Here is a 230,686-nt window from a genome sequence, read left to right as displayed (position 1 = left end):
GGCAGGCTCCTCTTTCACCGGCAGGAATACCTCCTCAATGCTGTCGTCCTTTGTCTTGTCTCCGGGAGCTGCTTCTTTCTCTTCTACGCGCGGCTGAGCACCTGTCTTTCTATTGATCTCGGCGCCCTTGGGTGGCACGCCAGGTTTCAGCTCCGGGGTTGGCGTTGCTTGCTCGCCGGGGACAGCTGGTTTCGGGACCGGCACCGGACCCTTCGTGGGAAGGCTTGCGCCCGAAAGAATCGAAACGGACAACAGGATCATTCCGGCGGAGTGGCGCATGCAGGTCCTTCCCATCCGTTGCGGCCAAAGCCAAAACGCATGAGAGCAGATCCTGTTTCAAAATGTGCTGAAACTGAGGACGAGGTCGGTTTGGAGCGTGAATCCGGGGGGGCGCCCGCACCCCTGGATTTATATTGACAATTTCACTCATGTTTTTTATGTGGCGTAAATGAGGCGACGCGGCTCACACGTCGCTCGCAATTAAACCTCGCCCAGCCAGCCCCTTGAGTTTGCCGCTCAACAGCAAGCCCGGCCAACATCTCAAAGGACTGGTCCATGCTCAACCGGCATCATCGCCTGGGTCTTTTTGCATGCACGGCATTCGTCACCCTGGCCGGAACAACGTTTTCGCACGCGCAACCCGCTGACAAGGCGGCGACTGCCGCTGAAAAGCAGGGGCGCGTAACGGCACTGAAGAAATTGGTCGTCACGAACGGCGAGAAGGAAGGTGTGGCGGATACGCCGCTTGCCGAGCGGGTCACCGAAGAACAACTCGACAACAACCAGATATCGAGTTTCGAAGATCTGGGCAGAAGTCTTGAGCCCGGCGTGAACTTCAACCGCACAAACGGCAGCGTCAATATCCGCGGTCTGGAAGGGCCACGGGTGCTGACGACGATTGATGGCATCCCGATCCCCTTCATTGATGACGGTGCGCGCGAAGCAGATGGCGGTATCGACAGCTTCGATTTTGCCACGCTCTCGACGATCGATATCGTACGTGGCGCCGATTCGAGCCGCGCCGGCGGTGGTGCGCTCGGCGGCGCCGTCGTCCTGCGCACGCTGGAGCCGGAAGACCTGATCGGCGAGGGAAGGACCTGGGGCGGAATCTTCAAGTTCGCCTATGACGGTGACGATGAGAGCCTCGGCGGATCGGCCGCCGTTGCCGCGCGCTACGACAATACGGCCGTTCTGTTCCAGGGTGGCTACAAGAGGGGGCACGAACGGCAAAGCAACGGTGATGTCGGTGGCTATTCGACGACGCGCACCGAGGCGGATCCGGCCGACTACGACCAGAACAACCTCCTGTTCAAGGTGCGGCAATATACCGACAGCGGCCACACGTTCGGGCTGACGGCGGAACGCTTCGATCGCGACAAGGACATCGATTTCATGTCCGGGCAGAGTCTCCTCGGCAACTATCGGCCGGGCAACTACGACAAGCTCGACAATACCCGGCGTGAGCGCCTGTCGCTCGACTATGAATTCGAGGCCACCGACGATAACGGCTGGTTCGACAGCGCCTCGGCCACCATTTACTGGCAACGCCTGCTCCGCGAAAATGGTGTTGATGCTTTTCGCAGCACCTCGGTGATCGGCGAGTATTCGCGGCTCAACGAGGCGGAGGACGAGAGCTTCGGCGCCACCGGTTACGTCGACAGGTTCTTCGACACCGGTCTCCTGCTGCATCAGGTCACGCTCGGCGGCGATTTTGCCATCGGCAAGCTACACCAGTACTCTTCAGGTGAGGATAGCTGCGACACGGCGCCCAGCCCTTCCTGCAACTTCCTGCATACCAATCAGTCCGACAGCCCGGACGTCGACAGCAAGAAAGTAGGTATTTACCTGCAGGATCGCATCTCGATCGGTGATGGTCCCTTCGCGCTGACGCCGGGGCTCCGCTTCGACTGGTACGATTATTCGCCCCAGAATACCGCTGCCTATATGCGCAATCCCAACTATGACGGGGTGCCGCCCGGTCAGAGCGACCAGGCGCTGTCGCCGAAGCTGCTTGCGACCTATCAGGCGGCGGAACAGGTCGAGCTTTTCGCGCAGTGGGCGATGGCTTTCCGGCCGCCGACAGCCGAGGAACTCTATCTCAACTACGGTGCACCGGGCAGCTACCTGCAGATCGGCAATCCCGACCTGAAGCCGGAAACGAGCCACGGTTTTGAGGTCGGAGCCAATTTCGGTGACGAGGAATTCGGTGGGCGCGTAAGTGCCTTCTACAACAGGTACCGGAACTTCATCGACGAGCGCTGGAGCTTCGATCCGACCGGAACCTATCCGCTCGGCATTACCGAGGCTATAAACCGCGCGAACGTCTCCATCCACGGGATCGAGGTGTCCGGCCACAAGGTCTTCGCCAATGGCTTCCACGTGCGCACTGCACTTGCCTATGCCTATGGCCGGGATCTCGATACGGACGAAGTGCTGGGCTCTGTGGCCCCGTTGAAGGGAGTCCTCGGTGTAGGCTATGCCACCGAAACCTGGGGAACCGACGTGATCCTTACGGCTGCGATGGCCGTTTCGGACAAGTCGACCAACAGCTTCAAGGCGCCGGGTTATGGCATCGTCGATCTCACCGGCTGGTGGGAGCCGGCTGAGTTGCCGGGCCTGCGGGTGAATGCCGGCGTCTACAACGTCTTCGACAAGACCTATTGGGATGCGATCAACACCCAAAATACGTTCACGCAGCCGGCGGATTTCTATTCGGAGCCGGGCCGCACCTTCAAGATCTCGCTGACGCAACGCTTCTAGCGGCCCGACGCATCCGATCGATCGAATGGGCGGCTCTCGGTAGCCGCCCATTTCAACTCCGTCGATCCCGTTTTTCCCGCTTGCACGCATCCGCAAGCCGCGCTAACACTTTCGCCCATGATGAACGCACGCAACATTTCGATCTGGTGGTGGGCTCGCTGAGGCGGCCTTGACCAGTCATGCGTGATTGAGACATGAAGCCGCCCGGAGATTTCGAGGCGGCTTTTTCGTATTCAAAGCCGTGTGGAAAGACCGGGCTTTTACGGAGCGAGGCGAATGGCAACGGTAATTCTGGAAGACGGCGCGGAGAGCTACACAACCGAAGGCGGCATCGTCGTCACGCGCAGGCGGCGCGATGCATCCTACACGGACGCGATCTCGTCCTGTGTCGACAAGCTCGACGAGCGGCGCGGCGCGGTCTTCTCCTCGAACTACGAATATCCCGGCCGCTACACCCGCTGGGACACCGCCGTCGTCGACCCGCCGCTCGCCATCTCTTCCTTCGGTCGCTCGCTCTGGATCGAAGCCTATAACGAGCGCGGCGAGGTGTTGCTGGCGCTGATCGGCGAGTACCTGAAATCCGTTGCTGACATCACGCTCGGCAAATCGGAGGCCCGTCGTCTCGATCTCACCATCAACCAGCCGGATCGCGTGTTTACCGAGGAAGAGCGCTCGAAGATGCCGACGGTCTTCACCGTGCTTCGCGCCGTGACGAACCTCTTCCATTCGCCCGAAGATTCCAATCTCGGTTTCTATGGCGCGTTCGGCTACGACCTTGCCTTCCAGTTCGACGCAATCGACCTCAAATTGCAGCGGCCCGACGACCAGCGCGACATGGTCCTCTTCCTGCCGGATGAGATCCTCGTCGTCGACCACTATGCGGCGAAGGCCTGGGTCGACCGCTATGATTTTGCCAAGGGCGGTCTTTCGACCGAGGGCAAGGCGGCGGACATCGCACCGGAGCCGTTCCGCTCTGTCGACGGCATTCCGCCGCATGGCGATCATCGCCCGGGCGAATATGCCGAACTCGTGGTCAAGGCAAAGGAAAGCTTCCGTCGCGGCGACCTCTTCGAGGTCGTGCCAGGGCAGAAATTCTACGAACGCTGCGAGAGCCGCCCTTCGGAGATTTCCAACCGGCTGAAGGCGATCAACCCGTCGCCCTATTCCTTCTTCATCAATCTCGGAAACCAGGAATATCTCGTTGGCGCATCGCCGGAGATGTTCGTCCGGGTCTCAGGCCGCCGCATCGAGACCTGCCCGATTTCCGGCACGATCAAGCGGGGCGACGACCCGATCGCCGATAGCGAGCAGATCCTGAAGCTCCTGAATTCGAAGAAGGACGAATCCGAGCTCACCATGTGCTCGGACGTCGACCGCAACGATAAAAGCCGCGTCTGCGTTCCTGGTTCGGTGAAGGTCATCGGCCGTCGCCAGATCGAGATGTATTCGCGGCTGATCCATACAGTCGACCACATCGAGGGGCGGCTTCGCGATGACATGGATGCCTTCGACGGCTTCCTGAGCCACGCCTGGGCGGTGACCGTCACCGGCGCGCCGAAGCTTTGGGCCATGCGCTTCATCGAGAACCATGAGAAGAGCCCGCGTGCATGGTATGGTGGCGCGATCGGCATGGTCGGCTTCAATGGCGACATGAACACCGGCCTGACCTTGCGCACCATCCGCATCAAGGACGGGATCGCCGAGGTTAGAGCGGGCGCGACGCTCCTCTATGATTCCAATCCGGAAGAAGAAGAAGCCGAAACCGAACTGAAGGCATCCGCCATGATTGCAGCCATCCGCGACGCCAAATCCGCCAACAGCGCCAAGGCCGGGCGCGACGTTGCGCCGGTCGGCGCGGGCGTCAATATCCTGCTCGTCGACCACGAGGACAGCTTCGTCCACACGTTGGCTAACTACTTCCGGCAAACGGGCGCGAACGTTACCACCGTCCGCACGCCGGTTGCCGAGAAGATTTTCGACCGCGTCAAACCGGACCTTGTCGTGCTTTCGCCCGGACCCGGCACTCCAAAGGATTTCGACTGCAAGGCGACGATCAAGAAGGCGAGGGCGCGCGAACTGCCGATCTTCGGGGTCTGCCTCGGCCTTCAGGCGCTCGCCGAGGCCTATGGCGGCGACTTGCGACAATTGGCAATTCCGATGCATGGCAAGCCGTCGCGCATCCGCGTGCTGGAACCCGGCCTCGTTTTCTCCGGTCTAGGCAAAGAGGTGACGGTCGGGCGCTACCATTCGATCTTTGCCGATCCCTCCAGTCTACCGCGCGAGTTCATGATCACGGCAGAGAGCGAAGACGGCACGATCATGGGCATCGAGCACATGAAAGAGCCGGTGGCGGCGGTGCAGTTCCATCCGGAATCGATCATGACGCTCGGCGGCGACGCCGGCATGCGGATGATCGAGAACGTGGTCGCGCATCTCGCCAAACGGGCGAAAACCAAGGCCGCCTGACGGCACACGAATTGCGGCGGGCAAGGCTGCGCCACACGGCCCTTTGACAAGCCGTGCGTAATCACCCATATGGTGTTTCGAACCCGCCTGCGCGAAAATTCGCGCGGGCGGTTTTGCGTTTGAATAGGCTTGCATTTGCAACTCGTTTGCATCTGCACGAGGAATGAAGATGACCGCTTCCGATAGCAGAACGATCCTGAGGCTGGCCTTTTGGGGCATGCCGCTTTCTGTCGGTGTCATGGGGCTGAAGATGCTCGCCTGGTGGGTGACCGGTTCGGTTGCGCTGCTTTCCGACGGGCTGGAATCCATCGTGAATGTGATTGCCGCAGTAATGGCCTATGTGATGATTGGCTATGCCGCGAAACCGGCGGATGCGACCCACCCGTTCGGACATCACAAGGCGGAGTATTTTTCCGCCGTCATCGAAGGCGTGCTGATTGTCGTGGCAGCGCTTCTGATCTTATGGGAAGCGGTGCCGGAGATGATGGCGCCGGAACTCTTGAGCGCACCGGCGCTCGGTCTAGCGATCAACTTCGCCGCCGGCGTCATTAATGCGATCTGGGCTTATGTGCTGATCCGCGCCGGTACCCGTCATCGGTCGCCAGCGTTGAGCGCCGACGGGCACCATATTCTTTCCGACGTCGTAACATCGGCAGGCGTGCTCGTCGGCCTTCTTCTTGCCATTGCCACCGGTTACGCCATCCTCGATCCGCTGCTGGCAGTGATCGTCGCCGGCAACATCCTCTTCCAGGGGTGGAAGGTCATCTCGCGTTCGGTTGACGGGCTGATGGACCGGGCCGTGCCGGCGGAGGAGGAAGAGGCGATCAAGCAGGCAATCGCGGCAAATGCCGGCGGCTCTCTCGGCGTACACGATTTGAAGACACGGCAGGCCGGTCCGGCGATCTTCGTGGACTTCCACATGGTCGTGCCCGAAGCGATGCCCGTCGGCGACGCCCATGACATTTGCGACCGGGTCGAGGACGCGATTCGCGTCGTTCATCCGGGCGCGAGAATAGCCATTCACGTCGAGCCGGAAGGCGAGAAGGCACACGGTGTGCGTGTGAAGACCAGAGCGGGATGAGGAAAAGCGTTTGCGGTTTTCCGCCCGCATCCCGCTCTTACTATTTAGAATCGATCACGGCCAGGATTTGGTGGAGCAGTAAGGAAATGACGAAAACGGACGTATCAGGACTTTCACAACTAGGCGCAAAGGTCGACCTGCCGCAAAGCCCGGACGAGGCGGTGCTCGAAAGGGTACCGAGCAATCATACGGGGACGGACTTCGTCGTCCGTTTCACGGCGCCGGAGTTCACCTCGCTTTGCCCGATGACTGGGCAGCCGGATTTCGCGCATATCGTCATCGATTATGTGCCGGATGGCTGGCTTGTCGAGTCGAAGTCGCTCAAGCTCTTCCTGCACTCCTTCCGCAACCATGGCGCTTTCCACGAGGATTGCACCATCGACATCGCCAAGAGGCTGGTGTCGCTCCTGTCGCCGAAGTGGCTGAGGATCGGCGCCTATTGGTATCCGCGCGGCGGCATTCCGATCGACGTCTTCTGGCAGACGGGCGCGCCGCCGGAGGGTGTCTGGCTGCCGGATCAGGGTGTGCCGACCTATCGCGGTCGTGGGTGATTCCTAAAGCGCGTCGCATTCAATTGGAGCTACGCGACGCGCTTTAAGTTCTTTGGTTGCATGCATGTCGTTGTCCCGATACCGCTGCACACTTTCGGGCGACAAGCATTAGTCTAGAGGGACTTCGACAGGCCGATCTTCTCCAGATCGGTCTCCAGGATTGGATCGAAATCGAGCTTCCGCCAAAGCTGTCGATATCCAAGGTTCTGATAGAGCCGAAGGGCTCGTTCGTTTGCTGCAGCGACGTGGATCCGCGCCTCGGTGTGTCCCCGCTCAGCGATTTGCGCTTCAAGCGCAGCTATGAGAGCCGATCCGGCACCCCGCCCTTCAAAGGCGGGGGATACCCAAATATCGCTGATCGTGTCGTCTTCGTGCTCGCAAGCGCCGAGGCCGGCGAGTTCGCCATCGATTTCGGCGATCAACACACGCGAGCCAAGTTCCCTGAGGAAAGAAAGGAACGGGTTGCTTCGTTCGATCTTCACCGCAACTGGCGCCGGCACAAGCGGCTTTATTCCCTTGCACCAGGCGGATAGACCAATCTGAGCAAGAGCTTCCATCTCGTGTGGCATGGCGGAGCGGATTACCGGCATTTCGGATTTTCCTTGTGAAACGATTAGGGCTTGGCTCGCCTAGAAGGCGAGCCGCAGGTCCCTGCGCCCTTCCATGACGTACTGATCTTATTGGCCTTTCGCCCGCTGTCCAAACGGCATTTGCGGCTCCGGCATTTACCATGGCGGCAGCGCCGACTACTCGAACCCGGTCTTCGAGCGCCTGTTTGCATTGTCTTCGCCGTCGAGTCGCATTATCTGACTTTGAAGACATTTCATGAGGAGTCCGAAGAATGCGGAACGACGACGAACAGGAAGAAAAGAAGACCGAATTGCCGCTCGGCAAGGAAACGGAGGCGAACCTTTTCAAGTCGCGTTCGATTTTCATCTACGGGACGATCACGCAGGAACTGGCGCAGAAGGTTTGCTCGCAGCTCGTGGCGCTCGCTTCCGCCAGCGATGACGATATCCGCATCTTCGTCAATTCTCCCGGCGGCCACGTCGAGTCCGGCGACAGCATTCACGACATGATCAAGTTCGTGAAACCAAAGGTCTGGACGATCGGCACCGGCTGGGTAGCCTCCGCCGGTGCTCTGATCTATGTCGGTCCGCCGAAGGAGCGGCGCCTTTGCCTGCCGAACACGCGCTTCCTGCTGCACCAACCGTCCGGCGGCACACGCGGCATGGCCTCCGATATCGAGATCCAGGCACGCGAAATCCTCAAGATGAACGAGCGCCTGAACAAGATCTTCTCCGCAGCAACCGGCCAGCCGGTCGAAAAGATCGCCAAGGATACCGACCGTGACTATTGGCTCGGAGCGGAAGAAGCGAAGGAATACGGGCTCGTTTCGCGGATCATCACGTCGATCGCCGACGTCTGAGCGCGATAGGGCACAATCACACGAAAGGCATCGGCCGCGCGCCGGTGCCTTTTTCTTTTCTTTGCTCTCGCATTCGCGGGTGAAGCGGCTCCGGCTATATCGGCGCCGTCTCCCTTGCCCCGCCGCGCCAAGCCGTGTATAGGCTTTCCCCATGAAACAGGCCAAGGCACACAAGATCGCAGCGATCTTCCCCGGACACGATGACAATCGTGCGCCGTCTCGCGCCTTCGCCTCGCTTCTTCTTCTCGGCCTTATTCGCGGTTGCCGGGTTCGCTGAGGAGCGCCCGGCGGCCGAAAAGCCTAGCCGGCAGATGCTCCTCGAATCCCAAGAGTGCTGAAACAAAAGGCACGGCCCCGCGGCGTTAGCGATCGCAATGTCTCCGATGATCGGCTATTGCATCTGGCAAGCCACGCTCCAGTGACGAAGAGAAGCTGCACATGATTCTGAAATCGCATTCCATCAAAACCGGCATGCCCGAGGCGGCGGTGAAATATCAGCCTTACCCGCAGATCGCGCTGACGGACCGGACCTGGCCGTCCAAGACCATCACGCAAGCGCCGATCTGGTGCTCGGTGGATCTGCGCGATGGCAATCAGGCGTTGGTCGATCCGATGGGGCACGACCGCAAGTCGCGTATGTTCCATCTGCTGGTCGACATGGGCTTCAAGGAAATCGAGATAGGTTTCCCGTCCGCCTCGCAGACCGACTTCGACTTCGCACGCTGGTGTGTGGAGGAGGGCAATGTCCCCGACGATGTATCCCTGCAGGTGCTGGTGCAATGCCGGCCGGAACTGATCACCCGCACGTTCGAGGCGCTGCGCGGTGCCCATAGGCCGATCGTTCATTTCTACAATTCGACCAGCGAGTTGCAGCGCCGCGTGGTGTTCGGCAAGGACGTCGCCGGCATCAAGCAGATCGCGACCGATGCCGCCAAGATGATCACCGACATGGCGGCGAAGGCCGGCGGCGGCTATCGCTTCGAATATTCGCCGGAAAGTTTTACGGGCACCGAGCTCGAAGTGGCGCTGGAGATCTGCAACGCGGTCACCGAAATCGTAAGGCCGTCGCCGGACAACAAGCTGATCATCAATCTGCCCTCGACTGTCGAAATGGCGACACCGAACATCTACGCCGACCAGATCGAGTGGATGTGCCGCAATCTCGACAATCGCGAAAACCTGATCATCTCGCTGCATCCGCACAATGACCGCGGTACCGGCGTCGCCGCAACGGAGTTGGCCCTGATGGCAGGCGCCGACCGCGTCGAGGGAACGCTCTTCGGCAATGGCGAGCGCACCGGCAACGTCGATGTGGTGACGCTGGCCCTGAATATGTTCACGCAGGGCGTCGACCCAATGCTCGACTGCTCGGACATCGTGCGGATCAAAGAAGTCTACGAATATTCGAACCAGATGGTCATTCCCGAGCGCCACCCCTACGTCGGCGAACTCGTCTACACGGCTTTCTCCGGATCGCACCAGGACGCGATCAACAAGGGTATGAAGGCGATCAAGCAGGCCAACAAGCCGCTCTGGGAAGTGCCTTATCTGCCGATCGACCCGCGTGATGTCGGCCGCAGCTACGAGGCGATCATCCGCATCAACTCCCAGTCCGGCAAGGGCGGGATCGCCTATATTCTGCAGGAAGACTACGGCATCAACCTGCCGCGTAACCTGCAGGTCGAGTTCCGCGAGGACATCCAGCGCATCACCGACGAAGAGGGCAAGGAGCTGCCGTCGAAGCGCATCCATGCCCGCTTCCTCGAGCGTTACGTGGAGCAGCCACACGCCCGGCTGAAATTCGTTGACCACCACACTTATCCGGTCGGTGAACACAAGGGCCTGCGCGTCGTTGCCGCGGAGATCACAGACAAGGGCGAGACCAAGCGGATCGAGGGCAAGGGCACCGGCCCGATCGACGGCTTCATCAATGCGCTGTCGATCTATCTCGGCATCGAGCTTTCGGTGGCCGACTACTCGGAGCACTCGCTGCAGCATGGTTCGAATGCCGCGGCCATTGCCTATGTCGAGGTCGAGTATCCCGGCGGCACGCTGTTCGGCGTGGGCATCAATACCAATATCGTCGCTGCCTCGCTGGAAGCGATCGTTTCGGCGGCCAACCGGGTGCTGGAGATGAAGGCGGTATAGGACCGCCAACATCAGCCTATGCAGAAAAGCCGCGCCGGTTCTCTTGGACCGCGCGGCTTTTTCGTTTTTAGAACCTGTATAGTCAGATGCTCGCCGCCACAGCCTCTGCGAGCTCGCGGAGCCCGGCATCCGCGGATGGGCCGACGACCACCAGCGACGCATCGCCTTTCTGCCAGGAGACCAGTCCGAGGTTATCGCGGATATCCTCGCGGAACTGATCCGTTTGCGGCGTGTCGCCACGCTTGAGGAAGCAGATCGCGTAGATATCGCCCTCGCGATCGCGGTAGACGAGTTGGCCGACGGGCTTGCCGTCAACCACCAACAGCCTTGCACCCTCGAAGGTCAGGCCCTTGCTTGCGAGATCCGGGGTCTTGAAGCCAACGCCGACGCTGGAGGCGAGCCAGGTCTCGATCGTCGGTCCGTCCGACGCAGGCGCCTCGACGAGGTGTTCCTTCTGCCGAGAATAGATGCGATGGTAATCGGCGATCTCATCTATCCACGGGCGTACGGAGGCGGTGCTCTCGGGCTCGGCGGCGTAGTGCGCGCTGCCGGCGAGGTAACCCGCGGCACCGCCGAGAAGCAACAACGCCATGGCAGCGGCCAAGGCCCGCGGCCAGATGCGAACCGTCCGCGCCGGCAGGTTCGCAGTCGCGACGCGCTCGGATCTCGGATTAATGCCGGATCCCTGCTTGATCTGGCGCACCAGCGCCAGCGGCACCGGGTCATGGAGGAAGTCCTCGAAGGCCTTGTTGCCAAACGCGCTGCCTGCCTTCAGCTTCTCGAGGACAATCTTGGCGTCCTCGTCACGGGCCAGCAAAGCATCGAGTTCGGCTCTCTCGGCGTCGCCGAGTTCGCCGTCTATATAGGCGGACAACCGAACTTCAAGCGCTTGACCTGTCGTCTGCTGCAATGGTCAGGCCCTCCTTTCGGTATTCTCGGACAGCATGGCGGCGAGCCGCAGGCGGGCGGTGGACAGCCTGCTCATCACGGTGCCAATCGGAATGGCGAGGATATCTGCGGTCTCACGGTAGCTGTGCCCTTCGACATTGATGAGCAGGAATACGCTGGCAAGCCCTTCCGGCATGGACAGGATCATCTTCTGCAACTGGTTGGCATAGACCGCCTTTTCGGCAACAGCTTCCACACGCAACTCGCTCTGGTCGAAAATGTCGACGGCTCCGCCGCCGGCACGGACCTTGCGCTTGCGGACTTCATCGACCCAGAGATTGCGTGTCATGGCATAGACCCAGCTCTCCAGCCGGCCTTCCCCGTTCCACAGGTGGCTGCGTGCGATGGCCCGCTCGCAGGCCTCCTGGACCAGGTCATCGGCATCATTGGCATTGCGCGTCAGCGTCAGCGCAAAGCGGCGCAACTTGGGCAGCAGGCTGACCAAATCCTGTCTGAAGTCTTTCGTCTCTGCCGCTGGGCGCATTGCTCTTCCAATGAGACGTACCGGATCGGGCATCTATTCGCGGTGCGAAATGCACTACCCAATGATATGAAACATTTGATCCGAAGTCTGCAAGGGAAGAGCCGGAACGGAAACAGGTTTTTGCGTTCCGGCGTCAGTTTCCCTCGACGAGCAGGGGCGGCCGTTTCCCGCCCGGCTTGTCAGTAGTGATGACGGAGGCCGCCGAGGGATTGAAGCAGAGCCCTGTAGGCCCAGGTGTTTTCTCCGCCGCGATCACGAATCTCGACGAGCTGCACCTTGGCCTCCTCGATCCGGCCTTGCTCGACCAAGGCCTGGCCGAGATAGGACCGGGCGAGAATATAGTTCTCGTCGGCCTGAAGCGCGCGTTTGTAGTATTGCATGCCGAGTTCCATGCGACCGGCCTTGCGATTGGCGTAGCCGAGATAGTTCAGCACGCGGGCACTGCGTTGATCGCTTACGGCTTCGAGCACCTTGATCGCATTGTCGTACTGGCCGGCATAGGCAAGCTCGCGCGCGGCTTCGAACAGGACGTCGTCGCTGAGGCCGCTTTTCTTCGCGTTGACGCACTGGCCCTTGCGCGTATCCCAGATCTTGCCGTTTTTGCATTGGGTGCTTGTCTTGGTCTTGCGCGGCGGTTCGCTGGTGTCGCCGACGGCCATGGCCGACTGGCCGGCGATCGAAGCCATGAATGCAGCAAGGACAAAGAAAGTCGTCTTCCGGAACATCGTGCCTGTCTCCCTGGAATGTCGCGCAGCGACGGCAACCCGACTGACGCACGCGCGTCGCGCCGGTGCCGAACCCGAACCGCATTATGACGCATGGGCGTGGCAAATTATTCGGCGCGAGCGGAATATTCCCGGAAGGTTTTCGACGTTGCGGGCAGACCGCACCTAGAGAAGGGTGGTTTCGGCGAGTTCGACGCCGGTCCCGTCGGCATTGAGCATGTAGCGCTCGCGGCTGAGATGCCAGTGGCCGGGCTCGCCTGCGATCGAGAAGAGATTGTAGGCGGCCGCCGGCTTGCTGCCGCCCGGCCCCTGTGACGCAGAGGCGATGCCGACGACGGGCACCGGCGCGGTCTGTCCCTTCAGGTAGTAAACCGTGTTGAGATGGGTATGGCCATGCAGCACGAGTTCGGCGCCGCCGGACGAGATGGCCGCTGCAAAACGACGAATGCCGATCATGCGCTTGTGCATCGAGGTCGCGCCGCGGATCGGCGGATGATGGATCAGCACGACTCGGAAGAGGCCGGCCTCGCCTGCTGCCTGCAGCAGGTTGACGGTTGCACGCGCCTGTCGCTGACCGAAGTAGCCGCTCGCGGCGAAGGGTGGTGTGGCGACGGCGGTCGAGCAGCCGATGAGTGCCACGGGGCCGCGCACGCGCACATAAGGAAAGCAATGATGGTCTCGGATCCAGCCGAGCGGCCCCTCGTCGCTGCGCATGTAGGGATACCAGGCGCGTGTCGTCTTCTCGTAGGCACCCGGCACATAGGCGTCGTGGTTGCCCGGTACAACGGAGATGTCCCCGGGGTCGCCCGCCGCCGCAAGCCACGCGGTCACGGCCGCGATCTCCAGGGAAGAGGCGAGGTTCACGAGGTCGCCGGTGATCGCCAGATGGTCCGGATTACGCTTCTCGATGTCATCCATCAGGCAGGCGAGCGTACCGGGAAAGAGATGGCGCGCTCGGTTTCTGTGCCAGTTGACGAAACCGGTGATCCGCTTGGAAGCAAGTTCCCTCAGGGACAGATCTGGGAGCGGTCCGAGATGAACGTCCGAAATATGCGCAAGTTTGAACATCGCCCCCGTCTAGCGCATATTCCATCCGAGTGGAATCACGATTTCGGGTGAATGCCGCTCGCCCAAGGAGACACGCGTTTGAAGCAGCAGCGACCGGCGGAACTGCGCAACTGGCGAATTCGCCTGCTGACGCGGTTCGCACATGCCTATTTTGCGATCTCGCGCGGCATGACGCTTGGCGTGCGCGCCGCCTGCTTCGACCGCGAAGGGCGCATCTTCCTCGTCAGGCATTCCTATCTTCCCGGCTGGCACATGCCGGGTGGCGGCCTCGATCGCCATGAGACTGCGGTGGAGGGGCTCGCCCGCGAACTCCGGGAAGAAGGCAATCTGGAACTGACCTCACCGCCGCTGCTGGTGCAGGTCTACTACAACCGGGGCACCAGCAAGCGCGATCACGTCATCTTCTTTCGTTGCGACAACGTCCGTCAGCAACGGCCAAAGGTTCCCGACCTGGAGATAGCTGCCTCCGGCTTCTTCGCGCTTGACGAACTGCCGAAGGACACGACCGCCGCGACGCGCCGGCGGATTGCAGAACTTGCCGGAACGGAGGCGCCGGACACGTTCTGGTAAGGGTCAGCGGGTGCCGACGGCGAGGCGCCGTGCAGTCTCATTTGAACCTGCAGCGCGATCGAGCCGATCGCGACCGTGCGGCGTCGTAAGGTCCACCACCGGGCCCGCCGGCACGACGCCTGTCGGGTTGATCATCGTGTGGCTGCGGTAATAGTGCTGCTTGATGTGGTGCAAGTTCACAGTGTCGGACACGCCCGGCACCTGGTAGAGGTCGCGCAGGTACCCGTAAAGGTTCGGGTAGTCAGCAATGCGCCGAATGTTGCACTTGAAGTGGCCGACATAGACCGGATCGAACCGCACCAGCGTTGTGAAAAGGCGCCAGTCGGCCTCGGTGATCCGATCTCCCATAAGATAACGCTGCGAGGAGAGACGGCCTTCCAGCTCGTCCAACATGGCGAACAGGGCCTTGACGCTCTCGTCATAGGCCTGCTGACTGGTGGCGAACCCCGCCTTGTAGACGCCGTTGTTTACCGCGTCATAGACCCGCGCGTTGAGCTCGTCGATTTCGCCGCGCAGTTCCGCGGGGCAGAAATCCTCGCTCGAGCCGGTAAGACGATCGAAGGCCGAATTGAACATGCGGATGATTTCGGCCGATTCATTCGAGACGATGGTGTTCTTCTTCTTGTCCCAAAGCACGGGCACCGTCACGCGTCCGGAATAGTTGGGATCGGCGCGCACATAAATCTGCCAAAGCGCGTCGGAACCGAAGAGATGGTCCACGGTGCCGCCGTTCTCGCCCTTGAACTCCCAGCCGTTGGAGAGCATCAGCGGATCGACGACGGAGACCGAAATGATCTCCTCAAGCTTCTTGAGCTTGCGGAAAATCAGCGTGCGATGCGCCCAGGGACATGCAAGCGAGACATAGAGATGGTAGCGGTCCGGCTCGGCAGCAAAGCCGCCTTCGCCGGACGGGCCCGGCGATCCGTCGGCAGTGATCCAATTGCGAAACTGCGACTCGCTGCGCTTGAAATGGCCCTTCGTCGTCTTGGTGTCGTACCAGACGTCCTGCCAGGCTCCGTTGACCAACCTGCCCATGCATGAGCTCCTTCATGTTTTCTCTTACCATTGATAGATAACGCAGCAGCGGGGCGGTGATAGGTGTCAAATTCTGAACACTGCGTTTTGGGCTTTGACAGGCGGCAATTTTCTGCTATCGCGATCAGGCAATTTTTCGTGTTCGGAACGATCGTAACCATGATCCTGTCGGGAAGCCTGCGACGACGCTGATGCTGCCAACGCCCCTTTCGGGGGCGCGCCATCCCTATTGTCCGTCCGCATGCTTGGTTCTCGATATCCATGAAAAAGCACGACATCGTCTATCTGACTGAAGACGCGTCACACGACGCAGCCATCGAAATCATCAACGAAGAAGCCTTCGGACCCGGGCGGTTCGTGCGCGCCGCCGCCCGGATTCGCGAGCAGGGTCCCCATGACCGTTCGCTGTCCTTCATCTGCGCCGACAATGGCGAGACGATCGCCTCCGTGCGGATGACGCCGGTCATGGCCGGGTCGGTGAGGGGGCACCTGCTTGGCCCGCTCGCCGTGCGGCCCTCGCACAAGAACCGGGGCATTGGCCGCGAGCTCGTGCGCATTGCCGTCGAAGCTGCGCGGCGGAAGGGTTCGGAAGCGGTGATCCTCGTCGGTGACCCGCCCTATTACCAGCCGCTCGGCTTCGAGAAGGTACACTACGGTGCGCTCGAATTTCCAGGGCCTGTCGACCCGGCAAGGGTTCTGGTGGTGCCGATGGCGGCTGATGTCCACGCGCGGCTAAGCGGCATGATCTGCTGGCGGGACGACAGCGTTGCACCGGTGACCGAACTCGCCGCAGAGACGCAGGCCGAGGGCGCTGCCGCCTGATTCGACGCGCATCTATGATGGTGTGCACTCAGATCGACTTGCGCGTGAAAACGTCGAGCCCGTGGCCTCCGACATCCCGTTCATGGAGCGACCAGCCAAGCCTCTGGTAGAAAGGCCTTTTTGCCGGGACGGCACAAAGGTAGACGGTATCGGCGCCGGCTGCGAATGCGGCGCGTGCGGCATGGCTGACGATGGTACCGCCGATGCCCTGCCGCCGGAACATTTCGTCCACCCAGACGGCGGCGACCCAGGGCGTGAAGTGCGGCCGCTCCTCCATGTCGGAAGCGATGACCGAGGCCGTGCCCATGAAGGTCGGACCGCGGTGAGCGACCAAGGCAACGGGTACCGGTCCGCTTCCGAGATTCTCTCGGGCCAGATCGGTAACATGCTCCAACGGCACGCCCTTCGGCTTCCACCAGGCCCGCCAGACCCGATCAGCGACATCCGCTGCAAAGTGCGGCACGGCACGCAGGTCCGCGATCGTTATCTCGCTGCTGGTCACCGACCCTCGCGATACCAGGTGGATGAGATCAGGAAGAGCAGGGCGGCGAGGCCAAAGAGACCGCCGAACAGGGACAGGGAGTTGATGCCCTTCAGCACCGTCTCGTCCGTCATGCGCAGCGAGAGGCGTTCGTCGTCGGCCACCCGGACTGCGCCACGCACCGGCAAGATCGAGGGAAGATCGACCGGGCCATCGGCATCCGCCAGCCGCCGCACGAGGCCCTTGGTTTTATCCGCCCAGGGACGGAGCTTTTCCTCGGTGGAGATCGCTGCTTTGAATTCCGGTGCATCGACATTGCCGACATGGACGAGCGTCGTGAGCTCGTCATTGGCCACTTCGAAGAGGCCGGTTTCCGTCGTTTTGACTTCGGCCTTGTAGAGGCCCGGTTCACGCTCCGTCAGCGTGACCTCTTCGGTCTTGCCCGATGGATAGGTGAGCGTCGCCTGGCCGGGATCGCCTTCGATCGTCTGCCGGGTAATTTCCAGCGTGCGGCCGGAGGCGCGCGCCGTCAGCGCCTCTTCTTCGAGCGCCGGTTCCTGCATCAGCCAGTGGGCCGTGCGCCGATAAAGCGAAACATGCGGTCCGCCGCCTTCAAATCCGCGCGCCCACAGCCAACCCTGGTCGGACAAAAGCATCGCCACACGCCCCTTGCCGACGCGGTTGAGAACGAGCAGCGGCTTTCCGTCGGCCGCTTCCATAACCGTCTGCCCGAGCGGACGGTCCACGTCGACGGTACGGAACCACCGACCCCAGCGCGGCGGCTCGCTCGCCGCGCCTTCGAGACCGCGCGTGACCGGATGCTTCTTTCCCTCCTCCGATAGGCGGGGGAAAAACGCCTTGTCATTCATGGCGCCGGTGGGGGTCGCGGGCAGGACTGCCGAGAGCGGCGTGGCAGCAATCGAGTCGTCGCCGGCATGTTCCGGGCCGGCGGCGATCAACAGGGCGCCACCGTTCTGCACATATTGCGCGATGTTGTCGTAGTAGAGAATCGGCAGCACGCCGCGATGCTGGTAGCGGTCGAAGATGATCAGGTCGAACTCGCTGATCTTGTCGACGAAGAGCTCGCGTGTCGGAAAGGCGATCAGCGAGAGTTCGTTGATCGGGGTGCCATCCTGCTTTTCCGGTGGACGCAGAATGGTGAAATGGACGAGATCGACCGCCGCGTCGGACTTCAGCAGGTTGCGCCAGGCGCGCTCGCCCGCATGCGGCTCACCCGAAACGAGGAGCACGCGCAGGTTCTCGCGAATGCCGTCGAGCACGTGGACGGCGCGGTTGTTGACCTCGGTCACTTCGCCGGCGAGGGGGTTCACCGCGAATTCGAGGATGTTGTTGCCGCCGCGCGGTACGGTGAAGCTGAAGGGCACGTCGGTGCCCGGCTCCGCATGCTCGGTCGCGATCTCGTTGCCGTTGAGGCGGATCGTCACTTCGGCGCCACCGCCAGGAGCGGCGCCGTCGTCGACGACACGGAAGGTCATCTTCTGCTGTTCGCCGACGATGCCGAAGCGCGGCGCGCTGACGATTTCGATACGGCGATCGAATTCATCCGGCTTGCCGGTGATCAGGCCATGGATCGGCGCATCGAAGCCGAGCTTCTGATTGACGTCGGGAACGTCGTGGATCTGTCCGTCGGTGATGAAGACGGCGCCGCCGACCCGCGCCGGCGGCACGTCGGCAAGCGCGGTCGCCAATGCGCCGAAGAGCTTCGTCGAAGGCGCCTCGGTTTCGGCACTATCCGCGGCCTCGACGATGCGGGTCTCGATCTGTGGAAAACGTGAGAGGCGATCCTTGAGATCGGCAAGCGCCTTGTCGGTCTGTTCGCGGCGACCGTCATTGTTCTGACTTTGGCTGCGGTCGACGACGACGGCAACGATGGTCGAAAGCGGCTCGCGCTCCTCCTGGAAAACCGATGGGTTGGCAATCGCCAGGCAGAACGCCGCCAGCGCCGCCGTTCTCAACCAGGCACCGCGAACGCGACGCCACAGGCCGAGTGCCGCGAGCGCGACCGCCGCAAGGATCAGCGCCGCGAGATAGGGCCAGGGGAGAAATGGTGCAAAGTCGACGGTCATCGAACGGTCCTCACTGACCGAGCCGCTCGAGCAGGGCGGGCACGTGCACCTGGTCGGCTTTGTAGTTGCCGGTCAGCATATACATCATGATGTTGACGCCGGAGCGGAACGCGTATTCGCGCTGCATCTCGTCCGGCGGAACGGTTGGCAGGAGCGCGACGCCGTTCGTGTCCACGGCCCAGGCGCCGGCAAAGTCGTTGCCGGTGATCATGATCGGCGTGACGCCGTCTCCTGACCGGGCCGGGCGGTCGCTTGGCCCTTCGCGATTGTCGAATTGCGCCTCGATCCAGAGAGGGCTGCCGGTGTAGCGGCCCGGAAAATTCGTGAGCAGATAGAAGGCCTTGGTCAGCACATGGTCGCTCGGAACGGGCTCCAGCGGTGGAATGTCGAGATTGGCTAGGATCGCCTGTAGCCGTTCGCTGTTCGGGCTCGTCCCGTTCGACGAGGCGCCGAGCGAGGAGAACTGGTCGCGGGTGTCGAAGAGCACTGTGCCGCCTGCGCGCATATAGGCGTCGATGCGGCTGACGGCCTGCGGGCTCGGCATCGGCGCATTGGCGGAGATCGGCCAATAGATGATTGGATAGAAGTTGAGTTCGTCCTTGGAAATGTCGAGCCCGACGGGCGCGCCCGGCTCGAGCGTCGTGCGATAGGTCAGGAAATCGGTAAGGCCCGTGAGACCGCGTTCGGAGAGACGATCGACCTCGTCTTCCCCGGTGACGACATAGGCGAGATGGGTCGTATCGAGGTGTTCGAGGATCTGTTGGTCGTCCGGACGGGTGTCATCCGCCAACGCTTGCGGCGGCAGGAGGACAAGGGTGCCACACAGCACGAAGAGGGCTGCGGTGGCGCTCCTTGCCATCCGTATGCGCGAAAAGGCTCCGCCCATGAAGAGAACGACGATGGCGTCGGTAAGGAGCAGAAGCAGTGCCAGCGTCAAGAGAGCAGGCTTCAGCGACCAGCTTTCCTCGCCGGTCAGCCGTTCTGAGCTGTGCGGGCCCGCCGCCGCCATGTCGATCGGCTTGAGTTGCGCGTCGCGCGGAAGCAGGTTCAACGCCGTGAAACCGTCTTCGGAACCGTAGAGCCCCGGCGGGTTTTCCGGAGTTGCAAGCGGCGCCTTGCCGGGAGCGACGTTAAGCGGCCGCGCATTGCCGGTTTCGGCAACAAGGACGCCGTCGGCGTTCAGCAGCCGGTAGGGTGACAGCGTCTGCGCCTGCACCTTGCCTTCGCTTGCGACGCCGCCGCTGCGCGAAAGCTGCACACTGCGGCGGAGCATTTCAACGAAATGCCCGGAAATCGGCAGGTTCGACCAGGTTGCCTCGGCGCTGACATGGAAGAGGATGATGCGTCCAGATCCCTGGACCGCCGTCGTCACCAAGGGCGTTCCATCCGCGAGATTTGCCCAGGTCCGCTCGGCGAGGTCAGCCGTAGGTTCGGCCAGGACCTGCCGCTTGACGAGAATATCGGTCGGACGTGGCATGCCGGCAAAGGGGCCGTTGCCAGGATAGTCGGCGAGCGGCTGCGGCTCGGACCAGGAAAGCGCTCCGCCAAGCGCCCGCTCACCTTGCCTCAGCGTCACGGGGACGAGCGGATCGTCGGCCGGTGCCGCCGCAAGCCGCGGCCCGGCAAAGCGGATCAACGTGCCGCCATTATCGATCCACTTCTTCATGAGCGGATACATCTCTTCCGGCAAGCGGCCGATGTCGGCCATGATCAGGACCGAGGGCCGTTGTTCCAGAAGTTCCGGAATGGCAACGGCAAGGTCGGTCTCGCGCGGTTCGATGAGATCGGCATAGGGAGCCAACGCCCGGTTGATGTAGTAGAGCGGCGACAGCAGGGGCTGGGAAAGATCGCGAGCCTCGCCGCTCAGGAGAGCGACGCGACGGCGGCGGAAGCCATCGTCGAGCAAGTGGACGCTGCCTGCGGTCGCGGCGCCTTCGATGCCGATGCGGGCGAAATCGTTGCGCAGCTCGAAGGGCGCGGCGATCGTTCCCTTCGCAACCGCTTCACCGGGCGCGAAATCGATCGCGCCATCGGCGATGGCGCGGCCACGCGTATCGTAAGCGACGATCGACACGGAACGGCGATCATCGGTTTTCAACCGGCTCGCGGTCACCGACATGCCGGCGTTTTCGTTGCTGCTGTCGGTCAGCGCTATCGCTTGACTGCCGTCGGCCTCGATCACCCGGAGGTTGGCCGCGCCAAGTCCGGCAAGTGCCTCCATCGTCTTGCCGTCAACAGCTTCGATGCCGTCTGTAACGAAGGCGAGCGTGCCGGGTGCTGAGCCCTTGAAGGTCGTCCGCATGGCCGCGATCGCGGAGCGGCGATCGGCCGGAAGCGGTTCGGGCGACGCGGCAGCCAGGCGGTTGCGCGCGGCTCCGGCCGATCCCGGCGTCGCATTATGCTGTCGCTCGCCGGTGAAAACGATCGAGACGGCAAGGTCTCTCGACTCCGCGTCGTCGATGAGCGCCGAGGCAGCCTCGACCCGCCGCTCCCAATCGGGCGCCGTCGCCCAGCTGTTGTCGATCAAAAGCGCGAGCGGGCCGGAGGACGCGAGCGTGTTGGTGCGCGGATTGAAGACCGGATCGGCGATCGCGAAAATGACGGCGGTCGCCATCATCATCCTGAGAAGCGTCAGCCACCAGGGGCTCTTCGACGGGGTCTCCTCGCGCTTCAGAACCGAGGCGAGGATGCGCAGCGGTGGAAAGACCTCGGCCGCTGGTCGAGGCGGCGTCATCCGCAAAAGCCACCAGATCACCGGCAGCGCGACAAGCGCGGCCAGCATGGCAGGATTGGCGAAGACGAAGGAAAGGCCGCCGATCATAGCAGACCTCCATGCGTTGCGCGTCCAGGCATTCCGGAAAGATACATGTGCACGGCAACCAGCGCCTCGGAGGCGGGGCGGTCGGTCCTATGCGGGATGAAGGTCCAGCCGAGATGCCTGAGGCTCGAGCCCAGGCTGTCGCGGCGGGCGAGATAGGCGCGCTGATAATCCTCCTGCAGGATCTCTGCGCGTCCGGCGGTCAGCTTTTCGCCGGTCTCCGGGTCGGTGAATTCGGTTCGCCCGGCATAGGGGAAGACTTCCTCGGCCGGGTCGGCGATCTCGACCATATGGCCGCGGAAACCGCGGCGGGCGAGCGGAGCAAGACGCTCCATCACCTTGTCGGCCGGGTCGAGAAAATCGCCTATCAGCACCAGATCGCTGGCATTGCGGATCATGCTGGTCTCGGGCAGGCCCTCGGAAAGCTGGCTCAGCATGATCGCCGTTGCCAATCGTTCGGCTGCATTGCGCGCGGAGACCGGCTCCATGACGCCGGGGCAGCCGATCCGCTCGCCGGAGCGGGCGAGAATTTCCGCAAGCGCCAGCATCAGCACCAGTGCACGGCTTTCCTTCGAAACCGCGCCGAGCGTCGACTTGTACATCATCGAGGGGGATAGGTCCGCCCAAAGCCAGATGGTATGGGCCGCCTCCCATTCGCGGTCGCGGACATAGGTATGGTCGTCGCGGGCGGAGCGGCGCCAGTCGATGCGAGACAGGCTTTCGCCCTCGCTATAGGGGCGGAACTGCCAGAAATTTTCGCCGATACCCCGCTTGCGCCGGCCATGCCACCCGGAGATCACCGTGTTGGCAATCCTGCGAGCTTCGACAAGGCAGTCCGGAACGAGCATTGCGCGCTGTTGAGCGCGCGACAGGACTTCGCCGGAGGGGGTACGCGCGACTATGTGCCCGATCGAGGCCATGCATTAACCCTTGGCTCTTTTCACCAGGCCGTCGATGACGTCGCGCACAGTCATGCCTTCCGCACGGGCGGCGAAGGTGAGCGCCATGCGGTGCTGCAGCACGGGTTCGGCAAGAGCCAGGATATCGTCGGCGGAAGGCGCCAGGCGGCCGTCATAGAGGGCGCGCGCACGGGCGCACAGCATCAGGGCCTGGCCTGCACGCGGACCTGGGCCCCAGGCGACATTCTTGTCGGTGGTCGAGTTGCCGTTGCCCGGGCGGGCAGAGCGCACGAGCGACAGGATGGCATCGACCACCTTCTCGCCGACCGGCATCTGGCGGATCAGACTCTGGATCTGCAGGAGGCGCTGGGCGTCGATCACCGGTCGCGCTTCGGCTTCAGCGACGCCGGTCGTTTCCAGGAGGATTTGCCGTTCGGCGGCAAGCTCGGGGTAGCCGACATCGACCTGCATCAGGAAACGGTCGAGCTGCGCTTCCGGCAGGGGGTAGGTTCCCTCCTGCTCGAGCGGGTTCTGGGTCGCGAGCACGTGGAACGGCTGGGGCAGGTCCTTGCGGACGCCGGCAACAGTGATGTGGTACTCCTGCATGGCCTGCAACAGCGCCGACTGCGTGCGCGGCGAGGCGCGGTTGATCTCGTCCGCCATCAGCAGCTGGGTGAATATCGGGCCGGGGACGAAACGAAACGACCGATAGCCCGCGGCGTCCTGGTCCATCACTTCCGAGCCCAGAATGTCGGAAGGCATCAGGTCGGGCGTGAACTGGATACGGCTGTTGTCGAGCCCGAGCACGGTACCGAGCGTGGCAACGAGTTTGGTCTTGGCAAGGCCCGGCACGCCAACGAGCAGCGCATGGCCGCCGGACAGCACGGCGAGCAGCGTCTGCTCGATCACGCTTTCCTGGCCGAAGATCACCTTGCCGACTTCGGCGCGTATGAGCGCGATCTCACCCAGTGCGGCTTCCGCGGCCGCGACGATTGCCTTCTCGTCGGCCGCATCTGTCGCGCTTTTCATAACACTCATCGCAATTCTCCCAGATCGTCGCTGCTGAACCGAATCGCCATTGCCTGATATTCAGTCCGTATTTTTCAATTTAGACCCTGGCAGGCGGCTGACAAGCCGCCGCCAACGCACTATGTCGTGAGCTTGCAGGACGCTCGCCGTGCATCCCGCATGCTCGTCGATGCGGACGGAATGCCCCAAAACCGGAGGCCGGAGCATCCCTCGCACGTTCGTCTGAACGCGTTATGCTTCAAAAGCAAGATCAGGACCAAACGGGACGGAACGATGGCAGAGGCCAAGATTCAGCAAACGGGCGACGCGGCCGGCCTTGCCGCGCTGATTGCCCGCGCCGCCGGCGAGAGGGGCGGTGAAGCGCGGGGATTGCCGCCGGTCGACCGTTGGAATCCGCCGTTTTGCGGCGACATCGACATGGAAATCCGTGGCGACGGAACGTGGTTCTACATGGGAACACCGATCGGTCGCCAGCCGCTCGTCCGGCTGTTTTCCACCGTGCTCCGCAAGGACGAGGACGGCAGGACCTACCTCGTCACGCCAGTGGAAAAGGTCGGCATCCGCATTGCGGACGCTCCGTTCATCGCCGTGGAGATGAGCGTTACTGACAAGGATGGCGAAAATGTCCTGACATTTCGCACCAATGTTGGCGATGTGGTGGAAGCCGGGCCGGAGCATCCCCTCCGCTTCGTCGTCCACGGCGAAAATCGCGAACTGAAGCCCTACCTTCATGTGCGTGGGCGGCTTGAGGCGCTCGTATCGAGGCCGGTCATGTATGACATTGTCGAACTGGGCGAAACGGTCGAGATCGATGGCGTCGACATGTTCTGCGTCAAATCGTCCGGCGCCACCTTTCCGATCATGCCGGCGGCGGAGCTGGAAGCCCTATCGCAATGACAAATCATCCCTTTTCCGCCGACGAGTTTCGCCGCAGGGCGCTCGCCCAGGCCGGTGGGCCGGTCGAGACGGCCTGGCGCGATCACGGCGATTTCCTGCTCAATCCGGGCATCGTGCCCTACCTCGAAACTCTCCATTTGAAGGACGCGGCCGTGCTTGTGCCGGTCGTCGACGATGGCGAAGACGCGAGCGTGATCTTTACCCAGCGGACGTCGACGTTGCGCAAGCACTCGGGTCAGGTGGCCTTTCCGGGCGGGGCCGTCGATCCCGAGGATCAGTCCATCGAAGTTGCGGCGCTCCGCGAGGCGCAGGAGGAGATCGGCCTCGACCCCCGCTTCGTCGAGACGATCGGCCGTCTGCCGCACTATATGGCCATGTCGGGCTTCCGCATCACGCCGGTGCTCGCGGTCGTGCAGCCGGGGTTCGAACTCGCGCCCAATCCGGAAGAGGTGGAAAGCGTGTTCGAAGTGCCGCTTTCTTTCTTGATGAACCCTGTCAATCACGGGCGCGGACGCAGCCATTGGCAGGGTGCGGAGCGGCAGTTCTACCGCATGCCTTATGGCGAACGGAATATTTGGGGGATTACCGCGGGGATCGTCCGCATGCTCTACGAAAGGCTTTATGCATGACTTCCGTTGCCGCTGAGGCGTGGTTTCAGGCTCCCTCGCTCCGGCGTGTTTTCGACGTCCTGGACGTCGACGGCGGCGAGGTGCGTGTGGTCGGCGGCGCGATCCGCAACAGCCTCATGGGACTGCCGGCCGGCGATGTCGACATGGCGACCACCTGGCGGCCCGAGGATGTTGCTGAACGGGCGAAGGCAGCGGGCATCAAGGTCGTGCCGACCGGTGTCGAGCATGGCACGGTCACCCTCGTCATCGACGGGACGCCCTATGAAGTGACGACGCTGCGGCGCGACGTTGCAACCGACGGGCGCCGCGCCGAAGTGGCTTTCGGGACCGACTGGCGGGCGGATGCGGAGCGCCGTGACTTTACGATCAATGCGCTTTATGCGGACAGCAATGGTCAAGTAATCGACCATGTCGGCGGCCTTGCCGATCTCGAGAGCCGGACGCTGCGTTTCATCGGCAATGCCGCCGAGCGCGTCCGGGAGGATTACCTGCGCATCCTGCGCTTCTTCCGGTTCTTTGCCTATTACGGCGCCGGCCGACCCGACGCAGATGGGCTGCGGGCCTGCGCACAGGCGCGTGCGAAGCTCTCGACGCTTTCGGCGGAACGGGTCTGGTCCGAAACGAAGAAACTGCTCGCCGCCGATGACCCAGGTCGCGCACTGCTGTGGATGCGCCAAGCGGGCGTGCTCTCCGAAATCCTGCCGGAGACCGAGAAGTGGGGCATTGACGCCATTCCCGGCCTGATTGCCGCCGAGAAGGCCTTCTCCTGGAAGCCGGATCCGCTGCTCAGGCTGGCGGCGATCGTTCCGCCGGATGCGGAACGGCTCGATGCCATGGCGGCGCGATTGCGTCTATCGAAGGCGGAGGCCGCCTATTTCGCGCGGTTTGCCACTGCACCGGCGGTTCCCGCAACGCTCGCGGATGCGGCTCTCGATCGCCAGCTTTATCGCTCCGGCGCTGACGGGATCACTACGCGTCTGCGGCTTGCTCTCGCATCGTCGCGCCGCCTGTCCGAAAACGATCCGTCGCTCCTTCCCGAAACGGCCGCGTTTCAGCGGCTTCTTTCGCGTGCGATGAAGTGGCAGCGCCCGGTCTTTCCTTTGACCGGAGCCGATGTCCTGAAGGCCGGCATTCCGGCCGGTCCCAAGGTCGGCGAGGTGCTGTCCGAGCTCGAAAATTTCTGGATCGAGCGCAATTTCGCTCCCGGCCGGGCAGCGCTCGCAGCCCGGCTCGAATCGATGGTGCGCGATTCGACGTGACAACCCAAGTAACGTCGGCGGAGCGATACCGCTCCGCGGTCCATCCGATCCGAAGGCAGCAAAGGGCGCTTGCCCCGCTCCGGTCAGGCGGCCTTGCTTTCGTCCACGATACGAACCTTGATGTTGTCGATCATGTTCTCGCGGATGACCGTTTCGCCATGGGTCACGCGCATGTGCTCCACAACGCGACGGACGATTTCCGCATCATTGTCGGCGCGGGTGTGCCATTCACAACCCGGGACGAGCGAACCGCATTCAAACAAGCGCATGGTGGCCCTCCTTCCTCTGCTGCTGGCTCTCCTGCATGTTTCCTTAGCCGATTTTGGGGTAAAAACATGCAGCAATTCAAGGCGCTACAGCGTCCTTTCCGCGTCTCGAAAGGCGCACGACGCCGCACGCGCAGCTACGCCCCATTGCGTGCCTTGCAAATTCAAGCGCAACATTAACACCGACGCCGCCAAATTGTTCCGCATGCCCTGCGGAGATTTTGCAAGGCCTTGCGGTTTGCGGCGGGGAGGGTGAGCTTTCTGACGGCAACGCGAAGAAACCTCTATAGAATTGCACATTGTTGATGGTATGGCTTTGCCTCCCATGAGACTCGCAGAGGCTATTTTTTCGTCATGACCGCGACCGTTCAATCGGAACTGATTTCCTCCATCCGGAGCATTCCGGATTACCCGAAGCCAGGCGTCATGTTTCGCGATATCACGACATTGCTCGGCAATCCGAGGGCTTTCCGCCGCGCGATCGACGAACTCGTTCACCCCTATGCTGGAACCAAAATCGAGAAGATCGCCGGCATCGAGGCGCGTGGGTTCATCTTGGGCGGTGCGATCGCCCACCAGCTTTCGGCCGGCTTCGTGCCGATCCGAAAGAAGGGCAAGCTGCCGCACGATACGGTTCGCATCGCCTACAGCCTCGAATACGGCGTGGACGAGATGGAAATGCACAGGGATGCGATCCAACCGGGCGAGAAGGTGATCCTGGTCGATGACCTGATCGCCACCGGCGGGACCGCCGAAGGCGCCGTCAAGCTTCTGCAGCAGATGGGAGCGGATATCGTGGCTGCTTGCTTCATCATCGATCTGCCAGAGCTTGGCGGGCGCAGGAAGCTCGAAGCCCTCGGCGTCAATGTCCGCACACTGATCGAATTCGCGGGACATTGAAGCACTGGCGTATGGGCGGCGCGCAACGCGCCAACCTCAGGTGAATTCGATCACCTTGCTTTCGAACTGGATGACGGTTTCGCCGTGCTGGTTCTCGCCTTCGCAAAGAATGGTGTTGATGCGCCATCCGGGTCTCGACGCGACGCTCCGCGCTTCGAGAAAGGTGACGGCGTAGGTTATCGTGTCGCCGGCATAGACCGGCTTCAGCCACTTGAGTTCGCGAAAGCCGGGTGAGGGGCCGAGGTTCGGCGCGTGCAGCCCCTCGGCCGCCAGGCGTCGGATCTCATCCCTCCAGAACCGCACGAAACATTGCATCCAGCCGGCGCTCGTGTGCCAACCGGACGCGCAAAGCCCGCCGAAAAGCGAGTGCTTGGCCTCTTCCGCGTCGAGGTGGAATGACTGCGGGTCGAAGTTGCGCGCGAAGCGGACGATGTCTTCTGCCGTAAATGTCAGACTGCCGATCACGGTTTTTCGGCCGGCTGCGTAGAGTTCCGCCAATGTCATCACAACCGCTGCCCCCGGTCGCGGCGGCGGAAAAGGACGGAGCATTCCGAAACCGCGATCGCTTCCCCCGTCTGGTTATTGATCTCATTGCGGAACTTGACGATGCCGACGTCAGGTTTCGACTTCGACTGCCGGGCGCCGAGCACCAGGCTGAAGCCTGTCAGCACGTCGCCTGCGATCACCGGTTTCTTCCAATCCATGAAGTCGATGCCCGGCGAGCCTTGAGAGGAGGAATTGCCGAGAAAGGCGTCGATCATCATACGCATGCCGATCGCGCTCGTGTGCCAGCCCGAGGCGGAGAGCCCGCCGAGAATGCTACGCTTGCCGGCCTCTTCATCCAAGTGCATCGGCTGCGGATCGAATTCGCTGGCGAAGGCGATGATGTCGGGCGCCTGCACGGCGACCGGATGATAGTCGAAGCGCCGCCCTGGCGTGAAGTCTTCGAAATAGAGCATGCCGGCCTCCCTCGTTGCCGGAGATGTGCTGCTATGCGGCTCTACCGTATGTTTCCTCAAATCGAAGACAATTTAAGGACGGCGCTGTGCCGCATAGCCACCGCGTCAGGTGTTGAAGCGGAAATGGATGACGTCGCCGTCCTGGACGACGTACTCCTTGCCTTCGTCGCGCGCCTTGCCGGCTTCTTTCGCGCCGGTTTCGCCGCCGAGCGAAATATAGTCATCATAAGCGATGGTGTTCGCACGAATAAAGCCGCGCTCGAAATCCGTGTGGATAACGCCGGCGGCCTGCGGCGCCTTGGTGCCGCGCGGTATGGTCCAGGCGCGTGTCTCTTTCGGGCCGACCGTGAAATAGGTAATGAGGTCGAGCAGCTTGTAGCCGGCGCGGATCAATCGGTCGAGACCGGCCTCCTCGAGGCCGAGCGCAGCAAGGAATTCCTTGGCCTCTTCCTCCGGCAGCTGTGCGACCTCCGATTCGATCGCGGCCGAGATAACAACGGTTTCCGCACCTTGAGCCTTTGCCATTTCGGCGACCGCGCGCGTGTGCTCGTTGCCGGTGGCGGCATCGCTTTCGGCGACGTTGCAGACGTAAAGCACCGGATGGGCGGTGAGGAGATTGAGGCCCTGGAGAATGCGCAATTCGTCGGCGTCGAGCTTCGACAGGAGGGTGCGCACCGGCTTGCCTTCCTGCAGGAGCTTCAGCGAGGCTTCCATCACCGGAAGCTGTGCCATCGAGTCCTTGTCCTTGCCGGCGGCACGCTTGCGCGTCTGGTCCGTGCGCCGCTCCAGGCTTTCCAGATCCGCGAGCATCAGTTCGGTTTCGATCGTCTCGGCATCGGCAACCGGGTGGATGCGACCTTCCACGTGGGTGATGTCGTCGTCTTCGAAGCAACGCAGCACATGGACCACGGCGTCGACCTCGCGAATATTGGCGAGGAACTGGTTGCCGAGGCCTTCGCCCTTGGACGCGCCCCGCACGAGGCCGGCGATATCGACGAAGGAGATGCGCGTCGGGATGATTTCCTTTGACTTCGCGACGTCGGCGAGCTTGCGCATGCGCGGATCCGGAACCGCGACTTCCCCGGTGTTCGGCTCGATCGTGCAGAAGGGATAGTTTGCCGCTTGCGCCGCTGCCGTCTTGGTGAGCGCATTGAAGAGTGTGGACTTGCCGACATTCGGCAGCCCGACGATACCGCATTTGAAGCCCATGGCTAAAACCTGTCTTTCTCGGATTGCTTGGCGGTGGCTATGGGGTAAAGGAGAGGAGCGGTCAAGCTCTTCTGAACCGCCGCGCGCCTTGTCAGACGCGCAAAGGACGCTGTAGCATTCCGGCCTTCCCTTGAATGCGCATGTCCGACGCGCGATATTGTCCGCGCGATGGTGATCGCCTCCTCATGTCATCAACGGGTGGATTTCCGATGAGTGACAGCGATGTTGCCCCAAGACTCAAGACCAGATCGAAGCCTAAGCTGCAGCGGCCGAAGCTCTATAAGGTCATTCTGGTCAACGACGACTACACCCCACGTGAATTTGTGGTCATGGTGCTCAAGGCCGTGTTCCGGATGAGCGAGGAAACCGGCTACCGGGTGATGATGACGGCACACAAGCTCGGCACCTCGGTCGTCGTCGTCTGCGCCAGGGACATCGCCGAGACCAAGGCCAAGGAGGCGACGGATGTCGGCAAGGAAGCGGGCTATCCGCTGATGTTCACGACAGAGCCGGAGGAGTAGGCTCGGCCCTTCTTCCTCAATCCCCCTTCCTCAATCCCCCTTCCTCAATCCCCTTTCGAGCCGAACATCTTCTTCAGCATCTCGGCCATTGGGCCGGTGGTGGGAAGTTTTTTTGGCTGCGCTGCGTTGCGGGCCTGGTGGATATGGGATTGCGCGGGCTGCTTCTTCGGTGCCTGCGGCTTTTCGTCAGTCGGGTTGCTGCCGGTCGCAAGCGCGATCTTGTTCATCAGTTGCGAATCCTCGCCCCGGACCAGCATGTCCGCGTTGTCGGCGATGGCGTCCAGGAGTGGCGAAAGCCAGGCCTGATCCGCCTTGGCGAAGTCGCCGAGCACATGGGCGTGCACGAGGTCCTTAACACCCGGGTGGCCGATGCCCAGGCGCAGGCGGCGGTAGTCCTTGCCGCAGTGGGCGTCGATCGATTTGATGCCGTTGTGGCCGCCGTGGCCGCCGCCAGTCTTGATCCGTGCCTTGCCGGCAGGAAGATCGAGTTCGTCGTAGATCACGACAATATCCTTCGGCGCGAGCTTGTAGAAGCGCATGGCTTCGCCGACCGCCTCTCCTGACAGATTCATGTAGGTCTGCGGTTTCATCAGGAGCACGCGTTCACCGGCGATTTCGCCTTCGGAGACTTCCGACTTGAACTTCTTCGACCACGAGGAAAAGCTCGTGCGACGCTGAATCGCCTCGACCGCCATGAAGCCGATATTGTGGCGGTTCCCGGCATACTTCGCACCCGGATTGCCAAGTCCCGCGATAATCAGCATGTCGCCGTACTCCTGATGCTTCCTGCTTGGCGCGGAGGGTGGCTCGCCCCTCATCCGGCCTGCCGGCCACCTTCTCCCCGCAAGCGGGGCGAAGGGGACTCGCTGTGCCGTTCTTGTCCCCCTCTCCGCTTGCGGGGAGAGGGCTAGTCCTCGGGTTGAACCCGAGGAGAGGGGCAGTTCCGCCACGTCCCGCTGTTTCAACCCAAAATCATCGCGGCCCGGCCAAAGTCAACGCCTATTTCGCCGCCTGTTCGATACGGTTCGGGCGCAGGCCGTAGCGTTCGAAGATCCGGTCCTGCGTACCGCTGGCGATCAGGCGGTTGAGTTCGGCCTGCATGCGGGCAATGGTCTCATCGGGCATGTCCCGGTGGCAAGCGATGCCATATTGCTTGCCTTCCAGCACCAATACCGCTTCGACCGGTATGCCATCGGCCCGCATGGTCTCGAAGGTTTTTTCCGACGTCATGAGCAGATCGATGCGACCGGCGGCGAGCTTCTTCATCGTGGAGTCGAGGTTGGCGGCATAGTCGATCTTGTCGAAACCATGCGCCTTCAAATAGGCTGCGGAGAAGTCTCCGCGCTGTGTTCCGACGACGAACTCTTTGGCTTCATCGATCGTCTGCGGCGCGATCGCCGCACCCTTGCGCCGCACCATGATCATGTGATCGACGAGCAGCGGTTCAACCCATTTGAAATTCCTGTCCCGCTCGGCGTCGTGGCCCGTGGTGAAAACACAGTGGAAAGGCTGGTTTTCGGCAAGCGCGAAGGCGCGCGCCCAAGGCAGGACCTCGGTCTCGTAAGGGAGATTGATGGCCCTCATGATCAATGCAACCTGTTCGACCGACGAGCCGTTCACGCCGTTCGCGGTCGAGAAGTTATAGGGCGGATACTCCTCGGTGACGAAATGGATCGTCTCGGCGTGAGCGGTGGCGGAAAGACCGAGCAGGAACGCCAGGATCAGATGCTTCACGCCCATTTCTCCTTTTCGATGTGCGCTATGCCGGATTGGCCGCCTTGGCTTCGGATTCGTTCTCCAGGAGGGCCAGCATACCGTCGATCGGCATGGGCCGGCTGAAGAGATAACCCTGGCCATTATCCACGCCGAGCTTGCGCAGAAGCTGCCACTGCTCCTTCGTTTCGATGCCTTCGGCGACGACCGTGCATCCCATCTGATGCGAAATGGTGCGAATACCCTTGATGAGCATGCGACTCTTGCGCCTGACGTCGGCTGTACCGGAGCTCAGCGACCGGGTGAAGGACTGGTCGACCTTGACGATGTCGACAGGGAACCGATTGAGATAGCTGAGCGACGAGTAGCCGGTGCCGAAATCGTCGAGCGCGATGCGGCAGCCGAACTCGTTGAGTTGTTTGAGGACGGCGTGAACTTCGGGATTGTCCAGCATCAGCACCGCCTCGGTGATCTCGATGACGATCCTCTGCGGCGAAATGTGGTGCTTGAGGAGCAGCGCAGCCAGCTTGTGGGGCAGTGTCAACTCGAACTGCAGCGGCGAGAAGTTGACTGCCAGATAGGTATTCTGCGTTCCATCGAGCGCGGAGATCGCGGCGAGGTGGCGGATCGCCTTCTCGAGCACGCGGTCGCCGATACGGCCGATCGTGCCTGTCTCCTCGGCAATGCCGATGATCTTGCCGGGCGGCATCAGTCCCTTTTCCGGATGATCGAGGCGCATCAGCGCTTCGAAACCGACGATCTGGCCGTCGCCGAGTCCGACGATAGGCTGCAGCCAGGCTTCAAACCAATCCTCCTTCAGGCCGGTTTCGATGCATTGCTCGATCTCGTGGCGCTCGCGCGCGGTGTCGAGCATGCTCGCGTCGAAAATCCGCAGGCCGTTCTTGCCGTCGCGCTTGCGCGCATACATCGCCATGTCCGCCTTCAGCAGAAGGTCTGAAGCGCTTGTCGCATGCGTCGGGTAGACGGAAACGCCGACGCTGGCGCTGACCGACAGTTCGTTGCCGGCAATCGGCATCGGCTCGCGCAGTGCGGCGCAGATGCACTCGCCAATCTCGGCGGCGAGTGCGGCGACATCCGTTGCCGCAACGAGAATGGCGAACTCGTCGCCGCCGAGCCTCGACATTACGTCATCCGCGGCAAGCGTTGCGCGGACCAGTTCGACGGTACGGCGCAGGACGGCGTCGCCGGCGGCGTGGCCGAAGCTGTCGTTGATCCACTTGAACCGGTCGAGGTCGATGAACAGGCAGGCAAGCTGCATGCCGCACGCGTCGGCGTTGCGGATTGCGTCGTCGAGGGCGCTTTCGAAGCCCTGGCGATTGAGCAGTCCGGTCAGGTGATCGGTGATCGCCTGGGCATGGTTGCGACTCTCTGCCTGCTTGAGCGCGGTGACATCGGTCATGACGGATAGCGAGAGATCGCCGCCATGAGCCATTTCCGATTCCAGGATCAGGACGGTCATGAATTCGCCGTCGGCCTTGCGGAAGGGCAGTGTCACTTCGCTGATGTTGTCGTTGTCGACCGCGGTCGTCTTTGCGCGAAGGCGATAGGCTTCGTGCCACACGGGATCAATGAAATCGGTGAAGTTGCGGCCGATGACGTCTTCGCGGGCATAGCCGGTTGCAAGCAGCCAGTAATCACTGACGGCGCTCAGCCTGTTTGCCGCGTCGAGCGAGAAGAGCATGGCCGGAGTCAGGTTATAGGTCTCGGTTGCGCGCTCGTGCGCGATCTTGAGTTCGGTTTCCTCGCGTTCCAGGCGATCCTGCATCTCGTTGAAGTTTGCGGCGAGCGTGCCCATCTCGTCGTCCGAAATCCAGTCGACCCGGTGGCGGGATCCCAGCCGGCGTGTCGCCTCGATCGCGGCGGTCAGCCGCATCAGCGGGCGGATCACCGTGAAGCGATTGCCGACGAGGGCGGCCGCGAAGACGATCGCGACCGCAAAAAGCAGAATGGCGAGGACGGTCCATTCGTCCTTGCTGAAGCGTGAAAGGATGCCGGGCGTCGGGACGACGACTTCGAGCGTCCCGACCTGTTTGATGCCCTCGACGCTATCAAAGGCGATCGCGGTCTTCAGCGAGCGGCTGGCGGCCGTGCCGCCAATACCCTTCGGCAATTGTGCAAGGATATTTCCACCCGCATCGTGAATGGCGACGGCCCGAATATCGGTGGCGTTCATCAGGGAGCGGGCGATCCGTTCGATGCCTTGCTGGTCGAAATCCCAGATCGGCTTGCCGAGCGCTTCGCCGCTAGCTTCCATCAGAAGCTCGATATTCTGCAGGCGCTCGCGTGCGACACGTTCGCTCGATATGGTGAGGAAGAGTGCGAGCAATGGGGCGACGAATACAAACATCGCGCCGCAGATGATCGCAACAAACCGGTTTTCCACCGAGTGCATCATCGCGCGCTCCCCTCGGCAGTTGCTGCCACTTTAATCATTGCTGGTTCTCTTGGATTGCCACCGACGTCTCCCGCCGGCAGAACATCATCCAAACCTTAAATGTTGCTGAAGTTGCACGCCGAGATTTCATGGGGGCGAAGCCGAGACGCTGTGCTTGCATTAGCGGATGATGATGCTTGGCAAAAGCCAAGCCCGGGCGGCCTCACGCCCGTCCGGAAACGAAAAACCCGCCCCATGCGACATGGAGCGGGTTTGTCTTGTCAGCCTTGAGCGGGCTGGCGAGATGCGAAATGCAGATTATTCTTCTGCTTCGCCCTCAGCCTCTTCTGCTGCTTCTTCTTCGGCTTCCATCACGCGGCCGGCGATCGTGGCGACCGTGAAGTCGCGATCAGCGATAACCGGGGTCGCGCCTGCCGGAAGCTTGATGTCCGAGATGTGGACGGTGTCGCCGATGTTCAGGCCGGTGAGGTCAACGGTCAGGAACTCCGGAATGTTGTCGGCCGAAACGTTCAGCTCGACTTCATGGCGAACGATGTTCAGGGCGCCGCCGCGCTTGAGACCCGGAGACTTCTCTTCGTTCTCGAAGTGAACCGGGACCTGGACGGAAACCTGGCTGTCCTTCGAGACGCGCAGGAAGTCGACATGCATCGTGAAATCGCGGACCGGGTCGAGCTGATAGTCCTTCGGCAGGACACGAATCTTCTCGCCGTTGACGTTGATGATCGCGACGGTGGTCATGAAACCGCCGGCGTGGATCTTCATCGTCACTTCCTTGGTGGAGAGCGCGATGGAAAGGGGGGCCTGCTTGTCACCATAGATGACAGCCGGGATAAGACCGTTGCGGCGAAGTTCACGGGAGGACCCCTTACCAACCCGTTCGCGCGTCTCGGCCTTGAGCTCGTAAGTCTGGCTCATGGGTAGACCTTTCTGGTTATTTGGAGAGTTCGTCCGTCAAAGAAGCGGAAAAACCTGAAGCTGACGGGCAGCTTCATCCGCGTTGCCTCCAAGGGTGTCTGCGCGGACGCGCGGTCCATAGCGGAGATCGGGCGGAAATGCAAGGCGCGGCGCTATGGTTCACGCCCTCCGCTTGGTCAAGCGGGCGAGTGCGAGCATGAGGCCGCCGGCGATCAGACCCCAGAAGGCGCCGGAAACGCCGCCGAAGCTGACGCCTGATGCGGTTACCAAAAAGGTGATGGCGGCGGCTTCCCGCGTCTGACTTTCGCTGAAGGCGGCCAAGGCCGAGCTTGCAAAGGCGCCAACAAGCGCAAGCCCGGCGACGGCCTCGATCAGCACCGGAGGTGCGAGACTGACGAAGGTGGTAACGGCGCCGGCGAGCAGACCAAAGAGGATGTAGGCAATGCCGGCGTTAATTGCCGACCAGTAGCGGCGGGCGCGGTCGGGATGGGAATCGACGCCGGCGCACATGGCCGCGGTGATTGCTGCCAGATTGACCGCATGGCCGCCGAACGGCGCGCTCAGCATCGAGAAGAGACCCGTGGTTGCAAAGAGTGGGCCCGGATTCGGGTGGTAGTCGTTGACCTTCAGAACGGCGATGCCGGGAATGTTCTGCGACGCCATCGTCACGATGAAGAGCGGCAGGGCGATGCTAACCAAGGCCGCAGTGTTGAATACGGGGAAGACGAATTCGGCTTGGGGTATCAGCGCCGAGCTGAGCCTTGCCAAGATGCCGTCAGGCATTTCGATGCCGAAGGCGATGACGAGGACGAAGGCGAGGAGGGCGGCCGGGACGGCATAGAGCTTGTTGATGCTGCCGACCAGCGCCCAGGCGAGAACGATAGGCAGGCCGAAGAGGGGGTTGAAGGCGATTGCCTTGACCGGCGCGAAGCACAGGCCGATGAGCACGCCGGCGAGCATTGCGTTCGCCAAGGCCGAGGGGATCGAGGAAACCATCTTGCCGAGCGGTTTCCAAAGCCCGGCGATGACGATCAGCAGGCCGCAAACGAGAAAGGCGCCGACCGCGGCATTGAAGCCGCCTGCGACGGCGGTCGAGCTTGCGAGCAATGCGGCGCCAGGGGTCGACCACGCGATGCTGATTGGCAGCCGCGTGACTGTGCTGATGACGATTGCGCATACCCCCATCGAAATCGACAGCGCCATCAGGCCGGAGGCGGCCTGGGCGTCCGTTGCGCCCACGCCGGCAAGGCCGTTCAGGATGACGGCGAATGAGCTTGCAAAGCCGACAAAGGCGATCAGCAGGCCCATGAACAGGCTTTGAAGGGAAAAGTCGCGAAGCATGGCGAACAACCGGATGTTGCGGGAGCGGGGCGTGAAATGACGGCATCGAGTAGCATATCCCAATGCCCAATTTAAGGATAAAAACATCCGGCAATTCAAAGCGCTACACTGTCCGTTGCGCGTCTGAAAACACGCGGCTCGGTGCACTGTGTCACTTGATATATCCACGAAGGCGATTGATTGCGCGACCTTCGTCTGGCTGGACCGGCCGCGCAATCGATGCCTATAGTGCTGCGGCGTGGGTATGCCGAGCGGGAGATCGGCGGACCTGTTCGCGCCGAAGGACGCTTTCAGGGAGGGAGCGGATGCCTGCCGTCAGGGATCATTCCGAACACGTCTACAGGATCGCGCATCAATCGTCGGCTGCGGCGAGTTCGCCGGTTGCGGCATCGTGGCGCCGCTGCATGACCTTGCATGGATTGACACCGGAGGAGGCCCGTTCGCCCTTACGGCTCACGGACAACGAATTCAGGCAGGCGCACGAGCGTTCCGGCGTATTGGTTGCCGAGGCGGCCGGAGAACTCGATCGGCTGTTCGCAGTCATCGGCAAGGCCGGCTGCTGCCTTCTGTTGACCGACGACAAGGGCGTCGCGCTCGAACGCCGCGGCGCGGTCGGAGATGATGCCGAATTTCGCGATGTCGGCCTGTGGTCGGGAACCGTGTGGAGCGAGGCAAGCGTCGGCACAAATGGCATTGGCACTGCCATCGCCGACGAGCGCGCTGTCGTCATCCAGCGTGACCAGCATTTCCTGAGCCGCAATATCGGACTGAGTTGCGCGACGGCGCCGATCCGGGACGAGGCGGGACACCTTGCGGGGGCGATTGACATTTCCACCTGCCGCGACGACGCGTCCGAGGCAACGGTGTCGATCCTCTCCCAGGCCGTGCGCGACGCCGCCTACCGCATCGAGGCCAATCTTTTCCGGCGGGCCTGCGCTGGGGCGCGCATCGTGCTCGTACAGGTAGACAGGGCAGGGCCGGCCTTACTTGCGGTCGACCGCGACGACCTCGTCCTTGGTGCAACCCGCGCCGCGCGCCAGCGGCTCGGCCTCGACGACAGGCGGATTGCAGCGGGCGTTCCCGCTTCCGACCTGCTCCAGGAAGAGCCGCCCGGCGACGGAGGGGAACTGCCGGATGCTGAGCGAGCTGCACTTCGCCGCGTTCTGTCGCGTGCGAACGGCAACGTCTCGATGGCCGCCGACCTTCTCGGAATCAGCCGCGCCACGCTTTACCGCAAGATGAAGCGGCTTTCGCTGAACTGAGCGATTGCTGCGCTGCAGCACGCCGAGCCGGTCCTGCCTGTCTCAATTCTGAAACAGATGGCACTGTCGAGTGCTGTGCCTCTCTATCGCAGTTCGATATTCGGCCTCACCCTTCTTCGCACAGCAAAGGACTGCTGTTCGAAGGGAGGAAGCCATGCTGCACCAGAAGATTGTCGAGACCCCGTACAAGCAGAAATATGGAAACTTCATTGGCGGCGAATGGCGGGAGCCGGTTGCGGGCCGCTATTTCGACAATACGACGCCGGTCACCGGTGGCACGCTTTGCCAGGTCGCCCGTTCCGATGCGGCCGATATCGAGGCCGCGCTCGATGCTGCGCATGCGGCGCGAGAAAAATGGGGGCGGACGTCGACGACGGAGCGCTCCAACATTCTGATGAAGATCGCTGACCGCATGGAAGCCAATCTGGAGCTTCTGGCGCGGGCGGAAACCTTCGACAACGGCAAGCCGATCCGCGAGACCATGGCTGCCGACATTCCGCTGGCGATCGATCATTTCCGTTATTTCGCCGCTTGCATCCGCGCTCAGGAGGGCTCGATCGGCGAGATCGACCACGACACGGTGGCCTATCACTTCCATGAGCCTCTCGGGGTCGTCGGCCAGATCATCCCCTGGAACTTCCCGATCCTGATGGCCGCGTGGAAGTTGGCGCCGGCGCTCGCCGCCGGAAACTGCGTCGTGCTGAAGCCGGCCGAGCAGACGCCGGCCTCCATTCTCGTCTGGGCAGAACTCGTAGGCGACCTCCTGCCGCCGGGCGTCTTGAACATCGTCAACGGCTTCGGCCTTGAAGCGGGCAAGCCGCTCGCCACCAGCCCCCGCATCGCCAAGATCGCATTCACCGGCGAGACGACGACCGGGCGGCTGATCATGCAATATGCCAGCCAGAACCTTATACCGGTTACGCTCGAACTCGGCGGCAAATCGCCGAATATTTTCTTCGCCGATGTGGTGAGCGAGGACGACGACTATTTCGACAAGGCACTTGAGGGCTTTGCGATGTTCGCGCTCAACCAAGGCGAGGTCTGCACTTGCCCAAGCCGCGCGCTGGTCCAGGAGAGCATCTATGACCGTTTTATGGAGCGGGCGCTGAAGCGAGTCGAAGCGATCCGTCAGGGCAACCCGCTCGACCAGGCGACGATGATCGGCGCACAGGCGTCGAGCGAGCAGCTCGAAAAGATCCTCGCCTATATCGAGATCGGCAAGGAGGAAGGGGCCGAGGTGCTGACCGGCGGCGGGCGCAACGTGCTCGAAGGCGAGCTCTCCGGCGGCTACTACGTCAAGCCGACGGTCTTCCGCGGCCACAACAGGATGCGCATCTTCCAGGAGGAGATTTTTGGGCCCGTCGTTTCGGTGACGACCTTCAAGACCGAGGCCGAGGCGCTGGAGATTGCCAACGACACGCTCTATGGCCTCGGTGCCGGTGTGTGGAGCCGGGATGCCAACCGGTGCTACCACTTCGGCCGTGCCATCCAGGCCGGCCGCGTCTGGACCAATTGCTACCACGCCTATCCGGCGCATGCCGCTTTCGGTGGCTACAAGCAGTCCGGCATCGGCCGCGAGACGCACAAGATGATGCTCGACCATTACCAGCAGACCAAGAACATGCTGGTGAGCTACAGCCCGAAGGCGCTCGGCTTCTTCTGATCCTCACAGTTCGATCCCGGCGGCGATCCGCCAGTGATCCTCCCGGCGGGCTTCCGGTATTTCATCGGGGGCCTGTCGGTCGTGCGGGAAGGGAGAAAATCATGACGGAAACAAATAGCGAGCCGCGGGTGCTTGCGACCGATGCGGCAATCGAACTCATCCGCGAGATCCGGCGCGATCATCCGGACATTCTCTTTCATCAGTCGGGCGGCTGCTGCGACGGCTCGTCGCCGATGTGCTATCCGGCGGATGACTACATCGTCGGCGACAATGACGTGAGGCTCGGCGAGATCGACGGCGTGCCGGTCTATATCAGCGCCAGCCAGTTTGAAGTCTGGAAGCACACGCAACTGATCATCGATGTCGTTCCGGGAAGGGGCGGGATGTTCTCGCTCGATAATGGTCGGGAGAAGCGTTTTTTGACGCGGTCGCGTCTGTTCGGTGGAGGCGAGGTTTGCACGGTACAACCCCTGGCTTGTGGCGGCAGTTAGTGCCGGCTGCGCCGGTCGCGTTAGGCCTTCTTAAACGTTTGCAATTTATAGTAGTTGCTGCAGTTTTTCCACTCTTTTGTTGCCAGGCATGAAGCCGCAGATGCTGATTGATTTCGATGCCGATGCGGGCGTTGAAATTTGCGAGGGAGCAGTTTCATGACAACGATTTCGTCCGTGGGCAATTCTGCTGCTCTGGCCATCCTGCGATCCGGTTCGCGGGCCGGCGTGTCGGCTGTCGATTTCCTCCTCTCATCAGTGTTCAAGGCCAGCTCGGATGCGGTTGCAGCAGCTATTTTCAATGCCATTGCGGGAAATAGCGACTTTCAGAAAGAGTTTTTGGATTCTTATGATGCCGCGATGAAACGCGGCGCGACGCTGGGCGGAATCCACCCAGACAACGCCAAGCACATTGCGCTCGCCGATTTGATCATTAAGCATCGCCAGAGCTTTCCGCCAGAAGAGTTCACGATACACACCGATCTGCCGGATGGAGCATCGATCACGACGACCATTCCGTCTGTGGCTGCGATGAAGGGCGAAATCTTCAAAGAGCAGATTGCGGAAAAGCAGGCTGCGTTTGACGCGGAAATCGCTGCCGCAAAAGTGTCCCCAGATCCCGCAGCCGTCAAGCTGAATGCGTTGTCGCAAGTCGTGAAAGTTCTGGTACTCGATGGTGCGGAACCCGTGTCGGCCCTTCTCGAAAACAGTCAGCCAAAGCCGGACGAACTGGCAAAGCCATTCGCCGCGTAGGCGCACGCTTTGCCGCAGTCAGTGTCCCGTTGCCGATGTTTTCTCGCGTCCGATCCTCGTTGTCAGATCGAGAAACGCCCGCAGTTTGGGCTGCGTCTGGGCCTTGGCAGGAAAATAGATGAAGAGGCCCGGCGATGTCGGCAGATAGGCGTGGAGCACGCGTTCGAGACGCCCGGCTGCGACAGCCTCGCGCACCGACGGCTCCGGCAGATAGGCGAGTCCCATCCCCGCTTGCGCCAGTTCGATGAGCAGCAGGAAGTCGTTGACGGTCAACCCGCCCGGAGCGTCGACGGAGAAATCGCGCCCCTCCCGCTCGAACTCCCAGCGATAGATCGTGCCGGAAGTGGGATAGCGATAGCGGATCGATTCGTGCCGGGTCAGTTCCTCTGGCGTCGCCGGTCGGCCGCGTCGGGCGAAATAGGCGGGTGCGCCGACGACTGCCCAGCCAATGTCGGGCGTCAGCCTGACAGCGACCATATCCTTTTCGACGGCCTCGCCGATGCGGATGCCGGCGTCGAAGCCGCGTTCGGTGATATCGATGGCCGCGTCATCGATCGAGACTTCCACGGACACGTCCGAATAGGCCTGCCGAAAGCGCGGCAGCAGCGGGGTCAGAACGAGCGGGATCGCCATGCGCGGGACGGTTAGCCGGAGGTTGCCGATCGGACGGTCGCGAAAGCCGCCAAGCAGATCATAGGCCTCAGCGATCTCGGATGCCGCCGGGCGCGCGCGCAGCAGCAATGCGCTACCAGCTTCCGTCAAGGCCACGCGGCGCGTGGTGCGGACGAAGAGCTGAACGCCAAGCCGAGTCTCGAGCGCCTTGATCGTCTGGCTGACGGCATTCGGCGTAACGCCGAGCGTGGCTGCGGCGGCGGTGAAGCTGCGATGCTCCGCCACCGCCAGGAATTCCATCAATCCGCTGAAGGGGTCGGTTGCCACTGTCGCGCCATTATGAAGTTATTCTTCATAACCTTTACAGAGACATCCTATTTTTCACAATAATCCGTTTTGGCATGATCGCCGCCAACCGCTAATGTGGCCCATCGGGCAGAACGGAGGAAAACATGCAGTACACAACACTCGGCAATACCGGTCTCGTGGTTTCGCGTCTTGCTTTCGGCGCCATGACCTTCACGGCCGGCGACCGCAGCATCGGTGCAGTCTACAAGACGGATGCCGAGGCGGCGGCCGCCCTCGTCGGGAAAGCGCTGGATGCCGGCATCAATTTTTTCGATACGGCCGACGCATACGCATCCGGTCAGTCGGAGCGCATTCTCGGCGAGGCGCTGAGGACGCGTCGCGACGAGGTGGTGATCGCCACGAAGGTCGGTTTTCGCACCGGGACGCCGCTGACGCAGGCCGGTCTCTCCCGCCGCCACATTCTCTGGTCCGTGGACCAGAGCCTGAAACGGCTCGGCACCGACTGGATCGACGTCTACATCGTCCACAAGGAGGATCCCTACACGCCGCTGGAAGAGACGCTGTCGGCGCTCGACGAGGTCATCCGCTCCGGCAAGGCGCGCTATATCGGCTTCTCGAACTGGTCGGCGTGGAAGGTCGCGGCGGCGCTCGAAATACAGAAGGCCAATGGCCTTGCGCCCTTCACCCATGGCCAGATGCATTATTCGTTGCTTGGCCGCGACGTGGAGCGAGATGTCATCCCGATGATACAGCGTTATGGGCTAGGGCTCACCGTCTGGAGCCCGCTCGCCTCGGGCTTCCTTTCCGGCAAATACACTCGCGAGAATCTCGGCGATCCGGACAACCGCTATTCGGGCTTCGACATCCTGCCGTTCGACAAGGAACAGGGGTTCCGGCTCGTGGAACGCATGCGCACCATCGCCGACGCGCATGGGGCGAGCGTGGCACAAGTAGCGATCGCCTGGTTGCTCGCCAAGAAGGCAGTAACAAGCGTGTTGCTCGGGGCCTCCAAGCCGCACCAGTTGGCAGACAACCTCGGAGCTGCGGAGCTCACCCTGACGGAAGGTGAAATTTCGGCGCTCGATGCAGAGACCGTGCCGGCGCCGGTCTATCCGAACTGGTTCATCGACAATCTAGCCGACCAGCCGGTGGCGCAGGTCCTGGGTAAAGGTCGATAAGCTCTAAGAAGAACGCCGGCGCTAGGGCGCCGGCGTTAACACATTCCTGCTGCAGTGACCTTCGTCGAACCGAACGACTTCAGTCGAAGAGGCTCGAAACCGACTCTTCCTGGCTGGTGCGGCTGATCGCTTCACCGATCAGGGCGGCGGTCGAGATGACGCGGATATTGTGCGCCGACTGGACGGCTGTCGTCGGCTGGATGGAATCGGTGATAACCAGTTCCTTCAGCATGGAGGAGGCGACGCGGGTCACCGCGCCGCCGGAAAGGACGCCGTGGGTGATGTAGGCGGTGACGCTGGTGGCGCCATTCTTCAAAAGTGCCTCGGCGGCGTTGCAAAGCGTGCCACCGGAATCGACGATGTCGTCGATCAGGATGCAATCCTTGCCGCTCACATCGCCGATGACGTTCATAACTTCCGATTCGCCCGGGCGATCGCGGCGCTTGTCGACGATCGCCAGCAGACAGTCGAGGCGTTTTGCAAGGGCACGGGCGCGCACGACGCCGCCGACGTCCGGCGAGACGACCATGACGTTCTTCAGGTCATAGTGCTCCTTGACGTCGCGCGCCAGGATCGGAACCGCATAGAGGTTGTCGGTCGGAATGTCGAAGAAGCCCTGGATCTGGCCGGCGTGAAGATCGAGGGTGAGAACGCGGTCGGCGCCAGCTTCGGTGATGAGGTTGGCGACCAGCTTGGCGGAGATCGGCGTGCGCGGACCGGGCTTTCGGTCCTGTCGGGCATAGCCGAAATAAGGAAGGACGGCGGTGATGCGGCGGGCGGAAGATCGACGCACCGCATCGATCATGATGAGCAGTTCCATCAGATGATCGTTGGTCGGAAACGAGGTGGACTGGACGATGAAAACGTCCTCGCCGCGCACGTTTTCGCCGATTTCAACGAAGATTTCCTGGTCGGCGAACCGCCTTACTGTAGCTTTGCCGAGGGGCAGGTTGAGATAGTTGCAGATCGCTTCGGCAAGCAGCCGGTTCGAATTGCCTGCGAAAACCTTCATTGACGGTCCGCCTTGAGCTGGCGCGGCCTCCGTCCGGGTGCAGTCCGGGGCGGTTTTCTCCGCGCAAAATCCGTGAGCCATTCCGATCGCGGGCAATCTTTACGGATGGCCGCTGTTCAGAGCTGATCGGCCGCTTTTTAGCGTCCCTGAACCTGAATGCAAGGGGGAATGCTGCGGCGCAAAGGCCATTACCCTAAAAACTTTGCGTCAGCTGGCCAAGTTCACGACGATTTGGGTCGCGAGCATACGGGCGGAAAACCGCACGCTTTTTCTCATCCTGCTCTCGACTGACGCCAATCGAGGTAGGCTTTGATCGTCTTGGTGGCGATCGCCTGCATTGTTTCCGGCGGGACCGCGCTCCAGGGCTCGGCGGCCGTGCTGCCCACGGTGTCCTGGCCCTGGATGCGGTGCAGGCGGTTGCCGCTGCCGTCGAGAATGTCCCAGACATAGACGACCGTCGTCTTGCCGCCGTCGTTGAGCGCCGAAAAATAGCCCTTGAGGATATGCTCGCTCGTCTTGTCCGCAGAGCCCTTGATCGCCAGCCCCTGCGCGCGGGCGTCGGCGCCGAGTTGTTTCGAAAGCGGGGTCACCGCCTCGACCGGTGCACCGATGATCGGCAGGAAGCGAATGCCGCCCGAGCCGCTTGCCGCTGGCAGGGCGGCGGTCTGGTCTACTTCTTGTTGGGGCGCGCTGGCTGCTGGTTCCGTCGCGGATTGCTGCGGGGCCGGCTCCTGCTGAGGGGCGGGGCTTTGTATGCGCGTGGTCTGGACCTTCCTTACCTCAACTTGCCCGACCTCGTCTTGTCCAGTCTCGTCTGGGCCCGTCTCGCCTTGTTCGGCCTCGTCTTGTACGGTCTGGGCCTGCCTTGACTGGATCGGCACCGTGCCTTCGGCAAGGCGGTTTGCCTGGGCGTCGAGCGTGCCGGCAGGATCCGTATAGGTGGCATCGCCCGTGGCATATTGCGTCGGCGGGCTGGAGATGTTCGGCTGCGCCGAGAAGGCGGCCGTGCTGCTTGGTGGCACGGTTTGCACCGGAACGATGGCCGTTTGCGTCGACATGGTGTCGAGATCGGACTGCGTCACGGGCGGGGAACGGAAGTTCCCGGCGCCCACATCCACCTGCGGTATCAGCACATCCGTGCTGTTGCAGCCTGTAAGTGCAGTTGCAAGACCAAGGCTTGCGATAGGCATGATCAGCTTGCGCATCGTTCCCACCGTCCGTCCGTCTCGACTCTAACAGTCGGAGCGGGAGGGGAGCTTCGCACGCCCTGATCCCGTTCCGCTTCCCGACAGCTTCTAGAGCGCCGTGCGTTGAAATGAACGCACAAGGGATGCTCCAGGAAGCTGCCTTCCGTCTCGGTCGGAAATCATAGGCGGATTTCCTTACGCAGAAATGAAGTCCAGCCCGTAACGTGAGAGCGCGCGTGGCTTCTCGGGTGTCGTGAGGTAGGTCTGGCCGAGGGTCATGGCTGTTCCGCTGTCGGAATCCATGATGATCATGTGCACGAAGAGCGACATGTCCGGCTCGATCTCCTCAGGGTTGCCGACATGGAACATCTGGTGCTCCATCCAGGATGGGGAGAAGCGCGCACCAAGAGAATAGCCGCAGGCGTTCAGCCGGTGGCGGGCGAGGCCGCGTTCGTCCATGATCTTGGCATGGACGTCGAAGACGGTGCCGAAGGTGTTGCCGGGGCGGAGCACCATTTCGATCGCCTGGATCGTCTCGCGGCAGGCGCTGTAGAGCTCGCGGTGGCGGGCGGTCGGCTCTCCGATCACGACGGTGCGCATCATTGCCGCATGGTAATGGGCGCTGACGCCTGCCCATTCGAGGGTCAGCTGGTCGTTGGCGTCGAGCGTGCGCCGGCCGGACTTGTAGCGGCAGAGCAGGGCGTCGGCGCCGGAGCCGATGATGAATTCGTTGGCCGGATAGTCGCCACCGCCGGCAAAGACCGCGCCCTGCATGGCCGCGAGAATGGCGGCCTCGCTGCCACCCGGGCGGATCAGTGGCAGGGCCGCTTCGAGCGCGTCGTCGGCGAGGCTGGCTGCCTTTTCGACATGGGCGATTTCGGCGGGGCTCTTGATCAGGCGAAGGCGGCTCACAAGGAGCGAGGCGTCGATCATTTCGCCGAAGTTGGCGAGTTGGTGGTCGACCAGTCGTGCCGTTCTGCCGGTCATGCCGTGCGTGTCGTATTCGACGCCGATCCGGCAGCCGAGCAGGTCGAGTTCGTTGAGCAGGTTCTTGAGGTCCACCGCCGGATCGGCATTGACCCGATCCACCCAGATTTCAATGCGCTCGATATTGGACGTGTGACGCGCCTGGCGCAGGTCGGCCGAGCGCGTCAGGAGCACCATCGATCCGTCTTTCGTGACGACCAGCGTCTGAAAGAAGCAGTAGCCGAACGTATCGTAACCGGTCAGCCAGTACATGCTCTCCTGCGCAAAGAGCAGCAGGGCGTCGAGCTTCTCTTCCTGCATTTTGGCCGTCAGCCGCGCAAGGCGGGCTGCGTATTCCTCTGCGGCAAACTGAAGCGCCATTTCAAATCTCCCGTATGCAGATCGCCGACATCTGCCGGCCGTAGTCTGGCTCCTGTCTGTGCGTCGTGCGGCGGTAGGAAAAGAAACGGTCCTCGTCCGCGTAGGTGCAGATGTCGAGATTTTCCGCCGTCACGCCGGCTTCCGTCAGTCGCCGGATTGTCAGCCCCGGCAGGTCGAACATGGCATGGCCGTTCTGTCCGGACGGGCTGAAGAAAGATGCATAGTCCTCGTCGGTGGCAATGAACCGTTCGACGAATTCGGCCCCGACCTCGTAGTGCGTGCGGCTGATCGAAGGGCCAAGGCAGGCGATGATCCGCTCGCGGCGCGCGCCGAGCGAGATCATCGCCTCGATGGTGCTTTCCAGAATCCCGCCGAGCGCGCCTTTCCAACCGGCATGGGCCGCGCCGATCACGCCGGCTTGCGGATCGGTAAAGAGCACCGGCCCGCAATCGGCTGAAAGAACGCCGAGCACGATACCCGGGGTCGCAGTCACGAGCGCATCGGCATCGGGGCGCGCGCCGTCATAGCTGCCGTCGACGACGACGGCGTCCGGCGAGTGGATCTGGTGGACGGTTGCAAGGCGCCGCGGCTCGGCATCGAACCAGCGCGCGACGCGCGCCCGGTTTTCGCCGACGCGTTCGCGGTCGTCCTTCGAACCGAGGCCGACATTCAGGCCGCGATAGATGCCTTCGGAAACGCCGCCCTTGCGGGTGAAATAGCCGTGTGCGATCGCCGGTCCCGCCTTTGTACTGAAGAGCGGACTCTGAACCGGGGAAAGCGAGGCGTCGTCCTGCATCGGTAGCCCTTGCTATCTTGAGGTTTCATAGGAATTGGGGGCGCGTCGCGGCCCGGTGACTTGCGGCTGATTTGCGGCGCGATGTTGACGCGGCATGCTGGCACTGTCAATCGCCCAACCGCCGCCAGCCCGCTGCAGGGTTTGCTGAACCGCAATCGATTTGAGGGTAAAACATGCAACAATTCAATGGGGTACGGCGGCGGCCGTGTCTGTGAGAAGACGCTCAACGGTGTAGACAGTTGATCGTTACTGTGCCTTTTTCTGGAACGGCGCCAGCGTGACTTCGGGACTGCTGACCGCCAGCACCTTGAACAGTTCGCCCATCTTTCCTGCTCCCGAGCCGGCGAGCCGTTCGACGGCGGCGCGAATGCCTTCCTGTGTCGGCGTGTCCTTGCCGCGGCCGAGTGCGGCTGCCCTCTCGAGCAGGCCGAGGCCGACGAGGAAGTCACCCTGATGGGCAAGTCCGTTGACCTGCAGCCCTTCCGCCTTCGCGCGGCGGGCAAGCTGCTCGAAATCGACATGGCTCGTGAGATCCGCCCGCCCGGGGCTGGCGAGCGGAGGATCGTAGCGATGCTCGCGCACCGCTTGCAGTGTGTCTCCGTAGCCGGTCGCCAGATGTCCGTAGTCGATGATGATTGCCGTACCGCCGCCGGCGCGAAGACGCTCGCAAAACGCGGCCATTACTGCGTCGCGTGCAGGGGCGATCTCGAAGATCGTGCCTTCTGCGACCGATTGCGCCGGCGAGGGCAGAAGCGACGGGTCGATGCCCGCAACGCCGGCCGCGAAGATCAATTCGCCATCGGCGTCGAGACCGACCATCCGCTCGCGGAACCCCTGCGCGGTGCGAACGAATTGCCGGATGGGAATTGCGTCGAAAAGCTCGTTTGCCGCGAGCAGGAGAAAGCCTGCGGGCAAGGTTTCGAAGCTCGCGTGCCAATGGACCTTGCCCTCGTGTCCCGCAAGCGTTTCGGCCTGCACCTTCTGCAACCGCTCGCTCGTCTCTACGAGGTGGACGCTCGCCGACCGATAGAGATCGGGCGCCAGCCGAGCGATGACGCGCAGCGTATCGGACATCATCGTGCCTCGGCCCGGGCCGATCTCGGCGATGATCGCAGGCTCAGGGCGGCCGTGCTCCTGCCACGCATGCACCAGGAATATGCCGATCATTTCGCCGAAAAGCTGACTGATCTCCGGCGCGGTGGTGAAATCGCCGGCGCGGCCGAAGGGCTCGCGGACCCGGTAGTAGCCGTGCTGCGGATCGGCGAGGCAGAGCGAAAAGTAGTCGGTGACGCTGATCGGCCCGTTGGTCTTGATCAGCGCCTTGATCTTGTCGGCAAGAGGATTCGTCATGCACCCGTCCAGTTATGCGGTCGCTGCTGCCCGGCGTGCGCGCGCGATCGCCCATATGCCTGCGAGCGCCATCGGCAGCGACAGCACCATGCCCATGGTCAGCCAGCCGCCGGCCAGATAGCCGATCTGAGCGTCCGGTTCGCGGAAGAATTCGACAAAAATGCGGCTCGCGGCATAGCCGCAGACGAATATGCCGCAGACCAGGCCGGGGACCTTCAATGCTTTGCGACGGTAGACGAAATAGGCAAGCACCAGGAGGAGCAGAATGCCTTCGAGCGCCGCCTCATAGAGCTGGCTCGGGTGGCGGGGAAAGGGACCGCCCGTCGGAAAGACGATCGCCCAGGGCATGGACGACAAACGTCCCCAAAGTTCGCCGTTGATGAAGTTGGCGATGCGGCCGAAAAAGAGGCCGATCGGCACCACGGCGGCGACGACGTCGAACAGGCTCCAGACGGCAATAGCGTTGCGCCGCGCGAAAATGATCATCGCGAGCGTCGTGCCGAGCAAGCCGCCATGGAACGACATGCCGCCGTTCCAGATCTCGATCGCGCGGATCGGATTTTGCAGGACGGAGCTCAGATCGTAGAAAAGGATGTATCCGATGCGTCCGCCAAGGACGATGCCGGCGGCAACCCAGAGCAGGAAATCGTCGAGTTGCGTCAGGTTGAATGCGGGGGTCCCGTTGCGCCAGAGCGCGGTGTTCTGGACGATGCGGCGCGCATAGAACCAGCCGATGAGGATGCCTGCGACATAGGCGAGGCCGTACCAGTGAATGGCAAGCGGCCCGATCGTGAAGATGACGGGGTCGATTTCCGGGAAGGGGAGGATGGCGAGGCGGGTGGCGATTGTTTCCAAGGTCTTGTCTCGTGCCGGCCGGTTGTTTTGGCGGAACATGGCGATCGAATCCGGGCGGGTCAAGCCGCCGGAGGCGGCCGTCACCCCAGCGCCATCTTATTTTCCTTGCATCCTTTCGCCGGTGACCCTACCTCAATTTCAAGACCGCGCTGTTGCGCGACGCTGAAATGGAGATCTGGACAATGAGCACTGGAGCCAACCGCATTCTGGACGATTTTGCCAAGCTGATGACCGATGCGGCGGGCGCTGCCCAGGGCGTGCGACGCGAGGTCGAGACGGCTTTCCGCGCGCAGGCCGAAAGCTGGCTGAATTCGCTCGATGTGGTCAAGCGCGAGGAATTCGAGGCGATCAAGGAAATGGCCGTCAAGGCGCGCGACGAAAACGACGCGCTGCTTGCCCGCATCGAAGCGCTCGAAGCACGCCTCGCAGAGACCGGAAAGAAGAAGTAACGACCTATTGGCCTTGCCGCTCCGTCTCTGTTCTCGGAGCGAGCGAGGTTCATCGCGTTTCCTGCGGGCCTGCGGGTAGAAGACTGCTGCGTGTCTATACGATCGCGCGTGCCGCATGATTCCTCAAATCGGACTCCGAATTGAGGAATCATGCGGCAATTCAAAGTGCTAGGCGATCTTGTTTGTCGGAAGAGACGTGCGGCGCCTTAGAGTTAATAAAATCTGAAAAGTTTTCCACCTGTGGACACTGCCAAAAAGTCCTTATGGCAGAGTCGCTTAAGCATCGGTGCTGAATCAAAACTGCAACGCGGGCGTCATTCTTCGCCGCAATTTTTCGCCCGAGGGGCTGGCAGGCTGACTCTGCCGTTATACACTGATTTTAAATGATGATTCGAAACGGATCACGTAAGCTCCGGGCAGGGTAAGTAAGCCAGGATGGCCGTGCGTCCAGCAATCATAGTGTGTCCGTATCTGGTATTGGGTTTGCAGCGTTGCGTCTTGTGAACGCGATCTTGCGCGCCTGTGCCGCGCCGTAAGGGTGATGCATGAGCCTTTTGGAAATGGAAGTCGAACGCCAGTCCAACCCGGTCGATATGATCGAGTTCGTGGCCGCCAACAATGACTGGTCTTTCGAGCGCTCCGGTGAAGACGAGATCGCCATGACGGTCGAAGGCAAATGGGCGGACTATCACGTTTCCTTCTCCTGGATGGAGGAGTTCGAGGCGCTGCATCTGGCTTGCGCCTTCGATATCAAGGTGCCGGAAAGCCGCGTCAACGAGGTGATCCGCCTGCTTTCCCATATCAACGGCCAGGTGCTGATGGGGCATTTCGACCTCTGGCGCCAAGAAGAAGTCATCATCTTCCGCCAATCTCTCTTGCTCGCGGGCGGCGCGGAACCGACGAATCAGCAGGTCGAGGTGCTGTTGTCGAGTGCGCTCGATGCTTGCGAGTCCTATTTCCAGGCGTTCCAGTTTGTCGTTTGGTCCGGAATGGACGCGCAACGTGCAGTCGATGCGGTGCTGTTCGAAACCGTCGGGGAGGCGTGAGATGGCTGTAGCCGTGTCTGGTCCAATCGTCCTCATCGGTGCCGGCAATATGGGCGGTGCGATGCTTGGCGGCTGGTTGAAGAGCGGCGTCAAGGGTGGCGACGTCCTCGTCATCGATCCGGGTCCGCCGCCGGCGATGGCGAAGCTGATTGCCGACAATGGCGTCAGCCATGCCACATCCGCACCGGACGGCGTCAAGGCGGGCGTGCTCTTCCTGGCGGTCAAGCCCCAGATCATGGACGCCGTATTGCCGCCGCTCAAAGGGCTCGTCGGTCCGCAGACGGTCATTGTTTCCGTCGCCGCAGGCAAGACGCTCCGGTCCATTGAAAGCCATCTTGGCGAAGCTGCAACCGTGCGTGCCATGCCGAATACTCCGGCGATGATCGGCCGCGGCGTTACCGGCGCCTATGCGAATGCGCGCGTAACAGAGGCGCAGCGCGCTCTGGTTCATAACCTTCTGAAGGTCAGCGGTCCGGTCGAATGGGTCGAGACCGAAGCCGATATCGATGCCGTGACGGCCGTTTCCGGCAGTGGACCGGCCTATGTCTTCTATCTCGTCGAGTGCATGGCGGAGGCCGGGCGCAGGGCCGGCCTCAAGGCGGACCTCGCCATGCGTCTCGCTCGGGAAACCGTCGCGGGGGCTGGTGAACTCCTGCATCAGTCCCCCGACGATGCCGCGCAGTTGCGCCAGAATGTAACTTCTCCCGGCGGCACGACGGCCGCGGCACTTGCCATTCTAATGGCCGACGACGGAATGCAGCCGCTCTTCAACAAGGCCATCGCAGCCGCGCGCAAGCGCGCCGAGGAACTGGCCGGATAAATCACCGCAATTTCAAGAGCACGATCATGGCCGAGACCATTTCCTTCGCCGATTTCGAGCGCGTCGACATTCGCGTCGGAACGATCATCGAAGCCGAGCCCTTCCCGGAGGCACGCAAGCCCGCACTCAAGCTGAAAATCGATTTCGGTTCCGAAATCGGCATAAAGCGGTCATCGGCGCAAATTACTGTGCACTATAAGCCGGAGGATCTCGTCGGACGACAGGTGCTGGGCGTGGTTAACTTTCCGCCACGCCAGATCGGCCCAGTGCGTTCCGAGGTGCTGACCCTCGGTTTCGAGGATGAGGCCGGTGCAATCGTGCTGGCGGCGACCGACAAGCCGGTGCCGAACGGCAAGAAGTTGATGTGAGCGTTATGACGATTAGCCGCGACGTTGTCTGCGAACGCGTCAAGGTTTCCTGCCTCTGGCGCGCGGCGGAAGTTGCGCGGGAATGGCGGGCGAGCCATGTGCTCTCCCTTCTCGATCCGGAATTGCCGGAAACGGACGTGCCCTCCATCGCCGATGTCGCGCACCGCGTGGTGCGCATGCGCGATCAGGAAAATGCCGGCGCGACGCAGCATTTCCCTGATCTCGTCCTGGATGTTTTCGAGGCCATGAGGCCGGTCGCCGACGATCAATCGAGCCGTATCCTGGTCCATTGCCATGCCGGCGTCAGCCGTTCGACGGCTTTCGCCTACGGGCTGATCGCCCATCAATTTGGAAAGGGCAGAGAGGACGAGGCCTTCGCGGCGCTGCTGACGATCACCCGCAAGCCCTGGCCAAACCGCCGGATCGTCGAAATCCTCGATGCCTCCCTCGGCCGCGAGGGCAGGCTGCTTGCCCCGCTCGACGCAATGCGCGCTCGCTATCCGCGCCGGATCGACGCGTGGCACCGCTTCAATCTCCGGCGCGGCCTTACCGCTGCCTATTCGCGATAACGAAGAGCTCCGCGATCACGTCGGCACGCGCACTGTTGCGCGCAAACCGCCGAGTGGGCTGTCGCCGAGGGTGACGTTCCCTCCGTGGCTTCGCGCGATATCGCGGGCGATCGCGAGCCCGAGCCCCGTGCCAGAACTGTCGAGGTTGCGGGCCTCGTCGAGGCGGAAGAACGGCTTGAACACGTCCTCTCTCGATCTCTCCGGAATGCCGGGCCCGTCGTCGTCGACCGTAATCGTCAGCCACTTCGCACTGTGGCGCGCCTCGATCCGCACCGAATTGGCGTAGCGATAAGCATTCGATGCAAGATTGGCGACGAGGCGGGTGAAGGCGGCGGGCCTTACCCGGATATCGTCTTCTCCTTCGATCGAGGTCGTCAGCGTCTTGCCGTATAGCTCCGCCTCGGCCGCAAGGCGGGTCATGAGGTCGCTGAGTTTCAACTCACCGACATCCTCTTCCGCCTCGCCCCGCGCGAAGGCTAGATAGCCTTCCAGCATGTTCTGCATGTCCTCGACATCGTTGTTGAGGCTTTCGAGGTCCGGGTTGTTGCCGGCGAGTGCGAGTTGCAGCTTGAAGCGTGTGAGGATCGTGCGCAGATCGTGGCTGACGCCGGTCAGCATTGCGGTGCGCTGCTCGATCTGGCGCTCGATGCGTTCGCGCATGAGGATGAAGGCAAGACCGGCGCGGCGGATTTCCTCGGCGCCGCGCGGCGCGAAGTCGTCGATCTTCTGGCCCTTGCCGAAGCTTTCCGCAGCGCTTGCCAGCGCCAGGATCGGCTTGATCTGCCCGCGCAGGAAGAGGATCGCAATCGTCAGCAGCACGAGCGAGGCGCCGACCATCCAGACCAGGAAGATATGGGTGTTGGAAGCATAGGCCTGGTTGCGCCGCGCATAGACCCTGAGGATGCGGCCATCATCGAGCTTGATGCGGATCTCGACGATCTTCGAATTGCCGACGGTGTCGATCCAGAAGGGGCGGCGGATCTGGTTCGAAATCTCCTCGCTGAGGATCTGGTCGAGGATTTCGAAGAAGGGCTTGGGGCGTGGCGGTGGCAAATCACCGCCAGGCTCGACGGCGATGTTCAGATTGAGTTGTTCACGGGCAATGCGCACGATCTGGTCGATATCGCCATCGCGCGGAAAGGTCGTGATCAGATCGACGATCGAGGCTATGTCGCTGGTCACAGCGGCCGAGAGGCGTTGCGTCACGAGCTGCCAGTGGCGCTCCATGAAGACGAAGGCGACGACCGACTGCAGCAGCACCATTGGAATGATGACGATCAGCAGCGAGCGCGCGTAAAGGCCGATCGGCAGGCGGCGGCGCAACCACCGCGTCAGGCGTTTCCAGGCCCCGTCGGCGGGGCCCGTTCCTTCGCGCCTGATGCTGTCAAAGCTTGCCATGACTCTCCCGCATTTAGTCCACACTCAGCCGGTAACCGATGCCGCGCACCGTTTGAAGCCAGATGGGGTTGGACGGGTCGTCCTCGATCTTGCGCCTTAGCCGGTTGATTTGCACGTCGATCGTCCGTTCGCCGACCTCGGCATCGTCTCCGATCAGTTCATGCCGGGGAATGGTCTCCCCAGCGCGTTGGGAAAACAGGGTCATGATCTCCTGTTCGCGGTCGGTGAGACGGATATGATCGGCACCGCGACGGAGCTCCTTGCGCACCACGGAGAAGGTGTAGGGGCCGAAAATGACCTGATCGACCTTGGGCGCCTGTGTCGGCTGGTTGCGGCGCAGGATGTTGTTGATGCGGAGCACGAGTTCGCGCGGCTCGAAAGGCTTCGGCAGATAGTCGTCCGCACCTGCCTCAAGGCCTTCGATGCGCGAATTCGATTCCGCCAGCGCCGTCAGCATGATAATCGGCACCGTTTTGATATGCCTCAGGCTCTGCGTCAGTTGAATGCCGCTCTCACCGGGCATCATTACATCGACGATCAGGAGATCGAAATCAATGCCGATCAGCTTGCGCCGCGCCTCGTCGGCATCGCCAGCCGTCGTCACCCGGAAACCCTGCTCGACCAGGTAGCGGTTGAGCAGGTCTCGAATCCGTCGGTCGTCATCGACGATCAGAAGATGCGCCGCATCGTCGGAGACTTTCGCTTTTACTGTCATTGCTCGACACCCTCATCTTCCGCAAGCCGGCCGGCCGGATCACGCATTCAAGCAGATGCGCGGCGGCCGCCCAATTCCCCGATTCCACGGATCTGTCCGCCTCACTCGAATGAAGCTCAAGACAGAGGTCCCATGAACATCAGTCCGCGGCGGCATTCTTCATGTTGGCGAGAAAACGCTTCACGGTTTCACGCGCGCCGGGACCCGTTTTTGCCAATGCCTTTGCTATGCGGCGGGACTGTGGCTCAGCAAGCGCCCGGGCCAGCGCCTTGCCTTCCTCTGTGGTGTAAAGCATTCGCTGCCGTCTGTCCTCAGGGCCGGTCACCTGCCGAATATAGCCGGAATCGATAAGCTGCTTCAAAACGCGAGCAAGGCTCTGCTTGGTGATCTTCAACGTCTCGAGAAGGTCGGCGACTGTCATCCCGGGCTCGCGATTGACGAAATGCACGACGCGGTGATGTGCTCGGCCGAAGCCGCTCTTTTCGAGTATGGCGTCCGGATCACCGGTGAAGTCGCGATAGGCAAAGAAGAGCAGCTCGATGATCTCGAAATCTATCGTGTCCTCCTCCTGACCGGCAACTTCGGTCAGGTACTCGGTGTTGTCCTTAGGTCGGCCGGGCACGCAGTCATTTCCTTTCAACCAAATTGCAGTTCACGAAATATATCGCAAAATATGTCAGTTTTGTTGACATATTTTTACGCCATTGATAGCGATCGGCTCGTCGGGCGAAACATCGGGCCCGATGTCGCCGTTGGAGGATGGGCCGCGCGTTTCCGTTCGCAAATCCAAAATCATGAAATTGAATTCTCCCCCAGTCTGTTTGCCGATAAACTGGAAACAGCAAGATAATCAACAGTAGATATGGTGCTTACGCGCCGGAGGATAATACCATGGCAGCTATTCCCTTTGATCAGTTGGACGGTGAAATCTGGTTCAACGGCGAGTTCGTGCCCTGGAAGGATGCAAAGATACATGTGCTGACGCATGGGCTGCACTACGCGAGCGCGGTTTTCGAAGGCGAACGCGCCTATGGCGGGCGCATCTTCAAGCTTACGGAACACAATCAGCGGCTCCACCAATCTGCGGCCATTCTGGGCTTCAAGATTCCCTATTCGGTGGAGGAACTCGACAGTGCCAGCAACGAGTTGCTGAAGCGCCAGGGTTTTTCCGAGGCCTATGTCCGACCGATCGCCTGGCGCGGCAGCGAGCAGATGGGCGTCTCCGCCCAGAACAGCCGCATCAACGTCTCCATCGCCATCTGGCAATGGGGCAGCTATTTCAATCCGGCAGAGAAGTTGAAGGGCATTCGCCTTGATATCGCGGAGTATCGTCGTCCCGATCCGCGGACAGCTCCGTCGAAGTCCAAGGCCGCGGGCCTCTACATGATCTGCACGATCTCGAAGCACGCGGCCGAAGCCAAGGGCTATGCGGACGCTCTGATGCTCGATTGGCGTGGCCAGGTGGCCGAGGCGACCGGCGCCAACGTCTTCTTCGTAAAGGACGGCGTTCTGCATACGCCTGTTCCGGACTGTTTCCTGGACGGAATCACACGTCGGACGGTCATCGAACTTGCCAAGCGCCGGGGCTACGAGGTGGTCGAACGAGCAATCATGCCGGAAGAGCTTTCCGGCTTTTCGGAATGCTTCCTGACCGGCTCGGCTGCCGAGGTCACTCCGGTATCGGAGATCGGCCCCTATCGCTTCGCGCCCGCCGCGATCAGCGAAACGCTGATGAATGACTATACGAAGGAAGTTAATCCAGTCGCAGCGGCAGCAGAATAATCACAACAGCTCCTCCGCCTCCGCAGAATCGGAGGCGTTCGACACAGGATTCAGTAAAAGGCGACCTGCGGCCGCCTTTTGTGTTCGTGTGGATATCGCTACAACGCCGCGCGTCTTACGAGACGCGCGGCGTTGTAGCACGTTGAATTGCTGCATGACCTTATCCTCAAACGATTCCGATTTGAGGAATCATGCAGGAGGGAGACGTCATGCCGTCTTGCCGAGGAACTGTCCGACGATGCCGCTCAGCACGCCGCCGCCGACAACGCCGCCAATTGCCTGCATGCCAAGACCGGTAGCTGCTGCTTCCCCGCCAAACATCTGGATCAGGAACCCGCCGCCGAGACCGCCGATGGCGCCTACGATCGTTCGCGCCACAACCCCGAATGCCTGCTGCTTCAGCATTGCGCTGGCTGCGTTGCCACCCGCTGCCCCCGCGGTCAATTGGGTAATGATAGGCATTAATGCTTCCATTGAACCCTCCGTCTGCGGCCCCCGTCCAAGAGCCCGCGATGCGCCGATGATCCGGCACGGAGAGGTTGAGACCGAAAGCGGAAACTGTCAATTTCGACGTTGAGGTTGTGCGGAAGCTGCGGCGATGACTGGTGCTTCGGAAGAGGCGCTGGAATTACTATAATGCCTTGATCCATATTGTTATTTTCCTTGGCGCTCGGTGCTCAGGGAAGGATCTGGCGAATAGTAGAAGGTGCTTTTGGCAGAAGAAAGCCGAGTAATTCCGTGCGGGCGGCAAGCGTTTTCTTTAGCAGGACGCGCATATGTGCGCGTGATTCGGCGAATCATCCTCTCTGCAGCGCGCTGACCCAAGCGCGCTGCTTCATGTTGGGAGAGAAGAGCAGGCCGTATCCACGATTATGTCAGCGATAGACGTAAACAATGCGCCGTGTCGCCGGTTCTACCAGCACGGGCTGTCCGTTGATGGTGACATAATCATAGCCGTAGTCCGGAATCTCGCGGACGGCGACTGTACTCGGCAATGCCGCGCCGATAACGGGCTCGCCTTCGAGATAAACCGTATCGGCGGGATTTTCGGTGATATAGGTGCTTACTGCCGGAGGTGGCGTGATGGCGTCAACCTCTTCGACCGGGCCGATCAGTTCCAGCGGTTCCGCGGTGGTCGCGATCGTCGGATCGCCCGGCTGTACCTGATAGGTCACGGAAGGAATTGCGAGGTCAGTGCGACGCTGCTCGATCACAACGGAGGACCCGCCGAGATCGGTTGCGAGATATCGGGCATAGGCCCAGCCGCGAATTCCGTTGACGCTGATGCGGCACCAGTTGCTGCCCTGAATGCATCCATCGAGGACCGCGGGGCTGCCGCGCGTTGCAAGGCCCACTGTCGGATATTGCGGGCCAGGGCCCGCGCGGACGTTGAGATCCGTCACCGCGGTTGCGCTCATCGCGGCATAACCCGTCGACGCGCCAGCGGCGAGCATCAAACCCGCTGCCGCAACCGCTCGAAACAGATGGGTGGAGGGGGTCTTCATCGTCTTGCTCCTATTGCGTGATGGATGCGAAACGCCTCGCGGAACCGGGATGTTCCCCCCGTGACATCACGAAATGTGAGGATGAGAGACATTGTCCCGGCGCCGGCGATCGAAGCGATGTGGCCGGCCGTCCCGAGTGTCGAAAGGCCGCGTGAAACTTCGATATTTTCCCGTCCCCGGAAGGGGCGGTCTGCTGCAATCCGAGGGTAATGAAATGGAGCACGAACTCATCTATGAAGGCAGGACGACGGCCCAGAGGCTTCGCCCGCTGGTGATTGTCGTCGTGGTGTCGAAGCTGGCGGTATCGGCCTTACTGCTGACGACAGTGCAGTTGCCTTCGCCAGCTCCGGCACCGGAAATCGCCTCGTTGCGGTGAACGGGGCTGTCATCCCGCCCTTCTGTCGCTATAGGTGGCCGCGGAACGGAACGAGTTCGGGTTGGTATGCGCGGGGTCACCCCCCACATTTCAACCGAGGACCCATAAGCAAAGCGAGGTCGCATGTTACAGGCGGGCATTATCCCGGTTACGCATTTCGAACAGAACTGCACGATCCTGTTCGATAGTGAAACCAAGGAGGGCGTGGTCGTCGATCCGGGCGGTGACGTCGACATCATCCTGCAGACGATTCGGGAGAACGGCATCGCGCTGAAAGCGATTTGGCTCACGCACGGCCATATCGATCATGCCGGCGGCGCCAAGGAATTGAAGGAGGCGCTAGGGCTCGAGATCATCGGTCCGCACAAGGACGACCAGCCCCTGCTTGAGCGATTGGAAAGCCAGGCGGAGCGCTTCGGCTTGACGATGAAGGTGCAGAACGTCTTGCCCGACCGGTGGCTCGAAGACGGTGATACCGTCTCCTTCGGCGATCATGTCTTCGAGGTGCTGCATTGTCCGGGCCATGCGCCGGGCCACGTGGTCTATTTCAACAGGGCGCAGAACTTCGCCCATGTGGGTGACGTGCTCTTTCACGGTTCGATCGGGCGCACCGACTTGCCCGGCGGCAATCATCAGCAGTTGCTTGCCTCGATTCGCGACAAGATCCTGCCGCTTGGCGATCACGTCGGTTTCATCTGCGGCCACGGGCCCGGCGGGCAGATCGGCGAGGAACGCCGCAGCAATCCCTATCTCAGGGGGCTCTGACATTGCGGCATTACAGCGCCGTGCGTCCTTTAGGACGAACGACGCTGTAACTCTTTGATTCCACGCATCGTGCTTTCCGAAAATCGGGTCCGATTTTCGGGCCGATGCACTAATCCTTCGGCCAGCCGAAGGATTAAGCTCGTCCTGCAGCGCCGCGCGTCTTTGGAGACGCGCAAAGGGCGCTACAGCACCTTGAAACGCTGCATGAATCAAAATGGCACACGCCTCGTACAAAGGCGTGTGCCATCGTTCAGACTGCCGCGCTTCTATCAGCCGGCGGTGCAGAAATGGCTGCGGCCGTCATAACCGACGAAGGTGCCGCTGTCCGGATCGAACGAGCGGTAGCGCTGCGAGCAATAGCGATACCAGGCCGGTGTCCACGGTTCGAGGCCGTAGCTCTCCACAGCGACGCGGCGATAGACCGGGCGAGCCTGGTAAACCGGACGCGGCTGGTAGACCGGGCGGGGCTCGTAATATTCGGGTTCCGGATCGACATAGACGCGCTGGCTATAGACCGGCTCGCTGTAGTAGCGCGGCTGCGAGGCGATCGCGCCTCCGATGAGCGTGCCTGTGACTAGGCCCACGGCGCCCGCGGCCCATGCATCATCGTGATCTCCTGCTTGGGCGGTACCGAAGGTCGGGAGGACCACCGCAGCTGCGGCAACGGAGAGAACAGCGGCTTTGATGAATTTGTTCATGGGCTTCAATCCTATGCATGGGGCCGGAATCAGTTCCGGTTTTCATCATGAACGGACTCTATGGCGTCCAAACTGAACGCAGCCTGAATGAAAAAACCCGGCAAGTTTGCCGGGCTGCAACTTAAACTTAAATGTCAGCAGAGGCCGTATCAGCCGGCGATCTGCAGGTTGACCGCCTTCGGGCCTTTGCCGCGGCGATCCGGTTCGGTGTCGAAGCTTACCTTCTGATTTTCCGTAAGGCCGCTCAGGCCCGAAGCCTGCACGGCTGAAATATGTACGAAGATGTCTGCACCACCATTGTCAGGCTTGATGAAACCAAAGCCCTTGTCGGTGTTGAAGAATTTTACAGTGCCAGTTTCGGCCATGCGTCAGGTCCTTTTCTCTCCACCCGCTTGACGGCGCGGGCAGCATTGCAGTTTTGCCCAAAATGGGCGTGGGGGCAGGCAGTTCTCGAAATTTGAGGAAAGGGTCCTGTTATCGCGACCAGCCATAAGAAGGGAAAACAAGCCTCCCCCCCAATCTGGCCGCCCGGAGTGGCTTGCGTCTCCGGCCCGCTTATAATTCAAGATCTTCCCGTGTTCGCAGATTGCCCGAACACAGTAAGAGTGATGGGTTTATTTTGAATTGGCAAGCAAAACTTTTCTGACGAGGTATTGCAGCTTGCCATTGCTCAAAAATCGATCAGTTGCCGTCGCGGCGCGGGATATTATGAACGCATCGCAAGCTGTTGAAATCACAGCTTTTTGAACACGCGTGCGGCTGGACTGGACGATTTGCGTCATATTTTGTCGCTCTCGATCATGCCGCGGCTTCGCGCGGTTTCGTTCGAAAATCGCAAGCGCCTGATATGTCTCATGTTCCGGAAGCGGCAAAGCTCTGTCGCAAATCTTTGCAGAAAATCTGCAAGGAATACAGCAAACTTCGCCCGCGGTGGTGCTTGGCTTGTCTCATTCCGAAGCAAAATTGGCGCTACTGGACAGTAATAAGTAATACCGTAAGTTCAGCTTGCCCGCTGTACAGAGAATTCTTGCCTAAGGCATGATTCCTAAAATCGGAATCGGTTTAAGGACAAAATCATGCAGGATTTCAAAGTCTACAGCGAGCCGTCTGATCGGACGCCGGGCGCTGTAGGTTGAGTCGCATCAAGCGGCTGCTTCTGCCTCCTGGCGCCGTTTCGCCAGTTCAGGAATGAGTTCCACCGCCAGCATCGCCACGAAAATGACGGCGCAGCCAAGGTAACCGATTGGCGTGATGACTTCGCCAAGCAGCAGCCCCCCGAAAAGAGCGGCGAAAAGAGCCTCGCTTGACAGGAAGATCGCCGCCTGCGGTGCCGTCGTGTAGCGCTGGCCGACAACCTGGCAGATGAAGGCGACGCCGCTTGAAAACACGCCGGCGTAAAGGATCTGGGGCAGGGCGTTCTCGATCACCTCGAGGCTTAGCGGTTCGGTGAAGGCTGCGAGTACGCAACCAAGCACGGCGCAGACGGCGAATTGCACCATCGATAGCAGCATCGGGCGACCGGTATCGGAGGCGAAGATGCCGACGAGCAGCATCTGGATTGCCCAGAAGAGCGCACAGACGATCGTCAGGAGATCTCCGCCGGTCAGGCTCGAAAGTGCCCCACCGCTCAGAAGGAAGATGCCGAAGGTCGCAAGCAGGGCGCCCGGCCAGATGACCCAATGCGGCCTGCGGCGCAGGAACACGACGGTCAATATCGGTACGAAGACGACGTAGAGCCCCGTCAGAAAGCCGGAATTGGTCACGCTCGTCGTCAGAAGCCCGAACTGCTGCGTCACCGCGCCGCCGAAGAGCGCCAGGCCGATGACAATGAAGTTGCGGATCGATTTTTGCGGAAGCGGCTTCTTGGCAATTTTTCCTTCGACAACCGCCAGCGGCAGCGCGACGATCGTCGCGATCGCGAAACGCAGGCCGATGAACCAGAGCGGACCGATTGCCTCCATCGCAGTCGATTGAGCGACAAAACCGGCCCCCCAGATCGCACCGGAAAACAGCAGGAATAGATTGGCCTGGAGGCGAGTCACGGCTGTGCTCCCGGATCGTGACGGTTCTGGATCGAGGCAATCCAAAGCCATGCCGCTCCGGTGATTGCAAAGCCGCTCTATCAGTTGCGTTTTTGCGGGGCAAGCCTCATCCTTCGCCTCCTCGATGGGGAAAAACCGGTGATGTGACGATGGCGACTCCCGCCGTAGGGACCTGACGTGATCCGATGAGCGACGCAGGCTATTCCGGAACACCACTGATAAAAAAGCTCGGCCTGCGCGACGGGCAGACCGCGCTCATTCTTGCCGTTCCGTCCACCCTTCCTGAAATTGCTGCCTTTCCCGGTTTCGCACTTGCCGACACTTCGATCGGCCGGACCGTCTCACGCCGCTATGACTACATCCATGTCTTCGAAACCGACCGGACCGCGCTCGAAAGTCGGGCCGATGCGCTCGCGGCGTGGCTTAGGGCGGACGGAATGTTCTGGGTCTCGTGGCCGAACCGGTCCTCGGGCGTTGCGACGGACCTGACCGAGAATGATTTGCGCGAGATATTTCTGCCGCTCGATCTCGTGGATGTGAAGGTCTGCGCCATCGACCCGGTCTGGTCGGGGCTAAAATTCATGTTTCGCAAGGAGGTGCGGGCATCGCTTCGAACGGGCTGAAACCCAATTCCGGATGGAAAGCCGTCACTTTTTCTGGATGTGCACTGAACGCCGTTACTGGGTCGGAGCCTTGGAGACTCGGAGAACGGCGCCATTGTCTTCGTCGGTCACCATCAGCAGCGCGCCGTCCGGCGCCACGATCACATCCCGGATGCGGCCGAATTCGCCGTCGAACAGTCGTTCCTCGGAGGTGATCGCGCCGTTTTCGTCTCTCTCCAGGCGGACGAGCAATTGGTATTTCAGCGCCGCGACCAAGAGGTCGCCGTCCCATTCCGGGAACATGCTGCCGCGGTAAACAGCGAGCGCCCCCGGGGCGATCGACGGATCCCAATAGTAGAGAGGCTGTTCAAGGCCCTCCTTGGCCGTGCCTTCGCCGATTTCTGCGCCGGAGTAGTCTTTGCCGTAGGTGATCACCGGCCAGCCGTAGTTCTTGCCCGGCTGCGGGTTGTTCACTTCATCACCGCCGCGCGCACCATGCTCGACGGTCAAGAGCTTGCCGTCACCCCGGTCGAAGGTGATGCCTTGCGGATTGCGGTGTCCTTTCGACCAGATCTCGGCGAGACCTTCGGTGCCGCCGCGATAGGGGTTGGAAGCCGGAATGCTGCCGTCGGGGTTGATGTGCAGAATGGCGCCGGCGTGGTCGCGCGGGTCCTGCGCCCGGTCACCTTGACCGCGATCACCAATGCCGAAGAACAGGCTGCCGTCCTTGTCGATGGCGATGCGCGAGCCGAAATGCTGGCCCCCGCCGGTGAACTTGCTCATCCGGAACAGTTCCTTGATGTCACTCAAGCGCCGTTGGTCGTCGGAGAGAGCCGCTCGCACAAGCACCGTGCCATAGCCGTCGCCGTCACTGGCGGAGTAGGTCAGGTAAAGCACGCGGTTGGTGGCGAATTGCGGATCGAGGGCCACATCGAGCAATCCGCCCTGGCCGCGAGCGGCCACATCGGGCACGCCATCGATCGGGGCGGATAGCTCGCCGTCGCGCAGGATGCGCAGCCGTCCCGGGCGCTCGGTGACGACGAGGCCGCCGTCCGGCATCACCTCGATAGCCCAGGGGTGGCGGAGCCCGGTTGCGAGCGTTTCGACGAGAACTGTGCCGGTCTGGGTGGAAAATTCCTGCGCCCCTTGTGCGGTCGCGACCGGCGGGGCAAGGAGGCAGAGAAAGCCGGAAAGACAAAGGGCCGCAGGCCGCGTCAACAGGGCCGGGAGGTTCGTCAAACCTGCCCTCAAGAGCGAGCGCCGCATGCCATTCTCCGGATTGTGCCTTCGGTTGAGGTAAGCTGGGGCGCAGGCGCCTGTCTTTCAAGTCAAATCGGATCAAAACGGCTTTATCGGGAGATCGAGCCCGTGGTGAGCGGAACGGCGCGCTGCTCGCCGACGAGTTCAGCATTGACGATATAGCGCATCGGCCCCTGTTCGACGGCATCGAAGGGCCAGCACGTGGCGAGCGCAAGGTGGTGTCCGCTGGCAGACGCGTTGATGCCGCTTTCGTCCCAGCGGGCGACACGGCCTTCGCCGGCGCGGAAAATGAAGCGGCGGCCATCCTTGCGCGTCAGCACCAGGAGGTCACCGGGGCTCACGTCCTTCAGCCAGCGGAAATGCGTGTCGCGATGGGCGGCGATCACGGATGTTCCTTCATCGCCTGGTAGTGGCGTGTTGGCGAGCCAGGCGGGGCCAAAGGCAAGAGCCTCGCCGCTTGCTCCGGCAAGGACGATTGCCGAGCGATTGATGCGGGGTGCGGAGATTTCCGCCTCGGTCTCGAAATCCGCCCAAGGCCAGGGCCTGCCGTCGGCGTTGCCGCGAAGCTGTTCTTCGAAACTCTTTCGCAACAGGACCTGCGAAACCTCGGCCTTGGCCTTCATGTAGAAGCCCTTGCCGATCAGCAGCAGGCCGGCAAGCGCAACGAGGGCGATGATCGCCACGACGATCGTTTCGATCGCCGACAGTCTGGCAAGAAAGCCGGCACGCTGCCCGGAGAAATCATCGTCGTCAGCCATGGCGGTGAACCCTTTCGACAATGAACGCGGCGATCTGCTCCCGCCAGAAAGCGAAGGTGGTGCCGGCCAGGAGCGCGATCGCAAGCAGCATCAGACCGATCAGTATCTGCCTGTCGGCCTCGGTTGCCGTCTGCGGCAGGTTCACCTGGTTGTTCGCCTCGGCGATCAGGGTTGCGGCGCGCGCCGTCGGTGCTGCGGCCATGCGGTCGGCAACCAGCATGGCGCGTTCGCTCCGGTCGCCCGCTGCCTCACGCTCATCGATCTTGCCCGGGTCGGCCGGGTTCTCGCCAAAGACCTTGCCGAAATCCCATCCTTCCGGAAGGTTCAACGGAACCTTGGCGCCGGCGAGCGGCTCTCCGGCCGGGCGGGAAGGGGTGACGTCGACCGCGACAAGGCTGGTGACGCGTGACACGAGATGATGAGCCAGCGCGACGGTCTCGATCTGCCGATCGAGTTCAGCCGGATCCGCGATTGCCGCGGCGCTCGCCTCGAGATCATCGATCTTGCGGCGCGCCCAGAGCTTGGCGATGCCCTCGCCAGGTGCCGCCTTGGCGATGTCCATCTCGACCCGCCAGGGTTGGTCTCCCGCCTTGCCGACGATCCTGAGCTTGCCTTCCGGCGCTGCGCCGGCAAGCTCCGCCGTCAGCACCACCGGTTCGCCGCGGTAGAGGTCGGGCATAGGGTCGGGGGTGATGTCCGCTGCGGCAATACCGTCAAACGCAGCTGAAATTTCGGTCATGACCGGGTTTTCGAGTTTCTCGAAAAGCTCAACCATGCGGGAGGCGACCTCGCTCTCCGAGCCGATCAGGGTGAAGGTGCCACGGCCATACTCGGCGGCCTTGGTCATGAAATGGCTGTTGGGAGCGGAACCGATACCGACGGTAAAGACACGGGCATCGCCGCGACTGTTGCGGATCTCGTCGAAAAGCTGGCTCTCGTTGCCGATAGCGCCGTCGGTAAGGAAAATCACCTGGCGCAAGGCGCCGGGTTGCACCGGTCCCTGGGTGCGAAGGGCCGCCTCCAGCGCCGGCAACATTTCCGTGCCACCCTCAGCGGTGAGCGCGCGCACGAACGCGATGGCATCCTCGCGCTTGTCGGGCGTGGCGGCAACGAGTTCGGGAAAGTGCACGGTCATCGTGTCGTCGAAGCGGATGACGTTGAAGCGGTCATCGTTGTTCAGTCGTGAAATCGCCAGCGCAAGGCTCTCCTTGGCCTGTTCCATCGATGGGCCGGCCATCGAGCCGGAATTGTCGATGACGAAAACGACCTCGCGCTTGACTGCCTTGCCGGCCTCGACGGCAGATGGCGGCGTCACGAAGGCAAGCAGATAGGTCTTGCCGCCCACCGTCTCGCGGAAGAGACCGGCATAGGGGCTCTTGCCTTCGATCGCCTTCCAGCTCAGTTCGAAATCCTTGTCGGCCGGAACGCTGCCGTTTTTGAGCGTGATCCGGCGGCTGAGTTCGTCGAGTGATGCGATTTCGACCTCGTGATAGGGCGAGCTAACGCTTGCGATCGGGAAACCGGCCTTGAGGTTGACCGTGAGCGTTACCGGGTTGACCTTGGCGTTTTCTTTCGGATCGAGCACCGGCGCCTCGATCTTCTCCCGATCCGGAACCGGCTCGCTCACGGCATAGCCGCTGCGGCCGTCGATATCGACCGTGTTGACGATCGGCTGCGGATTGTAACGGGGCGCGACGACCATCGGGAAGCGGAAGGAAAAGACCCCGTTCGACTGGCGAACGCCGCTCTGATACTCGATCTGCACGACGATGGTTTCGCCTGGACCGATATTGGCGACCTGGTTGGTGAAGATGTTTGGTCGCTGCTGCTCGAGAAGCGCGGCCTTTTTGCCCTCGGCCTTGGCCTGTTCGTAGATTTCCTTGGCCTCGGCCCGCCGCTTGATCTTTCCCTCGATGAAGCGATCGCCGATCTGCATCTTCAGCGTATCGACGGCGGAGTCCTCGGGGAGCGGAAAGACGTAGGTGCCCTCGACCCAGCCCTTGCTCGGGTTTTCGAAGCGCTGGGTGACACGGGTCCGCATGATGGGACCGTTGACGTTTATCTCGACGTCGGTTGCCAGCCGTGGCGCCTCGACGAAATAGCCAGGTTCCCTGGAAGGAAAGAGCAGTGTGCCGGTCCCCATGTCATTGGGGCGGACATAGCCGGCCAGCCGCTGCGGCCTGGGTTCGGCCGCTTGAGCTGAAGCCTGCGCCAACAGGCCGAGGATCATCACGATGCAGGCCGCAAGTGCCGCGAGCGCCAGATAAAAGCCCCAGCGCGCCTCGTTGTGCCGGGTGCGCGCAGTGGCGATTTCGTCGTCGAAAAACATTGCATACCCCCACGATGCGAATGCATTCACGTCATGGTAGAAGAGGCCCGGAAATCGGCTCTTGCGGGACTAAATTGCGGCGCTCCGCGACAGTTGTTGTGACCAAATTAAGGCATTGCAGAAAGCGGCAAAACACGCTGATTTTTTTGAAGAAAATTTGAAGCGCGGACGTTCGTTTCTGGTGTCGATTCCCTGCCGCCGCGACCCCAGCTAGGCGCGAGATGGATTGGCTTTGTCAGGACCGTGCACGCCTGAGGGCGAGGGTATCACCGATCGATCGCTTCGATGGCATTCATGAAACTTTGTCATGGTGACGCATTTTGCGCGGCTTTGCCGCCGTTTTTGCCGCTCAAGCGCTTGCAAGACCGGGCTTCTTTCGACATAGACCTAACCGCTATGGAGCCTGACTTTCCGTTCCGTAGCGCTTCACGCCGTTTCGAAACGATCAGGACCTCACACCATGGCCTTCCTTGCCGATGCCCTTTCCCGCGTAAAGCCTTCCGCCACCATCGCCGTTTCGCAGAAAGCCCGTGAGCTGAAAGCGAAAGGCCGTGATGTCATCGGCCTCGGTGCAGGGGAGCCGGACTTCGACACGCCGGACAACATCAAAAAGGCCGCGATCGATGCGATCAATCGCGGTGAGACGAAATACACGCCGGTTTCCGGCATTCCGGAACTGCGCGAGGCGATCGCGAAGAAGTTCAAGCGCGAGAACAATCTCGACTACACGGCGGCGCAGACGATCGTCGGCACCGGCGGAAAGCAGATTCTTTTCAATGCCTTCATGGCGACGCTGAATGCCGGCGATGAAGTTGTGATCCCGGCACCTTACTGGGTCTCCTATCCGGAGATGGTGGCGCTGTGCGGCGGCACGCCGGTCTTCGTCGCGACCAAGCAGGAAAACAATTTCAAGCTGAAGCCCGAGGATCTCGAAAAGGCTATCACGCCGAAGACCAAGTGGTTTGTCTTCAACTCGCCGTCCAACCCCTCCGGCGCTGCCTATTCGCATGACGAACTGAAGGCGCTGACGGACGTGCTGATGAAGCACAGCCACGTCTGGGTGCTGACCGACGATATGTACGAGCACCTGACCTATGGCGACTTCAAGTTTGCCACGCCGGTCGAGGTCGAGCCCGGCCTTTACGACCGCACGCTGACGATGAACGGCGTCTCCAAGGCCTATGCCATGACCGGCTGGCGTATCGGCTATGCCGCAGGCCCGCTGCAACTCATCAAGGCGATGGACATGATCCAGGGTCAGCAGACCTCGGGCGCCACCTCCATCGCGCAGTGGGCGGCCGTCGAGGCGCTCAACGGGCCGCAGGATTTCATCCCGCGCAACAAGGAAATCTTCCAGGGCCGCCGCGATCTCGTCGTCTCGATGCTGAACCAGGCCAAGGGCATCTCCTGCCCGACGCCGGAAGGCGCCTTCTACGTCTATCCGTCCTGCGCCGGCCTCATCGGCAAGACTGCGCCGTCCGGCAAGGTCATCGAGACGGACGAGGATTTCGTCTCGGAGCTTCTGGAAGCAGAAGGCGTCGCGGTCGTTCACGGTTCGGCCTTCGGTCTCGGTCCGAACTTCCGCATCTCCTATGCGACGTCGGAGGCGCTGCTCGAAGAGGCTTGCCATCGCATCCAGCGCTTCTGCGCCGCCTGCAGGTAAGAACGGCCTTTACCGCAAACGAGGAGCCCGCCGGTGCGTCGGCGGGCTTTTTGCTGCCGCTCAAAGGGCGATTCAACGCCTTGCCAATCCGATTCAGGCGACGGTTCTATCTCACTGAAATCGGGATCAATTTCAGCGCGGGGGCAGCTTTGGCGACAACGCGTGCGGTCACGTCGTGGGTCTTGTCGCCCGCATGCTCGGTCTGTCCGCCATTCGTGTCCACCACGATACGAGGTTAGGATAATCCTTGATCAGGGTGCGTCCTTCCGGAGCCATCAGGAAATAGCCGAACATCGAAGCGGCATGCAGATCGGCTAACGTCAAGCTGTCGCCGGTGAGCCAAAGCGCATCCTTCATGAGATCGCTCACCGCTTTGAGGCACGTTGCCGCCTTGGGGAGATTTTCGGCAATGCGTGCTTCATCGGCAAAGCCGACTTTGGAAGGCTTCGATACCCGCTCGACGTAAATGCCCCAAACCAAAATCCGGTAGGCATAGCTGTCCATGATACTGATGACCTGATTGACGCGGGCGCGCCGTTGCAGGTCGGAAGGCTGAAGGGCGGGCCCTTCAAAGGTCTCATCGATATAGCGCGTTATCGCGCCCGTCTCATACAACTGAAAGCCGTCGTGTTCGAAGGCCGGAATGCGGCCGAACGGGTGTCGTTGAAGATAGTCGGAAGGCGGGCCGCCTTCAGCGAAGACGTCGATCGGCACGAGGTCGTAACCGATGCCTTTTTCTTCCAGCGTCAACCGAACAGTTCTGACGTAAACGCTGTAATCCGCTCCAAAGACGAGAGGCTTTGCCATTGTCTGCTCCCGATAGAGTATTTCGCGGAAGCCCCGACCAACGCGGTCACTTCGCATCGGATTTTCCGCAGCATTGTACCGGTGCATTCTATCGCTACCGCAGTGCCCTTTGCACGCCTGATAAAACGCGCGGCGCTGCAGGAACGCGTGCAGGCCTGCGCTCAGGCCTGCTGTCGCCCACAGGCGATTCAACGACTTGCCAGTCCGGATTCGGGCGGCGGTTCTGAGATCCGATTCACGTTTGTCTCCGGATTGTCTCGATCACGCCCGAGATGTCGTCGCTGCCATGACCTTCCGCAATCCGGCGGGTGGCGAGCCGAAGCATCGGTTCGATGAAGTCCGGCGCGATACCTTGCTCCCTGCTCGCCCTGGCGATGTTCTCGAGTGCTACCCTCTGCATGGCGAGATTCGAAACCACGGAGCGATCGTGCAGGCCGCTGTCGACCTTGTTGGCAAGGTCCGGGAGTGTGCCGCTCATCGCCGTGATCCACGGAAGGAGAAGCGGCAGGAAATCGGTGACCTTGCCGCCACTGCTTGCCACTAGCGCGCCGGCATGCAGAAAACCCGAGAAGAGGCCATACATGCCGGAAAGCAGCGCGAGGTCATAAAGCGCTGCGAGGCTTGGATCCTCGCCAAGATGACGGCTTTCGGCAAGCGCATCGAGCGACGGCTTGTGTCGTTCGAAGAGCGCGTTCGAGCCGCTATAAAGGATCAAGGCGCCACGGTCGCCGATCATCGGCGGAATGGCCATGATGCCTCCGTCGAGATAGGCCGCCCCCTTCGTCTCGGCCCAGTCGGCGAGATCTTTCGCCTCGCGCGGCGTGCCGTTCGTCAGGTTGACGAGATCGCGGCCGCGGAGTGCATCCTGCGCCTCAGCCAGCACCGCGCCGGCGGCGGCATAGTCGACGACGCAGAGGATCGTGAGTTCGCTTGCCGCGACGGCTTCCGCGGAAGTCGCAGCAATCATTGCTCCAGCGCTCACAAGCGGCTTGGCGCGCGACTGCGTGCGGTTCCAGACAGTTACGGAATGGCCTTTCCGGACGAGGGTCGCAGCGAGTGCTGTACCCATGGCACCGAGGCCAAGAACAGAAATCCTGCTCATCCTTCTTCCTTTCCTGGTTCGTGTCAGAAGGCGGTCGAAAGCTTCTGGCCGAGACCGCCATCGACGGCGAACTTTGCGCCGGTCGTGAAGGTTGCCTCGAAGCCAAGGAACAGCACGGCGCGCGCCACCTCGTCGGCCGTACCGTTGCGCTTCATCGGAGTAACCGCATCGCCCAGCGCCTTGAAATTGGCGCGCTCAGCATCGGTGATGCCGGCAATGCCCTTGGTCGGCGTGTCGATGAAACCAGGAGAGACAGTATTGACGCGGATGCCGCGCGGCAGGAGCTCGGTCGCAAGCACGGAGGCGAACGAGACGAGTGCCGCCTTGGTGGCGCTGTAGACGCTCATGCCCGGATAACCGCCTTCATCCGCAACGGAGGAAGTGAAGACGATGGAACCGTCCTTGCGGATCAGTGGGGCCAACCGCTGCGCGGTGAAGAACGCGCCCTTGGTGTTGACCGCGAACTGGCGGTCAAAGGATGCCTCCGTCACCTGATCGAAAGGCTCAAGTTCCGAAATGCCGGCGTTAATGTGGAGAAGATCGATCGCGCCCATCTTCTGACCGGTGGCGGCGCCGAGCGCTGCAATGTCGTTGAGATCGGCGATGTCGGAGCGCAGCGCGTGGGCACGCGTGCCGAACTGCTCCCTCACTTTTGCGAGGTTGTCCTCGTTGTTTCCGGTCAGGAGCACTTCCGCGCCGCCATCGACCAAGCGTGCGACGGTCGCCAGCCCCATGCCATGGGTGCCGCCGATCACAACGGCTTTCTTACCTTCGTAGATAGTCATGATGTCTTCCTCTTCGGTTCCAATAGGGGGTGAGGAAGAGATGCATTTGTGGACGAGCTTGCGCTAGCCGGGCTAATGTGGACTTATCATCTGCAGATATGGACAATGGATCCGACTAAATGGCGAACCTCAATGACTTCATGCTCTTCGTCCACGTCGTGGATCACGCGGGATTTGCCCCGGCGGCACGCGCGCTGAATGTCCCGAAGTCGACGCTCAGTAAGCGTGTGGCGGAACTCGAAAAAGCGTTGGGCGTTCGGCTCATCAACCGCACCTCGCGCCGTTTCGCGGTGACCGAGACGGGGGAGGATTTCTACCGTCACGCAGCGGCAATGCTGATCGAAGCGGAAGCTGCCGAGAATGTAGTCAAGGGGAGGCTAGCCGAGCCAAGCGGCACTGTCAGAATCACGGCATCCGTTCCGACGGCGCAGCTTTCGCTCGCGCCTCTGTTGCCACGGCTGGCGATCGCCTTCCCGAAAATCCGCCTTGTGGTGCATGCGACCGACCGGTTCGTCGATCTCATCCAGGAGGGTTTCGACATCGCCGTGCGCGACCACTTTGCACCGCTTCCGGATTCCGGCCTCGTACAGCGTCGCGTCGCCTCCGAGGCCAGCTGGCTGGTGGCGTCGCCGGCCTATCTCGATAAGCGCAATGTGCCGGAGTATCCTGAAGATTTAGAACATCACGAGGGCCTGCTGACATCGCTGACTTCGGAGAGTTGGACGCTGGAGCACCTGGACGGAACGGTTGTCAGCGTGTCGTCCAAGCCGCGATTTGTGGCGGATGAATCGCATGTCTTGCGCGAGGCCGCGGTGGCAGGGCTTGGCATAACCGCCCTGCCTGGCAAGCTTTGCCGCAACGAGATCGCCCGTGGCGTGCTCGTTCGCGTGCTGCCCCAGTGGACCGCGGGGTCTGTGACAACGACGATCCTGATGCCGCACCGGCGCGGGCAGTTGCCATCTGTGCGTGCCACCGTCGATTTCATCGCGGCGCGCCTTGCCGAAGCCTGATCGGCAAAGCCGATAGCGGGAAAGCAAAAGGCCCGCAGCGAGCGGGCCTTTGTAAACGCGGATGGTGGCTCTCAGCGCTCGGCAAGCGCCGGTTCGCCCTTCTTCTCGCGGATGAGATTGAGGAAGCGGCGGAAGAGATAGTGGCTGTCCTGCGGACCCGGCGAGGCTTCCGGATGGTGCTGGACCGAAAAGACCGGTTTGCCGCTCACGCGCAGGCCGCAGTTGGTGCCGTCGAAGAGCGAAATGTGAGTCTCTTCAATGCCTTCCGGCAGCGACTTCGAATCGACCGCGAAGCCGTGGTTCATCGAGACGATCTCGACTTTGCCGGTGGTGTGATCCTTGACCGGATGGTTGGCGCCGTGGTGTCCCTGGTGCATCTTCTCGGTCTTGGCGCCGAGTGCCAGCGCCAGCATCTGGTGGCCGAGGCAGATGCCGAAGACCGGAATTTCGGTCTCCAGGAGATCCTGGATCACCGGAACGGCGTATTCGCCGGTTGCGGCGGGATCGCCGGGGCCGTTGGAGAGAAAGATGCCGTCCGGTTGCAGTGCCAGAACTTCTTCTGCGCTGGTCTGTGCGGGGACGACCGTGACCCGGCAGTTGAGACCGGCGAAGAGCCGCAGGATGTTGCGCTTGACGCCGTAGTCGAGGGCTACGACATGATACGCGGCGTCGGTTTCGCCGAGCATCGAATAGCCCTTGTCCCACACCCAGGGCATTTCGTTCCAGCGGGACGACTGGCCGGAGGTGGCGACCTTGGCGAGGTCGAGACCTTCAAGACCGCTCCAGGCCTTGGCCTCAGCCTTCAGCTGATCGATGTCGAAGACGCCGGCGGGGTCGTGGGCGATGACGGCGTTCGGCATGCCGTTTTCGCGGATCCAGGCGGTCAGCGCGCGCGTGTCGATGCCGCAAAGGCCGATGATGCCACGCGCCTTCAGCCAGGCGTCGAGGTGCTTGGCGGCGCGGTAGTTGGATGGCTCGGTGATGTCGGCCTTGAAAATGACGCCGACGGCGCCGTGGCGGGCGGCGGGGGTCAGGTCCTCGACATCCTCGTCATTGGTACCGATGTTGCCGATATGCGGGAAGGTGAAGGTGACGATCTGGCCGAGATAGGAGGGGTCGGTCAGGATCTCCTGGTATCCGGTGAGCGCCGTGTTGAAACAGACTTCGGCCTGAACCTTGCCGGTCGCGCCGATGCCCTTGCCTTCGATCACCGTGCCGTCGGCCAGAACGAGAAGGGCGGTGGGTTTCTGGGTTGTCCATGCGGGTGTCGCGGTCATCGTTCCTATCCCGTTGCGGCGGAAGCGAGGCTTGAAAGCCGGTCGGTTCAGCGCCATTTCAAATCGCATACGGCATGGCGCGCGGAAACCCCGCGAGAAAAGGTTCATGCCGATGTTCGTGCAGGTGCCGGAAAATAACGAAAGGCCTTGGCCGGGTCAACCGGCCGCCATGAATTGCAAGGAAATAAAGTTCCTTATAATTCAAGTGGTTGCGTAATCCGTTTGATTGCACCTGCCGCACTGGTTTAAGACGACGACAACAACGACGTAATCGAACCGGTTGCGGGCATGAGCTCCGCGGGCCGGTTTCGACATGGAGTAAGGACATGCGCGACCAACTCGCGAACGCATTGAAAGAAGCCCTCAAAGCCAAGGACGCACGGCGCACTTCGACCGTCCGGTTGATCCAGGCGGCGATCAAGGACCGCGACATTGCCAATCGCGGCCAGGGCAAGGACCCGGTTGGCGATGACGAGATCATGCAGATCCTCGCCAAGATGATCAAACAGCGGGAAGAGTCCGCCCGCATTTACGACGAGGGCGGCCGCCCCGAGCTCGCCGAGCAGGAGCGCCAGGAAATTGCCGTCATCAACCAGTTCCTGCCCGAACAGCTTTCCGAGGACAAGGTGAAGCAGGCCTGTGCCGCGATCGTCCAGGAGACGGGCGCCCACGGTCTTCGCGACATGGGCAAGTGCATGAACGCGCTGAAGGAGCGCTACCCTGGCCAGATGGACTTCGCCAAGGCCTCCGGTCTCGTCAAGGAACTGCTGAAGTAAGCCCTACGCCCGCTTTGCAGCGGGCGTATCGCCTTCCATGCCGGCGCCGATCGGCCTCGTCTTCGAGCCTCGGCGCGCGGTATCTACCCTGTGAATTGCGGGCACTGCCGATCGTGGCCAGGAGTTCCCCTGTCCATACTGCTTGTATGGGAGGCCGGCTAGGGGTATCGGCTATCCATGCGCTTTTCACAGTCCTTCCTCGACGAGATACGCGATCGCGTTCCGATTTCGGACGTGGTCGGCAAGCGCGTCACCTGGGACCGGCGCAAGACCAACGTTTCGCGCGGTGACTACTGGGCCTGTTGCCCCTTTCACGGCGAAAAGTCGCCGAGCTTCCATTGCGAGGACCGCAAGGGCCGCTATCATTGCTTCGGCTGCGGTGTTTCCGGCGACCACTTCCGCTTCCTGACCGATCTTGAGGGCCTGAGCTTCCCTGAAGCGGTGCAGCAGATTGCCGACATGGCCGGCGTCTCCATGCCGCAGCCCGACCCGCAGGCTGAGCGGCGCGAGAAGGAAAGGACCAGCCTGCTCGACGTCATGGAAATGGCGACGCAGTTCTTCCAGGACCAGCTCCAGACGGCGAACGGTGCCAAGGCACGGGCGTACCTCCGCGAGCGGGGACTGACCGGGCGTACGATCGAGACGTTTCGGCTGGGCTTTGCGCCTGACAGCCGCAATGCGCTCAAGGAGTTTCTGGCCGGCAAGGGCGTCGGCAAGGAGCAGATCGAAGCCTGCGGTCTCGTCGTGCATGGGCCCGACGTGCCCGTCTCCTACGACCGTTTCCGCGACCGCATCATGTTTCCGATCCTTTCGGCGCGCGAGAAGGTCATCGCCTTCGGTGGCCGCGCCATGTCACCCGATGCGCCGGCCAAATATCTGAATTCGAATGAAACAGAGCTCTTCCACAAGGGCAATGTGCTCTTCAATTTCGCGCGCGCCCGGCGAGCTTCGCAGGGCGCTGATGGCGCCGGCACGATCATCGCCGTCGAAGGCTACATGGACGTGATCGCGCTCCATCAGGCCGGCATCGAGAATGCCGTGGCGCCGCTCGGAACCGCGCTCACAGAGAACCAACTCGATCTTCTCTGGAAGATGACGCCGCAGCCGGTGCTCTGCTTCGATGGCGATGGCGCTGGCCTCCGCGCCGCCAATCGCGCCGTCGATCTGGCGCTCCCCCATCTGAAGCCCGGACAATCAGTCCGCTTCGCCATGCTGCCGGACGGCAAGGACCCGGACGATCTCGTCCGCCATGACGGACGCGAGCCTTTCGACAAGGTGCTCGCCAATGCCCGCTCGCTCGCCGAAATGGTGTGGCTGCGCGAAGTCCAGGGCGGCGCATTCGACACGCCGGAAAAACGCGCCGAACTCGAAGCGCGGCTGAGGCAGGTGACGTCCGTCATCGCCGACGAAAGCGTGCGCCGCCACTATGGCCAGGACATGCGCGACCGCCTCAACGCCTTTCTGCAGGGCAGCGCGCCGTTCAGGAGTGAACGGCGGCCGTTCGAGCGGGGCGGGCGCCAAGGTGGTGGCCCGCGTGGCGGCGCAGGCGCCCGGAATATTGCCGCCGGCCCGACCGCGATCTCCGATCGCCTCGCGCGCTCTTCCCTCGTCAGCGGCCAACAGGCGGTGCCGCTGTTGCGCGAGAGCGTGCTGGCACTCACCATCGTCAATCACCCGCAATTGCTCTTCGACGAATATGACGAGATCTCGACGATCGAGTTCGACCACCGCGATCTGCAGCGCTGCTGGGCCACGGTTCTGAACGCAGCGGCGGCAAGCGGGCCGCGTTTGACGCGCGAGATCCTCATCGAGCAATTGGAAGCGGAGGGATTCGGCGCCCTGATCTTGGCACTCGATCAGCAGGTCCGCTATGCGCGGCTGTGGACGGCGACGGTTGCGGCGGCGCCGGAGGATGCGCGCGAAGGTTACCTTCAGGCGCTTGCCCTCCACAGGCGCAGCAAGGCCCTCCATTGGCAGCGGCGCGAACTGGAGCGTGAACTGGCCCACGCCACCGAGGAGGGGGACCTCGAGGTCGTACCACAGTTGCTCAGGACGCTCCAGGAGGTCCAGCTCGAAGTGACGCGACTTGAGAACCAGGAAGCCATCATCGAAGGCTTCGGCGTACTTTCCGGCCGAGTTAAGGGGCCGGCCGCGCGGTAGCGTCGTCGCATGCGCTGCCCCTCATCCGCCTGCCGGCACCTTCTCCCCGCGGGCGGGGAGAAGGGACATGCCGCGCCAGCTCGGCAAGGCTTCTTGCAGTTGGTGCACGACGCGAGCCACCGATGCGACGTACCCTCGCCCCGCTTGCGGGGAGAGGGCAGGGTGAGGGGGCGTTAGCTGCGGAGCGCGGCGATGCTCCCCCTTTTGCGAGTCTTTAACAGGTTTACATCCCACCTGCCCAAACCCCATAGTCAGCCGCCCGACGAAAGCGATTCCATGCCTCACAACGACGATGCTTCCGCCGCGCGCCTGTTCGAAAGCGAAGGCGTGGCCAATCCTCTCGAAGTCCTGAAACGCGTCTATGGCTATTCCGCCTTCCGCGGTCAGCAGCAGGACGTGGTCGAACATGTGATAGCGGGCGGCGATGCGGTGGTGCTCTTCCCGACGGGAGCGGGCAAATCGCTCTGTTTTCAAATTCCCGCGCTTTGCCGAAACGGCGTCGGCATCGTCGTATCCCCATTGATCGCCTTGATGCGCGATCAGGTCGAGGCGTTGAAGCAGCTCGGCATTCGCGCCGCCGCGCTCAATTCCTCACTGACACGCGACGAGGCGATTGCGGTTCGCCGCGCGCTTTCGGCGGGCGCGCTCGACCTGCTCTACGTCACGCCGGAGCGCGCCGTCACCGACGGTTTCGCCGAGATGATCGACGAGGTCGACATTGCGCTGTTCGCGATCGACGAGGCGCATTGCGTCTCGCAGTGGGGCCATGATTTCCGGCCTGAATATCGCGGCCTGGATTGCCTCGCGTCGCGCTTTCCCGGCGTGCCACGCGTCGCACTCACCGCGACCGCGGATCCGCACACGCGCGACGACATCATCGAGCGGCTGGCGCTCACCGGAGCGAAGGTCTTCACGACCAGCTTCGATCGGCCGAACATTGCCTATGAGATCGTCGAGCGTGACCAGCCGCGCCAGCAGCTCCTTCGCTTCCTCTCCCGCTTCAAGGGATCGAGCGGCATCGTCTATTGCCTCTCACGTGCCAAGGTCGAAGACACGGCGGAATGGCTGAACGCGCAAGGCGTGCGCGCGCTTCCCTATCACGCCGGCATGGATCGCGTCCTGCGGGACGCCCATCAGGACGCTTTCCTTAAGGAGGAAGACCTTTGCCTCGTCGCGACGGTCGCCTTCGGCATGGGAATCGACAAGCCGGATGTCCGCTATGTCGCCCACCTCGATCTGCCGGGCTCGGTCGAGGCCTATTACCAAGAGACCGGCCGGGCGGGTCGCGACGGGCTGCCCTCCGAAGTCTGGATGGCCTATGGCATGGCCGATGTCATCCAGCGTCGGAGGATGATCGACGAGGGCGGCGCCGCGGAGGAGATCAAGCGCATCGAGCGGGCGAAGCTCAATGCGCTGCTTGCGATCTGCGAGACCGCGGGTTGCCGGCGGCAGGCGATCCTTGCGCATTTCGGCGAGGCGCATCCCGGACGCTGCGGCCATTGCGATACCTGCCTGAAGCCGGTCGAGACCTGGGACGGTACCGAAGCGGCGATCAAGGCGCTGGCGGCCGTCTATCGGACCGGCGAGCGCTTCGGCGCCGGCCACGTGATCGATGTGCTTATGGGCACGGTCAACGAGAAAACCGAGCGCTTTGGCCATGTCGATATGCCTGTCTTCGGTGCCGGCAAGGATCTGCTGCCACGAACGTGGCAATCGGTGTTCCGGCAGCTGCTCGCCGCTGGCCTCGTCCGGGTTGATCATTCCGCCTTCGGGGCGCTGCAGCTCGAGCCGGAGGCGCGCGCCGTCTTCAAACGCGAGCGCCAGGTGTTCTTCCGCAAGGACAGGCCGACCTCGGGCAAGGCCGCCCGGGTGGCGAAGTCCGGCACTCCGCGCGAGCGAGCCGATCTCGCCGGCTCCGATCTTGAACTTTTCGAACGCCTGCGCGCCGAGCGGTTCTCGATCGCCAAGGAATTGAACGTCCCGCCCTATGTCGTTTTCCCGGATACGACGTTGATTGCGTTGGCGAAGCAACGTCCGCGCGACTTCGACGATCTGCTCGATATTCCCGGCATCGGCGAGAGCAAGCGCGAGCGCTATGGCGAGGCGTTCCTGGCGGTCATCGACGGCTATTTCGATGGGTAGTCGACCGTAGTCGGTGCCTCAGCATTTGCCTTCGCGAATGAAAATGTCGCCTAAGGCGCGATAGGGGACAGAAAGCGTCTGTGCGCGGTGTCCGTCACGAAAGCCCCTATCGTTTTCATCGATCGATGCGTTCCGACCTTCCCGAGGCGCTGGAAATTGCTGCAAGAGTCGGCCCGTCGTGCTAGTCGTCTAGCGTGCGCCCACGCGCGGCGCCCGGGTGCGAAACATCCTTCTTAACGCGAGTGGCCAGCCATGACCTCAGCCTTTCTGTCCCATCTTCGTTCCGAACTCGAAGGCCTGAAATTGGCCGGCCTCTATAAGTCCGAGCGAGTCATCACCTCGAAGCAGGCGGGTGAAATCGAGGTGGCGTCCGGCGATCGCGTGCTGAACTTCTGCGCCAACAACTATCTCGGCCTCGCGGATAACGAAGAGCTTGCCGAGGCCGGCAAGAAGGCGCTCGACCGCTACGGCTACGGCATGGCCTCCGTGCGCTTCATCTGCGGCACGCAGGAAGAGCACAAGGAGCTCGAAGCGCGCATCTCCTCGTTCCTCGGAATGGAGGATACGATCCTTTATTCCTCGTGCTTCGATGCCAATGGCGGGCTGTTCGAGACATTGCTCGGGGAGGAAGACGCGATCATCTCCGATGCGCTGAACCATGCTTCGATCATCGACGGCGTGCGGCTCTCGAAGGCGAAGCGCTTCCGCTATGCCAACAACGACATGGCCGCGCTTGAGGAGGAGTTGAAGAAGGCCGAAGGCAGCCGCTTCAAGCTGATCGCCACCGACGGCGTGTTCTCAATGGACGGCATCATCGCCAACCTCAAGGGCGTCTGCGACCTCGCGGAAAAATATGGCGCGATGGTCATGGTCGACGACAGCCATGCGGTCGGTTTCGTCGGCAAGCACGGTCGCGGCTCCGCCGAGCATTGCGGCGTCGAGGGCAGGATCGATATCATCACCGGCACGCTCGGCAAGGCGCTCGGCGGCGCCTCGGGCGGCTACACCTCGGCCAAGGCCGAAGTCGTCGAATGGCTGCGGCAGCGCTCGCGGCCCTATCTTTTCTCCAACACGCTGGCGCCCGTCATCGCCGCCGCTTCGCTCAGGGTCTTCGACCTAATCGAGAACGGCGACAAGCTGCGCGAACGGCTTTACACGAACGCCGCGCTGTTCCGTGCCGAAATGTCGAAGCTTGGTTTCACGCTTGCCGGCGAAGGGCATCCGATCATTCCCGTCATGCTCGGCGACGCGGCGCTCGCGCAGGACATGGCCGCGCGGATGCTCGAGAAGGGCGTCTATGTCATCGGCTTCTCCTTCCCGGTCGTGCCGCGGGGGCAGGCGCGCATCCGAACCCAGATGTCGGCCGCCCACAGCGAGCGGGATGTCCGGCGCGCGATCGCGGTCTTCGAAGAGGTCGGTCGCGAACTCGGCGTGATTTGAAGAGTTAGGTGAGGGGCGAGTGAGGAACCTGCAATGACCAACATGATGAAGGCACTGGTCAAGACGAAGCCGGAAGTCGGGCTCTGGATGGAGCGGGTACCGGTGCCGGAGGTAGGCCCGAACGATGTCTTAATCCGGGTGAAGAAGTCGGCGATCTGCGGTACCGACGTTCACATCTGGAACTGGGATCAGTGGGCGCAGAAGACGATCCCCGTGCCGATGGTCGTCGGCCACGAGTTCATGGGCGAGATCGCCGAAGTCGGCTCGGCCGTCACCAAGTATCACGTGGGCGAGCGCGTCTCCGGCGAAGGCCACATCGTCTGTGGCAAGTGCCGCAATTGCCGGGCGGGCAGGGGGCACCTTTGCCGCAACACGCTTGGCGTCGGCGTCAATCGTCCGGGCTCCTTCGGCGAGTTCGTCTGCATCCCGGAATATAATGTCGTGTCGATCCCCGACGACGTGCCGGATGAGATCGCCGCGATCTTCGATCCCTTCGGCAATGCCGTGCACACGGCGCTTTCCTTCGATCTCGTCGGCGAGGACGTGCTCGTTACCGGGGCGGGACCGATCGGCATCATGGGCGCGCTCGTCGCCAAGCGCTCGGGCGCGCGCAAGGTGGTGATCACCGATATCAACCCGACGCGCCTCGAACTCGCCCGCAAGGTCGGCATCGACTACGTCGTCGATGCGTCCAAGGAAAACCTCGCCGACGTGATGCGATCGATCGGCATGACCGAAGGTTTCGATGTCGGTCTCGAAATGTCGGGTGCGGCGCCGGCATTTCGCGACATGATCGACAAGATGAACAACGGCGGCAAGATCGCCATACTCGGCATCGCTCCGGCGGGCTTCGAGATCGACTGGAACAAGGTCATCTTCAAGATGCTCAACCTGAAGGGCATCTACGGCCGCGAAATGTTCGAGACCTGGTACAAGATGATCGCCTTTGTCCAGGGCGGGCTGGATCTTTCGCCGGTCATCACCCACCGGATCGGCATCGACGATTTCCGCGAGGGGTTCGAGGCGATGCGGTCGGGCAATTCCGGCAAGGTTGTGATGGACTGGTAGCGATCGCGAGCCCGCGGTGAAGTGGCACCCCGGGGGACGGTCGTTTGCAGGTCCGAACCTGATCTCGATCTCGAAGTAAGCCGTCCGCAGGCTGCTCCGGCGGCCGACTTCCTGGCTCCAATCGCCGGAAAACCAGCGCCACCCTTGTCTTTTTTTCGACCGCTCCTACATCTTGAGCGAAAGCTGATAAACAGCGCAAAAACCCGCGACGAAGCGTTTTTTGCCGATTTACGCGGTTTTTCACCGGAAATGCTTGACGGGATCAAAAATTCTGGGAATCACCATTTCAAGCAGAAATGGCGATACGGACGGCGGATAGGAAAATCATGCCTGAGATGTTTCAGTGGCAAGGCTGTCGAGGCTTGCCCGCTCAACCGCGATCGCTGTCGTGGTTAATCAGGAATTAAACATCATCCCGTTACGTCAGGGGAAATGATTCGGTGGCGGGTGCGCGGCGCCCGAACCACGAAGCGGCATTGGCACCAGGCGCACGCTGGTTGCGACAAGGAAAGCGACGAATAAATGGCAACTAAAGTCAAAGAAAACGAAGAAGCAGACGTAGAACGCGAAGGCGCTCCTGACGGTCCGCTTCTCGATCTTTCCGACGACGCTGTCAAGAAGATGATCAAGGCCGCCAAGAAGCGCGGCTACGTGACGATGGACGAATTGAACTCGGTCCTGCCGTCAGAGGAAGTCACCTCCGAACAGATCGAAGACACGATGGCCATGCTCTCCGACATGGGCATCAACGTCATCGAGGATGAAGAAGCCGAGGAAGCCGCCGCCGGCGGCGACGACGAAGACAGCGGCGACGAGGGTGACGGCGAGGGCGGTGAACTCACCACCTCCAGCGGCACCGCGCTTGCGACCGGCAAGAAGAAGGAACCGACCGATCGCACCGACGATCCGGTGCGCATGTATCTGCGCGAGATGGGTTCGGTCGAGCTTCTCTCCCGCGAAGGCGAAATTGCGATCGCCAAGCGCATCGAAGCCGGCCGCGAGACGATGATTGCCGGTCTCTGTGAGAGCCCGCTTACCTTCCAGGCACTGATCATCTGGCGCGACGAACTGAACGAAGGCCAGACGCTTCTGCGCGAGATCATCGATCTCGAAACGACCTATTCCGGTCCCGAGGCGAAGGCTGCCCCACAGTTCCAGAGCCCGGAAAAGATCGAGGCTGACCGGAAGGCCGCCGAAGAGAAGGAAAAGGTGCGCAAGACGCGCGCGGCCGCGGCTAATGACGACGACATCACCAATGTCGGCGGCGATGGCCAGCCGCCCGAGGAAGAGGAAGAGGACGATGACGAATCGAACCTCTCGCTCGCCGCGATGGAAGCGGAACTGCGCCCGCAGGTGATGGAAACGCTCGACATCATAGCCGAGACCTACAAGAAGCTCCGCAAGCTGCAGGACCAGCAGGTGGAAGCACGCCTTGCCGCGACGGGCACGCTGTCGCCGGCGCAGGAGCGCCGCTACAAGGAGCTGAAGGACGAGCTGATCAAGGCGGTGAAGTCGCTGTCGCTCAACCAGAACCGCATCGATGCGCTGGTCGAGCAGCTTTACGACATTTCGAAGCGCCTGATGCAGAACGAGGGCCGGCTGTTGCGCCTTGCCGAATCCTACGGCGTCAAGCGCGACTCGTTCCTGGAACAGTATTCGGGCGCCGAGCTCGACCCGAACTGGATGAAGTCGATCAGCAATCTCGCCGGCAAGGGCTGGAAGGAGTTTGCCAAGGCCGAGAACCAGACGATCCGGGATATCCGCCAGGAGATCCAGAATCTCGCGACCGAAACCGGCATTTCCATCGCCGAGTTCCGCCGCATCGTTTCCATGGTCCAGAAGGGCGAGCGCGAAGCGCGCATCGCCAAGAAGGAGATGGTCGAGGCCAACCTGCGTCTCGTCATTTCGATCGCCAAGAAGTACACGAACCGCGGCCTGCAGTTCCTGGACCTCATCCAGGAAGGCAACATCGGCCTGATGAAGGCGGTCGACAAGTTCGAGTACCGCCGCGGCTACAAGTTCTCGACCTATGCCACCTGGTGGATCCGGCAGGCGATCACCCGTTCGATCGCCGACCAGGCACGCACGATCCGCATTCCGGTGCACATGATCGAGACGATCAACAAGATCGTTCGTACCTCGCGCCAGATGCTGCACGAGATCGGCCGCGAGCCGACGCCGGAGGAATTGGCCGAAAAGCTTGCCATGCCGCTCGAGAAGGTGCGCAAGGTGCTGAAGATTGCCAAGGAACCGATCTCGCTCGAAACGCCGGTCGGTGACGAGGAAGATTCACATCTCGGCGATTTCATCGAGGACAAGAACGCGCTCTTGCCGATCGACGCCGCCATTCAGGCGAACCTGCGTGAAACGACGACCCGCGTTCTCGCTTCGCTGACGCCGCGCGAAGAGCGTGTGCTGCGCATGCGCTTCGGCATCGGCATGAACACGGACCACACGCTCGAAGAGGTCGGCCAGCAGTTCTCGGTCACCCGCGAACGTATCCGTCAGATCGAAGCGAAGGCGCTGAGAAAGCTCAAGCACCCGAGCCGTTCGCGCAAGCTGCGCTCGTTCCTCGACAGCTAAGCTAAGCGTTACAGAAACGTCGAGAAAGCCGGGCTTTGCGCCCGGCTTTTTTTGTGCTGCCCTTTCTGGTTTTTGCGGGCGCACCTTGTTCCTGCGGCGCTTGTTCGCCCATGACCACGGGATTATACTTTGGGGCTTGCAGCGAGCCCGCGACGCCGGGGAGGACGCACCGCGGGTGCGAACCGAAAGCGCCCATGCGATGAACGCATCATGGGCCCGCGAATGAGTTGGAGCGGGATGCGGGCGGAACACCACGTACACTTTTCCTCATCCCGCTAGTCCTTTGATTCCAGGGCATTTTGTTCGCTTTCATCCGAAGGCGGGATGCTCTGTGGGGAGGTGTGAGATGACCACTTATGTCGTGCTTCTCAATTGGACCGAGCAGGGTATCAGGAACGTACGCGAGTCTCCGAAGCGGCTGGATGCCGCTCGGAAGGTGCTCTCCGACATGGGCGGGTCCTTCAAGGATTTCTATCTGACCATGGGCGAATACGACATGGTCGCAGTCTGCGAAGCGCCCGACGACGCGGTTGCCGCACGGTTCGCGTTGACTCTCGGGATGAATGGCAACGTGCGCACCCGCACATTGAAGGCATTTCCGGAAGCCGCCTATCGTGAACTGATCGGCACGCTCGGCTAAGATTGCATGGGTTCGAAGTTGGATCATCTCGCTGTTTCAACGAAACAGCGAGATGATCTCGAAGGCGATCCTCAAAGGGGTGGTGACTTCATCTCGCGGCGGACTGACATGCCGTCGATGCGTGGAAGGGTGATTTGCGTCAAGGTTCGCCGTTGCCCGACAGGACTTGCGCGGCGCCGCGGATCGCGTTGCGAAAGGCATCGTCGAAGCTGACGCCGCGGATTTGCCAACGGTGCGTCTTCCCGGCGCTATCGAGTTGCCAGTCGGCAATCCAGCCAAGCGCCTCGTCGTTCCAGGAAATCGTACCGACGAGCGCGACATCGCCGCCAATCTTCTTTGCCAGCCGTTCCAACTGCGCCGTCGGTTCGCTCGACAGCATATCGAGGTCGAGTTTTTCCTGGGCAAGCGTTTTCCGCTCCGGCAGCCATGTCTCAAGCGCGAGAGGCACGGTCGCGGCGGCGAGCGACTCGGCCATGTAGGGGCTTTCTTCGCCGTCGCTTGTCAGCATGAACTTGCGCTTTTGGTCGTGGACGGCGAGAAGGACGGCAATCCTCGGGCGCGGTTGCGGCCAGGGCCTGCTTCCGAGCGCGTCGAGCAGCCGGTTTATCGTTGCCGGGTCGTAACGACAGGTCAGGTCATGCGGCCGGTCGTGCGTACCCTGTTCGTCGTGAATCGGGATGCCTGCCAGCCGATCACGATAGGCAAAGGACGCGACGAAGCTGCCGGCGCGTTCAATCAGCGGCGCGAACGCTGTTCCGGCAATCACACGCTGGTCGCCCGAGACCTTGACGAGGACTTCACCCAGGCATTCGCGAAAGCCGAGTTTCCGGTTTTCTTCGCCGGTGCCGGTGACGATCGCGTGGCTCACGTATAGGTTCTGCACGTTGGCGGCCTGCGCTATCCCGGAAGAGGTCACACCGGCAAGCATGGCGAGGAACGGCAAGACGATTGTCATTCTGGTGGTCATTCAACTTCGCCTCAAAACCGATCCTTAAGATTTACGCTTTATCAATCTCTCGCAAACGAGAGGTTCCGCGATGCGTTGCGTTTTTGTCGTCGTCCTCCTGTTGCTGGCCGGCTGCGGAACGGTGCCGAAGGACACCCGGAACGCCTGCGCGGTTTTCGAGCAGCGAGATGGTCTTTTCAACAATTGGCGCCGGGCTGCCTACGCGGCGGAGCGCGAATACGGCGTGCCCGTTCCTGTGCTGATGGCGACGATCTATACGGAGTCCGGTTTCCAGCACAACGCAAGGCCACCGCGCACCAAGCTCTTCGGCTTCATTCCCTGGACGCGCGTCTCCTCCGCCTATGGATACTCGCAGGCGCTCGACGGCACCTGGGCGCGTTATCAGGCCGAAACCGGACGCTGGACGGCGCGTCGGACGGATTTTGCCGACGCGATCCGCTTCATCGCCTGGTACCACAACCAAAGCCACCAGCAGAACGGCATCGCGCTCAACGACCCTTACCGGCTCTACATTGCCTACTATCATGGCCATGGCGGTTACGCCCGCGGGAACTGGAGCCAAACGGCTCAGACAGGCGCAAAGCGCGCCTCCGGCATGGCGGCGCTCTATGCGCAGCAACTGCGCGGCTGCGGTTCATAACGTGCAGCGCATTCTGCGCCGTTCGCCGACACTGCAGCAAGAGCGGCCTCCTCCTCGTGGATGGGATGACGAAAAAATCATTATCGGCTGTCGGAACCTTTCCGCTTCGATCGTCCTTTGCCTGTTCAGCCAAACAGGAGGAGATGAACATGGCCTATGTCGATGGTTTTCTCGTCGCGGTGCCGAAGGCGAAGGTCGAGGACTACAAGGCGCTCGCGCGCCGGGCCGGCGATGTCTGGAAGGAACACGGTGCGCTCAACTACGTCGAGTGCCTGGCCGACGACGCACCTTATGGAGAACTGACGTCCTTTCCGCGTGCAGTGCAGGCGAAGGAGGACGAGACGGTGGTCTTCTCCTGGGTCCTCTATGCGTCGCGTCAGGATCGCGATGCGATCATTGCCAAGGTCATGGCCGATCCGCGGCTTCAGGGTGATGAGTGGAAGTCGATCTTCGACGGCAAGCGGTTGATTTATGGAGGCTTCGAACCGTTCTTAGAGCTGTAGCGGGCAGAGGGCCGCGCTTCAAATGCCGCAGACTGTCATCACCATCGCCACCCGTGGCCAGGGACTCTACGAGTTCACCGATGCTGCCACCGATTTCGTGCGGCAATCAGGCATCGCGGAGGGACTTCTCACCGTGTTCGTCCGCCATACGTCCGCATCCTTGCTCATCCAGGAAAACGCCGACCCGGATGTGAAACGCGATCTCACCGAGTTCTTCGGTCGCCTGGTGCCGCCGTCCTCCGATCCTACGATGCGCTGGATCGTCCACACCCAGGAGGGACCGGACGACATGCCGGCGCACATCAAGGCGGCGCTCACCCAGGTCTCGCTCGGCATCCCGATAAGCGATGCCCGCATGATGCTCGGCACCTGGCAAGGGCTCTATCTGTTCGAACATCGCGATCGCCCGCACCGGCGCGAGATCGTCCTGCATCTTGGCGCGTGAACGGCGCTTTACTGAGTTCTGCTCCGGCCAACTAATCTGCGGTACAGTGGGCGACAGTGCAGCTTCGGAGACAGACGATGACAAACGCGCAAACCATCGCCAGCCGTTTCATCGAGGCCGTCAATGACCGTGATTTCGATGCGCTTTCCCGGCTCGTCGATGAGGACGTCGCGCTTGATTCGCTGACCGGCCAGCGAACCATGGGCGTCGGTCCGCTCAGGGCCTGGATCATGAACTATCTCAGCCATTTCGACGAGGCGTTCAGCGATATCGTGCTGATGCATGACGCCTTCGGGCAGCGGGTTGCGGCCGACATGACCGCACGCGGCACCTATCGCAAGACCATGCCGGGATTTCCCGAGGCCTCGGGCCAGATCTACGCCATTCCGAGCGTTTTCATCTTCGAAATCGAGGACGGCGCCATCACGCGCCTCAGCCACTATCGCAATCTCCGCATCTTCGAGCGGGAGCTGGCGAGCTGAGCCGCCCCACGTAACATACTGAATCTCTGTGTGGTTTTCTCTCTGGATCAGCCGAAGCAGGCGCGGTCGACGGGAACGAATCGTGTTGCCTGCTGTTTCGTCCATGCAGTGTTCATCAACCTGAACAGTGCATGAACGGAGGGTTCCGGTAGCGTTCAGTTTATCCGGACTATGGTTGGCGCAATCGTCGAGAGCGGTAATCGCCAATTTTGAATCCTTCGCCACACCGGAGAAACGCTATGAGAAAATTCCTCGTCAATGCCGCGGTTGCTGCCGTCATCGGGCTGACCGGTCTTGCGGGTGCAGCCACCGCCGCTTCTGCTCAATCGGTGATATTCGAGTTCGGGTCGCCGCGTGCCGCCGATGTCCAGTACCGTGACTACGATCGCGACTGGCGCAGGGATCGCCCCCGCTGGGGCGGTGAGCGCCGCGGCCGTTGTGACCCCTGGCTTGCCGTCGAAAAGGCACGTGATCGCGGTCTGCGCCGGGCCCATGTCGCCAATGTCGCGCGGCGCCAGGTCATCGTCGAGGGCCGCCGCCATGGTTACCGCCAGGCAATCATCTTCGCCAATGTGCGTGGATGCCCGGTGGTCGGCCGCTGGTAACCTGCCGGATTTCCGCACCGTCTGTCTTCCCCGGCCGCGGAAATGTGCCCCTCATGGAAAACCCGTGAGGGGCTTTTGATTCGAAAGGCCCCGCGCGATGAATTCGCCGGGGCTTTGCCTGTGGTCATCGCGCAAAAGAGGCGCGGCGCGGTTTCCTTCGCCGCGCCGGGCCAAATGCTCACTGCTCGATGGCGAAGGTCACGTTGACGGTGACATTGTAGGTTTGTTCGCCGGTCGCGATCGGAACGGCATCGGCCGCGAATTCCTTGGCCATGCTGCGTACCATCGGAACCGGTTCCGGGCGCGAAGCCTGTTCCGAGATCTCGATGAGCCGGCCGAGCGAAACGCCGGCCGCCTCCGCCAGCACCTTCGCCTTGACAATCGCGTCGGCCACCGCCGCCTTGCGGGCCTCGGTGATGACTTCGTCGGGCTTGTCCTTGGTGAATTCGATGCCGCCGCCCTGGTTGATACCGAGGGTCACGGACTTGTCCAGGACCTCGCCGAGATTGCTCAGATCGCGCACGCGCACGGTAACACCGTTGACGACCTGATAGCCGATGAGTTCCGGCGGGCGGTTGCTGCCGTCGTTGCCCTGCGGGTAGTTGTATTGCGGATTGATGGCGAAGCCGCTGGTCTGCAGATCGCGCTCGGCAATGCCGCCCTGCTTGAGTGCCGAGAGCACCTCCGCCATCGCCTTGTTGTTGGCGTCGAGCGCCTCGCGCGCGCTCTTCGCATCCTTGACGACGCTCAATTGCACGATCGCCATGTCGGGTGCTGCCGTTGCTCGGCCTTCACCGGAGACCTTGATCAGCGCCTGCCGGCCCCGGACGCCTTCCGGACGCCCGTTGCCGCCGCTCTTGGTATCATTGCCGTCGGCCGCCACAGCGGCGGCGGCAAAAGCGCCGGCAAAGGCAGCGGCCATGGCAGCGACATGAACCGTGCGGGCAATGCGTGTAGAAATCATGGTTATTTCTCTCCGGTTGTTTTATGCCGAACTCTTGCTTATCGATTGTGTAGGCATTGCGGCAATGGCTTGTCGTCAAAAAGGTTTTCCGCTAGAGCCATTGCGACCCGCGAATTACCATTGGTTCGCGGTCAACCGGCAGATGACCGGCAAGGGCCTGTAGCTCAATGGTTAGAGCCGGCGGCTCATAACCGCTTGGTTGGGGGTTCGAGTCCCTCCGGGCCCACCATTTGTCTTCAAAGTCAATGGCTTACTAAGGTGGAACCATAGTAACTCAGTACCCCCAGTGAGGACCGGATCCGCAGATCGCCTGGCGCTCGGCGACGCCTTTGGAGCAGTATGTCGGCCCGATCGGCACACCGGCCAAGCCAGCCGTGAGGCCCGGCGCAATCATCACTCTCGGTGTCTAGAGCGGGATGCGCTTACGTGCGTTCGCGCCACCGCTCTATCTGTTTGTTTTTGCCGCGTTTGTGCGACGTCAGGTGATTCCACCTGACTGCAAAATGCTCTAGGCGTCATCTCCACACCCGCTCCACCGGCGACAACGCCCCCGGCCACCGCGGTCTGGCGGGCAACCCCGAGGTCGGCGTCGTTTACAGCGCCGCGCGTCTCAGACGCGCAAAGGACGCTGACTTTGAATTGCTGCATGTTTTGTCCTTTAATTGGCTCGACCTCAGGTGCGGGCCACTGGTGGCGATAGGTCGAAGCCTGAAAGAAACGCCATTGCGCGTTCGGCACGGCGAGCAGTAGCATCGCCACGGTCCGTGGATTTGGGAGGAGACCATTAATCTCAGGCAGCTTCGTTATTTCGTGAAGGTGGTCGAGACCGGGAATATCACCCGGGCGTCGGAGGGCTTGAATGTCGCGCAGACGGCGCTCGGCCAGCAGATCAGGCATTTGGAGGAATCGCTTGGCGTCCGGCTTCTGGTTCGTCATTCGCGCGGCATTTCGCTGACCGAGGCCGGTGAGGTTTTGCACCGGCATGCGCTTGCCATACTCAGTTCCGTCGAGGAGGCGCGCCGGGAGGTGAAGGCGCATGGGGCGGCGAGGCGAGAGGTGGTCAATCTCGGCGTCACGCCCAGTATCCAGGCGTTGATAGGCCCGGAACTACTTGTTGCCGCCCGTGACGAGATCCCGGACATATCCTTCCGCGTGGTCGAGGAACTGAGCTTCATCCTGATCGACGCGCTTATGCGCCGCGAGCTCGATGTCGCGCTCGCATATGAGTTCGAGAACCGTCCGGGGCTCGCGGCCACCGCGCTCATTGAGGAAGAATTGCTCTTTGTCGCCGGCGCCGGATCCCGCGTGCTTGGGGAATCGATCTCGTTCGAGGAGGCGATCCGCACCGACCTGGCGCTCGTCAGCGACCGCGACATCGTCTGGCGGCTCGTTCACGAGGTGGCGGGCCGGCAAGGGCTTTCCGTGAACGTCGCCTTCGAGGTGCAGTCAATGCCGGCGATCAAGACGCTGGTCGCGCGGGGAGCGGCCACCAGCGTGGTGCCTTACGGCGTGGTCGCGGAGGAAATCCAGCAGGGGCTGATCGTTGCCTGTCCGATCCGCCAGCCGTCGATCAAGCGGACGCTCTTCCTGAACCGGATGTCGGATGCCCCGTCTTTCGTTCATGAAACGGCGCTGCTCGCCTTTCTCGACCGGATGATCGGCCGGCTCGCCGAGAAGATGGGACCCTACGGCAATCTCATCGGCAACGTTGTACCGCGTCGACACGAGGAGGCTAAGCCATAAACCTTCGGCAGCTGCGCTATTTCGCGATGGTGGTCAAAACCGGCGGCATGTCGCACGCCGCCGCCCGGCTGAAGCTTGCCCAGACCGCGATCAGCATCCAGATTCGCGACCTCGAACGCGAGATCGGTGTCAGCCTGTTCGAGCGGCATTCGCGCGGCGTCGTGCCGACGAAGGCCGGCGAGGTTTTGTACGAGCGCTACAACGAACTGGAGCGATTTCTGGAGCGGACGCTTGAGGACGTCCGGTCTGCCGCCGGCAGCCCGGCGCCGCGTCCTTTCGTGATCGGCCTCGTCCCGAGCCACATGCGCCTTGTCGGGGCCGACGTGCTGATCGCGGCGGGGACGAAACTGCCGGCGACATCGCTGAAGCTGGTCGAGGAGTTGAGCTTCGCGCTGATCGCTGCGCTCGAGCGGAAGGAGATCGACCTCGCCTTTGCCTATGACGTCGAGGGGCGTCCGGGCTTGGTGCGCGAAGCTGTGATAGAGGACGAACTGCTGTTCGTGACCGCCCGCGCCAACGCTCAGGACGACAGCCCCATCAGCTTTGCCGACGCCCTTCAAGAGGAGCTCTTCTTCGCCGGCGAGCGTGGCATCGTCACGCTTGTCCGCCGCATGGCCCAGCGACTGTCGCTTGAACCGCGCATCGTTTCGGACATGCAGTCGGTGCCGGCGATCCGGGCGCGCATCGCCGAGGGTGGCGCCAGCCTTCTGCCCTATGGCAGCGTTGCCGACGGCGTCAGCCGCGGCATCTTCGCCATCCGCAGGATAGAGCGTCCCGTGCCGAGCCGCACGCTCTACATGGTGAGCCGGCGCGAGGAGCGCTCGCCTTTGGAAGACGAAGTCATCGGACCGTTCCTGAAGGACGTGGTTCGTCATATCTGTCGTGCCTCGGCCCCTTACGCGATCATCGTCGATCCGCGCTTCGACATTGCCGGGACGTCTTCCTGACGCCATGCGACCTCCCTCAGCCATAGCGAAAAACTTATAGCTCGCCGCTTTCAACGGTCTTGGACAGGCCGTCTTCGCGCCACTAGGCTTGCCATACATCAAGTCCGGCGCGGTCAGGAGAGAGCGCCGGGCGGCCTGAATGGCAGGCCGCAGGGAGCGCATCAGGGAGGCTGCCGCATGGGAGGCTATCGCGTGACCGTCGACACCGGCGGGACGTTTTCGGACTTTGTCTATCTCGACGAAACGACGGGAGAGACGTCGATTTCCAAGGTTCCGTCGACACCAGACGACCCGTCGCGGGCTATCCTTTCCGGGATCGATATTCTGTTGGGGCGCGGCGTGCGTCCGGACGAGGTGAGCTATTTCTGCCATGGTACGACGGTCGGGACGAACGCGCTTCTGGAAGGCAAGGGGGCGAAGACCGGACTTCTGGTGACCAAAGGTTTTCGCGGTATCTACGAAGTCGGTGAGCAGGCGCGTCCGCATGGGCCGGCGATCTTCGATATCCTCTATGAAAAGCCTCAGCCGATCGTGCTGCCGTCCCTGACCGGCGAAGTCTCGGAGCGCGTGGTGCACGACGGCAGCGTCCTTGCCGAACTCGACGAAGCCGCGCTTCGCGAGACGCTTGCCGAACTCCGCGGCCAGGGCGTCGAATCCGTCGCCGTCTGCCTGCTCTTCTCCTTCCTCTATCCGCGCCATGAGGAGTGGATCCGCGAAATCGTCCGCGAGGAACTGCCAGGCTGCGAAGTCTCGCTTTCGTCAGAAATCGTGCCGCAGATCCGCGAATACCATCGCCTGAGCACGACGGTGATCAACGCCTACCTGCAACCGGTCCTTGCCCGCTACATCGCCCGGCTCGCCGACCGGCTGGAAGCGGCGGGCGTGAAGACACCGCAGAAATACATCATGCAGTCGAACGGAGGCATGGCGACCTTCGAGGCGACCGCGAAGAAAGGCGTCACGACAGTACTTTCCGGTCCTGCGGGCGGCGTGACTGCGAGCGTCGCGATGGCGCGCTCCACCGGCCACCACGACATCGTCACCTTCGACATGGGCGGCACGTCCTGCGACGTGGCGCTGATCAAGAACGGCACGCCGGTGATCGCCAACCGCGGCAAGGTCGAGGGCCGCGACATCGCCATGCCGATGATGGATATCAACACGGTCAGCGCCGGCGGCGGCACGATCGCCGAAGTGGACCGTTTCGGCGTCCTCCAGGTCGGGCCGGAAAGCGCCGGCGCTATACCGGGTCCTGCTTGCTACAGCCGCGGCGGCACCAAGCCGACGATCACCGACTGCAACCTGTTGCTCGGTTATCTTTCGGAAGAAAACTTCCTCGGTGGCAAGATGCGTCTCGACGCGCAGAAAGCACGCCTGGCCGTGGAAACCCATGTGGCTGGTCCGCTCGGCATGGATGTGCTCGAAGCGGCCGAAGGCATCGTGCGGATCATCAACGTCAAGATGGAGGAGGCGATCAAGGCCATCTCGACGATGCGCGGCCACGATCTGCGCGACTTCATGTTGCTGCCCTTCGGCGGCGCCGGTCCGCTGCATGCCGCCCGCATCGCCCGTGAGCTCGGCATGGCCGGTCTCGTCGTGCCGCTGCATGCCGGCGTCTTCTCGGCCATGGGCCTGGTGATGTCGGACGTCACGCATGACTATGTGCGCTCACGATTGACACCGCTCGACGGCGCCTCGGCAAGCGAACTCAACGCGATTTTCGCCGGCATGGAAGCACAGGCGCTCGCCGACCTCGCCGAGGAAGGCTTCCGGGCGGATCGCATCCGTATCGAGCGGGCTCTCGATCTGCGCTATGCCGGGCAGGGGTATGAACTTACTGTTCCGATCGGTGCGCTGGCCGATACCGCGGATGTCGATGCCGTGCGCAGCGCTTTCGATGCCGAGCATGAGGTGATGTTCGGTCACAAGGCATCAGGCGAATCCGTGGAGATCGTTTCCTATCGCGTCAAGGCTGTCGGCCTCGTGCCGCCGGTCAACGCCAAGCGCTACCAGCCGAGCGGCGGAACGCTTGCGGAGGCGTTTCTCGGGCGCCGTCCGGTCCGCTTCGACGGCGAAAACCTCGACTGCGCCGTTTACCAGCGTGAGCGCCTGGATGTCGGGCTCGTCTTCACCGGCCCGGCCGTCGTGGAACAGTTCGACTGCACCACGGTCATCCTGCCTGGTCAGCAGGTTCGGGTCGACGAATTCAAGAATCTCATCGTAACGGAGGTCGCGTGATGCTGCAGCGTAGCGCTTCGCTTGGCAGGCCCACTGCCGTCGAACTTGAAGTGATCCGCGCGAGCCTCGGCGGCATCGTGCAGGAGATGCAGAACTCGCTGTTCCGCACCGGTTTTTCAACCATTATCCGGGAATCGCAGGATGCTTCCTGCGCGCTCCTCGACGCCAATGCGGCGGTCATCGCCCAGCACGTGGTCCTGCCGTTGCACATCGGCGCCTTCCCGGCTTGCACTGAGGCGGTGTTGCGAGCGTTCGGTGGCGACATCGCGCCTGGCGACGCGTTCCTCATCAACGACCCCTACGAGGGTGGCAGCCCTCATGCGCCTGACATGGCGGTGATCACGCCGCTGTTCTTCGAAGATACGCTGGTAGCGTTCTGCGCCAGCATCGCGCACAAGGGCGACATCGGTGGCCCGGTGCCGGGGAGCTGCTCGGGCCAGGCGCGTGAAGTCTATAATGAAGGCTTGCAATTGCCGCCGGTGCGCTACCAGCGCAACTACCTGCCCTTCGGCGATGTCGAGAGGATCATAGCCGCCAACAGCCGCACGCCGGAACTGGTGCTCGGCGACATTCGTGGCCAGTTGGGCTCCGCCCGTCTCGGCGAGCGCCGGCTTGCGGCCCTTTTGGAAAAGTTCGGTGCATCGAAATGCGTCGCCGCTTTCAACGAACTGGGTGACATCGCCGAGCGGCGGATGCGGGCGATTATCAAGACCTGGAAGGACGGCGTCTTCGAGGCCGAGCGCTTTGTCGACGACGATGGCGTCGAACTGTCAAAGCCGGTGCGCATCCATGTCCGGGTGGAAAAGGCGGGCGACACCATCCGCTTCGACTTTACCGGCTCGGCCGACCAGACGCGGGGGCCGGCGAATATCCGCCCGCCGCTCGTCCAGGCAGCCTGCGCCTATGCGCTTATCTCGCTGGTGGACCCGAACATCTTCATCACCAGCGGCATCCTGCGGTCCTTCGCAGTCGAGACCCGGCCGTCAAGCGTCCTGAACCCGCGTTATCCGGCGCCGGTGAACACCTATAATCCGACGGTTCACGCCGTCGTCGACGGGATTTTCGCGGCGCTCGGGCAAGTGGTGCCGGAACGCTCGCGAGCCGACGGCTGCGGGAGCCGGTCGATCATCCTCGGCGGCCGCGGCACGAATACCGGCAGCAGCTACGTGCAGTACGAGATCGTCGGTGGCGGAGCGGGGGCCCGCTCGACGCGCGACGGAGCCTCGGGAACGACGGTCAACCAGAGCAACGCGAAAATCGCGCCGGTGGAGATCATCGAGAGCGAGTTTCCGACCCGTGTGCTTGCCTTCGAGTTGATCCGAGACTCGGGCGGTGCCGGCAAATTCCGGGGCGGGCTCGGCATTCGGCGCAAATATCTGAACCTCACCGATGCGCGCTTTTCGATCCGCTCGACCAAGCACGTCATTCCGGCGGAAGGCTATGCCGACGGCCTGCCCGGTCGCACCGGCGACATCCGGATCAATCCGGACGAGGAGGGCTGGAAGCGCCTGCCTTCGCGCTACGCCGACTATCCGCTTAAGGCCGGCGATGTGTTCGAACTCGAAACGCCGGGCGGTGGCGGTTACGGCGACCCGCTGACGCGCGATCCGGCATCGGTGCTTGCCGACGTCAGGGAAGGGTATGTCTCCGTCGAGGCGGCCGGACGCGACTATGGCGTGGTGCTGGTGGCGGGAGCGAATGGCCCGAGCCTCGATCAGGAGGCGACGCAGAGATTGCGGGCGGCACGGTCGAAGGCCGGGGCGGCTTGAAGCGAGATCAGGAGGAAGACTATGGATGGAATTGTGAACACGAAACCGACGGCCGGGGTGATCGGGCTCGGTGCCATGGGCTACCAGATGGCCCGGCACCTGAAAGAGAAGGGCTTCACCGTTGCCGGCTACGACGTCTCAGTCGAGGCCACGGCCAAGTCGCAGGCGATCGGCATTCCGACCAAGGCGGGCATTGCAGAGGTCGGCAGCGGTGCCGAAGTTGTCGTCGTCATGGTCCAGACCGACAAGCAGGTCGTCGACGTGATCGGCGAGGGCGGGCTTCTCGCCTCGCTGGCACCGGGGTCGGTGATCTGCATTGCGAGCTCGATCGCGCCCGACACCTGCCGAGAGCTTGAGCGCCAGGCGGCCGAGAAGGGCGTCGGTGTTCTCGATACGCCGGTCGTGCTCGGCCAGGAAGCGGCCGACAACGGCACGCTGACGGTCTTCGTCGGCGGCGAAGCGAAGTGGCTTGAGAAGGCGCGCCCCGTGCTTTCGGCCTTTGGCAGCAATATCCTTCATATCGGGCCGAGCGGTACCGGCCAGATCGCAAAGACGACCAACAATATGCTGCTTTGGGCCTGCATCTGCGCCAACTTTGAAGCGCTCAGCCTCGCTAAGCAGCTCGGCGCCGACGTGCCGACGCTGGTCTCCGCGCTGATGCATTCTTCCGGTGCCAACTGGTCGCTGTCGCGCTGGGGCAAGAGCACCGGCAAGTGGGCGGAAAAGGACATGGACGTCGCGCTCGACCTTGCGCAGAGCGTCAAGCTGCCGTTGCCGCTCAACGGCCTCGTCGACCAGCTCATGAAGTCGATGAACAAGGAACGAATGCAGAGCCTGCTTAGCTGAAACCAATCCCCCTCATCCTGGTTCGGAGGAGAGCCGGGTGAGGGCAAGCCAACCGTGGGAGGAGAGCATGAAAAATCTATTGAAGACCGTTTTGGCAGCGGGGTTGAGCCTCATTGCCGGCGCCCTGTCGCCGGCAGCGGCAGACGAAGCCCTTACCAAGGTGAATGTCGCCTATGACGGCTTCACCATGACGAGCGCGCCGATGCAGTACACGCTTGCCAAGGGCCTGTTCAAAAAGCACGGCCTGGACGTCAACCTCATCTATGTCGAGGGCGGTTCGGTGCTCACCCAGGCGCTCGTCGGCGGCTCGATCGACATCGCCCAGAACGGCTATACGCCGTCGATCGCGGCCGCCGTTGCCGGTGCCGATATCGCCATCATCGGCAGCATGGCCAACAAGCTGCCGTTCCAGCTTGTCGTCGATTCCTCGATCCAGAATGCCGATCAGCTGCGCGGCAAGAGCATCGCCATCAGCAAGTTCGGTTCGTCGACCGACACCGCCTTGAAGTTCGCGCTGAAGTCCCTCGGGCTCGAGCCGACGGATGTCAACATTCTTCAGCTCGGCGGCGAGGGAACTCGGGCGGCTGCCTATGAAAGCCATCAGGTCCAGGGGCTGATGTCGCAGTATCCGCGCACCCAGGAAATGGTCGATGCCGGCTCGAAGATGCTGGTGGACGTGACCGAGATCGTCAAGGATTACCCGAACACCGCCTATGTGACCTCGCGGAACTATCTTTCCGGGAACCCAGACGTCGTCAAGCGCTTCTTCATGGCGATGGGCGAGGGCCTGCACGCCTTCCGTGCCAATCCGCAGGACGCGATGGAGGTGACGGCTTCCTTCCTGAAGCTCGAGAAGGGGCCGTCGGTCGAACAGGCGTTCCGCTTCTATTCGGAGAAGGTGTACCCGCAGGATCTGCGTCCCTCGATTCCGGGTGTGACTGCGGTCCTGGCGGAGCTTTCGAAGACGCTGCCGGCTGCGGCCTCGGTGAAGCCGGAATCGATCGTCGACACAACCACGCTCGATGCGCTCGACCGCGAAGGCTTCTTCAAGGCGCTCGACTGAAACTGCGAACAAGACGGGAGGACAACCCATGTTGCAGGCAACGCCGGTCAAGCTGAAGGCCGATAGCGTCAAACTGAATTATTACAATGATCGCACCAAGCGCGATCTGAGTGTACTCGACGGCATCGACTTCAGCGTCAACGAGGGTGAACTCGTCAGCATCGTCGGCCCGAGTGGCTGCGGGAAATCGACTTTTCTCGCCGCCGTCGACGGCCTCGTCTCGATCGATGGCGGCAGAATCCTCATCGACGAACGCGAGGTGACGAAGCCGGGGCCGGATCGCGGCCTCGTCTTCCAGCAGGACTCCCTCTTTCCCTGGCGCACGGTCCAGCGCAACGTCGCCTACGGCTTGGAGATCCAGAAGATCCTGAGCAAGGACGAGATCGCCGCGCGTGCACGCAAGTTCGTCGAGCTCGTCGGGCTCGCCGGGTTCGAGGACAGCTATCCGCGCGAACTTTCCGGCGGCATGCGCCAGCGCGTCAACATCGCAAGGGCACTCGCCGTCGATCCGGAACTGCTGCTGCTCGACGAGCCCTTTGCGGCGCTCGACGCGCAGACGCGCGAATTCATGCAGTTCGAGCTGCTGCGCATTCTCGATCGGGCCCAGAAGACCGGCGTGTTCATCACCCACCAGATCGATGAGGCGATCTTCCTTTCCAACCGCGTCGTCGTGTTTTCCGCACGCCCGGCGAAGGTGAAGGAGATCGTCGAGATCGACCTGCCGAAGGAGCGCACGCTCGATCTGAAGCATACCCCGCGCTTCATGGAGATCTTCCGCCATATCTGGCGGCTGATCGAAGAGGAAAGTGCCCGCATGGGCCTTCTGCGCGTGCATTGAGGGAGCGAGAGATGACATCCGTTACCGAAGAACGAGAAATCCCAAGGCCGCGCAAGTCGGAATTCGCCATCTACGAATTGCTGGTGCGCCACGAGAACGCGCTTCTCGGCAGCTTCACCATGATCGTGGCACTGCTGCTCTGGGAGGCGGTCGTCCGCCTCGACCTGGTCAATCCGCTTTTCACCAGTTCGCCGAGCCGCATCATCGCAACCGGTTATGCGATGTTCGCCGACGGCAGCATCTATCCGCACCTCGCCATCAGCGGACTGGAACTGGTTGTCGGCTATGGGCTGGCGATCATTGTCGGTGTGCCGCTCGGCATCCTGATGGGCTGGTACCGCCGCTTCGACGCCGCTTTCGACCCGATCATTTCGGCGCTCTACGCGACACCACGCATCGCGCTGCTGCCGCTGATCATGATCTGGTTCGGCATCGGCCTCGGTTCGAAGTTCGCGATCATCTTTCTCAGCGCCGTATTTCCGATCCTCATCAACACGACCGCCGGCGTCCAGACCGTCGAACGCGACTACATCAAGGTGGCTCGGTCCTTCGGCGCGAACGACAGGCAGATGTTCCTGACTGTTGCCTTCCCGGCCGCCGTTCCATTCCTGCTGACGGGCTTGCGCCTCGGTCTCGGCCACGCGCTCATCGGCATCGTGGTTGGCGAGATGTACTCGGCACAGGCCGGGGTCGGCTATCTCATCTCCGTCGCCGGCGCCACCTTCCAGACCGACCGGGTCATGTTCGGCATCATCCTGATTGCCGCCGCGGGCGTCGTTCTCACCAACATCCTGAGGATGATCGAACGCCGCTTCGATCGGTGGCGACCGGACAACAAGCTCTAGTCTCCTGGCCGGTCCTCAGCGGCCGGCCGGATCACTCCACACCAAAGAACGGTAGGACAGAATGAAACTGATCGATCAAGTGGCGGTCGTTACCGGCGCTGGCCGGAATATCGGCGAGGCAACGGCGAAGCTTCTGGCAAAGGAGGGCGCGAGCATCGCCGTGACCGACATCGACGCCGAGCGCGCCGGACGCGTCGCGGAGGAGATCCGAGCTGCAGGCGGCAAGGCCGAGGTGTTCCTCGCCAACGTTGCCGACGAAGAAGGCGTGATTTCGCTCGTCAAGGATGTCACCGAGCGCTTCGGCAAGGTCGATATCCTCGTCAACAACGTCGCCATCAGCGACAACAAGCACGTTCTCGACGTGACGAAGGAGGAATGGGACCGGGTAATCGCCGTGACGCTGACTGGCACGTTCCTGATGAGCAAATATTTCGCCCAGCAGATGGTGGCGCAGGGGCACGGCGGCAACATCGTCAATGTCGGCTCGACCTCGGGCTTTTACGGACGCCCGCGCGCCGTCGCCTACACGGCTGCCAAGGCAGGTGTCACCAATCTGTCGCGCTCGCTGGCTATCCAGCTCGCCAAGCACAAGATCCGTGTCAACTGCGTGGTGCCGAACAAGATCGGTTCGCCCGTCGGAAAGGATACGTTCGATCCGAATCGGCCGGTCGTAAACCTGCGCGATCGGCCCGGTGTTCCGGACGATCTCGCCCGCGCCATCCTGTTCCTGGTCTCCCCCGATTCCGACTTCATCGACGGCACAACACTTTTCGTCGACGGCGGCGTTTCCGCGCTGATGCCCGGCAGCGAATAACGACCATTGGATGCACCTTATCGATCGAGTTCGGGATAGATCCGATCGAGAAATCCCGGCCTGAGCTTTTCGCCGATCAGGCAGTCGGCACCGGGCGTCGTGGCCGTGAGCTGCAGGGTGGGCGGCGGGGGCAGGCCGCTCACTTCCAGGATCAGTTTCTGGCGGATCGCGATCGCGAAATCCTCTGGTTCATGGACTGGAAGTACGAAGGATCCCGGTCCGCCAATGACGCATTGCGCGTAGTACTGGTCGAGTGGCCCGGTCGAGACCGAGGGCCGAATGAGGATCGCAAGCCCGTTGATGATGATGCCGCGAGATATGGCGCCGTCGCGGGCGGGTGTGACTGGCGGGCCGGTATTGTTCGGCCCGTCGCCGGAAATGTCTATCACCCGGCGTGCGCCCGAAAAGGCGTTGGAATCGATCAGGTTCGTGCCGAACAGGATCGCGTTGGAGATCGACGTACCGCGGCGCGTGCCGATCGGACGCGCCTCAACCTTCGCGGCGAAGGCTTCGGCGTCCGCGGCATCGTCGATCACCTGCCATGAGACGACCGACTGCTCGTTCACAAGCCCCGCCCACTCGAAATAGCCGATCGCGATCCGCCCGATCAGGCCGCCCTTGACCGCGTTGATGAATTCGGGATGCCGCAGCGCCTGGAGATAGCCGGACCGCTGGACCCGTGCCTCCTCCATGTCCATCGATCCGGACATGTCGACGGCCAGCACCAGTTCCACATCGACATCCGCCTGCATGGCGGCCGAATGGATCGGACTCCCACTGAGGGCCAGGATCAATGCCAACGTGCTCAACATCGCATCAACCGTTTCTGCGCGTGGTCACTTCGGGGGCTGGATGCGGAAATACGAGGCGGTTTGCCCGCACCCTGCACTTCAAAAATCGATCACATCTGTGAGTTTGGATTGCATCACACCAAAATCAAGGCATTGGGAAGAATGTAGCACAGGATTGGCGTTGCGCGACAATTGCGAACGATCGTCTCTACAATATTCGGTGATCACCGATACCCTCCTTGCCCGATTTTACCCTTGAAAGAAATCTAGCGCCGGGCGAAAGGATGCCGCTCTCACAGCGTTAGACATCGCTGACGCAGACGGCACGAGCGCTGCGCCTCTCGCGAAAAAGTGCGTCAGACGGGACCGGGATGCTTCAATCCACCTCTAATAGGGACATTGTGGGGATCGATCGCCTGCAGCGCGCCGCGTTTGGCTATTTTCGCCGGTATTCCGATGCCGGGACAGGTCTCGTCGCGGACACATCGCGCGAGGGATCGCCGTCGAGCATCGCCGCCACAGGCTTCGGGCTGGCCTGCTATCCGGTCGCTGTCGAGCGTGGTTGGATCAGCCGTGGAGATGCTGCGCGTCGTGTGCTGACGGTTTTGCGTTTTCTCGCGACGGGCAGACAGGCAAGCGACGCACGCGCCACCGGCTACCGTGGCCTCTACTATCATTTTCTCGACATGCGCACCGGCGAGCGCACCTGGAACTGTGAGCTTTCGACCATCGACAGCGCTCTGCTCTTTGCCGGCGTGCTGACGGCGACTGCCTATTTCTCCGAGCGCAGGCGGGACGAGATCGAAATCCGCAGCCTTTCCGAACGGCTCTTCGAGCGGGCGGACTGGGCATGGGCGCTCAATCGCGGCGACACGCTGGCGATGGGCTGGCGGCCGCCCGGCCGGTTTCTCAGGTATCGCTGGCGCGGATACAGCGAGGCGCTGTTGCTATATGTGCTGGCGCTGGCCGCGCCGCGCCACGCAATTGCACCCGGGAGCTACGATGCCTTCACCGCGGCCCATGAATGGCTCCCGATCGGCGACACGCGGCATCTTCACGCGGGTGCGCTTTTCATCCACCTCTTTCCCCACGCCTGGATCGATTTTCGCGAGATTCGCGATGCGGGGATGCGCAAGACGGCGAGCGACTATTTCGAGAACACCCGTCGGGCGATCGTGCTTCAGCGCACGCATGCAGAGGAAAATCCAGGCGGCTTTGCCGGCTATAGCCGCGATCTCTGGGGCTTCAGCGCCTGCCATGCGCCGAAAGGGCGGTTACGGCTTCGTGACGGGCGCTGGCAAAGGATGCTCGGCTATGCGGCGCGCGGCGCGCCCTTCGGCGTCGACGACGGGACGCTGGTGCCTTGGGCACCGCTCGCCTGCCTGCCCTTCGAGCCGGAGGCCAGCCTTGAAAGCCTCGGCCATCTTCTCACCCGTTATCCGGCGCTGCTCACTGACGACCGCCTTCCAGGTGGCTTCAATCCGAGCCTGCCGGGTGAGGGCGCAGAGGGGTGGATCGATGACAGGATCGTCGGGCTTGACCAGGGCCTTTCGGTCATGATGATCGAGAACTGGAGAAGCGGATTGCTCTGGGATATCACACGCAGCATTCCTGCCTTTGGCCGAGGACTGCGCCGGGCCGGTTTCGAGGGTGGCTGGCTGTTGGCGGATGGTCCACAAGTCTAAGCGCGACGGAGATGGAATGGAGAATGCGCGGAAGCTGAAGATGGGAGACGCCGCAGGCGAAGGAGAGGCGAGGGCCGCCGTCGCTTGGCTCGACGCCGCGTTTCCCGAGGTTGCCTGCTCGCTAACCCCGGACGAGGACATGCAAGTTCCGTCGGCATTCTGGGCCGAGGGATCGGCCGGCGTCGAGACCTGTCTTTCCTATCAGGAGCGCTTCGGCGCGGGCATGGACAACAAGGTGCGGGCGGCGCATCTTATCGCCTTTTATAGCCATCAACTCAGCCTCGCCGCCGCCGCCATCTATCTCTACAGCGGCCGTATTCCAGACGTCACAGGGTTACGCTTCGAGCACTACGCGCCTCCGCTCAAGGCGGGCGCCGTCGACGCGCGACGGTTTCATTTCTGCATGCAACTCAGCGAAGTCTCCGCCAGCGACCCCGGGGATCCCGAAAGGCTTTTTCACAATCGCTTTGTCGCTCATCTGAGGCCGGTCATCGCACTCTTGAAGCGGCGCTGCGGCCTGTCGCTGCGGGCGCAGTGGCGGCTTGCTGCCGACAGTCTGGCAGGTGCCTTTCTCGAAGTCGGACGACGGTGCGGAACCGAGGAGGAGGCGATCGCGCAGGCGCTGGCGATCGTCAAGCGCGCCGGGTCTCCGCTCCACTCCGAGGCGCTTTGCTACGAGAGGATCAAAGCCACAGGGGAGGGCGGGAAAGAACTTTCGCGGACCTACAGGATGCGCGGCGGGTGCTGCCTCTATTATCGCACCGACGGCGGCAGCTATTGCGACAGCTGCGTGTTGCTTGAGCCGGAGGCCCGTCGCGAACGGCTGCGGGCGCATTTGCTTGAGACTGCTCGCGATCGAACGGGGTGAGTCGGCCCCTCATCCGCCTGCCGGCACCTTCTCCCCGTTTTGACGGGCGAGAAGGACGCGCGTGGCGCCGCCCTCGTGCCTCTCCCCGCGTGCGACCGTGGGCGGCAAGGTGGGTGCGGCGGCGTCTTTTCTAACTCAAGACGTTGCCGCAAGTGGAGACGGATCTATGGTCGTCTCCTCTTCCGCGAGCGGGGAGAGGGCTAGTCCTCGGGTTAAACCCGAGGAGAGGGGCAGCAACGATCAGAATGTGATTAATGCGCCTTGACGAACCGGTCGTTGATGAAGCCGGAAACCACCCCTAGCACGAGCCAGAAGGCAAGCGTGGTCGCGAGCGCGGCGACGGCGAACTCGGCGCCGAGGACGGCGGGTACGTTGCTGGAGATGTCGAGCGGCTGCGGTGCGCCGTAGACCTGCGGTGCGGCAATGAGCACGAGACCCGCGATCTTGGCGACCAGTTCAGGGCGCAGCGCCAGCAGGTAGAGGCCAACCGCCGAAAACAGCACCGTCGCGGCCCACCAGACCTGCCGGTCGCCGAGTTCGGCCGCGGGGAAGCCCGGTAGTTCGGGCGGAAGGCCGATCGCCGGCAGCAGGTGGACGGCAAGCCATCCGAAAGCGCCCCAGGCCGCCCCGTTCGCGAGCGTGATCGGAGAGCCGATCACAAGGCTGACGCCGGCAAGCAGCAGAGAAAATCCGGCGCCCGTCACGAGATTGGCGAGAAGCGTGCCGGAGAAACGGCTCAGGCCGAACATGATGCCGCCTTCCTCGTGATCGCCCTCATGCTCATGCGCATAGGCCGGCGTGACCGGCGAGAGCGCGGAAGCAAGCGCGCCCAGCGGCGAAGTGCTGTTCAGCGACGAATGCTGGTCGTGGCCCGCGGCTGCAGGCTCCTGCGTTGCCGGCTGATCCGCTGCCGGCGCTTCGCCCTCGTATTCTTCGGCGTGCAGGATCAGCGGCACGACGCGCATTTCCTGTGCGGCGGTCATGAAGACGCCGGCAATCAGCCCGGCCACGATCGCGGCCAGAAGTGTCTTGACGATCATTGTCGATATTCCTCAATCCGGCACGTGGCTACTCCGAAGCGCGAACGCCGCACAAACGCCACAGCTGGCGCCATTTCCGGTTTCCATGGATGCAAAACGCCGACGAAGCACGCCGGAGCGCATGCCCAACGGCAAATGCGCTCGCGTGCTATACGCCGGAGAAGCGATCCGCTCTTGTTCGAGATGGAACGCCTGCTGCACGTTTCCTTAAATCGTAGCCGATTTAAGGATAAAAACATGCAGCAATTCAAAGTGCTACAGCGTCCTTTGCGCGTCCGAAAAGACGCGCGGCGCTGTAGTGCGTTCCATGGCATCGATCAGTGGCAGGGGAAGCCGTAGGAATGGCGGGTGTCGTGCGCCGTATCGTGCAGAACGGCCGAATTCGCGAGGCCTGCACCGAAGACGAGGAAGGCGCCGATCAACAGGGCGGAGATGCCCGCGACCAGACGATCGTTAAGGGAGAGCGAAATGCTCGAAGCTGTAGACGTAGCCATGACAACCTCCGTGATGGCGTTGGGACCTTTCCCGGGTTGGGCACTGTGCCCGCATCGCTTGGCAGGTTTCCTGGCTCACGGCGTCAGGTGGTTTGCACCAAGGATTTGCCTCGCCTTCCCAGGATCGAACCGCCCTCTCGCGGTCTTTCCCAGTGGCTTCTTCCGGATCGCTCCGGAATGGCAAATTCACGCCGTTCTACAGTCGCGGGGTCGGCCGTGATTAAGATGCCCAGGTTGGGTCCATCCGTCACGTTCCCGTTTACTCCCGGAACGCGTTCGCTTTCCGAGAACCAATCGATCCCCGATGATTAGGATCGGTCGCGGGCGATGTCAATTGAACTTGCGGCTTCTCCCGTTGCATCCGCGACAAATTCACGAAGGATCATGTGCTTATAGGCCGCGACGATGCGGTCGCCCTGGGGATTGTCGACCGAGACTGCGAGCCGCATCGTGCATTCACCAAGATGCATGATGAGGAAGGCGGCATCTTCGATTCTTTTGCGTGGCGTTTCCGGCTGAACCCTTGCCCAGGTTTCGGCAAGCAAGCGTCCATTTGCCCGGCTTTCGGCGAGTTCGATTTCGCGCAGGGTCTTGTCCGCCTGCATCGCCGACCAGATGTCGCGCATCACCGGCTCGGCGAGAAACATATCGTAGTAGGTGTCGAAGAGCACCGAAAAGGCGCTGCGCAATTCGGCGAGCGTGGTGATTTTGGCGAACTCGTTCGCGATACAGTCCCGGCTGGCGGCATTGTAGCGTTCGGCAAGGGTGCTCACGATCGCCGCCTTGTCGGGAAAATACTGGTAGAGTGAGCCGATGGAGATGCCGGCCATCTCCGCGACCTCGCTCATGCGCATGGCGTCGCTGCCTTTTTTCTCGATCAGCCTGGTGGCGCAGGAGAGGATATGCTCGACGCGCTCGCGGCTGCGCTTCTGGCTCGGCGTGCGGCGAAGGCCTGGTTGCTCTTCCGTTGGCCCCACGCCCGGAGTTTGCTCTTCAATCATGAGTATCGCTCACATTCTAGCTTGACTGGCAAAATACGAGGATTTATCACATTTGCAAATGTGAGGACTGCTCACATCTGCGATGTTCCGGCTGCAGCCGATACCTGGAGTGTTGTGCAATGCTTGCCCTGATTCCCGCTTTGGCTTTCGCCGCCGTCATCGGTTCCGGCCTGATGGCCGGTCTGTTCTTCATCTTCTCGGTCTGCATCATGCAGGCCCTGTCGCGGTTGCCGCCCGAGCAAGGGATTGCCGCGATGAACGCCATCAACGATGTGATCCAGAATCCGCTCTTTCTCACGACTTTCATGGGAACGGCACTTCTCGGGCTGATTCTCGTCGGCGCTGCCTTCTTTACTGGAGGGCAGGGTAGCTGGCTGCTTGCGGCCGGCGGCCTTGTCTATGTCGTCGGAACGTTGCTGGTGACGATCGTCTTCAATGTGCCGTTGAACGATGCGCTTGCGGCAGCCTCAGGGGAGGCCGCTCAAGAGATCTGGCAGAAGCGGTACCTGACGGATTGGGTCTGGTGGAACCACGTCCGGACATTCGCCTCGATCGGAGCGCTGGCACTGTTCGTGCTAGGCTTCGCGCGGAGCTAGCTCTCCAAGGAGTCAGCGTCCGGTGTAATGCGCCTCTCGCCGTTCTTTCCAGGCTAGCAGCCCCTCGGTGAGATCATGGCTCGGCACCATGCGCCCGAATTGTTCGCTCTCGTTCAGCAGGCCTTCGCCGATCGTCATGTTGAGGCCGCGCGTGACCGCGGTGATGATCGCCGCCACCGCAAGGGGCGAGTGTCGTGTGATGCGGAGAGCCAAGGCTCGGGCGGAAGCGATGAGGTCTTCGTGCGGCACGATCTTGTTGACAAGTCCCAGTTCGAGCGCCTGGCTCGCGGAAAATTCGTCTCCGGTGAGAAGCAGTTCGAGCGCGCGCTTGCGGCCGGCGAGGCGCGGCAGGCGCTGGGTACCGCGAAGGTTGGGGGCATGGCAAGCTTGATCTCCGGCTTGGCAAAGCGTGCGCGCTCGCTGGCGATCGCGAGATGGACGGCTTCGGTGATCTCGCAGCCGGCGCCATAGGCAAGGCCGTTGACGGCCGCAATGACGGGCTTCGGCAAGCCTTCCAGCCGGGCGGTGAGCCTTTGTCCGCGCCGCACGAAATCGCGAACGGCTGCATTTACGCCCTGCGCCACGCTGCGGGAAAACTCGTGGATATCGCCGCCGGCTGAAAAGGCGCTCTCTCCGGCGCCAGTGAGGATGACCGCCTGGACGGTGTCGTCGACTTCGATCAGGTCGAGGAGGGAAAGGAGCCGGTCTACTAATTCGTAGTTCAAGGCGTTCAGTTTATCCGGCCGGTTGAGGGTGAGCAGCGCGACGCCGTCGGTGACGTCGAAAAGCACTGTATCGGACATGGCGATCTCCCGTGGCGTTGACGGAAGCAGGCTAGGCGAGCGATAAACAGATGTATATTCACTAGTCGGTATACATGACCATGACAGCCTCTTCCTCCACCCGCGACCGTATTGTTTCCGCCGCAGCCAAGCTTTTCTATGCGGAGGGCATCCGCGCCGTCAGCGTCGAGGCGCTGGCGGAAGCAGCCGGCGTGACGAAGCGCACGCTCTATTATCATTTCGACAGCAAGGACGATCTGATTGCTGCCTATCTCGACGGCCGCGATCAGCCGAACCTCACGCTCTTCCAGAAATGGTTTGCCGAGACCGAGGGCGATGTGGCGACAAAGGTGGAGGGTATCTTTCGCAACCTCGCCCGCGCCGCCCGACACCCGAAATGGAAGGGCTGCGGCTTCCTGCGCACCTCCGCCGAACTGGCGAATATGCCGGGGCATCCCGCGATGCGCATCGGGGCAGCGCATAAGAAGAAATTCGAGAACTGGCTACGCCAGAGCCTCGAAGTGGAGGGGATAGACGGCGCAGGCGTACTTGCGCGTCAGGTTCTACTGCTCCTCGACGGCAGCTTTGCCGTCGTTTTGCTCCATCGCGATCCGAGCTATATGGAGGCAGCGGGAATGGCGGCGGCATCGCTGATCAGAAGCGCGCTGTCCAACCGGTGACGCCGGCCAAATGGAGGAGAGCATGGCAGTCCGACGCATCGTGCCCAATTTTCAGACATCCGATCCGCCGCGTGCGCGCGCTTTTTATGCCGATCTGCTCGGTCTCGAGGTGGTGATGGATCATGGCTGGATCCTCACCTTCGCAGCGAAGGGCGGCTCCGCCATGCCGCAGGTGAGCTTCGCCATCGAAGGCGGCTCGGGAACGCCGGTGCCGGCGCTCTCGATCGAAGTGGATGACGTGGACGAGGTCTATCGGAGCGCGAAGCACGCCGGTACGGAGATCGTCTACGATATCACCGATGAGCCTTGGGGTGTGCGGCGGTTCTTTCTACGCGACCCGTTCGGCAACATCGTCAATATCCTTTCGCATTCAGCGGAGCTCAAATCGCGCCCCGCCTAGGCGAACATTCACACGGTCGTCAGGGCGTTGGCGACGTCGGCCACAAGGTCGTCGGGATGCTCGATGCCGATCGACAGGCGGATAGTCGACTCGAGCACGCCGATCCGCTGGCGCACTTCGATCGGCACGCCCGAATGCGTCATCGCGGCTGGATGGCTTGCAAGCGATTCCGTGCCGCCGAGGCTGACGGCGAGCTTGAAGATCTGCAGCGCGTTCAGGAAGCGGAACGCGGCATCCTGGCCGCCGGCGATGTCGAAGGAGAAGGTCGAGCCGGCGCCGGTCGACTGGGCGGCAAAGACGCGCCCGACAGGTGAGGCCTCGTCGTGGAAGGGGAGGTAATGGATCCGCTCGACCTTCGGATGGTCACGCAGGAACTCGGCGACGATGCGGGCATTGTCGTTCGCCTTGTGCATGCGAACAGCAAGCGTTTCCAGCGAGCGGCCGAGCATCCAGCATGAGTGCGGATCAAGCTGAGTGCCGATCGCGCCGCGCAGCGCCTTGATCTGCTTTATGATGTCCTTCGGCCCAAGCACCGCACCGGCGATGAGATCGGAATGGCCGCCGATATATTTGGTCAGCGAGTAAAGAGAGAGGTCGGCACCGTGGTCGATCGGGTGCTGGAAGACCGGGCCGAGCAGCGTGTTGTCGCAAACGACGATCGGCCGATGCCCCTGTTTTTCGCCGATCGTGTCGGCAACGCGGCGTATCATGGCGATATCGACGAGGCTGTTGGTGGGGTTGGCGGGCGTCTCGACGAGGATGACGGCGACGCGTCCCTTTGTCATCGCCTCTTCTGCCGCTGTCCTGACGGCTGCCTCGTCGATCCCATCGGCAAAACCGACCGCCGAGACGTTGAGATTGAGGAAGGTCTTGGCGAGCAGCGTTTCGGTGCCGCCGTAAAGCGGTTGCGAATGCAGGATGGAGTCACCCGGGCGCACGAAGGCGAGCAGCGTCGTCGCGATTGCCGCCATGCCGGACGAGAAGACGGCGCCGCTTTCGGCCCGCTCAAAGACAGTCAGCCGGTCCTCAACGATTTCGCTGTTTGGATGATTGAAGCGCGAATAGACGAGCCCTGCGCCAACGCCCGCCGGCGGTTCGCGCCGCCCCGAAACGAAATCGAAGAAGTCGCGGCCTTCCTCGGCCGAGCGGAAAACGAACGTGGACGTCAGAAATACCGGCGGCTTGACTGCGCCCTCCGAGAGTTCCGGATCGTAACCATAGTTCAGCATGAGGGTTTCGGGGTGCAGCTTGTGGTTGCCGATGTGGGTCTTGGAAGGATGGGGCGCGGTCATGGCTTTTCTCCTCGAAGGAACTCGACTAACTGCCAAATTATATCAGACGCTTGGACCGATCCTTGCTATTTGCGATCACTTCGCTTTGATGGGAGCAAATATTTGCCGGAGCCGAAGAGATATGACGCAGAAAATTGCCGATGAAATGGATCGCCGGATTTTGAAGGAATTGCTGGCCGACGCCAGGATTACCAACAACGAACTCGCCGAGAGGGTTGGGCTGTCGGCTTCGCCCTGTCTCAGGCGCCTGCGACGGTTGGAGGAAAGCGGCGTCATCCGCGGTTACACAGCGCTCGTCGATCCGGCGATTGAAGGCTGGACGATGACGGCGATCGCGACAGTGCGGCTCAGCCGTCAGCATGAGGACGAGATCGTGATGTTCGAGGAGGCCATCCGCGGCTGGGACGAGGTGCTCGAATGCCACCTTGTCACAGGCTCGCGTGACTATGTGCTGAAGGTTATGAGCGCCGGCCTCGAACAGTATGAGCGCTTCATCAAGGAAAAGATCGCCCGGTTGAAATGTGTCGCCTCGATCGAGACGAGCTTTGTGATGAACACGATCAAGGAGCGGCGCATTTAGAGCGGGATGCGCTTACGTGCGTTCGCGCCGCCGCGCTAAGTGTTTGTTTTTGCCGCATTTGTGCGACGTCAGGTGATTCCACCTGACTGCAAAATGCTCGTGCGCAACAATTGACTGCAAGAGAGTGCGAGGCGACATTGCTCCCTGCGCGTGTCGCCCGCGCCGGACATTCCGGTGATAGTGCCTGTAGAGTGGAGGGTCGCATGGAACACCTTCAACGGACGGACATGTCGAGGCCGGAGCTCTCAAGCCATCCCGCAAGCTTCTGGGATCCGTTTTCTGCGACCGGGCTGCTCGTTGGCGTGCTGTTTTTCGCCGTCTCGCTGACTCCGAGCCTTATCCCGCGGCCCTATCTGATCCAGGGAGCGATATCCGGCCTCTCGCTTGCGGCCGGCTATGCGATCGGCGTGTTCCTGCGCTGGCTCTGGTCCTTTTTCGAGCTGCCCGACGCCTCGCCGCGGCGCCAACACACGCTGAAGATCGTGGCGGGCCTCGTCTGCGGTGCGGCGGTTGCGGTGTTCCTGTGGCAGACCGCGGGATGGCAGAACACCGTCCGAAACATCATGGGACTCGAACCGATCGAAACGGCGGAACCCCTGAAGCTCGGTCTCACCGCCGCGTCGGTCTTCGTCTTGCTCGTCTTTCTGGCGCGGCTGTTCCGGCTGACGTTCCATTTTCTCTCGCGCATGCTGGAGCGCCTTGTGACCCGCCCCATCGCGAGGGCGATCGGCGGGCTCGCAGCGATTGCACTTTTCTGGTCCGTGGCCGATGGCTTGATCTTCAAATTGGCATTGCGTGCCGCCGACAGTTCGTTCCAGACCCTCGATGCCTATATCGATGCCGACGTGCCGCCACCGTCGGATCCGACGAAGACGGGCAGCGCCGCATCGCTGGTCAACTGGGATGAGCTTGGGAGGCAGGGCCGTCAGTTTATCGCCTCCGGCCCGACGGCTGCCGAAATCGGCGCCTTCTTCGGCGGAGAGGCGCAGAACCCCGTACGGGTCTATGTGGGGCTGAATTCTGCCGAGACCGCGAGAGATCGCGCCAAGCTCGCGCTCGAAGAGCTGAAGCGCGCCGGCGGCTTCAAACGCAAGTCGCTGATCGTCGTCGTGCCGACCGGCACGGGCTGGATCGATCCGGCAGCGCTCGATACCGTCGAATACCTGCTGCACGGCGATGTCGCGAGCATCGCAGTCCAGTATTCCTATCTCACAAGCTGGCTGTCACTGCTGGTCGAGCCGGGCTACGGGGCCGACGCTGCCAACGCGTTGTTCGACGAGGTCTACAGCTATTGGCGGACGCTGCCAAAGGACCGGCGGCCTAAGCTCTATCTCCACGGCCTGAGCCTTGGCGCGATGAATTCGCAAGGCTCAGTCGATCTCTTCGACGTCATCAGCGATCCCTTTCAGGGTGCGCTCTGGAGCGGCCCCCCCTTTACGAGCGGGTTGTGGCAATCGGTGACGGCCGATCGCGATCCGAAGTCCCCGGCCTGGCTGCCGCGCTACCGGGACGGTTCGATCATCCGCTTCACGAACCAGAAGAATGCGCTTGATATCCCGGGCGCGCGCTGGGGCGCGATGCGGATTGTCTATCTGCAATATGCGAGCGATCCAGTGACGTTTTTCGATCCCCATTCCTTCTATCGCGAGCCGCAATGGATGGAGGCGCCGCGGGGGCCGGATGTCTCGCCGGCGTTCAGCTGGTTTCCAGTGGTGACCGGGCTGCAGCTTCTCGCCGACATGGCTTTGGCGACGACGTCGCCGATCGGTTACGGCCATGTCTATGCGCCGGAGCACTATATCGATGCCTGGATGGCGGTCACCGATCCGCCGGCGGTCACACCCGAGGATGTCACGCGGCTGAAGGCGCAATTCAAGGAGAGATGAGGGGATGCGCTATACGGCTTCGCCTGCGTTCGCCCCCTCATCCACCTGCCGGCACCTTCTCCCCGCATGCAGGGAGAAGGGATATGCCGCGCCGGCCCCGGGTTCCCTCTCTCCGCGTGCGGGGAGAGGGTTAGGGTGAGGGGCAATTTCCACAACAGTCTTTGTTTGGCCGATGCGCTAAAAACCAAACAGCAGCCCCTCCATTGCCCCGATGATCTTGCGGTGCTGATGCGCATGGCGGGTGCGGAGGCTGGTCGCCGCGTAGATGGCCTGTGGGATGACCGGCGCGTCGGCGACCGTTGCGGCGGCGCCGTCTTCGGAGAGGCGCACGGCGGTGGCCTTCGTTACATAGGCGGCACCGCCGAGGGCGCGAAGCAGCCCGGTGATCGCCATATTCTGCCCGGCGGCAAGCGGCGCGGCGGAAAGATGCGGCAAGGCGAGGCGGTGGGCGCGGTCGAAAGCCGGCGAATAGCTGGAGCGGATATAGGTCTCGGGCTTCACGCCGGCTATGTCGCGGGCTTGTGTGCTGACGAGTATGTAATGCAGTTCGCCGATCCGTTCATAGTGAAGATCGGGCAGGTAGTGGGGCGTATAGAGGATCGCCAGGTCAAGCTCTCCGGCCGCGAGATCGCGGTTCATCTGGTTGGAATAATCCGCCTCCATGTAAATTTCGGTCTGCGGCAGCTCGCGGCGGATGGCGGCCAGCCAGTCTCCGGCAAGGGTCTCGGCGAGATCGTGCTGGATCCCCAGCCGCATCGAACGTTCGAAAGCGCCGGCATTGGCGACCGCGCGCGTTGCTTCATGCCATTGATTTTGAAGTGCTTTCGCGTAGTCGAGAAAGCGCAGGCCCGAAGCAGTCGGTACCGTGCCGCCCTTGCTGCGGGTGAAGAGCTTGCGGTTGAACTGCGCCTCCAGCGCCTTCACGCGATGGGAAACGGTCGACTGCGTGATGTTCAGCCGCTCGGCCGTGCGGTTGAAGCTTCGCGTTTCCATCAGGTCCAGAAATGTCTCAATCAGTTCAACTTGCATCTTTGCGACACGCCGCCTTTAGAACGAGCCGATCCTAATCGAAATCTTCGATCAATAATACCTCGTTCCGCTGCTTGATGGCCTTATTTTCCTCGTCAAATATCCCCTCAAAAGAGGGAACTACGCATGTCGAATTTGCCGTCTCACGCGCGCGTCGTGATCATCGGCGGGGGAGCCGTTGGCGCCTCCTCGCTCTATCATCTTGCCAAGGCCGGCTGGACCGACTGCGTGCTTCTGGAAAAGAACGAGTTGACTGCGGGCTCGACCTGGCATGCGGCCGGCAATGTGCCGACCTTCTCGTCGTCCTGGTCGATCATGAACATGCAGCGCTATTCCGCCGCGCTCTACCGCGAGCTGGGGACGCTGGTCGGCTATCCGATGAACTATCACGTCACCGGGTCGATCCGCCTCGGTCATTCGAAGGAACGGCTGCAGGAGTTCAAGCGCGTCGTCGGCATGGGGCGCTACCAGGGCATGGATCTCGACATCCTGACGCCCGACGAGATGCGCAGCCGCTATCCCTTCCTCGAAACCCACGAGCTGACCGGCGCGCTCTATGATCCCCATGACGGTGATATCGACCCGGCGCAGCTTACCCAGGCGCTCGCCAAGGGCGCGCGCGACCTAGGTGCGAAGATTATCCGCTTCTGTCCCGTCACCGGGGCACGGCGCGAAAACGATGAGTGGGTGATCTCCACGCAGCAAGGCGAGATTCGCTGCGAATACGTCGTCAACGCCGCCGGCTATTATGCCCGCGAGGTCGGCAAGCTGTTCGGACGCGACGTGCCGATGATGGTGATGAGCCATCAATATATTCTGTTCGATGAAATCCCCGAGCTTGCCGCCTGGTCGAAGGAGGCAGGGCACAAGCTGCCGCTGCTCCGCGATGTCGACTCCTCCTATTATCTCCGGCAGGAGAAATACGGCATGAACCTCGGGCCTTACGAGAAGAATTGCCGCGCACACTGGGTAACACCCGACGATCCGATGCCGGAGGATTTCTCCTTCCAGCTCTTTCCGGACGATCTGGAAAGATTGGAATGGTATCTGAACGATGCGGTGGAGCGGGTGCCGATCCTCGGCACGGCGGGCCTTTCGCGCGTCATCAACGGGCCGATCCCCTACGCGCCGGACGGCAATCCGCTGATCGGGCCGATGCCCGGCGTACCCAACGCCTTCGAGGCCTGCGTCTTCACCTTCGGCATTTGCCAGGCGGGTGGGGCAGGCAAGGTGCTCGCAGAATGGGTGACCGAAGGCCAGACGGAATGGGACATGTGGTCCTGCGATCCGCGGCGCTACACCGACTATACCGACCAGGACTATTGCATCGCGAAAGGCATGGAAATCTACGGCCACGAATATGCGATGCATTTTCCGAAACATTACTGGCCGGCAGGCCGCGACAAGAAGCTGTCGCCGATCCACGACCGGATCGCCGCGCTGGGCGCCCAGTTCAAGCCCTATAACGGCTGGGAGCGCGCTATGTGGTATGCAAAGCCCGGCGACGACACTTCCGAGGAAGCGACGCAGACCTGGGACCGCGAAGGGCCGTGGGCAAAACGCATCGAAGCGGAGTGCCTGGCGGTCCGCGATGCGGCCGGTATCCTCGACCTGCCGGGCTTCTCGCGCTTCCGGCTGAAGGGCGAGGGCGCGCGTGAATGGCTCTCCGGCCTCATCACCGGCCGCGTGCCGAAGCCCGGCCGCATCGGCCTGGCCTATTTCGCCGACGACAAGGGCCGCATCGTCACGGAAATGTCGGTGATGGCGATCGAGGAGGATTTCTTCTTTCTGATCACCGCAGCAACGGCGCAATGGCATGACTTCGAGTGGCTGCAGAAACACCGCCCGGCCGGCGCCGCCTTCATCCTCGACGATGTGACAGCGAATTTCTCCTGCCAGATCCTCACCGGACCGAAGTCGCGCGACATCCTTGCTGAAGTGTCCGACGCCGACCTTTCGAAAGGCTGGCTCACGCATCAGACGGCGCATATCGCCGGACGGTATTGCCAGCTCGTTCGGGTCTCCTTCGCCGGCGAGCTCGGCTGGGAAATCCACACGAAGGTGGGTGACACGGCGGCGATCTTCGACGTGGTTTGGGCGGCTGGCCAGAAGCACGGTCTCAAGCCCTTCGGCATGGAGGCGCTCGACAGTCTGCGCATCGAAAAGGGCTATCGCGCCTGGAAGGGCGATCTCTCGACCGACTACACGATTTTGCAGGGCGGGCTCGAACGCTTCGTCGACTGGTCGAAGCCGAGCTTCAAGGGCAAGGCGGCGCTGGAGCGCGAGAAGCAGCAGGGTGTCAGTAAGCGCTTCGTCACTCTAACGGTCGAGGCGGGTGACTGTGACGCGCCTTACATGTCGACGCTATGGTCGGGCGGCGAGGTCGTCGGCGAGACGACCTCCGGAAACTGGGGCTATCGTGTCGGCAAGTCGATCGCGCTCGGCATGTTGCGTGCGGATCTCGCCATACCCGGCCAGGAAATCGAGGTCGAGATTTTCGGTGACCGTTTCAAGGCGGTGGTTCAGCCGGACCAGCCGCTCTGGGATCCCTCGAATGAAAGACTGAGAGCATGACGAAGCCCATTCCTGCAAAAGCCCGTGCTGTCATCATCGGCGGCGGCGTCTCCGGTTGCTCGGTCGCCTACCATCTGTCGAAACTCGGCTGGACGGACGTGGTGCTGCTCGAGCGCAAGCAGCTGACCTCCGGCACGACCTGGCATGCGGCCGGTTTGATCGGCCAGCTTCGCGCCTCGCAGAACATGACCCGGCTCGCGAAATATTCGGCCGACCTCTACGTCAAGCTCGAAGCCGAGACCGGCATCGCCACCGGCATGCGCCAGAACGGGTCGATCACCGTGGCGCTGACGGAAGAGCGCAAGGAAGAGATCTACCGCCAGGCATCTCTCGCCCGTGCGTTCAATGTGGACGTTCGCGAGATCACGCCGAGCGAGGTCAAGGAGCTCTATCCCCATCTCAACACCTCGGACGTGAAGGCGGCCGTGCATCTGCCGCTCGACGGCCAGTGCGATCCGGCCAATATCGCCATGGCGCTTGCCAAGGGCGCCCGCCAGAACGGTGCGACCATCATCGAAGGCGTGAAGGTCACGTCGGTGCTGAAGAAGAATGGCCGCGTTACCGGGGTCACCTGCGAGCAGGACGGCGAGAGCTTCACGATCGAGACCGAGAACGTCGTCAACTGCGCCGGCATGTGGGGCAGAGAGCTTGCCCGGCAAGTAGGGGTCACCGTGCCGCTCCATGCCTGCGAGCATTTCTATATCGTCACCGAGGCAATCCCCGGCCTCGCCCGTCTGCCGGTGCTGCGCGTGCCGGACGAGTGCACCTATTACAAGGAAGATGCCGGCAAGATGCTCGTCGGCGCCTTCGAACTCAAAGCCAAGCCCTGGGGCATGGAGGGCATCCGCGAGGACTTCTGCTTCGACCAGTTGCCGGAGGACTTCGATCATTTCGCGCCGATCCTCGAAATGGCGGTCAACCGCATGCCGATGCTGGAAACGGCGGGCATTCACACCTTCTTCAACGGGCCGGAGAGCTTTACGCCCGATGACCGCTACTATCTCGGCGAGGCGCCGGAGGCGAAGGGCTACTGGGTTGCCGCCGGCTACAATTCGATCGGCATCGTCTCGTCCGGCGGTGCCGGCATGGCGCTGGCACAATGGATGAACGACGGCGAGCCACCCTTCGATCTCTGGGAGGTCGATATCCGTCGCGCGCAGCCGTTCCAGAGAAACCGGAGATATCTCAAGGAGCGCGTGTCTGAAACGCTAGGGCTGCTCTATGCCGACCATTTCCCCTATCGCCAGATGGCGACTGCGCGCGGCGTCCGCCGTTCACCCCTTCATGAACATCTGAAGGCCCGCGGCGCCGTTTTCGGTGAGGTGGCGGGCTGGGAGCGCGCCAACTGGTTCGCACGGGATGGACAGGAGCGCGAATACCGCTACTCCTGGAAGCGCGAGAACTGGTTCGAAAACCAGCGTGCGGAGCATCTTGCCGTTCGCGGCGGCGTCGGTCTTTTTGACATGACATCCTTCGGCAAGATCCGGGTCGAAGGGCGAGACGCACTCTTGTTCCTGCAGCGGCTCTGTGCCAACGAGATGAATGTCGAGCCTGGCCGGATCGTCTACACGCAGATGCTGAATGCGCGCGGCGGCATCGAGAGCGACCTGACGGTTACGCGTCTTTCGGAAAGCGCCTTCTTCCTGGTGGTGCCCGGCGCGACGCTGCAACGCGATCTCGCCTGGCTGCGCAAGCATGTCCGTGACGAATTCGTGGTGATCACCGATGTCACCGCTGCCGAAAGCGTGCTTTGCGTGATGGGCCCGAAGGCACGCGAACTGATGCAGAAGGTCAGTCCCAACGACTTTTCCAATCAGGCGCATCCGTTCGGAACGGCGCGCGAAATCGAAATCGGCATGGGCCTCGCTCGTGCCCACCGCGTCACCTATGTCGGTGAGCTCGGCTGGGAGCTTTATGTCTCCACCGATCAGGCGGCGCATGTGTTTGAGACGCTCGAGGCCGCGGGCGGCGATGTTGGGCTCAAGCTCTGTGGCCTTCATACGCTCGACAGCTGCCGGATCGAGAAGGCGTTCCGCCATTTTGGGCACGACATCACCGATGAGGATCATGTGCTAGAAGCGGGGCTCGGCTTTGCGGTGAAGCCCGAGAAGGGCGATTTCATTGGCCGCGAGGCTGTGCTTGCCAAGCGCGACAAGGGGCTTTCCCGCAGGCTGGTGCAATTCCGGCTCTCCGATCCGGAGCCGCTGCTCTTCCACAACGAAGCGATCGTCCGCGACGGCGAGATCGTCGGCACGATTACGTCCGGCAATTACGGTCATCACCTCGGCGGCGCGATCGGCCTTGGTTATGTGCCCTGCCAAGGGGAGAGCGTCGCGGATGTGCTGGCGTCGAATTACGAGATCGAGATTGCCGGAACGCGGGTCAAGGCCGAGGCTTCATTGAAGCCGATGTACGACCCGAAGGCGGACCGGGTGCGGGCGTAAACGCGAAAAACGATTGCCCCTCATCCGCCTGCCGGCACCTTCTCCCCGCTTTGACGGGGAGAAGGGATATGCCGCGGCCGCGAGCCGAACCTCGCCCTCGGGAGAAGGAACACGCAGCGTCGGCTCGTCCCCTCTCCCCGCGTGCGGGGAGAGGGCTAGGGTGAGGGGCAAAGAGCCAGGCAATGTCGCCCCGAAAGTGTCCAGCGATTTCGGGCCGACGACATACATGAAAACAAGTCTTTAAGCACGTCGCACGGCTCCAATTGAAGCGACACGCTTTGGACGGCGACAGGCGCCATTGGGAGATCGAATGATGGCTGAGGAATGCGCAGTTGCGGTTTCGAGACGGGCAGGCGGACGGGCAGCGCGCGTGGCGCTTCGCTCCGCACCGCTCGCGGAAAACATCCGGCCGGTTCGGCCCGGTCTCCCTGGTGGGCAGTACAAGCCGCTGAGCGAAACGAATGTCCGACGAATCCATGAAGCCGCGCTCGATGCGCTGGAAGAGATCGGCCTTGCCAATGCGCCGAAATCAGGCATCGAGATCATGACCGGTGCCGGCGCCATCCTAGGAGACGACGGACGCATCCGGTTTCCACGCGCGCTGGTCGAGGACATGCTGGCCGTTGCGGCACGGGACATCACACTCTACGCCCGTGATCCGAAGCAGGACCTCGAGCTTAGCGGTACCCGCGTCTATTACGGCACCGCCGGCGCGGCGGTTCACGTTGTCGATGTCGAGAAGCGGGAGTACCGAGAGTCAACCGCGAAGGACCTCTTGAACGCGGCGCAACTCGTGCACCATCTCGACAACGTCCACTTCTTCCAGCGGGCCATGGTCTGCCGCGACATTCCCGACAATTTCCTCATGGACATCAACACGCTCTATGCCTGTTGCGCCGGAACGACCAAACATGTCGGCACCAGCTTTTCCGATCCGTCGCATGTCGAGGGCTGCTTCGATCTGATCCACATGATCGCCGATGGAGAGGAGAAATGGCGGGCGCGGCCGTTCGTCTCCAATTCCAACTGCTTCGTCGTACCGCCGATGAAGTTCGCCGAGGAAAGCTGCGTGACCATGGAGAAATGCATCCGTGGCGGCATGCCGATCCTCCTGCTTTCCGCCGGGCAGGCGGGCGCAACCGCGCCGGCGCCACTTGCGACGGCGATCGTGCAGGCGGTCGCCGAATGTCTGGCGGGCGTCGTCTATGTCAACGCCATGTCCCCCGGCCACCCGGCGGTCTTTGGCACCTGGCCCTTCGTCTCTGACTTGAGGACCGGGGCGATGTCCGGCGGCTCGGGCGAGCAGGCGCTGCTGACGGCCGGCTGCGCGCAGATGCATCAGTTCTATCGTCTGCCGGGCGGGGCTGCCGCCGGCATCGCGGACGCCAAGCTGCCGGACATGCAGGCCGGCTGGGAGCAGGCGATCTCCAACGTGATGGCAGGGCTTTCCGGCCTCAACATGGTCTACGAGGCGGTCGGCATGCACGCGTCGCTTCTCGGCTTCTGCCTGGAATCGCTGGTGCTCGGCGACGACATGCTTGGCCAGGTTCAACGCTGCATCCGCGGCATCGACGTGACCGAGGATTCGATTTCGCTCGAAACCATGCGCTCTGTCTGCCTCGACGGGCCCGGCCACTATCTCGGCCACCCGCAGACGCTCGGGCTGATGCAGACGGAATACATCTATCCGGCCGTCGCCGATCGCACGAGCCCGAAGGAATGGGTGGAGATCGGCCGTCCGGACCTCGTCGCGCGCGCGATCGAGAGGAAGAACCGCATTCTCGCGGAGGCCGCACCTTCGGTGATCGCACCCGAGATCGACCGGGCGATCCGCGATAAATTCAGGATCTATTGCTGACGACAATAGAAGGGCGGTTCCGCTTTCCCGCTTAAGGCGGAATCGCTCGCGCTGTCAGCTTCGGCGGTCGAAGTGCGTCCTGAGCGTCACATGCGTCTGAACAGTGGCGACACCCGGAATCGTGGCGATCTGCCGTCGGATCGTGTCTAGGTCGCCGTTGGAATCGCATTCGACGAGCAACATCAGGTCCGTTGCGCCTGCAAGCGACCAACAACTGACGACATGCGGCATGCCGGAAAGATGCGGCACCACGTGGTCGCAATTCTTGCCGGGCTGGAAGGCGACGGCGACAAGCGCACGCACGACCGGCGATTTGTCCTCCTGACCGAGGCGGATCGTGTAGCCGGCAACCACACCCTTCGCCTCGAGACGCCGCAGCCGCTCATGCGTGGCGCTGCGGGAGAGGCCGGCATGGCGGGCGAGCGCCACAAGACTCTGGCGCGAATCCTTGCGCAATGCGGCGATCAACAGCCGGTCCTTTTCATCGAGTTCGGTCAAATCATCGTCCCCTGCCGGTGCTGCCGGACGAATGTCCGGACCAGGCAACATCATGCTCAGTGAAACCGGACGATAGGGCAGTTACCGTTCAGGAACAACGAAGGAGCCATATCCATGAACAGCTTGAAATTGCCCGACGATGCCATCCTGATACCGATCGACATGCAGCAGGCTTTTGACGCGGCGCCATGGCCGCCGCGCTGGAACGACCGCGTCGATGAGAACGGCCTTACGCTTCTCGCCGCGTGGCGCGCCGCGAAGCGGCCGATCATCCATGTGCGGCACGATAGTGTCGAGGAAGGATCGACGTTGCGTCCGGACCGGCCGGGTAACGCTTTCCGTCCCGGTTTCGAGCCGCAAGTCGACGAGCCGTTGGTCACCAAGAGCGTGAACGCCGCCTTCATCGGCACCGACCTGGACTTGCGGCTCCGGCGTCTCGGCGCCGAGACCGTCGTGCTCTTCGGCATCTCGACGGACATGTGCGTTTCGACATCGGTGCGGGTGGGCGCAAATATCGGATACCGAGTGATCCTTGTGGAGGATGCCTGCGATTGTTTCGATCTGGCGGACGGCGCAAGCGGCGTGGTTCCCGCGCGGGATGTCCATCGCGCGCACGTCGCGACGCTGAGGGCGGAATTCGCTTCGGTCGTGACGACGGGTGAAGTCCTTGCGGCGCTCCGCGGCGCCGAGGCGGCGTGATTGCGAGGATTGGTGGGCGCGGGTCGCCGCCTGAGGCTCGCGCTCCCTCGCTCTTTGAACTTCGCAAATTCCAGACCGAAATCGCTACGCACTTTTATGGAATTGTTCTAACGCGTCGCCGCGCCTCTCACCTGGCTCACCTCGTAGGTCCATTTCGGCGTGGTCGGCGGTTCTCCGTCGCGGAACGGAAAGGTGAGGAACGTCTCGAACGGGCGGCTTTGGCCGCCCGGAACGCGAACGAGGATGAGCGCCGTGTCGTCGCCGATCTGTTCGCAGGCACCGCCGGGGCAGTCTTCGAGCGTGACGGTCAGCCGGAAATATTCGAGAGCCGCGGCGGATCTGTTGTGAACGGTGCCGCGGACGCGGTAGCTCCGCTCGGACTGGTTGCGCTCGAAGGTCACGCCTTCGAGCGCAACGTCCTCGGTCGTTAGCCCGGCAGGGCGGGTTGGCTCAGGCGTGGGCGGTTGTTGGCTGCCACGGTCGCTCAGCCAGATCACGAAGGCGACGATCAGGCCGAGCGCGACGGCAACTGACAGGATCAGCTCCGCCTGGCTGCGAAAACGGCTGTACCGGGCCGCAAGATAGACGATCGCCACCGCGACCAGCAGGACAATCAACCACAGCATGAAGCGCCTCCTCGCGGCACCTTATATGGGGTCGAGCGCGACTGGCAATTGGCAGATGCGCGTGTGCCCGGAGGAAGTGAACCGAATAAGAATCAAGGTGCTAGCTGCCCCAGCGTTCACGCTCATTTCTGGACGCCGATGCACTATTTCCCGCGCTTCAGACTGATCCAGTAACTGCCCTCGAAAGGAACCGCGGCGAAGCGCGTGTTGATTTCGGCAAGGCTCGCCGCTGGATCGACATCCGGAAAAAGGTCTGGGCGCAGCCAGGAGGCGAAGGCTTCCGCCGCGAGGATGTTCAGCGGCACGGCATTGAAGAAATTCCAGAGCCCATAGACGCGTCCGTTGCGTACCGCCGCGATGCTCGTCATCACCGGCGTTCCGACCGCTTCCGCCAGGGTCCGCTCTGCATCTTCCGCCTTCACGCCGGGCCCGATGGAGAAGCCGCTGTATTTTCCGCCCGGCGAAGAGGTCGCGATGTAGACCTCGGGATTTTTGGCCATGATCGCCTCGGCGTTGACCATGCCGCCGGGGCGCGGCAACCTTCCTTCGACGATATTGCGGCTGCCTGTGATGCTGACGAACTCTCCGAGCCCGCCGACACCGTAAGCCCAGCAACAGGCGGCTGCGCCGGGGAACGCTTCCACAAGCACGGTCGGTCCGGGCTCGGGATGCTTCGCAACCCGTTCGCGGATGCGGGCGAGGCGCTCTTCATAGAAGCGGGCGAAATCTTCGGCCTGCTTCTCCCGCCCGAAGATCTTGCCGAGCAGGCGCATGTTGGCGGCGGTGTTCTTCAAGGGATCGCCGTTGAAGTCGACCACGACCACCGGCACGCCGACGCTTTCGAGATAGTCGATCGCACGCTTGCCCGGTTCCGTATCGGCCTGCCAGTTGGCAAGGATCGCGAGGTCGGCCTTCAGCGTCAGGAGCGCCTCGAAGGACAGGCCCGCTCCGCTGCCGTCATCGATCAACGGCACCTCTGCGAGCCTCGGGAACTTGCGGACGAAGCTTTCGTAGATTTCCGGATTGTCGTTCTTCATGTCACCCGACCAGCCGGCGAGGAGGCTTACGGGATCCGGATGGATGAGCGAAACGGCGACGAGGTTGAAACCGCTGCCGAGCAGAACCGCCTTGGGTGGGGCCGGTATTGTCACTTGCCGGCCAACCGCATCGGTGATGCTTATCGGCCATTGGGTTTCCGCCCGCGCGGCGAAGTAGAAGAGTGTCATCGACAGAAGCGCGATGACCCGGATGATGGTCATAAGACCGACGTTAGGACGAGACAATTATTGTTTCCTTTGGCTGGGAAGGGCGCAAAGACTGCCGCAACTCGGGATGCCGGGGAGAAGGTATCTGAGGCAGCAGATCTTGCGTCGGCAGACGGGCGCGCCATCCTCTTCTTCGTGGCGCAGGCAATCGAAGAAGGGGTTGGGCGCGCCGTTCGGCATCAGGCGACAGCCGACTATGGCATCCGCTTGATCGCCCAAGGGTTCGGTTCCGGCCGTTCGAAGCGCATAGTCGATATAGACTGCGGCATTGTTCCAGGCGAGCTTGGGTGAAATTCCGCCGACAGCCTTCAGGTGACCGACGACTTTGGCGAGATGTTCTTCCATCAACGGAGCGAGGACGGAGAAGATTTCTTTCTCGCCGTCCTCCCGCCAGTCGCCGGGTGTGGCGACGCCGAAGGCGCGGGGGAGACCGTCGGCCGACAGCGCCACGGTCATCGCGTCGAACGCGACGGGCAGCGCTTGGTGGTCGAGCACCCGGGCGACGACATAAGGGATTGTGAGACAGGAGAAATAATAGAGCGACCACATGGAGGCGACAGCACGCCGGTCGCTGCCATTCGACGTCTCGGCATAGGTCGAAAGCGCCCGTTCGAAGGCGCCCGAGGCGAAGAACGTGGCGAGCGGGATGCCGTCGGAAAGGTCTTCCGCCAGCATCATCTTCTCGTTACACCAGGCATGCGGGCCGGCAAACGCCCCCGACAGGAGCTTTGCCCCGCCGGCTTCCGCAATGCTTTCATGCCCGCTTGCTGCCATGACACTACCAGTTGTAACGCAGCGAGCCGATAACAGTGCGGCCCTGGTCGCGGTAGCAATAGTTCGATGTGCAGGTGATGTCGCGGCGGTCGAAGAGGTTGGTCGCGTTCACTTGCAATTGCAGCCCCTCATACTTCTTGTCGATCGCCGCGAAGTCGTAATGGACGGAGGCATCGAAGAGCACGCGTGCATCGTTCTTAAGTGTGTTGTAGTCGTCGCCATAACTTGAGCCGATGTAACGGGCGCCAAAGCCGAAGCCGAGACCCTCGGCGACGCTGTCCTCGGGCATCGTGTAGTCCGCCCAGATCGAGGCGAGATGAAAGGGTGTGCTGGAAACATGATTCCCGACGGTTCCGGCGGCGCCTTCTAGGATTTTCACATTGGTGTAGCTATAGGCCGCGGTCAGCGACAGACCATTGTCGAGGCTCGTGGTGGCTTCCAACTCAAGGCCGCGCGAACGAAGCTTACCACGCTGGACCTGCCTGTTCTTAGTGCCGATGACTTCCCAGAAGACACCATTCTCCTGGTCGATGTTGAAGAGCGCCGCAGTCAGCAGCACATTGTAGTCGGACAGGAGGTACTTGACGCCGATTTCTTGTTGCGTGCTTTCTGTCGGTTTGAACGGTTGGTTCGTCTCCCCGTTGATGCCGACGTTGGGAGAGAAAGCGGTCGAGTAGCTAGCGTAGGGGGCGAGACCGAAATCGGTCTCGTAGGTTAGGCCGATGCGGCCGGAGAATGCCTTGTCATTCTGCGAGACGTCCGTTGTGGTATCCGTGGTCAGGTCCGTCATGCTGCTGTCGGTCCAAACCCAGTCATATCGGCCACCGACCGTCAGCGTCCAGGCTTCGTAGCGAATCTGATCCTGCAGATATGTGCCGAGCTGCCATTGGTCCTGCTTGTCGTTGGAAGTGAAAGCAGGCGTTGCGATCGGTGCCCCAAAGTTCGGGTCTGCCAGGACAATGGGCGTGATCTCGGCTTCGCCACCGAGTGCCTTGTAGCGGAGTTTCGCCACGTCGATTCCTGCAAGCAGTGTGTGGTCGAATATGCCGGTCGCGAAGTTCGATTCCAACTGGTTGTCAACGACCATCGACGTGAGGCGTTCATCGAAAACGCCGGCCATGCGACCGATTCGAGTCGGATCGAGAACATCGTCGTAGGGGTTGTCCGGATCGAGTGGATCGACGATGAACGGGCCGTATCCGTAGACGTATTGCGCATCGATATGCAGCGTAGAAAGACGAAGGTTTTGGCGGAAGGTTAGTGCTTCGTTAACACTGTGCTCGAACTCGTAACCGATACGACCTTGGTTCTGGATCGAATCGTTGAAGGCCGGATCGCCGAGGAAGATGTCGGTGACGGAGCCGAAGCCCCCGTAGTAGAAATCGTTGTAATTGGCGGCCGTACCACCGGTCTTGGTGCGGGTATATTCGCCGAGGATGGTCAGCTTCGTATCTTCGTCCGGCTTCCAGGTGAAAGCGGGTGCTATGTAGGCGCGATCGTCCGGCACGCTGATCTGTTCGGTGTTTGAATCGCGTAGAAGTCCAGTGAGGCGATAGTAAACCGGATCTGTTTCATTAACCGGGCCGGAAAAGTCGAACTGCCCTTGATAGCGATCATGGGTTCCCACTTGAATCTGCACCTCACGCACCGCCTCTTCTGTAGCTCGTTTGGTAATGAGGTTGTAAAGACCTCCGGCACCGGTCGCGCCATAGAGTGCCGAAGACGGGCCGCGCAGAATCGAAACGCCCTCAAGCCCATATGGCTCATTCTTGAAGAGCGAGGAACCTGCGGCGGGCTGGCGGAGATTGTCACGGAAAACGCCGGTATAAGTGACGTCGAAGCCACGAACGTAGAAGGAGTCGAAACGGGGATCGAAGCCGTAGGCGTTCACCCAGGTGCCCGGCGTATAAGCCAGCGTCTCGAGCAGCGTCTGCGGGTTGCGATCCCTCAACTGCTGTTCCGTTACCGATGAGATCGACTGCGGCGTTTCAAGAAAGGGCGTGTCGACCTTGGCTCCAGTTGCGCTGCTGATGCCGACGTAACCATCGGCGGTGATGACGCCGCCGCTTCCGCCGTTGACGACCAGCGTTTCGAGCGCGGTCGAATCTCCGCTGGACGTCGTGTCCTCCTGCTGTGCTTCCTGCGCATGGGCGGCTGCCACGAGAGCGAGGGCGGAGGTGCCGGCAAGGGTGGCGCGGACAAGCGGCAGCAAGAGGGTTCTGGTGGCGGGCATGCGATGCAACTTTCTGATCGGTAAGCGAAATTCTATAAGATGAGCTATTCACTCATGATTTATGTCGATGCAAGTGGCTTTTCATGAGTCTAAGACTCATGTTTTAGGATTTGTGGGAAATTTGCAACAATTGCTCCGCCCGGCGTGCCGCGCGTTTATGTTCGCAGTCCATCATGGAAGCGCATAAACAAACCCTCCGGTCGACGTGGGATCGACCGGAGGGTTTGTTTTGCCGATGCGACTTGAAGTCGGGGCGGGCGCTAACCGCGCCGGCGGGCGGCTAGATCAACCCGAGCTGCTTGTAGAAGCCGAGCGCGTCGTAATAGTCGCTCTGCGTGGAAATCTTGCCGTCCTTGACGGTAAAGACCGAGGCTCCGGTAATCTTGAACGTCTTGTTGGTGGCGGCGGTGCCGTCGGCCCAGGCGCCCGAATTGGTGCCCGAGAATTCCCACTCGAACGACACCTTGTCGCTGGCGGCGATCGGGTCGCCCTTCATGGTCCAGACGGCGTCGGGAACGGCATTCAGGAAATTGTCGATGACGCCAATTTTGGCGGCATCCTTGCCGTTCACGGGCTTGCCGACGGAAGCATCGTAATAGGTGACATCCTCGGCGAAGTAGGACGCGGCCTTGCTCGAGTCATGGGCGTTCCACGCGGCAAGATAGGCCGCAACCACAGTCGGAGCATCATCAGCCGCGAAGGCCGGCGTTGAAGAGAGAAGGGTGCTCAGGCCTAGCGCGCCGGCGGCGGCGAGTAGTTGACGGCGATACATGATGGCATCCTCCCATTAGCCATGATTGATCATGATGTGGCGAACGGCCGTGTAGTCCTCGAGCGCATAGACCGACATGTCCTTGCCGTAGCCGGATTGCTTGACGCCGCCATGTGGCATCTCGTTGGTCAGCATGAAATGCGTGTTGATCCAGGTACAGCCGTATTGCAGGCGGGACGCCGCCCGCATCGCCTTGGTGATGTCCTTCGTCCAAACGGAGGACGCGAGGCCGTAGTCGCTGTCGTTCGCCCAGGCGACGGCATCATCGCTGCCGATGAAGCGGGTGACGGAGACCACCGGCCCGAACACTTCGCGGCGCACGATCTCGTCTGCTTGCGTGGCGCCGGCGACGACAGTCGGCTTGAAGAAGAAGCCGTCCTTGCTGCCCGGAGCGCCACCGGTTGTGATCTCGATGTGCTTCTGGTCCGCCGCCCGTTCGACGAAGCTTGCGACACGGTCCCGCTGCCGCTTGGAGATCAGCGGGCCGATCTCGTTTTCGGTGTCGTCATCGAGGTTGTAGCGGATCGTCGAGACGGCGGACGTCAGGTCGGCAACGAGCTTCTCGTAGATGCCGGCGTCGGCATAGATGCGGCAGGCGGCGGTGCAATCCTGGCCGGCATTGTAGTAGCCGAAGGTACGGATGCCGTTCACCACCGCTTCCAGATCTGCGTCGTCATAGACGATGACCGGCGCCTTCCCGCCAAGCTCGAGATGGGTGCGCTTCACCGTCTTGGCGGCGGCGGCGAGCACCTTTTTGCCGGTCGCGATATCGCCGGTGATCGAGACCATGGCGATCTTCGGATGGTTGATGAGCGTATTGCCGACGGTTTCTCCGCGGCCGGTAACGACGTTGACGACGCCTTCGGGCAGGATCTCCGCGAGCAGCCGCGCGAGCTTCAGCGCCGTCAGCGGCGTCTGTTCCGAAGGCTTGAAGACCACCGTGTTGCCGCCGCCGATCGCGGGCGCGAGCTTCCAGGCCATCATCATCAGCGGGTAGTTCCAGGGCGCGATCGAGCCGACGATGCCGATCGGATCGCGGCGAATCATCGAGGTATGCCCCGGCAGATATTCACCCGCCGTCGGGGCGTGCAGGTTGCGCACCGCGCCGGCGAAGAAGCGCCAGCAGTCGATGATCGCCGGCAGTTCGTCGTTCTTCACCGCATTGATCGGCTTGCCGCAGTTCAGCGCTTCCAGCGCGGCGAAGCCGTCGGCGTTCTTCTCGATCGTGTCGGCGATCTTCAGGAGATAGTTCGAGCGCTCGGCGGGCGTCGTCTGCGACCACGCGACGAAGGCGCGCTCGGCCGCATCGACGGCGACATCGAGTTGCGCATGGGAAGCCTCCGCGACATCGATGATCTTGGCGCCCGTCCTTGGATTCAGGATGTGCTCCTCGACCTCGGTCCCGGCTTCGAAGCGCGATCCGATCAAGAGTTGGGTGTCCATATCTGTTCTCCCTTTATGTTCGATGTCATTTGCCGGCGCCGGCGATCTGGTCGCCGTCGCGCGTCAGGTAATAGGCGCCGAGGATCGGCAGGAAAGTGACTACGACCACGATCATGGCGACGACGTTGGTCACCGGACGCTGACGCGGACGGATCAACTCCTCCAGCATCCAGATCGGCAGGGTCGATTGCTGCCCGGCAGTGAAGGTCGTGACGATCACCTCGTCGAAAGAAAGCGCGAAGGCGAGCATGCCGCCGGCAAGCAACGCCGTGCCGATGTTCGGCAGGATCACGTAGCGGAACGTCTGGAAGCCGTCGGCGCCGAGATCCATCGATGCCTCGATCAGCGAGCCGGAAATGCGCCGGAAGCGGGCGACCGCATTGTTGTAGACGACGACGATACAGAAGGTCGCGTGGCCGAGAACGATGGTCCAGAAGGAAAACGGGATGTCCGCCATCGAGAAGGCCGAGCGCAGCGCGATGCCGGTGATGATGCCGGGGAGCGCGATCGGCAGGATGACAAGCAGTGAGATCGTCTCGCGGCCGAAGAAGCGGGTCTGGCTAACAGCGGCGGCACAGAGCGTGCCGAGCAGCAGGGCCGTGGCTGTTGCGATCGAGGCAACCTTGACCGAGAGTGCCAGCGCCGCCCAGACGTCCGGCCGGTCCCATGCGACACCGAACCACTGCGTCGTCAGGCCGGGCGGCGGGAACTGGTAGCTCTTCTCCTCCGTCGTGAAAGCGTAGAGGAAGATCAGCAGGATCGGCAGATGCATGAAGGCGAGGCCGACTGCTGCCGCGATCTTCAGGCTCAGGGGGGCGCGATTCGATTTTTCAGAGCGCATCGAAGGCCCCCATGCGTTTGGCCATCCAGAGATAGAGGCCCATGATGACGATCGGCACGACCGTGAAGGCGGCGGCGAGCGGAATGTTGCCGGCGGTGCCCTGCTGGGCATAGACCGCCTGGCCGATGAAGAGCCGCGATGAGCCGATGATCTGCGGAATGATGTAGTCGCCGAGCGTCAGCGAGAAGGTGAAGATCGATCCGGCGACGATGCCCGGCAGCGCCAGCGGGAAGAGCACGTAGCGGAAGGTCTGAGCCGGCGTGCCGCCGAGGTCGGACGAAGCTTCGATCAGGTTTGACGGTACCCGCTCCAGCGCTGCCTGGATCGGCAGGATCATGAACGGCATCCAGACATAGACGAAGACGATGAAGGTGCCGGTGTAGCTGACCGACAGCGAATTGCCGCCAACGACCGGAAGCGCGAGCCACGCATCGAGCAGCCAGAGCAGGTTCAGCTTCTCGAAAATCCAGGTAAGAATGCCCTCCTTGGCGAGGATCAGCTTCCACGCGTAAATCTTGACGAGATAGCTCGACCAGAGCGGCAGCATGACGCCGAGATAGAACAGCACCTTCCATTTTCCGCGCGCGTAGCGGGCCGCGTAATAGGCGATCGGGAAGGCAATCAGCGCGGAGACGAGCGTTACCACCGCCGCCATCGTGACGGTACGGATGATGATGTCGAGATTGGTTTCGCTCAAAAGCTGGCGATAGGTGGCGAGCGTGAACTCGTAGTTGATGAGACCGGAGAAATCGTCGATCGAGAAGAAGCTCTGCAGTAGAAGTGCGAAGAGCGACCCGAGATAGACGACGCCGAGCCAGAGGAGCGGCGGCCCTAGCAGTACCGCGAGAAGCACATGCGGGTGCCTCCAGAAGAAGTCCGAGAGACGGCCGGCGGTGCTGCGGCGTTCCGGAAGGATGATGCTTTCGGCGACGATGGTCATGCGTCCTCCATCGGGTGAAGGTCGCGTACGGCGAAGCTGATCGTAACCGGGCTGCCGATCGCCGGTACCGCTTGTGCAGCAGGTGATGCAACGGCGATACGCGCGCCGTCGACATCGACGACGACGCGGTTGGTCGCACCGAGAAAGCTTTGGCCGGCGACGGTGCCGGCGAGGCTCAGAGCGCCGTTGCCCGGGGCCGCGAGCGCGATCGCCTCCGGGCGGAGGCTGGCGAAGGATGCCTTTACGCCCAGCCTCTGACAGAGCTTGGTCGAGAGGACGTTGGACGAGCCGACGAAATCGGCGACGAAGCGGGTCTTCGGTTGGTTGTAGACCTCTTCCGGTCTGCCGAGCTGCTGGATCCGGCCCTCATTGAAGACCGCGATGCGGTCGGCCATCGACAACGCCTCGCCCTGGTCGTGGGTGACGAAGACGAAGGTGATGCCGAGCGATTTCTGCAGGCTCTTCAGTTCTTCCTGCATCTGTTCGCGGAGCTTCAGGTCGAGTGCTCCAAGCGGCTCGTCGAGGAGCAGCACCTTCGGCTTGTTGACGAGCGCGCGGGCAAGGGCCACGCGCTGGCGCTGGCCGCCGGAAAGCTGGCCGGGGCGGCGCGTGCCGTAGCCCGGCAGCTTGACCATGGCGAGCGCATCCTCGGCGGCCTTGCGGCGTTCCTCACGGCCGGCGCCCTTGACCATCAGGCCATAGGCGACATTGTCGAGGATCGAGAGATGCGGAAAGAGCGCGTAATCCTGGAACACGGTGTTGACGCTGCGCCGGTAGGGCGGCACGCCTTCGGCCGTCTCGCCGAAAATTTCGATGTGGCCGCCGGTCGGCTGCTCGAAGCCGGCCATCAATCTGAGGCAGGTGGTCTTTCCTGAGCCCGAGGGCCCGAGCATGGCGAAGAATTCGCCCTCGGCGATGTCGAGGTTCACGCGATCGACGGCACGGACGGCGCCGAAATGGCGGGAAACGTTGTCGAAGAGGACGGCGGTGGTCATAGGGATGCTCCGGGTCTTAGCCCCTCATCCGCCTGCCGGCACCTTCTCCCCGCAGGCGGGGAGAAGGTGACACACGGCAAGTGCGGCATACGGGAACGCACTCCCTCCCCCTTGTGGGGAGGGTTGGGGAGGGGACCCTTGGCAAAGAAACCCCTCCCGGCCCTTTGGGCCACCCTCCCCACTAGGGGGAGGGAGAACGGCGGCTGGCTTACCGCCCGCCGATCACGCCGATATAGTCGGAAACCCAGCGGTGGTAGGGCACGCATTCGCCCTGGCTCTCGCACTTCGTCACCGGCGTCTTCCAGAACTTGACCTTGTCGAAATCCTCGTAGCCGTTGGTCTTGCAGCCTGCGTCGGTCAAAAGTTCATTGCCCTTACAGGCGGCGCCGACCGAGGGGTTCGCGCCGAACCAGGCGGAAACGTCGCCCTGCACCTTCGGCGAAAGCGTATGCTCCATCCACATGTAGGCGCAGTTCGGGTGCGCGCTGTCGGCGTGCAGCATGGTCGTATCCGCCCAGCCCGTCACCCCTTCTTCCGGGATGACCGAGGCGATCGGCAGCTTCTCGGCTTCCATCAGGTTGACCTGGAACGGCCAGGAGCCGGAAGCGACGACGCCTTCGTTCTTGAAATCGTCGATCTGGATCATCGCGTCGTGCCAGTAGCGGCCGACGAGGGTGCGCTGGGTGCGAAGCAGGTCGAGCGCGGCCTTGTACTGGTCCTCGTTGAGCTCGTAGGGATCCTTGATGCCGAGATCGGGCTTGTGTGCCATCAGGTAGTTGGCAGCATCGGCGACGTGGATCGGGCCGTCATAGGCCTGGACGCGGCCCTTGTTGGACTTGCCGTCAGGCAGCGTCATTTCCTCGAAGACGACGTTCCAGCTCTTGGGCGCTTCGCCCTTGAACGCATCCTTGTTGTACATCAGCACGTTCGGGCCCCAGACATAGGGGGTGCCGTAGTGGACGCCGGCGACCGTGTGCCACGGCGCATTCTGCATGCGCTCGTCGATCGTCTTCCAGCTCGGGATGAGGTCGGTGTTGATCGGCTGAACGCGCTTGCCGGCGACGAGGCGCAGGGAGGCATCACCAGAGGCAGTGACGAGGTCGAAGCCGCCTTCGTTCATGAGCGCGACCATTTCATCCGAGGTGGCTGCGGTCTTGACGCTGACCTTGCAGCCTGTCTGTTTCTCGAAGTCGGTGACCCAGTCGTAGTTCTTGTCGGTTTCGCCGCGCTCGATGTATCCGGCCCAGGCGACGATCGACAGCTCCCCTTCGCCCTTGCCCAACTCCTTCAGCGGCTCCTGCGCGAGCGCAGGGGCGACGAGTGCCAGCGAAAGAGTAAGCGCCGTGCAGGATTTCAAGATCTGCTTCATCGGAAGTCTCCCCAGTTTATGCCGCGTTCTGCAGCTTTGTTCCCGGATCGAAGCGTGCCTTGATTTCTCCGCATTCGCAAATTCATTAATCAGAATGTCGCTATCGCTTTTTCCGATACCGTAGTGCTAAAACGGCTTTCCGTGCGCATTTCCCAGGCCGAGCACAACCTTAGCGGGGGCGGGCGCTGCGAAGGGCTTCGGCGATTCCGACAAAATCGCGTGCCGATTGCGGCAGGCTGGAGCCTTTGCGCCAGACCATGCCGACCTGCACCACCGGCAGGGCACCGGATACGTCGCGGCTTTCGATCCGGTCGCCTTCGAGCGACCAGGGGCGATAGACGAGATCGGGCAACAGCGCGATCCCGGCGCCGGTCGCGACCAGGCTTCTGACCGCCTCCACGGAGCGGGTGCGGAAGGCGACGTGCGGGCGAGCGCCAAGCGCCGTCAGGAGCTTGCCGGTGTTCTCCTCGATTTCGTCCACAGTCAGCATGATCAGCGGCTCCTTGGCGATGTCGTCGACCGAGATGATGTCGGCGCTGACGAGCGGATGGCCGATCGGAAGCCAGACGCGATAAGGCGAGGTTTCGAGGATTTCGGCCTGCAGCGCCATGCGGTCGCGCAGGTTGGAGATCACCATCACGGCGACGTCGAGTTCGCCGCCGATCAACAGATGTTCGAGATAGGAGCCGTTGTCCTCGATCGCGCTCACCTCGACGCCGGGACAGGCACGACGGTAACGGGCGAGCAGGTCGGAGAGAACATAGCCTGCGACAAGCGAGGTAACGCCCAGATTGAGCTTGCCGCCGAGTTCCTCGCGGCTGTCGGAAAAACTGCGTCGCGCATCGGAAACGTCGGCCAGGATCTTTGTTGCGTGGCGCAGGAACTGGTGGCCGTTGTGGGTGATCGACAGACCGCGCGGATGGCGGTCGAAAAGTTCGACGCCGAGGTCGGTCTCGAGTTCCTTGATCGCTTCGGTAATCGACGACTGCGAAATCGAAAGGTTCTGCGCCGCGCGGGTGACGGAGCCCTGCTCGGCGACGGCGATGAAATACTGCAATTGCCGGAGTGTGAATGCCATGAACGGACTTAACACCGGGCAGCGACCCGATGGCAAGCGAGGCAGTGAGGCTGCGCCATGCCGTGCCGCATTTTGTCGTGCGCGAGGAGATGCCGATGGTAAGGTCTCTGCTACAGCGCCGTGCGTCCTCTCAGACGCTGTAGCACTTTGAATTGCGGCATGTTTCCTTCAATCGGGAGAGCAGGATGGATTCGAAGACACCGCGACCAATGCCGACTGAGCCGAGCATTCTTGCCTTTCACGAACGCTGTGAGGCATTCTATCCTGCCGATGCGGTCAACGCCTCGATTGAGCAGCAGCGCCAGTGGTACGATGCGCTTTGCGCCGAATTCGATGCACCGTCTCCGGCAGGACTGATACGGCGGGACGAGCAGGTCGGCGGCCGCATCCCGCTTCGACGTTATCGCCCGGCCGAGGTGGCTACCGAAACGTGCATTTTTTACATCCATGGCGGCGGTTCCGTCGTCGGCTCGCTCGACAGCCATGATGCGATCTGTGCGGAGCTTGCGCATGGCGCGCGGGCGGAACTCGTCTCCGTGGACTACCGGCTTGCGCCGGAACACGTCTGGCCGGCGGCGTTCGATGACTGCTATGAGGTGTTGCAGAGGCTGCTTGCGGGACGCAGTCCAGTGGTTGTCGCAGGCGACAGTGCAGGTGGCAATCTCACGGCGGGCATCGTGCTCAAGGCGAAGGCCGAAGGGCTTTCCGGTATTATCGGCCAAGTGCTGATCTATCCGGCTCTTGGCGGCGATCTTGTCAGCGGCTCCTATATGGAGATGGCCGAGGCGCCTGGTCTCACGACGGCCGACGTAGCTTATTACCGCGACACCCTGAAGGCGCCGGCGGACAATCCTTTCGCCCATCCGCTGAAGGCTGGCGATCTTTCCGGCTCGCCGCCGGCCTATATTACTGCAGCGAATTTCGATCCCTTGCGCGATGATGCGCGGAATTATGCGGCACGGCTCGCGCAGGCCGGCGTCGATGTCACCTACCGTGAAGAGCCGCAGATGATCCATGCGTGGCTCCGGGCCCGGCACATGAGTCCGGGCGCAGAAGAAGGCTTTCTCCACCTCGTCCACGGCGTGGCGCGGTTGGTCGGGACAAGGTGAGGGCCCCGTGAGCGGAGTAACCGATCTCGCCCGCCTTCTGGCGGAGATGAACCCGATCCTGCGGGAAGGCGAATATGTCTACTGCACCGTTCAGGACGATACGGCGTCCGCGCTTGCGCTGGAACCGATCGGCACCTTTCGCGAGGCGGAAGGCCTGACGCTCATTCTCGAACGGTCGCGCGCGGAAGCGGCCGGGCTTTCCTATGGTCCCGTCCTGCGGCTCATCACGCTCAGCGTGCACTCCGCGCTCGAGGCCGTGGGCTGACGGCAGCGGTATCGGCCGCTCTCACCCGCGAGGGCGTTAGCGCCAATGTGGTAGCGGCCTATTATCATGATCACGTCTTTGTTCCGGCCGCCGATGCGGAGCGGGCGGTGGCAGCGTTGCAGGGATTGAGTGGGACATAGGTGGTCCGTGGGTGGACCTGCCCCTTACCCTAGCCCTCTCTCCGCGAGGGGACGCCGTCGCGGGTCCCGCCTTCCATGTCACCATCGGCCAGCCTTCGCTACAGGCGAAGAAGGGGAAGCTTGGCCCCGCGGGTCCCTTCGCCCCGCCTGCGGGGAGAAGGTCGCGGCAGCGGGATGAGGGGCCGCACAGCCCCGACGCGCGCCGGTCGCTCACATGAAATCTCGCCGAATGCGCTTTTCGAATGTCTTTTCGAAAATCTTCTCATCGCCCTCGAAAGCCTCGACCTTGGCCGAAGTGATCCATTCGGTCTCAGTGCAGGCCAAGCGAGCCGTCGAGGCCGTCTTCACCACCTGATCGCCGCGCCGCGCAATGCAGGTCCAGGTGGAAACGCCCGTCATCGAATGCGGATCACCGGGCGCGATCGACCAGGTTTCGTCGCGGATGTCCTGCGTCGCGTTGCCGGTGCCGGGATGCTCGACGAGGCCGGTATCCTCATAGATCCGGTAGTGAGTCACGCCCTTCGTCATGTCGCGTTCGACCGTGCGGCGCGTTTGGGCCGGTGAATGCTCGATGTAGTGGGGCAGCGGATTTGGATCGGCCGGCTGCGGAACGACGACCTCGCGATGGTCGCCGAGAAGCGGCAGAGAGAGCGACAGGCTGGCCGTGTCGATCGTCAGGCCCGGATCGGTCGGCGGCGGCAGGATCATCGGCCAGTAGGACGTCGACAGCGACAGGCGGATGCGGTGGCCGGCGCGGAAGCGATAGCCACAGGCGTCGAGCACCATAGTGACGCGCGTCCTGCGGTTCTTCTCCATAGGCTGCGGCGTCGCATTGCTGTGGCGATGGGCGAGATTGAGCACGCCGAAGGCGACGCGCGTCGCGGTGCCGTCGGGATGAATATCGACGATACGGGCAACGAGGTTCGCGGTCTCGGCGCTGCAGGACACGTCGAGACTGAGTACCGGCTGCCCGAGATAATCCTGCGCTTCGAGTAGCGGCTGCGTTTCGAAGGTGAGCGATCCAGCGTCATCGATGCGTTGGTCGCCCGCCATTTCGGCATCCGGTTTCAGTGTGAAATATTCGCCGGAGGCTGTGCCGGTATCGAGCGGTGAGCGGAGATACACATCGCCGATGCCCTTCGCCGCCGAGGCGCCAGCTGTCAGGCTGCCGTCGCCGGCGATGGCAAACTTGCGCATTTCCGGCGTCGTCCAAACGTCCTTGGCGACCCATCGCCCTGGGTCTTCATTTCGCCTGAGCGCAGGCCTCGGTCCATCCAGAATGTAGGCGCGCATTTGCGGCACATGTTCCGCGTCATTTTTCTCATCCCTGAGCCAGCGGTTCCACCAGCGGATCGCCTCGCTGTGGAAATCTGCGCGCGGCTTCGGCCAGGCGAAATGCGGATATTTGTGCACCCAGGGCCCGATCAGAGCCTTGGCCTTACTGCCGAGGCCCTCGACGGCCTTGATGGGCGTGTTGCGGTAACCGTCGGCCCATCCCGCGATCACCAGTGCAGGGATCGGGAAGCCCTCGAAATCCTCGCAAATCGAGCCATGGCGCCAGAAATCATCGCGGCGCTGGTGCTCGAGCCACTCCTCCAGGAAGAAGGGTTCGTTTTCGAGCCGCTCCAGCCACATTTCCCTCCAGCGTTCGCCGACAAGCTCGGGATCCGGCGAGCGTGATTGATAGGCGAGCATGGTCGCCGCCCAGGAGAGCTGCGCCGAGAGATGGCAGCCGTTCTTGTAATGGATGTCGTCGTTGTAGCGGTCGACGGTCGAGGCGATCGAGATGACCGCTTTGAGCGCCGGCGGCTTCAGGGCCGCCACCTGCAGGCAATTGAAGCCGCCCCAGGAAATGCCCATCATCCCGACCTTGCCGTTTGACCACGGCTGCGACGCGATCCATTCGATGATCTCGCAGCCGTCGGAAAGCTCGCGCGGCGTATATTCCCCGTCGATCACGCCTTCGGATTCGCCCGAGCCGCGGATGTCGACGCGCACGCCGGCAATGCCTGCAGCCGCAAAGACCGGATAGGTGGATTCGTCGCGGGCACACGTTCCATCGCGCTTGCGATAGGGCAGATATTCGAGAACGGCCGGCACGGGATTCTGCTCCGTGCCCTCCGGCATCCAGACGCGCGCGGCAAGCCGCGTCCCGTCCTTGAGCGTGATCCATTCGTTCTCGAGGACGGTAAAGTTGCGATCGGCCATTGTGTACCTCCCGATCCATTTGCGACGATTGACATGCAGGATGCGGGCGGAAAAACCGCCCACACTTTTCCTCGTTCCGCTTTGGGGTGGGATACGCTCACGTGCGTTCGCGCCACCGCCCCATCTGTTTGTTTAGCCGCATTTGTGCGACGTCAGGTGATTCCACCTGCCTGCAAAATACTTTAGCTGTCGAACCAGACGCGGCTTCCGACATAGCCGTTCGAAAGGTCGTTGCCGATGTCGTGCACGAAGCCCTTCAGCGAGGCGGAGGCGGCATTCACGTAGTCGTTGAAGACGGGCAGGATCAGGCCGCCTTCGTCGCGTACCATGATTGCCATCGTATGATAGAGTTCCTTGCGCTTGGCTTCGTCAAGTTCGGAGCGTGCCTGCAAGAGCAGTTTGTCAAAATCCTCGCGCTTGAAGCGCGTGTCGTTCCATTCCGCGCTCGAGAGATAGGAAGTGGAATAGCGAGAGTCCTGCGTCGGCCGCCCGCCCCAGTAAGAGGCGCAGAACGGCTGGACGTTCCAGACATTTGTCCAATACCCATCCTCCGGCTCGCGCCTGACTTCTAGCTCGATGCCCGCCTTGCGGGCGCTTTCCTGGAAGAGCACCGCCGCGTCGACCGCGCCTGGGAATGCGGCATCGGATGTACGCAGCAGGATCGGCCGGTCATGGCCGGATTTCTTGTAGTGGAAGGCCGCTTTATCCGGATCGTAGACGCGCTGCTCGATACCCGTCGGCGCCAGCGCGTAGTTCTCGTTGACCGGATAGTCGTTGCCGAGCTTGCCGTAGCCACCAACGGCGCGATCCAGGATGCCTTGCCGATCGATCGCATATTTCAGCGCGAGCCTCAGATCGTTGTTGTCGAAGGGCGCCGTGTCGCAATGCATCAGGAAGCTGTAGAAGCCCTTGCCTGGCGTCTGAAGGATCTGAACGCGAGGCGCGCGCTTGAGAAGCGAGACGGTCTTCGGGTCGACGTTGTTGATGAAATGCACTTGGCCAGACGAAAGCGCCGCGATGCGCGCCGAGTTGTCGTTCATGACGATGATCTCGACGCTGTCGACAAAGCCGCGATCGGAGCGCCAGTCGGCGGTGTTCTTTTCGAAGGTCGCGCGGATGCCGGCCTCGTAGCTGATGAGCTTGTACGGGCCCGTTCCGATCGGCGAGGCAGGATTTTCGACGCCGCCGCCCGGCTGGATGATCAGGTGGTAATCGGTCAGCAGCAGAGGCAAGTCCGCATTGCCTTCCGAGAGCGTCAGAACGAGATCGCCGGCCTTTTCCTCGATCGTCTTGATCGATCGCATCAGTCCGAGGGCGCCCGACTTGGAGCCCTCGTCAGAGTGCCGCTTCAACGTCGCGACGACGTCAGCGACCGTCAGCTTGCTGCCGTCATGGAAGGCGATGTCGTTACGGATTTTGAAAGTCCAGACCGAAGCATCTGCGGAAGGCTCCCAGGAAGAGGCGATCGAGGGCAGGGGCGCTCCGGTAACCGGATCGGATTCGACGAGCTTGTCGCCCCAGAGATGGCCGATCACGAAGGACACGGAGCCGGTATAGGCGGCCGGATCGAGGGAGTCCGTCGTCGCGCCGCCCTTGAGGCCGAGTTTCAGGTGACCACCGCGTTTCGGCTCCTGTGCCTGCGCTGCGCCCGCTATCATTGTGCCGCCGAGGCCGGCGGCGAGACCCAGCGCCGCAGTCCCTGCAAGGAAGCCGCGGCGGTTGATGCCAGTCGGGACGATAAGGCCGTCGGGACGCTTCGTGAATTCCGTCATTTCAGAGTTCCCCTTGTGTGTTTGTTCGATGGAAGCCTAGCGCCTGCCTCACGCGACACAATTTCGCGACTTGACGCTGATTTACGCTAGTTTACGCTCCTCGATATCAAGAGGTCAGGAGGCCGATGTGGAGCAGGACGATGCATTCGTCACCAATTTGCGTTTCGCCTGCGCGACCCGGCGCTCGATCTCGCAGATTTGCCGCGAAATCGGTATCAATCGTCAGCAGTTTAATCGCTACATCAGCGGCGAGGCGCGGCCGTCGGCACACAATGTCGCGCGGATCGCGGCGTTCTTCGGGCTTTCGACGCAGGATTTTTCGCTGTCGCCGAGGCTGTTCGAAGCGCGGATGACACGGCCCGAGCGCCATCGCCTGGAAGCGGGGCAACTCCTTGAAGGATTTCCGGGCGATGCCGCGGCCCTCCGCCGCCATCTCGGCTACTACCAGACCTATCATCTTTCGCTCTCCTGGCCTGGCTTCATCGTCTGTTCCTGTGCGCATATCTACGAGGAAGGCGGCTCGATCCGGGTGAAATCGATCGAGCGCATTCGCGATGCGGCAAACGAGATCCAGCAGTTTTCGAAATATGTCGGCCTTGTCACCTTCTGGCGAAACCGCATCTTCATTGCCGAGCGTACCGTGGGGCACGCGTCAATGCTGGCGCAGACAATCCTAATGCCGTTCGAGGTGCACCAACGGGTCTATCTGCGCGGCACCACGATGGGGGTCTCGTGGCGGAAGGAGAACCTGCCTTATGCCTCGCGCATGATCTGGCGGCATCTCGGGCAGGGTCCGGACAAGCGTCAGATGCTTTCGCGCTGCGGGCTGCTTCCCTTCGGATCACGGCATTTGCCGTCTGCAGTCAGACGCTTTCTGGAGACGCGGGAGGCCGAAGTGCTGACCATACCGGCGGAGTACTAGAGTCGGCGACGCCGGTCTCTCTCTCTCCCCGAGTTCAGGGAGAGAAAACGCATCAATTGCCGGCGCTCTCCATGCGCCGCGTCTTCAGTACCTTTTCCAGCCAGCCGATTTCCATCTCCGGCACCGACTTCAAGAGCAGGTCGGTGTAGTCGTCAAAGGGTGGCGAGAGCACCTTCGACTTCGGTCCGAAGCGCACCAGGCGACCGCGGTGCATGACCGCGACACTGTCGGCGATGGCTCGCACGATGGCGATGTCGTGGGTGATAAAGACATAGGAAACAGCGGTTTCCTCCTGAAGCCTGAGAAGCAGATTCAGGATGCCTTCGGCCACCAGCGGATCGAGCGCCGAGGTCGGCTCGTCGCAGAGGATGAGCTCCGGCTTGGCGGCAAGCGCGCGGGCGATCGCGACGCGCTGTTTCTGGCCGCCGGAAAGCTCGGCCGGGTAGCGGTCGAGGAAGCGCGATCCCATCTCGATCTGGTCGAGCAGTTCCCTGACGCGTTCGGTCTTCTTGGCGCCGTGCATGCCGAAATAGAAGGAGAGCGGCCTGCCGATGATGTCGCGCACCGTCTGGCGCGGGTTCATCGCCGTGTCTGCCATCTGATAGATCATCTGGATGCGGCGTAGTTCATCGCGCGTCCGGCCCTTCAAAGCCTTCGGCAGCTCTTTGCCCTCGAAGGTGATCCGGCCCTCGCTCGGCGGCAGGAGCCCGGTGATGACGCGCGCGAGCGTCGACTTGCCGGAACCGGATTCGCCGACGATTGCCAGTGTCTGGCCCTTCGGCAGGTGCATCGACACGTCGTGCAGCACCTTGAAACCACTGCCGTAGGCGGCATGGACATGCTCGATCTTGAGAAGCGTACCGGATTGGTCCGCCGCTTCGTCGCGCTTCGTCTGGCGGACGCTGACGAGGGCGCGAGTATAGTCTTCCTTCGGAGCTTCGATCACCTGCTTGGTGGTGCCGTATTCGACGGTCTTGCCGTGGCGCAGCACCATGATGTCGTCGGAAATCTGCGCGACGACGGCGAGATCGTGGGTGATGTAGAGTGCCGCCGTATGCGTTTCTTCGATGGCGTGCTTGATCGCGGCAAGCACGTCGATCTGGGTGGTGACGTCAAGCGCCGTGGTCGGTTCGTCGAAGACGATCAGTTCGGGGTTGGGGCAGAGCGCCATCGCCGTCATGGCGCGCTGCAATTGGCCGCCCGACACCTGGTGCGGATAGCGATCACCAAAGGTTTCCGGATTGGGAAGGCCGAGCACCCGGAAGAGATAAAGCGCGCGTTGCTTTGCCTCGTCGCGGCTCATGAGGCCATGGCGAAGCGAGGCTTCGATGACCTGGTCGCCGAGCTTGTGGGCGGGGTTGAAGGCGGCTGCTGCGGATTGCGCCACATAGCAGACCTGAGCGCCGCGCACCGTGTTGATGCCGGAACGGCCGAGCTTCAGGATGTCGCGGCCATTGAGCAGCACCTCGCCGCCGATAATGCGGCAGCCGCCGCGGCCGTAGGCGAGTGCCGAGAGGCCGATCGTCGACTTGCCGGCGCCGGACTCGCCGATGAGACCGAGCACCTTGCCCTTCTGCAGGTCGAAAGACACGCCTTCCACCAGGGTCACGACCTTGGGCGGTTCGCCCGGCGGATAGCTCGTCGCCTCGATCTTCAGGTTTTTGACGGAAAGAAGCTCAGGCATCGCCGCGCCCTCCTTTCAGGCTCGAGGTCCGCTTCATCAGCCAGTCGACGACGAGGTTTACGCAGATGGCGAGGGTCGCGATCGCCGCACCCGGCACGAGCGCCGCCGAAATGCCGAAGATGATGCCGTCCTTGTTGTCCTTGACCATGCCGCCCCAGTCCGCGGCCGGCGGCTGGATGCCGAGGCCAAGGAAGGAGAGGGTGGAGAGGAAGAGGATCGAAAAGGCGAAGCGCAGGCCGAATTCGGCCAAGAGCGGCGACAGCGTATTCGGCAGGATCTCGCGGAAAATGATCCATAGCGAGCCTTCGCCGCGCAGCCGTGCCGCCTCGACGAATTCCATCACCGCCACGTCGAGCGCGACCGCACGGCCGATGCGGAAGACGCGGGTGGAATCGAGCACTGCCATCACGAGGATAAGGATCCAGAGATGCTGCGGCAGCACCGCGAGCACGACGAGAGCGAAGATCAGCGTCGGGATCGCCATCATCAGATCGTTGAAGCGCGAGAAGAGCTGGTCGACGAAACCGCCCATGACCGCCGCGGCAAAGCTCAAGATCATGCCGAGCGAGAAGGAGAGTACGGTTGCCGCCAGCGCCACGAAGATGGTGGTGCGGGCGCCATAGATCAGGCGCGAGAGCAGGTCGCGCCCGAGGTTGTCGGTGCCGAGCAGAAAGTCGCCGCCGGCCGGAAGCCAGATATCGCCGACGACGTCCCGCTCGCCATAGGGCGCGATGACCGGTGCGAAAATCGCGCAGAGAATGGCGATCGCGATGCCCGCGATGCCTATCCAGGCGCTCAAGGGGATGGATCTCAGGTTCATCGCGGGTGCCTCAGTCTCGGGTTGGCGAGAATGGCGAGAATGTCTGCCGCCATGTTGAGGAAGATGTAGAAGGCCGCAAAGATCAGGCCGCAGGCCTGGACGACCGGCATGTCGCGCACGGTCACGGCATCCACCATATATTGCCCCATGCCCGGATAGACGAAGACCACTTCGACCACGACGACGCCGACGACCAGATAGGCCAGATTCAGCGCGATGACGTTAATGACCGGGGCCACGGCGTTGGGCGCGGCGTGGCGGGCGATGATGCGGAAGGTGCCGAGCCCCTTGAGCTCGGCGGTCTCGACATAGGCCGACGACATGACGTTCAGGATCGCCGCCCGCGTCATGCGCATCATATGGGCGAGAACAACGAGAACGAGGGTTGCGACCGGAAGCGCGATCGCCGAGAGCCGTTCGGTGAAGCTCATGCTGTCATAGACCGTCGCCGGGAAGGTGGCGACGCCCCATTTGACCGCGAAGAACATGATCAGCAGATAGCCGATGAAGAACTCCGGCAGCGAGATCGCCGCGAGCGATATCACGTTGATGATCTTGTCTGGCATCCGGTTTCGGAACTGCACGGCCAGCATGCCGAGCCCGACTGCGAGCGGCACGGAGATGAGCGCGGCGAAGAAGGCGAGGAACAGCGAATTGCCGAGCCGATTGCCGATCTGCTCGCTGACCGAATTCTTGCTGGCCCACGAGGTGCCGAAATCACCCTTGACGGCGCCGCCAAGCCAATTGAGGTAGCGTTCGCTCCAGGGCCGGTCGAGGCCGAGGTCCTTGCGGATGTTTTCGACCGCCTGCGGTGTCGCCGACTGGCCGAGATAGGTGGTGGCGAAGTCGCCGGGCAGCGCCTCGATGCCGCCGAAGATCATCAGCGAAACGGCGAAAAGCAATCCAACACTCAAGCCGAGGCGCTGAAGGATCAGCGCCGCGAGAGGACGGCGAAAGACGAAACGCCGCCAGAAGCTGCCACCGATCTCGCCATCGGCGCCGGTGGGGTTTGGTTTCGCTGGCACTCCGGAAAGGTCGGCAGACCGCGGCTGTTCACCCGCGGTCCCATCCGTCAGAACCGGACCAGTCATTGGTCCGCTTTCCGTCATCATGCGTCGAGCCAAACGCGGGTTGCGACGTAGCCGTTCGACATGTCGTTGCCGATGTCGTGGACATAACCCTTCACCTGCTTGGTAGAGGCGTTCACGAAATCGTTGAACATCGGCAGGATCAGGCCGCCTTCGTCGCGCACCATCATCGCCATGGTGCGGTACATGTCCTTACGCTTGGCCTCGTCCAGTTCGGAGCGGGCTTCGAGCAGGATCTTGTCGAAGTCCGGACGCTGGAAGCGGGTGTCGTTCCAGTCGGCATTCGAGAGGTACGCGGTCGAATACATCTGGTCCTGCGTCGGGCGGCCGCCCCAGTAGGAGGTCGAGAAGGGCTGGACGTTCCAGACGTTGGTCCAGTACCCGTCGCCCGGCTCGCGCTTGACCTCGATCTCGATGCCGGCCTTCTTGGCGCTCTCCTGATAGAGAACGGCGGCATCGACGGCCCCCGGGAAGGCGACGTCGGACGTGCGCAACAGCACCGGACCCGAATGGCCGGACTTCTTGTAGTGGAAGGCGGCCTTGTCCGGATCATAGGCGCGCTGTTCGATGCCTTCCGGGAAAAGGGCATAGGTATCGTTGATCGGGAAGTCGTTGCCGACCTTGCCGTAGCCGCCGAGGATACGCTGCACCATCGTCTCGCGGTCCATCGCGTATTTCAGCGCCATGCGCAGGTCGTTGTTGTCGAACGGCGCGGTGTTGCAATGCATGATGAAGACGTAGTGGCCGCGACCAGAGGTGTTGAGAATCTCAACGGTGGGTGCCCGCTTCAGAAGGCTGACGGTCTTCGGATCGACACGGTTGATATAGTGTACCTGACCGGAGGAAAGCGCCGCGATACGCGCGGTCGCGTCATTCATCGCGATCAGTTCGATCGAATCCACATAGCCGCGGTCCGTACGCCAGTCGTCGGTGTTCTTTTCGAAAGTGGCGCGAACGCCCGGTTCGAAGCTCGCCACCTTGTACGGGCCGGTGCCGATCATCGCGTCGGGATTGTCGAGGCCGCCGTTCGGCTGGATGATGAGGTGGTAATCGGAAAGCAGCAGCGGCAGGTCGGCATTGCCCTCCGTCAACGTGAGCACCAGCTTGCCGCCGTCCGCCTTGATGTCCTTGATCGACTTCATCACACCCAGTGCACCCGATTCCGATTTGTCGTCGGTGTGACGCTGCAGGGTCTTGATCACGTCGTCGACGGTCAACTCCTTACCGTCATGGAACTTGACGCCCTTGCGAATCGTAAAAGTCCAGGTCGCCGCGTCGGCGGAAGGTTCCCAGGATTCAGCAAGCGCCGGCACCGGCGCACCGGTCGTCGGATGGCTCTCGACGAGCATGTCGCCCCAGTTGCGGCCGACGACAAACATGAATTGCGAGAGAGCTTTTGCCGGATCCCTCGAGTCGGTCGCAGCTGCGCCTTCGAGGCCGAGCTTCAGGTGCCCGCCGCGCTTCGGCTCCTGCGCCGCCGCACTGGTTGCGAAAAGCGTTCCGGCGGTCGAGGCGGCGATACCGAAAGCGGCCGCGCGCCCGAGAAACTCACGCCGGTTCATTTTGCCCAGCATGACCTGTCGTGTCAGATAGTCTTTGTAATCGCTCATTCCCCTGTTCCCTTCTTTCAGTCGGCATTCGCCGTTCGTTGTGATTGGTAGAGACTTTTGCGTATCGTCCGAAATGGCTTCGAAGCCAGCTTGCCCGTGATGTCGTCTCGTTTCTCCTCCCTTTGCGATCTACGGCGGGCGATACAGACTGTTCCGATGCATAAGGCTAGTCGCTCGGAGCAGGCTTGTAACGTCCTAAATTCCAAATCTTTTCCATAAGCTTGGCCTATGGACGAACCCTTTGCCGCATGCACCGTTCCTTGCGGCGCGCCACGTCGATTGCCGGTTCTCGCCGGCTGAAAGTCACGCGGCCATTGCGGCGTATCGTCTCAGCGCCCCTTCCAGACGGGATCGCGCTTCTCGGCGAAGGCGCGTGCTCCTTCGAGCTGGTCTTCGCTCGAATAGAGGATATCGACCGTCTTGAACTGGCGGCGGGTGATTTTGTTCATCGTCGTCTGGAAATCGCGGCCTTCCGCCTCGCGCACCACTTCCTTGATGGCGGCGTAGACGAGCGGTGGCCCGCTTTCGAGCAGGCGGGCGAGTTCCCAGGCACGCTCCATCAGCCGGTTGGCCGGCAGAACTTCGTTGACGAAGCCCCAGCGGTTTGCCTCGGTGACGTCGAGCCAGCGGCCGGTCAACAGCATGTCCATGGCGATGTGGTAGGGAATGCGCTTCGGCAATTTAATCGAAGCGGCATCCGCGACGGTGCCGGAGCGGATTTCGGGCAGCGCGAAGGTCGCGTGCTCGGCAGCAAGGATGAGGTCGGTCGAAAGCGCAATCTCCAGACCGCCGCCGCAACAGATGCCGTTGACGGCCGCGATGATCGGCTTGTTGAGGTCGCGCAGTTCCTGGATCCCGCCGAAACCACCGACGCCATAGTCGCCGTCGACGGCGTCACCATCGGCGGCCGCCTTGAGGTCCCAGCCGGGGCAGAAGAATTTTTCGCCAGCACCGGTGATGATCGCCACGCGCAAGGCGGGGTCGTCGCGGAACTCGCGGAAGATTTCGCCCATGATCCGGCTGGTCTTCAGATCGATGGCATTGGCCTTCGGCCGGTCGATCGTGACTTCAAGAATGCCGCCTTTGCGGCGGGTGAGGATCGGTCCGGTCATAGGCGTCATTTCCTCCGGCGGATCAAGGCGTCAGCGGCGATGGCTCCTTGGCCTTCCGGTAACACCATAACAGGATTGATATCGAGTTCATCGAGTTTGGAAGCGTTTGCAACGACATAAGATGCCGCAGCGGCGACAGTCCTGGTCAGAGCCGCGACATCGCCCTTCGGACCGCCGCGATAGCCGCCGAGCAGCTTCCTGACCTTGAGACTGTCGATCGCCTCCGAAATCGCTTTCTCGGTGGTCGGAAGCGTCAGGATCGCCGAATCATCGAGCAATTCCACGAGGATTCCGCCTGCGCCGATGGTGAGCACCGGGCCGGCAACGGGATCGCGCATTGCCCCGATGATGAGTTCCGCCACAGGCTTGGCGACCATCTTTTCCACAAGATAGCCCGAAGCGACCGCGGCCATCGCCGTCGCGGCGGCATAGACCTCGTCTCGGCTCGCGAGGTTTAGCTTGACCGCGCCCACTTCGGTCTTGTGGGCGACGCCGAGGCCTTTGAGCACCACCGGGAAGCCGAGGGCTTCGGCGGCATCTGCCGCTTCTTCGGCCGTGGCGGCCGTTTTGCCCCGGGGAGCCTCAACGCCAGCTTCGAGAAGCTCCGCCTTGGCCTCCGCCTCGGTCAACGTGACGGCATCGCCCGCTTCGCCGCGGACCTTGAGGAGGGGCGGCGGAGCAGGTCTCGCCCAGCTGGCGCCGATCTCAGCTGCAGTCTCCGCAGCGGCGAGCGCTTCGTCGATGCCGAAGAAGGGAACGACGCCCGCAGCCATCAGCGACAGGGCGGTTTCTTCCGGCATGTTCTCGCCGAGGCTCGCGACGATGCCCGCGACAGCGCCGGTGGCCTCAGCCGAAGCGATGACCGCCTCGCAGGTCGTCACCCAGTCGGCGGCGTCGCAACGGTCGAGACGCGGGAAGTCGAGCACGATCAGGTTCAGGGCATAACCGCCCCTCATCATCGCGGTGAAGGCGGCCGTCTGCTTGTCACGGTTGCCCCAGACGAAGGTGTGGTAGTCGAGCGGATTGGCGATCGTCACCATCTCGCCGAGACTTTCCTTCAGCGGCTGGCGCTGCTCCTCGAGCAATGGCCGGAAGTTGACCCGGCGACGGACGCCCGCATCTGCCATCAGCGAGGCCTCGCCGCCAGAGCAGCTCATCGAGGAAATGTCGGCGCTCGCAAGCGGGCCGTGAAGATGCAGGAGTTTCAGCGTTTCGAGGAGCTCGGGCAGCGTGTCGACCCGGCCGATGCCGAGGCGGGCAAGCAGTGCCGAAGAGACGCGGTCGTTGCCGGCGAGCGAGGCGGTGTGGGAGACGGTCGCAAGTTGCGCGGCCTCCGACTTGCCGACCTTCAGCGTCACGACGGGTTTGCGCAGGTCCCGCGCGCGGATCGCCAGTCGTTCCAGCGCCTCGATGCTGTCGAAGCCCTCGATGTGGAGGCCGACGGCGGTGACGCGCGGGTCCTCGAGCACAGCGCAGGCGATGTCGGAGAGCCCCGTCTGCGCCTGGTTGCCGGCGGTCATGACATAGGCGAGCGGCAGCCCGCGCGTCTGCATGGAGATGTTGCAGGCGATATTCGAGGACTGCGTGAGGATCGCCACGCCGCGCTCGACGCGCAGCATGCCGTGCTGGTCCGGCCAGAGCAGGGCGCCGTCGAGCATGTTGATGAAGCCATAGCAATTAGGCCCGACGATCGGCATGTCGCCGGCGGCGGCAACGAGCGCCTCCTGCATATCGTTGCCGTCGGCAAGCTCGCCGGCTGCCTCTCGGAAGCCCGAAGCATAGCAGACGGCGCCGCCGGCGCCGCGTGCTGCCAGATCGCGGATGATCTCGATCGTCAGCGCCCGGTTGACGCCGACGAAGGAGGCGTCCGGCGCATCCGGCAGGTCCGCCACCGAGCGATAGCAGCGGCGGCCGAGAATCTCGTCTTCGCGCGGGTGGACCGGCCAGATCTCGCCGGCAAAGCCCATCTTGTCGCATTGTTCGATGACGCGACGCGCCTCCTTGCCGCCGAAGACGGCGATGGAGTGCGGGCGGATCAGCCGGTCGAGGGAGCGGGGAGGGGTGGTCATTCCGGCGCTCCGCTGCCGAAAAATGCCGCTCGTTGTTCTCTGGGTGCGGGAAAGACCCCTCGCCAACCCCTCCCCACAAGGGGGAGGGGCTTAGCCGCGGCGCCGCTTTGCCCAATTCGCCGGCGCGGCGAGAGGCCCCTGTTCGGGAAGGCCGCGGAGGGTGCGGCGGGGTAGCCCCTCCCCCTTGTGGGGAGGGGTTGGGGAGGGGTCTTAACCCGCAGCAAATGAAGAAAATCCGCCATCGCTCAAGCCCCCAGCGGCCGCAAGAGGTCGCGGCTGATGATGTAGCGCTGGATCTCCGAGGTGCCGTCCCAGATGCGCTCGACGCGGGCGTCGCGCCAGAAGCGGGCGAGCGGCAGGTCGTCCATCAGCCCCATGCCGCCATAGATCTGGATCGCCTCGTCGGTGACGCGCGCGAGCATTTCGGTGGCATAGACCTTTGCCGAGGCGATCTCCCGGTTTGACGGCAGGCCCTGATCGAGCCGCCAGGCGGCAGACAGCGTCAGCAGGTCGGCCGCGTCGATCTCGGTGATCATGTCGGCGAGCTTGAAGGAGACGCCCTGGTTGGCCCCGATCGGCTTGCCGAACTGCTTGCGCTCGGCGGCGTAGGAAAGCGCATAGTCGAAGGCGCGCCGCGCCCGCCCGACCGAGGTGGCGGCGACCGTCAGGCGCGTGGCGTAGAGCCATTCATTGGCGATATCGAAGCCCTTGTGCACCTCGCCGAGGATCTGCGAGGAGGGCAGGCGGCAGTCATCGAAGGTGAGGATGCAGTTCTTGTAGCCGCGATGCGAGACGGAGTTGTAGCCGTCGCGGATCTGGAAACCCGGCGTGCCGCGATCGACGAGGAAGCAAGTGATTTTCTTCTTCGGGCCGCGCGGCGTCTGTTCCTCGCCGGTGGCGATGAAGACGATGACGAAGTCGGCGATGTCGGCGTGACTGATAAAGTGCTTCGTGCCGTTGACGATCCAGTCGTCGCCATCCTGTCTCGCGAAGCATTTCATGCCGCGCACGTCGGAGCCGGCGTCCGGCTCGGTCATGGCGAGCGCGTCGAATTTTTCGCCCTTGACGGCCGGCAGCAGGTAACGCTCGCGCTGTTCGTCATTGCAGGCCATCAGGATGCCGGAGGGGCGGCCGAAGAAAACAGTCAGTCCCATCGAGCCACGACCAAGCTCGCGCTCGACGAGCGTGAACGTCAGGTGATCAAGGCCGGCACCGCCGACCTCTTCGGGGAAATTGCAGGCGAAGAAGCCGAGCTCCTTGCACTTGCGGGCAATTTCCTGGCCGAGTTCGCGCGGCACGGTGCCAGTGCGCTCGACCTCGTTTTCGTGCGGATAGATCTCGGTCTCGACAAAGTTGCGGACCGTGTCGACGATCATCTGCTGTTCTTCGGACAGTGCGAAATTCATTGCTCTCCCTCGTATTCTTTTGTCCGCCTGCCTGGGCCGATCTCCTCATCGGCCTGCGGCGTGCTTGGCTATTTGCCCCTCACCCTGACCCTCTCCCCGCAAGCGGGGAGAGGGGACTGGGAGCATGCCGCGAGTCCCTTCTCCCCGCAGGCGGGGAGAAGGTGCCGGCAGGCGGATGAGGGGCAAATCATCCGCCTCATCACCTTCACCGCTTCTGTCCAACGTGCCGCCCGGCGCCTTCTGGCACCTCAAGCTTCGCATGCCCTTCCGCAATCGGCTTCAACTTCGTCAGCACTTCCGTCGGCGCCGGTACGGATTTGCTGGCCTTCGCGTCGACGTGCAGCATCATCTGCTCGGCGGTCGCGATCACCTCGCCCGATGCGGCGTCGTGGATCCTGGTGAAGAATTGAACCCGCTTCTCGTCGGAGGCGAGGAGCTGCAGCGTCGTATAGAGCTCCTGACCGAGCTTGGCCTCGCCCAGATGGCGGATATGCGTTTCGACGGTGTAGTAGCTATGGCCGGCCTCGACATAGGCGAAATCGACACCGAGCAGCCGCAACAGCGCATCAGACGTGTCGCCGAAAAGCTGCAGGTAGCGGTGCTCGGTCATGTGGCCATTGTAGTCGACCCAGGCGGCATTGACCTTGGTATCGATGAGGCGCAGCGGACCGGAGGCGTCATGGGTTTTCGCCTGGTTGCCGCCCTTGGCCCAAAGACGCTTTTCGAAATCGGCGAGCAGTTTGCCGGCGCCCCAGCCTTCGCCGCCGTTGCTGGCTTTCAACGCATGCATGATGCCGACGAGGTTTTCGTCGCGGATGCGTTCAAGTTCGCGGATCGAGCGGCCGGCGGCTTGTGCGTCCGACTGCGACCCGATCTTTTCGACGAGCGCATCGTCGAGGTCGACGACATCGGTGAATTTGGTCCAGGGCCATTTGAGGCAGGGGCCGAACTGGGCGAGGAAATGGCGCATGCCTGCTTCACCGCCGGCGATGCGATAGGTCTCGAACAGGCCCATCTGCGCCCAGCGCATGCCGAAGGAATAGCGCATGACATTGTCGAGCGTTTCGGTGTCGCAGATATCGTCCTGGATCAGCCAGAGAGCCTCGCGCCAGAGAGCCTCGAGGAGACGGTCGCCGACGAAGGCCTCGATCTCCTTGGCTATGACGACGCCCTTCATGCCGATTTCGGCAACGCCTTCCTCGGCCCGCTTGATCGTCGCCGCCGAGGTCTTCTTGCCGCCGACGAGTTCGACCAGTGGCAAGAGATAGACAGGGTTATAGGGATGCGCCACGAACATGCGTTCGGGGTATTTCATGTCGGCCTGCAGGTCCGAGGGCAGGAGGCCGGAGGTCGACGAACCGATGAGCGCGTCGGGGCGGGCGAAGGCGTCGATCTCGGTGATCACGCCGCGCTTCAACTCCAGCCGCTCGGGAACGCTTTCCTGAATCCAGTCAACGCCTTCGACCGCCTGCTCAATGCTTTTGCAGAAGGTAAGCTTGCCGCGCGGCGGCAGCGGCGCCATGGTCAGCATGCCATAGGCCTTCTCGGCATTGGCCATGACCTCGCCGATGATGCGCTCGGCTTCCGGATGCGGGTCGAAGATGTTGACGTCGATGCCGGCAAGCGCGAAACGCGCCGCCCAGGCCCCGCCGATGACGCCGCCGCCGACGCAGGCGGCCTTGGTGATGATGCTCATTCCCTCTCCATCCAACTGTTGCCGCGGAACCCCTCTCGGCCCTGCGGGCCACCCTCCCAATGAGGGAGGGATGAGCGGCTCCGGATCCTGTACATCCCACTCTGGCAGCTATTCTGCCGCTTCGCCGGCGCCTTGATGCAAACACTTCCACGGACACAGACGTTTCGGTGGGAGTTCGGCGGCGCCGCACGTTAAGCCCTTCCCCTTGTGGGGAGGGTTGGGAGGGTCTTCTTATCTCTTCGTCAGCTTAAGCTTTTCGCGGACCTCCTTAGGCCCGATAATCTTCGCACCCATACCCTCGATGACGGAGACCGCCTTTTCGACGAGCTGGCCATTGGTCGCGAGCTGGCCCTTGCCGACATAGAGGTTGTCTTCAAGGCCGACGCGGACGTTGCCGCCGGCAAGGATCGCCGCGGCCGGATAGGCGAGCGCATTGCGGCCGATCGAGAAGGCAGAAAAAGTCCAGTTCGAGGGCACGTTGTTGACCATCGCCATGAAGGTGTTGAGGTCGTCCGGCGCGCCCCATGGAATGCCCATGCAGAGCTGGATCAGCACAGGGTCCTCGATCAGGCCTTCCTCGGCGAGCTGCTTGGCGAACCAGAGATGGCCGGTATCGAAGGCCTCGATCTCGGGGCGCACGCCAAGTGCTGTCATCTGGCGCGCCATCTCGCGCAGCATCGACGGCGTGTTGGTCATGACGTAGTCGCCGAGCGAGAAGTTCATCGTGCCGCAGTCGAGCGTGCAGATCTCGGGCAGGCATTCGGCGACATGGGCAACACGCTCGGTGGCGCCGGCCATGTCGGTGCCCTTCTCGTTGACGGGGAAGGGGCTTTCGACATTGCCGAAAACGAGGTCCCCTCCCATGCCGGCGGTCAGGTTGAGTACGATGTCGATGTCGGCGGAGCGGATGCGGTCGGTCACCTCCTTGTAGAGGTCGAGGCGACGGGCGGGTGCGCCGGTCTCCGGATCGCGGACGTGGCAATGGACGATCGCCGCACCAGCCTTGGCGGCCTCGACTGCGGCTTCCGCAATCTGCTTTGGTGTAATCGGGACGTGGCTGGATTTGGAAACGGTGTCTCCCGAACCGGTGACGGCGCAGGTGATGAATACCTCGCGGTTCATGCTGAGCGGCATTGCTGTCTCCCTTTTTGTTGGGAGCTATTACGAGGCAGAAAGGCCGCCATTGCTTTTCATTATCGGTTCTACGCTATACATTATCGGCAGTATGAGGAGGAAGTTTTGCCATGGACGAGATCGTTACGCAGGCGCAGCATATCGATTTGCTGGTGCTGCCGGAGACGAACCTGATCCTCGTCGCTTCCGTCATCGAGCCGCTACGTGCCGCCAACCGGATTGCCGGGCGGGCGCTCTATACCTGGACGATCTTCAGCCCGAACGGCGAGGCGATCGAGACCAAGAGCGGCATTCCGATTCCAGTCTCCGGTCCCTTCCGGCCGCAGCGGGAGACGGCGCCGCTTTTCGTGCTTTCGAGCTACAACTGGGAGCGCAGTGCCACCTCGCAACTCAAGATGCTGCTGTCGCAGACGGCGCGGCATCGGGAAGTCATGGCGGGAATCGAATCCGGCTCGTGGCTGCTTGCCGAGACCAGCCTACTCGACAACTTTTCCGTCACCACCCACTGGGAGGATTTTGAGGATTTCGCCGCCGCCTATCCGCATGTGACTATGGTGCGCGAGCGTTTCGTCATCGACGGCAAGCGGATTACCACCGGAGGCTCGCTGCCGACGCTCGACCTGATGCTGGAATTGATCCGCCGGGCGCATGGCTATTCGCTGGCGCTAGAGGTCTCGCGCCTCTTCATCTACGAGCAGGAACGCACGCGCGGCGATCTGCTGCAGGTTCCGGCGATCGGCAACATGCGGATTCTCGATGCCCGGGTCGGCGCGGCGGTGAAGCTGATGGAGGAGACCGTCGAGGCGCCGCTGACGCTCGCGCGGCTCGCACGCCGAGTCGGTGTCAGCGCCCGGCATCTACAGGACCTCTTCAAGGATACGATGGGCGTTGCTCCGCATGAGCACTATCTCGCTCTCCGTCTCAATGCCGCGCGCCGCAAGGTGATCGAGACGCGAATGGAGTTCGCCGATATCGCCGCGATCACCGGCTTCAACTCATCATCCTCGTTCTCGCGCAGCTACCGCGCGCACTACCGCGAAAGCCCCAGCGAAACGCGCCGGCGACTGAAGCTCAAGAGTTGATTCAAAAGTTTCAGACGAAGATTCAATCGCCGACGGATCGGCGAATCGAATCAGCAGCTTCGTGCAACCTCGTTAGAAGACGATTCAGGTCCGCGCCGTGCCCGTCTTCATCATCCGGAAGATGGCTTCGCCAGCCTGGGCCCAAAGCGCCTTTCTGGGCCAGACGAGGGTGAGGGATTGTTTGTATCGGGGCGCGAGGCGGATCATCGCGGGCGGGCGATGGACTCGGGAGAGCGAGCTTTCCGGCAATATCGAGAGGTAGCCATGGTGGCTGACGAGATTGATGATCACAGGGATCGAGTCTACATCGATCAGGGTCAGGCGCCGCCGCTCGCTTTCGCTCAGCGTATCTTCCAGAAAACGCGTCGCCTCGCGCCTCAGTCCGCTCTTGGCACTCGGCATTGCGATCGGGGAGGCGCACAGCAGGCGCGCGAAGTCGCCGTCCATTTCGGAAAGTATCGCCGCGGCGCCAGCGAGCGCCAGTGGCGTTTCCGATACGAGCCGGCCATCGAATTCGCTGGGGAAGTCGGCGACGTCGAGGAGTGCGGCGTCAAAGCGCCGGCTCTTCAGCCCGGCGATGAGTTCGTCCGCCGTGGTGCTTGAAATGAACAGGTGCTGACGGGGGCGGGAAGCATGCCAGGCGGCCGTCAGCGCCGCCAGCATGCGCGCGATCTCGCTCTCGGGGCCGAGCGGCATCACCGCACCGAGACGCCATGTCGTCGCGTCGCGGCGAAAACGGTCGTCCGACGCGCGCGTCAGGCGTCCCCAGCATTGAAGCAGTTTTTCCGCAAGAGGGATGGCGGCAAGCGCTTCTTCTGTACAGACCACCCCGTGATGGGCGCGCTCGAACAGTGGATATCCGAGGTGGCGTTCGAGGTCCGCCATCTGGCGGGTCAGTTGGGGTTGGCCGAGGGCGAGCATCCGTGCGACCGAGCGAATGCTGCCGTTGCGGGCGATCTTCACGAAACGGTCGAGCGCCGCCAGGCTGACGGGCGGGATCGGGCCAGGCGCAGGGCTCCCGAGGCGGCTGGCGAGAAGCGTTGCGGTTTCCGCCGCCTCCGCGATGTCGGCGATGCGCGCCTGCGCCTCTAGCGTCGGCACGAGCATGGCGCCCTCGCGGCGAAGCAGCGGCACTGAAATTGTCTGCTCGAAGCGCCGGACGGCGGCGCTGACGCTCGACGGCGGGCGCCTGCAGAGCTTCGCCGCACGTCGTATGCCACCTTCCCGCAGCGTCGCGTCAACAAGGACGATCGTCGCAATATCCACGAACCTACCCGCGCCTTGACCAGCGATGCCGATCGATCTGTTCGAGTTTCGGCATCATTCGTTCCGAATTTGGGATATACCACGCATCGGCACTGTGCGCATAGCATGCTCGCAAAAGAGGTTTCGTTTCAACATGCTGCAATCGGTCAAGACCATCGTCCTGTGCGGAAAACCGCTCGACTTCGGGCTCCTCGAAGAGATCGGCTCCGGGCTGGCGCGACCGGTCGCGGATGATGCCGGCATGGAGCGGGTGGCCGCTACGCACAAGGTTGTTGCCGACCGCGTCGCGATGGGCCTGCCGGTCTATGGCTCGAACACCGGCGTCGGCTCGATGAAGGACCGGCTATGGACGGCGGACGACCTCGCCGAATTCAACACTTCGCTCGTGCGCGCCCATCACTTCGGCACTGGCGAATTCTTTGCCGCGCCGATCATCCGCAAGGCGATCGCCATCCGGGTCAACACCGCGATGCGCGGGCACACGGGATGCAGCCCGGAACTTATCGATGCCTTCGTCGCGCTTCTCGAGCGGGGCATCGTCCCGGCCGTGCGCCGTCATGGCTCGATGGGCTGCGCCGATATCGGCCTGATGGGCCAGGTTGCCTCCGTTCTGACGGGCGTCGGCGAGGCCTATTACAACGGCCAGCTGATGACGGCGGAGTCGGCGCTGACGGAGGCGGGGCTCACCCCCTTCGTCATGCGGGCGCGCGATGCGCTCGCCGCGCTGAGTGTCAACGCCATCTCCTACGCGGCGGCGGGCGACGTCCTGCGCGAGGCGGCGTCAGCGATCCGCGTCCTGCTCGTGACTGGCGTCATGTCGTCTCGCGCGCTCGGCGCCTCGGCCGATCCTTGGCTGGTGGCGGCGACGCTTTCGACGCGCGGCGAGGCACTCGTCGGATCCTGGCTCTACGGCCAGTCGGGCATGGCGGATTGGCCCTTGCCGACGGCGATCCACGATCCGCTAAGTCTGCGCATGACCGCCCAGGTCTTCGGCGCCGTCGTCGACACGCTGCTGGTGGCCGCTGGCCGGCTTGTCGAGGCAACCTATCTCTCGGACGACAATCCCGTGGTGCTCGGCGGCCAGGTGCATTCATCCGGCGCGTCGCTGCCGCTGACGACGACGCTCTATATCGAGGCGGCGCAGATTGCCTTTTCGCATGTGGCGCGCAATGTACTGAACCGCTGCATCCTGCTTTCGAACGGCGGAAGGCGCAATCTCTCGGTCAATCTCGTTGCCCCCGGGGAGGTCGCCACCGGGCTCGGGCCGCTGATGAAGCTCGCGGTCGAACTCTACATGCGTGTCCAGTCGCTTGCCGTACCCTTGTCTGCGCAGTCGATCGTCGTTGCGGGCGGACTGGAGGAAGAGGCGACCTTCCTGCCGCTGATCGTCGAACGCATGGAGGCGCAGGTTCGCGACCTCCGGCAACTGGCGGCGATCGAGGCGATGCTGTCGGCACAAGCCATCGATCTCGTCGGCGACGAACCAAAAGGCGTCGTCAGGCTCGCCTATGATCGCACCCGCTCGGTCAGCCCGATCTATCTCAAGGACCGGCCGCTCTCGAAGGAGATCGAAGCGCTGCAGGCGGCGTTCACCGACCATGACCTGTTGCGCGCCTTCGTCGAGTCTGCGCCGATGCCGGAATTCGACGATTTCTTCGCGTTGTCCAAATGAACTGGCAAAATGAACGGGAAGGGAAGAGCAATGTCCGACTTCGATCTCGTTCTGAAGGGCACCGTCGTACTGCCGCATCGCGTCGTCGAAGGCGGACATGTGGCGGTGCGAGACGGCAAGGTGGTGCATGTCGGGCAGGGAGCAGCCCCGTCGGCACGAGAACGGCACGAGCTCGGCAGGGCGCTGATCCTCCCCGGTGCGATCGATGCCCAGGTGCATTCGTTGTCGCAGAAGAACCAGGAGGATTTCATCTGGTCGACACGCTCGGCTGCCGCCGGCGGCGTGACGACGATCGTCGACATGCCCTTTGACGAGGGCAATCTCGTCTGCTCGGCGGAAGCGGTCAGACGGAAGATCGCCCATGCGAGCCCGCAGGCCCGCGTCGATTTTGCGCTCTACGGTACCATCGATCCCGAGGAGGGGGCGTTGCGGATTGGCGAGATGGTGGAGGCCGGTGTTGCCGCCTTCAAGTTCTCGACGTTTGGAACGGACCCGAAACGGTTCCCGCGAATTCCCGCTGGATTGTTGGAGGAGTGCTTCCGGGCGATCGCCCCGACAGGACTGACCGCCGGCGTTCACAATGAGGATGACGAGGCGGTACGGGCCGCGATCGATAAGGTCAAGGCCGCCGGCATCAGCGACTATCGGGCCCACGGTCTTTCGCGGCCGCCGCTGACCGAGCTTCTTGCGACCAACCAGATCTATGAGACGGGTGCCGCAACCGGCTGTCCAGCGCATGTGGTGCATTGCTCGCTTGGCCGCGGCTACGAAATCGCGGCTGCCTATCGGGCGCAGGGCCATGCCGCGACGATCGAGTGCTGCATTCATTATCTCACTTTGGACGAGGAGAACGACGTCCGCCGCCTCGGCGGCAAGGCCAAGATCAACCCGCCGATCCGCCCGCGCGCGGAGGTTGAAAAACTCTGGCGGCATGTGGCTGACGGCAATGTGACGCTGGTTTCGACCGATCATGTGAGCTGGTCGGAGGATCGCAAGACCAATCCGGATATGCTTGCCAATGCGTCCGGTGTGCCGGGCCTTGAGGTGATGGTGCCGCTGTTCGTCAAGGGTGCGCTGGAGCGCGGCATTCCGCTGACGCGCGCCGCTGAGCTTATGGCGCTCAACCCCGCGCGGCATTTCCGAATCAACCACTGCAAGGGAGCGCTCGAAGCCGGCAAGGATGCCGATATTATCGTCATGACGCCGGAATCCTATGTCTATGATGCGGCGACAAGCGGTAACAATGTCGTCGGCTGGTCGCCCTATAACGGCATTCGCCTGCCGTGGCGGGTCTCCGCCACCTATCTGCGCGGACGCCTCGTCTGTGATGGCAGTCGGGTCGTCGCGGAGCCGGGCACCGGTGCCTTCGTGCGGCCGTTGCCGAGCCTGCCGCTTCGGGAGCCGCGGCAATGACCGCATCGCAAACCAATCTGCCGGTCGATGCGCGCCGCATCGCCGATATCGTCAGGGGCCTGGAGCGCATAACCGAGCCCGACCACCCCTACACCCGCCGCGCCTTCACGCCGCTATTTCTCGAAGGTCGCGCCTTCCTCGAAGAACGGTTCAGCGCCGCGGGTCTCGATACGAGGATCGATGCGGCCGGCAACCTCATCGGCCGGCGCAAGGGTCGCAAACCGGCGCTCGGCACGATCATGCTCGGCTCGCATTCCGATACGGTGCCTGAAGGCGGCCGCTTCGACGGGATCGCCGGCGTTGCGGCGGCGCTCGAAGTGGCGCGATCCCTTTCTGACGCCGGTATCGAGCTCGACCATGATCTGGAGATCGTCGATTTCCTTGCCGAGGAGGTGTCGATCTTTGGCGTTTCCTGCGTCGGCAGCCGCGGCATGGCGGGGGTCGTTCCGGATGGCTGGCTGAGCCGTGCGCACGACGAGCTGACGCTCCGCCAAGGCATCGTCAAAGTAGGCGGTGATCCTTCCCGTCTGCCTTCGTCCAAGCGCTCCGACGTCAAGGCCTTCCTGGAGCTGCATATCGAGCAGGGGCCGGTGCTCGAGGCCGAGCGCCTGGATATCGGCGTGGTGACGGCGATCTCCGGGATTACCCGCATCGAGATCATCGTCGAGGGGCAGGCGGATCATGCGGGCACGACCCCGATGGGGCGCCGCCGCGATGCGCTTGTCGCCGCCTCGCGGCTTGTGCTGGAGATCGAGAAGCTCGGCTTTGCCCATGCGGCAGGCGAGGGGCACTTCACCGCGACCGTCGGCGAATTCGAAATCGAGCCCAATGCCGCCAATGTCGTGCCCTCGCGGGCGCGGCTCTTGATCGATGCCCGCGCCGAGTTGCGGCCGCAGATGGACGTGTTCATCGCGGAGGTCGAAGCGCTTGCCGCACGCATCGCCGAGGAGGTCGGTGTCACAATCACGCCGAAGGTGATCTCCGACAATCACCCGACACCCGGCGATCCATTGGTTCTCGCGACGCTGGAAGCGGCCTGCGGGCGCGTCGGCGCGCGGCATCGACTCATGGCTTCTGGCGCCGGGCACGACACGGCTTGGATGGGCCGGATAACGAGATCCGCGATGATCTTCATTCCCTGTCGCGATGGCCGGTCGCATGCGCCCGAGGAATGGGCGGAAAACGACGATATCGCGCTTGGCGCGGCGGTGCTGCTCGAGGCAGTGCTCCGGCTCGACGGACAATTGCAGGAGAAGACGTAGATGGGCCGAATATTGACGGAAAAGGATGTCGAGGCGGCAGTCAAGGGCGGCTCCGTCTACGCGGCGGGCGGTGGCGGCTGGGCGGATCACGGGCGAATGCTGGGGCTTGCGGCGGTCTCGATCGGCAAGCCGGAGTTGGTCTCGATCAACGAGCTGGAGCCGGACGATTGGGTGGCGACCGCCGCTGCAATCGGCGCGCCGGCCTCCACCACGCCGTGGGAGATGCGCGGTGTCGATTACGTGAAGGCGGTTGAACTGCTGCAGGAGGCGCTCGGCGAAAATCTTACTGGCCTGATCATCGGGCAGAACGGCAAGTCCTCGACGCTGAATGGCTGGCTGCCCTCGGCGATCCTCGGCACCAAGGTGGTTGATGCCGTCGGCGATATCCGCGCCCATCCGACAGGCGACATGGGATCGATCGGTCTCGCCGGTTCGCCTGAACCGATGATCCAGACGGCGGTTGGGGGAAACCGCGAGGAAAACCGCTATATCGAACTCGTGGTCCGGGGTGCAACGGCCAAGGTGTCGCCGATCCTGAGGACCGCTGCGGACATGTCAGGCGGCTTTATCGCCTCCTGCCGCAATCCTGTCCACGCGTCCTACGTCAAGGCCAATGCCGCGCTCGGCGGCATCTCCATGGCGCTGACTCTGGGCGAGGCGATTATCGCTGCGGAAGGCAAGGGCGGCAGTGCCGTCATCGATGCAATCGCAAACACCACCAACGGCTCCATTCTTGCCGAGGGAACCATCACCGACAAAACCGTCGTCTATACCAAGGAAGCCTTCGATATCGGCACTGTTACGCTCGGGAAGGGCGATGACTCAACGATACTCCATGTGATGAACGAATACATGGCCGTGGAAACGCCGGACGGCACTCGCCTTGCAACCTTCCCGGATGTCATCACCACGCTGTCTCCGGAAGGCGAACCCTTGAGCGTCGGGCAGTTGCAGGTGGGCATGACGGTCTTCGTGCTGCATGTGCCGAAGTCGGTGATCCCGCTCGCCTCCAGTGTGCTCGACCCGTCCGTCTATCCGCCGGTCGAAAAGGCGATGGGGATCGAGATTGCACGCTACGCCTTGGCGGGGAAGCGTTGACGGGAGGGCGATGTGGCGCGCGATCCGGGGCTTGAGGAACTGGTGAGGCAAGACCTCGGCGATCGGCCGGGGCTTTCGGAAAAGCCGATGTTCGGTGGTCTGGCCTTTCTCGTGAACGGCAATCTGCTCTGCGGCGCCCGCGAGGATGGAATGCTGGTGCGGCTTGGCAAGGGCAATGACGATTGGGCCTTGGCGCTGCCCGGCATCGTGCAGATGGTGATGGGCGAGCGCCGGATGCACGGCTGGGTGCGCGCCAGCGCGGAGTCCTATGGCGACGACGCCTTGCGCCAGCGCCTGCTGGATGCGGCGCTCGCCTTCGTCGAAGCTTTGCCGCCGAAGTGAATGAAGGAGGGCGCAGCTTGCCCCTCACCCTAGCCCTCTCCCCGCTCGCGGGGAGAGGGAACGGCCGCACCGGTTGCCGCAAGTGCCGGCGGACGCGATGGCCACGATGTCCCCTCTCCCCGCAAGCGGGGAGAGGGTTAGGGTGAGGGGCAAATTCTGCGTCCACGCAACAAAGGACGACCACAATGCCCAAATCCAATCCCCGTCATCCGAACTTTCCGATTCCCGGCGGGCCGGAGCTGCGCGCCAGGGGCTGGCGGCAGGAGGCGCTGCTACGGCTGCTCGAGAACGTCCTTTCGGTCGGCGAGGACCCGGATAATCTCGTCGTTTACGCGGCGCTGGGCAAGGCGGCGCGCAACTGGCCGTCACACCGAGCGATCGTCAAGGCGCTCATCGAGATGGACGAGGACCAGACGCTGGTCATCCAGTCCGGCAAGCCCGTCGGCCTGTTGAAGACCCATGCCAAGGCACCGCTCGTCATCATGGCCAACTGCAACATCGTCGGCCAATGGGCGAAGGCGGAGGTCTTTTACGAACTGCAACGCAAGGGGCTGATCTGCTGGGGCGGGCTGACGGCGGGCGCCTGGCAATATATCGGTAGCCAGGGGGTGATCCAAGGCACCTACGAGATCTTCATGCGGATTGGCGAGCGCCGCTTCGGCGGCGATCTTTCCGGCCGTTTCGTGCTGACCGCGGGTCTCGGCGGCATGGGCGGCGCGCAACCGCTCGCCGGCCGCATGGCGGGTGCGGCCATCCTCTGCGTCGACATCGATCCCGAGCGGGCAAAGAAGCGCCAGCAGGTCGGCTATCTTCAGGAGATCGCGCCCGACCTCGACGCGGCGCTCGCGATGATCGACGCGGCGGTCAAGGAGAAGCGGGCGCTGTCCGTAGGGCTCATTGGCAACGCGGCGGAAATCTATCCGGAGATCGCCCGGCGCGGCATCGTGCCCGACGTTGTCACCGACCAGACCTCGGCTCATGATCTCGTTTATGGCTATGTGCCGAAGGGCATGAGCCTCGACCAGGTGCGGTCGCTGCGCGAAGACGGGCAGGGGCAGCTGATGGCGGCGAGCCGCGCCTCGATCGTCGAGCATGTGAAGGCCATGCTCGACTTCCAGAAAGAGGGCGCGGAAGTCTTCGATAACGGCAACCTGATCCGCACGCAGGCGCGGGAAGGGGGTGTTGCCAACGCCTTCGATATTCCGATCTTCACCGAGGCCTATCTGCGGCCGCTCTTTGCCCGCGCGATCGGCCCGTTCCGCTGGATGGCGCTTTCCGGCGAGGCGAGCGACATCGCCGTGATCGACGACCTGCTCCTTGAAATGTTCCCGGACAATCGCATCATCACCAACTGGATCCGGCTTGCGCGGCAGCACATTCCCTTCGAGGGTCTGCCGGCGCGCATCGCCTGGCTCGGCCACGGCGAACGCACGGCGCTTGCACGGCGCGTCAATCAACTGGTCGCAAGCGGCGAGCTCAAGGGGCCCGTCGCCTTCTCGCGGGACCATCTCGACGCTGGCGCAATGGCGCATCCGAATATCATGACCGAGCGGATGAAAGACGGGTCGGATGCGATCGCCGACTGGCCACTGCTCGACGCGATGCTGCTCTGTTCTTCGATGGCCGATCTCGTCGTCGTCCATTCGGGCGGAGGCGGCTATGCCGGTTACATGACGAGCTGCGGGGTGACGGTCGTTGCAGACGGCACGAAGGCCGCCGACGAGCGGCTCGACCACGCGCTGACTAACGACACGTCACTCGGAGTCATCCGCTATGCGGATGCGGGCTACGACGAGTCCTTCGAGGAAATCGCCGCAAAGGGCATCGGTCATGTGAAGGTCTGATGGTGCCTCGATGGCGTGTCAGACGACCGTCTCCCCGCCATCGACCACCAGAATCTGCCCGGTCATGTAGGACGACCGATCGGAGACGAGAAAGAGGATCGACTCGGCGATTTCGTCGACGCTCGCCCAACGGCCGAGCGGCACCTTCTCGCGGATATAGGCCTCGATCGCGCCGCGCCCGCCCATTTGCGCAATGAAGGGTTCGTTGAAGGGCGTATCCACCCAGCCGGGGCAGAGCGCATTCACACGCACACCGTATTTCGCATAGTCGCCGGCCATCTGGCGGGTCATGGCGATGACGGCGTGTTTCGTCGTCGTGTAGGCGATCATCTCGCGGTCGTAGAGAACTCCGGAGGACGAGGAGGTGTTGAGGATGACGCCGCGGCCCACCGCCTTCATCGATGGCATGACGAGGCGGGCGGCCATGAAATGGGCGCGGACGTTGAGGCTCCAGGAGCGATCGAAGCCCGCCACGTCGACGCCTTCGAGATCGCCGGCAACCTGGGCACCGGCGTGATTGTGCAGGATGTCGATCCGGCCGTGGCGGTAAAGCACGTCGGCAATGCCATCGGAAAGCGCCTGGTCGTCGGTCACGTCGATCGCCAGCGGCTCGGCGCTGCCTGCGGTGCCGGCGATCGCCGCGACGGTCGCTTCCGCGGCCTTCCGGCTGCGGTCGACAACCACGACATGGGCGCCTTCGCGCGCCATGATGGCAGCGCCTGCCTGACCGATGCCAGAGCCTGCTCCGGTGACGATCGCGACCCGGTCTTTCAGGATCATTGTTTCACTCCCCGGATTTGCTTTTCTTTTCGCGCATGAGAAGGCGCGCTGTCAGGATCAGGAGCAGCGAGGCGACCAATACCAGAGTCGCGATCGCGTTGATTTCCGGCGTCACGCCGCGGCGGATCGAGGCGAAGACATAGATCGGCAGGGTCGTCTTCGAGCCGGCGACGAAGAATGCGATGATGAAATCGTCGAAGGAGAAGGTGAAGGCGAGCAGGAAACCGGCGAGGATCGACGGCAGGATCTGCGGCAGCACGATCAGGCGGAAGGTGGTGAGCGGCGTCGCGTAGAGATCGCTCGACGCCTCGACGATGTCACGGCCGAGGCTCGCGATCCGCGCCTTGACGATCATCGTCACCAGCGCCATCGAGAAGAGCCCGTGGGCGGCGATGATCGAGCCGTAGCCGAGGCCGAGCTGCGGCGGCTGATCGCCTGGCCAGATCGTCGCGAGCGCGGGATTGACGAAGGAGAAGACGGCGACGAGCGCGACCAGCGTGGCGATGCCGATGACGACGCCCGGCACGACGATCGCCGCGGCGAACAAGGCGTCGAAGACGGCGCGTGTACGCATGCCGAGCCGCTCCATGCCGAGTGCTGCCATGGTGCCGAAGATGGCGGCGAGTGCGGCGCTGGTGAAGGCGATCATCAGGCTGTTTTCGAGCGCCGAGACCAGGAACGTGTTGCCAAGCGCCTTGCCGTACCAGGCGGTCGAGAAGCCGGTGAACTCGCTCGCATTGCGGCCGGCATTGAAGGAAAACAGCACGACCAGCGCGATCGGCGCGTAAAGAAAGAGATAGACGGAGGAGATGAAGGCGCGCATCAGACGAGGTCCACCTGTCTTGTGCCCGCGACCTTCCAGGCGATCCGCATCGCCACCATCAGCACCACGACGACGACGGCGACGAGGGTGACGGCGATCGCCGAGCCGAACGGCCAATTGCGCGATTGCAGGAAGAGATCGACAAGCGCATTGCCGATGAAGAAGACCTTGCCGCCGCCGAGAAGCTGCGGGATCAGGTACTCGCCGAGGAGCAGGATGGTGACGAGCGCGACGCCGGTCATCACACCGGGTAGCGAAAGCGGCAAGGTGACGCCGAAGAAGGTGGAGACCGGTTTGGCGCCGAGATCGGCGGAGGCCTCCAAGAGCCGGCGGTCGAGCTTTTCCAGGCTCACATAGATCGGCATGATCATCAGCGGCAGATAGCCATAAACGATGCCGAGCAGCACGGCGCCGGGCGTGTTGAGCATCCGCACGTCCTCGATGCCGATCATCGAGAGCAGATTGGGAATGCCGCGCGAACCGAGGATGTACATCCAGGCATAGGTGCGCACGAGCAGGCTCGTCCAGAACGGCACGACCACCAGCGAAACGAGGATGAGGCGATAGCGCGGGTTCGCCCGGACGGCGAGATAATAGGCGACGGGATAGGCGACCAGCAGGCAGAGCATGGCGCCGGCGGGTGCAAGCACCAGCGTGTTCCAGAACGCCGCTGCCCGCGTCGGCAGGTTGGCGAACTGGGCGAAGGTGAAGGCGGCCTGATACCCGCCCTCCGGCGCGCGTTCGCCAAAGGCAAAGACGAGCATGGCGATGAAGGGGAGCACGAGAAAGACGCAGAGCCATGCCGCCGCCGGCGCAACCAGCGCCGCCGTCACCAGGTTCCTCTTCGTGTTCATTGCCGCTCGCATGAAGTTCGGTCCGTCAAAATGCACTTAGATCGAAGGCCCTCATCCGGCCTGCCGGGCCACCTTCTCCCCGCAAGCGGGGCGAAGGTGACTCGTGGCGCCCGCTTCGTTCCCTCTCGCCCATGGCGAAGAGGAGAAGGGGACGAATGGCACGAATGGCACTAGCTTGTCCCCTCTCCCCGCTGGCGGGGAGAGGGATAGGGTGAGGGGCGAATCTCGGAATCACGCCGACTTGAAACGCGCCATCAGCTCGGCGCGGCCGGGATCGGTGAGCGTCACGGCGGCGCCGAATTCGAGCGGCGTGAGCGCCGCCTCGTCCGGATAGACGATCTTGTTCGAAGTGACGTCGGCCGGCAGAAGTTTCAGGACGCGGCTGTCGGTCGTCGGCGCGCCGTTGGCAATGTGCTCCTTGACGGCGTTTTCCGGCGTCATCAGGTAGTTGAGCAGCGCGTAGCCGGCGGCCTTGTTGGCCGCACTCTTCGGGATGGCGTAGAAATCCGACCAGATCTCGCCGCCGTCCTTGCCGAGCACGAATTGGATTTCCGGCATGTCGCGGTTGAGCTGCGCGCCGTCATTGGTCCAGCACATGGTCATCCAGGCGTCGGTCGCCCGCATCGACGGCTGGTAGTCGCTGTTGATCGCATAGAGGTGGGGCTTCACCTTGATCAGCAGTTCCTCGGCCTTGGCGAGTTCGTCCGGCTTGACGGAGTTGAAGGAAAACCCAAGCGAGACCAGCGCATTGCCGATGGTGGTGAGCTGGTAGTCGTGCACCATGGCGCGGCCGTCCGCCTCGGTCATCGCCACGTCGAAGAACTCCTTCCAGCTCGTGACCGGGGTCTTGATCTTGCTGGAGTTCACTGCGATGCCGGTCGTGCCCCAGTTCTTCGGCACGGCATAGGTCTTGCCGTCGACGATACCCTCGTTGGTGAAGCGGGCGTTTTCGGTCGAGGCGTCGTACTTCGGCAGCTTCGACATATCGAGCTCGTCGATCAGGCCGAGCTTCACATAGGTCGAGATCGTGTAGTTCGTCGGGACGAAGAGATCCCATCCGGTGCCGCCCGCCTGGAGCTTCGCCAGCATTTCCTCGTTCGAGCCGAAAACGTTGACCTCGACGGCAACGCCGGTTGCGGCCGTAAAGGCCTCGAAGGTGGCGGGATCGTGATAGTTCGGCCAGGTCGCGATCGACATTTGCGTGCCGAGGTCGCCGGCGAAGGCCGTGGAATTGAAGAGGCCAGGCTGGCGCGCGAAGACGGCGGCTGCAAGGCCGAGACCGGTCACGCCGAGGAAGTGGCGGCGCGTAACCGAGCCGCGCTTCAGGCGCATCAGCTCGTCGGCAAGCTTTTCGGCAGTAATCGGGGCATTCTCTCTGTACCACTTGTTCATGATGCTGTTCCCTTATCGTTGACGTGCAGTGATGGCAGCAGGTCCGGCGGTTCAGGCCGGGAAGACGTGAAGCGCGTTGGGATCGAAGGCGAGCCCGATTCTTTCGCCGGGCTCCGCGAGATCGCTTTCGTTGAGGCTCCGGCGGTCGGCGGTCACCAGAAAGTCGCCGAGGCCGTCGACCTCGACGGAATATTCGACTGACGAGCCCAGGAAGATGCGGTGGGTGACTGTGCCCTGAAGCGTCGCCGCGCCATCGCGGACGAGGCTGATCGCTTCCGGGCGGAGTGCAACCATGGCCGCGCCGAGTGTGCCGTTGGCGCTCGCGGGTTTCGCAAGGCCGACGCCGTTCGCCAGCCGGATCGAATTCGTGCCCGCGTCGACGGTGGCGGCGATGCGGTTGGTCTTGCCGACGAAGTCGGCGACGAAGAGGCTCGCTGGATGGTCGTAGATCTCCTGCGGCGGACCGATCTGGACGATACGGCCGGTGCTCATGACACAAACGAGGTCGCTCATCGATAGCGCCTCTTCCTGGTCGTGGGTGACCAACACGAAGGTGATGCCGAGTTCGCGCTGCAGGCTCTGGAGCTCGATCTGCATGGCCGTCCGCAGCTTCTTGTCGAGGGCGGCCAGCGGCTCGTCGAGAAGCAGCACCTTCGGCTTGTTGACGATAGCGCGGGCGAGCGCCACGCGCTGCTGCTGGCCACCAGACATTTCGTGGATGCGGCGCTTGCCGAAGCCGCCGAGGCGCACCATCTCCAACGCCTCCTGTGCCCGACGGGCGATTTCCGTAGCGGCGATGCGTGGGCGCATCTGCTTCAAGCCATAGGCGACGTTCTGCTCGACATCGAGATGCGGGAACAGTGCATATTGCTGGAACACCATGTTGACCGGCCGGCGATAGGCGGGCACGCCGTTCATCGGCTGACCGCCGACATAGACCGTGCCCTCGCTCGGTTGCTCGAAGCCGCCGATCATGCGCAGGCAGGTAGTCTTGCCGCAGCCGGAAGGGCCAAGCAGCGCCACGAACGCGCCTTTCGGCACTGCGAGGTTGATGTCCGAGACGGCCGTCACGCTGCCATAGCGTTTGGCGACCGAACGGAATTCGATGTCGTTCGTCGAAGCGGATGTCACGTCTGTTCCCTGCGGTTGTTCTTCGAGGATGTGGCACTCCTGGCCCCATCTTCCACCGTCATTGCCAAGCAGCCTAGTCAAATGCGGTGGCGCTGGTATATACCCCAAGAGAGGTATTTCAACCCGGATTGCCCTGTGGAAGGAGTATACCCTGAAGCGGCAAAAACGGGCGGGGAGTGCGATTTGAGTATCGACCTCGATGGACTTTTTCAGGCGCTGGCACCCTTGGTCGACGGCGTGCCGATGAAGGATCAAGCCGTCGGTGGCGCATTTCGTCGGCTGATGTCGACCCTGATGAACTTCGATTATGTCGTCGTCTTCGCCTATCGCGGCAAGGAGCGCCCGATCGATCTCTACAGCACCTTCGACGCGAAGGATCACGTTCTCTTCGTCAGCCTCTATCAGGCCGGGCCCTATCTGCTCGACCCCTTCTATCACGCCGCATGCGCGCCGAAGCCCGGCGTCTGGCGGATGCGGGAACTGGCGCCGGACCGCTTTTTCTCCAGCGAATACTACCGCACCTACTACGTCCAGACCGGGCTTGCGGAGGAGATCGGCTTTTTCGTCCCGATCAGCGGTGAGATCACTGTCGTCCTCTCGTTGATGCGACGCGAGGCGACCGGCACCTTCAGCGCAGCGGAATTTGCTTTGCTCAGGAGGGCCGAGCCCTTGGTGGCGGCGCTTGTACGCCACCACTGGGCCGATCTCGGCCGCCGCTTCGACGCGGCGCTGGCGAAGACGGGGCGAGGCCGGCGGAAGGCGACGCATCCGCCCGCCGACGGCGTCTGGCAACACCTGAACCTGACCGAAAGGGAGGCGGCGATCATCGAACTGGTGCTTCAGGGGCATTCGTCGGAATCAATTGGCCTGAAGCTCGGCATCTCGACGGGCACCGTCAAGGTTCACCGGCGCAACGTCTATCGCAAGCTCGGCATCTCCTCTCAGACCCAGCTTCTTTCGCTCTACCTCAGGAATCTCGGCCAGTAAGGCCTGGGGCGAGGAGCTGGTTTCGGTTCCCGTCTCGACGTTGCGGCCTTGACTGCCTTCCGGTGAATATTTGAGGATGCGCGCATTTCCTTCTGCATCTTTCCTTAAACCGGAGCGGTTTAAGGAAAGATGCAGCAACTCAAAGTGCTACAGCGACCTTCGTGCGTCTGAAAAGCCGCACGGCGGTGTAGAAGAGCCGGAGCGTTCGATGTCCGAGATCCCGCAACACAAGCCGCCTTCGGTTGCTCATCATGTCGCCAGAATGAGCGGGCGGGATCCGCACGAGGGACATCGCGTCGCGACACCGTTGGAGTTGCTCTTCGACCTGACCTTCGTGATCGCCTTCAGTCTTGCTGCCGCACAGCTCGCGCATCTCCTGGCTGAGGGGCACTTCAAGGCCGGGCTGATTGGCTTCGGTTTCGCGAGCTTCGCGATCTGCTGGGCCTGGGTGAATTTTTCCTGGTTCGCTTCGGCCTACGATACCGACGACTGGGTGTTTCGCTGCGTAACGATGGTGCAGATGGTCGGCGTGCTCATACTCGCCATCGGGCTGCCGCCGATGTTCGAGTCGATCGACAAGGGCGAAAATCTGAATAACGGCGTCATGGTGCTCGGTTATGTCGTGATGCGGGTCGCCATGGTGTTCCAGTGGCTGAGGGCGGCGCGCGAGGATCCGCTCCGCCGCAAGGCCTGCACCACCTATGCGGCGGCGGTCTCGATCGCCCAGATCGGCTGGATCGTGCTGATCTTCATCGATTTCTCCCTGCTCGTCACCTTCGTGTTCGTCGTCGTGCTGACCCTGGTCGAAATGGCCGGGCCGGTGATTGCGGAGTCGCTGCAGGGTGGTACCCCCTGGCACGCGCACCATATTGCCGAGCGCTACGGCCTGCTTGCGATCATCGCACTCGGTGAAGGCGTGGTTGGAACCGTCGCTTCCGTGACGGCCGTCGTCGAGGGAAGCGGCTGGAATGTCGATGTCGCCCTTGTCTGCATCGCCGGCACCGGACTGACCTTCGGCATGTGGTGGATCTATTTCACGCTCCCGAGCGCAGAAATCCTTCACAAGTTTCGCAAGCGCGCCTTCGTCTGGGGCTATGGGCACATGGTGATCTTCGCCGCCATCATCGCGACGGGTGCGGGACTGCACGTCGCTGCCTACTACATCGAGCATAAGGCACATATCTCGTCCGTGGCGGCGGTGATGACGGTCGCCGTTCCCGTTGCGGTCTACATAGGCTTGATCTACGCCATGTACGTCTATCTGGTCAGGGCGATGGAGCGTCGCCACGTCTGGCAGTTCTGCGCCACGGTCCTCGTGCTGGCCGCATCGGTGGGGGCGGCGATGGCGGGCATCGACATGGCGGTCTGCCTTATCATCCTGATGTTCGCGCCGGTGATCACCGTCATCGGTTACGAACGCGCCGGCCATCGCCATAAGGCGCGTGCACTCGAACGCGCGTTCGGTGGCGGGCAGGGCGCGCATTGAGGTCCTGCTTCGGCGTGCAATTGCCGAGTCGCATCAAGGCTTTGCGAGAGACGCCTGTAGATTCGATTCAAGCGCTTCACGAGGTGATTCAATTCGCTCCGGCGTTATGGGCATAGCCGATCACCACGTCTTGCTAAGCTTCAGCGTGAAGGTCCGGCTTTCGCCGTAACCGCAGGTCAAGAGTCCCTGGCATCCCTTGACATATTCCTTGTCGAAGAGGTTGGCGACGTTGAGGGAGGCGGCCCAATCGTTCTTCTCGTATCGGATCGCAGCATCGACGAGCGTGGCGTCTGGCACCTTCTTCGTGTTTTCTGCATCGGCCCAGGATTCGCCCTGGTAACGGACGCCGGCGCCGAGACTCACGCCTTCGAGGGCGCCGCTGGTCACCGTGTAGTCGAGCCACAGCGCAGCCTGCGTTTCGGGTATGAGATAGGGCGACTTGCCGAGCTGCGACGGATTGGTGTCTTCGGTGATCTCGAGATCGGTATAGCTGAAAGCGGAGATGACCTTCCAGTTTTCATCAAGGTTGACTTTGCCTTCAAGCTCGATCCCGCGGGAGCGCACCTCGCCGCGTTGGGTGGAGAGCCCAAGGATGGGCTCAGTCACCTGGACGTTCTGCTTGGTGATCTCGAAGATGGATGCGGTGAACAACCCGTCGATGAACGTCGGCTCGTATTTGATCCCCGCTTCGTACTGGTAGCCCTCTTCGGGCTTCAGTGGCACCAAAGTCGTGACAGCAGGATCAGGGTTGGAGTCGCGTGAACCCACGAGAGGGTTGAAGAAGGTCGCGACACTCACATAGGGCGTGAAGCCGTTGTCGAACTCGTAAGCGAGGCCGGCCCGGCCGCTGAGCGCGCCGTCATCATATCTGAAGTTGGAAGCTCCGGCCCAGGCTGTCGCGCCGTTCTTGAGGTCGGTGTCGACATAGTCGTAGCGCCCATTGAGCGTTACGAGCCAGCCGTCGCCGAAGCGCACCTGGTCCTGGGCATAGATGCCGATCTGCTGTTGCGTGAAGATCTGGTTGATATAGACGGCCGTCGGCCCCTGGGGCGCACCATAGACCGGATCGGTGGGGCTGATCGGTGTAGCGCCTCCCGACGCTCCGATATGGTCGAGCCGGTAGTATTTGTAGTCGAGCCCGGCGAGGAAAGTGTGATTCGTTGCGCCGAGATCGAAATCCGTCTCCGCCCGGTTGTCGATCGAGAAGCTGCCGACTTTCGATGTCGCCTCGAAGCCGATGCGGTTCAGAAGGTAGTCCGGACCGATGGGCTCGACATTGCCGAAGCCCGGACCGACATAGCCGTAGGGGTATGGGTACCGCTCGTGCTTGTGCAGGTGGGCGTAACGCGCGTTCTGGCTAAAGGTCCAGCCATTGTCGAAATCGTGCTTGAACTCATAGCCGAGCATCTGCTGGGCGTAGGTTCCCTCGTCGATATCGGGTTCGCCGAAGTAGGCATTCCGGTCGATCTTGCCGAATGGGGCGTCGACCACCGTTCCGACATAGGGCAGGAAGCCGTTGCCGACATGGACCTGGTCGAGCCCTTGCAGCAGACCGAATACCGTCAGGCTGGTCGCGTCGTCCGGGGCATAGGTTACTTGCGGCAGGATGAAGCCCCGCAGGTCTTCGGAGAAATCCGAGTAATTGTCGCCGCCGGCGATCTTGCCGGTCAGGCGGTAGCGAACGGTTCCGTCTTCGGTCAGCCGGTCATTGACGTCAAAGCCGGTGAAGGCGTTGCCATCGCTGTTGATGCCGATTTCCGTGTAGTAGAGCGGTTCGTCGAGCGGCCGCTTGCTGATCAGATTGATGATGCCGCCCGGATTGGCGCCGCCATAGAGCACGGAGGCAGGCCCCTTCAGCACCTCGATCCGCTCCAGCATGAAGGGATCGATCTGGAAATTGCCGAAGGCGTAACTGAAGAGGGAGAGGCCGTCGAGAAAGACGCCGGTCTGCGCCGCATCGAAGCCGCGGATGTAGAACCAGTCCGTATCGGCGTCGACGCCGAAGGGCGCGGCCATGACGCCGGGCGTATAGCGCAAGGCTTCATCGACCTTGTTGACCACGGCGCGATCGTCCAGTTCCTCGCGACCGACGACCGAGACCGACTGCGGGATTTCGGTCAGCGGCGTCGCGGTCTTCGATCCCGTCGCGGTTGCCTCGGCCACGTAGCCGTCGACCGGGCCTGTTGCGCCGCCGTTCCCCGACGCTCCGCCTTCGACCACCAGTTTGTCAAGCTGGGTGGCGCTGCCGCCCTGCGCCTGCGCCGCTCCGGCGACCAGCAGTACCGCAAATGCCACGCCGCCCGCCAAGACGTCCTTCAAGCGGACCCCGTTGCCATTGTTCTGCATCGTATCTCTTGCCCCGAAATCGGCCCTGCCGCGCTTCACCCCCGAAGAACGCGACCTGGACAGTCGTCCCATTAATAAGATGAGTATTTATCTCAAGTATTTCGACCGGGCTTGTCCGGATCCGGGAAAATTGAACGATCCTGGGCAAATTTCCGCATTGCACCAGGCGGTCGGCGGAGCCGTTTTCAGGAGAGACGGCTCTTTTTCCAAAGCGCCGGCGTCGTGCCGACCGTCTTCCTGAAGACGCGGGTGAAATGTGCCTGATCCGCAAAGCCACTTTCGGCCGCCACAGTCGTCAGCGACCGGTCGTCCTTGATCAGCATTTCCTTGGCGCGTTCGATCCGGGCGTTTGTCTGCCACTGGTGCGGCGCCATGCCGGTCGATGCCTTGAAGGCGTGGCTGAAATGCGATTGCGACAGACCGGTAATGTTTGCCAGTTCTTCGAGCCGGATATTGCGGGCGATGTTTTCCCCGATGTAGTCCACCGCGCGGCGCAGCTGCCAGGCTGCCAACTGGCTGCGCTTGCGGCTCTCGCGCCTGTTGATCTTCATCAGGTCGATGAACAGCGCCAGCGTCAGTCCATCGCCGTAGAGGTCGTGCAGCGGCTGCGGATTGAGGCATTCGGCCGCGATCAATTCTGCGAGGTGGAGAAAACGAGGCTCCTGAAACATCAGCCGAGGCGTCTCGACCGCGCTGGGATCGAGATCTTCCATCAGACGTCGGCTGAGCGCATCGACGTTGAAGTGCAGGTCGAGATGCCGCAGGTACTGGATATCGACGACGTCGGTCCAGAGCTCCACGCCGGCCGGTATGTAGGAGAGGGCCTGCCGATGATAGTTCTGGACGGCGCTTCTGCCGTTCGAAGCGAGCTTGACGCGGCAATTGCCTCCGCCCCTGGCGTCGAGCACGATGAACAGGCGCGGATCTTCCGCGACGTAGTAGCCGCCCGCGTGAGGAATGCATTCGACGTCCCACACATCGGCAACAACACCATTCCAATGACGCCGGTGGAGTCCGCCTACGACAGAGAAACCGCTGATCTTGTTCTGCATGCGCGGCTGAAATGTCATTGTCACATCCCTGGCTCGCTGGGCCTTACGGCCCAACGAAGTGCATAATCTTTCGCTTTAGAGTCAAGTTTCGATATCGCAGTGCATCGGAATTTTCAATTGCGCCGACCACGCAGCAGGCATTCGAGCTTTGCAGGAAAAAAATGGGGCACGACCGGTACCGGTCGTGCCCCTCGACATGTTTGTTCGGACGGAGCCTCAGGCGTCGATCAAGGCCAGCTTGGCGCGGGCGTCGAGGATCTGGGCGCAGGCATTGGCGGCCTCTTCGCCTTTGATGACGAAATGATCACGGAAGAAGGCGATCAGCGGCGCGCTTTCCTGGAAATTATGCGGCGTGAGCACGGCGGAAAGGACCGGCACATCAGTGTCGAGTTGCACGCGCATCATGCCGTCGAGCACCGTGCCGGCGACGAAGTCGTGGCGGTAGATGCCGCCGTCGACCACGAAGGCCGTTCCGAGAATCGCGGAATAGCGGCCGGTCCTGGCAAGCGTCTGTGCATGCAGCGGGATTTCGAGAGCACCGGGGACGTCAAAGATCTCGACGTCAGCCGCGTTGCCGCCGAGCTTCGTCCACTGCGCGACGAAAGCATCGACGCAGCGATCGACGATGTCGGCATGCCAGCGGGCGCGGACAATTGCAATCCTGGCGGAGGGTTGGGAAAGAATGGTCATGGTCTCAAGCCTTTCAGGGTTTGGCGTTTTCCAATGATCCCGTCGGGCGAACATGCACGCGCGAAGAGCCCGAGAAGGGACTCCGCTCCTGCTTGCTCTCTTCCATCCGGACTGTAACCGTCGGCTCCGGAGTCTGACCGGATCTGCTGACCTTCGGATGCGTGGCAGCTTCCGAAGCGCTCGCGGGCTCCAGCCGCATGATCTTTTCGGATCGCTTGGCTGCTACCGCCGGTGGGGAATTTCGCCCCGCCCTGAGAACGCTTGCGACTATATAGGCCGGCAGGGCGCGGTCAAACGCGCGCTGCGACGGAAAAACGGGAAATCGCGACAGATTTTTCCAAGGCGGGCCCCTAGCCGGAACAAATCATTCTGGCGATCAGCGGGACCTATTCGCGGATGACGAGTAGATCCTTGGCGGCGAAGCGTAGCGTGACGTTTTCGCCGGAGACCGGCGGGGTGAGGCCCGGATCGTTGAACGTGTCGAATGAGATGATGTCGTTACCGACGCGCAATTTTGTGCGAATGACGGAGCCGAGGAAGCTCGTCGCGACGACCTCACCGATGAGGGCCGTGTCGCCCTTGGCGCCTTCGGCAATCGAGCCCGCTTCCGGGCGCAGCGCGAGCGAGATGCTGTCGCCACCCTTCATGCCGGCGACCGGCTCCTTCAGCGAAATCCGTTGACCGCCGATGGTGACGGCACCGCTTGCCGGATCCGCAACCTTGCCCTCGATGATGTTCAGCGTGCCGACGAAGGAGGCGACGAAACGGGTCGCCGGCGTGTTGTAGATCTCGAACGGAGTGCCGATCTGGTCGGCGTGTCCGGCATTCATGACGACGATGCGGTCGGAGATCGACAGCGCCTCTTCCTGGTCATGCGTCACGAAGACGGTGGTGATGCCGAGCTGCTGCTGGATCTGCCGGATTTCCTCGCGCAGCGAAACGCGGATCTTCGCGTCGAGGGCGGAGAGCGGTTCGTCGAGCAACAATACTTGCGGCTTGACGGCGAGGGCGCGGGCAAGCGCCACGCGTTGCTGCTGACCGCCGGACAATTGATAGGGGAAGCGGTCCGCCAGGTGCTCGAGCTTAATAAGCCCGAGCATCTGCTTCACCCGTTGATCAATTTCCGTTTTTTGAGCCCCCGCGACCTTGAGGCCGAAGGCGACATTGTCGTGCACGTTCATGTTCGGGAACAGTGCATAGGCCTGGAACACCATGCCGATGTTGCGCTGGTTTGGCTTCAGTGCGCCCTGGTCCTTGCCGTCGATCAGGACGGTGCCGCCCGAGGGAGTCTCGAAGCCGGCGATCATCCGCAGGATCGTGGTCTTGCCGCAACCCGAAGGGCCGAGAAAGGAAACGAACTCACCCTTGTTGATGCCCATGTTGAAGTTGTGCACGACCTGAACCGGGCCGAAGGACTTCTGGATATTGGTCAGTGTCAGGAATGCCATGTGATCAAGCCTTGGCCGGAGCGGATTTCTGGAAGCGGGACACGAGCTGGATCAGACCCATGCTGAGCCAGGTGATGGCGAATGCGATGACGGCGAGCGCCGAAGGCTCATAGGCCTTGTTGGCGCCGACGAGCTGCAGGTAGGGGCCGAAGGCCGGCCGGTTGAGCAGCGCCGCCATCGTGAATTCGCCCATGACGATAGCGAAGGTGATGAAGGAGCCAGACAGCACGCCGCTCATCACATTCGGGAAGATGCAGCGGAAGAGAATCGTCGGCCATTTGGCGCCGAGGCTCTCGGCCGCTTCCGTCAGCGTCCGGACATCGATCGCCCGCATCGCGGTATCCACGGCGCGGTACATGTAGGGGAGCGACAACGTCATATAGGAAAACATCAGGAGCGCGTTCGTCCCGGAAGTCGAGCCGGTCAGCGGTAGCACCGACGAGGAGTTATAAAGGCGCAGATAGCCAAAGACGATGACGATCGCCGGAATGACGAGCGGCAGCAGCGTGATGAATTCGACGACAGGCCGCACTTGCGGCAGGCGGAGCCGCACCCAGTAGGCGGTCGGCACGACGAGCAGCATGCCGAAGACGATGGTCAAAAACGCCATCAGCATCGAATAGCCGAAGGTCTCGCGAAACTGGATATCGGAGAAAACCGACTGATAGGCGTCGAAGGAATAGGCGCCGCGCCGCATGCGTAGCGAGAATTCCAGCGTGCCGAGCAGCGGAATAATGAAGTAGCCCGCTCCGATGGCGATGGCGATCCAGGCGCCGAGGCGTTGTGCTTTCATTTCTGCCACCGTTCGGCGCGCATTCGCAGCCAGATATAAAGAATGTTGGAAATGCCGGTGATGACGATCATGCCGAGCGCCAGCGCATAACCGAGGTTGGCGTTGTGCAGCACGTCGCCGCGGATCTGCGCATAGAGCAAGATCGGGACGATGTTGAGCGAACTGCCGGTCAGTGCGTAGGCCGTGGCGATGGCACCGAAGGCGTTGGCGAAGAGCAGCAGCGTCGTGCCGAGCAGGCTCGGCCAGAGGATCGGCAGGGCCACCATGCGCCAGTATTGCCAGGTCGAGGCGCCGAGGATCTCGGATGCCTCGCGCCATTCCTTCTTCATGCCGTCGAGCGCCGGCGTCAGGATCAGCACCATCAGCGGGATCTGGAAATACATGTAGGTGATGGTCAGGCCGAAGAAGCTCAGGAGGTTGAAGCCGGTCGAATAGAGATTGAAGCCGAACCAGTCGCGCAGGAAAACCGTGACGAGGCCCGTGCGGCCGAGCGTCGCGAGAAACGCGAATGCCAGCGGCACGCCGGCGAAGTTCGAGGCGACGCCGGAAAAGGTGAGAAGGCCGGAGCGGACCCAGGCGGGGACGCCGCCGAGCACGATCGCCCAGGCGAGGAAGAAACCGATCAGCGCGCCGCCGAGCGAGGAGGCGACCGAGACTCGGATGGAGATCCAGTAGGCAGAGAGAATCGAAGGCGTGAAGAGGTCGGCGATGTTCTTGAAAGTAAGTTCGCCCTCCGGCGTCAGGAAGGCGCCGGTCACGAGATAAAGCGTCGGGACGATCAGGAACATCAGCGCGAAAATCATGAACGGCGCGATGCCGAGCCAGTCGATAATCGCCCGTTTGCTGATCCGAGGTGCTGCTATTGCTGTTGTCGTGGTCATCGCGTTTTGGCCGTCCCGGCATCAAGGGAAGCCTCCCCGCCGCGCGTGCGGAGGGGAGGCCGGTCTTGCAATTATTGTACGTTGGCGCCGACGACGGCGTCCCACTTGGTGGTGATTGCCGTCTTGCCGGCTTCCTGCTCTTCGAGCGTCGGGAAGACGGCCTTTTCATAGGCCGCTGCCGGCGGCAGCTTGTCGAGCATTTCCTGCGGGATCTTGCCGTTCTTGGCGAGATCGTTGAAGCGGATCGGGTGGCAATAGCCCTTCAGCCAGCCGAGCTGACCTTCGTCGGAATAGAGGTATTCCATCCAGAGCTTGGCAGCATTCGGATGCGGTGCGAAGGCCGAGATAGCCTGGACGTAGACGCCGGCGACGACGCCCGAAGCCGGAACGACGACTTCGACCGGCGGGTTGCCGTTCAGGCTGTCGCGCCAGGAGAGACCGTTATAGTCCCAGGCGATGATGATCGGGGTGGAGCCTTGGGCGAGCGAGGCCGACTTGCCGATGACCGGAACGAAGTTGCCTGCCTTGTTGACCTCGCCGAAGAAGCCGAGGCCAGCCTCTCCAGCCTTGGCGGCATCCGTCTCACCGGCGGAAAGGCCGGCGGCATAGACGGCCTGCACGGCTTGGTTGGACGCGCGCGGATCGCCGGCAAGGGCGACCGAGTTTGCATAGTCCGACTTCTTGAGGTCGGCCCAGTCCTTCGGCACGTCCTTGACGATGTCGGTGTTCACCACGAACGAGAGAACGCCGTAATAGTCGCCGTACCAGTAGCCGTCGGCGTCCTTGGCGCTATCCGGGATCGAGTCCCAGGTCGAGACCTTGTAGGGCTGGATCAGGCCTTCGGCCTTTGCCGACGGGCCGAAGGAGAGGCCGACGTCGATCACGTCGGGCGCCTGCGGGCCGGTGTTGCCCTTGTTGGCCTTGATGGCTTCGATTTCGTCGCCCGAACCGGCGTCCGGGTTCAGTTCGTTGACTTCGATGCCGTACTTGGCCTTGAAGCCGGCAATGACGTCGCCATAACCGCACCAGTTGTGCGGAAGCGCGATCGTGGTCAGCGTGCCTTCCTTCTTGGCGGCGGCGATAAGCTCCTCGCTCGGCTCGGCGACGGCGATCGCCGACGTTGCGAGCAGCATGGCGGTGGAAAGCGAGAGCAGGCGTTGAGTCTTTGAAATCACTGACGTTCTCCTTATGTGCTTTCGTTCGTTGTAATTTCGGCGATGCTGTTAATGAGGCGCGATGAAACCTGTGTGACAGGCTCTGTCCCGTTCGCGCCATGCGTGTCGGTCGCTGGACGGCGGTCGCTCCGATTTGCACAGCAGCCGCTGGTATCCTGTGAAGGCTGGTCCATAAACAGCCGGTTCCTCCCTAGACCGGCCTGCGGAAGATGCGTGTCGAATCGAACAGGCCTTCAAGCATCTTCATCCGGTCCCGTGTCTCGTCCCAGTTCGTGTTCTGCACGGCTTCGATCAGCGCCTCGACGAGAAAGAGAAGCATGACCGAACTATCCCAGGCCGAGGGCGCCTCGATCTGTACGCGGAAGACTTTGGAAGAGGATTTGGCGACCGGTGAACCCCACTGGTCCGTGACGAGAACGATTTCGACCCCCCGATCTCGGGCGAAGCGGGCAAGCGTTTCCATCTCCTGTTCGTACCGGCGGATATCGAACAGGATCAGAACGTCGCCCTGCTTCATGTCCAGGACGTAGTGCGGCCAGGAGCTCGGGTTGGCGGCAATCTGGGTGACGCCGGTGCGGATGACCTGGAGATGGGTGAAGAAGTAGTCCGCAATCGATCGGGTGATGCGCCCGCCTGCGAGATAGATATTGCGCTTGCAATCGGCGATCAGGGTGGCGGTTTGGTCGAATTCGCGCGGTTCTATTTGGGACAGCGTCTGGCGCATATTTCCCATGACCGCATCGGCGAACCGGTTGAGTGTGTGCGTGCCAGGGGCGCTCGCGGACCAACGATCGTGCTTGGCGATCGGATTGGAGATCGTCGCCTCGAGTTCCTGGTGGAGCCTTGTCTGAAAGTCCGGAAATCCGCGGAAACCTAGCTTCTGAACCATACGTGCCACGGTTGGCGTCGAAACGCCGGCGTTCTCGGCGACCGTGGTGATCGAGCCGAGTCCGGAGACGGGATAGTTGTCGAGAAGTGTTTCCGCCAATCGCTTCTCGGCGCGCGTCAGCGCCGGGAAATGTGCGTTGATCACATCCGACACCGTCATGGATGCCGCTTTGCTGGTCAATGTCGTTGCCCCTGAACTGGTCTGCGCCAGCTTGTGACGAATTAAACATCGCTGTCACAATCGGAGTCAATCGGCTTTTTGAAGAGATCGTTTCAGATTTTCGTTGACACTCCCTGATTCGTGAAGAATTCTCTTCATTAAGATCGTCTGACGAGGCAATTTGGGGGTGCCGGTTTTGACGGGGCTTTTGACGCAGGCAGAGGGCGATCCGGTCGCCATCGACAATGCCGACGGGAAGGGAGACTTCCTCTTCGTCTGCGAGCACGCGTCGCGCGTCCTGCCGGAGCGCCTGGGGACGCTCGGCCTTTCAAAAGAAGCACTGGAGAGCCACATCGCCTGGGACCCTGGCGCGCTGGCGGTGGCGAGGCATCTTGCCGCGAGGCTCGACGGGACACTCATCCATCAACGCTTTTCGCGCCTCGCCTATGACTGCAACCGGCCACCCGAGTCCGACGCGGCAATGCCGGCCATCAGCGAAATCTACGAGGTGCCGGGCAACAGGGTGATGTCGGCCGCAGAGCGGCAGGCGAGGGTGGAGGAGATCTATCTGCCGTTTCGCGATGCCGTGGCGCGGTTCGTGTGCGAGCGCAAGGCCGCCGGGCGGCGCGTCGTCCTTGTCACCATGCATAGTTTCACGCCCGTCTATTTCGGCAACCCGCGCGCTGTCGAAATCGGCATCCTGCACGATGCCGACAGCCGGCTTGCCGACCGCATGCTTGAGATCGCGACGGACGGGGAGGTCGCCTACGACATCCGCCGCAATGAGCCCTATGGGCCAGCGGACGGCGTAACGCACAGTCTGGTGGAGTACGGCGTGCGAAACGGACTGCCGAACGTGATGATCGAGATCAGAAACGATCTCATTCGCGACGAGATCAGCCAAAGGGTCATGGCTGATTATCTGGAGGGGCTGCTCGCAAAGAGCGCGGCCGCCCTTCCGGCACAATAAAAAGACCCTGGGGAGCGGCAAAGCCGCGGTCCCGTTCCGATGCGAACGGTGTGATGGGCCTCCTGCAATGGCGCGCGAGGTCGAGGAGAAACAGGGGATAGAAGATGTCAGACTATACCGATGTCGATAAGAAGCAGGACATGCAGGTCCTGCATTCGATGGGCTACGCCCAGGAGCTCGAGCGGCGCATGAGCCAGTTCTCGAACTTCGCCGTATCGTTCTCAATCATTTGCATTCTGTCGGGCGGCATCAACTCGTTGGCGCAGGCGACCTCCGGCGCCGGTGGCGCCTCGATCGGCATCGGCTGGCCGCTCGGCTGCTTCATCTCGCTCGTCTTCGCCGTTGCCATGGCGCAGATCGGCTCGGCCTATCCGACGGCCGGCGGTCTCTATCATTGGGGCTCGATTCTCGGCAACCGCTTCACCGGCTGGCTGACCGCCTGGTTCAACCTGCTCGGTCTCGTTACAGTTCTCGGCGCCATCAACGTCGGCACCTATTACTTCTTCATGGGCTCGTTCGGGACACCCTATTTCGGCCTCGAAGACACGACGACGACACGCATCGTCTTCCTCGCGATCATCACCGGCCTGCAGGCGCTCGTGAACCACATGGGTATCGGGCTGACGGCGAAGCTTACCGACTTCTCGGGCTATCTGATCTTCGCGACCTCGATTCTGCTGGCCGTCGTTTGCCTCGCAGTCGCCGACAGTTACGAAATCGGCAGGCTCTTCACCTTCGCGAACTATTCCGGCGAGGCCGGCGGCAGCGTCTGGCCGGAGACATCGGGGACCTGGGTGTTCCTGCTTGGCCTGCTTCTGCCGATCTACACGATCACTGGCTACGACGCTTCGGCGCATACGTCGGAGGAAACGGTGAAGGCTGCGCATTCCGTGCCGCGCGGCATGGTTTCGTCGGTGCTCTGGTCGGCGCTTTTTGGTTACATCATGTTGTGCGCCTTCGTGCTGATGATCCCGAATATGGACGAGGCCGCCAAGCAAGGATGGAACGTCTTCTTCTGGGCGATGGACGCACAGGTGCATCCGATCATCAAGGACATCCTCTATCTCGCCATCTTCGTCAGCCAGTGGCTGTGCGGCCTGGCGACGGTGACTTCGGTTTCGCGCATGATCTTCGCCTTCTCGCGTGACGGCGGCCTGCCAGCCTCGAAGGCGCTCGCCAAGGTCAGCCCGACCTACCGTACGCCGGTTGCGGCGATCTGGACCGGGTCGATCCTTGCCGTGCTCTTCGTCTGGGGATCGTCGCTCGTCTCGATCGGCGATACACCTGTCTACACGATCGTCGTCTCGTGCACGGTCATCTTCCTGTTCTTCTCCTTCGCGATCCCGATCACGCTCGGCTTTTTTGCCTGGGGAACATCGAAGTGGGACAAAATGGGGCCGTGGAACCTCGGCGAAGGCATATTCAAGCTCTTCGCCGTCCTGTCGATCATCGCGATGGTGCTGATCTTCGTGCTCGGCATTCAGCCGCCGAACGATTGGGCGCTTTACATCACCGTCGGCTTCCTGATCGTAACCGGCATTGTCTGGTTCGGCTTCGAGAGCCGCCGGTTCCGTGGGCCGCCGATCGGCGAAGAAGTTGCGCGCCGCCAGGCCGAAATCGCCGCAGCCGAAAAGGCTGTCGGGGAAGCTTGATCAAACACCAAGAGGGCGGGGCCGCGGCTGCGGCTTCCGCCTCATTTTTGCGGCCACGGGAACGGCCGCACCGAAACATGGGATGGTGCTTTCATGAGCTATTCGTTCGAGGAACTGAAAGAGGATGTTGCCGCCGGCCGCATCGACACGGTGCTTGCCTGCCAGGTAGACATGCAGGGGCGCCTGATGGGCAAGCGCTTCCATGCGGAATATTTCGTCGAAAGCGCGTGGAAGGAAACGCATAGCTGCAACTATCTGCTTGCGACCGACATCGAGATGGAGACCGTCTCCGGCTACAAGGCGACAAGCTGGGAGAAGGGCTATGGCGACTATACGATGAGGCCGGATCTCGCGACGCTTCGGCGCATTCCGTGGCTCGAAGGCACGGCGCTGGTGCTCTGCGACGTGCTCGACCACCACACGCACGAAGAGGTGCCGCATTCGCCCCGGGCCATCCTCAAGAAGCAGATCGGACGGCTGGAGGCGATGGGCCTAAAGGCCTTCATGGCGAGCGAGCTGGAATTCTTCCTCTTCGACCAATCCTATGACGATGCGCGCCAGTCCGGCTATCGCGACCTGCAGCTCGCCAGCGGCTACAATGAGGACTATCACATCTTCCAGACGACCAAGGAAGAGGACGTGATGCGGGCGATCCGCAACGGTCTCCAGGGGGCCGGCATTCCGGTCGAAAATTCCAAGGGCGAGGCCTCGGCCGGCCAGGAGGAAATCAACGTCCGCTATGCCGATGCGCTGACCATGGCCGACCGCCATGCGATCATCAAGAACGGCTGCAAGGAAATCGCCTGGCAGCGCGGCAAGGCCATCACCTTCCTCGCTAAGTGGAACTATTCGGCTGCCGGCTCTTCCTCGCATATCCACCAGTCGCTCTGGAGTGCCGAGGGCGAGACGCCGCTCTTCTTCGACAAGAGCGCGCATTACGGCATGTCGGAACTGATGCGGCACTACGTGGCTGGTCTTCTGACCCATGCGAGCGAGATCACCTATTTCCTGGCGCCTTACATCAATTCCTACAAGCGCTTCATGGCGGGCACATTCGCGCCGACCAAGGCGATCTGGAGCAAGGACAACCGTACCGCCGGCTATCGCCTCTGCGGCGAGGACACCAAGGCGATCCGCATCGAATGCCGCGTCGGCGGTTCCGACCTCAACCCGTACCTTGCCTTTGCCGCATTGATCGCCGCCGGCATTTCCGGCATCGAGGGCAAGATGGAACTCGAAGCGCCGTTCGTCGGCGATGCCTATCACGGCACGGATATACGCGAGATCCCGCACACGCTGAGGGACGCAACCGAGGCGCTGACCGGTTCGAAGATGCTGCGCGCCGCCTTCGGCGACGACGTCATCGACCATTATACCCGCGCGGCACGCTGGGAGCAGGAGGAATATGACCGGCGGGTGACCGACTGGGAGGTCGCACGCGGTTTCGAAAGAGCGTAAATGTGACCCCTCCCCAACCCCTTCCCACAAGGGGAGGGGCTCCTTTGCCGCGTCCCTTTCGGTAGCCCGAAACGTCCCCACTCGTGGAGACGTTGGGTTGGGCGAAAGCGATGCCGTCAGCAAGCCCCTTGGGGAGGGGAAACTGGCGGGGAAAGTTTTAATTAGGCAGAAACAGGATGACGATCATGACGATGATCAAATGCATTTCCCCGGTTAACGGCGAGGTCTACGCCGAGCGCCCCGCGATGCCGCTGGAACTCGCCAGACAGGCCGTGGCCCACGCGCGTCTGGCCCAGAAAAGCTGGGCGAAGCGCCCGATCGAGGAGCGCGTTCAGCTCGTGCTCGCGGGCGTCGCGCGGCTCAACGAGATGGTCGACGAGGTCGTGCCCGAGCTCGCCTGGCAGATGGGCCGGCCGGTGCGCTATGGCGGCGAGTTCAGGGGTTTCAACGAGCGTTCGAACTATGTCGCCTCTATCGCCGCCGATGCGCTGAAGCCAATCATTGTCGAAGAGAGCGAACGCTTCGAGCGGCGCATCGAGCGCGAGCCGCATGGCGTCGTCTTCGTCATCGCGCCTTGGAACTACCCTTACATGACGGCGATCAACACGGTCGCCCCGGCGCTGATGGCCGGCAACACGGTCATCATCAAGCATGCGAGCCAGACGATCCTGGTCGGCGAACGCATGGTGCGCGCCTTCATCGAGGCGGGCGTGCCGGCGGACGTGTTCCAGAACCTATTCCTCGATCACGACACGACGGCGGCGCTGATAGCGGCCAAGAGCTTCGACTTCATCAATTTCACCGGCTCAGTCGAAGGGGGGCGCTCGATCGAACGCGCCGCAGCCGGTACCTTCACCGGCCTTGGCCTCGAGCTTGGGGGCAAGGATCCGGGCTATGTAATGGAAGATGCGGACCTTGATGCGGCTGTCGACACGCTGATGGACGGCGCAACCTACAATTCCGGTCAGTGCTGCTGCGGCATCGAGCGCATCTATGTGCATGAATCGCTTTACAACGCCTTCGTCGAGAAATCGGTCGCGTGGGTTTCCAACTACAAACTCGGCAATCCGCTCGATCCGGAGACGACGCTAGGGCCCATGGCCAACAAGCGCTTTGCTGCAACCGTGCGCCACCAGATCGCCGATGCCGTTTCCAAGGGCGCCAAGACGCTGATCGATCCCAAGCTTTTCCCGCAGGATGACGGCGGCGCCTATCTCGCGCCGCAGGTCCTCGTCGATGTTGATCACTCGATGGAATTCATGCGGGAGGAAACCTTCGGGCCGGCGGTCGGCATCATGAAGGTGAAGAACGACGCCGAGGCGATCGAGCTGATGAACGATTGCCAGTATGGCCTCACCGTTTCGCTCTGGACGAAGGATGCCGACCGCGCGTCGCGCATCGGCCGCGACCTTGAAACCGGCACTGTCTTCATGAACCGCGCCGATTATCTCGATCCGGCGCTCTGCTGGACGGGGGTCAAGGAAACGGGCCGCGGCGGCTCGCTCTCGATCCTCGGCTTCCACAACCTTACCCGTCCGAAATCCTATCACCTGAAGAAAGCAACCGCATGACCATCACCGCCAACTGGAGCTATCCGACCGCCGTCAAGTTCGGCGCCGGCCGAATCAAGGAGCTTGCCGACCATTGCAAGGCGCTCGGCATGAAAAAGCCGCTGCTCGTAACCGACCGTGGCCTTGCGCCGATGGCGATCACGCAGAATGCGCTCGATATCCTCGAGGCTGGCGGCCTTGGCCGCGCCATCTTTGCGGACGTCGACCCGAATCCGAACGACAAGAACCTGGAAGCCGGCGTGAAGGCATTCAAGGACGGCGGCCATGACGGCGTCGTTGCCTTCGGCGGCGGTTCCGGCCTCGATCTCGGCAAATGCGTCGCCTTCATGGTCGGCCAGACGCGGCCGGTCTGGGATTTCGAGGATATCGGCGACTGGTGGACGCGCGCGAGCGTGGAAGGGATTGCTCCGATCGTCGCTGTTCCGACGACGGCCGGCACTGGTTCGGAAGTGGGGCGCGCCAGCGTCATCACCAATTCGGCGAGTCACGTGAAGAAGGTGATCTTCCACCCGAAGTTCCTGCCGGGAGTGACGATCTGCGATCCGGAGCTGACGGTCGGCATGCCCAAGGTCATCACGGCCGGTACCGGCATGGATGCCTTCGCCCACTGCCTGGAGGCCTATTCCTCGCCCTTCTACCATCCGATGTCGGCGGGCATTGCGCTCGAAGGCATGCGGCTCGTCAAGGAATACCTGCCGCGCGCCTACAAGGACGGCACAGATATCGAAGCGCGCGCCAACATGATGAGTGCCGCAGCGATGGGTGCGGTCGCGTTCCAGAAAGGACTCGGCGCGATCCATTCGCTCTCCCATCCGGTCGGCGCGATCTACAACACCCATCACGGCATGACCAATGCCGTCGTAATGCCGCCGGTGCTGCGCTTCAACCGCCCGGCAATCGAGGACAAGATCGCCCGCGCTGCCGCCTATCTCGGCATCGCCGGCGGTTTCGACGGTTTCTACGACTACGTGCTGAAGCTGCGCGAAGAACTCGGCGTGCCGGACAAGCTTTCCGTGCTCGGCGTCGGCACCGACCGCATCGATGAAATGGCGGAAATGGCGATCGTCGACCCGACTGCCGGCGGCAACCCGGTGGAACTGACCCTCGACGCGGCGAAAAAACTGTTCAGAGAAAGCATCTGAGCCGGAATCGCGTTAATTTTTCCGAAGCCCGGAGAGCCTTAGTTTTCCGGGCTTTTCATTTCCTTGCCTTCGGTTCTCAGATCCGCGGTTAATCTTTGCCTGCCAAAAATTTCCATTTCGTTAACCATGTTCTGAAAGGCTCTGTTAAGGGCGCCGTCGATGCTTCGAGCGGGGCTTTGAAACAATGACGGAATGAGGTGGAAGATGGCGGTCATCACATTTGCCAACGCAAAAGGCGGCGCCGGCAAGACGACGGCGGCATTGATCCTGTCGACGGAACTGGCGAGACAGGGCAACAGGGTGGTGGTGCTCGACGCGGATCCACAGCGCTGGATCACGCGCTGGTCGGAAGTTTCCGGCCGTGTCGCCAATCTCGAAGTGATTTCGCACATCACACCAGCTTCGCTGCCCTGCCATATCCGCGAACTGAAGGACGAGGTCGATTTCATCGTCATCGATCTCGCCGGAGCCAAGGATGCAATCGTCGCACTGGCGCTCGGCCTTTCCGATCAGGTGCTGATCCCGGTCCAAGGGTGCGCGATGGACGCGCAGGGCGCCGTCCAGATCCTGGAACTGATCCGCCACATCGAACAAAAGGCGACGGTTCGCATCAAGCATTCAGTCGTGCTCACGCGCGTCAACTCGCTGGTGACCACACGTGCGCTCCAGACCATCAAGACGCTGCTTGCGTCGCGCGGCGTTGCGATGCTCGAAACGCCGATCGTCGAACGCGCCGCCTACCGCGAGATTTTCGAATGCGGCGGAACGCTGCAGACGATGGACGCCGGCCGCGTCAGCAATCTCGACAAAGCGCGCGAGAATGCGCTTGCGCTCGCTCAGGAGGTTCTGGCGCTGCTGCCCGTTCGCTATCAGCGGTCCTGGGCTGCGCGGGTGCCGTCCTGGGCGCAATTGCGCGCCGCGTAGTCAGCGTTCCCGCCCTGCGCCGAATGGCTGGCAAGCGGAGGCTTCCTTAGATCCCGGCGCACGTGGACGAGGCGAGCTCGATCTTCGGCGCAATACGCACCGGCACCGCCGAGCAGGCGACCGGCCTCCAGGAGGTCATAGCAGAAATGGGTGCTCTTCAAAAACGCCGATCGACGAAGTGCTTTGCCTGCGCGCCGGCGTGATAAAACGCCGATTTTACGGTCCGCCACGGATCGGGCGTAATCGGCGTTTCTGAAAGCGGGATTGCCGAGTCGTCGCCCATCACGTGGCCGGCGAGCGCACGCCCGAAGACAGTTCCTGGCGCAATGCCGCGGCCATTGTAGCCGCTCACCGAAACGACGTTTGGCGCGAGCAGGTGCATGGCGGGCAGGTTGTTGGTCGTCATGCCGATGCTGCCGTCCCACCAGTACTCGAAGCGGAAATCGCCGATATAGGGGAAGAGCTTGCGCAACGAGCGGGCTGCGAAGGCGCGATGCGTGCCCTCCGCGATGGCGTCGAGGCGGCCGATCGAACCGAAGATCAGCCGGTTCTGCTGGTCCATGCGAAAGGAGGTCATCACGAGCCCGGTGTCCCAGGTACCCTGACGCTCCGGCAGGATTCGTGCTGCGACCTTTTCGGGAAGCGGATTGGTGGCGAACTGGAAATAGGGGAGGATCGTCAATTCCTGCGTATGCGCCTTCCACGGCGCGTCGGGAACGAGCCCGCCATAGGCGTTGGTCGCCAGAATGACATGGCGGGCGATAATGGTACCCCGGCCGGCCTTCAGTTTCCACAGATCCCCCTGGCGTGTGGCGGCAACGAGCGGAGTATCGGTAAAGATGCTCGCGCCGGCCGCGAGCGCTGCACGGGCCAGTCCCCTCGCGTAGGCGAGCGGCTGGATCGTTCCGGCGCGGCGGTCGAGGAGGGCGCCGGCAAAGCCCTCGGCGCCGGAAACCACATGCGTCTTGTCGGCCGAGAGGACTTCGACGGGCGCGCCGCGCTTCTTCCACTGCGCCTCGCGATCCTTAATGTCCTTGAGTCCTTCGGCACCGACAGCCATGTGGAGCGTGCCGTTGCGCACGGCTTCGCACTGCATGTCGTGTTTCGCGACCAGATCGTAGACCAGCGACGGACCGTCGCCGAGTTCCTTCAACAAGCGGTTTCCTGCGTCAGCGCCGAGAGTTGCGACGAGATCGTCCGGCTTTACCCACATGCCGGCATTGACGAGACCGACGTTGCGCCCGGAGCCGCCGAAGCCGATCATCCGCGCTTCGACCACGGTTGCCTTCACGCCCTTTTCCGCAAGATGCAGCGCGGCGGAGAGACCGGTAAAGCCGCCGCCGATGATCGCTACGTCGGTGCTCAGGTCGCCGGTCAGCGGACCGGTTTCAGGCGCGGCCGGTGCCGTCGCATGCCAGAGGTTGGGGAGAGCACGCTCCGTTGCCATTGCGGACATTCCTTTGTCTTCGAAGCGGGACAAGAAGGGCCGCAAACCCATCATATCCTGCACCGATTGATCGTGATGGAAAACTTTTCGCCAGTGATAGAACCATTGTCACAAAGTTTTTCATGACAATGTTTCATGAGGTCATGAAGACGTGCAATGCCGGCTGGCCGCCGCAAAATGCGATCAGGAAATCGCCTGCTTGCGCACTCTTGGAGGGCCGCTTCCGGATGGGATCACGAGGGAGGAGAGCATGCCCTTCGCCGGGCAGGCTCCAGGATCAATCGACGAACTCGACCGTCACGCCCTTGCTCACCATCTTGCCGAGTTCGGTCGCATCCCAGTTGGTGAGGCGAATGCAGCCGTGGCTTTGGGTCTTGCCGATTTTCGACGGGTCGGGGGTACCGTGAATGCCGTAAGTCGGCTTCGACAGTGCGATCCAGACCGTGCCGACTGGCCCGTTCGGTCCGGGCTGCAGGGTTAGAATCTTGTCGTTCGCGCCCTGCTGGAAGTTGATCCTCGGATTGTAGGTATAGCCCGGATCGAAGGCGATCCGCTCGACCGAAACGATGCCGGACGGGGAGGGCGTGTCCGACGAGCCGATCGTAGAAGGATAAGCGGCAATGAGCTTGTCGGCCTCATCGTAGGCGAGCACCTGCTTGCGACCCTTGTCGGCCACGATCCGCGCGACCTTGCCCGCCTTGTTCGGGCCTGGATTGATCACCTTGATAATCGTACCCGGAATGGAAAAATCGACGCCGGGATTGAGTTCGCGCAGGTAGTTCTCGTCCATGTGGAACTTCTCGCCGAGCATCTCGACTGTGGACGTGAAGGAGAGATGCGGAAGCATCGCCTTGTGGGCATAGTCTTCCGGGATCGCCGCGACATAAGGCCCGGCCGCGTCGGTAGCGGTGATCGTGTAGGTGGTGATCGGCAGGCCGCCGTTGAAACGCAGCCGTTCGAGAATGTCCTCGGTGTTGTTCGGATCAAGCGTCTCGCCGGTCGCCTGCTGCCAGGCTTCGATGGCCTTGGTGACGTTCGAGCCCATCTTGCCGTCGATCACGCCCGGCGAGAAGCCCTCGCGGTCGAGAAACACCTGCAGCGCGGTGATTTCCGCACGCGATTTGCCCTTCACCGAGATCGCCGGCGGCATCGGCTGTCTAAGCGGCTCGTCATATCGCGGATCGTAGGCCGCCTGCTCGCTGCCGTCCATGAGGCCGGGCAGGTTGTCTCGCAACTCCTCGCGCTCGACAGGGGCCGGTTCGCGGTAGTCCGGGACCGTGCCCGTAAACTCACCGGGCTCGGAATAGCCGTAGCCGCGGTCTTGGTAGCCATCGTCGCGGTAGCCATAGCCGTCGTTCGAATAGACATCGACGTCGCTTTGCCGGCGGCGGGCCCTGCCGTAGCCGTCCGACGGCATCACTGTCGCGACGATATTGCCCCAGGGATCGACGAGGACGGTGCGGCCGCGGTGGTCGCGCATGGCGCGCACCTCGTCCCGTCCCGGCATGTAGTCGAGAATTTCGCCGTTCGGGGTAACCAGGATGACATCGCCACCGCCGCGGGAATAGCCTTCCTGCGCGGAGGCAGGTGCAAGCTCCACGATCAAGAGGCCGGCTGCGGCGAGAAGCGAGAGACCGGTGCGGGTCGCAGTCGTCACGATAGAACCTGTTTTCATGATGATTGATCCGGGCGGTACATGCCGATTTGGACGTTAATGTGAAAAAAGTGAATCCATCGTGAACGGTTGGTTAAAATTCATCCTGACCGATCCGTTAAACCCTAGTAGATCGGTCTGGCGTCGGTTTCAACAGGGGAGAATGAGGCGGACAAGGCGCCTGAGATGTTCCTTGCCGTTGTTCCTCCTCCGTCTCTGTCGGTAACGCCCTCGAAGCCCGATTGTTCAGCCGGAAATTATCATGCTCGGAGCGTTTTGCTTTGCCTTATCATGCATTTGCACGTGCGCGTGATTCGCATGCGCCAGCCGGAGCAATCTATGGAAACGACCTTGTGCAGCACGCGTGACGGCGTCTCTGGCCACCTCCTGTTCGACCGCTCGTCGGCGCTCGACATCGCTGCCTTCGTGTTCGATGGCACCGACCTTTCTCCGGGTCTGGCCATTCCGTCCGATGGCGACCACAGGATCGATCATGCGCTCGCCGGCTTTCTCTTTACCTGCGGTCCCGATCACATCCGCCATCCCGAGGCCGTCGAAGGCCGCGACGACGGAAGGCGCTATCCTCTGCACGGTTCGCTTGCAGGCACACCCGTCATCCGGGCGGAGATGTCCGCCGATGGCACTCGCTGCCAGGCTCTGACCGAGGTGGATCTCGCCTCTGGCGGCAAGGCCGCCGTCGAACGTCGGTGGTCTGTGGCCGAAAACGGGCAAGGCGTGGTGCTTGAGGACCGCGTAACAAACGTCGGCGACTCGGCCTTCGCGCCGATGATGATGTATCACATGAATATCGGTGGCCGGCTGCTCGGCCGCGAAACGCGTATTGTCACCCCGTCACTCGAAAGCGGATTGATCGGCTGGCAGTTCGGCGAGGGCGAGAGCGCCCATTTCTGTATTCCGGCGCATCACGAGGACGGCTGGTCGGAGGTTTCGTTGACGCCGTTGCCGGGGCTTGGCGGGCGGCGGCTTGCCGTTCGGTTCCGCGTGGACACGTTGCCGTTTTTGCAGATGTGGCGCTGCCAGCGCGGCGGTGCCAATGTCATCAGCATCGAACCGGCGTCGCATCGCCTTGCAAAGCGGGTGGAACTGGCCACATCGGGCGAACTCGGCGTCATCGAGCCCGGCCAGTCGCGCAGTTATGCGCTCGCCTTCACGGTGACCTGATCGGCCGCAATAGCTAGTGCGGGCTGCAGGAGGAAACACCTTCCTCACTCCGCTCTTGCGATTGACGCCGCCTGACGCCGGGCCTAAATCAGGGCAACACCGTTCAGAGGAAGCATCATCATGGACATTCGCCAGATCAACGATGAATACTCGGTCTCCGGCCAGATCACGGTCGAGGACCTCGACGAGATCAAGGCGCTCGGGTTCAAGTCCATCGTCTGCCACCGCCCGGATTTTGAGACCCCCGATCAGCCGACCTTCGATGCGATCGCCGCGCGCGCCGCCGAGCTGGGTCTGGAGATCACGCACATTCCCGTCGGTCCGATGGGCGTGACCGCCGACGCGGTGACCCGCATGGTCGATGCGCTCGACGAGTTCCAGCGCCCGATGCTCGGCTATTGCCGTTCCGGCGCTCGCTCTACCGCAGTCTATCAGCAAACGCTGCATATCCGCAGCTGACAAGGTTTGCCGCCTGCCGAGCGAACCGCTGCGATACCCCTCTCTGCCCTGCCGGGCATCTCCCCCACAAGGGGGGAGATCGGCGCGATGCGGGCTCCCTGCCTCATTTGTCCGCCCGCGTTGGTTTCATTGCGGAAAATGCCGCACCTGCCTCTTCAACTGATCAATTCGTGCGCAGTGCGACGTTTGCGAACTGCGAAAGCGTTGAAGCATGCCAATCTCCCCCCTTGTGGGGGAGATGCCCGGCAGGGCAGAGGGGGGTAACGAAGAGTGCCTCAGATTCAGGTGTAAGGTGGCCGGGGCGCTCTGTCTCCCCTCAACCGTTGCGAATTTCGGTGAGCGTTCGCGTGGGCGTGATCGCTTCCGGGTCGAGCTTGATTTCGACGATGGCGGGCTTGCCGCTGGCGCGTGCTCGGAGGAATGCGTCTGCGAATTCTTCGGTTCGCACCACGGTTTCGCCGTGGCCGCCATAGGCGCGCGCGAGTGCTGCAAAATCCGGGTTGGTAAGGTCCGTCGCGCTGACGCGGCCGGGATACTCGCGCTCCTGGTGCATGCGGATCGTGCCGTAGATGCCATTGTTGATGACGAGCACGATGATCGGCAGCTGGTAGCGGATGGCGGTCGCGAACTCCTGCCCGTGCATGAGGAAGCAGCCGTCGCCGGCAAAGCAGACGACTTCGCGCTCCGGGTGGAGTTGCTTGGCCGCGACGGCTGCCGGCAGGCCGTAGCCCATCGAGCCTGATGCAGGGGCGGCCTGGGTTCCGTAACGGCGGAAGCGGTGGAAGCGGTGCAACCAGGTGGCGTAGTTGCCGGCGCCGTTGGTGAAGATCGTGTCCGGCGCGGTGTTCGCCTCGATCCAGTTCATGATCGGCCCCATCTGCACGTCGCCGGGCCCCTTCTCGGGCGGCGTCGACCATTTGAGGTAGGATTCGTGCATTGCGGCGGTACGAGCGGACCACGCGGGTTCGCCCGCAGGCCTGACGTTGCCGAGCGCCGCCACGAAATCGCGCGGGCACGCGGCGATCGCCAGATCCGGGCGGTAGACGCGGCCGAGCTCGGCGGGATCGGGATGGACATGGACCAGCGTCTGCCTGGGGTAGGGGACGTCGAGCAGCGTGTAGCCGGAAGAGGGCATCTCGGAAAAACGGCCGCCGACGAGCAGGACGAGATCGGCCTCCTTGATTTCCTTCGCAAGCGCGGGATTGATGCCGATGCCGACATCGCCGGCGTAAACCGGATTAAGGTGATCGAAGAGCATCTGGCGGCGGAAGGAGCAGCCGACGGGCAATCTCCAGCGCTCGGCAAAGCGCTGAAACTCAGCCACGCTTTCGGCAGACCAGCGCGTGCCGCCAAGAATGGCGATCGGTCGTTTGGCTGTGGCAAGCAGTTCCTCAAACCGGGCGATCTGGCTCCGGCCAGGATGGCTTTCGACCGGCTGGTAGGCGCGGGCCAGAGTGGCCTCGGTGCTATCGGTCAGCATGTCCTCCGGGAGCGTCAGCACCACCGGGCCCGGCCGGCCGGACGTCGCGACGGCGAAGGCGCGGGTCACGAATTCCGGGATGCGGGCTGGATCGTCTATTTCTCCCACCCATTTCGCGACCTCGGTAAAGGCGCGGCGATATTCGATCTCCTGGAAGGCCTCGCGCTCGCGCGCGTCGCGCTGCACCTGGCCGACGAAGAGGATCATCGGAATCGAATCCTGCCTGGCGACATGAAGGCCGGCGGAGGCGTTGGTGGCGCCGGGGCCGCGCGTCACCATGCAGACGCCCGGCTCGCCGGTGAGTCGTCCCCAGCAATCCGCCATCATCGCCGCGCCGCCTTCCTGCCGGCAGACGATGACGTCGATGTCGGTGTCGTGCAGCGCATCCAGAACCGCCAGATAGCTCTCCCCCGGCACGCACGAGATGCGCCTGACGCCATTTGCCACCAGGGCCTCGACAACCAGCTGACCACCCGTTTTCATCCAAATTCCTCCCAATGCTCTTTCATTCTTATCCGTTGCTGGCGCCTCAGATCGCCGGCGAGACGGGCGCGATGCTTGCGGTCTTCTCAACCCTGCGCTCGCGCCAGATAATATAGAGGCCCGAGCCGATAATGATCGCGATGCCGAGCCACTTCAGCGCGTCCGGCAGATCGCCGAAGACCAGCCAGCCGAAGATCGTCGCCGACACAATTTCGAGATATTGCAGCGGCGCGAGCACCGAGGCCAGGGCGGCGCGATAGGCATAGACACCGAGCACGCCCGAGATCGTCGCCGCGACGCCGACGCCAAGCAGGTAGAGCCACGCGTTGCCCTCGGGCCAGACGGGATCGAACACGCTCGAGCCGCTGCCTTCGCCCAGCGAGAGCAGGGCGAGGCAGAAGAGGCCGCCCCAGATACCCGCGTGGAACTGCATCGACCAGGGGTCCTCGTTCTGCGCGACCATGCGCGTGACGAGCAGGAAGACGGCGAGTCCGAAGGCGGAGACGATCGGCAGAAGCGCGATCAGGCCGACTTCCTTCATGCTCGGCTGGATGACGAGCAACGCACCGAAGAAGCCGACGGCGCAGGCGGTGTAGCGCCTCCAGCCGATCGTTTCCTTGAGGAAGATGCTACCGAGAATGGTGAGGATGATCGGCTCGACGAAGAAGATTGCGATCGCGTCGGCCACTTCCATCACCTTCAGCGTGGTGATGAAGGAGAGCATGGTCAGCACCAGAAGCCCGCCGCGAAGGGCATGCAGCGCGCTCTTCTTCCAGGTGAGGTCGAGGAGCGTGCGGCGGACGAGCACGACCGGCAGGATGAAGACGACCTGCAGCAGGAAACGGACGGCGGTGATCTCGGCCGAGGGTACCGTGGCGATAGCAAGCTTGGCGAAAATGTCGATCAGCGGCGAAATCAGAACGGCGATGACCATCAGCGTCAGGCCATAGGAAACGCGATTATGAGCGGTGGCGATTCTGGGCAGGGTGAGGTCGGTCATGGTCTTCCGTCTCGTCGGCGCTTCCGGTCGACCGCCTTCAGGCACCAGGCGACGAAGTCTTCGGTTGCCTGCTCCCGGCCGATCTCGTTGAGTGTTTCGTGGCGCATGCCGTCATGGATGGTAATGGTCACGTCGGTCATGCCGCGTGCCTTCATTCGTTCGCCGAGCCAGCGAATGGCGGCGCCGTTGAACGTCGAAGGATCCGCGCTGCCGCCGACGAGATGGACCGGCAGGTCGGCGGGCAACCGCGCCAGCCGGTCCGAGCGGGCGCCGGCGAAGGCGAATTTGAACACGTCGATCCAAAGCGACACCGTCGCATCGAAACCACAGAGCGGATCGGCCACGTATTTGGCGACTTCGTCTTCATCGCGCGACAGCCAGTCGAAATCGGTCTTTCGATCGGCAATCGCCTTGCTCCAGGCGCCGAATGTGAGCTTCGTCAGCAGCGGGCTCGGCACGTCCGAACCTTTGAGCATTCTCTCGATCGCCAGTATCGCCTGGCCGCCCCGGCCGGCGAGACCCGGACGGAAATTGGAGTTCCAGACGGCGAGAGCGTCGTAAAGCTTAGGATCGGTTTCTGCGGCGTTGAGCGCGATGAGGCCGCCCATCGAATGGCCGAAGAGGATAATCGGCAGGCCCGGATGATCGGCGGCGGCCACGTCCCGCATCGCCCGGACGTCCGCGATCACCTTGGCCGCCCCGTCGCGGTGGCCAAAGGTCGCAAGCGGGGCATCCGGTGCGCGGCTTTCGCCATGGCCGCGATGGTCGTGCGCATAGACATGGAACCCATGTTTGGCCATCGCCTCGGCGAAACGCGCATAGCGGCCGGAATGCTCGGCAAGCCCATGGCTGACAATGAGGATTCCGTGCGGCCCGGTCGAGGCCGCGAAGTGGCGCCAGCCGAGCGCAGCACCCGTCGGGCTTTGATGCGTCCTCACCTGCCCGAACATCCCATGCCCCCCCGGACCAATCGTCAGACTCTCGTGTGCGGGTTACCAACGGAGCGTCCGTTGCGCGAACCGGAAGCACTTTCCAGCAGAAAATGTGCCTCTCTGCGGAAAATGCACACCGGCCGATATCAAATCGATTTGCGCCGCAAAGGCAATCGTTGCTTGTTGCTTGTTGTGCATGACGTCACAACGAATCTGGAAATGAGAATTAGAGGTTGCAATTTTCGCGCATTCGTCGATATTTGTTCCCGTTTTGTTTTCATGTGGGGGTTATTCGAAATGCGGACGAGGGTGAAAGCGAATCTTGCGAGAGTTGCAACGCTCATGCTGGGGCTGGGACTGTCGTCCTTCGCCGCCGCCGAGGAAGTATCGACGCAGGAAGCCGCGGAAGTGGCAGGCTCCGGCAAGACGCAATATGTGCTGGCGGTCAGCTGGCAACCGGGATTTTGCGAGACGCGGCCGACCCGCAACGAATGCGCGGATCAGACGGCCGATCGTTTTGATGCGACACACTTCTCGCTTCACGGCCTCTGGCCGCTGAAGAAAAGCTACTGCGGCGTCGAGGCGGAGCTCAAGGCGCGCGATCGAAAAGGTGATTGGCTGGACCTGCCGAAGCTTGCCATGGCCGAGGAGACCGCTGCGCGCCTGCTCGTTGCCATGCCGGGGGTCAAGTCCGGCCTCGATCGCCACCAGTGGCTGCAGAGCGGCACGTGCCAGACGGCAAAGGCGGAAGATTATTTCAGGCTGCAACTGCGCCTTCTCGATGAATTGAACAGTTCCGCGGTGCAGGCCCTCTTTGCCGACAAACTCGGATCCGAGATTGACGAAAACGAGATCAAGCACGCCTTCGACCAGAGCTTCGGGGCAGGGGCCGGGGACCGGGTGCGCATGCGCTGCCAGACTGTCAACGGCCGCAGCGTCATAACCGGCCTCACCATCGGACTTGCCGGCGACCTTTCGGGCAAGGCCGGCCTCGGTAGCCTCATCCAGGCGGCCGGGACGACCGAGTTCAAATGCGCCAAAGGGATCGCCGCCGCCGCCGGGCATGGTTGATCCGCGACGGTTGCCTGCCGGAAGGGATTGGCGTGGGCAGGCCTTTGGCGGATTGCCCCGCTACCATAATTCGCCTACATAGCGGGCAAATTTCCCTTCCGATGCGGAGCATTCCCTTATGGCACGTCAGTTCATCTACCACATGGCCGGGCTCAACAAGGCCTATGGCAACAAGAAGGTCCTCGAGAACATCCATCTCTCGTTCTATCCGGACGCGAAGATCGGAATTCTCGGCCCCAACGGCGCCGGTAAGTCGACGGTGCTCAGGATCATGGCAGGCCTCGACCACGAATACACCGGCGAAGCCTGGGTCGCCGAGGGTGCGACTGTCGGTTATCTGCCGCAGGAGCCGCAACTCAATCCCGCAAAGACCGTGCTCGAGAACGTCATGGAGGGCGTCGCCGCCAAGAAGGCGATCCTCGATCGTTACAACGAGCTGATGATGAACTATTCCGACGAGACGGCGGAAGAGGGCGCCAAGCTACAGGACATCATCGACAGCCAGAACCTCTGGGACCTCGACAGCCAGGTGGAAATGGCGATGGATGCGCTGCGCTGCCCGCCGGGCGACGCCGACGTCAACAATCTCTCGGGCGGCGAGAAGCGCCGCGTTGCGCTCTGCAAGCTGCTGCTGTCACAGCCGGATCTTCTGCTGCTCGACGAACCGACCAACCACCTCGACGCCGAAACGATCGCCTGGCTCGAAAAGCACCTACGCGAATATCCCGGCGCGGTGTTGATGATCACCCACGACCGCTACTTCCTCGACAACGTCACCGGCTGGATACTCGAACTCGACCGCGGCCGTGGCATTCCCTACGAGGGTAACTATTCCGCCTATCTGCAGGCCAAGGCCAAGCGCATGGCGCAGGAAGGGCGCGAAGAGGCTGCCCGCCAGAAGGCCATCAACCGCGAGCAGGAGTGGATCGCCTCGAGCCCGAAAGCCCGACAGGCGAAGTCCAAGGCGCGTGTTCGCGCCTATGACGAACTGGTCAAGGCAGCCGCCGACCGGCGTCCCGGCGACGCGCAGATCATCATTCCCGTCGGCGAGCGCTTGGGCCAAGTGGTCATCGAGGCGGAGAATATTTCCAAGGGCTATGACGACCAGCTGCTGATCGAAGGCCTGAGCTTTAAGCTGCCGCCCGGCGGCATCGTTGGCGTCATCGGTCCGAACGGCGCCGGCAAGACGACACTCTTCCGCATGATCACCGGCCAGGAACAGCCGAACGACGGTTCGTTCCGGATCGGCGACAGCGTGCAGCTTGCCTATGTCGACCAGAGCCGCGACGCGCTCGACCCCAACAAGACCGTCTGGGAGGAGATCTCCGGCGGCAACGACATCATCAAGCTCGGCAAGCACGAGGTCAACTCGCGCGCCTATTGCTCGTCCTTTAACTTCAAGGGCGGCGACCAGCAGCAGAAGGTCGGGACGCTGTCGGGCGGCCAGCGCAACCGCGTGCACCTTGCGAAGATGCTGAAATCAGGCGGCAACGTGGTCCTGCTCGACGAACCGACGAACGACCTCGATACCGAAACGCTGGCGGCACTCGAGGACGCGCTCGAAAACTTCGCCGGTTGCGCGGTCATCATCAGCCACGACCGCATGTTCCTCGACCGCTTGGCGACCCATATCCTTGCCTTCGAGGGCGACAGCCATGTCGAGTGGTTCGAAGGCAACTTCGAGGATTACGAAAAGGACAAGATCCGTCGTCTCGGCCCCGATTCAGTCAATCCGAAGCGCGTGACTTACAAGCGCCTGACGCGCTAGTCGGCGTGGCTTTGGGCGAAGCCGCCCGAGCCATAAATGTCTCACGAGTTCCAGGGCTATCTTTGGACGGGCGGACCGCGGGGTCCGCCCGTCAGCCTATCTTTCCTGCGTCATTCGATTGTCTTTACGCGCAAATTCGCTTGCGCACGTCTCGCAAATTACATAAAGATATCTTTATGTGTTGATGAGGAGGCGGTGGTGACGCGAGAAACGCTTGGATTGGACGCGTTGGTCGACGTGCTGAAGGCGGCGGGTGAGCCGACGCGGATGCGACTTCTTGCGCTGCTTTCTGCGAGCGACCTCACCGTCACCGATCTTACCGAAATTCTCGGACAATCGCAGCCGCGCATCTCCCGGCATCTGAAGCTGCTTGCCGAAGTGGCGCTCATCGATCGCTATCAGGAAGGGGCCTGGGCCTATTTCCGCCTGCGACAGGAGGGGGGACGCGTCGCGTTGGTGCGTGAGTTGCTCGCGGCGGCCGCGGCCGAAGATGCCATCCTCGCCAGGGATGCGACGCGGCTCGCCGTCCTGAAGCGGCAGCGTGCCGAGAAGGCGCAGGCCTATTTCAGCCGCAATGCCGCCGAATGGGATGAACTGAGGCGACTGCATGTCAGCGAAGGCGACGTCGAGGCGACGCTGAAGGCGATGGTCGGCGAGGAGTCGGTCGAAAGCCTGCTCGATCTCGGCACCGGCACCGGCCGTATCCTGCAACTTTTCGAGGGCATCTACCGGCGCGGCATCGGCGTCGACGCCAGCCGCGACATGCTGGCGGTGGCGCGCTCCAACCTCGACAGGGCGGGGATCACGAAAGCCTCCATCCGCCATGGCGATATCTTCAACCTGCCGCTCGACGGGCAGGCCTTCGATCTCGTGACGATCCATCAGGTGCTGCATTTCCTGGAAGAGCCGGAAGCGGCGATTGCCGAGGCCGCACGCATGCTCGCCCCTGGAGGCCGGCTCGTCATCATCGATTTCGCACCGCACGGGCTCGAATATCTGCGCGACGAGCATGCCCATGCGCGCCTCGGCTTTTCCCATCAGGCAATGGCCGATTGGCTGCAGAAGGCTGGTCTCGCGCTCGAGAAGACAACCGACCTCGCGCCGGAAGGCGTGGACGAGGGCAAACTGACAGTGACGATCTGGCTGGCACGCGATCAGCGTGTCGCCGATCACATCGCCGATATGCCGCGTCAGCGCGTTCAGGCAGGGGGAGTTTAGGAATGACGACACGGACGCTTTATCCGGCCGAGCGTGGCAATCTCAGGCTTTCATTCGAGTATTTTCCTCCGAAGACCGACGAGATGGAGGTGCAGCTCTTCCAGACGGTGGCTGACCTCTCGGTTTTCGACCCTGCCTTCGTCACCGTGACCTACGGTGCCGGCGGCTCGACGAAGGCCCGCTCGCTGACGACCGTCAAGCGCATGATCGGCGAAATGGGCATCGGGAACACTGCGGCGCATCTGACCTGCGTCGGCGCCCCGAAGGCCGAAGTCGATGCGGTGATCGAGGAGTTCCTGGCCTTCGGCGTCCGGCATTTCGTGGCGCTCCGGGGCGACCCGCAGGGCGGCATCGGCAGCGCCTACCAGCCATTTCCCGGCGGTTATGAAAACGCCGCCGCGCTCGTCAAGGCCTTGCGCGCCCGTGGCGACTTCGAAATATCGGTTTCGGCCTATCCGGAAAAACACCCGGAGAGCCCGGACGTCGCCGCCGATATCGACATGCTGAAGCGCAAGGTTGACAACGGGGCGACGCGGGCGATCACGCAGTTCTTCTTCGACAACGACGATTTCGAGCTCTATCTGGAGCGCGTGCGAAGGGCTGGCGTCCAGGTGCCGATCGTGCCGGGGATCCTGCCGATCAACAATCTCGCTCAGGTGCAGAGATTCGCCGGACTGTGCGGTGCGCGTGTTCCCGAGGTGATCCATTCGCGGCTCGCCCATCTTGAAGACCAGCCCGCGGAGCGGTTCAAGGAAGCCACCCATATCGCCGCCGAGCAGATTGTCGATCTCGCCCGGCGCGGCGTGCGCGATTTCCATCTCTACACGATGAACCGCTCGCCGCTTGTTACCGCCGTTTGCGATCTTGTTGGCTACGCGCGCGTCCCGGCGCGGGAGGCCGCTGTCGACCTTCCGATGAGGGCGGTCGCAAGCGCGTAGACGTTTCCGGACAAACGCTACTGCATGTCTCCTTAAATCGACCTCGATTTAAGGACAAAGACATGCAGCAATTCAAAGTGCTACAGCGTCCTTTGCGCGTCTAATAAGACGCGCGGCGCTGTATGTTTCGAGCAAAGATAAAGCCCATGAACGGATCGACGTTCATGGGCTTTGGTTTTATCGCAGCCTGTTGACCGGGTACTCTCTGAGTGGCCTGCCTACAACTCTTGCTGCAAATGGATTTTCCGGAAATTAAAGTCCTTGTCTCGGTTTGGACTTTTCAGCGGCCCTGCTCAGACAAAAAGCATGACGGCCACGAATGCGAACGCTGCACTGATCATGAGGACATTCAACGAATGTGTAAGTCCCATATGATGATCCTCCCTGCGTTGACCGGTAAAACATAGGGCGAAAAAACGGCGCATGAAAGCGAAACTTGTGCTGCGCTGCGAAAAGAGGAATGTCAGAAAACGTTGTTTACAGGCGTAAGCGGCGGAAATCGTTTTGATATTCGAACTTGCCACATTTTTTTCACAATTGCTTCGCGCTGGTTAATGTAACCGTTTGTAATGCTCCGTGAGCCTCGCCGAAGCCATTTCGATTCGGTTTCAGGTCGAATATCGAAGCTTCAGGATGCGTCCGTCGAGGACCGCGAGGCCGGTTGCGATGAGCGCCATGCCGGCGATATCCGCCGTCTGCAGCGTCTCGCCGAGAAAGAGATAGCCAAGCAATATGGCACTCGGCGGTACGAGCAGAGTGACGAGCGAAGCATTGGTCGCCCCGGCCTCCGCCATGATCCGGAAATAAAGAATGTAACCGTAAGAGGTGGAGACGAGGGCGAGGCCAAGGACAGCGAAGACGGCCGTCATCGGCGGCGCGGGCAGCATCCATGGCGTATCGGCAAGCGCCGCGATCGGCAGCATCATCAGTGTCGATGCCGTCAATTGTCCGGCTGCAGTGACCGGCGGTGCCAGACTGCGGAAGCGCTTGCCGTAGGTTGCCGCCAGGCCGTAGCTGACGGCGGCCAGCACCGGCAGGACAAGTGCCCAAAGCGGGATCGTTGTGGAATTACCGACAAGGCCCGCAAGCGCACTCGGCCCGATGAGCACGATGGTGCCTGCCAAGCCCAGCAGACAGCCGCTGATCTTGGCGGCGCTCAGCTTCTCGTCGTCCGTTGCCATGTTGGCGATCAATACGGTCCAGATCGGGGTTGTCGCGTTCAGGATTGCGGCGAGTCCTGCGCCGATGTGGGTCTGGCCCAGGAAGATGAAGGCGTGCGGAATGGCATTGTTGATCAAACCCATCAACAGGAATTCGGGCCAGCGTTCCTTGAGCGCCGGATAGATGCCATAGCGGCCGCGGATGTAGATGTGGAGAGCAAGTGCTGCGAGACCGAGACGCAGGAGAACCAGCGTGAAGGGTGGCACATGGGCAACGGCAACGCGGGCGAAGAAAAAGGAGCCGCCCCAGATAAGACCGAGCAGGGTCAGGAGCGCCCAGTTGCGCATCGTCATCTGTGTGTTGATCGCCTTTGCCGGTGAACTCATGGTCGTGCCTGTGCCAATCTGCAAGTAATGCGCAAGCTCTAATACAGAGAAGCGGGTGTTGCCACCCGCTTCTTGCACGTGTTCGAGTATTACCAGACCCGTCGCGGTCGGTTCAAGGACGAGCGTGGATCAGAGCGCCTGCAAGAGCTCCGGCGTTGCCCAACCATCAGCAGGCAGTCCGAGCTTCAGCTGTTCCTTCTGCAGTGCGGCGCGCGTGCCGGAACCGAGAATGCCATCGATCTTACCGACATCGTGGCCAAGCGCCTGGAGCCGCGTTTGCAACGCCTTCATCTCGACGTCGTCGAGGCCCGGCTCCGGATTACCGCCCTGATAGGGCGGAGCGCCGGCGAGGCGGGTCGCGAAATAGGCGGCGGAGGTCGTGTAGATGAACGACTGGTTCCACTCGAGATAGATGTTGAAATTCGGATAGGTGAGGAAGGCGACGCCCTTGCGGCCCTGCGGCAGCACAAGCGATGCTTCAAGCGCGCTGCTGGCGGTGTTGCCGTCACGCGGCGTGACGCCGAGCGCGAACCAGTCGCCCGCCGTCATGCCGGATTGCAGCCCGGTCTTCTCCCAGGGCAGGTTTTCCGGGACGCTCACCTCCTGGATCCAGGGCTGGCCGGCCTTGAAGCCGAGGCTCTGGATGAACTTTGCCGCCGTGAGAATGGCGTCGGGCGAGCTCTTCTTCAGATTGACGTGGCCGTCGCCATCGCCGTCGACGCCATAGGCGATGATGTCTTCCGGCAGCATCTGCACCTGGCCGATCTCGCCGGCCCAGGCGCCGGTGGTCGTCGCCGGGTCGAGGTCGCCGTGCTGCACCATTTCGATCGCAGCAAGGAGCTGCGGCCGGAACATTTCCGGACGGCGGCAATCATGTGCCAGCGTCACCAGCGCATTGCGCGTGTTGAAATCGCCCTGGACCGCGCCGAAATCCGTCTCCATCGCCCAGAAGGCAGTGATGACCGGCGCCGGCACGCCGAATTCGCTTTCCGCCCGGGCGAAGACGTCGGCATATTCCCTCATCTTCTGCGCGCCGATATCGAGGCGGGCCTTGCTGACGGTTCGCTTGGAAAACTCGGTGAATGTCTGTTTGAACACGCCCTGGGCGCGGTCACGGCTCAGCACCTTCTTGTCGATTGCGGCGCCGGCGAGCGCCCGATCGGCGACATCGGCCGGAATACCCTTGGCAACGGCCTCGGCCTTGACGCCCTCGAGGAACGTGGCGAGATCACCGCCGCAGGCCACGGGTGGTATCGTTTGCGGTTGGGTTTGCGCCAGTGCTGACGTGCTGGCGAGCGCCAGTAGTCCGAGGGTGAAAAGAGCTTTGCGGGCTGTTCCAGTCATCATAATTCCTCTCCGTCGCCGCGCGGACCCCGGTAGGCCGGCGAGCGTGCAATCTGTCTCACACCTGTTCTCTCAGACCCGCATCGATTTGAGGAAACAGGCAACCTTTTGAAATGCCCCCAGCGACCTTTATGCGTCTGAGAAACGCCGGCGCTGTAGAAGTCTGCCGAAGCTCTCTCAGAGCATTATGACCGAATGAAGAAACGCGGGGCTTGTGCCTGCAATCTGGCCGCCAATTCTCGTCTATCTGGCGCGGGAAACCGCTGCGACCCACTTCTGCCAGTTTTTCGCGGACCCGGCGAAGGCATTGATGTCCGTGCTTCCCTGGATGCCGGGGATGACACCCGTGCTCGTGTATTGCCAGAAGGCCCAGCGGCGCTCGACATAGACCTCGCCCGGATGCTTGGCCGTGGAGCGCACCCAGAAGTGATAGTCCTTGAACTGGTCGACGAGGTTGTCGCGATGGAAGTCGACGGAAGTGTAGATGATCGGCCGCTTGCCGTAATACGCCTCCAGCCGGTCCATGAAGCGCTTCATCTCGGCGCGTACGGTCTCGGGCGAGGGGCGATAGCGGCAGGTCTTCGACTCGCCGTTCCATTCAGCATCCAGAACCGGCGGCAAATAGACGGCGCTCTTCGGCACATTGGCGATGAACCAGTCGGCCTGGGCGTCGGCCGTCGAGCAGAAGTAATAGAAATGGTAGGGCGCATAGGGAATTCCGGCGGCGCGCGCCTGCTGCCAATATTCATTGAAGCGCGTGTCGACCCTGTCCTTGCCTTCTGTCGCCTTGATGAAGGCGAAGGAGACGCCCGAATTCTTCACCCGCGCCCAGTCGATGTTGCCGTTCCACTTGGAAACGTCGATGCCGTGGATGTTGTGACGATGCGGCGTGCGGCCGCCGAAATCCTGCGGGTCCGTATCCTGGAACCGCGGTGATATCGAAGCGGTCTGTACCAGGTCGTAGTCGGTTGAGGTGCAGGCGGAAAGAAGGGTTGCAACAGGCAGCAAAGCCAGGAGAAGCCGGCGCATGGGGTTCCCGTTTTGAGACGATCGACGATCCTGCCTCACGCGATGGCTTCCATGATGATGATTTTCCCCTCGGAGGCGTGCCCCATTTTCACCATATCATCGTAAAAATTGGGTTAGCTCAAGCGGGAATTGCGGCAGAGGCAACCCAGGCGGGACGCTCGCTGGCGCGAGCGGGCTTCGGTCGGCGCCGCGCAGGATGTTCTCAGGCGCCGTTCCGATCCGGGCGACGATAGACGGCAAGCCAGGCATATCCCCGGCCGATCGACTTCAATTCGAGCGTCGCGCCGTTTCTCTTCGCCTTCTCGCGCATGATCTCGAAAAGCGTCTCGCGGGGCGTCACGTGAAAGCGCTTCAGCCATGCCTGGAGCAGGCGGCGGAAACCGCCGGGCCAACCCTCCTGCTGGCCGAAGTCGGCAATGTGGAGTGAGCCGCCGGGGTTGAGGGCGGCGATCGCAGCCTCGAGCGACTTCTCCCATTCGGGAATCATCGATAGCGCATAGGAGATGACGATGCGGTCGAAGCCCGGTTGCCCGAACGCGGCGGGCGTGAAATTCGTCGCATCGGCGACGCGCAGGTTTACGCTCGACAGGCCGTGACGCCGAAGCTTTGCCGTCGCGGTCGCGAGCATCTCCGCGGAAATGTCCAGACCGTACAGGTGCCTACCGGGATAGAGTTCGCCGATCATGGCGAGGTTGCGGCCGGTGCCGCAGCCGACTTCGAGCACCGAGGCGCCCGCCGGCGGATTGAGCTCCCGGATCAGCGTGTCGCGTCCGAAGAGGTAATATTTCCGAGTGAAGTCATAGATGTAGCGCTGATAGCGGTACATCTGGTCCATCAGGCGGGCGTGGTTGTTTTCCAAGGGCTGGGCGGCGTTCATGCTTTCTTCCGATAGACGTGGAAGCCGCCGTAGATGGCCGAACGGTCCGCTGCGCCGAGTTTGATGGACGTTTCGGCATCGTAGTGCCACTGGTCGAGCAGTGCAGCGGAAACGCGGCCCGGCAGGATGCTCGCTTCCGCGGCGGTGCGGAAAATCACCACGGCGCCGCGGTCGGCGGTGCGCGTGATCTCCGTCCAAAGGTCGTTCAACTGCCGATCGGTCATCCAGTCTTGCGCGTCGAGCAACACATAACGATCGACTGACGAAGCCGCCTTGCGGGCAAGCAGTTCGGTGAAGCTTGCGTGATGGACCTCGACGCGGTCCGCATGATCGCGGATCGCTTCGTGGTTCTCGGCCTGCAGATAGGCCGGCAGTTCGCCCTCGTGCGGCAGCGGGTAGCGCCGCGCGAAAGCCTGCCAGGCGAAATAGTTCTCGCGGAGCGGGAAATGGCAGGTGAGCTTTTCAAGACGGTGCCGCAGCACCGCGGCAAGCGACTTCTCCGCGCTGAGGCTAGCGAGCTCATCGAACTGCTGGGGCGGGATGCCGAGGCCGAAAAGCGAGCTCTTGCGGCTGGTGATCCAGCGGATGACCGGACGGTCGAACAGCGGCGCGAGCTTGTCGTCGAAGAACTGGCGTTGTTCACGCATCGAGCGCGCCTGGACGAACTCTTCCGGATTGATGCCGTGGAGACGGGCGAGCAGGTGACTGGCGGCAATGAAGCGACCGAGAAGGCCGGTTCGATAGATGTTGCGGCCGAAGACGCCGATGCGTCGGCGTCCGTCGAGGGACCGGCCGCTCCAGTATGCGCGGGTCGCCGCGTCGAGCTTCGGCGCGAGGAAGAGGTCGAAGGCCTGCACATTCGACCGCGTGCCGGCTTCGGCGAGAAAGCGCACGATATCCTTGTGGCTCGGCAGGTGGCGGAAGGCGGCAAGTTTCAGCCGGTTCAGTGCGATATGGTGCGGATTGAGGTCGACGACATCGATATGGGCAGGGCCGGCGGAGAGATAGGTCAGCATGTTGCAACCGCCTGAACCGATCGTCACGATGCGGTGTCCGGGACGGATCTGCATTGCTGCCATGTCGACGCTCGGGTCTTCCCAGATCTGCGGATAGACGAGACCGGAGAATAGCAGCCCGAACAGGCGTTCCGACAGGCCGGCGAGGGAGAGGGGCTTGTGCTGCAGCAGCGCGCTTTTCAGCTTCGGATTCTTCCTGCCAAAGCCGGCATCGGGAGCGAGTTCGGTCATCTTTGCCTGTCATCCAGTTGAAACTTAGGCGCTTCTAAAGTGACTCCGCTACACTTTGATGACGGGATTTCGCACAGGCGCGGGGCTTCCAAGGGCTTTTCCTTTCGCCTGAACCCTGTTTCTCTCGCGATTGCCGCGTGGTGGAGACGTGGTGGTCCTGAAGCCGGGAGGAAGCGCATGAAACGTTTGCTGAAGACGACCGCCGGGGCGGTGGTCGTCGGTCTTGCGGGCATCGGCGGCTGGCTGGCGCTGTTTCCGCCGGAGCTTCTGAAGGTCGGCGACGGCTATGCCGCCAAGATCGTCTGCTCCAATGTCTTCCTTGCCAAACGCGATCCGCAAGCCGTTCTTGCGGAAGACGTACAGGCGCCCGGTCACCCGCTCCTGAAGTTCGTCAGCGTCTCGGTCGATCGGGAGAAGCAGAGCGTGACGGCGCGCATATTCGGCTTTGCCGCTCCTGGCCGAGCGGTGCACAGGCCGGGACTTGGCTGCACCAATGTCGATGACAGCGGAGCGCAAGCGCTTGCGGGTTCGGTGAGCGAGACAAAAGACGAGACGGGAGCATACGAGGCCCATGATGCTGCCGTTGCCTGGCCCGACGGCAGCAAGGCCGAGATCGACCCGGCGATTCAAGGCGTCATAGAAGATGCCGGCCTGGCAGGTCCCGGCATACGGGCGATCGCCGTCGTGCGGGATGGCCGGCTGGTCGCGGAGACCTATGGACCCGGGTTTGATCGGGATACGCCTCTGCTCGGCTGGTCGATGACGAAGTCGGTGACGGCGGCGCTGGTTGGCCTGCGGATCGGTGAGGGAAAAATGGATGTCGCTCGCGGCGACCTGCTGCCCGCCTGGGCCGGCGATGATCGGTCGCGGATCAAGCTTGCCGACTTGTTGGCGATGCAGAGTGGGCTCGCGTTCAACGAGGACTATGGCGACGTCACCGACGTGACGCGCATGCTCTATCTCGAAAGCGACATGGCCGGCTTCGTGGCATCAAAGCAGCTAGACACGCAGCCGGCCGCGAAATTCCGCTATTCGAGCGGCACCAGCAATCTCCTCTCCCAACTATGGATGCGGACGTTCGACGACCCGGCCGAAGCGCTCGCCTATCCGCGCAAGGCGCTCTTCGCTCCGCTCGGCATGACCAGCGCCGTGATGGAAACGGACGCGAGCGGCACCTTCGTCGGTTCCTCCTACATGTATGCGACCGCACAGGACTGGGCGCGCTTTGCGCAGTTTCTGCTGGATGGTGGAAGCTGGAAGGGCAGGCGGATTTTGCCTGAGGGTTATGTTTCCTTCATGCGCACGCCATCGACGGCATCCGGCGGCGATTATGGCTCTGGCCAGGTGTGGCTGCAGGAGAACGGCATTCGGGCCGGCACGGGCAACTTCCCTGCGGATACCTTCTGGATGCTCGGACACGACGGACAGACGATCATGCTCGTTCCCTCTCTGCGGCTGGCCGTCGTCCGCCTCGGCCTCACGCCGTCGCGCACCGGCTACGACGTGCAGAAGCTGAATGCGAAAATAATAGAGGCGCTCGACTGAGCGCCTCGGACATCAGTTCCACCCCGTTTGTCGGACCCCGCGCTTACCGCATGTCCAGCGCGTCGAGCAGGCCTTTGCGCTTGGCGTGATAATAGTAGCCACTGGCGTAGAGCTTCACCGCCCCGTCATGCTGGCTGTCGGCCACCATCCAGGCGCCGCGCAGGTACTTGGTCGCGTATTTGAGGTTGGTTTCCGCGTCGAACAGGCCTTCGGCCGGTCCTTCATAACCGAGCCCCTTCGCGGTGTTGTAGCGGATCTGCATCAGGCCGTAGTTGCCCTTGCTGTAGGCGCGGGGATTGTAGTTGCTCTCGCGCTTGACGACCCGGTGCACGAGCTCCACCGGAATACCGTTCAGCTCGGCGTAATATTTGATCAGCCGGTCGAGCTCGGGACGGGAACTGGTCGGCGTCTTTGAAAACTTCAGCGAGTCGGGAATGACGTTTGCGACGGCGCCGACAGCCGAGCCGATCACGCCAGTGTTCGGCCGTGCCGTCGGAACGATCATCCGCTTGGCGACCAGCGTTTCGAGGCCGACCGGCTCGCCCGTGTCGAAATCCGATTCCCAGGCGACAGCAATCCCGAGGAAGGGCGTGGCCACCGGCTCGGCGCCGGCCGGCTTTTCCGCGAGTGCGGCCGATGCTGTCGAGGGGACTGCGGGCGCCGCTGGTGATGCCATCGCCACTTCAAACGCCTGACCGGGCTTGGCCGTGGGAATCGCTACCCTCTCAGGCGCGGCATAGGCCAGCGTCGCATCGCTCGCCGGCATCGTCGCAGTTGCAGGTACCGCGGTCGCCGCTACTGGAGAGATCTCAGTTGCCACGGTTGCCACCGCGGTTGTCGTCGATGCCGCGGCCGCGTCCGTCGCGGCCGGTGTGGTCTCACCGGGCGTCGTTTGAGAAACAAGGGCTGTCGAAGCTACGGTTGCCGCCCCGTTCGGTGTCGGCAGGGCATAGGCCGTCATTTCCGTTCCGGGCTTGGGGATGGGGGTGACCGTCTGTATGGCGGTCAGTTCTTCAAGCGACGTATGCTCGACCGTGGAGCACCCCGAGGCAATGGCCACCGATGCCAGGGCAGCGGCCGTAAATGCCTGTTTTGAAAGGGAGATACGGAATATAGCCATCGTGTCACTTTCGTGCTTCTGGGCCCCGTAGCCCCTGCAAATCAGTGGATGCCAACCACCGCGCTTGAATCTCCATTAACCCATGCCATCAGTTGCGGCAAGCGCGGCACCGATTTTCACGACGTGGCCCGCTTCAGACCGGCCGTCAGCACGCCGGCGCCGACCAGCAGCGAGCCGCCGGTGCGGTTGACCACGCGGCGAATATTCGGTTTGCGGATCGTGTTTCGGGCGGCCGAGGCGAGAAAGGCATAGAGCATTGCATTGAGTGCCGCGAGTATGAGGAACGTCGCCTCAAATACAACCATCTGGGCGAAGAGCGGTCGCGATAGATCGAGGAACTGAGGCAGGAAGGCGACGAAGAAGATGATGCTTTTCGGATTTAGTGCGGTGACCGCATAGGCGTGGAGAAAGATACGCCACGGCCTTTCCGGCGCGGCTGCGCCGTCGGCATCCTGATCCTCGCCGCCGACGGGTGCCTTCCAGAGCTTGATGCCGAGCCAGACGAGGTAAGCGGCGCCGACCCACTTCAAAATGGTGAAGATGGCAGCCGACGTGGCGAGCAGGGCGCCGAGGCCGAGCATCGAGGCGGTCATGGCGGTGAAGTCACCAAGGGTGACGCCGGCGACGGTCGCGCCGGCGGTCTTGCGACCGTGCCCGAGGGAATAGGAAATCACAAGAAGAATGGTTGGGCCAGGGATGGCGAGCAGCACTGCCGAGGCGGCGGCAAAGGCGAACCAATGTTCGAAGGACATGAAAAGGCTCCGCGCTTGGATGGTTTTCCTGGAAAGAACCCGGAGGGAGCCACGCAAGCGCGGAGCCGTCAACTGCAATTATGGGCGCTCTTTAGTCTGCCGCCTGCCACTTCTGGCCGATGACGTCCATGACGTCGCCGAACCACTTGGTCGACATGTCGAAATGCTTGCCGCCCTTGATGCGCGGAAACTCGATCGTGCGCAGCTTGCCGCCCTGGTCCTCGTCATGGCCGGTGACCCCGGAGACCTTGTTTAGAGCGCTTTCGACCGAAAGGTCGACCATGCCCTGGATCAGGCGAAGGTCGTCGCCATTGGCAGGCGCGGAGCGGGCGTAATAGCCGGACTTCTGCACCATCGAGCGTTCGGCGCCGAGAAGAGCTGCAAACTGCTTCGAGAACCAGTTGCCGACGTTGATCGTGTCGATCTTTACGTGGCCGAAAGCATCACGCTTCACTGTCTCGCCGGCCGCCTCGCGCTCGGCGACGATCGCGTCGAGGCAGGCACCTTCGCTGACGAACAGGGTGACGAAACCAGCGCGGTCCATGACTTCGCGCAGGCGCTCTGCCTCGGCGTCCAGATCGAACTTCATCTCCGGCAGGTAGAGGCCATCAATGCTCTTCAGCTGTTTGTTCATCATGAAGCCGTCGACATATTCCTTGTCTTTGGCCATCTGGATATAGGAGCGCGCGGTTGCCGCTGTCAGCCAGCCGCAATGGCGGCCCATCACTTCGTGGACGACGAGCGTGCGCGGCGCCGCGCTCTGCTCGTTGCTGACATTGTCGAAGAAGCGGGCGCCGTATTCGGCCGCCGTCCAGGCGCCGAGAGTCTGGCGGATCGGCACGACGTCGTTGTCGACTGTCTTTGGCAGGCCGACCACTGTCAGGTCATAGCCGTTCGCGCCGAGATAGGCGGCAAGATCGGCCGCCGTCGTATTGGTGTCGTCGCCGCCGATCGTATGCAGGATCGTGACACCGTCCGAGGCCAGCCTTTCGGCGGCGACCCGAAGCGGGTTCTGACCTTCCTTGACGAGCCCGCGTTTCACGCAGTCGGCTGTGTTGGTAAGTTTGACGCGGCTGTTGCCGATCGGCGAACCACCGTGGCGGTGGAGGATATGCGCCTTCTCGCGCATGTCCCTGGTGATCTCGATGCGGTCAGCGAGAAGCAGGCCCTGATATCCGGAACGGTAGGCAACGAGTTCGTAGTCGGGCGCAATGTCCGTGTACCGTTCGATCAGGCCGCCGACTGCGGATGAAAGGCAGGGGGCGAGCCCGCCCGCCGTCAGCATTGCGACTTTCTTCTTGGCCATGGTTCCTCCTCGGCGATTCGGCACTGGCAACGGCTCAGCGGAGCCGGTCATGTTCATTATCCTTGCTCATTCAAGGACACCGTGGTCTAGCGCAAATCCGATGGAAGTTAAATGACAGGCCTGTGGATGCTTCAAAAGTTCGGCCGCCAGCTGCGGAATCGATCAAGGCCCATATACTTCGAAATAGGTTGAGATTTACGGCAATATGATTTATTGAGGGGCCATCACAAACTCGTCATCCGTGACGTTTTCCGGCGATCGGCCGCTTGCAATTTGCCACCACTTCGGGTCATGCTGCAGGGTGGACAGGGAAAAATCGCACATATGTCATTCTGGGACAGCCTGCTGAAAATCGTCACAGCCACGGGCAATGCGCTCGCGGGCGTGGTAGAGGCCGTACGCACCCTCTTTGAAGGGGATCCGGAAACGCGGCGCAAGGTCGCGTTCTCGGTCGCAATGATCGCCCTTTCCGCGAAGATGGCGAAGGCCGACGGCATCGTCAGCGAGACCGAGGTTGCCGCCTTCCGCGATATCTTCAAATTTCCCGCCGATCAGGCGCAGAACGTTGCGCGTCTCTACAACCTCGCGCGTCAGGACGTCGCGGGCTACGAGGCCTATGCCGAGAAAATGGCGTCGCTGTGCTCTTCCTGCGAAAAGAACTGCCCGATCCTCGAGGACATCATCGACGGGCTCTTCCACATCGCGAAGTCCGATGGCGCCGTGCATGAGAAGGAACTCGCTTTCCTCATGCGGGTCGCGGAGATCTTCAAGATGGACGAGGAGCATTTCCAGCGCATCATGGCGCGCCATGTCCATCTCACGGGTGATCCCTATGAGGTGCTGGGCGTGTCGCCGAAGGACGATTTCGCCAAGATCCGCAGGCGCTATCGCGTGCTCGTGTCCGAGAACCATCCGGACATGCTGGTGGCGCGGGGCGTGCCGGAGGAATTTCACGCGATCGCGAACGATCGCATGGCGGCGCTCAACGCAGCCTATGAGGCGATCGAGAAAGAACGCCGCGCCGCATGACAGCGAAGACATGCGATTTTCCCGGTGCGCGTCTGGTGCCGTCGCCCAATTACGGCGAGCGCGCCGGCGGGCGAAATCCGGATATGATCCTGCTGCACTATACCGGCATGGAGACGGCCGCTTCGGCGCTCGACTGGCTTTGCCGCGAGGAAAGCCAGGTCTCCAGCCACTATTTCGTCCATGAGGACGGTCGCGTCGACCAGCTCGTCGCCGAGGGGCGACGCGCCTGGCACGCGGGCAAAAGCTCGTGGAAAGGCGAGACGGACATCAACTCCTGTTCGATCGGCATCGAGATCGCCAATGCCGGCCATCCGGGCGGACTGCCGGACTTCCCTGAAGCACAGGTCGACGCGGTCGTCGAATTGTGTCGGGACTGTGGCCAGCGCTGGTCCATCGCCCCGGAAAGAGTGCTTGCACATAGCGATGTGGCACCGATTCGCAAGGTCGATCCGGGAGAAAAATTTCCCTGGCATGTGCTGCACGCCAAGGGGGTCGGACACTGGGTGGAACCGACGCCGGTGGGCGGAGGCCGGTTTTTCCAGCGCGGTGACCGCGGGCAACCGGTCGAGGCCATCCAGTCGCTCTTGTCTCTCTACGGCTATGGAATTGAAATAACAGGCGATTTCTGTGAGAAGACGGAAGGCGCCGTGGCCGCTTTCCAGCGGCATTTCCGTCAGGCGAGAGTGGACGGAATCGCCGATGTTTCGACCATCAACACGCTTCACCGCCTGCTCTCCGCACTTCCGAATCGCAGCGTTTAGGCGGCGATTTTTGGGGGCGCAAATTTAGCGCGCTCATCACTTTCTTGCGCGATTTTTTTGTGTTGCCACATGTTTACCATGATGGCCCCTTCATTTTCCCTGCATCAACTGCAGGGGATGCAGCGCGACCGCGCCGCTCTTTTGTCAATAAAAACGATCGGGAAATTCGGTCGTGGCGGCGGGGTGCGCCGGCGCGAGCGGTTCCCCAGACCGGAGACTTCAAACTAAATGAGAATATCGTCTGTTGCTGCGGTGGCGGCATGCTTTGGCATGTCCGTTGCCGGGATGGATGTGTCGTATGCAGGGGATGTCGACAAAACCATCAAGACCTCTTCGCTTCAGTCAGTGACCAGAACGACTGGTTATCCGAAGCCTGACCTGAGCCTGTCGACGGGCTCGCAATATACGATCCTCATCCAATCCTACGCCAAGCAATTTGGCGTCCCCGCCGGCCTCGCCCACGCCGTCGTTCAGATCGAAAGCAACTTCGACGCGAATGCACGCGGCAGCGCCGGTGAGATCGGCCTCATGCAGATCAAGCCCGCCACTGCCCGCATGATGGGCTACTCCGGTTCCGCCAAGGGTCTCTACGATCCGGAAACCAACATCAAGTTCGGCATGATGTATCTGGCGAAGGCGCAAGAGCTCTCGGACGGCTCAACCTGCGGCACCATCCTGAAATACAACGCCGGCCATGGCGCCAAGCGCATGAACCCGGTGTCGAAGCGCTATTGCGGCAAGGTCGAGAGCATCCTGAACTAAGCGCTCAATCATCGGTTCCGCGGGGGGCTCCGCCCCGAGCCGATACATGACTTGCCTTGGATCGGTCGCGGTCCAAGGCCTACAGCGCCGCGCGTCGAGTCAGACGCGCAAAGGTCGCTGCAGAGCTTTGAGTTTCTGCATGATTTTGTCCGTAAATCGGTTCCGATTTAAGGAATCATGCAGTAGCCGGACAGGTCTCGCGTTCCGGCATAGCGTTAACCCCCGAAGGAATTCTGTGCCAATGCTCTTACGACATGTTATCCCGGCGGAGCGAACGATCGGGGAGTCGCATGTCGGAAAGTCTTGATTTCGTTGTCGTCGGCAAGGGCATGATGGGGGCTGCGGCCGCGCGGCATCTGGCCGCTGCAGGTGCAAGCGTCGCGCTTATCGGCCCCGACGAGCCAGAAGATTGGGCCAGCCACGGCGGCGTTTTCGCCAGCCACTACGACAATGCCCGCATTACCCGCACGATCGACGAGGATCCAGTCTGGGCCCGTCTCGCGCGCCGCTCGATCGATCGCTACCCTGCGATTGCCGGCGAGAGCGGCATCGACTTCTATGCGGAGGTCGGTTGCCTGATAGCGGCACCGGCGCCGGGCGGAGAGTTCGACTATCTGGACAAGGTCGGGCACGCCCGCGACAGGCTTGGCGTCGAGGCGCCCCTGATTTCTGGCGATGATCTCGTTCAGCGCTTCCCCTGGTTTCGTTTTCCACAAGGCTATGGCGGTATCCATGAGGCGAGCGGCGCGGGCCACATCAACCCGCGGGCGCTGGTGCGGGCGCAGACGCTGCTTGCCGAAAGATCGGGTGCGCGGGTCATCCGTTCCGAGGTGATTTCCGTCGATGAGCGTTCGGATCACGTCGCTGTTGCGACCGCCGACTTCCAGACGGTTCGCGCGAGGCGCGTCCTCGTCGCGGCCGGTGGCTTCTCGCTGTCGAACGCGCTGCTACCCCGGCCGATCGATCTTGTCGTGAAGGCGCGCACGGTGCTTTTCGCCGAGGTTGGCGCCGAGGATCTCGCCGACTTCGAGGGCATGCCGTCGCTGATCGGCGCGGCTCCGGAGCAGGCGCGAAGCTACTATTTGCTGCCGCCGGTTGCCTATGCGGACGGCAAATACTACATCAAGATTGGCGGCGACCCGACTGATCGGATGCTTGCGAGCGAACCGGCGGTGAGGGGATGGTTCCGCGCTGGCGGCAACAAGGCGGCGGCCGATCATATGCATGGCCTGCTGGCCGAAGTAATGCCGGGCTTCCGGCCTGTTTCGACGCATTTTGCGCCTTGCGTCACGTCGTTCACGCGGCACGGTTATCCCTATATCGGCTTTGCCAGCGATCGCCTCGCTGTCGTCACCGGCGGCAACGGACAGGCCGCCAAGAGTTCCGACGAGATCGGCCGGCTCGGTGCCGTGCTCGTCCTGAACGGGCACCTCGATGCCCCTGAATACGAGACCGACTTTGCGGTTTCGTACCGCTGACCGATCCGCGTAAGCGAAGATGAAATATTCGATTTCTCTGGCGCTTGCCGCTTCGGTCGGTTAATGACCCCTCTGCCAGTTGGCCGGGCAGCCGCGCTCCGCAAGTGCCGAAAGGCCGCGGGGGGAGGAAAGTCCGGGCTCCACGGAAACACGGTGCCGGATAACGTCCGGCGGGGGCGACCCCAGGGAAAGTGCCACAGAAAGCAAACCGCTTCGCTTCGCGGAGTAAGGGTGAAAGGGTGGGGTAAGAGCCCACCGCGGACATGGCAACATGGACGGCACGGCAAACCCCACCGGGAGCAAGACCGAATAGGGATGACACGGGCGCGCAAGCGTCCAGCCGGTTTCCAGGCGCGTCATCCGGGTGGGTTGCAAGAGGCTGCGCGCAAGCGCAGTCCCAGATGAATGGCTGCCACGCTCCGTTCCTCCGGGAGCGGGGCCATACAGAACCCGGCTTACAGGCCAACTGGCTATTTTTCTTTCCCCTGCTGTTCGCAACCGCATTTCGAGCGGAGCCGCCTCTTCTCAAACGAATCAGCAGCCGAAAGTTCCCGCGACCATTGCTGCCGCAGGGCGGTTTCGCGCGGGATTCCAAGGGATTAGGGTCCCGGTCGTAACTTTTTGTTAATCTTAACAACCTATCAATATTTGATCATCCGCAAGGCTTATTACGAGCTTCTCCCATTGACGCCCATATGGTCCCATGTTATCCCATAATGGCACTGCGCAAGGGCCGCGTCGTGGCCCATCATCGCAAAATTCCAAGGATCCTTCCTCGGAAGGATCGGGCGGACACGCTTGTGTTCGGCGGGGGTCTTTTGCGCGCGCAGGCGAGTGTTCGCGCGGGCCAATGATCGTGGCCCGTCAGTCGGAGGCGGCCGTTTCGCGTTATGAACCGCTTCTTGTCACATGCTACGAACCGGATCGATGCAAAGGGACGGGTGTCCGTGCCTTCGGCGTTCCGCGCCGTGCTTTCGGATGGAGGCGTCCGGGAGTTATACTGCTTTCAGGACTTCGTCTTTCCGGCGATCAGCGTAGGTGGGCCGGAGCTTCTGGACCGGTTCGAGAAGCAGATGGCGGCAGAGGATCCGTTCTCGGATGTCGCCAACCAGATGTCGCTCCTCGTTCATGGGGGCGGCGTCTTTGTGAAGCTCGACCCGGAGGGCCGGTTGATGGTGACGGATTTTATTCGCGACTTCACCGGCATCTCGACCGACGTGACTTTCGTCGGGCGGGGCGATCATTTTCAGCTCTGGGAGCCGCAGGCGTTTGCGAGGGCGCAGGCGGAGGCCCGGGAAGGGCGCAAGCAAAGGGGGTTGCGTCCGGAATAGAATGGAGAGGCGGAATGGTGACGGATCAAGGCGGCGGAGATTCTGAAGCCGACGGCGGACCGGTTCGTCACATTCCCGTCCTGTTGAGCGAAGTGCTCGCTGCCCTCGATCCCGCACCCGGCAAGATCATTCTCGACGGCACGTTTGGTGCCGGCGGCTACACGTCCGCCATCCTGAAGGCCGGTGCCGACGTGATCGCGCTCGACCGCGATCCGACGGCGATTGCCACAGGTCAACCTCTTGTCGCTGCCTCCGAAGGCCGGCTCACGCTCATTCATTCCCAATTTTCAGAACTGGCCGAACATGCGCCGGCAGAAGGCCTCGACGGCGTCGTGCTCGATATCGGTGTTTCATCGATGCAGATCGACGAGGCCGAGCGAGGCTTTTCCTTTCAGAAGAAGGGGCCTCTCGACATGCGCATGTCGGCGGCCGGCGTCTCCGCCGCCGACGTCGTCAACCGCGCCAAGGTCTCCGATCTCATCCGCATCTTCGGCTTCCTCGGCGAAGAGAAGCAGGCGGGCCGCATCGCCCGCGCCATCGAAAAGCGCCGCGCGGAGGCGCCGTTCGAAACGACGCGCGACCTCGCGGGCCTCATCGAGACCGTCACGCCGCGCAAGGCCAAGGACAAGATCCACCCCGCGACCCGCGTCTTTCAGGCGCTGCGCATCTTCGTCAACGACGAACTCGGGGAACTCGCCAATGCGCTTTTTGCCGCCGAGCGGGTACTGAAACCTGGCGGGCGCCTTGTCGTCGTCACCTTCCATTCTCTCGAAGACAGGATCGTCAAGACGTTCTTCCAGGACCGATCGGGCAAGGCGGCCGGATCCCGCCATCTGCCGATGGTCGCGGCACGCGCCGCAACCTTCACGCCAGTTGGCAAGCCTATGATTGCGGCCAGCGAGGAAGAAGCGTCCCGCAATCCGCGCGCCCGGTCCGCCAAGCTCAGGGCCGGCATCCGCACGGAAGCCCCGTCGCCGGGAAACGATCTATCCATTTTCAATCTGCCGGAACTGGCGAGCCTTGCGAAACTGGGGGGCTAAGAGAAGATGCTGCGAACGCTCGACATTGTCCTGATCGTCGTCATGACGGCAGCTGCGACGGTCACCTACACGATCAAGCATCAGGCCGAGAACAAGCGCGAAGAAGTTCGCCGGCTCGACGCCGCGATCAAGCTCGAGGAAGACACGATCGATCTCCTGAAGGCGGATTGGGCGCTACTGACGCAACCGAACCGGCTCGAGCGCCTCGTGGGCGCCTTCGCTGCAGACCTGCAACTCGCGCCGACCCCTTCGACACAACTCGCGCGGCCCGAGGAGCTTCCGATGCTCAAAGCGGACCTGCCGCAGCCGGAAGACGACAAGGCGGCTGAAGACGGCATCGCCGCCGTCATCAAAACAGATGGTATTGCAACAGGATCGGTGGCGCGCTGATGTCGTTTCTCTCCCGTATCATGGTGCTGAAGAGCAAGGCGCATTTCTCGGCGGGCGGCAACAATCGCCCATCCGATGGGGTGAAAGTCACGATCCAGGGAGCACGCAAGAAAAGCGCCAGCCAGGCGAAGAACCGGGTGGCGATCGTCATTGCCAGCTTCGGCATCGTCTATGCGGTGATCGGCGGGCGGCTGGTGCAATACGGCATGGCCCAGCCGGAGACCGTTTCCTCGATCGGGCCTGCCGACAGTTTGATGGCCTCGCGCCCCGACATTCTCGATCGCAACGGCGAAATCCTCGCAACCGATATCCGCACCGTGTCGCTCTACGCCGAGCCGCACAAGATCGTCGATGCCGACGAAGCGGTCGAGCGTCTGGCGACGGTTCTCCCCGATCTCAATGCCCGCGAGATCTACAACAAGCTCAAGTCGAAATCCCGGTTCCAGTGGCTGCGCCGGCAACTGACGCCGAAGCAGCAGAGCGAAATCCTGGCGCTCGGCATTCCCGGCGTCGGCTTCCGCCCGGAAAAGCGGCGCTTCTATCCCGGTGGTCCGACCGCCGCCCATATCCTCGGTCATGTCAATATCGATAACCGCGGCGTTGCCGGCATGGAGCGCTACATCGACGGCCAGGGCCTCGCCGACCTCGCGGCGATCGGCATGACGAGTGATGCCAAACTCGAGCCGGTCAGGCTTTCGATCGATGTGCGCGTGCAGAACATCGTTCGTGATGTGATCGACGCAGGCATGAAGAACTTCCAGGCGATTGCTGCCGGCGCGGTCGTGCTCGACGTCCATACCGGCGAAGTGCTGGCAATGGCCTCGGTTCCGGACTACGACCCGAACAAGCCGGCGGAAGGCGCCGAGGAAGGCTGGATGAACCGCATGTCGAACGGCACGTTCGAGATGGGGTCCACCTTCAAGACCTTCACGATCGCGATGGGGCTCGACTCCGGCAAGGTGACGCTCAACGACAGCTTCGATGCGTCGGCGCCGATCCGCATCGGCGGCTTCACCATCAAGGACTTTCACGGCAAGCGCCGCGTGCTGACGGTCCCGGAAATCTTTCAGTATTCCTCGAACATCGGCACGGCCAAGATCGCCGACCTGATCGGCATCCCCGGCCACAAGGAATTCCTGACGCGCATGGGGCTCCTTTCGAAGCTGCCGACGGAGCTTCCGGAGGTCAAGACGCCGACCCAGCCGCGCGAATGGAAGAAGATCAACTCGATCACCATCTCCTTCGGCCACGGCGTTTCCACGACGCCGCTGCAGACGGCTGTTGCCGGAGCAGCACTGGTCAATGGCGGCAAGCTCATTCCGCCGACCTTCCTGCCGCGCACGGAGGAACAGGCAAACGAACTCGCGACGGCGGTCGTCAAGAAGAGCACAAGTGACGACATGCGCTTCCTGCTTCGCTGGAACGGCATTGCCGGATCGGGCAAGCGGGCGCTCGTTCCCGGTTTCAACGTCGGGGGCAAGACCGGCACGGCTGACAAGGTGGTCAACGGCCGTTACGCCCACGACCTGAACTTCAACGCATTCCTCGCCGCGTTCCCGATCGACAATCCCAAATACATCGTGCTCACCTTCATCGATGCCCCGAAGACCGGCGAAGGCGGCGGGCGGACCGCGGGTTCAAACGCAGCGCCCATGGTGCGCGACATCATCAGCCGCTCCGCGCCGCTTCTCGGCGTCGAACCGAAATTTGGAGAAGACGGTTCTGCCTTGCTTGTGTCTTATTGACCGTGAAATGAGAATGCGAGCGATTCGCGATCCGGCGGGTCGATATCGATGCGGGACATGCAGTTCATGAAGATCAAGGACCTGGCGGGAGCAGCTTTCCCGGAACTATCGGCGCAATTGAAGGGCGTTTCCTCGGATATCGAGATCGCCGGCATTACGGCCGATAGCCGGCAGGTCAAACCGGGCGATCTTTTTGTCGCTGTCTCCGGCACGAAGGCGAACGGTGCCGCATACATTGCCGACGCCCTTTCGCGTGGCGCCGCAGCCGTGGTCACCGCGGCCGGCGGTGTTGCCGAAGCCGGCATGCCGGTATTCGGGCTGTCGGAGCCGCGCCGTTTCCTGGCGAAGGCTGCAGCCGCCTTCTACGGTCGCCAGCCGGAGACCATGGTGGCGGTGACCGGGACGGCGGGCAAGACCTCTGTTGCTTCGTTCACCCGGCAGATCTGGGCGCATTCGGGCCTTGCCGCCGCGATGATCGGGACGACCGGCGTCGTCGCACCGGGCCGCAACGACTATGGATCGCTGACCACGCCGGACCCTGTCTCGCTGCACAAGCTGCTTAAGGAACTCGCCGATGTCGGCGTGACCCATGCGGCGATGGAAGCCTCCAGCCACGGCCTCGACCAGAACCGTCTCGACGGCGTTCGGCTTGCCGCTGCCGCCTTCACCAATCTCGGCCGCGACCACATGGACTACCATCCGACGGTCGAACACTACATGGCCTCGAAGATGCGCCTCTTCTCGGCCCTCCTGCCCAAGGGTGCGCCGGCGGTGATCTTTGCCGACGACCAATGGTCGGACCAGGCAATCGCCGCCGCCCGCAAAGCCGGCCAGGATGTGCGCACCGTCGGGCGCAAGGGCGAATTCATCACGTTGAAGCGCGTCGAGCACTTCCGCCACAAGCAGTCGGCGGAGGTGCATGTCGGCGACGATATCTTTGAAATCCACGTGCCGCTTGCCGGCGACTTCCAGATCGCCAACGCACTGGTTGCCGCTGGCCTTGCCATGTCCACCGGCATCAGCGCCAAGGCGGCCTTTTCCGCGCTTGAGAAACTGCAGGGCGCATCCGGGCGCCTGGAGCTTGTCGGGCACACGAAGGATGGCGCGCTCGCCTATGTGGACTATGCCCACAAGCCGGATGCGCTGGAGAATGTCCTGACTTCGGTTCGTCCGTTTACCACGGGTCGGATCATTGTCGTATTCGGCTGCGGTGGCGACCGTGACAAGGGCAAGCGGCCGATCATGGGCGAGATTGCCACGCGGCTTGCCGATGTCGTCATCGTCACCGACGACAACCCGCGCTCGGAAGTGCCGGAGGTCATCCGCGCCGAGATCATGGCTGCGGCCAAAGGCGCGACCGAAATCGGCGACCGCGCTGAGGCGATCCGCGCCGCGGTCGGGATGCTGAAAAGCGGCGACACGCTGATTGTCGCCGGCAAGGGACATGAGGAAGGGCAGACGATCGGTTCCGTGACCCTGCCGTTCTCGGACCACGAGGAAGTACGCAAGGCATTGGGAGGGCGGTGACTTGAACTGGCTCTGGACAAGCAGCGATCTTCTGGCTGCGATGAACGGCCGTCCGGTCGGAAATCTGCCAGAGGGCATAGCCGGCATCTCGATCGACAGCCGAACGATCAACAAGGGCGAGGCGTTTTTCGCGATTAAGGGCGATCGCGTCGACGGCCATGACTATGCCGGGATCGCGCTTGCCAACGGAGCTTCCCTCCTTGTCGTCAGTGAGGGCAAGATTCCCGCCCTCGGTCGGCTGATCGCACCTATGATCGTCGTCGATGACGTGCTGGAGGCCCTGATCCGCCTCGGCTGCGCAGCGCGCGACCGCAGTGCGGCAAAGGTTATCGCCGTCACCGGATCGGTCGGAAAGACCACGACGAAGGAGATGCTGAGACACGTGCTGTCCCCGCTCGGCAGGGTGCACGCGTCCGTTGCCTCCTTCAACAATCACTGGGGCGTGCCGCTGACCCTTGCGCGGATGCCTGAGGCCACCGACTTCGGCATTTTCGAGATCGGCATGAATCACCCCGGCGAGATCCGGCCGCTGACGAAGATGGTTCGTCCGCACGTGGCAGTCGTCACCAGCATCGCGCCGGCTCATCTCGGCAATTTCGAAAGCCTCGACGAGATCGCAGCGGCGAAGGCCGAGATCTTCGAGGGTGTCGTCAAGGGCGGCCACGCCGTCCTCAATATCGACAGCCCGCAATTCACTCTCCTGGAGCGCGCCGCCGGTGCTGCCGGTGTGAGCTACATCCATTCCTTCGGCGCCAATCCCAAAGCCGAGTTCCGGCTGGTCGAATTCACCGGTCGATCGGAAGGATCGGTGCTTTGGGCGGGGATCGGCGGCAAGACGCTTGAAGTCGCGATCGGCGCTCCGGGACGCCATATCGCCGAGAACGCCCTGGCCGTGATTGCGGCGGCGAAGCTTGCAGGCGCTGATCTCGATCAGGTCCTGGCCTCGCTTGCGACGATGCGACCGGAAAAGGGCAGGGGATTGCAGCACCGTCTGAAGGTCGGCACTGGACGGCTGACGCTTATCGACGAGAGCTACAATGCCAACCCGGCTTCGATGCGCGCCGCGATCTCGCTGCTGCGCGACGCCGAGCCGCCCGTCGGCGGGCGCCGGATCGCAATCCTCGGCGACATGCTGGAGATGGGCGAGCACGCGGCCGATGTTCATGCGGCTCTCGCCGGGCCGATCGTCGAGGCCGGCATTGTCGACGTCTGGCTCGCCGGGCCCGAGATGGCGCATCTGCGCGACTCTCTGCCGCCGGAGGTTTCGGTCGTTTATCGCGAGTCTGTCGACGATCTCACGGACTATGCACTCGCAGCGGTTGCCGCCGGTGATGTGGTGATGGTCAAATCGTCCAAGGGAACCGGCTGCGGGCGGATCATCCAGGCGCTTCTCAACGCCTATCCGGAAGAAGCGGCGAGGAGCAGGGAAGTATAGCGCTGCCACCACTGCACGTGGTGGATACCGCGCTCGGCCAGGGGATATGGCCTAACATAGTCGACCACAAGTGGGTAACGTCTATCAGATGATTCTGTTGGACGATGTCCGATTCTAAACCTTTGGGGAAAGGTCCCTTATGCTGATCTGGCTCGTGGAACTGGCGGACCACTTTCAATTCTTCAATCTCTTTCGCTACATCACTTTCCGCACGGGTGCAGCTCTCTTCACTTCCGCCCTGATCGTCTTCCTGTTCGGCCCGGCGATGATCGCATCGCTTCGTATCCGCCAGGGCAAAGGTCAGCCGATCCGCGCCGATGGTCCGCAGACCCATTTCAAGAAGGCTGGTACGCCGACCATGGGCGGTCTAATGATCCTCGCCGGTATCGTGGTCTCGTCGCTGCTGTGGGCCGACCTTTCGAGCGTCTATGTCGTTTCGACCCTCCTGGTTACGCTGGGCTTCGGCGCAATCGGCTTCTACGACGACTATCTCAAGGTGACCAAGCAGTCGGACAAGGGCTTTTCGGGCAAGGCGCGCCTTGGCATCGAGTTCGTGATCGCGGCGATCGCAGTCTTCTTCATGATGCAGGCGTCGCTTTCGGCGGGGACCGCCGGCTCCACTTTCGGTTCCTCGGTGACCTTCCCCTTCTTCAAGGACCTGATGCTCAATCTCGGCTATTTCTTCGTGCTTTTCGGCGGTTTCGTCATCGTCGGCGCGGGCAACGCCGTGAACCTGACCGACGGTCTCGACGGCCTCGCCATCGTACCCGTGATGATCGCGTCCGCCGCCTTCGGGCTCATCGCCTACCTCGCCGGTAACGCCGTTTTCGCCAACTATCTGCAGATCCATTTCGTGCCAGGCACCGGCGAACTCGCCGTAATCCTCGGCGCCGTCATCGGCGCCGGCCTCGGCTTCCTCTGGTTCAACGCACCGCCCGCCGCGATCTTCATGGGGGACACGGGCTCGCTGGCGCTCGGCGGCCTCATCGGCACGGTTGCCGTTGCCACGAAGCATGAAGTCGTTATGATCATCATCGGCGGTCTCTTCGTCATGGAGACGCTGTCGGTGATCATCCAGGTCTTCTGGTTCAAGCGCACGGGCCGCCGCGTGTTCCTTATGGCGCCGATCCACCATCATTTCGAAAAGAAGGGCTGGACGGAAAGTCAGGTGGTGATCCGCTTCTGGATCATCGCCGTCATCCTCGCGATGATCGGCCTTTCGACGCTGAAGCTCAGGTAACGGCGCGATGATTCCGGTCACCACATTCAAGGACAAGAAGGTCGCGCTCTTCGGGCTCGGCGGTTCGGGCCTCGCGACAGCGCAAGCGCTGGTCGCAGGCGGGGCGGAGGTCGTCGCCTGGGACGATAATCCGGACAGCGTCGCCAAGGCCGCGGCTGCAGGGCTTTCGACGGCCGGTCTGCGCAGCGTCGATTGGTCGGCCTTTGCCGCCTTCGTGCTTTCTCCCGGCGTGCCGTTGACGCATCCGAAGCCCCATTGGACGGTCGATCTCGCCCGCCACGCTGGCGTCGAGATCATCGGCGACGTGGAACTTTTCGTGCGTGAGCGCCGGGTTCACGCCCCCGATTGCCCGTTCATCGCCATCACCGGCACCAACGGCAAGTCGACCACGACCGCGCTGATCGCCCATATCCTCAGAGAAAGCGGGCGGGACACCCAGCTTGGCGGCAACATCGGCACCGCGGTGCTGACGCTCGATCCGCCGAAGGCCGAGCGCTGCTACGTGGTGGAATGCTCCTCCTATCAGATCGATCTTGCGCCGACGCTTGAGCCCACGGCCGGCGTCCTGCTGAACCTGACGCCGGACCATTTGGACCGGCACGGCACGATGCAGCACTATGCCAGTATCAAGGAGCGGCTGGTGGCCGGAAGCGGCACGGCGATCGTCGGCGTCGATGACAGCTTCTCGAGCCTGATTGCCGATCGGGTGGAGCGCGCCGGAACCAGGGTCGTGCGCATTTCGCGTCGGAATGCGCTTGCCGACGGGTTTTATGCCGAGGGCTCGCGGCTGATGCGCGCAAGCGGCGGCACGTCTTCGCTGTTCGCAGACCTTGAAGGGATCCAGACGCTGCGCGGAGGGCATAATGCACAGAATGCCGCTGCCGCAATTGCCGCTTGCCTGGCGGTCGATGTCAACGAGAAGGACATTATCGATGGGCTGCGCAGCTTCCCGGGACTTAAACACCGGATGCAGCCCGTGGGCAAGAAAGGTGACGTCGTCTTCGTCAACGACAGCAAGGCGACCAATGCGGATGCCGCGGCGCCAGCACTTTCGAGCTACGATCGCATCTACTGGATCGCCGGCGGTCTGCCGAAGGAGGGCGGCATCACGTCGCTGGTGCCGTTCTTCCCGAAGATCGTCAAGGCCTATCTGATCGGCGAGGCCGCGCCGGCCTTTGCAGCGACGCTCGGCGAGGCCGTGCCCTACGAGATTTCCGGGACGCTGGAGAAGGCGGTCGCGCATGCGGCGGCGGATGCGGCACGAGACGAGGGCGGGCCTTCCGCCGTGATGCTCTCCCCGGCTTGCGCAAGCTTCGATCAGTACAAGAATTTCGAGGTGCGTGGAGATGCCTTTGTCGGGCATGTGGCAGCACTCGAAGGCGTGACCATGCTCGTCTGACGAGCGGAGCCGGCCTGAAGGATGGACATTGGCGCAGACCTGCGCCGGAAAAGGGGACAGACAGATGGTAAGCCGAGCCGAACGTGGCCCCGTGGCCGACTGGTTCTGGACGATCGACAGGTTGTTTCTGGCGACCTTCATCCTCCTGATGGGCGTCGGCTTCATGCTCTCCTTCGCGGCAAGTCCGCCGGTTGCCGAACGGCTCGGCCTCGACAGCTTCCACTTCGTCAAGCGTCATGCGCTCTTCCTCCTGCCGTCGCTCGCAGTGATGGTCGGCATCTCCTTCCTTTCGCCACGCCAGGTCAGGCGCGCAGCGATCATCCTGCTCGGCGTCTCGCTCGGGATGATGGTGCTGGTTCTCTTCGTCGGCCAGGAGGTCAAGGGCTCTCTGCGCTGGATATCGATCGGCGGCATTTCTATCCAGCCCTCGGAATTCATGAAGCCGGCCTTCGTTGTCGTCTGCGCCTGGCTTTTCTCCGAGCACGCACGGCAGCCGGAAATCCCAGGTAATCTCTTCGCCATCCTGCTTTTCGGGATCGTCGGGGCGCTTCTTGTCGCCCAGCCGGATCTTGGCCAGACCATCCTGACCACGGCGGTCTGGGGCGGCATGTTCTTCATGGCCGGCATGCCGTGGCTCTGGATTATCGTGCTTGCGGGCGCCGCGGTCGGCGGTTTCTTCGTCGCCTATACCATGCTGCCGCACGTCGCCGGTCGCATCGACCGGTTCCTGACCGGCGAGGGCGATACCTTCCAGGTGGATACGGCCCGCGAGGCGATCATTCGCGGCGACTGGTTCGGCCGCGGCCCGGGAGAAGGTGTCGTCAAGCGCATCATTCCCGACAGCCACACCGACTTTGTGTTTTCCGTGGCTGCCGAAGAGTTCGGCATCGTCTTCTGCATGGTCATCGTGCTGATCTTTTCCTTCCTGGTCATGCGTGGTCTCAGCCATGCCTTCCGCGAGCGGAACGATTTCAACCGCTTTGCCGTTGCCGGTCTTGTGCTGCAACTCGGCATCCAGTCGATGATCAACATTGGCGTGAACCTCGAGTTGCTTCCGGCCAAGGGCATGACCCTGCCGCTGATTTCCTATGGCGGCTCCTCGATGGTGGCGATCTGCGTGACGGCCGGATTCATCCTGGCATTGACCCGTCACCGGCCCGAGAAGCGCGCCGTGGAGCGCAGCCTCTTTCGATCCGGTGTCGGAATGCCGGCGGAGTAAGTCATGAGCAAAGGCATCATTCTTCTTGCCGCCGGGGGCACCGGCGGCCACCTCTTTCCCGCCGAAGCGCTGGCGCATGAGCTGAAGGCGTCCGGCTACGACGTGCATCTGGTGACGGACAGCCGCGCCGAGCGCTTTGCCGGCCGATTTCCGGCAGACGAGATCCACATCGTGCCTTCGGCGACGATCGGCTCGAAGAACCCGATCAAGCTGGCGCGATCGGTCTGGAAGCTCTGGACTGGCTTGCGTGCGGCGCGGCGCCTGATCACGCGCCTGAAGCCCAAAGCAGTGATTGGTTTCGGGGGCTACCCGACGGTGCCGCCGCTGCTCGCCGCGACCGGCATGGGAGTGCCGTCAATCATCCACGAGCAGAATGCCGTGATGGGACGGGCCAATAAGATGCTGGCCTCACGCGTGCAGGCAATTGCCGGCGGCTTTCTTCCCGAAGGCACCGGGGTTTTCGCGACGAAAACGGTGACGACCGGCAATCCCGTGCGTCCACCCGTGCTCGAGGCGGCGGGCGTGCCCTACGCGGATTCGATGCGCGACGCACCATTCCATCTGGTCGTATTCGGCGGCAGCCAGGGCGCGCAATATTTCTCGCAAGCGATGCCGCAGGCGATCTGCCGTCTCGACGACGCCACGCGTCAGCGCTTGCGGGTCACGCAGCAGGCGCGTCCCGAGGACCGTGAAGGCGTAATCGCGACTTACGACAAACTCGGCGTTCCGGCGGAAGTCTCTCCCTTCTTCAACGACATGGCGGCGCGGATAGCAGCCGCCCAGCTCGTCGTTTGCCGCTCGGGCGCATCGACCGTCTCCGAGCTTGCGGTGATCGGCAGGCCGGCGATCCTCGTGCCCTATCCCTATGCCCTTGACCACGATCAGGCGGCGAATGCGGCCGCACTTGCGGCCAAGGGCGGTGCCCGCGTTATCGCGCAGGCCGAGCTCAGCGCCGAACGGCTTGCGGGCATCCTCGCCGACGCGATGAACAATCCACAGTCCCTGGCGCAAATGGCCGCCAGTGCCCGCGAAACCGGCAAACCGGACGCCGCGCGCTTGCTTGCATCCCTCGTAGAGGCTATTGCCAGCGGTTTGACAGTCGAGAAATTCAAGGAAACACGCTCATGAAAATGCCGAAGACGATCGGGCTCGTACATTTCATCGGTATCGGCGGCATCGGCATGAGCGGCATCGCAGAGGTGCTGCATAATCTCGGGCATCGGGTGCAGGGGTCGGATCAGTCGGACAGCGCCAACGTGCAGCGCCTTAGCGAGAAGGGCATCAAGATCTCCGTCGGCCATAAGGCTGAAAACCTCGGCGATGCCGAGGTCGTCGTCGTCTCGACGGCGATCAAAAAGGACAATCCCGAGCTGATCGCCGCGCGCGAAAAGTTCCTGCCGGTGGTGCGGCGCGCCGAAATGCTGGCCGAGCTCATGCGCTTCCGCAACGCGATCGCCATCGGCGGCACGCACGGCAAGACGACGACGACCTCGATGATCGCGGCGCTTCTGGACGCCGGCGGACTCGATCCGACGGTCATCAATGGTGGGATCATCAATGCTTACGGCACGAATGCGCGCATGGGTGCCGGCGAATGGATGGTGGTCGAGGCGGACGAGTCGGACGGGACCTTCCTGAAGCTGCCCGCCGATATCGCAGTGGTCACCAATATCGACCCCGAACATCTCGACCACTACGGCAATTTCGACGCCGTGCGCGCTGCTTTCCGACAGTTCGTCGAGAACGTGCCCTTCTATGGCTTCGGTGTGCTCTGCCTCGATCACCCCGAGGTCCAGGCGATGGTCGCCAAGATCGAGGACCGCAAGGTCGTCAGCTATGGCGAGAACCCGCAGGCGGACGTGCGCTACCACAATATCCGCATGGACGGCGCGACCTCCGTCTTCGATATCGAGATTCGCCGCCGCCGCACGGGTCAGGTGATCACGATGAAGGATCTGCGGCTGCCTATGCCCGGCCGCCACAACGTTTCCAACGCCACGGCCGCGATTGCCGTCGCCCAGCGCCTCGGCATCAAGCCGGAGGATATCGCGAAAGGGCTCGCCGCCTTTGGTGGCGTCAAGCGGCGCTTCACGCTCACCGGCGAGTGGAACGGGGCGCGCATCTTCGACGACTATGGCCATCACCCGGTCGAGATCAAGGCGGTGCTGAGGGCGGCGCGTGAGGCCTGCCAGGGCCGGATCATCGCCGTTCACCAGCCGCATCGCTACAGCCGTCTTTCGAGCCTTTTCGAGGACTTCGCCTCCTGCTTCAATGATGCCGACACGATCCTGATCGCGCCGGTCTATGCGGCGGGTGAAGACGCGATCGACGGGGTGGATTCGGAAGTGCTGGTCAACCGCATCAAGGCGGCAGGGCATCGCGACGCGCGTTACGTTCCCGGGCAGGAGGCGATCGCGCCGATCGTCTCGAAGATTGCGCAGGCGGGCGATTTTGTGGTTCTCTTGGGGGCCGGCAGCATTACCTATTGGGCTGCGGCCCTTCCCAAGGAACTCGCGAATATTTCAGGAATTTGAGCATGAAACAGGTTAACGGTGAAAGACTTCTCGAAGCGCTCGGAAGCGGCGTCAGCGCAGTCCGCGGACGCATCACGCCCGATGCCCCGATGGACCGGGTGACCTGGTTTCGCGCCGGCGGGCTTGCCGAGCTCATGTTCCAGCCGCACGACACGGACGATCTCGTCACCTTCCTGAAGCTCGTGCCGGAGGAGGTTCCGGTCATGGTGATCGGCGTCGGCTCCAACCTGCTCGTGCGCGACGGCGGCATACCGGGCGTCGTCATCCGCCTTTCGGCCAAGGGTTTTGGCGATCTCGAACTCGTCGGCGAAAACCGCATCAAGGCAGGTACCATCTGCCCCGACAAGAACATCGCGGCCATGGCCCTCGATCATGGCATTGGCGGCTTCTATTTCTACTACGGCATTCCGGGCTCGATCGGCGGCGCGCTCCGGATGAACGCCGGGGCAAACGGCGGCGAGACGCGCGAGCGGGTTGTGGAGGTCCATGCGGTCGACCGCAAAGGCAAAAAGCATGTGCTGAGCAATGCCGACATGGGATATTCCTATCGTCACACTGCAGCGGCGAAGGACTTGATCTTCACGCACGCGATTTTCGAAGGATATCCGGAAGACAAGAACAAGATCCGCACCGACATGGACGCGGTGCGCCAGCATCGCGAGACGGTGCAGCCGATCCGCGAGAAGACCGGTGGCTCGACCTTCAAGAACCCGGAAGGCCACTCCGCCTGGAAACTCATCGATGAGGCGGGTTGCCGCGGCATGATGATCGGCAGCGCGCAGATGTCGCCGCTCCACTGCAACTTCATGATAAACACCGGACAGTCGACCGGCTACGAGCTCGAATATCTCGGCGAGACTGTGCGGTCACGCGTGCTGGAGCATTCCGGCGTTCGTCTCGAATGGGAAATCAAGCGCATCGGCAATTTCATGCCGGGCTACGAGATCAAGGAATTCCTCGGCCGCGGCATCGCCTGAGCCGGAAGCATGAAAGCGAAAGGGCCGCGACGGAGTCACCGTCGCGGCCCTTTTGCTGTTTGCTTGGAACTGCCGTCAGCCGGAGACTTCTTCTTCCTTTGATAGCAGCAGGCAGGCGAGCGTGATCAGCGCGGCTGCAAGCAGGTAATAGCCGACATGGCCGAGGCTGTAGTTGGTCGCGAGCCAGGTGGCGATATAGGGCGCCAGCGATGCGCCAAATATGCCGGCGAGGTTGAAGGTCATCGATGCACCGGTGTAGCGCACGGCTGTCGGGAAGGGGGCGGCGAGTGCCGCGCCGATCGGCCCGTAGGTAAGCCCCATCAGGCCGAGGCCGATGATCGAGAAGGCGAAGGCGCCGCCACGGCCGCTCGTCATCAGCGGAGCCATG

205 protein-coding genes, 1 tRNA gene, 1 other RNA gene, 2 pseudogenes and 2 riboswitches (2 of these 211 running past the window's edge) are annotated in these 230,686 nt (G+C 62.4%); of the genes and pseudogenes, 105 read left to right on the top strand and 104 right to left on the bottom strand.

All coding sequences use genetic code 11. The annotated features are described in order from the left end of the window. Positions 1-279, bottom strand: partial view of an extensin-like domain-containing protein gene (locus tag QA637_RS11950; RefSeq protein WP_153438956.1) — the 5' end (the start) only. 555 nt of this gene lie to the left of the window's left edge; the window shows 279 of its 834 coding nt (coding positions 1-279); it begins with the start codon at positions 277-279; the stop codon falls past the left edge of the window. 276 nt (positions 280-555) lie between these two features. On the opposite strand from QA637_RS11950, the gene QA637_RS11945 reads away from it, so the two are divergent. The 5 genes from QA637_RS11945 to queF all read left to right on the top strand — a co-directional run bounded on the left by QA637_RS11945 (position 556) and on the right by queF (position 6,858). Then, the gene (locus QA637_RS11945) at positions 556-2,760 is read left to right on the top strand and encodes a TonB-dependent hemoglobin/transferrin/lactoferrin family receptor (RefSeq protein WP_283061536.1); all 2,205 of its coding nucleotides are present in this window, start codon (positions 556-558) and stop codon (positions 2,758-2,760) included. Positions 2,761-2,877: 117 nt separating this feature from the next. Next, the gene (gene trpLE / locus QA637_RS30885) at positions 2,878-2,922 is read left to right on the top strand and encodes a trpE operon leader peptide TrpLE (protein ID WP_184108869.1); all 45 of its coding nucleotides are present in this window, start codon (positions 2,878-2,880) and stop codon (positions 2,920-2,922) included. Between the two features lie 114 nt (positions 2,923-3,036). After that, positions 3,037-5,226 carry an anthranilate synthase gene (locus QA637_RS11940; protein WP_153438954.1) on the top strand — a complete coding sequence of 730 codons (2,190 nt, stop codon included), beginning with the start codon at positions 3,037-3,039 and terminating at the stop codon, positions 5,224-5,226. 169 nt (positions 5,227-5,395) lie between these two features. Continuing rightward, the gene (locus tag QA637_RS11935; RefSeq protein WP_153438951.1) at positions 5,396-6,307 is read left to right on the top strand and encodes a cation diffusion facilitator family transporter; all 912 of its coding nucleotides are present in this window, start codon (positions 5,396-5,398) and stop codon (positions 6,305-6,307) included. A gap of 86 nt (positions 6,308-6,393) precedes the next feature. After that, positions 6,394-6,858, top strand: a complete 465-nt coding sequence (queF, locus tag QA637_RS11930) for a preQ(1) synthase (RefSeq protein ID WP_153438950.1) — start codon at positions 6,394-6,396, stop codon at positions 6,856-6,858. Between the two features lie 113 nt (positions 6,859-6,971). Here queF and QA637_RS11925 read toward each other — a convergent pair whose 3' ends face one another. Next, positions 6,972-7,448, bottom strand: coding sequence for a GNAT family N-acetyltransferase (locus QA637_RS11925; RefSeq protein ID WP_153438056.1), 477 nt, complete (start codon positions 7,446-7,448; stop codon positions 6,972-6,974). 251 nt (positions 7,449-7,699) lie between these two features. Between QA637_RS11925 and QA637_RS11920 the strand changes: the two genes are divergently transcribed. Both QA637_RS11920 and leuA read left to right on the top strand, forming a co-directional pair. Next, positions 7,700-8,287, top strand: a complete 588-nt coding sequence (locus QA637_RS11920) for an ATP-dependent Clp protease proteolytic subunit (protein WP_153438054.1) — start codon at positions 7,700-7,702, stop codon at positions 8,285-8,287. A 438-nt stretch (positions 8,288-8,725) separates the two neighbouring features. Further along, on the top strand, positions 8,726-10,435 hold the full coding sequence (leuA, locus tag QA637_RS11915; RefSeq protein WP_153438052.1) for a 2-isopropylmalate synthase: 1,710 nt from the start codon (positions 8,726-8,728) through the stop codon (positions 10,433-10,435). 82 nt (positions 10,436-10,517) lie between these two features. On the opposite strand, the gene QA637_RS11910 is transcribed toward leuA, so the two are convergent. The 4 genes from QA637_RS11910 to QA637_RS11895 all read right to left on the bottom strand — a co-directional run bounded on the left by QA637_RS11910 (position 10,518) and on the right by QA637_RS11895 (position 13,660). Then, on the bottom strand, positions 10,518-11,345 hold the full coding sequence (locus tag QA637_RS11910) for an anti-sigma factor family protein (RefSeq protein WP_153441316.1): 828 nt from the start codon (positions 11,343-11,345) through the stop codon (positions 10,518-10,520). Positions 11,346-11,348: 3 nt separating this feature from the next. Continuing rightward, complete coding sequence (locus QA637_RS11905) at positions 11,349-11,867, bottom strand: RNA polymerase sigma factor (protein ID WP_153441315.1); 519 nt, start codon at positions 11,865-11,867, stop codon at positions 11,349-11,351. Positions 11,868-12,046: 179 nt separating this feature from the next. Further along, the gene (locus QA637_RS11900; protein ID WP_153441314.1) at positions 12,047-12,592 is read right to left on the bottom strand and encodes a tetratricopeptide repeat protein; all 546 of its coding nucleotides are present in this window, start codon (positions 12,590-12,592) and stop codon (positions 12,047-12,049) included. Between the two features lie 165 nt (positions 12,593-12,757). Next, entirely contained in the window at positions 12,758-13,660 is a 903-nt protein-coding gene (locus tag QA637_RS11895; protein ID WP_153441313.1) for a metallophosphoesterase family protein, read from the bottom strand. A 78-nt stretch (positions 13,661-13,738) separates the two neighbouring features. Here QA637_RS11895 and QA637_RS11890 point away from each other — a divergent pair, with 78 nt between their 5' ends. After that, complete coding sequence (locus QA637_RS11890) at positions 13,739-14,230, top strand: NUDIX domain-containing protein (protein WP_380784556.1); 492 nt, start codon at positions 13,739-13,741, stop codon at positions 14,228-14,230. A gap of 3 nt (positions 14,231-14,233) precedes the next feature. On the opposite strand, the gene QA637_RS11885 is transcribed toward QA637_RS11890, so the two are convergent. Then, on the bottom strand, positions 14,234-15,265 hold the full coding sequence (locus QA637_RS11885) for a glutathione S-transferase family protein (protein WP_283061530.1): 1,032 nt from the start codon (positions 15,263-15,265) through the stop codon (positions 14,234-14,236). A gap of 261 nt (positions 15,266-15,526) precedes the next feature. On the opposite strand from QA637_RS11885, the gene QA637_RS11880 reads away from it, so the two are divergent. Beyond that, positions 15,527-16,087, top strand: a complete 561-nt coding sequence (locus QA637_RS11880; protein ID WP_153441310.1) for a GNAT family N-acetyltransferase — start codon at positions 15,527-15,529, stop codon at positions 16,085-16,087. Positions 16,088-16,115: 28 nt separating this feature from the next. Here the strand turns inward: QA637_RS11880 and QA637_RS11875 are convergent, their stop codons facing one another. From QA637_RS11875 to QA637_RS11855, 5 genes are read right to left on the bottom strand one after another with little or no spacing between them, the layout of a single operon-like run. Continuing rightward, positions 16,116-16,607: a GNAT family N-acetyltransferase gene (locus tag QA637_RS11875; RefSeq protein ID WP_153441309.1), complete on the bottom strand. Its 492-nt coding sequence runs from the start codon at positions 16,605-16,607 to the stop codon at positions 16,116-16,118. Next, entirely contained in the window at positions 16,586-18,655 is a 2,070-nt protein-coding gene (locus QA637_RS11870; RefSeq protein ID WP_153441308.1) for a hypothetical protein, read from the bottom strand. The genes QA637_RS11875 and QA637_RS11870 overlap by 22 nt, the downstream gene beginning before the upstream one ends. Positions 18,656-18,665: 10 nt before the next feature. Then, a complete protein-coding gene (locus tag QA637_RS11865) occupies positions 18,666-21,476 on the bottom strand; it encodes a DUF4159 domain-containing protein (RefSeq protein ID WP_283061528.1) in 2,811 nt (936 codons plus the stop codon). After that, a complete protein-coding gene (locus tag QA637_RS11860) occupies positions 21,473-22,393 on the bottom strand; it encodes a DUF58 domain-containing protein (RefSeq protein ID WP_153441306.1) in 921 nt (306 codons plus the stop codon). The genes QA637_RS11865 and QA637_RS11860 overlap by 4 nt, the downstream gene beginning before the upstream one ends. A gap of 3 nt (positions 22,394-22,396) precedes the next feature. After that, positions 22,397-23,410, bottom strand: coding sequence for an AAA family ATPase (locus QA637_RS11855; RefSeq protein WP_153441305.1), 1,014 nt, complete (start codon positions 23,408-23,410; stop codon positions 22,397-22,399). Between the two features lie 264 nt (positions 23,411-23,674). Here QA637_RS11855 and QA637_RS11850 point away from each other — a divergent pair, with 264 nt between their 5' ends. The 3 genes from QA637_RS11850 to QA637_RS11840 are packed head-to-tail and all read left to right on the top strand — an operon-like array spanning position 23,675 to position 26,186. After that, positions 23,675-24,298, top strand: coding sequence for a DUF1285 domain-containing protein (locus QA637_RS11850; protein WP_153441304.1), 624 nt, complete (start codon positions 23,675-23,677; stop codon positions 24,296-24,298). Then, positions 24,295-24,927 (top strand): CoA pyrophosphatase, encoded by a 633-nt coding sequence (locus QA637_RS11845; RefSeq protein ID WP_153441303.1) that lies wholly within the window; start codon positions 24,295-24,297, stop codon positions 24,925-24,927. The genes QA637_RS11850 and QA637_RS11845 overlap by 4 nt, the downstream gene beginning before the upstream one ends. Next, on the top strand, positions 24,924-26,186 hold the full coding sequence (locus QA637_RS11840) for a CCA tRNA nucleotidyltransferase (protein WP_153441302.1): 1,263 nt from the start codon (positions 24,924-24,926) through the stop codon (positions 26,184-26,186). Before QA637_RS11845 ends, QA637_RS11840 begins: the two co-directional genes overlap by 4 nt. Positions 26,187-26,269: 83 nt before the next feature. Here the strand turns inward: QA637_RS11840 and QA637_RS11835 are convergent, their stop codons facing one another. Continuing rightward, a complete protein-coding gene (locus tag QA637_RS11835; RefSeq protein WP_153441301.1) occupies positions 26,270-26,455 on the bottom strand; it encodes a DUF1059 domain-containing protein in 186 nt (61 codons plus the stop codon). Between the two features lie 351 nt (positions 26,456-26,806). On the opposite strand from QA637_RS11835, the gene QA637_RS11830 reads away from it, so the two are divergent. After that, complete coding sequence (locus tag QA637_RS11830) at positions 26,807-27,352, top strand: adenine phosphoribosyltransferase (protein ID WP_153441300.1); 546 nt, start codon at positions 26,807-26,809, stop codon at positions 27,350-27,352. 36 nt (positions 27,353-27,388) lie between these two features. Here the strand turns inward: QA637_RS11830 and QA637_RS11825 are convergent, their stop codons facing one another. The 3 genes from QA637_RS11825 to ychF form a co-directional block, all read right to left on the bottom strand. After that, positions 27,389-27,859, bottom strand: a complete 471-nt coding sequence (locus QA637_RS11825; protein WP_184108533.1) for a MaoC family dehydratase — start codon at positions 27,857-27,859, stop codon at positions 27,389-27,391. Beyond that, entirely contained in the window at positions 27,856-28,311 is a 456-nt protein-coding gene (locus QA637_RS11820; RefSeq protein ID WP_153441298.1) for a MaoC family dehydratase, read from the bottom strand. The genes QA637_RS11825 and QA637_RS11820 overlap by 4 nt, the downstream gene beginning before the upstream one ends. A gap of 105 nt (positions 28,312-28,416) precedes the next feature. Next, a complete protein-coding gene (gene ychF, locus QA637_RS11815) occupies positions 28,417-29,520 on the bottom strand; it encodes a redox-regulated ATPase YchF (RefSeq protein ID WP_153441297.1) in 1,104 nt (367 codons plus the stop codon). A gap of 209 nt (positions 29,521-29,729) precedes the next feature. Between ychF and clpS the strand changes: the two genes are divergently transcribed. Next, positions 29,730-30,041: an ATP-dependent Clp protease adapter ClpS gene (gene clpS, locus QA637_RS11810; RefSeq protein WP_153441296.1), complete on the top strand. Its 312-nt coding sequence runs from the start codon at positions 29,730-29,732 to the stop codon at positions 30,039-30,041. 44 nt (positions 30,042-30,085) lie between these two features. Here clpS and pth read toward each other — a convergent pair whose 3' ends face one another. From pth to QA637_RS11785, 5 genes are all read right to left on the bottom strand, one after another. After that, a complete protein-coding gene (pth, locus tag QA637_RS11805; RefSeq protein WP_153441295.1) occupies positions 30,086-30,805 on the bottom strand; it encodes an aminoacyl-tRNA hydrolase in 720 nt (239 codons plus the stop codon). Between the two features lie 235 nt (positions 30,806-31,040). Further along, positions 31,041-31,781, bottom strand: coding sequence for a substrate-binding periplasmic protein (locus QA637_RS11800; protein ID WP_153441294.1), 741 nt, complete (start codon positions 31,779-31,781; stop codon positions 31,041-31,043). A gap of 19 nt (positions 31,782-31,800) precedes the next feature. Then, entirely contained in the window at positions 31,801-34,170 is a 2,370-nt protein-coding gene (locus QA637_RS11795) for a putative bifunctional diguanylate cyclase/phosphodiesterase (RefSeq protein WP_153441293.1), read from the bottom strand. Positions 34,171-34,467: 297 nt separating this feature from the next. Beyond that, a complete protein-coding gene (locus tag QA637_RS11790) occupies positions 34,468-35,085 on the bottom strand; it encodes a 50S ribosomal protein L25/general stress protein Ctc (RefSeq protein ID WP_153441292.1) in 618 nt (205 codons plus the stop codon). Positions 35,086-35,244: 159 nt separating this feature from the next. Then, entirely contained in the window at positions 35,245-36,426 is a 1,182-nt protein-coding gene (locus QA637_RS11785) for a benzoate/H(+) symporter BenE family transporter (RefSeq protein WP_283061517.1), read from the bottom strand. A 305-nt stretch (positions 36,427-36,731) separates the two neighbouring features. Between QA637_RS11785 and QA637_RS11780 the strand changes: the two genes are divergently transcribed. The 4 genes from QA637_RS11780 to QA637_RS11765 all read left to right on the top strand — a co-directional run bounded on the left by QA637_RS11780 (position 36,732) and on the right by QA637_RS11765 (position 40,592). Then, a complete protein-coding gene (locus QA637_RS11780; protein WP_153441290.1) occupies positions 36,732-37,688 on the top strand; it encodes a helix-turn-helix domain-containing protein in 957 nt (318 codons plus the stop codon). A 154-nt stretch (positions 37,689-37,842) separates the two neighbouring features. After that, a complete protein-coding gene (gene adh, locus QA637_RS11775; RefSeq protein ID WP_153441289.1) occupies positions 37,843-39,351 on the top strand; it encodes an aldehyde dehydrogenase in 1,509 nt (502 codons plus the stop codon). Between the two features lie 101 nt (positions 39,352-39,452). Further along, the gene (locus QA637_RS11770) at positions 39,453-39,842 is read left to right on the top strand and encodes a DUF779 domain-containing protein (protein WP_153441288.1); all 390 of its coding nucleotides are present in this window, start codon (positions 39,453-39,455) and stop codon (positions 39,840-39,842) included. 156 nt (positions 39,843-39,998) lie between these two features. Further along, positions 39,999-40,592 (top strand): SGNH/GDSL hydrolase family protein, encoded by a 594-nt coding sequence (locus QA637_RS11765; protein ID WP_153441287.1) that lies wholly within the window; start codon positions 39,999-40,001, stop codon positions 40,590-40,592. A gap of 18 nt (positions 40,593-40,610) precedes the next feature. Here the strand turns inward: QA637_RS11765 and QA637_RS11760 are convergent, their stop codons facing one another. Continuing rightward, the gene (locus QA637_RS11760) at positions 40,611-41,531 is read right to left on the bottom strand and encodes a LysR family transcriptional regulator (protein ID WP_283061515.1); all 921 of its coding nucleotides are present in this window, start codon (positions 41,529-41,531) and stop codon (positions 40,611-40,613) included. Positions 41,532-41,656: 125 nt separating this feature from the next. Between QA637_RS11760 and QA637_RS11755 the strand changes: the two genes are divergently transcribed. After that, the gene (locus QA637_RS11755) at positions 41,657-42,691 is read left to right on the top strand and encodes an aldo/keto reductase (RefSeq protein WP_283061514.1); all 1,035 of its coding nucleotides are present in this window, start codon (positions 41,657-41,659) and stop codon (positions 42,689-42,691) included. A 79-nt stretch (positions 42,692-42,770) separates the two neighbouring features. On the opposite strand, the gene QA637_RS11750 is transcribed toward QA637_RS11755, so the two are convergent. From QA637_RS11750 to lgt, 6 genes are all read right to left on the bottom strand, one after another. After that, positions 42,771-43,703, bottom strand: coding sequence for a ribose-phosphate pyrophosphokinase (locus QA637_RS11750; protein ID WP_153441285.1), 933 nt, complete (start codon positions 43,701-43,703; stop codon positions 42,771-42,773). Positions 43,704-43,975: 272 nt separating this feature from the next. Further along, complete coding sequence (locus QA637_RS11745; protein WP_153441284.1) at positions 43,976-44,908, bottom strand: hypothetical protein; 933 nt, start codon at positions 44,906-44,908, stop codon at positions 43,976-43,978. A gap of 177 nt (positions 44,909-45,085) precedes the next feature. Next, on the bottom strand, positions 45,086-46,237 hold the full coding sequence (locus QA637_RS11740; RefSeq protein WP_153441283.1) for a M24 family metallopeptidase: 1,152 nt from the start codon (positions 46,235-46,237) through the stop codon (positions 45,086-45,088). A gap of 1 nt (position 46,238) precedes the next feature. After that, entirely contained in the window at positions 46,239-47,033 is a 795-nt protein-coding gene (pgeF, locus tag QA637_RS11735) for a peptidoglycan editing factor PgeF (RefSeq protein WP_153441282.1), read from the bottom strand. 246 nt (positions 47,034-47,279) lie between these two features. Then, positions 47,280-48,383 carry a class I SAM-dependent methyltransferase gene (locus QA637_RS11730; protein ID WP_153441281.1) on the bottom strand — a complete coding sequence of 368 codons (1,104 nt, stop codon included), beginning with the start codon at positions 48,381-48,383 and terminating at the stop codon, positions 47,280-47,282. Positions 48,384-48,395: 12 nt separating this feature from the next. Then, positions 48,396-49,238 carry a prolipoprotein diacylglyceryl transferase gene (gene lgt / locus QA637_RS11725; protein ID WP_153441320.1) on the bottom strand — a complete coding sequence of 281 codons (843 nt, stop codon included), beginning with the start codon at positions 49,236-49,238 and terminating at the stop codon, positions 48,396-48,398. A gap of 182 nt (positions 49,239-49,420) precedes the next feature. On the opposite strand from lgt, the gene QA637_RS11720 reads away from it, so the two are divergent. From QA637_RS11720 to QA637_RS11700, 5 genes are all read left to right on the top strand, one after another. Next, complete coding sequence (locus QA637_RS11720) at positions 49,421-49,687, top strand: accessory factor UbiK family protein (protein WP_153441280.1); 267 nt, start codon at positions 49,421-49,423, stop codon at positions 49,685-49,687. A gap of 545 nt (positions 49,688-50,232) precedes the next feature. Next, positions 50,233-50,733 carry a type III secretion system chaperone family protein gene (locus QA637_RS11715; protein ID WP_136506450.1) on the top strand — a complete coding sequence of 167 codons (501 nt, stop codon included), beginning with the start codon at positions 50,233-50,235 and terminating at the stop codon, positions 50,731-50,733. A gap of 1 nt (position 50,734) precedes the next feature. Further along, positions 50,735-51,553: a pyrroline-5-carboxylate reductase gene (gene proC, locus QA637_RS11710; RefSeq protein WP_153441279.1), complete on the top strand. Its 819-nt coding sequence runs from the start codon at positions 50,735-50,737 to the stop codon at positions 51,551-51,553. Between the two features lie 26 nt (positions 51,554-51,579). Further along, complete coding sequence (locus QA637_RS11705; RefSeq protein ID WP_153441278.1) at positions 51,580-51,921, top strand: tRNA-binding protein; 342 nt, start codon at positions 51,580-51,582, stop codon at positions 51,919-51,921. Positions 51,922-51,926: 5 nt separating this feature from the next. After that, positions 51,927-52,490 (top strand): protein-tyrosine phosphatase family protein, encoded by a 564-nt coding sequence (locus QA637_RS11700; RefSeq protein WP_153441319.1) that lies wholly within the window; start codon positions 51,927-51,929, stop codon positions 52,488-52,490. A 15-nt stretch (positions 52,491-52,505) separates the two neighbouring features. Here QA637_RS11700 and QA637_RS11695 read toward each other — a convergent pair whose 3' ends face one another. From QA637_RS11695 to QA637_RS11685, 3 genes are all read right to left on the bottom strand, one after another. Beyond that, a complete protein-coding gene (locus QA637_RS11695; RefSeq protein WP_153441277.1) occupies positions 52,506-53,888 on the bottom strand; it encodes an ATP-binding protein in 1,383 nt (460 codons plus the stop codon). 13 nt (positions 53,889-53,901) lie between these two features. Further along, entirely contained in the window at positions 53,902-54,603 is a 702-nt protein-coding gene (locus QA637_RS11690) for a response regulator (RefSeq protein ID WP_153441276.1), read from the bottom strand. 139 nt (positions 54,604-54,742) lie between these two features. Next, on the bottom strand, positions 54,743-55,225 hold the full coding sequence (locus tag QA637_RS11685; RefSeq protein WP_184108535.1) for a MarR family winged helix-turn-helix transcriptional regulator: 483 nt from the start codon (positions 55,223-55,225) through the stop codon (positions 54,743-54,745). A gap of 269 nt (positions 55,226-55,494) precedes the next feature. On the opposite strand from QA637_RS11685, the gene QA637_RS11680 reads away from it, so the two are divergent. Further along, positions 55,495-56,385, top strand: a complete 891-nt coding sequence (locus QA637_RS11680; RefSeq protein WP_153441275.1) for a branched-chain amino acid aminotransferase — start codon at positions 55,495-55,497, stop codon at positions 56,383-56,385. A gap of 207 nt (positions 56,386-56,592) precedes the next feature. Here the strand turns inward: QA637_RS11680 and QA637_RS11675 are convergent, their stop codons facing one another. Both QA637_RS11675 and QA637_RS11670 read right to left on the bottom strand, forming a co-directional pair. Next, a complete protein-coding gene (locus tag QA637_RS11675; RefSeq protein ID WP_283061509.1) occupies positions 56,593-56,859 on the bottom strand; it encodes a hypothetical protein in 267 nt (88 codons plus the stop codon). Between the two features lie 401 nt (positions 56,860-57,260). Next, positions 57,261-57,890, bottom strand: a complete 630-nt coding sequence (locus tag QA637_RS11670) for a DUF1236 domain-containing protein (RefSeq protein ID WP_153441273.1) — start codon at positions 57,888-57,890, stop codon at positions 57,261-57,263. 214 nt (positions 57,891-58,104) lie between these two features. Between QA637_RS11670 and QA637_RS11665 the strand changes: the two genes are divergently transcribed. After that, positions 58,105-58,266 carry a hypothetical protein gene (locus tag QA637_RS11665; RefSeq protein WP_167528333.1) on the top strand — a complete coding sequence of 54 codons (162 nt, stop codon included), beginning with the start codon at positions 58,105-58,107 and terminating at the stop codon, positions 58,264-58,266. 123 nt (positions 58,267-58,389) lie between these two features. Then, positions 58,390-59,031 (top strand): MBL fold metallo-hydrolase, encoded by a 642-nt coding sequence (locus tag QA637_RS11660; protein ID WP_283061505.1) that lies wholly within the window; start codon positions 58,390-58,392, stop codon positions 59,029-59,031. 269 nt (positions 59,032-59,300) lie between these two features. Here QA637_RS11660 and QA637_RS11655 read toward each other — a convergent pair whose 3' ends face one another. From QA637_RS11655 to QA637_RS11645, 3 genes are all read right to left on the bottom strand, one after another. Then, the gene (locus tag QA637_RS11655) at positions 59,301-59,729 is read right to left on the bottom strand and encodes a BA14K family protein (protein WP_153441271.1); all 429 of its coding nucleotides are present in this window, start codon (positions 59,727-59,729) and stop codon (positions 59,301-59,303) included. A 149-nt stretch (positions 59,730-59,878) separates the two neighbouring features. Further along, positions 59,879-60,094 carry a cold-shock protein gene (locus tag QA637_RS11650; RefSeq protein WP_128442587.1) on the bottom strand — a complete coding sequence of 72 codons (216 nt, stop codon included), beginning with the start codon at positions 60,092-60,094 and terminating at the stop codon, positions 59,879-59,881. 777 nt (positions 60,095-60,871) lie between these two features. Further along, positions 60,872-61,771: a DMT family transporter gene (locus QA637_RS11645; protein WP_184108536.1), complete on the bottom strand. Its 900-nt coding sequence runs from the start codon at positions 61,769-61,771 to the stop codon at positions 60,872-60,874. A gap of 185 nt (positions 61,772-61,956) precedes the next feature. On the opposite strand from QA637_RS11645, the gene QA637_RS11640 reads away from it, so the two are divergent. Further along, the gene (locus tag QA637_RS11640; protein WP_283061504.1) at positions 61,957-62,394 is read left to right on the top strand and encodes a hypothetical protein; all 438 of its coding nucleotides are present in this window, start codon (positions 61,957-61,959) and stop codon (positions 62,392-62,394) included. Between the two features lie 54 nt (positions 62,395-62,448). Here the strand turns inward: QA637_RS11640 and QA637_RS11635 are convergent, their stop codons facing one another. The 3 genes from QA637_RS11635 to QA637_RS11625 form a co-directional block, all read right to left on the bottom strand. Further along, the gene (locus QA637_RS11635; RefSeq protein WP_153441268.1) at positions 62,449-63,639 is read right to left on the bottom strand and encodes a PQQ-dependent sugar dehydrogenase; all 1,191 of its coding nucleotides are present in this window, start codon (positions 63,637-63,639) and stop codon (positions 62,449-62,451) included. 83 nt (positions 63,640-63,722) lie between these two features. After that, positions 63,723-64,391 carry a class GN sortase gene (locus QA637_RS11630; protein ID WP_153441267.1) on the bottom strand — a complete coding sequence of 223 codons (669 nt, stop codon included), beginning with the start codon at positions 64,389-64,391 and terminating at the stop codon, positions 63,723-63,725. Then, positions 64,384-66,720, bottom strand: coding sequence for a marine proteobacterial sortase target protein (locus QA637_RS11625; RefSeq protein ID WP_153441266.1), 2,337 nt, complete (start codon positions 66,718-66,720; stop codon positions 64,384-64,386). Before QA637_RS11625 ends, QA637_RS11630 begins: the two co-directional genes overlap by 8 nt. Positions 66,721-67,180: 460 nt before the next feature. On the opposite strand from QA637_RS11625, the gene QA637_RS11620 reads away from it, so the two are divergent. Next, positions 67,181-68,383 carry a pyridoxal phosphate-dependent aminotransferase gene (locus QA637_RS11620; RefSeq protein WP_153441265.1) on the top strand — a complete coding sequence of 401 codons (1,203 nt, stop codon included), beginning with the start codon at positions 67,181-67,183 and terminating at the stop codon, positions 68,381-68,383. 168 nt (positions 68,384-68,551) lie between these two features. Here QA637_RS11620 and QA637_RS11615 read toward each other — a convergent pair whose 3' ends face one another. The 3 genes from QA637_RS11615 to QA637_RS11605 all read right to left on the bottom strand — a co-directional run bounded on the left by QA637_RS11615 (position 68,552) and on the right by QA637_RS11605 (position 71,077). Continuing rightward, complete coding sequence (locus QA637_RS11615; RefSeq protein ID WP_153441264.1) at positions 68,552-69,190, bottom strand: glutathione S-transferase family protein; 639 nt, start codon at positions 69,188-69,190, stop codon at positions 68,552-68,554. Positions 69,191-69,425: 235 nt separating this feature from the next. After that, positions 69,426-70,292 carry an NAD(P)-dependent oxidoreductase gene (locus QA637_RS11610; protein ID WP_283061500.1) on the bottom strand — a complete coding sequence of 289 codons (867 nt, stop codon included), beginning with the start codon at positions 70,290-70,292 and terminating at the stop codon, positions 69,426-69,428. A 23-nt stretch (positions 70,293-70,315) separates the two neighbouring features. After that, a complete protein-coding gene (locus tag QA637_RS11605) occupies positions 70,316-71,077 on the bottom strand; it encodes an SDR family oxidoreductase (RefSeq protein ID WP_153441262.1) in 762 nt (253 codons plus the stop codon). Positions 71,078-71,196: 119 nt separating this feature from the next. Here QA637_RS11605 and QA637_RS11600 point away from each other — a divergent pair, with 119 nt between their 5' ends. Then, on the top strand, positions 71,197-72,087 hold the full coding sequence (locus QA637_RS11600; RefSeq protein WP_153441261.1) for a LysR substrate-binding domain-containing protein: 891 nt from the start codon (positions 71,197-71,199) through the stop codon (positions 72,085-72,087). A gap of 71 nt (positions 72,088-72,158) precedes the next feature. Here the strand turns inward: QA637_RS11600 and carA are convergent, their stop codons facing one another. Continuing rightward, positions 72,159-73,364: a glutamine-hydrolyzing carbamoyl-phosphate synthase small subunit gene (gene carA / locus QA637_RS11595; protein WP_153441260.1), complete on the bottom strand. Its 1,206-nt coding sequence runs from the start codon at positions 73,362-73,364 to the stop codon at positions 72,159-72,161. 326 nt (positions 73,365-73,690) lie between these two features. Here carA and QA637_RS11590 point away from each other — a divergent pair, with 326 nt between their 5' ends. From QA637_RS11590 to QA637_RS11560, 7 genes are all read left to right on the top strand, one after another. Further along, positions 73,691-74,140: a GatB/YqeY domain-containing protein gene (locus QA637_RS11590; protein ID WP_153441259.1), complete on the top strand. Its 450-nt coding sequence runs from the start codon at positions 73,691-73,693 to the stop codon at positions 74,138-74,140. Positions 74,141-74,317: 177 nt separating this feature from the next. Beyond that, the gene (gene dnaG, locus QA637_RS11585) at positions 74,318-76,300 is read left to right on the top strand and encodes a DNA primase (RefSeq protein WP_153441258.1); all 1,983 of its coding nucleotides are present in this window, start codon (positions 74,318-74,320) and stop codon (positions 76,298-76,300) included. Between the two features lie 276 nt (positions 76,301-76,576). Further along, positions 76,577-78,442, top strand: coding sequence for a DNA helicase RecQ (gene recQ, locus QA637_RS11580; protein ID WP_167528332.1), 1,866 nt, complete (start codon positions 76,577-76,579; stop codon positions 78,440-78,442). 252 nt (positions 78,443-78,694) lie between these two features. Further along, positions 78,695-79,882 carry a glycine C-acetyltransferase gene (locus tag QA637_RS11575; protein WP_153441256.1) on the top strand — a complete coding sequence of 396 codons (1,188 nt, stop codon included), beginning with the start codon at positions 78,695-78,697 and terminating at the stop codon, positions 79,880-79,882. A gap of 33 nt (positions 79,883-79,915) precedes the next feature. Next, positions 79,916-80,950: an L-threonine 3-dehydrogenase gene (gene tdh / locus QA637_RS11570; RefSeq protein WP_136506477.1), complete on the top strand. Its 1,035-nt coding sequence runs from the start codon at positions 79,916-79,918 to the stop codon at positions 80,948-80,950. Between the two features lie 522 nt (positions 80,951-81,472). After that, positions 81,473-83,533, top strand: a complete 2,061-nt coding sequence (gene rpoD / locus QA637_RS11565) for an RNA polymerase sigma factor RpoD (RefSeq protein ID WP_153441255.1) — start codon at positions 81,473-81,475, stop codon at positions 83,531-83,533. A gap of 346 nt (positions 83,534-83,879) precedes the next feature. Further along, positions 83,880-84,173 (top strand): GYD domain-containing protein, encoded by a 294-nt coding sequence (locus QA637_RS11560; RefSeq protein ID WP_153441254.1) that lies wholly within the window; start codon positions 83,880-83,882, stop codon positions 84,171-84,173. A gap of 139 nt (positions 84,174-84,312) precedes the next feature. Here QA637_RS11560 and QA637_RS11555 read toward each other — a convergent pair whose 3' ends face one another. After that, positions 84,313-85,140 (bottom strand): DUF2066 domain-containing protein, encoded by an 828-nt coding sequence (locus QA637_RS11555; protein WP_234887000.1) that lies wholly within the window; start codon positions 85,138-85,140, stop codon positions 84,313-84,315. Positions 85,141-85,210: 70 nt separating this feature from the next. Here QA637_RS11555 and QA637_RS11550 point away from each other — a divergent pair, with 70 nt between their 5' ends. From QA637_RS11550 to QA637_RS11530, 5 genes are all read left to right on the top strand, one after another. Beyond that, positions 85,211-85,780 (top strand): transglycosylase SLT domain-containing protein, encoded by a 570-nt coding sequence (locus QA637_RS11550; RefSeq protein WP_153441253.1) that lies wholly within the window; start codon positions 85,211-85,213, stop codon positions 85,778-85,780. Positions 85,781-85,929: 149 nt separating this feature from the next. Next, a complete protein-coding gene (locus QA637_RS11545) occupies positions 85,930-86,283 on the top strand; it encodes a DUF1428 domain-containing protein (RefSeq protein WP_153441252.1) in 354 nt (117 codons plus the stop codon). 22 nt (positions 86,284-86,305) lie between these two features. After that, the gene (locus QA637_RS11540; protein ID WP_153441251.1) at positions 86,306-86,728 is read left to right on the top strand and encodes a secondary thiamine-phosphate synthase enzyme YjbQ; all 423 of its coding nucleotides are present in this window, start codon (positions 86,306-86,308) and stop codon (positions 86,726-86,728) included. A gap of 77 nt (positions 86,729-86,805) precedes the next feature. Next, a complete protein-coding gene (locus QA637_RS11535) occupies positions 86,806-87,210 on the top strand; it encodes a ketosteroid isomerase-related protein (RefSeq protein ID WP_153441250.1) in 405 nt (134 codons plus the stop codon). Between the two features lie 239 nt (positions 87,211-87,449). Beyond that, positions 87,450-87,815: a hypothetical protein gene (locus QA637_RS11530; RefSeq protein WP_153441249.1), complete on the top strand. Its 366-nt coding sequence runs from the start codon at positions 87,450-87,452 to the stop codon at positions 87,813-87,815. A 178-nt stretch (positions 87,816-87,993) separates the two neighbouring features. Here the strand turns inward: QA637_RS11530 and QA637_RS11525 are convergent, their stop codons facing one another. Continuing rightward, positions 87,994-88,779: an SIMPL domain-containing protein gene (locus QA637_RS11525; RefSeq protein WP_153441248.1), complete on the bottom strand. Its 786-nt coding sequence runs from the start codon at positions 88,777-88,779 to the stop codon at positions 87,994-87,996. 153 nt (positions 88,780-88,932) lie between these two features. Between QA637_RS11525 and QA637_RS11520 the strand changes: the two genes are divergently transcribed. From QA637_RS11520 to QA637_RS11475, 10 genes are all read left to right on the top strand, one after another. Further along, positions 88,933-89,008: transfer RNA gene (locus QA637_RS11520), tRNA-Ile, on the top strand. Positions 89,009-89,589: 581 nt separating this feature from the next. Next, positions 89,590-90,522, top strand: coding sequence for a LysR family transcriptional regulator (locus QA637_RS11515; protein ID WP_153441247.1), 933 nt, complete (start codon positions 89,590-89,592; stop codon positions 90,520-90,522). A 26-nt stretch (positions 90,523-90,548) separates the two neighbouring features. Then, complete coding sequence (locus QA637_RS11510) at positions 90,549-91,469, top strand: LysR family transcriptional regulator (protein ID WP_153441246.1); 921 nt, start codon at positions 90,549-90,551, stop codon at positions 91,467-91,469. Positions 91,470-91,646: 177 nt separating this feature from the next. Next, positions 91,647-93,707 carry a hydantoinase/oxoprolinase family protein gene (locus QA637_RS11505; protein WP_283061489.1) on the top strand — a complete coding sequence of 687 codons (2,061 nt, stop codon included), beginning with the start codon at positions 91,647-91,649 and terminating at the stop codon, positions 93,705-93,707. Beyond that, positions 93,707-95,476, top strand: coding sequence for a hydantoinase B/oxoprolinase family protein (locus tag QA637_RS11500; RefSeq protein ID WP_184108537.1), 1,770 nt, complete (start codon positions 93,707-93,709; stop codon positions 95,474-95,476). The genes QA637_RS11505 and QA637_RS11500 overlap by 1 nt, the downstream gene beginning before the upstream one ends. Before the next feature lie 21 nt (positions 95,477-95,497). After that, positions 95,498-96,322 carry an NAD(P)-dependent oxidoreductase gene (locus tag QA637_RS11495; protein WP_153440795.1) on the top strand — a complete coding sequence of 275 codons (825 nt, stop codon included), beginning with the start codon at positions 95,498-95,500 and terminating at the stop codon, positions 96,320-96,322. A gap of 67 nt (positions 96,323-96,389) precedes the next feature. Beyond that, complete coding sequence (locus QA637_RS11490) at positions 96,390-97,385, top strand: ABC transporter substrate-binding protein (RefSeq protein WP_153440794.1); 996 nt, start codon at positions 96,390-96,392, stop codon at positions 97,383-97,385. A 28-nt stretch (positions 97,386-97,413) separates the two neighbouring features. Further along, positions 97,414-98,223: an ABC transporter ATP-binding protein gene (locus QA637_RS11485; protein ID WP_153440793.1), complete on the top strand. Its 810-nt coding sequence runs from the start codon at positions 97,414-97,416 to the stop codon at positions 98,221-98,223. An 11-nt stretch (positions 98,224-98,234) separates the two neighbouring features. Continuing rightward, complete coding sequence (locus tag QA637_RS11480) at positions 98,235-99,068, top strand: ABC transporter permease (RefSeq protein ID WP_153440792.1); 834 nt, start codon at positions 98,235-98,237, stop codon at positions 99,066-99,068. A gap of 61 nt (positions 99,069-99,129) precedes the next feature. After that, positions 99,130-99,882 (top strand): SDR family NAD(P)-dependent oxidoreductase, encoded by a 753-nt coding sequence (locus tag QA637_RS11475; RefSeq protein WP_153440791.1) that lies wholly within the window; start codon positions 99,130-99,132, stop codon positions 99,880-99,882. A gap of 17 nt (positions 99,883-99,899) precedes the next feature. Here QA637_RS11475 and QA637_RS11470 read toward each other — a convergent pair whose 3' ends face one another. After that, positions 99,900-100,694, bottom strand: coding sequence for a DUF1194 domain-containing protein (locus QA637_RS11470; protein WP_153440790.1), 795 nt, complete (start codon positions 100,692-100,694; stop codon positions 99,900-99,902). A 350-nt stretch (positions 100,695-101,044) separates the two neighbouring features. Between QA637_RS11470 and QA637_RS11465 the strand changes: the two genes are divergently transcribed. Both QA637_RS11465 and QA637_RS11460 read left to right on the top strand, forming a co-directional pair. Continuing rightward, on the top strand, positions 101,045-102,358 hold the full coding sequence (locus QA637_RS11465; RefSeq protein ID WP_283061486.1) for a glucoamylase family protein: 1,314 nt from the start codon (positions 101,045-101,047) through the stop codon (positions 102,356-102,358). A gap of 16 nt (positions 102,359-102,374) precedes the next feature. Beyond that, complete coding sequence (locus tag QA637_RS11460) at positions 102,375-103,226, top strand: IucA/IucC family C-terminal-domain containing protein (protein WP_283061484.1); 852 nt, start codon at positions 102,375-102,377, stop codon at positions 103,224-103,226. Positions 103,227-103,477: 251 nt separating this feature from the next. On the opposite strand, the gene QA637_RS11455 is transcribed toward QA637_RS11460, so the two are convergent. The 3 genes from QA637_RS11455 to QA637_RS11445 all read right to left on the bottom strand — a co-directional run bounded on the left by QA637_RS11455 (position 103,478) and on the right by QA637_RS11445 (position 105,761). Beyond that, positions 103,478-104,266: a CbtA family protein gene (locus tag QA637_RS11455; protein ID WP_283061482.1), complete on the bottom strand. Its 789-nt coding sequence runs from the start codon at positions 104,264-104,266 to the stop codon at positions 103,478-103,480. Positions 104,267-104,583: 317 nt separating this feature from the next. Then, positions 104,584-104,760, bottom strand: a complete 177-nt coding sequence (locus tag QA637_RS11450) for a CbtB domain-containing protein (protein ID WP_136506572.1) — start codon at positions 104,758-104,760, stop codon at positions 104,584-104,586. 43 nt (positions 104,761-104,803) lie between these two features. Next, positions 104,804-105,070, bottom strand: a riboswitch (cobalamin riboswitch). Beyond that, a complete protein-coding gene (locus QA637_RS11445; RefSeq protein ID WP_283061481.1) occupies positions 105,069-105,761 on the bottom strand; it encodes a TetR/AcrR family transcriptional regulator in 693 nt (230 codons plus the stop codon). Its footprint overlaps the riboswitch before it by 2 nt. Before the next feature lie 119 nt (positions 105,762-105,880). On the opposite strand from QA637_RS11445, the gene QA637_RS11440 reads away from it, so the two are divergent. Next, positions 105,881-106,357, top strand: coding sequence for an anthrone oxygenase family protein (locus tag QA637_RS11440; protein ID WP_153440785.1), 477 nt, complete (start codon positions 105,881-105,883; stop codon positions 106,355-106,357). 12 nt (positions 106,358-106,369) lie between these two features. Here the strand turns inward: QA637_RS11440 and QA637_RS11435 are convergent. Continuing rightward, positions 106,370-107,160, bottom strand: a pseudogene (locus tag QA637_RS11435) (crotonase/enoyl-CoA hydratase family protein). A gap of 80 nt (positions 107,161-107,240) precedes the next feature. On the opposite strand from QA637_RS11435, the gene QA637_RS11430 reads away from it, so the two are divergent. Beyond that, positions 107,241-107,819, top strand: coding sequence for a TetR/AcrR family transcriptional regulator (locus QA637_RS11430; protein ID WP_283061480.1), 579 nt, complete (start codon positions 107,241-107,243; stop codon positions 107,817-107,819). Positions 107,820-107,841: 22 nt separating this feature from the next. Next, positions 107,842-108,219 carry a VOC family protein gene (locus QA637_RS11425; protein ID WP_153440782.1) on the top strand — a complete coding sequence of 126 codons (378 nt, stop codon included), beginning with the start codon at positions 107,842-107,844 and terminating at the stop codon, positions 108,217-108,219. Between the two features lie 8 nt (positions 108,220-108,227). Here the strand turns inward: QA637_RS11425 and QA637_RS11420 are convergent, their stop codons facing one another. After that, positions 108,228-109,511, bottom strand: a complete 1,284-nt coding sequence (locus tag QA637_RS11420; RefSeq protein WP_283061479.1) for a cystathionine gamma-synthase family protein — start codon at positions 109,509-109,511, stop codon at positions 108,228-108,230. 121 nt (positions 109,512-109,632) lie between these two features. Between QA637_RS11420 and QA637_RS11415 the strand changes: the two genes are divergently transcribed. Together QA637_RS11415 and QA637_RS11410 are read left to right on the top strand one after the other, a co-directional pair. Then, positions 109,633-110,091, top strand: a complete 459-nt coding sequence (locus QA637_RS11415; protein WP_153440780.1) for an Lrp/AsnC family transcriptional regulator — start codon at positions 109,633-109,635, stop codon at positions 110,089-110,091. Positions 110,092-110,294: 203 nt separating this feature from the next. Then, positions 110,295-111,977, top strand: a complete 1,683-nt coding sequence (locus QA637_RS11410) for an alpha/beta hydrolase (RefSeq protein WP_153440779.1) — start codon at positions 110,295-110,297, stop codon at positions 111,975-111,977. Between the two features lie 177 nt (positions 111,978-112,154). Here the strand turns inward: QA637_RS11410 and QA637_RS11405 are convergent, their stop codons facing one another. Next, positions 112,155-113,006: a LysR family transcriptional regulator gene (locus tag QA637_RS11405; RefSeq protein WP_153440778.1), complete on the bottom strand. Its 852-nt coding sequence runs from the start codon at positions 113,004-113,006 to the stop codon at positions 112,155-112,157. Positions 113,007-113,132: 126 nt separating this feature from the next. Here QA637_RS11405 and QA637_RS11400 point away from each other — a divergent pair, with 126 nt between their 5' ends. From QA637_RS11400 to QA637_RS11390, 3 genes are all read left to right on the top strand, one after another. Beyond that, positions 113,133-115,580 carry a GcvT family protein gene (locus QA637_RS11400; RefSeq protein WP_153440777.1) on the top strand — a complete coding sequence of 816 codons (2,448 nt, stop codon included), beginning with the start codon at positions 113,133-113,135 and terminating at the stop codon, positions 115,578-115,580. Further along, on the top strand, positions 115,577-118,024 hold the full coding sequence (locus QA637_RS11395) for a GcvT family protein (protein WP_153440776.1): 2,448 nt from the start codon (positions 115,577-115,579) through the stop codon (positions 118,022-118,024). Before QA637_RS11400 ends, QA637_RS11395 begins: the two co-directional genes overlap by 4 nt. Positions 118,025-118,337: 313 nt before the next feature. Beyond that, a complete protein-coding gene (locus QA637_RS11390) occupies positions 118,338-119,882 on the top strand; it encodes a trimethylamine methyltransferase family protein (RefSeq protein WP_283064952.1) in 1,545 nt (514 codons plus the stop codon). Between the two features lie 54 nt (positions 119,883-119,936). On the opposite strand, the gene QA637_RS11385 is transcribed toward QA637_RS11390, so the two are convergent. Then, positions 119,937-120,380, bottom strand: coding sequence for an Lrp/AsnC family transcriptional regulator (locus QA637_RS11385; protein ID WP_234886967.1), 444 nt, complete (start codon positions 120,378-120,380; stop codon positions 119,937-119,939). A 114-nt stretch (positions 120,381-120,494) separates the two neighbouring features. On the opposite strand from QA637_RS11385, the gene QA637_RS11380 reads away from it, so the two are divergent. Continuing rightward, a complete protein-coding gene (locus QA637_RS11380; RefSeq protein WP_153440774.1) occupies positions 120,495-121,079 on the top strand; it encodes a cysteine hydrolase family protein in 585 nt (194 codons plus the stop codon). 107 nt (positions 121,080-121,186) lie between these two features. Here the strand turns inward: QA637_RS11380 and QA637_RS11375 are convergent, their stop codons facing one another. The 11 genes from QA637_RS11375 to QA637_RS11325 form a co-directional block, all read right to left on the bottom strand. Then, entirely contained in the window at positions 121,187-121,705 is a 519-nt protein-coding gene (locus QA637_RS11375; RefSeq protein ID WP_153440773.1) for a hypothetical protein, read from the bottom strand. Positions 121,706-121,848: 143 nt separating this feature from the next. Continuing rightward, entirely contained in the window at positions 121,849-122,964 is a 1,116-nt protein-coding gene (locus QA637_RS11370) for an ABC transporter substrate-binding protein (RefSeq protein ID WP_153440796.1), read from the bottom strand. A gap of 24 nt (positions 122,965-122,988) precedes the next feature. Continuing rightward, positions 122,989-123,744 carry a siderophore-iron reductase FhuF gene (gene fhuF / locus QA637_RS11365; protein WP_153440772.1) on the bottom strand — a complete coding sequence of 252 codons (756 nt, stop codon included), beginning with the start codon at positions 123,742-123,744 and terminating at the stop codon, positions 122,989-122,991. Between the two features lie 4 nt (positions 123,745-123,748). Next, a complete protein-coding gene (locus QA637_RS11360) occupies positions 123,749-125,977 on the bottom strand; it encodes a TonB-dependent siderophore receptor (protein WP_153440771.1) in 2,229 nt (742 codons plus the stop codon). A 280-nt stretch (positions 125,978-126,257) separates the two neighbouring features. Next, positions 126,258-126,749 carry an ester cyclase gene (locus QA637_RS11355; RefSeq protein ID WP_283061476.1) on the bottom strand — a complete coding sequence of 164 codons (492 nt, stop codon included), beginning with the start codon at positions 126,747-126,749 and terminating at the stop codon, positions 126,258-126,260. 15 nt (positions 126,750-126,764) lie between these two features. Beyond that, positions 126,765-128,192, bottom strand: a complete 1,428-nt coding sequence (locus QA637_RS11350) for a gamma-aminobutyraldehyde dehydrogenase (protein WP_283061474.1) — start codon at positions 128,190-128,192, stop codon at positions 126,765-126,767. A gap of 25 nt (positions 128,193-128,217) precedes the next feature. Then, a complete protein-coding gene (locus QA637_RS11345; protein ID WP_153440768.1) occupies positions 128,218-129,033 on the bottom strand; it encodes an ABC transporter permease in 816 nt (271 codons plus the stop codon). After that, complete coding sequence (locus QA637_RS11340) at positions 129,023-129,973, bottom strand: ABC transporter permease (RefSeq protein WP_153440767.1); 951 nt, start codon at positions 129,971-129,973, stop codon at positions 129,023-129,025. Before QA637_RS11340 ends, QA637_RS11345 begins: the two co-directional genes overlap by 11 nt. Continuing rightward, a complete protein-coding gene (locus QA637_RS11335; protein WP_153440766.1) occupies positions 129,970-130,968 on the bottom strand; it encodes an ABC transporter ATP-binding protein in 999 nt (332 codons plus the stop codon). The genes QA637_RS11340 and QA637_RS11335 overlap by 4 nt, the downstream gene beginning before the upstream one ends. Positions 130,969-131,176: 208 nt before the next feature. After that, positions 131,177-132,337: an ABC transporter substrate-binding protein gene (locus tag QA637_RS11330; RefSeq protein WP_153436334.1), complete on the bottom strand. Its 1,161-nt coding sequence runs from the start codon at positions 132,335-132,337 to the stop codon at positions 131,177-131,179. A gap of 169 nt (positions 132,338-132,506) precedes the next feature. Beyond that, complete coding sequence (locus tag QA637_RS11325; RefSeq protein WP_136506594.1) at positions 132,507-133,415, bottom strand: LysR family transcriptional regulator; 909 nt, start codon at positions 133,413-133,415, stop codon at positions 132,507-132,509. 185 nt (positions 133,416-133,600) lie between these two features. Between QA637_RS11325 and QA637_RS11320 the strand changes: the two genes are divergently transcribed. Together QA637_RS11320 and QA637_RS11315 are read left to right on the top strand one after the other, a co-directional pair. Continuing rightward, on the top strand, positions 133,601-134,524 hold the full coding sequence (locus QA637_RS11320) for an alpha/beta hydrolase (protein ID WP_153436335.1): 924 nt from the start codon (positions 133,601-133,603) through the stop codon (positions 134,522-134,524). A 7-nt stretch (positions 134,525-134,531) separates the two neighbouring features. Beyond that, a pseudogene (locus QA637_RS11315) lies at positions 134,532-134,929 on the top strand (ACT domain-containing protein). Between the two features lie 210 nt (positions 134,930-135,139). Here QA637_RS11315 and QA637_RS11310 read toward each other — a convergent pair. Both QA637_RS11310 and QA637_RS11305 read right to left on the bottom strand, forming a co-directional pair. Beyond that, positions 135,140-137,137: a CocE/NonD family hydrolase gene (locus QA637_RS11310; RefSeq protein ID WP_153436336.1), complete on the bottom strand. Its 1,998-nt coding sequence runs from the start codon at positions 137,135-137,137 to the stop codon at positions 135,140-135,142. Positions 137,138-137,319: 182 nt separating this feature from the next. Continuing rightward, entirely contained in the window at positions 137,320-138,909 is a 1,590-nt protein-coding gene (locus tag QA637_RS11305; protein WP_153436337.1) for an ABC transporter substrate-binding protein, read from the bottom strand. 127 nt (positions 138,910-139,036) lie between these two features. Between QA637_RS11305 and QA637_RS11300 the strand changes: the two genes are divergently transcribed. Then, entirely contained in the window at positions 139,037-139,831 is a 795-nt protein-coding gene (locus QA637_RS11300; protein ID WP_184108538.1) for a helix-turn-helix domain-containing protein, read from the top strand. 52 nt (positions 139,832-139,883) lie between these two features. Here the strand turns inward: QA637_RS11300 and QA637_RS11295 are convergent, their stop codons facing one another. From QA637_RS11295 to bcoG, 9 genes are all read right to left on the bottom strand, one after another. Beyond that, a complete protein-coding gene (locus QA637_RS11295; RefSeq protein WP_153436338.1) occupies positions 139,884-141,515 on the bottom strand; it encodes an ABC transporter ATP-binding protein in 1,632 nt (543 codons plus the stop codon). Beyond that, entirely contained in the window at positions 141,508-142,335 is an 828-nt protein-coding gene (locus QA637_RS11290; protein ID WP_153436339.1) for an ABC transporter permease, read from the bottom strand. The genes QA637_RS11295 and QA637_RS11290 overlap by 8 nt, the downstream gene beginning before the upstream one ends. After that, positions 142,332-143,444: an ABC transporter permease gene (locus tag QA637_RS11285; RefSeq protein ID WP_153436376.1), complete on the bottom strand. Its 1,113-nt coding sequence runs from the start codon at positions 143,442-143,444 to the stop codon at positions 142,332-142,334. The genes QA637_RS11290 and QA637_RS11285 overlap by 4 nt, the downstream gene beginning before the upstream one ends. Then, entirely contained in the window at positions 143,444-145,033 is a 1,590-nt protein-coding gene (locus QA637_RS11280) for an ABC transporter substrate-binding protein (protein WP_283061470.1), read from the bottom strand. The genes QA637_RS11285 and QA637_RS11280 overlap by 1 nt, the downstream gene beginning before the upstream one ends. Positions 145,034-145,362: 329 nt before the next feature. Beyond that, entirely contained in the window at positions 145,363-146,145 is a 783-nt protein-coding gene (locus QA637_RS11275; protein WP_153436341.1) for a carnitinyl-CoA dehydratase, read from the bottom strand. A gap of 5 nt (positions 146,146-146,150) precedes the next feature. Then, positions 146,151-148,214 carry an acetate--CoA ligase family protein gene (locus QA637_RS11270; protein ID WP_283061468.1) on the bottom strand — a complete coding sequence of 688 codons (2,064 nt, stop codon included), beginning with the start codon at positions 148,212-148,214 and terminating at the stop codon, positions 146,151-146,153. A gap of 245 nt (positions 148,215-148,459) precedes the next feature. Then, complete coding sequence (locus tag QA637_RS11265) at positions 148,460-149,620, bottom strand: acyl-CoA dehydrogenase family protein (RefSeq protein WP_153436343.1); 1,161 nt, start codon at positions 149,618-149,620, stop codon at positions 148,460-148,462. Between the two features lie 205 nt (positions 149,621-149,825). Next, entirely contained in the window at positions 149,826-151,316 is a 1,491-nt protein-coding gene (locus QA637_RS11260; RefSeq protein WP_153436344.1) for a carnitine 3-dehydrogenase, read from the bottom strand. A gap of 231 nt (positions 151,317-151,547) precedes the next feature. Continuing rightward, complete coding sequence (bcoG, locus tag QA637_RS11255; protein ID WP_153436345.1) at positions 151,548-152,450, bottom strand: 3-dehydrocarnitine:acetyl-CoA trimethylamine transferase BcoG; 903 nt, start codon at positions 152,448-152,450, stop codon at positions 151,548-151,550. Positions 152,451-152,560: 110 nt separating this feature from the next. On the opposite strand from bcoG, the gene QA637_RS11250 reads away from it, so the two are divergent. Beyond that, positions 152,561-153,532: a GlxA family transcriptional regulator gene (locus QA637_RS11250; protein WP_153436346.1), complete on the top strand. Its 972-nt coding sequence runs from the start codon at positions 152,561-152,563 to the stop codon at positions 153,530-153,532. An 84-nt stretch (positions 153,533-153,616) separates the two neighbouring features. On the opposite strand, the gene QA637_RS11245 is transcribed toward QA637_RS11250, so the two are convergent. Continuing rightward, positions 153,617-154,798, bottom strand: a complete 1,182-nt coding sequence (locus QA637_RS11245) for a LysR family transcriptional regulator (protein WP_153436347.1) — start codon at positions 154,796-154,798, stop codon at positions 153,617-153,619. A gap of 133 nt (positions 154,799-154,931) precedes the next feature. On the opposite strand from QA637_RS11245, the gene QA637_RS11240 reads away from it, so the two are divergent. The 6 genes from QA637_RS11240 to ertB all read left to right on the top strand — a co-directional run bounded on the left by QA637_RS11240 (position 154,932) and on the right by ertB (position 162,429). After that, positions 154,932-156,470: an aromatic amino acid lyase gene (locus QA637_RS11240; RefSeq protein ID WP_153436348.1), complete on the top strand. Its 1,539-nt coding sequence runs from the start codon at positions 154,932-154,934 to the stop codon at positions 156,468-156,470. A 30-nt stretch (positions 156,471-156,500) separates the two neighbouring features. After that, positions 156,501-157,883, top strand: coding sequence for a hydantoin-5-propionate amidohydrolase (locus QA637_RS11235; RefSeq protein WP_153436349.1), 1,383 nt, complete (start codon positions 156,501-156,503; stop codon positions 157,881-157,883). Next, positions 157,880-159,145 (top strand): Zn-dependent hydrolase, encoded by a 1,266-nt coding sequence (locus QA637_RS11230; protein WP_153436350.1) that lies wholly within the window; start codon positions 157,880-157,882, stop codon positions 159,143-159,145. Before QA637_RS11235 ends, QA637_RS11230 begins: the two co-directional genes overlap by 4 nt. After that, on the top strand, positions 159,146-160,243 hold the full coding sequence (gene ertC, locus QA637_RS11225; RefSeq protein WP_283061465.1) for a thiohydantoin desulfurase: 1,098 nt from the start codon (positions 159,146-159,148) through the stop codon (positions 160,241-160,243). It begins immediately after the preceding gene. Between the two features lie 12 nt (positions 160,244-160,255). Then, complete coding sequence (locus QA637_RS11220; RefSeq protein ID WP_184108539.1) at positions 160,256-160,585, top strand: TfoX/Sxy family protein; 330 nt, start codon at positions 160,256-160,258, stop codon at positions 160,583-160,585. Between the two features lie 185 nt (positions 160,586-160,770). Continuing rightward, a complete protein-coding gene (gene ertB / locus QA637_RS11215; RefSeq protein ID WP_153436352.1) occupies positions 160,771-162,429 on the top strand; it encodes a thiourocanate hydratase in 1,659 nt (552 codons plus the stop codon). Between the two features lie 18 nt (positions 162,430-162,447). Here ertB and QA637_RS11210 read toward each other — a convergent pair whose 3' ends face one another. The 5 genes from QA637_RS11210 to QA637_RS11190 all read right to left on the bottom strand — a co-directional run bounded on the left by QA637_RS11210 (position 162,448) and on the right by QA637_RS11190 (position 167,409). Continuing rightward, positions 162,448-163,209, bottom strand: a complete 762-nt coding sequence (locus tag QA637_RS11210; protein WP_153436353.1) for an SDR family NAD(P)-dependent oxidoreductase — start codon at positions 163,207-163,209, stop codon at positions 162,448-162,450. Positions 163,210-163,213: 4 nt separating this feature from the next. Beyond that, positions 163,214-164,032: an ABC transporter permease gene (locus tag QA637_RS11205; RefSeq protein WP_153436354.1), complete on the bottom strand. Its 819-nt coding sequence runs from the start codon at positions 164,030-164,032 to the stop codon at positions 163,214-163,216. Next, entirely contained in the window at positions 164,032-164,898 is an 867-nt protein-coding gene (locus QA637_RS11200; protein ID WP_153436355.1) for an ABC transporter permease, read from the bottom strand. Before QA637_RS11200 ends, QA637_RS11205 begins: the two co-directional genes overlap by 1 nt. Before the next feature lie 219 nt (positions 164,899-165,117). Then, positions 165,118-166,278 (bottom strand): polyamine ABC transporter substrate-binding protein, encoded by a 1,161-nt coding sequence (locus QA637_RS11195; RefSeq protein ID WP_153436356.1) that lies wholly within the window; start codon positions 166,276-166,278, stop codon positions 165,118-165,120. A gap of 51 nt (positions 166,279-166,329) precedes the next feature. Next, positions 166,330-167,409: an ABC transporter ATP-binding protein gene (locus QA637_RS11190; protein ID WP_184108540.1), complete on the bottom strand. Its 1,080-nt coding sequence runs from the start codon at positions 167,407-167,409 to the stop codon at positions 166,330-166,332. A gap of 183 nt (positions 167,410-167,592) precedes the next feature. Here QA637_RS11190 and QA637_RS11185 point away from each other — a divergent pair, with 183 nt between their 5' ends. Next, positions 167,593-168,396 carry a helix-turn-helix transcriptional regulator gene (locus QA637_RS11185; protein WP_153436357.1) on the top strand — a complete coding sequence of 268 codons (804 nt, stop codon included), beginning with the start codon at positions 167,593-167,595 and terminating at the stop codon, positions 168,394-168,396. A gap of 208 nt (positions 168,397-168,604) precedes the next feature. Next, positions 168,605-169,882, top strand: coding sequence for a low temperature requirement protein A (locus tag QA637_RS11180; protein WP_234886727.1), 1,278 nt, complete (start codon positions 168,605-168,607; stop codon positions 169,880-169,882). A gap of 120 nt (positions 169,883-170,002) precedes the next feature. Here the strand turns inward: QA637_RS11180 and QA637_RS11175 are convergent, their stop codons facing one another. The 8 genes from QA637_RS11175 to QA637_RS11140 form a co-directional block, all read right to left on the bottom strand. After that, positions 170,003-172,228 (bottom strand): TonB-dependent siderophore receptor, encoded by a 2,226-nt coding sequence (locus QA637_RS11175; protein ID WP_153436358.1) that lies wholly within the window; start codon positions 172,226-172,228, stop codon positions 170,003-170,005. A 185-nt stretch (positions 172,229-172,413) separates the two neighbouring features. Then, positions 172,414-173,298, bottom strand: a complete 885-nt coding sequence (locus QA637_RS11170) for a helix-turn-helix domain-containing protein (protein WP_153436359.1) — start codon at positions 173,296-173,298, stop codon at positions 172,414-172,416. A 198-nt stretch (positions 173,299-173,496) separates the two neighbouring features. Beyond that, entirely contained in the window at positions 173,497-173,970 is a 474-nt protein-coding gene (locus QA637_RS11165) for a 6,7-dimethyl-8-ribityllumazine synthase (protein ID WP_283061461.1), read from the bottom strand. 90 nt (positions 173,971-174,060) lie between these two features. Next, a riboswitch (FMN riboswitch) is annotated at positions 174,061-174,233 on the bottom strand. A gap of 123 nt (positions 174,234-174,356) precedes the next feature. Beyond that, positions 174,357-175,418, bottom strand: a complete 1,062-nt coding sequence (locus QA637_RS11160; RefSeq protein ID WP_153436361.1) for an ABC transporter ATP-binding protein — start codon at positions 175,416-175,418, stop codon at positions 174,357-174,359. A 4-nt stretch (positions 175,419-175,422) separates the two neighbouring features. Next, entirely contained in the window at positions 175,423-176,211 is a 789-nt protein-coding gene (locus QA637_RS11155; protein ID WP_153436362.1) for an ABC transporter permease, read from the bottom strand. Then, positions 176,208-177,092 carry an ABC transporter permease gene (locus QA637_RS11150; protein WP_153436363.1) on the bottom strand — a complete coding sequence of 295 codons (885 nt, stop codon included), beginning with the start codon at positions 177,090-177,092 and terminating at the stop codon, positions 176,208-176,210. The genes QA637_RS11155 and QA637_RS11150 overlap by 4 nt, the downstream gene beginning before the upstream one ends. Positions 177,093-177,163: 71 nt before the next feature. After that, positions 177,164-178,267: an ABC transporter substrate-binding protein gene (locus QA637_RS11145; protein ID WP_184108541.1), complete on the bottom strand. Its 1,104-nt coding sequence runs from the start codon at positions 178,265-178,267 to the stop codon at positions 177,164-177,166. 190 nt (positions 178,268-178,457) lie between these two features. After that, entirely contained in the window at positions 178,458-179,315 is an 858-nt protein-coding gene (locus tag QA637_RS11140) for a MurR/RpiR family transcriptional regulator (RefSeq protein WP_153436364.1), read from the bottom strand. 196 nt (positions 179,316-179,511) lie between these two features. Here QA637_RS11140 and QA637_RS11135 point away from each other — a divergent pair, with 196 nt between their 5' ends. The 5 genes from QA637_RS11135 (at position 179,512) to QA637_RS11115 (ending at position 186,108) form a co-directional block, all read left to right on the top strand. After that, entirely contained in the window at positions 179,512-180,285 is a 774-nt protein-coding gene (locus tag QA637_RS11135) for an N-formylglutamate amidohydrolase (RefSeq protein ID WP_153436381.1), read from the top strand. Positions 180,286-180,389: 104 nt separating this feature from the next. Continuing rightward, a complete protein-coding gene (locus QA637_RS11130; protein WP_153436365.1) occupies positions 180,390-181,937 on the top strand; it encodes an amino acid permease in 1,548 nt (515 codons plus the stop codon). A 93-nt stretch (positions 181,938-182,030) separates the two neighbouring features. Next, positions 182,031-183,395, top strand: a complete 1,365-nt coding sequence (locus tag QA637_RS11125) for a glutamine synthetase family protein (protein WP_153436366.1) — start codon at positions 182,031-182,033, stop codon at positions 183,393-183,395. A 185-nt stretch (positions 183,396-183,580) separates the two neighbouring features. Beyond that, on the top strand, positions 183,581-184,966 hold the full coding sequence (locus tag QA637_RS11120; protein ID WP_153436367.1) for an aldehyde dehydrogenase family protein: 1,386 nt from the start codon (positions 183,581-183,583) through the stop codon (positions 184,964-184,966). After that, positions 184,963-186,108 carry an iron-containing alcohol dehydrogenase gene (locus tag QA637_RS11115; RefSeq protein WP_153436368.1) on the top strand — a complete coding sequence of 382 codons (1,146 nt, stop codon included), beginning with the start codon at positions 184,963-184,965 and terminating at the stop codon, positions 186,106-186,108. The genes QA637_RS11120 and QA637_RS11115 overlap by 4 nt, the downstream gene beginning before the upstream one ends. 38 nt (positions 186,109-186,146) lie before the next feature. Here QA637_RS11115 and QA637_RS11110 read toward each other — a convergent pair whose 3' ends face one another. Next, positions 186,147-186,323, bottom strand: a complete 177-nt coding sequence (locus QA637_RS11110) for a hypothetical protein (RefSeq protein ID WP_153436369.1) — start codon at positions 186,321-186,323, stop codon at positions 186,147-186,149. Here QA637_RS11110 and QA637_RS11105 point away from each other — a divergent pair. Next, the gene (locus QA637_RS11105) at positions 186,313-187,032 is read left to right on the top strand and encodes a ParA family protein (RefSeq protein ID WP_153436370.1); all 720 of its coding nucleotides are present in this window, start codon (positions 186,313-186,315) and stop codon (positions 187,030-187,032) included. The two genes, QA637_RS11110 and QA637_RS11105, sit on opposite strands and share 11 nt — an antisense overlap. Before the next feature lie 157 nt (positions 187,033-187,189). On the opposite strand, the gene QA637_RS11100 is transcribed toward QA637_RS11105, so the two are convergent. Both QA637_RS11100 and QA637_RS11095 read right to left on the bottom strand, forming a co-directional pair. Then, complete coding sequence (locus QA637_RS11100) at positions 187,190-188,479, bottom strand: NAD(P)/FAD-dependent oxidoreductase (RefSeq protein WP_153436371.1); 1,290 nt, start codon at positions 188,477-188,479, stop codon at positions 187,190-187,192. A gap of 277 nt (positions 188,480-188,756) precedes the next feature. Further along, entirely contained in the window at positions 188,757-190,154 is a 1,398-nt protein-coding gene (locus tag QA637_RS11095) for a L,D-transpeptidase family protein (protein WP_153436372.1), read from the bottom strand. A gap of 318 nt (positions 190,155-190,472) precedes the next feature. On the opposite strand from QA637_RS11095, the gene QA637_RS11090 reads away from it, so the two are divergent. Together QA637_RS11090 and QA637_RS11085 are read left to right on the top strand one after the other, a co-directional pair. Further along, positions 190,473-191,315, top strand: coding sequence for a DUF4432 family protein (locus QA637_RS11090; protein WP_153436373.1), 843 nt, complete (start codon positions 190,473-190,475; stop codon positions 191,313-191,315). A 120-nt stretch (positions 191,316-191,435) separates the two neighbouring features. After that, entirely contained in the window at positions 191,436-191,774 is a 339-nt protein-coding gene (locus QA637_RS11085; protein WP_153436374.1) for a protein tyrosine phosphatase family protein, read from the top strand. Positions 191,775-192,090: 316 nt separating this feature from the next. Here the strand turns inward: QA637_RS11085 and QA637_RS11080 are convergent, their stop codons facing one another. The 3 genes from QA637_RS11080 to QA637_RS11070 are packed head-to-tail and all read right to left on the bottom strand — an operon-like array spanning position 192,091 to position 195,687. Then, positions 192,091-193,737 carry a thiamine pyrophosphate-binding protein gene (locus QA637_RS11080; RefSeq protein ID WP_153437387.1) on the bottom strand — a complete coding sequence of 549 codons (1,647 nt, stop codon included), beginning with the start codon at positions 193,735-193,737 and terminating at the stop codon, positions 192,091-192,093. Between the two features lie 46 nt (positions 193,738-193,783). Beyond that, positions 193,784-194,737 (bottom strand): DMT family transporter, encoded by a 954-nt coding sequence (locus QA637_RS11075; protein ID WP_283061456.1) that lies wholly within the window; start codon positions 194,735-194,737, stop codon positions 193,784-193,786. After that, a complete protein-coding gene (locus tag QA637_RS11070) occupies positions 194,734-195,687 on the bottom strand; it encodes an alpha/beta fold hydrolase (protein ID WP_153437385.1) in 954 nt (317 codons plus the stop codon). The genes QA637_RS11075 and QA637_RS11070 overlap by 4 nt, the downstream gene beginning before the upstream one ends. A gap of 279 nt (positions 195,688-195,966) precedes the next feature. On the opposite strand from QA637_RS11070, the gene QA637_RS11065 reads away from it, so the two are divergent. The 4 genes from QA637_RS11065 (at position 195,967) to metF (ending at position 200,664) form a co-directional block, all read left to right on the top strand. Continuing rightward, positions 195,967-196,740: a ribonuclease T2 gene (locus QA637_RS11065; protein ID WP_283061454.1), complete on the top strand. Its 774-nt coding sequence runs from the start codon at positions 195,967-195,969 to the stop codon at positions 196,738-196,740. Positions 196,741-196,858: 118 nt separating this feature from the next. Continuing rightward, complete coding sequence (gene ettA / locus QA637_RS11060; RefSeq protein WP_153437383.1) at positions 196,859-198,508, top strand: energy-dependent translational throttle protein EttA; 1,650 nt, start codon at positions 196,859-196,861, stop codon at positions 198,506-198,508. 195 nt (positions 198,509-198,703) lie between these two features. Continuing rightward, on the top strand, positions 198,704-199,726 hold the full coding sequence (locus tag QA637_RS11055) for an ArsR/SmtB family transcription factor (protein WP_283061452.1): 1,023 nt from the start codon (positions 198,704-198,706) through the stop codon (positions 199,724-199,726). A gap of 2 nt (positions 199,727-199,728) precedes the next feature. Further along, positions 199,729-200,664 carry a methylenetetrahydrofolate reductase [NAD(P)H] gene (gene metF, locus QA637_RS11050; RefSeq protein WP_283061451.1) on the top strand — a complete coding sequence of 312 codons (936 nt, stop codon included), beginning with the start codon at positions 199,729-199,731 and terminating at the stop codon, positions 200,662-200,664. 608 nt (positions 200,665-201,272) lie between these two features. On the opposite strand, the gene QA637_RS11045 is transcribed toward metF, so the two are convergent. From QA637_RS11045 to QA637_RS11025, 5 genes are all read right to left on the bottom strand, one after another. Further along, entirely contained in the window at positions 201,273-202,211 is a 939-nt protein-coding gene (locus tag QA637_RS11045) for a DMT family transporter (RefSeq protein WP_153437380.1), read from the bottom strand. 129 nt (positions 202,212-202,340) lie between these two features. Continuing rightward, positions 202,341-203,555 (bottom strand): lytic murein transglycosylase, encoded by a 1,215-nt coding sequence (locus QA637_RS11040; RefSeq protein WP_153437391.1) that lies wholly within the window; start codon positions 203,553-203,555, stop codon positions 202,341-202,343. Between the two features lie 243 nt (positions 203,556-203,798). Beyond that, a complete protein-coding gene (locus tag QA637_RS11035) occupies positions 203,799-204,584 on the bottom strand; it encodes a glycoside hydrolase family 25 protein (protein WP_153437379.1) in 786 nt (261 codons plus the stop codon). 202 nt (positions 204,585-204,786) lie between these two features. After that, on the bottom strand, positions 204,787-205,461 hold the full coding sequence (locus QA637_RS11030; protein WP_153437378.1) for a class I SAM-dependent methyltransferase: 675 nt from the start codon (positions 205,459-205,461) through the stop codon (positions 204,787-204,789). Next, on the bottom strand, positions 205,458-206,708 hold the full coding sequence (locus QA637_RS11025; RefSeq protein WP_153437377.1) for a BtaA family protein: 1,251 nt from the start codon (positions 206,706-206,708) through the stop codon (positions 205,458-205,460). The genes QA637_RS11030 and QA637_RS11025 overlap by 4 nt, the downstream gene beginning before the upstream one ends. Before the next feature lie 177 nt (positions 206,709-206,885). On the opposite strand from QA637_RS11025, the gene QA637_RS11020 reads away from it, so the two are divergent. Next, entirely contained in the window at positions 206,886-208,253 is a 1,368-nt protein-coding gene (locus tag QA637_RS11020; protein ID WP_153437376.1) for a serine hydrolase domain-containing protein, read from the top strand. Between the two features lie 43 nt (positions 208,254-208,296). Here QA637_RS11020 and QA637_RS11015 read toward each other — a convergent pair whose 3' ends face one another. From QA637_RS11015 to QA637_RS11005, 3 genes are all read right to left on the bottom strand, one after another. Then, complete coding sequence (locus QA637_RS11015; RefSeq protein ID WP_153437375.1) at positions 208,297-209,373, bottom strand: lytic transglycosylase domain-containing protein; 1,077 nt, start codon at positions 209,371-209,373, stop codon at positions 208,297-208,299. A 116-nt stretch (positions 209,374-209,489) separates the two neighbouring features. After that, positions 209,490-210,125, bottom strand: coding sequence for a LysE family translocator (locus tag QA637_RS11010; RefSeq protein ID WP_153437374.1), 636 nt, complete (start codon positions 210,123-210,125; stop codon positions 209,490-209,492). 91 nt (positions 210,126-210,216) lie between these two features. Further along, positions 210,217-211,431 carry a pyrophosphate--fructose-6-phosphate 1-phosphotransferase gene (locus QA637_RS11005; protein ID WP_153437373.1) on the bottom strand — a complete coding sequence of 405 codons (1,215 nt, stop codon included), beginning with the start codon at positions 211,429-211,431 and terminating at the stop codon, positions 210,217-210,219. A gap of 324 nt (positions 211,432-211,755) precedes the next feature. Here QA637_RS11005 and QA637_RS11000 point away from each other — a divergent pair, with 324 nt between their 5' ends. The 17 genes from QA637_RS11000 to murB all read left to right on the top strand — a co-directional run bounded on the left by QA637_RS11000 (position 211,756) and on the right by murB (position 230,298). Then, positions 211,756-212,460: a J domain-containing protein gene (locus QA637_RS11000; protein ID WP_153437372.1), complete on the top strand. Its 705-nt coding sequence runs from the start codon at positions 211,756-211,758 to the stop codon at positions 212,458-212,460. Further along, a complete protein-coding gene (locus tag QA637_RS10995; RefSeq protein WP_283061447.1) occupies positions 212,457-213,221 on the top strand; it encodes an N-acetylmuramoyl-L-alanine amidase in 765 nt (254 codons plus the stop codon). The genes QA637_RS11000 and QA637_RS10995 overlap by 4 nt, the downstream gene beginning before the upstream one ends. A gap of 228 nt (positions 213,222-213,449) precedes the next feature. Next, positions 213,450-213,983 carry a lytic transglycosylase domain-containing protein gene (locus QA637_RS10990; protein WP_153437370.1) on the top strand — a complete coding sequence of 178 codons (534 nt, stop codon included), beginning with the start codon at positions 213,450-213,452 and terminating at the stop codon, positions 213,981-213,983. A 290-nt stretch (positions 213,984-214,273) separates the two neighbouring features. Further along, on the top strand, positions 214,274-215,461 hold the full coding sequence (locus tag QA637_RS10985; protein ID WP_153437368.1) for an NAD(P)/FAD-dependent oxidoreductase: 1,188 nt from the start codon (positions 214,274-214,276) through the stop codon (positions 215,459-215,461). A 75-nt stretch (positions 215,462-215,536) separates the two neighbouring features. Further along, positions 215,537-215,935: RNase P RNA component class A (gene rnpB / locus QA637_RS10980), an RNA gene on the top strand. Positions 215,936-216,351: 416 nt separating this feature from the next. Next, positions 216,352-216,792, top strand: a complete 441-nt coding sequence (gene mraZ / locus QA637_RS10975; RefSeq protein ID WP_153437367.1) for a division/cell wall cluster transcriptional repressor MraZ — start codon at positions 216,352-216,354, stop codon at positions 216,790-216,792. 14 nt (positions 216,793-216,806) lie between these two features. Beyond that, on the top strand, positions 216,807-217,832 hold the full coding sequence (gene rsmH, locus QA637_RS10970; protein WP_153437366.1) for a 16S rRNA (cytosine(1402)-N(4))-methyltransferase RsmH: 1,026 nt from the start codon (positions 216,807-216,809) through the stop codon (positions 217,830-217,832). Between the two features lie 6 nt (positions 217,833-217,838). Continuing rightward, on the top strand, positions 217,839-218,222 hold the full coding sequence (gene ftsL, locus QA637_RS10965; protein ID WP_153437365.1) for a cell division protein FtsL: 384 nt from the start codon (positions 217,839-217,841) through the stop codon (positions 218,220-218,222). After that, positions 218,222-219,967, top strand: a complete 1,746-nt coding sequence (locus tag QA637_RS10960; RefSeq protein ID WP_153437364.1) for a peptidoglycan D,D-transpeptidase FtsI family protein — start codon at positions 218,222-218,224, stop codon at positions 219,965-219,967. Before ftsL ends, QA637_RS10960 begins: the two co-directional genes overlap by 1 nt. 66 nt (positions 219,968-220,033) lie before the next feature. Next, a complete protein-coding gene (locus tag QA637_RS10955) occupies positions 220,034-221,494 on the top strand; it encodes a UDP-N-acetylmuramoyl-L-alanyl-D-glutamate--2,6-diaminopimelate ligase (protein WP_153437363.1) in 1,461 nt (486 codons plus the stop codon). Between the two features lies 1 nt (position 221,495). Next, positions 221,496-222,929, top strand: a complete 1,434-nt coding sequence (locus tag QA637_RS10950; protein ID WP_153437362.1) for a UDP-N-acetylmuramoylalanyl-D-glutamyl-2,6-diaminopimelate--D-alanyl-D-alanine ligase — start codon at positions 221,496-221,498, stop codon at positions 222,927-222,929. A gap of 139 nt (positions 222,930-223,068) precedes the next feature. Further along, the gene (gene mraY / locus QA637_RS10945) at positions 223,069-224,169 is read left to right on the top strand and encodes a phospho-N-acetylmuramoyl-pentapeptide-transferase (protein WP_153437361.1); all 1,101 of its coding nucleotides are present in this window, start codon (positions 223,069-223,071) and stop codon (positions 224,167-224,169) included. A gap of 7 nt (positions 224,170-224,176) precedes the next feature. Beyond that, a complete protein-coding gene (murD, locus tag QA637_RS10940; protein WP_283061442.1) occupies positions 224,177-225,568 on the top strand; it encodes a UDP-N-acetylmuramoyl-L-alanine--D-glutamate ligase in 1,392 nt (463 codons plus the stop codon). 64 nt (positions 225,569-225,632) lie between these two features. Beyond that, positions 225,633-226,787 carry a putative lipid II flippase FtsW gene (gene ftsW / locus QA637_RS10935; protein ID WP_153437359.1) on the top strand — a complete coding sequence of 385 codons (1,155 nt, stop codon included), beginning with the start codon at positions 225,633-225,635 and terminating at the stop codon, positions 226,785-226,787. Positions 226,788-226,790: 3 nt separating this feature from the next. Beyond that, positions 226,791-227,915, top strand: coding sequence for an undecaprenyldiphospho-muramoylpentapeptide beta-N-acetylglucosaminyltransferase (murG, locus tag QA637_RS10930; RefSeq protein ID WP_283061441.1), 1,125 nt, complete (start codon positions 226,791-226,793; stop codon positions 227,913-227,915). After that, positions 227,912-229,321, top strand: coding sequence for a UDP-N-acetylmuramate--L-alanine ligase (gene murC, locus QA637_RS10925; RefSeq protein ID WP_283061439.1), 1,410 nt, complete (start codon positions 227,912-227,914; stop codon positions 229,319-229,321). Before murG ends, murC begins: the two co-directional genes overlap by 4 nt. Positions 229,322-229,323: 2 nt before the next feature. Then, entirely contained in the window at positions 229,324-230,298 is a 975-nt protein-coding gene (gene murB / locus QA637_RS10920) for a UDP-N-acetylmuramate dehydrogenase (RefSeq protein ID WP_153437356.1), read from the top strand. A gap of 75 nt (positions 230,299-230,373) precedes the next feature. On the opposite strand, the gene QA637_RS10915 is transcribed toward murB, so the two are convergent. Continuing rightward, positions 230,374-230,686 carry the 3' end of an MFS transporter gene (locus tag QA637_RS10915; protein ID WP_283061437.1) on the bottom strand. Its footprint extends 998 nt past the window's final position, so 313 of the gene's 1,311 nt are visible here — the last part of the coding sequence; its start codon lies off the right edge, out of view; the stop codon is at positions 230,374-230,376.

The organism is Sinorhizobium terangae, assembly GCF_029714365.1.
Classification (GTDB): domain Bacteria; phylum Pseudomonadota; class Alphaproteobacteria; order Rhizobiales; family Rhizobiaceae; genus Sinorhizobium; species Sinorhizobium terangae.
The sequence above is the reverse complement of the archived record's forward strand: the minus strand, read 5'-3'. Positions and strand labels throughout refer to the sequence as shown.

Coding starts and splice junctions, on each gene's coding strand:
- QA637_RS11945 (WP_283061536.1), top strand. CDS start 556: ATGCTCAACCGGCATCATCGCCTGGGTCTTTTTGCATGCACGGCATTC.
- QA637_RS11940 (WP_153438954.1), top strand. CDS start 3,037: ATGGCAACGGTAATTCTGGAAGACGGCGCGGAGAGCTACACAACCGAA.
- QA637_RS11935 (WP_153438951.1), top strand. CDS start 5,396: ATGACCGCTTCCGATAGCAGAACGATCCTGAGGCTGGCCTTTTGGGGC.
- queF (WP_153438950.1), top strand. CDS start 6,394: ATGACGAAAACGGACGTATCAGGACTTTCACAACTAGGCGCAAAGGTC.
- QA637_RS11925 (WP_153438056.1), bottom strand. CDS start 7,448: ATGCCGGTAATCCGCTCCGCCATGCCACACGAGATGGAAGCTCTTGCT.
- QA637_RS11920 (WP_153438054.1), top strand. CDS start 7,700: ATGCGGAACGACGACGAACAGGAAGAAAAGAAGACCGAATTGCCGCTC.
- leuA (WP_153438052.1), top strand. CDS start 8,726: ATGATTCTGAAATCGCATTCCATCAAAACCGGCATGCCCGAGGCGGCG.
- QA637_RS11905 (WP_153441315.1), bottom strand. CDS start 11,867: ATGCGCCCAGCGGCAGAGACGAAAGACTTCAGACAGGATTTGGTCAGC.
- QA637_RS11900 (WP_153441314.1), bottom strand. CDS start 12,592: ATGTTCCGGAAGACGACTTTCTTTGTCCTTGCTGCATTCATGGCTTCG.
- QA637_RS11895 (WP_153441313.1), bottom strand. CDS start 13,660: ATGTTCAAACTTGCGCATATTTCGGACGTTCATCTCGGACCGCTCCCA.
- QA637_RS11885 (WP_283061530.1), bottom strand. CDS start 15,265: ATGGGCAGGTTGGTCAACGGAGCCTGGCAGGACGTCTGGTACGACACC.
- QA637_RS11880 (WP_153441310.1), top strand. CDS start 15,527: ATGAAAAAGCACGACATCGTCTATCTGACTGAAGACGCGTCACACGAC.
- QA637_RS11870 (WP_153441308.1), bottom strand. CDS start 18,655: ATGACCGTCGACTTTGCACCATTTCTCCCCTGGCCCTATCTCGCGGCG.
- QA637_RS11865 (WP_283061528.1), bottom strand. CDS start 21,476: ATGATCGGCGGCCTTTCCTTCGTCTTCGCCAATCCTGCCATGCTGGCC.
- QA637_RS11860 (WP_153441306.1), bottom strand. CDS start 22,393: ATGGCCTCGATCGGGCACATAGTCGCGCGTACCCCCTCCGGCGAAGTC.
- QA637_RS11855 (WP_153441305.1), bottom strand. CDS start 23,410: ATGAGTGTTATGAAAAGCGCGACAGATGCGGCCGACGAGAAGGCAATC.
- QA637_RS11850 (WP_153441304.1), top strand. CDS start 23,675: ATGGCAGAGGCCAAGATTCAGCAAACGGGCGACGCGGCCGGCCTTGCC.
- QA637_RS11845 (WP_153441303.1), top strand. CDS start 24,295: ATGACAAATCATCCCTTTTCCGCCGACGAGTTTCGCCGCAGGGCGCTC.
- QA637_RS11840 (WP_153441302.1), top strand. CDS start 24,924: ATGACTTCCGTTGCCGCTGAGGCGTGGTTTCAGGCTCCCTCGCTCCGG.
- QA637_RS11835 (WP_153441301.1), bottom strand. CDS start 26,455: ATGCGCTTGTTTGAATGCGGTTCGCTCGTCCCGGGTTGTGAATGGCAC.
- QA637_RS11830 (WP_153441300.1), top strand. CDS start 26,807: ATGACCGCGACCGTTCAATCGGAACTGATTTCCTCCATCCGGAGCATT.
- QA637_RS11820 (WP_153441298.1), bottom strand. CDS start 28,311: ATGCTCTATTTCGAAGACTTCACGCCAGGGCGGCGCTTCGACTATCAT.
- ychF (WP_153441297.1), bottom strand. CDS start 29,520: ATGGGCTTCAAATGCGGTATCGTCGGGCTGCCGAATGTCGGCAAGTCC.
- clpS (WP_153441296.1), top strand. CDS start 29,730: ATGAGTGACAGCGATGTTGCCCCAAGACTCAAGACCAGATCGAAGCCT.
- pth (WP_153441295.1), bottom strand. CDS start 30,805: ATGCTGATTATCGCGGGACTTGGCAATCCGGGTGCGAAGTATGCCGGG.
- QA637_RS11800 (WP_153441294.1), bottom strand. CDS start 31,781: ATGGGCGTGAAGCATCTGATCCTGGCGTTCCTGCTCGGTCTTTCCGCC.
- QA637_RS11795 (WP_153441293.1), bottom strand. CDS start 34,170: ATGATGCACTCGGTGGAAAACCGGTTTGTTGCGATCATCTGCGGCGCG.
- QA637_RS11790 (WP_153441292.1), bottom strand. CDS start 35,085: ATGAGCCAGACTTACGAGCTCAAGGCCGAGACGCGCGAACGGGTTGGT.
- QA637_RS11785 (WP_283061517.1), bottom strand. CDS start 36,426: ATGCTTCGCGACTTTTCCCTTCAAAGCCTGTTCATGGGCCTGCTGATC.
- QA637_RS11780 (WP_153441290.1), top strand. CDS start 36,732: ATGCCTGCCGTCAGGGATCATTCCGAACACGTCTACAGGATCGCGCAT.
- adh (WP_153441289.1), top strand. CDS start 37,843: ATGCTGCACCAGAAGATTGTCGAGACCCCGTACAAGCAGAAATATGGA.
- QA637_RS11770 (WP_153441288.1), top strand. CDS start 39,453: ATGACGGAAACAAATAGCGAGCCGCGGGTGCTTGCGACCGATGCGGCA.
- QA637_RS11765 (WP_153441287.1), top strand. CDS start 39,999: ATGACAACGATTTCGTCCGTGGGCAATTCTGCTGCTCTGGCCATCCTG.
- QA637_RS11755 (WP_283061514.1), top strand. CDS start 41,657: ATGCAGTACACAACACTCGGCAATACCGGTCTCGTGGTTTCGCGTCTT.
- QA637_RS11750 (WP_153441285.1), bottom strand. CDS start 43,703: ATGAAGGTTTTCGCAGGCAATTCGAACCGGCTGCTTGCCGAAGCGATC.
- QA637_RS11745 (WP_153441284.1), bottom strand. CDS start 44,908: ATGCGCAAGCTGATCATGCCTATCGCAAGCCTTGGTCTTGCAACTGCA.
- QA637_RS11740 (WP_153441283.1), bottom strand. CDS start 46,237: ATGGCGCTTCAGTTTGCCGCAGAGGAATACGCAGCCCGCCTTGCGCGG.
- pgeF (WP_153441282.1), bottom strand. CDS start 47,033: ATGCAGGACGACGCCTCGCTTTCCCCGGTTCAGAGTCCGCTCTTCAGT.
- QA637_RS11730 (WP_153441281.1), bottom strand. CDS start 48,383: ATGACGAATCCTCTTGCCGACAAGATCAAGGCGCTGATCAAGACCAAC.
- QA637_RS11720 (WP_153441280.1), top strand. CDS start 49,421: ATGAGCACTGGAGCCAACCGCATTCTGGACGATTTTGCCAAGCTGATG.
- QA637_RS11715 (WP_136506450.1), top strand. CDS start 50,233: ATGAGCCTTTTGGAAATGGAAGTCGAACGCCAGTCCAACCCGGTCGAT.
- proC (WP_153441279.1), top strand. CDS start 50,735: ATGGCTGTAGCCGTGTCTGGTCCAATCGTCCTCATCGGTGCCGGCAAT.
- QA637_RS11705 (WP_153441278.1), top strand. CDS start 51,580: ATGGCCGAGACCATTTCCTTCGCCGATTTCGAGCGCGTCGACATTCGC.
- QA637_RS11700 (WP_153441319.1), top strand. CDS start 51,927: ATGACGATTAGCCGCGACGTTGTCTGCGAACGCGTCAAGGTTTCCTGC.
- QA637_RS11695 (WP_153441277.1), bottom strand. CDS start 53,888: ATGGCAAGCTTTGACAGCATCAGGCGCGAAGGAACGGGCCCCGCCGAC.
- QA637_RS11690 (WP_153441276.1), bottom strand. CDS start 54,603: ATGACAGTAAAAGCGAAAGTCTCCGACGATGCGGCGCATCTTCTGATC.
- QA637_RS11680 (WP_153441275.1), top strand. CDS start 55,495: ATGGCAGCTATTCCCTTTGATCAGTTGGACGGTGAAATCTGGTTCAAC.
- QA637_RS11675 (WP_283061509.1), bottom strand. CDS start 56,859: ATGGAAGCATTAATGCCTATCATTACCCAATTGACCGCGGGGGCAGCG.
- QA637_RS11670 (WP_153441273.1), bottom strand. CDS start 57,890: ATGAAGACCCCCTCCACCCATCTGTTTCGAGCGGTTGCGGCAGCGGGT.
- QA637_RS11665 (WP_167528333.1), top strand. CDS start 58,105: ATGGAGCACGAACTCATCTATGAAGGCAGGACGACGGCCCAGAGGCTT.
- QA637_RS11660 (WP_283061505.1), top strand. CDS start 58,390: ATGTTACAGGCGGGCATTATCCCGGTTACGCATTTCGAACAGAACTGC.
- QA637_RS11655 (WP_153441271.1), bottom strand. CDS start 59,729: ATGAACAAATTCATCAAAGCCGCTGTTCTCTCCGTTGCCGCAGCTGCG.
- QA637_RS11650 (WP_128442587.1), bottom strand. CDS start 60,094: ATGGCCGAAACTGGCACTGTAAAATTCTTCAACACCGACAAGGGCTTT.
- QA637_RS11640 (WP_283061504.1), top strand. CDS start 61,957: ATGAGCGACGCAGGCTATTCCGGAACACCACTGATAAAAAAGCTCGGC.
- QA637_RS11635 (WP_153441268.1), bottom strand. CDS start 63,639: ATGCGGCGCTCGCTCTTGAGGGCAGGTTTGACGAACCTCCCGGCCCTG.
- QA637_RS11630 (WP_153441267.1), bottom strand. CDS start 64,391: ATGGCTGACGACGATGATTTCTCCGGGCAGCGTGCCGGCTTTCTTGCC.
- QA637_RS11625 (WP_153441266.1), bottom strand. CDS start 66,720: ATGTTTTTCGACGACGAAATCGCCACTGCGCGCACCCGGCACAACGAG.
- QA637_RS11620 (WP_153441265.1), top strand. CDS start 67,181: ATGGCCTTCCTTGCCGATGCCCTTTCCCGCGTAAAGCCTTCCGCCACC.
- QA637_RS11615 (WP_153441264.1), bottom strand. CDS start 69,190: ATGGCAAAGCCTCTCGTCTTTGGAGCGGATTACAGCGTTTACGTCAGA.
- QA637_RS11610 (WP_283061500.1), bottom strand. CDS start 70,292: ATGAGCAGGATTTCTGTTCTTGGCCTCGGTGCCATGGGTACAGCACTC.
- QA637_RS11605 (WP_153441262.1), bottom strand. CDS start 71,077: ATGACTATCTACGAAGGTAAGAAAGCCGTTGTGATCGGCGGCACCCAT.
- QA637_RS11600 (WP_153441261.1), top strand. CDS start 71,197: ATGGCGAACCTCAATGACTTCATGCTCTTCGTCCACGTCGTGGATCAC.
- carA (WP_153441260.1), bottom strand. CDS start 73,364: ATGACCGCGACACCCGCATGGACAACCCAGAAACCCACCGCCCTTCTC.
- QA637_RS11590 (WP_153441259.1), top strand. CDS start 73,691: ATGCGCGACCAACTCGCGAACGCATTGAAAGAAGCCCTCAAAGCCAAG.
- dnaG (WP_153441258.1), top strand. CDS start 74,318: ATGCGCTTTTCACAGTCCTTCCTCGACGAGATACGCGATCGCGTTCCG.
- recQ (WP_167528332.1), top strand. CDS start 76,577: ATGCCTCACAACGACGATGCTTCCGCCGCGCGCCTGTTCGAAAGCGAA.
- QA637_RS11575 (WP_153441256.1), top strand. CDS start 78,695: ATGACCTCAGCCTTTCTGTCCCATCTTCGTTCCGAACTCGAAGGCCTG.
- tdh (WP_136506477.1), top strand. CDS start 79,916: ATGACCAACATGATGAAGGCACTGGTCAAGACGAAGCCGGAAGTCGGG.
- rpoD (WP_153441255.1), top strand. CDS start 81,473: ATGGCAACTAAAGTCAAAGAAAACGAAGAAGCAGACGTAGAACGCGAA.
- QA637_RS11560 (WP_153441254.1), top strand. CDS start 83,880: ATGACCACTTATGTCGTGCTTCTCAATTGGACCGAGCAGGGTATCAGG.
- QA637_RS11555 (WP_234887000.1), bottom strand. CDS start 85,140: ATGACCACCAGAATGACAATCGTCTTGCCGTTCCTCGCCATGCTTGCC.
- QA637_RS11550 (WP_153441253.1), top strand. CDS start 85,211: ATGCGTTGCGTTTTTGTCGTCGTCCTCCTGTTGCTGGCCGGCTGCGGA.
- QA637_RS11545 (WP_153441252.1), top strand. CDS start 85,930: ATGGCCTATGTCGATGGTTTTCTCGTCGCGGTGCCGAAGGCGAAGGTC.
- QA637_RS11540 (WP_153441251.1), top strand. CDS start 86,306: ATGCCGCAGACTGTCATCACCATCGCCACCCGTGGCCAGGGACTCTAC.
- QA637_RS11535 (WP_153441250.1), top strand. CDS start 86,806: ATGACAAACGCGCAAACCATCGCCAGCCGTTTCATCGAGGCCGTCAAT.
- QA637_RS11530 (WP_153441249.1), top strand. CDS start 87,450: ATGAGAAAATTCCTCGTCAATGCCGCGGTTGCTGCCGTCATCGGGCTG.
- QA637_RS11525 (WP_153441248.1), bottom strand. CDS start 88,779: ATGATTTCTACACGCATTGCCCGCACGGTTCATGTCGCTGCCATGGCC.
- QA637_RS11510 (WP_153441246.1), top strand. CDS start 90,549: ATGGTGGTCAAAACCGGCGGCATGTCGCACGCCGCCGCCCGGCTGAAG.
- QA637_RS11505 (WP_283061489.1), top strand. CDS start 91,647: ATGGGAGGCTATCGCGTGACCGTCGACACCGGCGGGACGTTTTCGGAC.
- QA637_RS11500 (WP_184108537.1), top strand. CDS start 93,707: ATGCTGCAGCGTAGCGCTTCGCTTGGCAGGCCCACTGCCGTCGAACTT.
- QA637_RS11495 (WP_153440795.1), top strand. CDS start 95,498: ATGGATGGAATTGTGAACACGAAACCGACGGCCGGGGTGATCGGGCTC.
- QA637_RS11490 (WP_153440794.1), top strand. CDS start 96,390: ATGAAAAATCTATTGAAGACCGTTTTGGCAGCGGGGTTGAGCCTCATT.
- QA637_RS11485 (WP_153440793.1), top strand. CDS start 97,414: ATGTTGCAGGCAACGCCGGTCAAGCTGAAGGCCGATAGCGTCAAACTG.
- QA637_RS11480 (WP_153440792.1), top strand. CDS start 98,235: ATGACATCCGTTACCGAAGAACGAGAAATCCCAAGGCCGCGCAAGTCG.
- QA637_RS11475 (WP_153440791.1), top strand. CDS start 99,130: ATGAAACTGATCGATCAAGTGGCGGTCGTTACCGGCGCTGGCCGGAAT.
- QA637_RS11470 (WP_153440790.1), bottom strand. CDS start 100,694: ATGTTGAGCACGTTGGCATTGATCCTGGCCCTCAGTGGGAGTCCGATC.
- QA637_RS11465 (WP_283061486.1), top strand. CDS start 101,045: ATGCTTCAATCCACCTCTAATAGGGACATTGTGGGGATCGATCGCCTG.
- QA637_RS11460 (WP_283061484.1), top strand. CDS start 102,375: ATGGAGAATGCGCGGAAGCTGAAGATGGGAGACGCCGCAGGCGAAGGA.
- QA637_RS11455 (WP_283061482.1), bottom strand. CDS start 104,266: ATGATCGTCAAGACACTTCTGGCCGCGATCGTGGCCGGGCTGATTGCC.
- QA637_RS11450 (WP_136506572.1), bottom strand. CDS start 104,760: ATGGCTACGTCTACAGCTTCGAGCATTTCGCTCTCCCTTAACGATCGT.
- QA637_RS11445 (WP_283061481.1), bottom strand. CDS start 105,761: ATGATTGAAGAGCAAACTCCGGGCGTGGGGCCAACGGAAGAGCAACCA.
- QA637_RS11440 (WP_153440785.1), top strand. CDS start 105,881: ATGCTTGCCCTGATTCCCGCTTTGGCTTTCGCCGCCGTCATCGGTTCC.
- QA637_RS11430 (WP_283061480.1), top strand. CDS start 107,241: ATGACAGCCTCTTCCTCCACCCGCGACCGTATTGTTTCCGCCGCAGCC.
- QA637_RS11425 (WP_153440782.1), top strand. CDS start 107,842: ATGGCAGTCCGACGCATCGTGCCCAATTTTCAGACATCCGATCCGCCG.
- QA637_RS11420 (WP_283061479.1), bottom strand. CDS start 109,511: ATGACCGCGCCCCATCCTTCCAAGACCCACATCGGCAACCACAAGCTG.
- QA637_RS11415 (WP_153440780.1), top strand. CDS start 109,633: ATGACGCAGAAAATTGCCGATGAAATGGATCGCCGGATTTTGAAGGAA.
- QA637_RS11410 (WP_153440779.1), top strand. CDS start 110,295: ATGGAACACCTTCAACGGACGGACATGTCGAGGCCGGAGCTCTCAAGC.
- QA637_RS11405 (WP_153440778.1), bottom strand. CDS start 113,006: ATGCAAGTTGAACTGATTGAGACATTTCTGGACCTGATGGAAACGCGA.
- QA637_RS11400 (WP_153440777.1), top strand. CDS start 113,133: ATGTCGAATTTGCCGTCTCACGCGCGCGTCGTGATCATCGGCGGGGGA.
- QA637_RS11395 (WP_153440776.1), top strand. CDS start 115,577: ATGACGAAGCCCATTCCTGCAAAAGCCCGTGCTGTCATCATCGGCGGC.
- QA637_RS11390 (WP_283064952.1), top strand. CDS start 118,338: ATGGCTGAGGAATGCGCAGTTGCGGTTTCGAGACGGGCAGGCGGACGG.
- QA637_RS11380 (WP_153440774.1), top strand. CDS start 120,495: ATGAACAGCTTGAAATTGCCCGACGATGCCATCCTGATACCGATCGAC.
- QA637_RS11375 (WP_153440773.1), bottom strand. CDS start 121,705: ATGCTGTGGTTGATTGTCCTGCTGGTCGCGGTGGCGATCGTCTATCTT.
- QA637_RS11370 (WP_153440796.1), bottom strand. CDS start 122,964: ATGACCATCATCCGGGTCATCGCGCTTCTGTCGATGACACTCTTCTAC.
- fhuF (WP_153440772.1), bottom strand. CDS start 123,744: ATGGCAGCAAGCGGGCATGAAAGCATTGCGGAAGCCGGCGGGGCAAAG.
- QA637_RS11360 (WP_153440771.1), bottom strand. CDS start 125,977: ATGCCCGCCACCAGAACCCTCTTGCTGCCGCTTGTCCGCGCCACCCTT.
- QA637_RS11355 (WP_283061476.1), bottom strand. CDS start 126,749: ATGTATCGCCGTCAACTACTCGCCGCCGCCGGCGCGCTAGGCCTGAGC.
- QA637_RS11350 (WP_283061474.1), bottom strand. CDS start 128,192: ATGGACACCCAACTCTTGATCGGATCGCGCTTCGAAGCCGGGACCGAG.
- QA637_RS11345 (WP_153440768.1), bottom strand. CDS start 129,033: ATGCGCTCTGAAAAATCGAATCGCGCCCCCCTGAGCCTGAAGATCGCG.
- QA637_RS11340 (WP_153440767.1), bottom strand. CDS start 129,973: ATGACCATCGTCGCCGAAAGCATCATCCTTCCGGAACGCCGCAGCACC.
- QA637_RS11335 (WP_153440766.1), bottom strand. CDS start 130,968: ATGACCACCGCCGTCCTCTTCGACAACGTTTCCCGCCATTTCGGCGCC.
- QA637_RS11330 (WP_153436334.1), bottom strand. CDS start 132,337: ATGAAGCAGATCTTGAAATCCTGCACGGCGCTTACTCTTTCGCTGGCA.
- QA637_RS11325 (WP_136506594.1), bottom strand. CDS start 133,415: ATGGCATTCACACTCCGGCAATTGCAGTATTTCATCGCCGTCGCCGAG.
- QA637_RS11320 (WP_153436335.1), top strand. CDS start 133,601: ATGGATTCGAAGACACCGCGACCAATGCCGACTGAGCCGAGCATTCTT.
- QA637_RS11310 (WP_153436336.1), bottom strand. CDS start 137,137: ATGGCCGATCGCAACTTTACCGTCCTCGAGAACGAATGGATCACGCTC.
- QA637_RS11305 (WP_153436337.1), bottom strand. CDS start 138,909: ATGACGGAATTCACGAAGCGTCCCGACGGCCTTATCGTCCCGACTGGC.
- QA637_RS11295 (WP_153436338.1), bottom strand. CDS start 141,515: ATGCCTGAGCTTCTTTCCGTCAAAAACCTGAAGATCGAGGCGACGAGC.
- QA637_RS11290 (WP_153436339.1), bottom strand. CDS start 142,335: ATGAACCTGAGATCCATCCCCTTGAGCGCCTGGATAGGCATCGCGGGC.
- QA637_RS11285 (WP_153436376.1), bottom strand. CDS start 143,444: ATGACGGAAAGCGGACCAATGACTGGTCCGGTTCTGACGGATGGGACC.
- QA637_RS11280 (WP_283061470.1), bottom strand. CDS start 145,033: ATGAGCGATTACAAAGACTATCTGACACGACAGGTCATGCTGGGCAAA.
- QA637_RS11275 (WP_153436341.1), bottom strand. CDS start 146,145: ATGACCGGACCGATCCTCACCCGCCGCAAAGGCGGCATTCTTGAAGTC.
- QA637_RS11270 (WP_283061468.1), bottom strand. CDS start 148,214: ATGACCACCCCTCCCCGCTCCCTCGACCGGCTGATCCGCCCGCACTCC.
- QA637_RS11265 (WP_153436343.1), bottom strand. CDS start 149,620: ATGAATTTCGCACTGTCCGAAGAACAGCAGATGATCGTCGACACGGTC.
- QA637_RS11260 (WP_153436344.1), bottom strand. CDS start 151,316: ATGAGCATCATCACCAAGGCCGCCTGCGTCGGCGGCGGCGTCATCGGC.
- bcoG (WP_153436345.1), bottom strand. CDS start 152,450: ATGCCGCTCAGCATGAACCGCGAGGTATTCATCACCTGCGCCGTCACC.
- QA637_RS11250 (WP_153436346.1), top strand. CDS start 152,561: ATGGACGAGATCGTTACGCAGGCGCAGCATATCGATTTGCTGGTGCTG.
- QA637_RS11240 (WP_153436348.1), top strand. CDS start 154,932: ATGCTGCAATCGGTCAAGACCATCGTCCTGTGCGGAAAACCGCTCGAC.
- QA637_RS11235 (WP_153436349.1), top strand. CDS start 156,501: ATGTCCGACTTCGATCTCGTTCTGAAGGGCACCGTCGTACTGCCGCAT.
- QA637_RS11230 (WP_153436350.1), top strand. CDS start 157,880: ATGACCGCATCGCAAACCAATCTGCCGGTCGATGCGCGCCGCATCGCC.
- ertC (WP_283061465.1), top strand. CDS start 159,146: ATGGGCCGAATATTGACGGAAAAGGATGTCGAGGCGGCAGTCAAGGGC.
- ertB (WP_153436352.1), top strand. CDS start 160,771: ATGCCCAAATCCAATCCCCGTCATCCGAACTTTCCGATTCCCGGCGGG.
- QA637_RS11210 (WP_153436353.1), bottom strand. CDS start 163,209: ATGATCCTGAAAGACCGGGTCGCGATCGTCACCGGAGCAGGCTCTGGC.
- QA637_RS11205 (WP_153436354.1), bottom strand. CDS start 164,032: ATGCGCGCCTTCATCTCCTCCGTCTATCTCTTTCTTTACGCGCCGATC.
- QA637_RS11200 (WP_153436355.1), bottom strand. CDS start 164,898: ATGCGAGCGGCAATGAACACGAAGAGGAACCTGGTGACGGCGGCGCTG.
- QA637_RS11195 (WP_153436356.1), bottom strand. CDS start 166,278: ATGAACAAGTGGTACAGAGAGAATGCCCCGATTACTGCCGAAAAGCTT.
- QA637_RS11180 (WP_234886727.1), top strand. CDS start 168,605: ATGTCCGAGATCCCGCAACACAAGCCGCCTTCGGTTGCTCATCATGTC.
- QA637_RS11175 (WP_153436358.1), bottom strand. CDS start 172,228: ATGCAGAACAATGGCAACGGGGTCCGCTTGAAGGACGTCTTGGCGGGC.
- QA637_RS11170 (WP_153436359.1), bottom strand. CDS start 173,298: ATGACATTTCAGCCGCGCATGCAGAACAAGATCAGCGGTTTCTCTGTC.
- QA637_RS11165 (WP_283061461.1), bottom strand. CDS start 173,970: ATGACCATTCTTTCCCAACCCTCCGCCAGGATTGCAATTGTCCGCGCC.
- QA637_RS11160 (WP_153436361.1), bottom strand. CDS start 175,418: ATGGCATTCCTGACACTGACCAATATCCAGAAGTCCTTCGGCCCGGTT.
- QA637_RS11155 (WP_153436362.1), bottom strand. CDS start 176,211: ATGAAAGCACAACGCCTCGGCGCCTGGATCGCCATCGCCATCGGAGCG.
- QA637_RS11150 (WP_153436363.1), bottom strand. CDS start 177,092: ATGACCACGACAACAGCAATAGCAGCACCTCGGATCAGCAAACGGGCG.
- QA637_RS11140 (WP_153436364.1), bottom strand. CDS start 179,315: ATGACGGTGTCGGATGTGATCAACGCACATTTCCCGGCGCTGACGCGC.
- QA637_RS11130 (WP_153436365.1), top strand. CDS start 180,390: ATGTCAGACTATACCGATGTCGATAAGAAGCAGGACATGCAGGTCCTG.
- QA637_RS11125 (WP_153436366.1), top strand. CDS start 182,031: ATGAGCTATTCGTTCGAGGAACTGAAAGAGGATGTTGCCGCCGGCCGC.
- QA637_RS11120 (WP_153436367.1), top strand. CDS start 183,581: ATGACGATGATCAAATGCATTTCCCCGGTTAACGGCGAGGTCTACGCC.
- QA637_RS11115 (WP_153436368.1), top strand. CDS start 184,963: ATGACCATCACCGCCAACTGGAGCTATCCGACCGCCGTCAAGTTCGGC.
- QA637_RS11105 (WP_153436370.1), top strand. CDS start 186,313: ATGGCGGTCATCACATTTGCCAACGCAAAAGGCGGCGCCGGCAAGACG.
- QA637_RS11110 (WP_153436369.1), bottom strand. CDS start 186,323: ATGACCGCCATCTTCCACCTCATTCCGTCATTGTTTCAAAGCCCCGCT.
- QA637_RS11100 (WP_153436371.1), bottom strand. CDS start 188,479: ATGGCAACGGAGCGTGCTCTCCCCAACCTCTGGCATGCGACGGCACCG.
- QA637_RS11095 (WP_153436372.1), bottom strand. CDS start 190,154: ATGAAAACAGGTTCTATCGTGACGACTGCGACCCGCACCGGTCTCTCG.
- QA637_RS11090 (WP_153436373.1), top strand. CDS start 190,473: ATGGAAACGACCTTGTGCAGCACGCGTGACGGCGTCTCTGGCCACCTC.
- QA637_RS11085 (WP_153436374.1), top strand. CDS start 191,436: ATGGACATTCGCCAGATCAACGATGAATACTCGGTCTCCGGCCAGATC.
- QA637_RS11080 (WP_153437387.1), bottom strand. CDS start 193,737: ATGAAAACGGGTGGTCAGCTGGTTGTCGAGGCCCTGGTGGCAAATGGC.
- QA637_RS11075 (WP_283061456.1), bottom strand. CDS start 194,737: ATGACCGACCTCACCCTGCCCAGAATCGCCACCGCTCATAATCGCGTT.
- QA637_RS11070 (WP_153437385.1), bottom strand. CDS start 195,687: ATGTTCGGGCAGGTGAGGACGCATCAAAGCCCGACGGGTGCTGCGCTC.
- QA637_RS11065 (WP_283061454.1), top strand. CDS start 195,967: ATGCGGACGAGGGTGAAAGCGAATCTTGCGAGAGTTGCAACGCTCATG.
- ettA (WP_153437383.1), top strand. CDS start 196,859: ATGGCACGTCAGTTCATCTACCACATGGCCGGGCTCAACAAGGCCTAT.
- metF (WP_283061451.1), top strand. CDS start 199,729: ATGACGACACGGACGCTTTATCCGGCCGAGCGTGGCAATCTCAGGCTT.
- QA637_RS11045 (WP_153437380.1), bottom strand. CDS start 202,211: ATGAGTTCACCGGCAAAGGCGATCAACACACAGATGACGATGCGCAAC.
- QA637_RS11040 (WP_153437391.1), bottom strand. CDS start 203,555: ATGACTGGAACAGCCCGCAAAGCTCTTTTCACCCTCGGACTACTGGCG.
- QA637_RS11035 (WP_153437379.1), bottom strand. CDS start 204,584: ATGCGCCGGCTTCTCCTGGCTTTGCTGCCTGTTGCAACCCTTCTTTCC.
- QA637_RS11030 (WP_153437378.1), bottom strand. CDS start 205,461: ATGAACGCCGCCCAGCCCTTGGAAAACAACCACGCCCGCCTGATGGAC.
- QA637_RS11025 (WP_153437377.1), bottom strand. CDS start 206,708: ATGACCGAACTCGCTCCCGATGCCGGCTTTGGCAGGAAGAATCCGAAG.
- QA637_RS11020 (WP_153437376.1), top strand. CDS start 206,886: ATGAAACGTTTGCTGAAGACGACCGCCGGGGCGGTGGTCGTCGGTCTT.
- QA637_RS11015 (WP_153437375.1), bottom strand. CDS start 209,373: ATGGCTATATTCCGTATCTCCCTTTCAAAACAGGCATTTACGGCCGCT.
- QA637_RS11010 (WP_153437374.1), bottom strand. CDS start 210,125: ATGTCCTTCGAACATTGGTTCGCCTTTGCCGCCGCCTCGGCAGTGCTG.
- QA637_RS11005 (WP_153437373.1), bottom strand. CDS start 211,431: ATGGCCAAGAAGAAAGTCGCAATGCTGACGGCGGGCGGGCTCGCCCCC.
- QA637_RS11000 (WP_153437372.1), top strand. CDS start 211,756: ATGTCATTCTGGGACAGCCTGCTGAAAATCGTCACAGCCACGGGCAAT.
- QA637_RS10995 (WP_283061447.1), top strand. CDS start 212,457: ATGACAGCGAAGACATGCGATTTTCCCGGTGCGCGTCTGGTGCCGTCG.
- QA637_RS10990 (WP_153437370.1), top strand. CDS start 213,450: ATGAGAATATCGTCTGTTGCTGCGGTGGCGGCATGCTTTGGCATGTCC.
- QA637_RS10985 (WP_153437368.1), top strand. CDS start 214,274: ATGTCGGAAAGTCTTGATTTCGTTGTCGTCGGCAAGGGCATGATGGGG.
- mraZ (WP_153437367.1), top strand. CDS start 216,352: ATGAACCGCTTCTTGTCACATGCTACGAACCGGATCGATGCAAAGGGA.
- rsmH (WP_153437366.1), top strand. CDS start 216,807: ATGGTGACGGATCAAGGCGGCGGAGATTCTGAAGCCGACGGCGGACCG.
- ftsL (WP_153437365.1), top strand. CDS start 217,839: ATGCTGCGAACGCTCGACATTGTCCTGATCGTCGTCATGACGGCAGCT.
- QA637_RS10960 (WP_153437364.1), top strand. CDS start 218,222: ATGTCGTTTCTCTCCCGTATCATGGTGCTGAAGAGCAAGGCGCATTTC.
- QA637_RS10955 (WP_153437363.1), top strand. CDS start 220,034: ATGAAGATCAAGGACCTGGCGGGAGCAGCTTTCCCGGAACTATCGGCG.
- mraY (WP_153437361.1), top strand. CDS start 223,069: ATGCTGATCTGGCTCGTGGAACTGGCGGACCACTTTCAATTCTTCAAT.
- murD (WP_283061442.1), top strand. CDS start 224,177: ATGATTCCGGTCACCACATTCAAGGACAAGAAGGTCGCGCTCTTCGGG.
- ftsW (WP_153437359.1), top strand. CDS start 225,633: ATGGTAAGCCGAGCCGAACGTGGCCCCGTGGCCGACTGGTTCTGGACG.
- murG (WP_283061441.1), top strand. CDS start 226,791: ATGAGCAAAGGCATCATTCTTCTTGCCGCCGGGGGCACCGGCGGCCAC.
- murC (WP_283061439.1), top strand. CDS start 227,912: ATGAAAATGCCGAAGACGATCGGGCTCGTACATTTCATCGGTATCGGC.
- murB (WP_153437356.1), top strand. CDS start 229,324: ATGAAACAGGTTAACGGTGAAAGACTTCTCGAAGCGCTCGGAAGCGGC.